Origin of the sequence: Bradyrhizobium sp. AZCC 1588, from assembly GCF_036924735.1 — a bacterium.
Taxonomy (GTDB): domain Bacteria; phylum Pseudomonadota; class Alphaproteobacteria; order Rhizobiales; family Xanthobacteraceae; genus Bradyrhizobium.
Genome location: NZ_JAZHSC010000001.1, coordinates 5740123 through 5970808, shown reverse-complemented (window position 1 = coordinate 5970808; position 230686 = coordinate 5740123). Strand labels below are relative to the sequence as shown.

At 60.9% G+C, this 230686-nt stretch carries 190 protein-coding genes and 7 pseudogenes (1 of these 197 cut by a window edge); 69 read left to right on the top strand and 128 right to left on the bottom strand.

Features of this window, described 5'->3' with window-relative positions:
• From V1277_RS27665 to V1277_RS27640, 6 genes and pseudogenes are all read right to left on the bottom strand, one after another.
• Positions 1-1117 carry the 5' portion of a DEAD/DEAH box helicase gene (locus V1277_RS27665; protein WP_334420468.1) on the bottom strand. Its footprint begins 206 nt before the window's first position, so only the first 1117 of its 1323 coding nucleotides appear in the window; it begins with the start codon at positions 1115-1117; its stop codon lies off the left edge, out of view.
• Between the two features lie 570 nt (positions 1118-1687).
• Positions 1688-2602: pseudogene (locus tag V1277_RS27660) on the bottom strand (TM0106 family RecB-like putative nuclease); the annotation flags it as partial.
• A gap of 30 nt (positions 2603-2632) precedes the next feature.
• Complete coding sequence (locus tag V1277_RS27655) at positions 2633-3178, bottom strand: hypothetical protein (RefSeq protein WP_334419035.1); 546 nt, start codon at positions 3176-3178, stop codon at positions 2633-2635.
• 43 nt (positions 3179-3221) lie between these two features.
• Positions 3222-3611 (bottom strand): hypothetical protein, encoded by a 390-nt coding sequence (locus V1277_RS27650; RefSeq protein ID WP_334419034.1) that lies wholly within the window; start codon positions 3609-3611, stop codon positions 3222-3224.
• Between the two features lie 1137 nt (positions 3612-4748).
• A complete protein-coding gene (locus tag V1277_RS27645) occupies positions 4749-10601 on the bottom strand; it encodes a hypothetical protein (RefSeq protein ID WP_334419033.1) in 5853 nt (1950 codons plus the stop codon).
• 241 nt (positions 10602-10842) lie between these two features.
• Entirely contained in the window at positions 10843-11727 is an 885-nt protein-coding gene (locus tag V1277_RS27640) for a WYL domain-containing protein (protein ID WP_334419032.1), read from the bottom strand.
• 377 nt (positions 11728-12104) lie between these two features.
• On the opposite strand from V1277_RS27640, the gene V1277_RS27635 reads away from it, so the two are divergent.
• The 3 genes from V1277_RS27635 (at position 12105) to V1277_RS27625 (ending at position 14702) form a co-directional block, all read left to right on the top strand.
• A complete protein-coding gene (locus V1277_RS27635) occupies positions 12105-13178 on the top strand; it encodes a ComEC/Rec2 family competence protein (RefSeq protein WP_334419031.1) in 1074 nt (357 codons plus the stop codon).
• Positions 13171-13935 carry a hypothetical protein gene (locus V1277_RS27630; protein WP_334419030.1) on the top strand — a complete coding sequence of 255 codons (765 nt, stop codon included), beginning with the start codon at positions 13171-13173 and terminating at the stop codon, positions 13933-13935. The genes V1277_RS27635 and V1277_RS27630 overlap by 8 nt, the downstream gene beginning before the upstream one ends.
• 287 nt (positions 13936-14222) lie before the next feature.
• Entirely contained in the window at positions 14223-14702 is a 480-nt protein-coding gene (locus V1277_RS27625) for a toll/interleukin-1 receptor domain-containing protein (RefSeq protein ID WP_334419029.1), read from the top strand.
• 245 nt (positions 14703-14947) lie between these two features.
• On the opposite strand, the gene V1277_RS27620 is transcribed toward V1277_RS27625, so the two are convergent.
• Positions 14948-15187: a helix-turn-helix domain-containing protein gene (locus tag V1277_RS27620; protein ID WP_334419028.1), complete on the bottom strand. Its 240-nt coding sequence runs from the start codon at positions 15185-15187 to the stop codon at positions 14948-14950.
• A gap of 90 nt (positions 15188-15277) precedes the next feature.
• Here V1277_RS27620 and V1277_RS27615 point away from each other — a divergent pair, with 90 nt between their 5' ends.
• Entirely contained in the window at positions 15278-15673 is a 396-nt protein-coding gene (locus V1277_RS27615; protein ID WP_334419027.1) for a hypothetical protein, read from the top strand.
• Positions 15674-15688: 15 nt separating this feature from the next.
• On the opposite strand, the gene V1277_RS27610 is transcribed toward V1277_RS27615, so the two are convergent.
• From V1277_RS27610 to V1277_RS27550, 13 genes are all read right to left on the bottom strand, one after another.
• Complete coding sequence (locus V1277_RS27610; protein ID WP_334419026.1) at positions 15689-15922, bottom strand: DUF2274 domain-containing protein; 234 nt, start codon at positions 15920-15922, stop codon at positions 15689-15691.
• Position 15923: 1 nt separating this feature from the next.
• Positions 15924-17210: a TrbI/VirB10 family protein gene (locus V1277_RS27605; RefSeq protein WP_334419025.1), complete on the bottom strand. Its 1287-nt coding sequence runs from the start codon at positions 17208-17210 to the stop codon at positions 15924-15926.
• Entirely contained in the window at positions 17207-18232 is a 1026-nt protein-coding gene (gene trbG / locus V1277_RS27600) for a P-type conjugative transfer protein TrbG (protein ID WP_334419024.1), read from the bottom strand. Before trbG ends, V1277_RS27605 begins: the two co-directional genes overlap by 4 nt.
• Entirely contained in the window at positions 18229-18933 is a 705-nt protein-coding gene (gene trbF, locus V1277_RS27595; RefSeq protein ID WP_334419023.1) for a conjugal transfer protein TrbF, read from the bottom strand. The genes trbG and trbF overlap by 4 nt, the downstream gene beginning before the upstream one ends.
• A 3-nt stretch (positions 18934-18936) precedes the next feature.
• Positions 18937-20097, bottom strand: a complete 1161-nt coding sequence (gene trbL / locus V1277_RS27590; RefSeq protein ID WP_334419022.1) for a P-type conjugative transfer protein TrbL — start codon at positions 20095-20097, stop codon at positions 18937-18939.
• Between the two features lie 11 nt (positions 20098-20108).
• Positions 20109-20864: a P-type conjugative transfer protein TrbJ gene (gene trbJ, locus V1277_RS27585; protein WP_334419021.1), complete on the bottom strand. Its 756-nt coding sequence runs from the start codon at positions 20862-20864 to the stop codon at positions 20109-20111.
• A gap of 28 nt (positions 20865-20892) precedes the next feature.
• Positions 20893-23472, bottom strand: coding sequence for a conjugal transfer protein TrbE (gene trbE, locus V1277_RS27580; protein WP_334419020.1), 2580 nt, complete (start codon positions 23470-23472; stop codon positions 20893-20895).
• Positions 23466-23723 (bottom strand): VirB3 family type IV secretion system protein, encoded by a 258-nt coding sequence (locus V1277_RS27575; RefSeq protein WP_334419019.1) that lies wholly within the window; start codon positions 23721-23723, stop codon positions 23466-23468. Before V1277_RS27575 ends, trbE begins: the two co-directional genes overlap by 7 nt.
• Positions 23723-24088: a TrbC/VirB2 family protein gene (locus V1277_RS27570; protein ID WP_442894522.1), complete on the bottom strand. Its 366-nt coding sequence runs from the start codon at positions 24086-24088 to the stop codon at positions 23723-23725. The genes V1277_RS27575 and V1277_RS27570 overlap by 1 nt, the downstream gene beginning before the upstream one ends.
• Positions 24089-24105: 17 nt before the next feature.
• Entirely contained in the window at positions 24106-25089 is a 984-nt protein-coding gene (trbB, locus tag V1277_RS27565) for a P-type conjugative transfer ATPase TrbB (RefSeq protein WP_334419018.1), read from the bottom strand.
• Positions 25082-25633, bottom strand: coding sequence for a CopG family transcriptional regulator (locus tag V1277_RS27560; RefSeq protein WP_334419017.1), 552 nt, complete (start codon positions 25631-25633; stop codon positions 25082-25084). The genes trbB and V1277_RS27560 overlap by 8 nt, the downstream gene beginning before the upstream one ends.
• Positions 25634-25645: 12 nt before the next feature.
• Positions 25646-27664: a conjugal transfer protein TraG gene (locus V1277_RS27555; RefSeq protein ID WP_334419016.1), complete on the bottom strand. Its 2019-nt coding sequence runs from the start codon at positions 27662-27664 to the stop codon at positions 25646-25648.
• 426 nt (positions 27665-28090) lie between these two features.
• Positions 28091-29239, bottom strand: a complete 1149-nt coding sequence (locus V1277_RS27550; RefSeq protein WP_334419015.1) for a nucleotidyltransferase family protein — start codon at positions 29237-29239, stop codon at positions 28091-28093.
• Between the two features lie 547 nt (positions 29240-29786).
• Between V1277_RS27550 and V1277_RS27545 the strand changes: the two genes are divergently transcribed.
• Positions 29787-30335 (top strand): hypothetical protein, encoded by a 549-nt coding sequence (locus V1277_RS27545; RefSeq protein ID WP_334419014.1) that lies wholly within the window; start codon positions 29787-29789, stop codon positions 30333-30335.
• Between the two features lie 46 nt (positions 30336-30381).
• On the top strand, positions 30382-33000 hold the full coding sequence (locus V1277_RS27540; RefSeq protein WP_334419013.1) for a DUF2235 domain-containing protein: 2619 nt from the start codon (positions 30382-30384) through the stop codon (positions 32998-33000).
• A gap of 39 nt (positions 33001-33039) precedes the next feature.
• Here V1277_RS27540 and rlxS read toward each other — a convergent pair whose 3' ends face one another.
• A complete protein-coding gene (gene rlxS / locus V1277_RS27535; RefSeq protein ID WP_334419012.1) occupies positions 33040-35007 on the bottom strand; it encodes a relaxase/mobilization nuclease RlxS in 1968 nt (655 codons plus the stop codon).
• Between the two features lie 579 nt (positions 35008-35586).
• Here rlxS and V1277_RS27530 point away from each other — a divergent pair.
• From V1277_RS27530 to V1277_RS27520, 3 genes are read left to right on the top strand one after another with little or no spacing between them, the layout of a single operon-like run.
• Positions 35587-36429 carry a hypothetical protein gene (locus V1277_RS27530; RefSeq protein WP_334419011.1) on the top strand — a complete coding sequence of 281 codons (843 nt, stop codon included), beginning with the start codon at positions 35587-35589 and terminating at the stop codon, positions 36427-36429.
• Positions 36430-36471: 42 nt separating this feature from the next.
• Positions 36472-39240: a caspase family protein gene (locus V1277_RS27525; RefSeq protein WP_334419010.1), complete on the top strand. Its 2769-nt coding sequence runs from the start codon at positions 36472-36474 to the stop codon at positions 39238-39240.
• On the top strand, positions 39179-40234 hold the full coding sequence (locus V1277_RS27520; RefSeq protein WP_334420551.1) for a hypothetical protein: 1056 nt from the start codon (positions 39179-39181) through the stop codon (positions 40232-40234). The genes V1277_RS27525 and V1277_RS27520 overlap by 62 nt, the downstream gene beginning before the upstream one ends.
• Before the next feature lie 333 nt (positions 40235-40567).
• Here the strand turns inward: V1277_RS27520 and V1277_RS27515 are convergent, their stop codons facing one another.
• Positions 40568-43621: a DNA/RNA non-specific endonuclease gene (locus V1277_RS27515; RefSeq protein ID WP_334419009.1), complete on the bottom strand. Its 3054-nt coding sequence runs from the start codon at positions 43619-43621 to the stop codon at positions 40568-40570.
• A 149-nt stretch (positions 43622-43770) separates the two neighbouring features.
• Entirely contained in the window at positions 43771-44169 is a 399-nt protein-coding gene (locus V1277_RS27510) for a hypothetical protein (RefSeq protein ID WP_334419008.1), read from the bottom strand.
• A 133-nt stretch (positions 44170-44302) separates the two neighbouring features.
• Between V1277_RS27510 and V1277_RS27505 the strand changes: the two genes are divergently transcribed.
• From V1277_RS27505 to V1277_RS27485, 5 genes are all read left to right on the top strand, one after another.
• The gene (locus V1277_RS27505) at positions 44303-45289 is read left to right on the top strand and encodes a DUF3616 domain-containing protein (RefSeq protein WP_334419007.1); all 987 of its coding nucleotides are present in this window, start codon (positions 44303-44305) and stop codon (positions 45287-45289) included.
• 22 nt (positions 45290-45311) lie between these two features.
• A complete protein-coding gene (locus tag V1277_RS27500) occupies positions 45312-46151 on the top strand; it encodes a S1/P1 nuclease (protein WP_334419006.1) in 840 nt (279 codons plus the stop codon).
• Positions 46152-46209: 58 nt separating this feature from the next.
• On the top strand, positions 46210-47004 hold the full coding sequence (locus tag V1277_RS27495) for a hypothetical protein (protein WP_334419005.1): 795 nt from the start codon (positions 46210-46212) through the stop codon (positions 47002-47004).
• 260 nt (positions 47005-47264) lie between these two features.
• Entirely contained in the window at positions 47265-47705 is a 441-nt protein-coding gene (locus tag V1277_RS27490; RefSeq protein WP_334419004.1) for a hypothetical protein, read from the top strand.
• A gap of 24 nt (positions 47706-47729) precedes the next feature.
• Complete coding sequence (locus V1277_RS27485) at positions 47730-51242, top strand: hypothetical protein (protein WP_334419003.1); 3513 nt, start codon at positions 47730-47732, stop codon at positions 51240-51242.
• Between the two features lie 871 nt (positions 51243-52113).
• Here V1277_RS27485 and V1277_RS27480 read toward each other — a convergent pair.
• The 13 genes from V1277_RS27480 to V1277_RS27420 all read right to left on the bottom strand — a co-directional run bounded on the left by V1277_RS27480 (position 52114) and on the right by V1277_RS27420 (position 62114).
• Positions 52114-52590, bottom strand: a complete 477-nt coding sequence (locus tag V1277_RS27480) for a S26 family signal peptidase (protein ID WP_334419002.1) — start codon at positions 52588-52590, stop codon at positions 52114-52116.
• Positions 52591-52642: 52 nt separating this feature from the next.
• Positions 52643-52861 (bottom strand): helix-turn-helix domain-containing protein, encoded by a 219-nt coding sequence (locus V1277_RS27475; protein WP_334419001.1) that lies wholly within the window; start codon positions 52859-52861, stop codon positions 52643-52645.
• A 182-nt stretch (positions 52862-53043) separates the two neighbouring features.
• Positions 53044-53814, bottom strand: a complete 771-nt coding sequence (locus tag V1277_RS27470) for a DUF2285 domain-containing protein (RefSeq protein ID WP_334419000.1) — start codon at positions 53812-53814, stop codon at positions 53044-53046.
• A gap of 160 nt (positions 53815-53974) precedes the next feature.
• Positions 53975-54298 (bottom strand): DUF736 domain-containing protein, encoded by a 324-nt coding sequence (locus tag V1277_RS27465; RefSeq protein WP_334418999.1) that lies wholly within the window; start codon positions 54296-54298, stop codon positions 53975-53977.
• Positions 54299-55468: 1170 nt separating this feature from the next.
• Entirely contained in the window at positions 55469-55621 is a 153-nt protein-coding gene (locus tag V1277_RS27460; RefSeq protein ID WP_334418998.1) for a hypothetical protein, read from the bottom strand.
• A 170-nt stretch (positions 55622-55791) separates the two neighbouring features.
• On the bottom strand, positions 55792-56781 hold the full coding sequence (locus tag V1277_RS27455) for a hypothetical protein (RefSeq protein WP_334418997.1): 990 nt from the start codon (positions 56779-56781) through the stop codon (positions 55792-55794).
• Entirely contained in the window at positions 56754-57527 is a 774-nt protein-coding gene (locus V1277_RS27450) for a ParB/RepB/Spo0J family partition protein (RefSeq protein ID WP_334418996.1), read from the bottom strand. The genes V1277_RS27455 and V1277_RS27450 overlap by 28 nt, the downstream gene beginning before the upstream one ends.
• Positions 57528-57743: 216 nt before the next feature.
• Entirely contained in the window at positions 57744-58919 is a 1176-nt protein-coding gene (locus V1277_RS27445) for an ArdC family protein (RefSeq protein WP_334418995.1), read from the bottom strand.
• A gap of 177 nt (positions 58920-59096) precedes the next feature.
• Positions 59097-59222 (bottom strand): hypothetical protein, encoded by a 126-nt coding sequence (locus V1277_RS27440; RefSeq protein ID WP_334418994.1) that lies wholly within the window; start codon positions 59220-59222, stop codon positions 59097-59099.
• 131 nt (positions 59223-59353) lie between these two features.
• Entirely contained in the window at positions 59354-59887 is a 534-nt protein-coding gene (locus V1277_RS27435; RefSeq protein WP_334418993.1) for an isochorismatase family protein, read from the bottom strand.
• A 28-nt stretch (positions 59888-59915) separates the two neighbouring features.
• Positions 59916-60554, bottom strand: a complete 639-nt coding sequence (locus V1277_RS27430) for an acyl-homoserine-lactone synthase (protein ID WP_334418992.1) — start codon at positions 60552-60554, stop codon at positions 59916-59918.
• Between the two features lie 178 nt (positions 60555-60732).
• Positions 60733-61422: an autoinducer binding domain-containing protein gene (locus V1277_RS27425; RefSeq protein WP_334418991.1), complete on the bottom strand. Its 690-nt coding sequence runs from the start codon at positions 61420-61422 to the stop codon at positions 60733-60735.
• A 308-nt stretch (positions 61423-61730) separates the two neighbouring features.
• Positions 61731-62114, bottom strand: a complete 384-nt coding sequence (locus tag V1277_RS27420) for a hypothetical protein (RefSeq protein WP_334418990.1) — start codon at positions 62112-62114, stop codon at positions 61731-61733.
• 536 nt (positions 62115-62650) lie between these two features.
• Between V1277_RS27420 and V1277_RS27415 the strand changes: the two genes are divergently transcribed.
• A complete protein-coding gene (locus tag V1277_RS27415; protein WP_334418989.1) occupies positions 62651-64270 on the top strand; it encodes a glycosyltransferase family 39 protein in 1620 nt (539 codons plus the stop codon).
• A 245-nt stretch (positions 64271-64515) separates the two neighbouring features.
• Here V1277_RS27415 and V1277_RS27410 read toward each other — a convergent pair whose 3' ends face one another.
• From V1277_RS27410 to V1277_RS27395, 4 genes are all read right to left on the bottom strand, one after another.
• The gene (locus tag V1277_RS27410; RefSeq protein WP_334418988.1) at positions 64516-64824 is read right to left on the bottom strand and encodes a ComEA family DNA-binding protein; all 309 of its coding nucleotides are present in this window, start codon (positions 64822-64824) and stop codon (positions 64516-64518) included.
• Between the two features lie 587 nt (positions 64825-65411).
• Positions 65412-67037: an efflux transporter outer membrane subunit gene (locus tag V1277_RS27405; RefSeq protein WP_334418987.1), complete on the bottom strand. Its 1626-nt coding sequence runs from the start codon at positions 67035-67037 to the stop codon at positions 65412-65414.
• 1 nt (position 67038) lies between these two features.
• On the bottom strand, positions 67039-70182 hold the full coding sequence (locus V1277_RS27400; RefSeq protein WP_334418986.1) for a multidrug efflux RND transporter permease subunit: 3144 nt from the start codon (positions 70180-70182) through the stop codon (positions 67039-67041).
• Between the two features lie 16 nt (positions 70183-70198).
• Complete coding sequence (locus tag V1277_RS27395) at positions 70199-71371, bottom strand: efflux RND transporter periplasmic adaptor subunit (protein WP_334418985.1); 1173 nt, start codon at positions 71369-71371, stop codon at positions 70199-70201.
• 627 nt (positions 71372-71998) lie between these two features.
• Between V1277_RS27395 and V1277_RS27390 the strand changes: the two genes are divergently transcribed.
• Together V1277_RS27390 and V1277_RS27385 are read left to right on the top strand one after the other, a co-directional pair.
• On the top strand, positions 71999-72673 hold the full coding sequence (locus tag V1277_RS27390; RefSeq protein WP_334418984.1) for a response regulator transcription factor: 675 nt from the start codon (positions 71999-72001) through the stop codon (positions 72671-72673).
• A 23-nt stretch (positions 72674-72696) separates the two neighbouring features.
• Positions 72697-74040 carry a sensor histidine kinase gene (locus V1277_RS27385; RefSeq protein ID WP_334418983.1) on the top strand — a complete coding sequence of 448 codons (1344 nt, stop codon included), beginning with the start codon at positions 72697-72699 and terminating at the stop codon, positions 74038-74040.
• Positions 74041-74044: 4 nt separating this feature from the next.
• On the opposite strand, the gene V1277_RS27380 is transcribed toward V1277_RS27385, so the two are convergent.
• Positions 74045-74608, bottom strand: coding sequence for a glyoxalase superfamily protein (locus V1277_RS27380; protein WP_334418982.1), 564 nt, complete (start codon positions 74606-74608; stop codon positions 74045-74047).
• A 263-nt stretch (positions 74609-74871) separates the two neighbouring features.
• Here V1277_RS27380 and V1277_RS27375 point away from each other — a divergent pair, with 263 nt between their 5' ends.
• Complete coding sequence (locus tag V1277_RS27375) at positions 74872-75189, top strand: hypothetical protein (RefSeq protein WP_334418981.1); 318 nt, start codon at positions 74872-74874, stop codon at positions 75187-75189.
• A 283-nt stretch (positions 75190-75472) separates the two neighbouring features.
• Here the strand turns inward: V1277_RS27375 and V1277_RS27370 are convergent, their stop codons facing one another.
• Positions 75473-75778 carry a hypothetical protein gene (locus V1277_RS27370; protein ID WP_334418980.1) on the bottom strand — a complete coding sequence of 102 codons (306 nt, stop codon included), beginning with the start codon at positions 75776-75778 and terminating at the stop codon, positions 75473-75475.
• A gap of 1423 nt (positions 75779-77201) precedes the next feature.
• On the opposite strand from V1277_RS27370, the gene V1277_RS27365 reads away from it, so the two are divergent.
• Positions 77202-77405 (top strand): hypothetical protein, encoded by a 204-nt coding sequence (locus V1277_RS27365; RefSeq protein WP_334418979.1) that lies wholly within the window; start codon positions 77202-77204, stop codon positions 77403-77405.
• 1087 nt (positions 77406-78492) lie between these two features.
• On the opposite strand, the gene V1277_RS27360 is transcribed toward V1277_RS27365, so the two are convergent.
• Positions 78493-79050, bottom strand: a complete 558-nt coding sequence (locus V1277_RS27360; RefSeq protein WP_334418978.1) for a TetR/AcrR family transcriptional regulator — start codon at positions 79048-79050, stop codon at positions 78493-78495.
• 52 nt (positions 79051-79102) lie between these two features.
• Between V1277_RS27360 and V1277_RS27355 the strand changes: the two genes are divergently transcribed.
• The 3 genes from V1277_RS27355 (at position 79103) to V1277_RS27345 (ending at position 82896) form a co-directional block, all read left to right on the top strand.
• On the top strand, positions 79103-80647 hold the full coding sequence (locus tag V1277_RS27355) for an MFS transporter (protein ID WP_334418977.1): 1545 nt from the start codon (positions 79103-79105) through the stop codon (positions 80645-80647).
• A gap of 2 nt (positions 80648-80649) precedes the next feature.
• The gene (locus tag V1277_RS27350; RefSeq protein WP_334418976.1) at positions 80650-82440 is read left to right on the top strand and encodes an ABC transporter ATP-binding protein; all 1791 of its coding nucleotides are present in this window, start codon (positions 80650-80652) and stop codon (positions 82438-82440) included.
• A gap of 78 nt (positions 82441-82518) precedes the next feature.
• Complete coding sequence (locus tag V1277_RS27345; protein WP_334420466.1) at positions 82519-82896, top strand: GrpB family protein; 378 nt, start codon at positions 82519-82521, stop codon at positions 82894-82896.
• Between the two features lie 123 nt (positions 82897-83019).
• Here V1277_RS27345 and V1277_RS27340 read toward each other — a convergent pair.
• From V1277_RS27340 to V1277_RS27255, 18 genes and pseudogenes are all read right to left on the bottom strand, one after another.
• A pseudogene (locus V1277_RS27340) lies at positions 83020-83216 on the bottom strand (LrgB family protein); the annotation flags it as partial.
• Between the two features lie 123 nt (positions 83217-83339).
• Positions 83340-83525, bottom strand: coding sequence for a hypothetical protein (locus V1277_RS27335; RefSeq protein WP_334418975.1), 186 nt, complete (start codon positions 83523-83525; stop codon positions 83340-83342).
• 10 nt (positions 83526-83535) lie between these two features.
• Positions 83536-84699, bottom strand: a complete 1164-nt coding sequence (locus V1277_RS27330; RefSeq protein WP_334418974.1) for a PepSY-associated TM helix domain-containing protein — start codon at positions 84697-84699, stop codon at positions 83536-83538.
• Positions 84700-84709: 10 nt separating this feature from the next.
• Positions 84710-87019, bottom strand: a complete 2310-nt coding sequence (locus V1277_RS27325; RefSeq protein ID WP_334418973.1) for a TonB-dependent siderophore receptor — start codon at positions 87017-87019, stop codon at positions 84710-84712.
• Positions 87020-87156: 137 nt separating this feature from the next.
• A complete protein-coding gene (locus tag V1277_RS27320; RefSeq protein WP_334418972.1) occupies positions 87157-87966 on the bottom strand; it encodes a helix-turn-helix transcriptional regulator in 810 nt (269 codons plus the stop codon).
• 1096 nt (positions 87967-89062) lie between these two features.
• Entirely contained in the window at positions 89063-90259 is a 1197-nt protein-coding gene (locus V1277_RS27315) for a CaiB/BaiF CoA transferase family protein (RefSeq protein ID WP_334418971.1), read from the bottom strand.
• Positions 90260-90295: 36 nt separating this feature from the next.
• Positions 90296-91450 (bottom strand): acyl-CoA dehydrogenase family protein, encoded by a 1155-nt coding sequence (locus V1277_RS27310; protein WP_334418970.1) that lies wholly within the window; start codon positions 91448-91450, stop codon positions 90296-90298.
• Between the two features lie 22 nt (positions 91451-91472).
• Positions 91473-92972, bottom strand: coding sequence for a tripartite tricarboxylate transporter permease (locus V1277_RS27305; RefSeq protein ID WP_334418969.1), 1500 nt, complete (start codon positions 92970-92972; stop codon positions 91473-91475).
• Positions 92973-92984: 12 nt separating this feature from the next.
• Positions 92985-93452, bottom strand: coding sequence for a tripartite tricarboxylate transporter TctB family protein (locus V1277_RS27300; protein WP_334418968.1), 468 nt, complete (start codon positions 93450-93452; stop codon positions 92985-92987).
• A complete protein-coding gene (locus V1277_RS27295; RefSeq protein ID WP_334418967.1) occupies positions 93449-94264 on the bottom strand; it encodes a carboxymuconolactone decarboxylase family protein in 816 nt (271 codons plus the stop codon). The genes V1277_RS27300 and V1277_RS27295 overlap by 4 nt, the downstream gene beginning before the upstream one ends.
• Before the next feature lie 13 nt (positions 94265-94277).
• Entirely contained in the window at positions 94278-95051 is a 774-nt protein-coding gene (locus V1277_RS27290; RefSeq protein WP_334418966.1) for an SDR family NAD(P)-dependent oxidoreductase, read from the bottom strand.
• Positions 95052-95062: 11 nt separating this feature from the next.
• A complete protein-coding gene (locus tag V1277_RS27285; RefSeq protein WP_334418965.1) occupies positions 95063-96088 on the bottom strand; it encodes an acyl-CoA dehydrogenase family protein in 1026 nt (341 codons plus the stop codon).
• A 27-nt stretch (positions 96089-96115) separates the two neighbouring features.
• Entirely contained in the window at positions 96116-96886 is a 771-nt protein-coding gene (locus V1277_RS27280; protein WP_334418964.1) for an SDR family NAD(P)-dependent oxidoreductase, read from the bottom strand.
• Positions 96886-98097, bottom strand: coding sequence for an acyl-CoA dehydrogenase (locus V1277_RS27275; protein ID WP_334418963.1), 1212 nt, complete (start codon positions 98095-98097; stop codon positions 96886-96888). The genes V1277_RS27280 and V1277_RS27275 overlap by 1 nt, the downstream gene beginning before the upstream one ends.
• 56 nt (positions 98098-98153) lie before the next feature.
• Entirely contained in the window at positions 98154-99245 is a 1092-nt protein-coding gene (locus V1277_RS27270) for an ABC transporter substrate-binding protein (protein WP_334418962.1), read from the bottom strand.
• Positions 99246-99440: 195 nt separating this feature from the next.
• Positions 99441-99686 carry an acetate--CoA ligase family protein gene (locus V1277_RS27265; RefSeq protein WP_334418961.1) on the bottom strand — a complete coding sequence of 82 codons (246 nt, stop codon included), beginning with the start codon at positions 99684-99686 and terminating at the stop codon, positions 99441-99443.
• Positions 99664-101574: an acetate--CoA ligase family protein gene (locus V1277_RS27260; RefSeq protein WP_334418960.1), complete on the bottom strand. Its 1911-nt coding sequence runs from the start codon at positions 101572-101574 to the stop codon at positions 99664-99666. The genes V1277_RS27265 and V1277_RS27260 overlap by 23 nt, the downstream gene beginning before the upstream one ends.
• 1 nt (position 101575) lies before the next feature.
• The gene (locus tag V1277_RS27255; RefSeq protein WP_334418959.1) at positions 101576-102346 is read right to left on the bottom strand and encodes an enoyl-CoA hydratase/isomerase family protein; all 771 of its coding nucleotides are present in this window, start codon (positions 102344-102346) and stop codon (positions 101576-101578) included.
• 176 nt (positions 102347-102522) lie between these two features.
• Between V1277_RS27255 and V1277_RS27250 the strand changes: the two genes are divergently transcribed.
• Positions 102523-103503: a Bug family tripartite tricarboxylate transporter substrate binding protein gene (locus tag V1277_RS27250; RefSeq protein WP_334418958.1), complete on the top strand. Its 981-nt coding sequence runs from the start codon at positions 102523-102525 to the stop codon at positions 103501-103503.
• A 20-nt stretch (positions 103504-103523) separates the two neighbouring features.
• On the opposite strand, the gene V1277_RS27245 is transcribed toward V1277_RS27250, so the two are convergent.
• Positions 103524-104198, bottom strand: coding sequence for a TetR/AcrR family transcriptional regulator (locus V1277_RS27245; RefSeq protein ID WP_334418957.1), 675 nt, complete (start codon positions 104196-104198; stop codon positions 103524-103526).
• A gap of 105 nt (positions 104199-104303) precedes the next feature.
• On the opposite strand from V1277_RS27245, the gene V1277_RS27240 reads away from it, so the two are divergent.
• On the top strand, positions 104304-105188 hold the full coding sequence (locus V1277_RS27240; protein ID WP_334418956.1) for an SMP-30/gluconolactonase/LRE family protein: 885 nt from the start codon (positions 104304-104306) through the stop codon (positions 105186-105188).
• Positions 105189-105199: 11 nt separating this feature from the next.
• Here the strand turns inward: V1277_RS27240 and V1277_RS27235 are convergent, their stop codons facing one another.
• On the bottom strand, positions 105200-106117 hold the full coding sequence (locus tag V1277_RS27235; RefSeq protein ID WP_334418955.1) for a LysR family transcriptional regulator: 918 nt from the start codon (positions 106115-106117) through the stop codon (positions 105200-105202).
• A 163-nt stretch (positions 106118-106280) separates the two neighbouring features.
• Here V1277_RS27235 and V1277_RS27230 point away from each other — a divergent pair, with 163 nt between their 5' ends.
• From V1277_RS27230 to V1277_RS27220, 3 genes are read left to right on the top strand one after another with little or no spacing between them, the layout of a single operon-like run.
• On the top strand, positions 106281-107372 hold the full coding sequence (locus V1277_RS27230) for an LLM class flavin-dependent oxidoreductase (RefSeq protein WP_334418954.1): 1092 nt from the start codon (positions 106281-106283) through the stop codon (positions 107370-107372).
• A gap of 31 nt (positions 107373-107403) precedes the next feature.
• On the top strand, positions 107404-107925 hold the full coding sequence (locus V1277_RS27225) for a flavin reductase family protein (protein ID WP_334418953.1): 522 nt from the start codon (positions 107404-107406) through the stop codon (positions 107923-107925).
• Between the two features lie 58 nt (positions 107926-107983).
• Positions 107984-108283, top strand: coding sequence for a hypothetical protein (locus V1277_RS27220; RefSeq protein ID WP_334418952.1), 300 nt, complete (start codon positions 107984-107986; stop codon positions 108281-108283).
• A 495-nt stretch (positions 108284-108778) separates the two neighbouring features.
• Here the strand turns inward: V1277_RS27220 and V1277_RS27215 are convergent, their stop codons facing one another.
• The 9 genes from V1277_RS27215 to V1277_RS27175 all read right to left on the bottom strand — a co-directional run bounded on the left by V1277_RS27215 (position 108779) and on the right by V1277_RS27175 (position 120358).
• Positions 108779-109585 carry an enoyl-CoA hydratase/isomerase family protein gene (locus tag V1277_RS27215; RefSeq protein ID WP_334418951.1) on the bottom strand — a complete coding sequence of 269 codons (807 nt, stop codon included), beginning with the start codon at positions 109583-109585 and terminating at the stop codon, positions 108779-108781.
• Positions 109586-109615: 30 nt separating this feature from the next.
• Complete coding sequence (locus tag V1277_RS27210) at positions 109616-111160, bottom strand: AMP-binding protein (RefSeq protein WP_334418950.1); 1545 nt, start codon at positions 111158-111160, stop codon at positions 109616-109618.
• Positions 111153-111671, bottom strand: coding sequence for a (2Fe-2S)-binding protein (locus tag V1277_RS27205; protein ID WP_334418949.1), 519 nt, complete (start codon positions 111669-111671; stop codon positions 111153-111155). Before V1277_RS27205 ends, V1277_RS27210 begins: the two co-directional genes overlap by 8 nt.
• The gene (locus tag V1277_RS27200; protein WP_334418948.1) at positions 111668-112483 is read right to left on the bottom strand and encodes an FAD binding domain-containing protein; all 816 of its coding nucleotides are present in this window, start codon (positions 112481-112483) and stop codon (positions 111668-111670) included. Before V1277_RS27200 ends, V1277_RS27205 begins: the two co-directional genes overlap by 4 nt.
• Positions 112480-115470 carry a xanthine dehydrogenase family protein molybdopterin-binding subunit gene (locus V1277_RS27195; protein ID WP_334418947.1) on the bottom strand — a complete coding sequence of 997 codons (2991 nt, stop codon included), beginning with the start codon at positions 115468-115470 and terminating at the stop codon, positions 112480-112482. The genes V1277_RS27200 and V1277_RS27195 overlap by 4 nt, the downstream gene beginning before the upstream one ends.
• A gap of 133 nt (positions 115471-115603) precedes the next feature.
• Complete coding sequence (locus V1277_RS27190; protein ID WP_334420465.1) at positions 115604-116446, bottom strand: AraC family transcriptional regulator; 843 nt, start codon at positions 116444-116446, stop codon at positions 115604-115606.
• A gap of 47 nt (positions 116447-116493) precedes the next feature.
• A complete protein-coding gene (locus V1277_RS27185; RefSeq protein WP_442894521.1) occupies positions 116494-118227 on the bottom strand; it encodes a thiamine pyrophosphate-binding protein in 1734 nt (577 codons plus the stop codon).
• 57 nt (positions 118228-118284) lie between these two features.
• On the bottom strand, positions 118285-119709 hold the full coding sequence (locus tag V1277_RS27180) for a UbiD family decarboxylase (RefSeq protein WP_334418946.1): 1425 nt from the start codon (positions 119707-119709) through the stop codon (positions 118285-118287).
• Between the two features lie 34 nt (positions 119710-119743).
• Positions 119744-120358, bottom strand: coding sequence for a UbiX family flavin prenyltransferase (locus V1277_RS27175; protein ID WP_334418945.1), 615 nt, complete (start codon positions 120356-120358; stop codon positions 119744-119746).
• A gap of 185 nt (positions 120359-120543) precedes the next feature.
• Between V1277_RS27175 and V1277_RS27170 the strand changes: the two genes are divergently transcribed.
• From V1277_RS27170 to V1277_RS27130, 9 genes are all read left to right on the top strand, one after another.
• Positions 120544-121515 (top strand): LysR family transcriptional regulator, encoded by a 972-nt coding sequence (locus V1277_RS27170; RefSeq protein WP_334418944.1) that lies wholly within the window; start codon positions 120544-120546, stop codon positions 121513-121515.
• A 108-nt stretch (positions 121516-121623) separates the two neighbouring features.
• Entirely contained in the window at positions 121624-122865 is a 1242-nt protein-coding gene (locus tag V1277_RS27165; protein ID WP_334418943.1) for an alpha-hydroxy acid oxidase, read from the top strand.
• Between the two features lie 260 nt (positions 122866-123125).
• Complete coding sequence (locus V1277_RS27160; RefSeq protein ID WP_334418942.1) at positions 123126-124106, top strand: Bug family tripartite tricarboxylate transporter substrate binding protein; 981 nt, start codon at positions 123126-123128, stop codon at positions 124104-124106.
• A gap of 1187 nt (positions 124107-125293) precedes the next feature.
• Positions 125294-126205 carry a LysR family transcriptional regulator gene (locus V1277_RS27155; RefSeq protein WP_334420463.1) on the top strand — a complete coding sequence of 304 codons (912 nt, stop codon included), beginning with the start codon at positions 125294-125296 and terminating at the stop codon, positions 126203-126205.
• 131 nt (positions 126206-126336) lie between these two features.
• On the top strand, positions 126337-127494 hold the full coding sequence (locus tag V1277_RS27150) for an ABC transporter substrate-binding protein (RefSeq protein WP_334418941.1): 1158 nt from the start codon (positions 126337-126339) through the stop codon (positions 127492-127494).
• A gap of 156 nt (positions 127495-127650) precedes the next feature.
• Positions 127651-128649 carry an ABC transporter ATP-binding protein gene (locus tag V1277_RS27145; RefSeq protein ID WP_334418940.1) on the top strand — a complete coding sequence of 333 codons (999 nt, stop codon included), beginning with the start codon at positions 127651-127653 and terminating at the stop codon, positions 128647-128649.
• On the top strand, positions 128646-129614 hold the full coding sequence (locus tag V1277_RS27140) for an ABC transporter permease (RefSeq protein ID WP_334418939.1): 969 nt from the start codon (positions 128646-128648) through the stop codon (positions 129612-129614). The genes V1277_RS27145 and V1277_RS27140 overlap by 4 nt, the downstream gene beginning before the upstream one ends.
• Complete coding sequence (locus V1277_RS27135; RefSeq protein WP_334418938.1) at positions 129604-130419, top strand: ABC transporter permease; 816 nt, start codon at positions 129604-129606, stop codon at positions 130417-130419. Before V1277_RS27140 ends, V1277_RS27135 begins: the two co-directional genes overlap by 11 nt.
• 24 nt (positions 130420-130443) lie before the next feature.
• Positions 130444-131871: a gamma-aminobutyraldehyde dehydrogenase gene (locus V1277_RS27130; RefSeq protein ID WP_334418937.1), complete on the top strand. Its 1428-nt coding sequence runs from the start codon at positions 130444-130446 to the stop codon at positions 131869-131871.
• On the opposite strand, the gene V1277_RS27125 is transcribed toward V1277_RS27130, so the two are convergent.
• On the bottom strand, positions 131832-132137 hold the full coding sequence (locus tag V1277_RS27125; RefSeq protein WP_334418936.1) for a fumarylacetoacetate hydrolase family protein: 306 nt from the start codon (positions 132135-132137) through the stop codon (positions 131832-131834). The genes V1277_RS27130 and V1277_RS27125 overlap by 40 nt on opposite strands.
• On the opposite strand from V1277_RS27125, the pseudogene V1277_RS27120 reads away from it, so the two are divergent.
• Positions 132132-132444 (top strand): annotated as a pseudogene (locus V1277_RS27120) (hypothetical protein); the annotation flags it as partial. The gene V1277_RS27125 and the pseudogene V1277_RS27120 overlap by 6 nt on opposite strands.
• A gap of 520 nt (positions 132445-132964) precedes the next feature.
• Here V1277_RS27120 and V1277_RS27115 read toward each other — a convergent pair.
• The 14 genes from V1277_RS27115 to V1277_RS27050 all read right to left on the bottom strand — a co-directional run bounded on the left by V1277_RS27115 (position 132965) and on the right by V1277_RS27050 (position 147706).
• A complete protein-coding gene (locus V1277_RS27115; protein ID WP_334418935.1) occupies positions 132965-133633 on the bottom strand; it encodes a DUF2270 domain-containing protein in 669 nt (222 codons plus the stop codon).
• A gap of 61 nt (positions 133634-133694) precedes the next feature.
• Entirely contained in the window at positions 133695-135248 is a 1554-nt protein-coding gene (locus V1277_RS27110) for a sulfatase-like hydrolase/transferase (protein WP_334418934.1), read from the bottom strand.
• 127 nt (positions 135249-135375) lie between these two features.
• Positions 135376-136812 carry an acetate--CoA ligase family protein gene (locus V1277_RS27105; RefSeq protein WP_334418933.1) on the bottom strand — a complete coding sequence of 479 codons (1437 nt, stop codon included), beginning with the start codon at positions 136810-136812 and terminating at the stop codon, positions 135376-135378.
• The gene (locus V1277_RS27100) at positions 136697-137506 is read right to left on the bottom strand and encodes a CoA-binding protein (RefSeq protein ID WP_334418932.1); all 810 of its coding nucleotides are present in this window, start codon (positions 137504-137506) and stop codon (positions 136697-136699) included. The genes V1277_RS27105 and V1277_RS27100 overlap by 116 nt, the downstream gene beginning before the upstream one ends.
• Positions 137503-138663, bottom strand: coding sequence for an acyl-CoA dehydrogenase family protein (locus V1277_RS27095; RefSeq protein WP_334420462.1), 1161 nt, complete (start codon positions 138661-138663; stop codon positions 137503-137505). Before V1277_RS27095 ends, V1277_RS27100 begins: the two co-directional genes overlap by 4 nt.
• Before the next feature lie 17 nt (positions 138664-138680).
• Positions 138681-139451, bottom strand: coding sequence for an ABC transporter permease (locus tag V1277_RS27090; RefSeq protein ID WP_334418931.1), 771 nt, complete (start codon positions 139449-139451; stop codon positions 138681-138683).
• On the bottom strand, positions 139448-140197 hold the full coding sequence (locus tag V1277_RS27085; RefSeq protein ID WP_334420461.1) for an ABC transporter ATP-binding protein: 750 nt from the start codon (positions 140195-140197) through the stop codon (positions 139448-139450). The genes V1277_RS27090 and V1277_RS27085 overlap by 4 nt, the downstream gene beginning before the upstream one ends.
• Positions 140198-140307: 110 nt before the next feature.
• Positions 140308-141345 carry an ABC transporter substrate-binding protein gene (locus tag V1277_RS27080; RefSeq protein WP_334418930.1) on the bottom strand — a complete coding sequence of 346 codons (1038 nt, stop codon included), beginning with the start codon at positions 141343-141345 and terminating at the stop codon, positions 140308-140310.
• Between the two features lie 56 nt (positions 141346-141401).
• Positions 141402-142244 (bottom strand): fumarylacetoacetate hydrolase family protein, encoded by an 843-nt coding sequence (locus tag V1277_RS27075; protein WP_334418929.1) that lies wholly within the window; start codon positions 142242-142244, stop codon positions 141402-141404.
• A gap of 35 nt (positions 142245-142279) precedes the next feature.
• On the bottom strand, positions 142280-143155 hold the full coding sequence (locus tag V1277_RS27070; protein ID WP_334374834.1) for a hypothetical protein: 876 nt from the start codon (positions 143153-143155) through the stop codon (positions 142280-142282).
• Positions 143156-143170: 15 nt separating this feature from the next.
• The gene (locus V1277_RS27065) at positions 143171-144127 is read right to left on the bottom strand and encodes a PDR/VanB family oxidoreductase (protein WP_334418928.1); all 957 of its coding nucleotides are present in this window, start codon (positions 144125-144127) and stop codon (positions 143171-143173) included.
• On the bottom strand, positions 144124-145389 hold the full coding sequence (locus V1277_RS27060) for a cytochrome P450 (RefSeq protein WP_334418927.1): 1266 nt from the start codon (positions 145387-145389) through the stop codon (positions 144124-144126). The genes V1277_RS27065 and V1277_RS27060 overlap by 4 nt, the downstream gene beginning before the upstream one ends.
• Before the next feature lie 43 nt (positions 145390-145432).
• The gene (locus tag V1277_RS27055) at positions 145433-146905 is read right to left on the bottom strand and encodes an aldehyde dehydrogenase (RefSeq protein WP_334418926.1); all 1473 of its coding nucleotides are present in this window, start codon (positions 146903-146905) and stop codon (positions 145433-145435) included.
• Positions 146906-146914: 9 nt separating this feature from the next.
• Entirely contained in the window at positions 146915-147706 is a 792-nt protein-coding gene (locus tag V1277_RS27050) for a fumarylacetoacetate hydrolase family protein (protein ID WP_334418925.1), read from the bottom strand.
• Between the two features lie 91 nt (positions 147707-147797).
• Between V1277_RS27050 and V1277_RS27045 the strand changes: the two genes are divergently transcribed.
• Positions 147798-148715, top strand: coding sequence for a LysR family transcriptional regulator (locus tag V1277_RS27045; protein ID WP_334418924.1), 918 nt, complete (start codon positions 147798-147800; stop codon positions 148713-148715).
• Positions 148716-149673: 958 nt separating this feature from the next.
• Here the strand turns inward: V1277_RS27045 and V1277_RS27040 are convergent.
• The 10 genes from V1277_RS27040 to V1277_RS26995 form a co-directional block, all read right to left on the bottom strand.
• Positions 149674-150882 carry a cytochrome P450 gene (locus tag V1277_RS27040; protein ID WP_334418923.1) on the bottom strand — a complete coding sequence of 403 codons (1209 nt, stop codon included), beginning with the start codon at positions 150880-150882 and terminating at the stop codon, positions 149674-149676.
• Positions 150883-151003: 121 nt separating this feature from the next.
• The gene (locus V1277_RS27035) at positions 151004-151954 is read right to left on the bottom strand and encodes a catechol 2,3-dioxygenase (RefSeq protein ID WP_334418922.1); all 951 of its coding nucleotides are present in this window, start codon (positions 151952-151954) and stop codon (positions 151004-151006) included.
• 13 nt (positions 151955-151967) lie between these two features.
• A complete protein-coding gene (locus V1277_RS27030) occupies positions 151968-152654 on the bottom strand; it encodes a hypothetical protein (RefSeq protein WP_334418921.1) in 687 nt (228 codons plus the stop codon).
• A 166-nt stretch (positions 152655-152820) separates the two neighbouring features.
• Positions 152821-153513, bottom strand: a complete 693-nt coding sequence (locus V1277_RS27025) for a 4-carboxy-4-hydroxy-2-oxoadipate aldolase/oxaloacetate decarboxylase (RefSeq protein WP_334418920.1) — start codon at positions 153511-153513, stop codon at positions 152821-152823.
• Positions 153510-154235: a PIG-L deacetylase family protein gene (locus tag V1277_RS27020; protein WP_334376039.1), complete on the bottom strand. Its 726-nt coding sequence runs from the start codon at positions 154233-154235 to the stop codon at positions 153510-153512. The genes V1277_RS27025 and V1277_RS27020 overlap by 4 nt, the downstream gene beginning before the upstream one ends.
• A 55-nt stretch (positions 154236-154290) precedes the next feature.
• Positions 154291-155295, bottom strand: coding sequence for a Bug family tripartite tricarboxylate transporter substrate binding protein (locus tag V1277_RS27015; protein ID WP_334418919.1), 1005 nt, complete (start codon positions 155293-155295; stop codon positions 154291-154293).
• A 13-nt stretch (positions 155296-155308) separates the two neighbouring features.
• Entirely contained in the window at positions 155309-156178 is an 870-nt protein-coding gene (locus V1277_RS27010) for an amidohydrolase family protein (protein WP_334418918.1), read from the bottom strand.
• 34 nt (positions 156179-156212) lie between these two features.
• Positions 156213-156938, bottom strand: coding sequence for a TetR/AcrR family transcriptional regulator (locus V1277_RS27005; protein ID WP_334418917.1), 726 nt, complete (start codon positions 156936-156938; stop codon positions 156213-156215).
• A gap of 172 nt (positions 156939-157110) precedes the next feature.
• On the bottom strand, positions 157111-158370 hold the full coding sequence (locus tag V1277_RS27000; protein ID WP_334418916.1) for an MFS transporter: 1260 nt from the start codon (positions 158368-158370) through the stop codon (positions 157111-157113).
• A gap of 85 nt (positions 158371-158455) precedes the next feature.
• Positions 158456-160357 carry a putative bifunctional diguanylate cyclase/phosphodiesterase gene (locus tag V1277_RS26995; protein ID WP_442894520.1) on the bottom strand — a complete coding sequence of 634 codons (1902 nt, stop codon included), beginning with the start codon at positions 160355-160357 and terminating at the stop codon, positions 158456-158458.
• Positions 160358-160812: 455 nt separating this feature from the next.
• On the opposite strand from V1277_RS26995, the gene V1277_RS26990 reads away from it, so the two are divergent.
• From V1277_RS26990 to V1277_RS26970, 5 genes are all read left to right on the top strand, one after another.
• Positions 160813-162576: an ATP-binding protein gene (locus tag V1277_RS26990; RefSeq protein ID WP_334376044.1), complete on the top strand. Its 1764-nt coding sequence runs from the start codon at positions 160813-160815 to the stop codon at positions 162574-162576.
• Between the two features lie 111 nt (positions 162577-162687).
• Positions 162688-163272 carry a peroxidase-related enzyme gene (locus V1277_RS26985; RefSeq protein ID WP_334418915.1) on the top strand — a complete coding sequence of 195 codons (585 nt, stop codon included), beginning with the start codon at positions 162688-162690 and terminating at the stop codon, positions 163270-163272.
• Positions 163273-163401: 129 nt separating this feature from the next.
• Positions 163402-163740, top strand: coding sequence for a hypothetical protein (locus V1277_RS26980; RefSeq protein WP_334376046.1), 339 nt, complete (start codon positions 163402-163404; stop codon positions 163738-163740).
• 888 nt (positions 163741-164628) lie between these two features.
• Positions 164629-165669, top strand: a complete 1041-nt coding sequence (locus V1277_RS26975) for an alpha/beta hydrolase (protein ID WP_334418914.1) — start codon at positions 164629-164631, stop codon at positions 165667-165669.
• Between the two features lie 183 nt (positions 165670-165852).
• Entirely contained in the window at positions 165853-166881 is a 1029-nt protein-coding gene (locus V1277_RS26970; RefSeq protein ID WP_334418049.1) for an IS110 family transposase, read from the top strand.
• Positions 166882-167702: 821 nt separating this feature from the next.
• Here V1277_RS26970 and V1277_RS26965 read toward each other — a convergent pair.
• The 3 genes and pseudogenes from V1277_RS26965 to V1277_RS26955 form a co-directional block, all read right to left on the bottom strand.
• Positions 167703-167843, bottom strand: a pseudogene (locus V1277_RS26965) (ClpX C4-type zinc finger protein); the annotation flags it as partial.
• A 54-nt stretch (positions 167844-167897) separates the two neighbouring features.
• Positions 167898-168056, bottom strand: a pseudogene (locus V1277_RS26960) (glyoxalase superfamily protein); the annotation flags it as partial.
• Between the two features lie 209 nt (positions 168057-168265).
• Positions 168266-168733: a MarR family winged helix-turn-helix transcriptional regulator gene (locus tag V1277_RS26955; RefSeq protein ID WP_334418913.1), complete on the bottom strand. Its 468-nt coding sequence runs from the start codon at positions 168731-168733 to the stop codon at positions 168266-168268.
• A 192-nt stretch (positions 168734-168925) separates the two neighbouring features.
• Here V1277_RS26955 and V1277_RS26950 point away from each other — a divergent pair.
• From V1277_RS26950 to V1277_RS26925, 6 genes and pseudogenes are all read left to right on the top strand, one after another.
• A pseudogene (locus V1277_RS26950) lies at positions 168926-170849 on the top strand (FAD-binding monooxygenase).
• A 297-nt stretch (positions 170850-171146) separates the two neighbouring features.
• Entirely contained in the window at positions 171147-171440 is a 294-nt protein-coding gene (locus V1277_RS26945) for an acyl carrier protein (RefSeq protein ID WP_028346689.1), read from the top strand.
• 9 nt (positions 171441-171449) lie between these two features.
• Positions 171450-171923: a 3-hydroxyacyl-ACP dehydratase FabZ family protein gene (locus V1277_RS26940; protein WP_334418912.1), complete on the top strand. Its 474-nt coding sequence runs from the start codon at positions 171450-171452 to the stop codon at positions 171921-171923.
• Positions 171916-173115, top strand: coding sequence for a beta-ketoacyl-ACP synthase (locus V1277_RS26935; RefSeq protein WP_334418911.1), 1200 nt, complete (start codon positions 171916-171918; stop codon positions 173113-173115). The genes V1277_RS26940 and V1277_RS26935 overlap by 8 nt, the downstream gene beginning before the upstream one ends.
• Before the next feature lie 88 nt (positions 173116-173203).
• Positions 173204-174481 carry a beta-ketoacyl-ACP synthase gene (locus V1277_RS26930; protein ID WP_334418910.1) on the top strand — a complete coding sequence of 426 codons (1278 nt, stop codon included), beginning with the start codon at positions 173204-173206 and terminating at the stop codon, positions 174479-174481.
• Positions 174482-174500: 19 nt separating this feature from the next.
• Positions 174501-175436, top strand: coding sequence for a lipid A biosynthesis lauroyl acyltransferase (locus V1277_RS26925; RefSeq protein WP_334418909.1), 936 nt, complete (start codon positions 174501-174503; stop codon positions 175434-175436).
• A gap of 423 nt (positions 175437-175859) precedes the next feature.
• Here V1277_RS26925 and V1277_RS26920 read toward each other — a convergent pair whose 3' ends face one another.
• The 8 genes from V1277_RS26920 to V1277_RS26885 form a co-directional block, all read right to left on the bottom strand.
• Positions 175860-176966, bottom strand: a complete 1107-nt coding sequence (locus V1277_RS26920; RefSeq protein WP_334418908.1) for a polyamine ABC transporter substrate-binding protein — start codon at positions 176964-176966, stop codon at positions 175860-175862.
• A gap of 3 nt (positions 176967-176969) precedes the next feature.
• On the bottom strand, positions 176970-178142 hold the full coding sequence (locus V1277_RS26915; protein ID WP_334418907.1) for an aminotransferase: 1173 nt from the start codon (positions 178140-178142) through the stop codon (positions 176970-176972).
• 7 nt (positions 178143-178149) lie between these two features.
• Positions 178150-178428 (bottom strand): rhodanese-like domain-containing protein, encoded by a 279-nt coding sequence (locus tag V1277_RS26910; RefSeq protein ID WP_334420460.1) that lies wholly within the window; start codon positions 178426-178428, stop codon positions 178150-178152.
• A 199-nt stretch (positions 178429-178627) separates the two neighbouring features.
• Positions 178628-179074: a GNAT family N-acetyltransferase gene (locus V1277_RS26905; RefSeq protein WP_334418906.1), complete on the bottom strand. Its 447-nt coding sequence runs from the start codon at positions 179072-179074 to the stop codon at positions 178628-178630.
• A gap of 232 nt (positions 179075-179306) precedes the next feature.
• Positions 179307-180359 carry a cyclase family protein gene (locus tag V1277_RS26900; protein WP_334418905.1) on the bottom strand — a complete coding sequence of 351 codons (1053 nt, stop codon included), beginning with the start codon at positions 180357-180359 and terminating at the stop codon, positions 179307-179309.
• 422 nt (positions 180360-180781) lie between these two features.
• On the bottom strand, positions 180782-181384 hold the full coding sequence (locus V1277_RS26895; RefSeq protein WP_334418904.1) for an SCO family protein: 603 nt from the start codon (positions 181382-181384) through the stop codon (positions 180782-180784).
• Between the two features lie 11 nt (positions 181385-181395).
• On the bottom strand, positions 181396-182505 hold the full coding sequence (locus V1277_RS26890; RefSeq protein ID WP_334418903.1) for an MBL fold metallo-hydrolase: 1110 nt from the start codon (positions 182503-182505) through the stop codon (positions 181396-181398).
• A 380-nt stretch (positions 182506-182885) separates the two neighbouring features.
• On the bottom strand, positions 182886-183620 hold the full coding sequence (locus V1277_RS26885; RefSeq protein ID WP_334418902.1) for an SGNH/GDSL hydrolase family protein: 735 nt from the start codon (positions 183618-183620) through the stop codon (positions 182886-182888).
• Positions 183621-183908: 288 nt separating this feature from the next.
• Here V1277_RS26885 and V1277_RS26880 point away from each other — a divergent pair, with 288 nt between their 5' ends.
• The 3 genes from V1277_RS26880 to V1277_RS26870 all read left to right on the top strand — a co-directional run bounded on the left by V1277_RS26880 (position 183909) and on the right by V1277_RS26870 (position 188026).
• The gene (locus V1277_RS26880) at positions 183909-185147 is read left to right on the top strand and encodes a vanadium-dependent haloperoxidase (protein WP_334418901.1); all 1239 of its coding nucleotides are present in this window, start codon (positions 183909-183911) and stop codon (positions 185145-185147) included.
• A gap of 739 nt (positions 185148-185886) precedes the next feature.
• Complete coding sequence (locus tag V1277_RS26875; protein ID WP_334418900.1) at positions 185887-187107, top strand: vanadium-dependent haloperoxidase; 1221 nt, start codon at positions 185887-185889, stop codon at positions 187105-187107.
• Positions 187108-187408: 301 nt separating this feature from the next.
• Positions 187409-188026 carry a L,D-transpeptidase gene (locus tag V1277_RS26870; protein ID WP_334418899.1) on the top strand — a complete coding sequence of 206 codons (618 nt, stop codon included), beginning with the start codon at positions 187409-187411 and terminating at the stop codon, positions 188024-188026.
• Positions 188027-188041: 15 nt separating this feature from the next.
• On the opposite strand, the gene V1277_RS26865 is transcribed toward V1277_RS26870, so the two are convergent.
• Together V1277_RS26865 and V1277_RS26860 are read right to left on the bottom strand one after the other, a co-directional pair.
• A complete protein-coding gene (locus V1277_RS26865) occupies positions 188042-188518 on the bottom strand; it encodes a Crp/Fnr family transcriptional regulator (RefSeq protein ID WP_334418898.1) in 477 nt (158 codons plus the stop codon).
• A 104-nt stretch (positions 188519-188622) separates the two neighbouring features.
• Positions 188623-189912, bottom strand: coding sequence for a serine hydrolase domain-containing protein (locus V1277_RS26860; RefSeq protein WP_334418897.1), 1290 nt, complete (start codon positions 189910-189912; stop codon positions 188623-188625).
• 438 nt (positions 189913-190350) lie between these two features.
• On the opposite strand from V1277_RS26860, the gene V1277_RS26855 reads away from it, so the two are divergent.
• Positions 190351-191565, top strand: a complete 1215-nt coding sequence (locus V1277_RS26855; RefSeq protein ID WP_334418896.1) for an NAD(P)/FAD-dependent oxidoreductase — start codon at positions 190351-190353, stop codon at positions 191563-191565.
• A gap of 135 nt (positions 191566-191700) precedes the next feature.
• Here the strand turns inward: V1277_RS26855 and V1277_RS26850 are convergent, their stop codons facing one another.
• Complete coding sequence (locus V1277_RS26850) at positions 191701-193893, bottom strand: ATP-binding protein (RefSeq protein WP_334418895.1); 2193 nt, start codon at positions 193891-193893, stop codon at positions 191701-191703.
• 234 nt (positions 193894-194127) lie between these two features.
• Between V1277_RS26850 and V1277_RS26845 the strand changes: the two genes are divergently transcribed.
• Complete coding sequence (locus V1277_RS26845) at positions 194128-195519, top strand: ABC transporter substrate-binding protein (protein WP_334418894.1); 1392 nt, start codon at positions 194128-194130, stop codon at positions 195517-195519.
• Between the two features lie 47 nt (positions 195520-195566).
• On the opposite strand, the gene V1277_RS26840 is transcribed toward V1277_RS26845, so the two are convergent.
• The gene (locus V1277_RS26840) at positions 195567-196166 is read right to left on the bottom strand and encodes a response regulator transcription factor (protein WP_334418893.1); all 600 of its coding nucleotides are present in this window, start codon (positions 196164-196166) and stop codon (positions 195567-195569) included.
• A complete protein-coding gene (locus tag V1277_RS26835; RefSeq protein WP_334418892.1) occupies positions 196163-197752 on the bottom strand; it encodes an ATP-binding protein in 1590 nt (529 codons plus the stop codon). The genes V1277_RS26840 and V1277_RS26835 overlap by 4 nt, the downstream gene beginning before the upstream one ends.
• A 212-nt stretch (positions 197753-197964) precedes the next feature.
• Here V1277_RS26835 and V1277_RS26830 point away from each other — a divergent pair, with 212 nt between their 5' ends.
• The 3 genes from V1277_RS26830 (at position 197965) to V1277_RS26820 (ending at position 200037) form a co-directional block, all read left to right on the top strand.
• A complete protein-coding gene (locus V1277_RS26830; RefSeq protein ID WP_334418891.1) occupies positions 197965-199227 on the top strand; it encodes a putative Na+/H+ antiporter in 1263 nt (420 codons plus the stop codon).
• A gap of 18 nt (positions 199228-199245) precedes the next feature.
• On the top strand, positions 199246-199770 hold the full coding sequence (locus tag V1277_RS26825) for a universal stress protein (RefSeq protein ID WP_334418890.1): 525 nt from the start codon (positions 199246-199248) through the stop codon (positions 199768-199770).
• 99 nt (positions 199771-199869) lie between these two features.
• Positions 199870-200037: a hypothetical protein gene (locus V1277_RS26820; protein ID WP_334376071.1), complete on the top strand. Its 168-nt coding sequence runs from the start codon at positions 199870-199872 to the stop codon at positions 200035-200037.
• Between the two features lie 107 nt (positions 200038-200144).
• On the opposite strand, the gene V1277_RS26815 is transcribed toward V1277_RS26820, so the two are convergent.
• The 3 genes from V1277_RS26815 to V1277_RS26805 all read right to left on the bottom strand — a co-directional run bounded on the left by V1277_RS26815 (position 200145) and on the right by V1277_RS26805 (position 203116).
• On the bottom strand, positions 200145-200912 hold the full coding sequence (locus V1277_RS26815) for a substrate-binding periplasmic protein (protein ID WP_334418889.1): 768 nt from the start codon (positions 200910-200912) through the stop codon (positions 200145-200147).
• Between the two features lie 37 nt (positions 200913-200949).
• On the bottom strand, positions 200950-201285 hold the full coding sequence (locus V1277_RS26810) for a c-type cytochrome (RefSeq protein ID WP_334418888.1): 336 nt from the start codon (positions 201283-201285) through the stop codon (positions 200950-200952).
• Between the two features lie 106 nt (positions 201286-201391).
• On the bottom strand, positions 201392-203116 hold the full coding sequence (locus V1277_RS26805; RefSeq protein WP_334418887.1) for a pyrroloquinoline quinone-dependent dehydrogenase: 1725 nt from the start codon (positions 203114-203116) through the stop codon (positions 201392-201394).
• Positions 203117-203575: 459 nt separating this feature from the next.
• Here V1277_RS26805 and V1277_RS26800 point away from each other — a divergent pair, with 459 nt between their 5' ends.
• Positions 203576-203905 carry a transporter substrate-binding domain-containing protein gene (locus V1277_RS26800; protein ID WP_334418886.1) on the top strand — a complete coding sequence of 110 codons (330 nt, stop codon included), beginning with the start codon at positions 203576-203578 and terminating at the stop codon, positions 203903-203905.
• Positions 203906-204040: 135 nt separating this feature from the next.
• Positions 204041-205567 (top strand): SGNH/GDSL hydrolase family protein, encoded by a 1527-nt coding sequence (locus tag V1277_RS26795; protein WP_334418885.1) that lies wholly within the window; start codon positions 204041-204043, stop codon positions 205565-205567.
• Between the two features lie 285 nt (positions 205568-205852).
• On the opposite strand, the gene V1277_RS26790 is transcribed toward V1277_RS26795, so the two are convergent.
• Positions 205853-206083: a hypothetical protein gene (locus tag V1277_RS26790; RefSeq protein ID WP_334418884.1), complete on the bottom strand. Its 231-nt coding sequence runs from the start codon at positions 206081-206083 to the stop codon at positions 205853-205855.
• 1 nt (position 206084) lies between these two features.
• On the opposite strand from V1277_RS26790, the gene V1277_RS26785 reads away from it, so the two are divergent.
• On the top strand, positions 206085-206846 hold the full coding sequence (locus tag V1277_RS26785) for an N-acetylmuramoyl-L-alanine amidase family protein (protein ID WP_334418883.1): 762 nt from the start codon (positions 206085-206087) through the stop codon (positions 206844-206846).
• 47 nt (positions 206847-206893) lie between these two features.
• Here V1277_RS26785 and V1277_RS26780 read toward each other — a convergent pair.
• The 10 genes and pseudogenes from V1277_RS26780 to V1277_RS26735 all read right to left on the bottom strand — a co-directional run bounded on the left by V1277_RS26780 (position 206894) and on the right by V1277_RS26735 (position 218985).
• Positions 206894-207923 (bottom strand): annotated as a pseudogene (locus V1277_RS26780) (hypothetical protein).
• A gap of 259 nt (positions 207924-208182) precedes the next feature.
• Positions 208183-209022, bottom strand: coding sequence for an ABC transporter ATP-binding protein (locus V1277_RS26775; RefSeq protein ID WP_334418882.1), 840 nt, complete (start codon positions 209020-209022; stop codon positions 208183-208185).
• A gap of 146 nt (positions 209023-209168) precedes the next feature.
• A complete protein-coding gene (locus V1277_RS26770) occupies positions 209169-210422 on the bottom strand; it encodes an ABC transporter substrate-binding protein (RefSeq protein WP_334418881.1) in 1254 nt (417 codons plus the stop codon).
• 125 nt (positions 210423-210547) lie between these two features.
• Positions 210548-211675, bottom strand: coding sequence for a branched-chain amino acid ABC transporter permease (locus V1277_RS26765; RefSeq protein ID WP_334418880.1), 1128 nt, complete (start codon positions 211673-211675; stop codon positions 210548-210550).
• A 15-nt stretch (positions 211676-211690) separates the two neighbouring features.
• Positions 211691-212620: a branched-chain amino acid ABC transporter permease gene (locus tag V1277_RS26760; protein WP_334418879.1), complete on the bottom strand. Its 930-nt coding sequence runs from the start codon at positions 212618-212620 to the stop codon at positions 211691-211693.
• Positions 212621-212630: 10 nt separating this feature from the next.
• Positions 212631-213416, bottom strand: coding sequence for an ABC transporter ATP-binding protein (locus V1277_RS26755; RefSeq protein ID WP_334376083.1), 786 nt, complete (start codon positions 213414-213416; stop codon positions 212631-212633).
• Positions 213413-215383, bottom strand: coding sequence for an AMP-binding protein (locus tag V1277_RS26750; RefSeq protein ID WP_334418878.1), 1971 nt, complete (start codon positions 215381-215383; stop codon positions 213413-213415). Before V1277_RS26750 ends, V1277_RS26755 begins: the two co-directional genes overlap by 4 nt.
• Before the next feature lie 372 nt (positions 215384-215755).
• Positions 215756-217264 carry an amidohydrolase family protein gene (locus V1277_RS26745; RefSeq protein ID WP_334418877.1) on the bottom strand — a complete coding sequence of 503 codons (1509 nt, stop codon included), beginning with the start codon at positions 217262-217264 and terminating at the stop codon, positions 215756-215758.
• Between the two features lie 424 nt (positions 217265-217688).
• A complete protein-coding gene (locus V1277_RS26740; protein ID WP_334418876.1) occupies positions 217689-217937 on the bottom strand; it encodes a hypothetical protein in 249 nt (82 codons plus the stop codon).
• 124 nt (positions 217938-218061) lie between these two features.
• Positions 218062-218985 (bottom strand): complex I NDUFA9 subunit family protein, encoded by a 924-nt coding sequence (locus V1277_RS26735; protein WP_334418875.1) that lies wholly within the window; start codon positions 218983-218985, stop codon positions 218062-218064.
• Between the two features lie 521 nt (positions 218986-219506).
• Between V1277_RS26735 and V1277_RS26730 the strand changes: the two genes are divergently transcribed.
• The 9 genes from V1277_RS26730 to V1277_RS26690 all read left to right on the top strand — a co-directional run bounded on the left by V1277_RS26730 (position 219507) and on the right by V1277_RS26690 (position 228566).
• Positions 219507-219773: a hypothetical protein gene (locus tag V1277_RS26730; protein WP_334418874.1), complete on the top strand. Its 267-nt coding sequence runs from the start codon at positions 219507-219509 to the stop codon at positions 219771-219773.
• A 297-nt stretch (positions 219774-220070) separates the two neighbouring features.
• Complete coding sequence (locus V1277_RS26725) at positions 220071-221024, top strand: tripartite tricarboxylate transporter substrate binding protein (RefSeq protein ID WP_334418873.1); 954 nt, start codon at positions 220071-220073, stop codon at positions 221022-221024.
• Positions 221025-221035: 11 nt separating this feature from the next.
• Positions 221036-221518: a tripartite tricarboxylate transporter TctB family protein gene (locus V1277_RS26720; RefSeq protein ID WP_334418872.1), complete on the top strand. Its 483-nt coding sequence runs from the start codon at positions 221036-221038 to the stop codon at positions 221516-221518.
• A gap of 3 nt (positions 221519-221521) precedes the next feature.
• Positions 221522-223045 carry a tripartite tricarboxylate transporter permease gene (locus V1277_RS26715; RefSeq protein ID WP_334418871.1) on the top strand — a complete coding sequence of 508 codons (1524 nt, stop codon included), beginning with the start codon at positions 221522-221524 and terminating at the stop codon, positions 223043-223045.
• Between the two features lie 201 nt (positions 223046-223246).
• Positions 223247-224542 carry a Spy/CpxP family protein refolding chaperone gene (locus V1277_RS26710; protein ID WP_334418870.1) on the top strand — a complete coding sequence of 432 codons (1296 nt, stop codon included), beginning with the start codon at positions 223247-223249 and terminating at the stop codon, positions 224540-224542.
• A gap of 136 nt (positions 224543-224678) precedes the next feature.
• Complete coding sequence (locus V1277_RS26705) at positions 224679-226166, top strand: hypothetical protein (RefSeq protein ID WP_334418869.1); 1488 nt, start codon at positions 224679-224681, stop codon at positions 226164-226166.
• A 110-nt stretch (positions 226167-226276) separates the two neighbouring features.
• Complete coding sequence (amrS, locus tag V1277_RS26700) at positions 226277-227386, top strand: AmmeMemoRadiSam system radical SAM enzyme (protein WP_334418868.1); 1110 nt, start codon at positions 226277-226279, stop codon at positions 227384-227386.
• Positions 227387-227445: 59 nt separating this feature from the next.
• Entirely contained in the window at positions 227446-227802 is a 357-nt protein-coding gene (locus tag V1277_RS26695; RefSeq protein WP_334363725.1) for an Mth938-like domain-containing protein, read from the top strand.
• A 20-nt stretch (positions 227803-227822) separates the two neighbouring features.
• Positions 227823-228566, top strand: a complete 744-nt coding sequence (locus V1277_RS26690; protein ID WP_334418867.1) for a C13 family peptidase — start codon at positions 227823-227825, stop codon at positions 228564-228566.
• An 88-nt stretch (positions 228567-228654) separates the two neighbouring features.
• Here the strand turns inward: V1277_RS26690 and V1277_RS26685 are convergent, their stop codons facing one another.
• Positions 228655-230580: a potassium transporter Kup gene (locus V1277_RS26685; RefSeq protein WP_334376095.1), complete on the bottom strand. Its 1926-nt coding sequence runs from the start codon at positions 230578-230580 to the stop codon at positions 228655-228657.
• Positions 230581-230686: the final 106 nt, after the last annotated feature.

The following is a 230686-nucleotide window of genomic DNA, read 5'->3' as shown; positions in this document are numbered from 1 at the left end:
TCGAGTATATGACGATCGGAGCTTCCTGTCCCTGAAACTTGTCGACCGTACCGGCAAAGGCGCTAGGAAGCCGCTCCTGCAGGGCGAACACCTGAGCATTGTAGGGAGCGATAATCAAAATGTGCTTGAGAGTGATTGGCGCTTCGACTCCGTTCCTGTCAACCCAGCTGGTCTCCGAGTTCAAGATTTCATCGACGAGCGCGCAGACGCGTTCGACTTCCTCAAGTGATGAACTTTGATTCCCGGCGTGCTCGACAGGCGCGTAGCGCAGGCCTGCTCCTTTGAGCCGGCCTTTTGACCGGATCTCCTGTTTCTCCAACTCGGGCAAGGAATGCAACCTCCCCTCGTAGAACAGTTCCGAATTGAACGCGCAAATCGACGGATGCAGCCGCCACGTCTCGGGCAGGAAAAGACCACGGTCCGGTGGAACTGTCGCATGGGTGCCAAGCAGGTGATCGAGCGCTGAAACGGCGACACCGTCGGGATGGCTGCCCTGGATTGGTTGCTCAAGTTGACGAGGATCGCCGAGCAAGGCCAAGCTGTTGGCAGATTGCGAGACGGCAAGCACATTGGCGAGTGACATTTGCGGAACTTCATCGATGAACAAGACGTCGACAGCACCTTTTGCGTCGGGTCGCGCCCAGAACCAAGCGGTGGCGCCGCCAAGCTGGAAATCGCCTTGCAGCGCGCTCAGGAACTCCGGATTGCTTGTGGTGATCCTCACACCCGGCCGGTCTGGTTCCTTGTCCGTGATTTTCTGCATGCATCGAACAACATGGCCATCCTTGCCAGCGGCGCCGACGGCTTCGTCGAGCAGTTTACCTATGACGGTATGGCTGTTTGCCGTTACGCCTATCGTCTGACCTTCCTTTGCTAGCGCGCAGATCATGCGCGCGCCCGTGTGAGTCTTACCGGCGCCCGGCGGGCCCTGGACAGGAAAGACGCTTTCGTCGAGATGAAGCGCGACGCGGAGCGCGGTATCCTTCGGGGACTCACCCGTTTGCTCGAACGCTTGGCCGCGAAGCCGTGGCGCGACGGCGATCAACAGATCCCGAGCCGCGCGATAATCACCTTCGCCCGCCACCCCATGATCAGCGACGTATTCGCCGATGCGCATTAGCGATTCGGCAAGCACCTTAGTTCCGACAAAGCTGTGCGCGAAGATGGCCTCCGGATGCAGGTCAACCGCGTCGCCGTGCTTCTTGATGTCGATCATGCGCTGGTCCAGCGCAATATCCTCGACGTCCCCGAATTTCTGCCCGCCCATGCTGTGAAGCGCATCGCCCGGACGAATATCAGTATCCTGCAAGGCGAACCTGTAGCGATGCACTGGCCTCTTGACGGTACCGCCAACGTGCTTGACAAATTCGAGGCCCGATAACCCGTCGCGCTCGTATAAGAGATCTTCGGCCGACAAGTCTCGCAGCCGGAAATACTCCCACCAGACCGCTTTGCCTTCCCGGCCGTGGTAATCCAGCATTGAAGCAAGTAGCCAGCGCGCCTGCTGCTCAGGGCTGCGCTCGCCAGCGTCATCAGGCACCCCGTGGGTCAGTCGTGCAGCAAGGGTAGCGACTTTCCTTTGCCACGCGTCGAGTTCCGGGCTGATTTCCGCCTCTGGGATCGCTGGCCGATCGATCGACGAGCCGCTCTGGATGAGTTCGGCGCGCAGGGTCTCCAACCAGTCGCGCAAGCCCTGCGTTGAAGCGCAATCGTCGCGGTTGTATCCGCAAATCGCGGCTTTGTCGGGCTCGGAAATGTTGCCGGCATCGGCGAGTTCAAGCCGGGCTTGCGTTCGTGCCATTACAACACGCACGTCTTCAAGGGGTACCGCGCGGTCGAACCCATACAGAGGCTCAAGCTTCTTGATCGAATAGCTCTCCACGCTCGCGCGAATCGCATGCCTCACAATCGCATAAAGATCGACGAAGCGCTCGGCACGCAGGAGATTGTCGACGTCGTTCTCGCGTGTTGCGTAACGGCCCATCAAACGCTTCATAGCGGCCGGCTCGTAGGGGGCGAAGTGATAGATATGAAGGCCAGGATGAGTTTTGAGCCGCTCAGTCACAAAGTTCATGAAGCGCTCGAATGCCGCTCTCTCCTCTTGGCGCGTGGACGCCCAATCGCCAGTGTAGCACAACGCACCATGGTCATCCGCGTAGAGGTACCCAAACAGGAATTCCAGGCCACCCTCGCCGACGAGGGGATCACCCTCGAAATCAAAGAAGATGTCGCCTGCTGAGGGCTCCCGCAGTCGCGACAATCCAAATCCGGCAATCTGCGGCAGGGCCTCGTAAATAACTGCTCCTTGTGCCCGACCATCGACCTGAATCCGTGCCTGTTCCCGTATTTCTTCGAAGCTTTGCACCGCGCCGCGATCGGGCCGCCACGGCAATGGCAGAGGAACCACGGCAAGCGCGGCCATGGTGTGAACGCCACGCCTATCGAGCTCTCCAGCCTGCGACTTGCTGATGCCGGCGACAAGCGACAAGTGATCATCGGCCCTGCGGCGCCCGTCGCAGTGGTTTCGCCATCGGCAGATGTCGCAATGCTCGATCGGCTCGGGGTAGGCGCCCTCGGTGGGTGACGCGATCGCGCGCTCGAGACTGCCCCTTACATGCCGGTAGTAGGCCGCTTAATCGGATATCCGGTATGGTTCTGGCTGATATTGCGTTCCCGGCGTCACCACAAAGGCCGATGCGGGTGCGCTGCCTTGCAGGGACGATACCAAGTCGGAGTAGAGTGAGATTTGGAGGACAGTATTGCCCTTCGTTTCCCGCGCGAGCTTGGTATCGGTGACCTCATAGGACCATGCGCCTAAACGGCTCGGAGTTTCGACGCGGCGCAGAACGTCGGCGCGCCCACTCCATTGGCCGGATTGGAGCGCGCCCTGGACGATGACCGCGTCGCCACGCTGCATGGCTTCCGTAGTTGCTGCGACAGCCGATACGTCAATGCCAACACCATCGATCACTGTTACTGCGGCTCCGGCCGCCTTCAGATGTTCGATGAAGCCTTGCTCATGCAGCGCGCCGCGTTCCGCAAGCGTTTCGAGGACAGGATCCCAGATCTTTGGCTTCGCGAGCTCTCCATAGGCGACCTTGAGATCAAGCTCGGTCAGGTAGTGGCAATTCAGATGGCCGACCAGATCGCTTGCGCTGAGTTGGAGCGTATCGCCCATTCGCTGCATGCCTTAACCTCGGTCCTCGCGCGAACCCGTTGACCTAAAGGCTGCGTGCGATTTCGTCTATTGTGTTGATTTCGGCAGTGTTCCGCCGAACCCATAAGGACCGCGCGAGCGGCCCGGGAACCTGATCCTTGAACTTGCCGGCTGCAACGTCCTTCACAAAGCCTGATAGTCGTACCTGATCGACCTCTCCTTCGGTCGCGAGAGCTTTCAATTTGGGCCGAGCCTCGGTCGCATTGGTCTGGGTAAGCGTCAGTCCTAAGTCGTGTACCTGGCCCGGAAGGCCGGCCATTGCGGCGGAGGCGCCGAACACTGCCGTCGTCTGCGAACCGCGCCAAAGAAACACGTGAAGGTCCCGCTCTTCCTGCACAAAGGTCGTGGTTTCAAGTTTCAGACCGAACGATCCCGTAGGTCTGAGCTGTCTCACACCGGAGTCGAGCGAGCAAGAGCAGCTCTCCACTCACGCTCCAGCGAATGTAGTCGCGGCGTCTCGACCGGCCGGCGATGAGCCAAATCGTTACGCGCAAATCTGCATAGCTTCACTAGATCCAATTGCTCTTCCGGAAGTTGAGCTGCGTATCGCAAATTCCAATAGAGTTGCCCGATTTCGAGAAGATTTGCATTCCGTATGACTTCGCCACTCTCGAGTTCGTGAGGCAGTCTAATGGCGCTACGAAAGCAGTCTATGAGATGCACCCGTATTTCCTCAAGCCAGGGAAACACCTCCGAGACGTGGGCACGCCAAAGACGCTTAGTAACCTCGTCATGATCGTCAGTCGCGACATGATGAAGAATGTGAGAGAGACTACGTGCCCCAAACATGTCTTGGGTACCCGCCTGCCAAGAAAGCCCTCGCATATCCCTGCTCCAGGCGAGCTCTTGCAATCCGGGGAGAGGATGCAGCAAATCGGCGGAGGGCCATTTGGATAGTTCGTCAGCTAAATTTGAATCCCAGCCAGCAAACTCGACAACAATTCGTTCGAATAGGTTAGTTGGCCCTAGGCCACTCCGCCCTTGCATTCGAGTAGAAACGTAGAGCTGCATATCAGACGGCCGCACCCGGCCGGCCCATTCGAAGAGACGGATCGTGTCAAGGTCCGATCCGATCTGGGGGTTTCGCAAGAGAGCCCGGGGCAAATCGAACAGCAACCGTGGCGTCGCACGCTTCGACCGAGATGACTTGCGAATACAACTAAGAAACTCCGCGAGGAATGCTACAAACTCCTTGAACCTTCCCCCCTGTTCAATGCCGGTCAATTGGACGACTGTAGCTTGAAGTCCGGGATCAACGACAATGTCATTGGCGAATGCCCTGGGTGGCCGTCGCGCCAACGGGATGAGTTCGTTGGCCAATATCTGCGCTACTCTACCCGCGCCAGAAAGATCTACCGTCTTCCACTCTAAGGTCCCGCGCAGATCGACATTTGCAATTAGATGCCCGTGCAAGCCCGTTGGGGCCGTAGAGGGCAACGCCAAAATGATGGATCGCCCCTCTTCAAGAGCATCCACCACGTCTGAAATGAAACTATGTGGGCCTGGAAGGGCCCACCATATTCGCCCCAGCTCAGTCTGCATGGTAGCTCAGATGGTCCCTAACGAGCGGATTGACGAAAATTTTCGACCCTACTTGGAAGAGCGATCCCATCCAAACGCCGTAACGAACTAAGCCATCGAGGGACATGGGTGCTTGTCCCGCGAAATCTTCGTCAACAATTACTTTTAGATCGCCTTCGTTGATCGGCGACCACCCCGCTATTGAAACGAAAATCGGCTCTAGATCTGGCGAGACGCCAAAGTTGCTTAGGAGTCCCGGCCGGCGACCGAGCTCCTTCTTAACATCAGCTGCCGCGATATCGACATTTTCGCCCCGCTCCTGGAGCGAGTTCACCAGGCGGTACACTCCCTCGCCGGAATAGCCGGCCGCCTCAAGCACCTGAGTGCGAAGCCCTGGAATATCGCAATCGCGCCGCTCTCGTTCCAAAAGATATGAGCGGAACGTGCTCTCGGACCAAAGCTCCACCGATTCGAGACCGACTTCGTCGCTCAGGTTGGGTTGCTCGGCCAAAATCCGCGCCTGAGACGCGGCACCGACAAAGACAATCCTCACGTTTCGTTCGCGAAGTTCGTCAGCAGAAGCGTTTGCGCGCCGAACCCACGACATGTCCCAAGCAAGTGTGTTCGGAACGAGAGCGACGCGAGTTTCGGCGAGTGAAGAACGCCCCCGGCCTGCGGCCTTCCGCAGCAACTCGTCGACGTTTCGCACACGCATGACTTCGACCGAGTTATCGGGCCGGATCGACCGGAGTGCTCGCTCCATATTGTCTAGTCCGGTTGCCGAACTCGCAAGAACAATCGAGATACGAGAAGAGTCCGCCTCCATAAGGCGGTACTCCTGGGCCGGTGTCAGAGGCGACGGCACTCCGCGGGTAGCATCGAGCATGCGCCGCTGCGTACTCCGATCGCGGCTAAGCGGCTCTCGACTCTCAAACTGCAACAATTCTTCGCTGATCGAATCCTTGGAACCAAGCATTGTGACCAGGTTGGGCGATCTCAGCACGAAACCTTCCCTACCCTGCTGTGACAGTACGCCGAGCCCGACGAGCTCTTCAAGAAGCGCGAGAAACGCTCCGGGCGTCCGATTCTCAAAAAGCTTTGGCGCCCATCCTAAACAAAGCCGTCCAACCTCATCCGGCTTCATGGGAGGAGCGACGGCACCGAATCCGGTCTGCTCTATCGCAGCATTCGTTATTACCAGCGTAATCAGCTTGTACCTGTCGTCGAGATCCAGGCTCAGCCGGAAGCGCTTGTTTATCTCTTCGCTAAGCGTCTGATTCTTATAGGCAGCTTCCAAATCCTCGCTAACGATGACGAAAGGGGGACCTCCGCGATCTTGCTTGTTGGTCTTCAACAGGTGATTCAGCAATTCGCGGCAATAGAGCTGGACCAATGCCGGATAGTAATTCGTCTGCGAAAGAATTCGAAGCGGCAGAGTAGAGGATTGAAACTCAAAACCTAATGCCGCCAACGGTTCGGTTACGAGCCTAAGACCTTCGTTTCTGTCCTTGTCCACGAACGGTCCGATACATATCGGCGTTCCCAAATGACCGAGGCTTTGATTGGGGGTGGTCGCGGTCCGTTGGACATTATGAAGACCGGCCATGACCACCTTGAAGCGACCTTCCGTCCCTTCGAGAAGCTGTCTTAGCCGCACGACATTGCGGTATTTGTTTTCTTCTTCCGCCAGAAGAAAAACATCGGTCTCATCGAGCATTAGAATGATTTGTCGCGAGCTCTTTCCCGACAAGAACTTCCGAATATCGTCGACAACGTCATCATCCGAAATACTGCCAGGCTGAACGCTGACCCCGGCCTCACGAAGCTCGGAAGCCAGCCTTTGCCAAAATCGCGAAGCATATTCATTCGTCTGCCCGATATCATTGATATCGATGCACTTCACGAAGACATCTTCGTGTGGCTTGTGCTCTTTCCGTTCGACGTCGCGCAATAGTGACGACTTGCCCAAACGCCGGCCGCCGAACACCAGACTTCCTCCTCGGCGAGCAAGTATCTCACGTCTTTGTTCCGCACGTCCGTAGAACATCTCGGGAGGCAGTGGCGTGATTTCGTTGTACGGATTGTAGCGAATGAACGCGCTGGAAATATTGAAAAATGCCGCCAACCTGTCGCCTTGAATGAAGGCGAGATAGGCAATCAATGCGTCGTCGACAGCGATGCTCTGGTAACCATGATTATGCGCACGATGCGCGAGCTCCACTCGATCGGCATAACCAAGAATGCTCGTATAAAGATGGAATGTGGCGCGCTGCTTGGCGGCGTCGCCCTGCATGTGCTGGAACAGCTCGATCGTCTTGAGCTGCCCCCTGAGCACTTCGACGAGATAATTGCCGTCAGCTTCAGATCCAAATAGGGGAGCGAGGAACCCATCTGGCACTAATAGGCGAGAGGAGGAAAGGTAGTAGCGGAATGATCTACCTGCCCCCTTCAGGTCGTCTACTTGTTTGACATCGAAGCTCAAGCCGCCCACGAACAATCGCTCGATTGCAGATGCGATATCGTTTGACGTACGAATGTCGCGCCAGGCTTCGAGCATTCGGGCCGCGTCTTCACGTTGGGCAGCCGTCATAGAGCCAAGTTCGAATAGGCCCGGAATTGGATCGGCTTCCCGCTTCAAGACCGCCAAGGCGATATCGATGATCTTCTGTCGGTTTGAGCTAAACTCGCGCTCTAGGTTTGGCAGGAAGTCATTCATGTAGTCGAATAGAGGGGCATTTGCGCGCGACTCTCTGGGAAGATCCTCCCCATCGCGCAGCAGCCGCAGATATTCGTTTGCGGTAATGATGTCCTTGGCTTCGAGAAGCTTGTTGATCCTGTCGATGGCGACCGGCTTTGCAAGCCCCTCGGACGCCAACTTCTCAACACTCTCTTTGAGTTGGGCGCGTACGGTTTCGAACTTCTCGTCTAATTGCTGCTCCACCCCCACAAGAGTGTCCCTTGCGGCGGGAAAGTCCGCCGCGATGCTGCCGCGCCCCTTTTGTTGCTCGAGAATGTCGTCGGATTTCATGTCCATAATTGGCAATCGATCCACTCGAATTCCGCGAACTCGGGTTTCGAGCGCTCTTTTTTCCACGTCATTGATGACATTGAGCGCGATGGCCATATTGATGTGATCCCGGGCCGTTGCTTGCAGCCCGCCCAACTCTCCGCGCAGATCACGCACATCCTCATCGCGTCGCGTATGCTTGAGGGTCAGTTCGGCCTTGGACATACCGAGCGTCTCGAGCTCGTTGATGATTCGTCCTGTCGGAATATGAGCCCCCGCAACCATATGTTCCTGAAAGGCTCGATCGAACTGCTCGAGCAACGGCTCCGGCTCGTGCTCCGCTAATTTGATAGCGCCCTCTATCAGCGCCTGCTTGTCATTCGGATCGGGATCCCAGCCGCCTGAGAAACGAAGGCTTGGAATCAGGAGCAGTTCCCGTCCAAGCCACCTGTCCAGCGGCACGTCCAATGCTGGCGGATTGTACTCATCGAACATCCCCACGAGTCGATCGATCGCACTCCGAGCAACGCGCAAGGCGGCTCGCTCGACGTTCGTCTCGGCGTTGTGCAGCTTCAGAAAGCTCTGAGCCTGAAGCAGGTGCTCCCGAAGCATCCCAGTGAAACCATCCACTCCGGAGCTAACACTTCCACCCGATTTGGCCGGCGCCCTTTGCAGATGTCGCAGGCACCTTTCCAGAAAAGCAGTAGACGCAGATAGATTGTGTAGAAGGTTGCTTCGGGCGCGCCCCTCTAGCCGGTGAGCAACCTTAGGCGCTCCGCTCTGTTCGATAAGATCGTCAATGTTGTTCTGGCGAAGAATTCCGATTGCGAGCCTAAGCTGTTCAGCGGCCCGCTCGCCCGTCCCCGCGAAGGCCCGCATAACCTTCCCGATGAAGCCTCGGTTCGAGTCCATGATAGCGGTCCACGCAATTTCAGCCGGCCTGAAATTGCCGAAGCCGTGATAGATCTCTTCATTATTCTTCCAGTCGGCGGCTGTTTCTTGTAGCGTCGCCAGGCGTTTTCTCCAGAACTCTTGCTGGTCAGCCTTGGATAGGCTCTCGGGGACCAACATTGCGCTAAATCGATCTGCTTCCGACAAGTGCTCTACGAGCCTGTGCAGCGGCGCGGCAGACCCAAACTTTCCTCGAATATGTCGCTTGACGGCGTTTCGTGCCGTTGACGCTGGCATAAACAACGCCGGAAAAAGCAAGCCCGACAGTAGATACAGGAGCGTAGCCCGCTCCCTTGAACCAGCGTGCCAGTGGATGTCCAGCGTGTGAGCCGCAAGGGCCATGCAGCAGCTCATTACCGGTTCTGGTGGCACGTCGACAACTTCTTGCGCCGCAGTCGTGAGCGCAAGAAGCTTGTAGACATCCAGATCGGCATCCTCGACGGAGCTCGGATACAATTCCTTTAGCGCTTCGGCTAGTTGGCTTGCCAGCGCGTGACGTCCTCGCGCACTGAGCTCATTGAGGGCGTTCCAACCTTGCAGGACTAGTTCAGGGGTCGCATCAGACGGCGGGGGCTCTGTCGGGTCCACCAGGGCTGCCATACCAGGCTGCTCTTCGACGTCTTCCATCGTAGAAGGTTCGTCTGGCTCCGATTTGAGCGGCTGAGCCTCCGACGGTTCATCTTCTGGAGCCTCGACAGGAACCGTCTCCGCTTCAGTCGAGAAAGACGAAACCGGCTCGCCTTGGGAAACCACAATCGCACCGAGCCGTTCGGTGAGCGCCGCACTGCCATTCGCAACTTGGACCAAGCGGCTTTGACCACTGCGCATCGGACCATCTAGTTCGGCACGCCGCGTTACGGCAGCAGCCAGGTACTCGCGTACAGCTGCATCATAGACCGCCCGCTGTTGCTTCCATTCGTCCGCCAGCGCGCCGAGCTTGGCCGCAATCGAGGCGATTTCAGTTGCTTGCTCGTCAGAGAACCTGCGCTCGTTCGCCAGCCCAAACCATGAGCTCAGCTGCGCCTTGTCAAAGGCGCCTTCCGCAACGTCGGCGTCCGGAACCACCGCGAGAAGGGCCTTGAACGAAAGTTCAACCTTAAGCGCCGCGCTAACGTTGAGCTCGCTGTGTTGCTTTGCGCGTGCCAGAAGCGCGTTTGCCCGCTCTACAAGGTCAGTCGCGAACACAAGATCGGGCTTCTCCGCGCCCGTTAAGCTTGCGAACCATGCTAGCTCTTGAAACCAGGAGAATTCGACGTCCTCGATGGTGCATATTTCCGCCATGTCAGCTTGCTGCGCCGCGTCGACACCGGTTTCAAGCGCGTCATCGCCTTCACCTGTCTCACAAACAGACTTTGCCGGCCACTTCCTCTGATATTCACGCGCGAACCTCATCAGATCAAGCCAGACCTCGGTATCGTCGTTCCACGTAATTGCATCAGCGCTCAATCGACCCCGCAGCACTGAGGCCAAGGTAAAATCCTTGAGCAGCTCCACTTGCTCCTTTGCGATTAGTATCTCAGCGATGAAGGCAGTAACTTCGTCGTTCTGAACGGCTGGCCGCGAAGCCCGCGCCTTGAACTCTCTGAGGCGGCCAGCCTGACGCAAGACCTCGATGGCTCTTTCAAAAATCGGCTCAAATAGTTTTCTCTTTCTCTGAGCTGTATTGAGAAGGCGAATTCCGCTCGGAATACCCAACGCGCGGTGCACCTGCTCGACGAACCCAGCGTGGTCGAGCTTCCCCTGGGGCCAATCGGCAATGAGCTTACGGCACTTTTCCGAAATGTGCCGGATGTCGGAAGGCTGGATGTTTCCGATATTAGTCGCGACCCAGGTAGGGGTTGCCAGAATCGGAACTTGAATAGTGGGTTTCAATACGTCGTCGACGCTTGTTTTGTCAAAATCCATTCCGTTGCCCCCTAGCCCATCTCGCTCTCTAGCAACTTAGGGACGTACTTCCAACTTATACCATCGGCTGGAAACGGGCCTAATCAACCCGTAGTTTTCCTGCGACATTCCATCCTAAAGCCGATGGAACGAACCGCAAATGCGGAGTCACGGAACGCCACCGGTGCTGATTTAAGCCGAGGCGGCTCAGAGTAAGAACCCAACCGCTGTCTCTGCCACTATCCTGCAGAGCTCCAGCCCATCAAAGTTGAAGTTCAGCCCGCTCTAGTGCAGCTTCCGTCGCTTCGCGGTTGAGCACAACGATATGCTGTGTCTTGGGATTTGACTTGCCTGCGTCGCCTAGCAATCCAAGTCGCTTCAAGACGTAAAATAGCATTGCGTATCGCACCTCTAATGTCGCGCGCCCATTTCTCATTCCGTAATCCTTCGCAACGACAGCTTGTTGGCTGGTCGTCAGCGCCGGATGCGGTCCAATTTCCACAGCGAAGGCATCTCGCCATAAGTGGTCGACAGTAGCGGAACCACCGGGTTCGCTAGGATCCCTCGCTTCAAGTATGCGCGGCAACAGGAAATCCTTGAACTTCTTGTCGAGGTGGCAAAATGCCCGCGCGTGCCAACGAAATCCGTCATAGCCAAATGCATGCGGCGTCATTCGGCGCCATATCGCATTAGCGCGTTCAGGGTTCATTGACTGGTAGTAAATTTCAATAGAGCGGTTCTCACGTATCGCATCGATGACTGCTCGCAGCACGATAGGATCGACCTCTCGTCGCGGAGTCAGAGCAATATCCATCTGCGGTGGATTGGCGATCCAGGATTGGCCAGGTTCTATAAGCCCCTCAGCGATTGCGCGCAGGCGCGACAGATAATTGTCTGGATCTGGCTTGAGGAAAATCGGCGCGAATTGCGGGCTCGCGATGTATCGCTTCGCGCTTTTGTCGTAGATCGCGTTTTGAGGCGCGCGCTCCTGGTACAACGTCAGATCCTTGGAGGCCTGCGGAACAGAGACGTCGAACATCTCAATGATGTCCGAGCGATTGACCCCGCCCTCCCAGAACAGCCGGAACTCTATGAATTCGAGCCGCCGTTCCACCCCCCATCTTAATTCCGCCGCGCCTTCTGCCATCAAGTTCACTCCGTCCGATACAGATCAAAACTATATGGACATTCAAACTATTCTAGTGTAGTTAGTATCCTCATCAGCAGGTTTCTCGTCAATAGAGACCGGCGCAAAACATGAGGAAACACAATGGCAAAGCGCGGGTCGAATCAGGAAGTCACCAGCAAAAAGGCGGCCAGCGCCGCTTCCCGGATCCTCCGGAGCCCCAGGAGCAGCAAAGCCGCAAAGACGGCGGCGGGCTCGACCCTGACCCAGCGTCCGAACAAAAAGTAATCACGGGGGAAGCGGTCATGGATCCCACCGGGATACTCGCCCGAGTTTTTCTCGTCTTAGGAATCGGAACAACGACCACTCCATAGGGTGGCCGAACGCAGGAGTCTGCAATGCCTTATGAGATTGATTTCCTCCGCGCTGGAGACAGCAACGGCGACGCCATCATCATCAAATACGGCGACACCAAAGACGGGAATTTCTCCCTTAACCTGATTGATGGCGGCTTCACCGACACCGGCGACGAAATCGTTGCCCATATCAAGAAGCACTACGCCGCAAAGGCGAAGATCGCCAATGTGGTGTTGTCACACGCCGACAACGACCACGCTACGGGCCTCATCAAGGTGCTCGAATGCGAAGATTTCACGTTCTTCGACCTGTGGATGAACAGACCCTGGGACTATGTTGATGACGTTATTGACAGCTTCCACGGTGCCTACACGCGCGAGGGGCTGATCAAGAAGATGCGTGAGATGCATCCGTATCTCGTCGAGATGGAAAAAATCGCGGCGAAGCGCGGCATCACTATCAGGACTCCGCTGCAGGGTGCGAAGATTGGCCCGTTCACGGTGCTCGCGCCGAGCCGCGAGCGCTACATCAAGCTCATTCCCGATCTGGACAAGACCCCGCCCTCTTACGCCAGCGCGTCCAAAGGCATCTTCGGCTCTTTGGTGAAAGTGGCATCGGACGTCGCTCAGAAGGTGTTGGAGCGCCTGGATTTCGAGACACTCGACGATAATCCGCCGGCAACGTCAGCCTCCAACGAGACTTCGGTGGTGCAGTGGGCCTCCTTTGGCAACAAGCGGGTGCTCTTGACCGCGGACGTCGGTCCCGAAGGCCTTGCCGAAGCGGCTGACTACGCCGAGCAGATCAGCCTACTGATCCAGCCGACGCTGGTGCAGATCCCGCACCACGGTAGCCGCCGCAACGTGACGCCGACAGTGCTCAACCGCTGGCTTGGCCGTTATCCCGCCGAGAATCAGGGACACGCCATCGCCTCGGTGGGAAAAAACGCCGACATTTACCCCCGGAAGCAGGTCGCTAATGCGTTCACGCGTCGCGGCTACAAGGTCTACGCCACTCATGGCGGCTGGATCAATTTCGTCCACGAGTACGATAGGCGCGCTGGCATGCAGGATGCCGACGTCATTCCGTTTAGCCCGGATGTCGAAGACAATGACTAAGGTCCTGCCCAAGTTCGACAAGTACACCCTTTACGCACGTCTCTTCCCGGCCGTCATCGCGGCGGCTCCGGCTATTGCACTCGCTTGGACCGTCATCGCCGGCAAGGAAGTCCGGTTGGTGCAGGCCATCGCCGGCACAGCCTTAGCCGTGCTGCTGATGGTATTCGCCGATATCGCCAGGCGCAGGGGCAAGGCGATCGAACCTCGCCTGATTGCGCGGATGGGCGGTCTGCCAAGCATCACCATGCTGCGGCACCGTGACCCGACGTTTGACGCGCCGACCAAAGCCCGGATGCATGCATTCCTGGCAGAAAAGCTGGCTGAGGCGGCACCAACCGCGGAACAGGAGGCGGCCGACCCTGAAGCCGCGGACGGCTTTTACACGCGCGCCGGCAATTGGCTGCGCGAGCACACGCGCAACAAGAAGAAGTTCGACATCCTGTTCAATGAAAACATCACCTATGGCTACCGGCGCAATCTGTTTGCGCTCAAGTGGCCGGCCTTGATCCTGAACATCCTGATCGTCGTCGGCAGCGCCGTTTATTTGTGGGTGCAACAAGGCCCGCTTGATCTGCTGCCCGTTTTTGTGATCGCCTTCCTGCACGCAGCCTATCTGGCGACCTTCTCAACCCGGTCGGCCCTCGAAGAGGCGTCCCGCACCTACGCGCGCCAGCTGCTGCTAAGCACGGAATCGGCAGAACTTCGGAAGCCGCCGCCTGCGGCCGCCAAACCGCGCACTCGCAAGAATGAAGGCTGAAGGGCCTGATGCTCTCGCGACCTAGGTCGTGAACCTATCAACCGAATTATGGGGAATGGTGGAAAATGGCTAGATGCACAGCGCCAGTAGAAGGCCATCGCTCAGCGAGCGCTGCAGCGAACTGCCCTGCATGCCGTGGCCGCTCTGGTCGCTTCGGCGGCTACAGCAGCTACCGGTCGTACTCGGCCCCGTCCTACTCCTCGTCGTGGACCAGCGGCAGCAGCGGGAGCAGCGGCGGCGGGTCCGGCGGCCGCGTCAGGGCGAGATGGTCGCGAGCGGGCTCGTCCGTGACGTACACGCCTGCCGAGGTGCGGGCGCTCACTCCGGTCCGCGAGAACGTCGAGAAGCAAGCGTCCCTGGACCTTTGGGACGTCTTTCTTTGCCATGCGTGGGACGACCGGCAGGGGGCCGCCAAGGAACTACACGACCTGCTCGAATCACGTGGTGTCAAAGTCTGGTTCAGCGAGAAGGACGTTGGCCTCGGCGTGCCGTTGCTCCGCGCCATCGACAAGGGCTTGGCGAACTCGCGGATTGGGATCGTGCTGGTGACCCCTGCGCTGCTGCGGCGTCTCCCAACAGAAGGCATCGCCGACAAAGAACTTTCGGCACTCCTCGCTGGTGAGCGTCTCGTTCCCGTTGTGCACCAGACGACGTATGAAGCTCTCCGCGAAGTTAGCCCTCTGCTCGCCTCGCGAAGCGGCCTGAGCACCGCAGAAGAGCCGATGGCAGACGTTGCATCCAAGCTCGCTGAGCTGGTCGCCCTCTAGCTCTATTGCCGGGCTGGCCGACCCCACCTCGCACTTATGTAATGGCAGACGTAAGCAAGAAGCCGCTGTTCGAGCCCCGTTGTGGCCCAACCCTGTCGATCACATTGTCGCGAATAGATGGCCCGCCGGCCGCCAAAAAAACCGTTTGAAAAACCGTTTTAGTCGGCGCTTCTCAAACGGTGAATGCGGCTAAGTACTTGAAAGGCTTGGTGGGCGCACCAGGGCTCGAACCTGGGACCCGCTGATTAAGAGTCAGCGGCTCCGCTAGCCCGCCGCCGTCGGCGACGAAACAGTTCCTCAGCGTCGACACTCAAAGCATTGGCTATCCGCTCAAGCACCAAAAGAGAAGGATTTCGCTTGCCGGTTTCGACGCCACTTAGATACGTCTGATGGAGCTTGCACATATCAGCCAGCTCCTCCTGGCTGAGTTTTTTTGCTCGGCGCAATTCCTGAATGTTTAGGCCGACTCGGTCCTGCAAGCGCATGCAGGGAAAGCAGAAGAAACTGCATCATCAGCCCATAGACTATGAGTCATAAAATGGATAGATTCGCGTGGCTGGAAAATAGAGAGATTTATGTCGCCAGATCCGGTAGAGCCGCGTCTTGGTCCCTTTGTCGAAAGTGGCCAAAGAATTACGAATGTGGGCTATCGAGACGTATTGACCGGGCAAGTTGTGGCCTCAGTCGAGATTCCGTCCGAGTTGGTCGAACGTGCCGTTCTCGATCGCGTTTCGGTGGAAATCGCGTTTTCAAGCGACGGACAGGTTGCATCAGCCGCAACTGGCGGCGGGTCGGCCTCTTCAAAAAAAGTGATCCATGTCGACGAGCTGGTCGAAACATTCTTGACCAGCAATAATCTTCACTTGGAGGAGGCGACGGTATTCGATTTGCGAAGACTTCTTGAGAGACTCGAAAAGTCGGTCCGAGCAGTGCAGCGATCGATCGCGCAGCTTGAGGAGGCGACGAATTGAACCGCCCGCGCGCTTTCAGGACGGGGAAGCTTTCGGCCTGCGCCCTCCTAACCTACTGTTCCTCCTGAAATCCGGATCGGCCTCGAGAAATGCCTCGAGCATGAACGGTATCAGCTCCCCGACCTCCTCCTTGCTGCCGTAAGTCTCCGCATAGAAATCAGCGTACTCGCGCAGCCGTTTTGCAAGGCTCGGAGCCAACACGACACTTATCTTAACCGGCATCCGGTCGGGCAATTTCGCAAGTTTCATGTCACCACCGGCCGTTAGCTACCGATTGAACGTCTCGGTATGGCTTCAGAACCAAATCCTTTGAAACAATCACCCGTAGCGGCCAACCCGGCCGCACTGTAATTGTCGGCTGCACGTCGAGCTGTCGCTCCACTAGGCGCTGCCCTGCCCGATTGGTCGTTTGCTGAGTGCTTTGGCGTAGCGCCTTGACGAGATCGCTCTCGTCGTTGCCGATCGACAGTTGGGTCCCCACTCCGATCAGCGTCGCCAGAGCTATGCCCTTGAGCATCTGCCAGGTGTGGAAATCCACCTCATCCTCAAGCCCGGCGTAACCGGCGACGTCCGTAGCCGGAAGGTTTTCGATCACAATCGAGTTTCCGTTCGGGAGGATGAGCCGTTTCCACACAACCAGGGCCCGCTTCTGGCCGAAGGCAACGACGCTATCGTACTTACCAACGAGCCGCGTTCCCTGCGGGATCAGGAGATGCTCGCCGGTCACTGTGTCATAGACGTTTTCGGTGACTTGGCCGATCGTGGCGCCGGGCAGATCTGAGTTCAGCCCCGTGACGAGGCTAGCTGGAATGATCGACCCGGCCATCACGGCATAGGTCGATGGTGCTGGTTTCAGCGCATGCGGGTTGGTGGTCTCCGTGTCGGTTCTTGCTCCCGCGAACGCGAGCTTTCGAGCCTGCGACGGGGGAATGATCTCGCTGGATCTGTCGATCATCGCCTGGGCGGTTCGAGCTAATTCGGCAGCAGACGGTCCTGTATCAGGGGCTTGAGGCCGAAACGCAGAAGGAGAGTTGGTCGGCACATCAATCGTGCTCGCCTGCTTACGGTTGTCGTGTTTCTCCGACAGCCGGAAGAATAAACCCGACTCCTTTGCCTGTTGGGCAATACGCGCCTGGCGGATCCGCTCGGCTCTTTCGGCATCCTCCTCTGGATTGGCGTGAAAGCCGCCTTCCGATGTCACGCCGGCCTTCTTTTCGGTTTCGGCAAAGGCCCGGCCTATGTCCCCTGGCGACGGCGGTCCAAGCCGCGGCGTCGATGGCGCAAGGTCTTCATAGGACTTCGGCAGCTTGTTCAAGCCTTCGGCCGTTTGCTTCCGATCGGTGTTGTAGAGTTCTGCCCGCTCAGCAGACTTGAACGCGCCCGGCGGACGGAGCGCCATGATCATCGCACCGGCAATGAGCAGTGCGACGACCGCGCAGCCCATCATGAGAGCGCGTCTATTGAGGCGCCGAATTGGCCGCGGCCGCGCCCGCAGTTCAAGTGGTTCTGGTGGATCCTGATCCAGCCCGTTCGTCATGAAGCGCTCCCGGTGCTGAAGGCCTGCGATACCGGACGGGCATCGATACGAATGATCCGGACGATGCGTTGTGGATTTTCTCCAAGGCGGAGCTCGGCGGCACCGAACATCCGGTCGACGATGTAGTAGGAGCCACGGACTCGATAATTGACGAGATTCGCGCGGCCATCCGCTCCTGCGACAAACAAGGGCGGCGCTTCACCCTGTGACAGACCGGATGGCATCTGGATGTAAACTTTGCGGCCGTCGTCGAAGGCCCGCAATGGCCGCCATGGCGGGTCGTCACCCTCGATGCGATAACGGAAATTCAGGCTGTCGAGCCGCACACCGCGATCTGCAATCCGCTCCTCGTTTTGCTGAGCGGCCGCGTTCTGCTTGTGAAGGGCAACCAACGTATCTGTCGGATACGTCCAAGAGATGGACGCCATATAGGTCTGTTTGGTCGAGACGAGTTCAAGGTGATAGGCCCGTCGGTCGGTCAGGACCACAAGGTTGGTCTGGATATCCGGAAGCGTCGGTTTGATCAGGATGTGAACCCGCCGGGCGCCGCCCTGCCCGCTCATGGTATCGCCCACCACCCAGCGAACGGTGTCGCCGGTTGAGACGTCGATCAGTTCCTCGCCCGGCTGAAGCGCGATAGTTGAGACCTTCTCGGGACTCGCATAGAGTCGGTACAGTGCGCCTTGCGTCCAAGGATACACCTGGATTGCATTAACGTATCCGGCGCGCGTCGGCTCCATCCGCGCAGCCTTGTTGGCCTTCGCGATCGCTTGCTCAGGCGGCAGTTTTTCCTCCTTGGCGCCCTTCCTCGGATGGGGCTTTAGCTGGCCGGGCAGCGGCAAGACCTTGGGCGTTTCAACGATGGCCACCTCCTTCGGCGGATTGGTTTCGGGAAGAGCTTGCTCAAACGTCATTTCATCGTAGGGCGCTTCAAGGTTGAGCTTGGTCGCGCACCCGCAGAGCATGAGGGACAGGGTAAGGACGCTGGCCGACGCGAGCTTGGTGGGGGCAGTTGCATTCATTTGATGTCTCCGATGAGGTCGCGCGACCAATTGAGCGAATGGACGTAGAGGCCTAGAGGATTCTTGCGCAGCGTCTCGGCATCCTTGGGCGGCTTGAGAACCGTGGTGACAAGGCCGGTGAAGCGCTCCGTCTTTGCGATCGAGCCGTTCTCGTAGGCATTCTCCTTCCAGCGGATCTCGAAGCTGTCGCCGGAAGCTCGCACCACGGAGGTGACTTCAGCAGTCACCGTCTTGGACCCTATTTTTGTGAACGGGTCCGTCTCCCGCGCATAGTCGTTCAAAGCCTGTGCACCGCGGTCGGTCGCGAAATCGTAGGCGCGAAGCCAATTCGCCCGGACAATGACCGGGTCAATCGAGAGCGAGCGGACGTTCTCGATAAATCGTGCGAGAAAATGCGCGATCTGCGCATCTGACGGCTTATAGACTTCCATCGCCGGTCCGACTGCACGGACCTCACCGAGGCGATCGACCTCGACCACGTAGGGTACGACGCCTGAGCGGGCGATCTGCGTGAAGATCGTCAATCCAAGCACGCCAGACAGGCCGATCGCCGCCAACGCCGCTAATCGCCAGTTGCTGGCCTGTACGCGCGCGGAGCCCAATCGCTCGTCCCAGACCTGGGCTGCTTTCTGATAGGGGGTCACCGGCTCAGGTGTCTCGCCGTATCGAACCGACGGACGTTGAAAGGGGTGCGTTGCCATATCTCATTCCTCCCCCAGTTTCGGACCCGAAGAGTGACCGCCCTTGTCGCCCTCCTTCAGGGTATGGACGGCAATCTGCGCCGCCTCCTTCGCGTGTCCTCGTCCTGGCGATGCGTATGCACGGAGCGTCCCTGAGGAGGTTGCGGTGCGCGTGGCGTCACTAGCGGCATTCGAAACTTGACCCGCCGCAAGGGCCTGGGATGACGTACTGCCAGTTGAGGATGCCCCCGCTAGCGATGCCGCAGAGCGGACCGCAGCCATCGAACCACCCGCTGCGGCACGCAGACCACCTACGGCCGCCGCTCCGCCTCCGATCGCGATGGCCGCAGCACCCGCCATCGTTCCCGCGGCTGCGCCGGCGCCGAGCTGGGGCGCACCCGAGACCAATCCCGCGGCAATGCTCGGACCGAAGATGCCAAGGCCAAAAAGCGAAAGAGCTGCAAGCAGCAAGCTCATGGCCGAAGCAATGTCGATAGGCTTCGTCAGGGTGCCTGCAAGTTGACCGAAAATGGTCGATCCGATGCCGATGATGATCGAAAGCACCATCACCTTCACGCCGGATGCGACCACATTGCCGAGCGTCTTTTCCGCCAGAAACGCGGTCTTTCCCCACAACGCGAACGGTATCAGAATGAAACTCGCGAGCGTCGTCAGCTTGAACTCGATCAGCGTGACGAACAGCTGCACCGAGAGTACGAAGAAGGCGAGCACAATCACAATCCAGCAGAACAGCAGGATCAGAATGGTCGGCATGTTGGTCAGGACGTCGAAGCCGGAGAACTGACTGGTCTCTTCCAGAAGCGGATGCGCAGCCGTAAATCCGGCGGATGCGACAAAACCCGGCCGCATCAGGTCAGCCGCGCTCAGCGAGCCGCCTGATGCCTTCAGTCCGATGCTTGAGAAGGATGCAAAGACAATATCGGCGAGGCTCTTGAAGTTACCGATAATGAACGCGAAGGCGCCGATATAGAGGACCTTTTTGGCAAGCGTGACCAGGATATGGTCATCGGGGCGGAAGCTCCAGGCAAGTCCGGCAAGCGTCAGGTCGATGCCGATCAACGTTGAACTCAGGAACGAAATTTCGCCGGACAGAAGACCAAATCCTGAGTCGATGTAGCGCGAGAAGGTCTCGGTGAAACGATCGATGACGGAAAGATCGGCCATGGCTCCCTCACCTATTTTCTGCCGCTGTAAGCATGGCCGTCGCCAATGAAGCGGATGAACCGCTCCTTTGCGGCGGTCGCTGACGCCTGCTGCTCGGCCGCTCGTAGCGTGTCTGCGCGCGCCTGGGTTGCCATCAGCGCCTGTGTCTGCAAGGACTGCTTGATTTGCAGGGCAAGCAGTTCGTTGCCCGACTGTTGCGCCTGAAGGGCACCGACCGCGCCGGACGAAGTCGCCATGAGCGTTCGAAGCGTCTGGCCGTCCTGGTCTTGAGTGCCGAGAATGACCGATTGAATCGTGAGCGACTGCTTCAAACCCTCGTAGCTATTGTCCCACCGCGTCGTCGCAGCCCGCACCATCTTGTCCGACGAGACGGTTGCTGCGTATTGGCGAGGATAAATCGCTTCAAAATCCTGCCGGGTTTTCTGAACGTCAGATGAGATACCCTTTGCCTGGGTAATCAGGCCGTTCATCTGATTGATTGTGGATGTGAGTTGACCGGCGACACTCGTTGGAAGACTCGTAAGGTTCTTGCCCTGATTGCGCAGCGACCGCGCCTGGTTTTCGAGGCTTCTGACCTGGTTGTTGATCTGTTCAAGCGATCGAGCAGCGGTCAGGAGGTTTTGGCTATAGTTCGATGGATCGAATACGACGGCTTGCGCTTCAAGGCGTCGGGCTCCATTGACGGCAATGACGAGCGACAGCGCTATGGCCGCGGCCGCTCTTAACGTACGGCGCCGATTTGGCGTGCTGAAGATAGCTTCGAGCATGGATAGCTCCGTAGGGTTGAGATGGGGCTCAGGCTTTGCGAGCCTGTTCAAAGGTGCTGATCAGGTTAGCTGCCCAGTGCAGGCCTCGTTCGGCGAGATAGCGCTCGGCAAAATGATGTGGGCCGGTACGGGACAAGACCGTTTCTATGGCGCGCTGATCATCAGGCGTGGATGCCGCAACAAGTGCGAGCGCCACCGGTCCAAGGCCCAGCTCAAAAAGGCGGTTACCGGCGCGGGACTGCAGATAGTAGTCGCGCTTGGGAAAGGCTTCGGCGATCAGGCGGACCTGAGTGTCGTTCAAACCGAACCGGCGATAGGTCTCGGCCTGGGTCGGCTCGAGTGCACGCGGGTTCGGCAGGAATATCCTGCTGGGGCAGGACTCGATAATTGCAGGCGCAATCTGGCTGTCGGCGACGTCGGCAAGTGACTGGGTGGCGAAAATGACGGCCACATTCTTCTTGCGCAGCGTTTTCAGCCATTCGCGGATGCGGCTCGAGAACAGCGGGTCGTCGAGAAAGACCCATGCCTCATCAAGCACCAGCAAGGTAGGCCGGCCGTCGAAGCGGTCTTCAAGCGTGTGGAACAGATAGGTGAGAACGGGCGCGACCAAGCCCGGCAACGCCATCAGTTCTTCCATCTCGAAAGTGAGAACGTCTGCACCCGAAAGCCGGTCGGCGTCCGCATCCAGGAAGCGGCCGTAAGGTCCTTCGAGCGTGTAGGGTTGGAACGCCCTGCGCAATGCGTCACGGGCGAGCAGCGCCACGAGACCGGTCATTGTCCGCTGGGACGCCGGTGCCGAGCCGAGGCTCTTGAGCGCTGACCAGAGCGTTTCCTTGACCTCTGGCGTGACGGTAACTCGCTCATGAGCGAGCACGCCGCAAAGCCAGTCGAGCGCCCAAACGCGCGCCCCTTCCTCCGCGACATCCTTTAGCGGCTGAAAGGCGATACCGCCTTTGACGCCGAGCTCGTACCAGGCCCCGGACAAGGCGAGCGTGGTGGCGCGTGCCGAACGGCCCTTGTCAAACGTAATCACTTGCGCGTTCGGATAGCGCCGGAATTGAAGGGCAAGCATCGAGAGGAGAACGGACTTGCCTGCCCCGGTCGGACCAACAATGATGGTATGCCCGACGTCCCCAGCGTGGAGAGACAGCCGAAACGGGGTCGCACCCTTGGTCTTGGCGATCAATAGCGGCGGTCCGTCGAAGTGCTCGCAACGCTCCGGCCCGGCCCATACATCCGACAGCGGACACATGTGGGCCAGGTTCAGCGTGTGAACGATGGGCTGGCGGATATTGGCATAGGCTTGCCCGGGTAGACCGCCGAGCCAGGCCTCCACCGCATTGATACTTTCGCGGATGACCGTGAAACCACGGCTATTGATCACGCGCTCCACCGCGCGGATCTTCTCATCCGCTTGCCGTGCGTCCTCGTCACTCACTGTGACGGTCGTGGTGACATAGCCGAACGCGACCAGATCATCGCCAAGCTCGGAAAGCGCGGCGTCGGCATCAAGAGCCTTGTTGCTGGCGTCGGTGTCGAGCAGCGCCGCTTGCTCGTTGAACATGACCTCCTTCAGGATCGCTGCAAGCGACTTCCGCTTGGCAAACCATTGCCGGCGGTAACGCGACAGCGTCGCGCTCGCCTGCGTGCGATCGAGCGGAATAAACCGCGTTGCCCAGCGGTAAGCAATGCCGAGCCGGTTCAACTCATCAAGCAACCCCGGAAAGGTGACCGCCGGAAAACCAAGGACAGTCAGCGCGCGAAGATGACTGCGCCCGATTGCCGGCGACAATCCCCCGGTCAGCGGCTCGTCGCTCAAGAAGCAGTCGAGATAGGCCGGAATTTCTGGAACGTTGACGGCATGCCGCTTGGTCGAGATGCAGCTATGAAGATAGGTCAGCGTCTCCGCATCGTTGAGGGGCGAGATTTCGGGCAAGACCGACGACAATAGATCGATCGCCCGGTCGGTTTCCTGGATGAACCGCTGGAGATGATCGCAATAGCCATGCTCGCCTCGAGGAGGTTCTTGGCTGGCCTCCATAGTGGCGCAATGGTCATCGTTTGGCTGCTCTTTCTGTTGATCAACATCAACGACAGGTTGGCGACAACGGCGTGTGTCTCTATCCGCCGCGCCTTCGCCCTTCGGGCGTTCCAAGAACATGCTTTCAAGCCGCGAGATCCCTTCGGCCGGCGGCAGATACATCAAAGTAAGATGCAGTACGCTCTCAAAATGCTGTCCGCGAGGACGCAAAGGATCCTCCCAGGCAACACCGGCAGCCCCCTCGAAAGCAGCGCGCCGTTCCTCATCGACCAACCAGGATACGGGGTCCGCAAACTGCGAGCGCGGATATTCGGAGGCCGGGATGCGCGTTGCGTCAAAGAACAGAGCCCATCCCGAACCGAAGCGCTTCAGTACGTTGTTGACGCGTGAAGCAACGCTCATCAGTTCGGCCTCGGTTGCACTATCGAGGTCCGGACCGCGGTAGCGGATCGTGCGCTGAAAGCTGCCATCCTTGTTCAGGATCACGCCCGGGGCGACCAGACATGCCCATGGCAGCCAATCAGCCAGACGGTAAGCGTGGCTGCGGAATTCTCTCAAGTTCAGCATGTAAGCCAGCCCTTGTGCTTGGTGTGGCGAATTGCGACTTCGACAAAGGCCGGGTCACGTTTGGCGAGCCAGACCGCTATGCTGTGGCCGATGATCCAAAGCACCGCGCCCGCCAGCCAAAGCCGCAAGCCAAGCGCCAGCACGGCCGAAATCGTACCAATCAGGATGGCAGCGGCGCGCGGCGCGCCGCCGATCAAAATGGGCTCGGTCAACGAGCGATGAAGCACGAGTTCGAATCCTTCCCCCCGCATCAGATCAGTGCCCCGCCACCGAACGAGAAGAACGAAAGAAAGAACGAACTGGCGGCGAAGGCGATTGAGAGGCCGAACACGACCTGGACCATCCGCCGAAAGCCGCCTGAAGTGTCGCCGAAGGCGAGCGATATGCCGGTCACGGTGATGATGATGACGGCAACGATCTTGGCGACGGGCCCCTGCACAGATTCGAGCACGCGCTGGAGTGGAGCTTCCCACGGCATCCCCGAACCCGCTGCATTGGCCGCTGAAGCCGTGAAGAGCATGCAAACGGCAGCCGTACCGAGTTCAGCCAGAGGAGATCCCGGTGCCGGACACCAGCGAAGGCGCGAACGCACGTATAGACGCAGTCGAATGGGCATTTTGCAGTCTCCGTTGGTCAGGGACGATGAGCGGTGTTTGGAAGTCCGGGCGGGGTTTCGAGCAGGTAGTCGCCTGACGGATCAAGGCCCTTGAGTTCGGCGACTGCCTCGATGCGGCGTGCGGGACCCCGCCCTTTGATGAAGACGATCAGGTCAATCGCCTCGGCGATGAGACGGCGAGGCACCGTGGCAACCGCTTCCTGGATCAACTGCTCGATCCGGTAGAGCGCGGCCCGAGCCGAGTTAGCGTGGACCGTAGCGATTCCGCCGGGGTGACCAGTATTCCAGGCCTTCAGCATGTCGAGGGCTTCGGCCCCTCTGACCTCGCCGACAATGATCCGGTCGGGGCGCAAGCGGAGCGTCGAGCGCACGAGGTCGGCAAGGCTCGCCACGCCCGGCTTGGTCCGCAGCGTCACTGCATCCCTGGCATCGCAACGCAGCTCGCGGGTGTCTTCAATGATGACCACCCTCTCCTCAAGGCCGGCAATTTCCGCAAGAAGCGCATTGGCCAGAGTCGTCTTGCCCGAGCCGGTTCCGCCGGCGACCAAGATGCTGCGCCCTTCTGTGACCGCGGCCGTCAGCACCTTCGCCAGCACCGGCGAGGCAATCTGCGCCCTGACGTAGTCGGCCAGGCGAAACGTCGTTGTTGCTGGCTTGCGGATGGCAAAGCATGGCGCGAGCGAAACCGGCGGCAGGACACCTTCGAAGCGCTCACCCGTCTCAGGAAGCTCTGCCGAGATGATTGGCGATGACCCGCCGGCCTCCGCCCGGACATGGCTTGCGACCAAACGAATGATCCGTTCCGCTTCCTGCGCTGTCAGAACCACACCGGTGTCCGACCGACCTGTTCCGTGCCGATCAAGCCATAGCTTGCCATCCGGATTGACCAAGACCTCGACGACATCAGCTGCTTCCAAAGCGAGTGCGATCGCCGATCCCATTGCGGTTCGCAGCATGCCGCGGCGGCGTTCGCGCGTTTCGGGCGAGAGGAGATCAGACATTGCCGAGCTCCTCCCGCCCCGCCGGAGACGGCTCCGGCTGCTGGCCCGTCGCATCCGGCGACCGGGATTTGGATGCGGCCGCCTGGGAAGCGCCCAATGGGGCGCCCTCCTCGATGTGCCGCATGAAGAGATCCGGATTTGAGGTGCTGACCCGCTCCATCACATCCGCAACGAGCCTGCCTCCAGAAGCGACACGCTTGCCAACCTGGGCGACAAACATCTCGAACCGCTCGCGTCCCAGTGCGCGCGCCGCCTCCTGATCTCCTGAAGGCAGCGGTGGCGTGATGGTCAGGTAGTAGCGGATGAAGAGCGCGATGGTCTCCGCCATGACAGAGAGATCGCGATCGGTTCGCTCGAGCTGCCGGCTCATCCGGTCCAGCCTTCTGATCAACGCTGCATCGCCGCTCGCGTCTCGCTCGGGATTGAGGAACCGATCCAGCGCGGCATCCACGATAGCTGATTTGTTCGTTCCCGGGCGGCTGGCGGCAAGCTCAAGCCGCTGCGCCACGCTATCGGAGACATAGGCTGACAGTTTTGGCTTCATGAGGAGAACTCTTCAGAATGAAGGGAGGAGATCGTCATCATCGCGGGTGACGGCGTGGGCCTGGCGGATGGTGCTGGACGCATCTGACGCTCGTTGCATCTGGCTGCGATCGGTGGCCGCATCAGCGTCATCGTCGAGCAATCGCTCCTCGATGAGACGCACTTCGCTCGCTTGGGATATGGCTTCCTCAAACAAGGACAGTTGCGGCTTGAGACCACTCTCCTCGCTGCCCGCCAGCATGAGCTCGCGGTACGGGGTTGTTGCGAGGCGAGGATCGACGGGACGGACCTGGCCGCCCCAATCATCGGGGCGTGCCACCGGGCGGTCGGCATATTGTCCGTTGCCAAGACGTGGCGGTCGATGCAAGCGGCTTACAAAGTTTGCATCCTCATAATGCCGGAGCTTGTAGGCCCGGACCGGTGCAAGGCCCGAGACGAGGACGATTGCCTGGTCCGGCGGCAATTGCATCACCTCGCCAGGAGTAAGGAGCGGCCGGGCAGTTTCCTGGCGGCTAACCATGACGTGGCCAAGCCAGGGGGCAAGCCGGTGGCCGGCGTAGTTGCGTTGCGCACGCAATTCGGTCGCGGTGCCCAGTGCATCCGAAATTCGCTTTGCCGTCCGCTCGTCATTTGCGGCAAAGGCAATGCGGACATGGCAATTGTCCAGGATCGCGTTGTTCTCGCCGTAGGCTTTTGCGATTTGATTGAGCGACTGGGCGATCAAATACGCCCGGATGCCATAACCGGCCATGAAGGCGAGCGCGCTTTCGAAGAAGTCGAGCCGGCCGAGCGCTGGAAACTCATCCAGCATCATCAGGAGCTGGCGCTGGCGGTTGCCCGTGTTCAGCGTTTCGGTCAATCGGCGGCCGATCTGGTTGAGGATCAGCCGGATCAGCGGCTTGGTCCGACTGATGTCCGACGGAGGTACGACGAGATAGAGCGTGACCGGCTTGCTGGCACTGACCAGATCAGCAATTCGCCAATCGCAGCTTTCGGTATTTCGGCTGACGATGGGATCGCGGTAAAGCCCTAGGAAGCTGACAGCCGTCGAGAGGACGCCCGAGCGCTCGTTCTCGGATTTGTTCAGCAGCTCCCGCGCCGTCGCGGCGACCACGGGATGAACTTTCGGCTCGGCCTCCGTCCCAAGATGGTTCGTGGCCAGCATGATCCGCAGCGTTTTCTCAAAGGACTGCGCGGGATCGGCCAAGATCTCGGTGACCCGGGTGAGCGTCTTTCGCTCTTCGGCATAGAGGACGTGGAGGATGACGCCGACAAGCAGCGAATGGCTGGTCTTCTCCCAATGGGTGCGGCGTTCGAGTGCTCCCTCCGGGTCGACGAGGATATCGGCAATGTTCTGGACATCGCGGACCTCGGCCGCGCCTTTGCGGACCTCGAGCAGTGGATTGTAGCGTGCGCTTCTTGGATCAGTCGGATTAAACAACAGGCAATGCGAGAAGCTGGAGCGCCAGCCTGCGGTGAGCTCCCAGTTCTCGCCCTTGATGTCATGCACGACCGCGGACGAGGTCCAGGACAACAGCGTCGGCAGCACAAGCCCCACGCCCTTGCCTGAGCGCGTTGGTGCAAAGCACATCACGTGTTCCGGCCCGTCATGGCGCAGATAGTTGTTATCGAGCCGACCAAGAAAGACGCCCTTTGCGGCGAAGAGACCAGCAGCCTTGATCTCCCTGGAGTTTGCCCAGCGCGCCGATCCGTAGGTTGTCACGAGGAGATTCTGGCGCGCCCGCCAAACCGAGTTGATGATCGCAAACAGCGCGCCTGTGACCCCGCCAGTCGCAGCTATGGCGCCGCCCTTTTCAAAAATCTCAGGCGCGTAAGCCTCGTAGGCGAACCACCATTCGAACAATCGCCAGGGCAGATAGACGGGATAACCGGCAATCAAGAACCACGGGGCACCCAGCCGCTCCTGAAATCCGAGGGCTGCGGCGGTCCATTGGGTCGCGCCCCAAATTGACACGACGACGATGCCGAACACGACGGTGATCTGACCGACATAGATTTTCGCTGGAAACATTCGGATCGCCCCATTCACCCACCAAGTGAACGGCACGATGAAAAGGGCGAACGCGCTCTTCGTTCAATCGAAATAAAAATTCGGACTTGGAAGAAAGAGCAATGCCGATCACGCGTTGTGCGGCGAGAAGGAACAGCGTCAAGCTTCAGCGCAAGTGATCCGACACCTCAATAAAAGGTGAACTGCCCGCTCAAATTTGATCAGTCTTCGGGCGAAACCTGATCGCAGCAAGACGGCAGGCCACGTTACCCAGACCGAGTCGGTAGACGCATAGAAGTTATGCGCAACATCACTGCCATAACCTGGCCAGCCAGGATGCACGCCGCGGCTGCCGATCATGATGATCTCGTAAGAATGAACTGAGGACTAACCCACAGTTTGTCGCGTTTTGATATCTACCCCAGGAAGCCGCGGCCGGAGTTCTGGCTATTTGGGACCGGGCTTGGAGGTTTGCTCTTTGGCGGGCTCCTCTGCGAGGTCGTAGTTCTTGGGATCCGAGCCGAGTTCGGTCACGCCCTTTGAGAGCTCTGCTCGCAAGGAGGCTTGGAAGTCGTCGTCATAGGTCGCGATACTCTGGCGGATCGCAGCCCTCCAATGATCGCCGCGATCCCATGCTTCCGTAAACGCGGAAGCCAGATCGGCGTGCTGCCGGTTCGCGATCATTGCCTCGATGATGGATCTGGCCTGAAGCCGGTCCTTCGAGCTTTTTGCGGCCGCGTCGCGATCCTCCTTCCGGCGCGATCCGATAATGAGCTTGTGGATGGCGTACCGTTCCGGTGATGGGATGAGGACCGGCACGCCCGGACCATGCAAGAGGACCGCGCGTATCGGCTGGTAGATCAGGAAGTCGAGGAAGCGCAGCGGGAACGCCGCTGCCCCGCCCAACGCGGGCATTGGGACTGGCTTCCCCGCTTGATCGTCAGACCACTGGTTCGGCGTGAGGAATTCCACTTTGAAGTTGTCCCTCGAGACGAACTGGGTGGAAACCCGTCCGTCGCTTTGGCTAGGAACCTCGCGAAAGGTGGGATCGACCTGTCGAAGCACCTCGAGGATGGGCGGGATGGAGTCCCCGATGGCCACCGAGATTTCGTGGAATTGCGCAAAGTCGGCGTCGCCTGTCTGCATGGCAACCGCGTCAAGGCGTGTACCGAGTACGGCGGAGTAACACTGGTAGGCAACGGTGCCGACGAGCACTCCCCGCAAGCGAAAGAACCCGGCCTTCGCCAGTTGCTCCACCACTTGGCCAGTCACCTGCAGGGGACGAGGCAGATAGGCCTCGCGCGTCAAGGTGGAGACGAGACGGCGACGTCCTTTCAGATCTGCCTTCAGATCCTTGAACGCCTCGACTCTCTTGGTGATTTCGGGATCGTCCACCGGACCGACGTAGCGGCGATCCTGGGCGCCGCCTTCTGGCTTGGGCGTGTCGAAGTACCAATACTTCTTGCCCTTGACCTCCACGGCCACGAATCTGCCGTTCGAGGAGAACTCGGAGGTGAAGCTCTCGTCGAGGCCACGCTGGACCAATTCGGAGTAGAGGGTCTGGTAGGTGATATCGAGGCGTTGGTTCGCCGCCATAGCAGGCCTCCTGCTATACTATTTTCGCGGAAATAGTATAGCTACCGGAACTTAGGGAGCAAGGAAGTTATACTAAAATCGCTAAAATAGTATAACCATTAGTATTTTCAATCTCTTATAAGAACAAAAAGAGCCTTACCGAAAAATGAATTGGCTCCAGCAAGCCCCCGCGTCTAGCGTCCGATACCGCGCTTAATACCGATCCGATCAAGATATGCCCTCCCCGCCGACGCTGCCGGTGACCAATTGCCTGCGCGCTTTTTCCCGGCCGCCAACGGACTAGGGCGAAGCCTGGACTAAAAAAGATCGCCGAGACCCTCGCGGTACAACCGATGAGTGACAGGGCAACCTTAACCCAGCGAAGAAAATGCCCACAGAAAGTTTTGGCAACGGCGAGTATTAGCATAGTCAAACAACCTGCAAGCGTGCAAACATCAGCCCTATTGGGGCCGATACGCATGTGCCAAGCGCGCCGAAGAAGCGAGGCTAGGCAGTTGCGCAACAAGCCGAAACATTTCTAATCAAGACTGTTGAGCCAGGAATTTTCATGGCGAAGATCGTCGTTCTGTTTGTACTGACGTTCATATTGACGCTCGCGCTCAAGTTTGTTGTAGCGCCGCGGTACGGCAAAGACGTCGAGGCACGCTTTCTGGAGCATTTGAAGGACATTCCCTCGCAAAGCGAGGTACTCAGCGAGGCTTCCCTTCGTCGGTGGCTCACTGACAAAACGCAGACCGAAGCTATCAGCGGATACGTCGTTCCCGTCCTGTTTCCCCTCGACATACTTTTCCTTATTTGCCTTGGGCTTTTTCTCGGATTTGCCTCGCTCGCATTGGCGGAGCGACTGGCATTGCTCTCGGGCCTCCCGATTTGGATCTGGTGGATCTTGCCAGTTTGCTACATGGCCACCGACATCTTGGAAGACTCCACTATCGCAGCCATTTTCAAGTCTTTTGTTCCCCTCACTGCGGAATCTTTCCGCCTGCTGAGTATCCTCACCGCCATCAAGATCGCATCCGTCACTGCCGCGATCGGTCAGGTCGCCCTACTAGGCGGACTGAACGCGCTGTCGTTTTTCTTAGGCAAGTCGATTTGAGCCGGCGCTTTGCGCCCGACTGAATTGTCAATTGTAGCCGTTTCGTTTGGAGGAGCCGATGGCCAAAAAGATTATTCTGCTTTCGGATGGCACTGGGAACTCCGCAGGCAAGGTATGGCGCACCAACGTATGGCGGGTGTTTCAGGCGCTGGAGCTGAAAGGTCCGAACCAAATCGCGATCTACGACGATGGCGTCGGGACATCGTCCTTCAAGCCGCTCGCCATCCTGGGCGGTGCGTTCGGCTACGGCCTGAAACGCAACGTGCTGAACCTCTATAAATTCCTCTGCCGCAACTACCGGCCTGGTGACAATATCTACGCCTTCGGATTTAGCCGCGGCGCTTTCACCATCCGCATCGTCGTGGGTCTTGTCTTGAACCAGGGGCTTGTCAAGTTCGCCAATGAAACCGAACTCGATAAGAAGGCACGCGCGGCCTATCGCGCCTACCGACACGACAAGTATCCAGTCTGGAATTTGCAATATCCGTTTCGGCTCGCGCGCTTCTGGCTCGACAAGCTGTTCTACGTGTCATGCGAGCGGCCGATCGACAGTATTGAGTTTGTGGGCGTCTGGGACACAGTTGCCGCCTACGGCTTGCCGATTGACGAGATGACGCGCGGCGTCAGTGAATGGATCTGGCCGCTCGAACTACCGAATCAGGAATTTAACAAGAAGATCGTGAAGGCGCGGCACGCACTTGCAATCGACGACGAACGCGCAACCTTTCATCCGGTTCTTTGGAATGAGAACGAGACAAACACCGAGCCGAGCGGTACGAGCCGCTCGACCAGCGACGAACAGCTGCTGCAGGTGTGGTTTGCCGGCGTGCACTCGAATGTCGGCGGTGGATACCCTGACGACTCGCTGGCCAATGTCTCGCTTGCCTGGATGATGGCGGAGGCGAAAGAAGCCGGTCTTGTCTTCAAGGATATGCCGGACGATGAACCCGACGCGTTGCTGAGCACGGATTCGGCAAAGGACAAGGATGGACGGCTCTACGATTCGAGAAGCGGCCTTGGTGGCTATTACCGATACAGCCCACGAAAGATCACCGACTTTTACGAGGCGATGCCGGTTACACTCGACAAGGATGGCAAACATCACCCGCGCCGCCTGCCCAAGATCCATGACGCGGTTTTTGGCCGAATAAGGATGGGCGCGCATTTCTATGCGCCGGTCGGATTTCCAAAGGACTATGAGGTCGTCAAGTCAACCGACGCCGCGGTGACTTACTCGGCAGCAGGGCCGGCGATCTCCAACGTCATCTCAACGATCGAGCCCAATTCCAAAACGATCGCGGAAGGCGAGCAGGCGAGCGCCCGACATGCCGCCCAGGAAGCGATCTGGGACATCGTCTGGCGAAAGCGGGCGATCTATTTCTTGACCGTTTTCGTGACGGGTTATCTTCTGCTCTATCCGCTCCTGAGAGACAGCTATGTCTTTCAGGAACTTCGGACTCCGCTTCGGATGGTTTCCGATACTATCCGCCTGGTCGGCTCGGTGCTCCCAGGACTCGCCTCCCGCTGGATTGACGCCTATGCCCGCGACCCGGCATGGTTCCTGATCTGGGCGGGTCTCGTAGCCTTCCTGATCTGGATCGGCGTCCGTCTCGGGCAGTCGATCAATGATCGGATGAGGCTGTTGTGGAGTGAGTATCTACCGGCGACGAACGCGCCGCCCGAGCCGAAGATGCCGTGGGTTGCCTCACCCTTTCAGAGCATTCTGTTTGTTGGTGCCATTGCCTATGTGCTGTTCTACCCGATGCTTGGCAGCATATCCGGCCTCGGCTGGTTGGTGCTGCCCGGGACTTGGAACGACATTCTACTCGCCTATACGGCGGAGCCGGTCCGCTTCGTTCTAAGCGCGTTTCTCATTTTCTATTTCTTGCCTGGGGCACTTGTCCGAAAACTCAGGCAATCGGCGATCTATCAATTCCTCCTGCGAGGCTTCAAATACTACATTGCGCCTGCCGCGTCCGCGCTCGGCATGCTGTACTTGGCGCTTGCGTTCGGTAGCCATTATCTGTTCTCGATACGTGACTCGTTTGGGAGCTTCTGCCCCGAAACTCGGGGGCTCAATGCCAACCATAACGGGTTCAAGAGTGTCGGCGGTAAGCGGCAGGCCGAGTTGGTCTTCGATACTTCTGACGACGCCGCCAACAAACCGAATAATCTTTGTGTGTCGACCGGCGTATTTCTGGAGACCGGTGTTCGATATCGCATCGTTTTCGCGCGCCTTCCCGAGGTTGAGACCGATCCGACTTCAGGCAAATGGACATTCTTTGGCGAGGATTCTTACATGGGAGGCCAGCCGGTATCCCATCTGTCCGGGTGGAAGTCCGCCATCATGACGTTGTTGTTCCCATTTCGCAGGAGCTTTGACCGCCCATGGGGCAACATCGTTCTGCGGATCGGCTCGAAGGGCAATGAGGAGGACTTCCTTGACCGTGCTCCGCCAAGGCAGAGCGACAGTCTACTCCCGGACGAGAAGGACTTTGCCGTCCCCGATAAGCCAGAGACCCTCGGCGAAGGGCTGACGCCCAAGCGGGATGGCGAATTGTTCGTCTACCTGAACAAACCGGTGGTCGGGCTATGGGGCTATGAGACGTGGCTGAGTGACCGGATCGGAACCACGGGGCGCGCCAAGATATTGATCGAAAGGTAGCGGAGCAAGACTGACACTGCTGCTGTGCGAGATCCGTTGTCAGCGCGCAAGGCCGCGCTTGGTTCCGATCGACCAGGAAATCCCCTCGCCGCCGACGACACCGGTGATCGCCTGCCCCTTGGCCCGCTCAAGCACTGGACGCCACGGTACAAGGCTGAAGTCGCGCGCGCGCTCGATCAGGGCGAAGCGGCCGCTGCTAAGCGTCAGCATGCGACGATAGGCGCCTGTGATCCGGTCGCCCGGTTTGATCTCGGCGTAATCAAGGCCGGTCTCGCGCGTGACGCGCGCGCCGACCTCGGCTAGTTCCCGCCGCTCCAGCGTTTGAAGAAGATTGCGCGCGTAAGCGATCCGTCCGCCCTGCTCGCGCGCAAGGCCTTGCCCCAGCAACCACTGGCGCCGCAAACGAAGGGCGCCCTCGAATTCCGATCCCAGCCCCGTCGATGCGATCATCTCCGGCGATCTGGCAACGAGTTGTTTGTCGAGCCAGGTCGCGCCGGACGCGCCGGGCAATTCGTCGAGGCTCTGCCAGGATAGCACCGTGATCCGCGCCGGATTGCGCGACCGCTGCGCGGCCTCGAACTGAGCTGCCCGTTCAAGATGATCCGCACCAACAGACCAGTCGCCGCTACTTGAGCGCTCGACTAGGTCTTGCCGTCGCATGGCTTCCAGCCGGCGGACATGCGCCTGAATGTACTCCCCGGAGGCCTTCGGATCGAACTCCCGATGCAGATCGGCGCTGTAGACGCCATGGTTGCGGCCAGCGACGTCGGCGACGGTCCGGTCGACGTCGCGCGGGCTGACGTCGCGTGCGCGAACCTCGACGATAGTATTTCGGACGAGGGGTTCGTCGGTAGCCTGCCGGACGCCGAGGTCGACGTAGTGGGTTCGCCCATCGATCCCGTCTACGATCACGTATCGGCGGTCGTGCAAGTCGTCGGAGACCCCTTCCGCGACCAGCCGCCCGATCACCCGCTCGGCGCCGGAATGGCCATCGAAGATCACATGCTCACCGGCCGCACGTTGGATTCCGGCGGCGGTCAGATCGCTATGCATCATCTTGATGATGTCGCCGCGCTCGCCCATCCGCCGCAACGCCGGCTCCATCTCCGGCACGATCCGCCACACGCCGGGCGCGGTCTCCTCAGCTAAGCCCATTTGCTCCAGCGCGCGCAGCCGTCCCATACGCATTGCGTGCCGCGCCGGATGGCGCTCAGGTTTGGCGGCAAGCCTCAAGGCACCCTCAGCCGCGTCCCGCAGGATGGCACGATCGAGCCGCGTGAACCGCTCGGCGCCGACTTCGTTTTCAAGCTTGCGTATTGCCTCCAGCTCGCTCTCAGGTCCCAACTCGCGGGTGATGAGCTCGCTGGCCCGCGCGCGGATGCCATGGGCGATGTAATCGCAAGCGATTACAAGATCCTTGCCCTGGTCGTCCTTGCCGCGCATCACAATGTGGCTGTGCGGATGACCGGTGTTGAAGTGATCCGCCGCCACCCAATCAAGCCGGGTGCCGAGGTCGGCCTCCATCTGCCGCATCAGGTCGCGCACGAACGGCTTGAGATCGGCAAGCTCATTGCTGTCTTCCGGGGCGACGATGAACCGGAACTGGTGGCGGTCTTGCTCTCCCCGCTCTGCGAATGCCTTGCCATCGGCTCGATTGCTCCGGGCGTCATACAACTCGCCAGGATCGCCTTCACGGGTGACGCCGTCTCGTTGGACGTAGCGCAGATGCGCTCTGACGGCACCATTGTCGCCCACCTTGATGCGGACAATGCGCGCCTTGATGACCACGCGGCGCGCACCGGCCGGACGTCGGCTCGCGGAGACCGTTCCCTGGGCATGACCGCGGCCAATCCGCGAACCGATGAAAGCCGCGCTACGGCGTGGCCTTCCTGCGCCAGCTTTCGCCGCGATCTTGCGCACGCGTTTGATATAGCCGACGGCCTTGCGGCCGCGGCGGTTACCGATCCGTCCGAGCCTGACCCTGAATTCATCGTCGTTGTCCGACATCGCCGCTCTCCGCCTTCGCGCCGGAGCATGTGCGTGCTCTCCCGCCTGGCCGCAAGACGCAGACGTGTTTCGTCAATCGCGCCAAGGCGCTGCTGCCTCTTTGGCGACAACGCTGTTAAGGCTGCCGACAAATCCTGGATGTTCAGACAACGACTTAGGCGCAATTAGGCGCCAGTACTTTTATCTTGCCCTCCCGATCTTCCTCGTGGGTTATTGGCCCATCTTAGGTATCGGAATGCTGATTAAGGATGGATTGAAGGTTGACCATCGTTGCCGCGGGACCAAATCCGACCGGATCGTTGCACCATCTCCTTCGCTTTTTTCCGCGCGTGCTTTCGAACAATCTGAGCATGAAGGATCTGCTCGACCCTCGAGACCGGCCATTTGGCTAGGCCTAAAGAGGGTTGCCGCAAGATAGCGGAGTTGGTTCAAGAACCCCGATATTTTCGTTTTCTCCGCTACTTTGGCGAGTAAAGATGCGCTAAGAAAGGACACGTCAGATCGTCTTGCGAAGCGCGGATCAGATGCTGTCACCTGGGCGCGTGTCAGAGACAAAGACATAGGCGCAGGAGAAACTTCGTGAGCCAAGTCGTCTGCATTCACGGCATCGCGCAGCAACTCAAGTCGCGCGAGTCCCTTCTCGCTGAATGGGCTCCTTCTCTCTGCGGAGGGGTTTCGAACGCGGGCGGAAATCTTGATCCCGCTGACGTGGATATGGCGTTCTACGGCATTCTGTTCCGGGTGCCAGGCTCCAAGGACGCCGCGCAAATACCCGCTTACAAGCCTGGCGATCTGGACGATCCTCTGGAGATCGCTCTGGCGGAAGAAATGTACGCTGTCATCCGTAGCCAATCCGAGCCAGGAAGCGATGAGCCGACAAAGGCTGGAGAGCGGACTGTTGCGCACCTCCTGCAAGCGATCGCCAAGACGCCGTTTTTTGGCAATGTGTCGCAGCGTGTCGTGATATGGTTTCTCAAGCAGGTCCGGCGCTACGTCACAGAACCGAAAATCCGCCAAGACGCGCAACAGTCGTTGATCGAACGCATCGGCGCCGATACGCGCGTCGTCGTCTCTCACTCCCTTGGAACTGTGGTGGCCTACGAAACACTTTGTGCACGGCCTGACTTGCCCGTGCGCACATTGATTACGCTCGGGTCACCATTGGGCATCCCCGCGCTCTTGCCGCGCCTTGCGCCCCCGGTTGGCCCTGGCACCGCACAATGGCCGGACGGCCTGAAGAATTGGGTGAACATTGCCGATCAGGCCGATCTCGTCGCGTTGCGCAAAGAGCTTCGGCCGGTGTATGGCGACCGGTTGCTGGACCAGATCGTTCACAACGGCGCCACGATGCATAATGTGTTGCCTTATCTCACGGCGAAGCAGACTGGACGTGCGATTCTTGAAGGCCTTGCTGGAAAGTAACACCCGTGCCAGCGAGGCGACACGGATTGATCGAGTGCCAACATGCCACTGATTACCGAGGCGCCTGAGTCTGCCCGTCGGCATGCCCTTGTGATCGGGACAGCTACCTATTTGGCTGGCTGGGATGATATCGGTCAGGGCGTGCGAACCGAAATGGCGGCCGCAAAACGCCTGTGTCTTCAGTTCCTAAGCTATCAATCGAAGACCTTTGCAGAAATCCACGATCCTGACTCTACTTTATCGAAAGAAGTTGCCGTCTGGCGCGCGAATATTAGCCCGGGTCCAGATGACTGGATCCTCGTCTATTACACCGGCCATGGGGTTGAGAGGGGTGGCGCGCTTCACCTTATAACGCGAGACGTTCCCACGAACATGGTTGAAGCCGCACCGACCGCGCAGACGCTGGTATCAGCGTTGCTTGGCGGTGATAAAATGCCGGGCCACGTGCTGCTCGTGCTCGACACTTGCTACTCCGCCACGGCGCAATTCGATGCCATGGGACAAGCCACGCGCCTGCGCGAAGCTGCTGGCGGCCGTGCCCGAGGAGCCGATTTTCATCTGATCACAACGACCCGTTCGGTTGAAACGGCCGTCGTTGGTCATTTCATGCAAGCGCTGAGCGACGTCATCACAAACGGGCGAGCTGCAGGAGCCGGCGAAGAATTCGTCCAGCTAAGCACGGCAATTGAACGGGTGAATCAGCTGCTGAGCCAAAGGGGCGGACAGCGCGCCAGTTACTCAGGCGCCGGTGAGACTGCGTTACGTTTCTTGCCCAATCCCGGTTGGGTTCCAACCCTCAGGCTCAATATGGGGCGGGAGGAAAGGCGCCGCGTGCTCTACAGCATTCAAGCCCATGCGCTCCGCGCTCATTGGGATCCCCGCGCGCGCGGTGTGTCGACCGAACGTGATCCCGGCTGGTTCTTTACGGGCCGGGGAAACGCGATGCGCCACTTGATACGGTGGACGACTGCCGGTGTCGGCGGTCTCATTGTGAAGGGCCGGCCGGGCTCTGGCAAATCCGCCGTCCTTGCCCGGCTTGCGACGCTTGCCGACCCTGATCAACGCGAAGCAGCGCTGAAGGCTGGTGCGCTGGACGACATCTCCGAAGACGAAATACCGCCTCTTAACGTCATCGACGCGGCCATTCACGCGCGGGCCAAGGATCCCGCAAGGATCGCGCTCGAGATCGGAACCGCGCTGAATCTGGAGCTCTCAGGCACCGATGCGGAAGTCGCTACCGCGAACGCCCTGGCTGCCCGCCCGGAACGCACAGTCCTCCTCATCGATGCTCTCGACGAGGCCATCAACCCGAATGACGTTGCGCTCTTTCTGCGTTCATTGCTCCAGGGGGCCATCAATCTGGTCTTGATTGTTGGACTCCGCGAGAGTGGTGAGCGATCGGGCCAGCTCACGGAACGGCTAGGCCGGCGTTTTGATCCAATCGACCTTGATGGCGCGCAATGGCGCGAACCCAACGATATGGTCCGCTATGTTGAGCGCTATCTGCGCGCGACGCCCGACTCAACTTATGCCGATATGGAACCGGATCCCCTGTCTACCCTTGCCGACGCGATTGCGTTACGCGCCGGCACGTCGTTCCTCGTCGCTAGTGCAACGGCTCATGCGCTCGCCGCTCGAGCGACGATCGTCGACCCAGCGAAGCTCAAGATGCCCGCAAGCGTTGGCGAGGCCTTCGAGCTTGATTTAACGCGCTTCACGGGCACCGCCGGTAAGCAGCTTCGGCAAATACTCACGGCGCTTGCTTGTGGTGAAGGCCGTGGCCTTCCCGCACCAGAATGGATTGCCATCGCAAGAGCGTTATCGGACGGGGATACTACCGCGGCTGATATCGATCGCTGGATTAACGATGCCGGCTTCTACATCGTGGCTGACAGTGAGTTCCAGACGCCGGTACGCCGCCTCTATCACGAAGAGTTCGCCACATACCTGCGCGGCGACACCAACCCTCAGTGCGAAGCAGACGTGGCAACTGCATTGGTGAGTTGCATGCCAGGTCCGGATTGGAACGCCGCGAGTTCCTATGTGCTAGCCTACTACCCTAAGCACCTCTGGCGCGCGGCAAGAGCCCGCGAACTATCCGAGCTTGCGTCATCAACGGCCTGGGCGAAAGCGAAGCGTGAGCGCTTTGAAGATCCCACCCTGATCCTTTCTGACCTCGATCTCGCAATAGACATTGCTCGGCGAGCCCAGCCGCCCGACCTGCAGACAATCATTCGCGCCTGCATGATACACGTCGGCTTCGTGACGACAGCGCCTCCGATTGTCATTGATGTTTTGGCCGGAGTTGGCCAACTCACCCGCGCTGAATTGATGGCAGAGGCCATCCAGTTTCCACTTGATCGTTGCCAAGCCTTCTCCTTTCTGGCGGCACGCTACGCCAAAGCCGGTCAATACGGGCGCTCGCACGCCTGCGTACGCGCCGCCGAGCAGGCCGCGCGGTGCATTCACGGCGGGTTCCAGAGCCTAGCGTTTTATTGGGTGCTGCGCGCGGCCCGTGCCATCGGCCAGGCCGAGCCGGAACGGCGCATACGTGACGCGGTGCATCTCACACTTGGTGAGTTGGCGGAGGCTTTCGTAAAGGGTGAGGCAAGCGACCAATTGCCGACCGGGATAATGACGAGAGAAGCCGCCGCAAAAGTGTGGGGACCGCAAACCGGGCGACTAGACACAAAGTTTATTCTTCCTCACTGGTTGTTTTGGGCTGCCATGTGCCTGCGCGAGCTTGCTGATGCTGACGGCCTCGTGCGCATTCGCGATAATTCTCAGGGCGTCACGGCCGTTCGGAAATAATTTGGCCCTGCAAACCGCTGCTGTTTCGGGTGACGTTGAATATCTTCGCGCCGTTGAGCTTTCTGGTTTCGTTAAGCCAGGCAATTTGGCACTCGCACTCGTCGAAGCCAATCTTGTGCCCGAGTTCGACGCGTTGCACGCTGCAGGGGCCTTTGCGCACCCCGGACCTGAGGACGCTGCTAAGCGTTTCGCTTGGGCATTAGCCCGACGGGGAGATTTCGAGAAGGCGCTCGAAATAAGCGCCACTATTAGCGACGATCCCGAAGAGGAGGCACGTGCCCTGTTCCATGTCGCCGAAACCGCCCGGGTAGCAGGGAATTCCGAAGCGCTCAAGCGCGTTGTCGATCAGGTTCATAGGCTTCGTGGCAAGCTAATTGTCGAGCACGGCGTTAACATTCATCTTCCGTCCAAAAGCACGATGATGCCGGAAGCCGCCATCTTCGCGCGCGCTCCCGCAAAGAAGGCGAAGGGTGTGCCCACGGGATTTTTCGTCGAGCAGTGGCGAATCGAGAGCTGGATCGCGGCAACATTGCTTCTGGCCGATGAAACCGAGCGCGCGACTGACATAGCTGAGACCGTCTGTAGTTTCGTCATTGTTCCGTCCGAGCAAACGAGCTTGGCCTTGGCGACCCCGCGAACAGCATATCTCAAGGGGCATGTGCAGTTGCACTCGGCGAGCGGCCCGGATGAGGGTCTTCAGGAACAAGTCCTTGAGGTCGCCGAACTGCAAGGAACAACAGTGGCGCGCGGGTTTCTCCATTCGCAGAGCGCGAGTGCAAACAGCCAGGCGCAAATCTTGGCGGCGCTCGCGCGCCGTGAGCGCGATCCAGTGCTATGGCTCGATGCGCTCATCGTCAGTCGCGCTGCCGGCCCAGTCACCCTGCGCGACATACTCGACGAAGGGGAGATCATATTGTCGCAAGCTGAAGACGACCCAACCTCGACTTACCTCCTCGCACAGCTGCGGGAGTCCATCGCGCGGTACGGTAGCTAGCGCTGGCCCGGAAATGGTGCCCAAGAAACGAGAATGAGCGACAAGCCGTAGAGTTGTCATTCATTCAGGCTCCATACGCCTTCTCGGCATGCACCTTTGACTCCGGTTCCAAAGCGGAGCGGTACATCCAGAATATCGCAATCGCAAGACCGGTCCGGAGCAACGTGAGCCTAACGAATTAAGGGTGCGGTTGCTTCGGGAAACCCTCCCCGTCCGCGAGGCTCATGCATCCCTTCCGGTTTGGTGCATCCCATCCAGAGCTACCAACTTGGCTGGTCTTGAGACATCCAAACCTCTCTAGCCACGTCTACCGTTTGCCGCTGTCACGCTAGATCAGCGCTCGTCTTCATTCGTTCTTAGCTGGCCGGACCACTCGCAGAACACCCTGCAGCCAAGGAGATAAAGGATGAGAATGAGCGCAGCTATGATGGGGGCGCCGAGCATACCCAAGGCCGGCACTAGTTGAACGAGATACGCCCCGAGTGTCAGGCCCCCGGCGCCCACGACGGTTTCCGGCGTGGGCGCTTTACCGAGCTTGCTGACTTTCTTGAAGGCGTCATCGACCATCTTGCGGATCTCGCGATCGCCGCAGATGTAGTCTCGCAAGACCTTCATCAGCAATGCGAAGAACCCGCTCTCATGCTGCGCCTCGAGCGCGAGCTGATAGGGATCCGACATGGTCATTCCACGCTCCGATAACTGATCGACCAGCCATTCGAGCCGTTTCCTCGCTTCCGGGTTCATCTCGCCAGCCGATTTGAACTCCTGCGGCGGTTTGAGCTGCCACTCACGGTATGCCGATGTGCGGCGAGACCTCGTTTTCAGTTCTGAAGATACCGCAAACGGCTCCTTGAGCAGCACACCAACGAGCCTTCCCACACGGCGAGCTGCCTTTTCCTTGTCCTTTTCCGCAATGATTTCTTCCAGGCTCTGGTGGTACTCTTCCCTGGCAAGCTCTTCCAGCTGCGCAAAGCCTGTTTTGATGATTTCCTCACTTGAAATCGAAGTAGCGCTTTGACTGGGAACGGTGAACGTCTCAGCGAGGCCCTCGCGACGGGTAGCAGGCGCGACGGCTGCTGGATGACCCGTCGAACTAGGCTCGGTCGAACGGATCACGACGTCCGACACACTTGTGATCTCAATTCCTTCGTCGTCCAGGCTCTCCCGTGCGTCGCGCTGCGGCATTTGATCCCAATCGGTGACCGGGCCGAAGCTGATGTCGAGATCGCGTTCGATCTGGCTGACGCGCTTCTGTCTTATCGAGAACCGCCCCGGATCGATGGCCTCCTCTCGCAAATTCTCGATCAGGTCACGCTGGCTGAGAACGAAGCCGATTGCGCCAGGTGGCTCGTTCCGGTCGCGCCAGATTACGATCTTGAAGAACGCCCAGGGTATGAGGGCGTCGTCCAACTTCTTGTCTCGATGGCCAAAAATCGGACCATTGAAGATGGACAGGCGCCTCTGTTGGCCGCCTTGCTCCGATATGAAATTCTCCAGGTCTCCCCACAGATCAAGGGCTGCGCCCGTGAATTCGGTCGATTGATTGAGCAGATAGTGTTGCGGAGCGGCATTGGTGTAGTGGAACGTATCCCAGTTCGCCGCCAGGGCGTCATCCTTGTTACTCCCCCATGCGGCATCGTCACGGCGGGTAAGGTGACCCTTATCGTAGTCGTTGTCGTCGTAGTATGGCGCCCCGAGCTGATGCTCGGGATCGATGCGCGGATCACGGCGCCACGACTTGTTGCCTTCGTCACGCCCAACCGTTTCCGGCGCGTTGAAATTCACGTTGCAGGCCGAGAAGTAGGCAAGCCGGCGCTCTTCGTTCATGATGATGCTGAAGCGATGATAGCGAAGCTCGAACGTATCCCGTGGGCGCGCCGGCCGTGGTATTCGCAAGGCGTGTCCGAAGCGCGGACGCGTTTTCATGACAGGAAGCGGGACAGTGGTGCCGAGAAACCGCCGGTCATAGCCATCGCGGTCGGCATATTCTTCCGGCTCAAGCCTCTCCTCGAGGATTTCGGCCCGCAGACCTGGGCTTCGGATAGGCGCCTGCGGCGCCTCCAAACGTCCAGCCGGGCGGCGCGGCTCGCCAATCGAGACTGATATTCGAAGCGGCACCTCGAGTTCAGCCATTGGTGCGATAGCCTGCTGGTCAATAATCGTGGCTCGCCCTTCTTGAAGCCGAGCCGGAAGTCGGCGGCTGGTCGGCTCGGCAACCTCGTGGGGTTCGATTACCTCTCTGCCAACGTCGGTGGCTGCCGGCGGCGGTGTCTTGGCCAGTACGGGTTCTAGTAGCGCCTTCTGCTGCGGCGGTAGCTGCAACTGGCTAAGCGCTGCCACCAGCGACGAGACGCGGATACCTTCGTTGGCGCGCCAGGCAATTTCGGAAGGAGACTGGGCACGTTCGTCCCAAACATGGCCTTCCTTATCCAGCCAGCGTCCGTCGGCGTCCTCGACCGGCACGCCCGTGTGATGAAGAGCGACGACTTCCCACTGGTCATTGAGGACTGGGGAGCCCGACGAACCCTTCTCGGTATCGGCCTCGTAATGCAGAAACGGACCAAGGGAATTGGCTTCCTGGCTGCTGGTTGCAAGATCGAGCAGCTTGTTATCCCGAACCACGACCTCTTTCTCGCGGCCGAGAGGATGCTGGACGATGTTGACGAAGTCATCCGGGTTGACGGCGATCTTTCCCTGGGCATCGTTGAGAGTAAACCAGCCATATTGCTCGATCGCCGCGCCCTGATTGCTCTTCGCGGCAGCGGCTACGATCGCGAAGTCAAGGCTGCGATCATTCAGAAACAGCCGATCCGGCTCGAACGCAAATAGCTGCGGTTGGGGATTAGGCGCATAGCGATTCTGTTCATAGTCCATCTGAATGAAGCTGGCTGCGGCCTGCTCCTGCGAACGAAGCACATGCTCATTTGTCAGAACGATGCCGCGCCCGATCAGAAAGCCCGTCCCGCGAGCTCGCAGGCCCCGACCCGTGTCGATCAGAATCCGGCCCACGCGACGGCTTGCCTGAATGCCGCGCGCCAAGAACTCGACAGATAGGAAATTACGAACGCCGAGGACGACCTCTTGCACGAGTTGTTCGCTGATGTCTTCCGCCGCTAGTGGCGTTGGCCGCTTGATTAGTTCCTGCAGAATGGGGTTATCGGGAGACCGGCCCTCGCCTGTCGTCTTGCGCACTTCTTCGATAAGCCTGTTTAGTCGGAGCGCCAGCCGTGGGGGCGTATCTGCCGCGAGTGCATACCCCTCTTCTACTGCTTTGGACTTCTGGTTTCGAATTTCCGTTCGCTCGCGCCAGCGCTTGGCCGCTTCCGATGCCCGCTCTCGCAAGGCCGCATCAAAGTCAGTATCATTGTCCATTTCTGCTGCCATCATCATCGCTCCCAAAGAGGCTTTCTACCGATCGCTTGTGAGGTGCCAAGGACTCTCGTGAGAGGCGCTGGTAGTGGCGACGGGCGCTCGGCATTCGACATCCGGATAGTTCAAGGGGCCACTGCTGCGGACCGCGATCTTTGGCGAAGAATTCAGACCGGGCTACCACCCGCGTCGCGAATTACCCGTCGAACCTCGGCCGGCGTCTCCGTGACGTATTGACGGTAACCCATGATCTTGATTGACGATTTTGCCCCACTCTGTCTTTGCCCAGGGGTTATTGGCAGCGGCCCTACCGCGTTAAGCGCATCAAACCAGATCTTTGAGCCGTCCATGGTGGTTGGGCTGGTGAACGAGGAGAGGCCCGCTTTCACGAGGGACGCCACTCGGTCAATGGGCTCCAAGACGAGTTGCATGATGTCCCAATCCACTCGTGTTTGAGGGTTGCCGCCTTCATCTCCCTTTTCGCCGGAAGTAGTCCGACGCGCACGAACAACACGGTTGGGGTCGATGCTGACAGTGGTGCCGTCAGGCGCAGTCAACGTAATCATCATCCAGATCCTAAATGCATTTAAAAACTAATGGTTGTGAAAACCAGTATTCGATGTATCCTAGAAAAATACAACCATTACATATGCTGACCTGAGGATTGCCGTGACGCGCTCTTTGATAGCTGCGCCCTTGATGGCGGCAGCCCTTTTCCTTGCCGGGTCGGTCTTCGGTACGACGTCGTGTGTGGCAAAGGAGCAGGAGAGCTGGCCGGTCAAGCGCAAGCTTCTGGGCAAGCAGGGCAAAAAGTCAAAGGACGTGAGCGGCATTGCCTGCAAGACCGACCGTGATTTTCCCCGCTCCTGCCTTGTGATCGATGACAATCTGCAAGACGCCCAGTTCGTGAGGGTAAAGGATGGCGAGCTCGTTGCTGGAAGGCCGGTGAAGCTCACCGACAACACGTTCAAGGGAGAACCGCTCGAGCTTGACGGCGAAGGCGTCGCCTTTGCCAAGGGGCGTTACTACGTGATCGGCTCACACGGCCACCCCCGCGACAAGCAGTACGAGCTCGATCCCAAAAGGGATGACGAGAAGATCAGGGCGCGCATTTTCGCAAGCAGCCAGATCGTCCGCTTTCGACCAGCCGGCGACAAGGCAATTGACATCGAGCGATCGGCGAGGCTCAAGGAGGTCTTCGCGTCGGACCGGGACCTCGCGCCCGTTGTGGACCAGCGGCTTGAAGAGAACGGCTTGACGGTCGAGGGAATTGCGATCAAGGACGATCGCCTGTTTGCGGGACTCCGTGGGCCCGTGCTGGATGGCAATCGTGCCGTTGTGGTCGCTGTCGACATCGACATGTTGTTCGGGGGTACGGGGACCGCTCACCGACTTTTCCGTCTTTCCCTTGGCGAGGGACGCGGCGTTCGTGACCTTGCAAGCTTTGGCGAATTGATCCTAATTCTTGCGGGACCGGTCGCAGATGGCCCGGGTAGCTACGCCGTCTATTCCTGGGATGGCGATAGCGAAAACGTCAAGCTACTGTCTGAACTATCCTTCAGTCGTTCTAGAAAGCCGGAAGCTCTTCTGCCTCTGGAAAAACGCGGCTCCAAGCTACGCGTCCTGATCGTGTTCGATGGCGACAAAGAAGGCGCTCCGACCCCGGTCAATGTCGCGGCGCCCTGATGCACCACTCCTGAGGATTCACATGAGACTGCTTTATTTCATTGCAGCCGCACTCCTGGTTCAGGCCGACGCCGCGCTGGCGTGGGGCCAGGAAGGCCATTCGATCGTCGCCGAAGTCGCGGCACGCCGCCTCGACCAAGCAACATCTGACAAGGTACGTGTCCTCCTGAAAACCGAGATTCCGTCCGACCTTCAAGACGGTCAGGTCTCGCTTGGATCTATTGCAAGTTGGGCGGACGATTATCGCGCCGAGCACGACGAAAGCCGTAACTGGCACTTTGTGAACATCCCCTTCGAGCGAGGCACCTACGATCCTCAAATCGATTGCAGGATGGATTCTAGGTATGGGGACTGCATCATCAACGCCATCGAGCGGCAGCGCACAATCCTGGCTGATTGCGCAAAAGCACCAGCCGAACGCGCCGCCGCACTCAAGTTCCTTGTTCATTTCGTGGGCGATATCCACCAGCCGCTGCATGCAGCCGAGCGGAACGGCGACCACGGCGGCAACGACGTTGTCGTGACTTTCTTCGGGAAGAGCGCGAAGCTGCACGCGGTCTGGGACAGTGAAATCATCTTGCGCACCGTTTATGCCTGGGGCGCCTATGTCACCCGCATTGAAACCAAATGGCTGCCCGGGCGGGACCTCTCGGGATTGGACGGCGGCACATCGGTCGATTGGGCACTTGAATCCCACAAATTTGCACGCGACGTGGCTTATGACCTCCCCGACGGCGCCATTCTTGAGATGAACTACTACAACAAGGCGCTTCCCATCGTGGACCGTCAGCTCGCCGTTGCCGGACTAAGGCTCGCACGGATGTTGAAGGACGCCTTGAAGCCTACGGCGTCCTGTCCATGATCAGCCTTCACTTTGGGGGATCGAGATGAAGCTGACACATCTTGTTCGGTTCGCTCCCTTGTTCGCGCTGCTGGCGCTCACTGGCACGGAGGCGCTGGCGGAGAGCACGGAATGTTCTCAGAACTCATTCTGTTACTGCGTGCATGATGACCTGAAAACGGTCATTTCCACACGTGTCGATGAGATTCGCGCGCGGATCGCAGCTCAGCGCGCGCAAGGTAAAGCGATCGGCTATCTCAGCATTCCGATCTCGACGGTTGCGGGCAGCTATTTCGGTGTCAATGCCAAGGTGGCCTTCCGAACCAAGGAGCGCGTCGAGGAACGTTTTGGGGTCCGCTCGTTGTGGCTGTTGAACACCGCGGCCAGCGAGTTCTCGCTGCCTCGTTCGGCCTCGGGAGCCGACTATATGTTGATGTGGACCCGCGTTCTTGAAGGCAGCGACGGTCTCGGGCGCGATTTCGATTTTGTCTACTTTGCGGGTCCGGCGGACTTTGCCGAGTTCTTCTCCTTGGACGGGCGCGGTGACCTTGAGAAGCTGGAACAGTACTACGATGGCCTACGAAAGACCGACCCTGGCCTTGCTTCCGTGAACAGGACCGATTTCCGCAACTATTACGGCCTTCGGGCGTCCGTCGCCTTCAGCTTTGGTTCTCACGACGAGTGGAACATCGTGCGCAAGATCAACGAGCGGCGGAAGGAGAAGAAGGACGGCGACGAAAGTTTTGGAATGGCCAAGCAGCTTGCTGTCATGTTCAACGGTTCGGCTGTTGCGCCGGGACTTTTCGAAGCGGCAACAGCACCTGGAAATGAAGGGCAGTGTCCGGTCCCAAAACAGGATAGCGCGCGAAAGTAGGACGGGCGGATCCTCCTCTTCCGCCCGGGTCTGACGTCATCGTTGATGCTACACAGCTCCCGCCAGGCTATGGGTCAAGGTCAATCCGGAAATCATGGTAGCTCGAATGGCACAAATCAGGACGAAGTCAGCTGAGCCACCCGAAGACCGCATTTGCACGCCTTCAGATGAAGGGCTATCCTTCATAACTATGGCCACCTTCGTGCCTAGAACTTGCTCGGAATTCCGCCTGTCATTCGAACGGGACTAGTGAGGCTTTCATGGAGCTCTTGGCATCTACAGCCATCAGTCTGATATCGCCGTACCTCGTGAAAAGCGCAGAGGAGTTTGCCAAAGCTGCGGGAAAGGACGCCTACGAGGCCGCCAAGAGGCTGTGCGACCGCCTGGCGAGTTGGTGGTCTTCCGATCCGGTAGCGTCCGCAGCCGCAGCCGCCATCAAGGAGGCGCCGGAGCGGAATGGGAAGTTGCTGGGGCAAATGCTTGCATCGGCGCTTGAGCAAGACAAGGCGTTGGCCGAAGACGTTCGGCAGCTCTTGGAAGGCTTTGGGCCCACCGTGCAAATCGTGCAAAAGATCGAGTTCGGTGAAGGAGTGACCGGTGCACGGATCGGCCAGCTCATCTCAGGCTCCTTTCGGGTGGAGCAAAACATCAAGGACGGCAAGAACATCACCGGTTTCAGCGCGGACCGCGTGGGCCGATAGCCGACCTATGTGTTGGTGCTTGTCGTGACGGCTGGGCGCGCGCAGGATCTGGCGGCTAGCGACCTGAGCCGCCCACGCGAAAGCCTTTTCTACGAGGAACTCGTCGCTAGATACGTCTCGGAAACACTGAGCGTCGCCCGACCGTGGTTGCGGCAAGCGGTCGAGGCTAACCTTACAGAGCCTGAGACGCGATATGTCCTGCTTGTCGGCGAGCCTGGGGTCGGCAAGACGGCCTTCATGGCTGCACTTGCGAACGCCAATCCTACATGGCTCCGGTACTTCATTCGGGCAGACAGTCTAACCCCGACAAGCGGAGGATCGGCGTCGGCCTGGCTCCTGCGGATTGGCCATCAACTTGTCGACCGGCGACCTGAGCTGTTTGACCAAGACCTCTTGGAGATCGTGGTGAAACAACGGATCGACGAGGCGGCCGAGGACGCGACCGTTGCCGGTGTGCGGATCAAGAACCTACGTGCATCACCTTTCCGTCGGACCGCCATACATGTTCAGCAGGATATCGGACGCCTTGGCGGAGATTCAGTAGCTCTCGATGTTTTGCATGCCACCACCGAGCCGAGGCTTCTTGAACCAGAAACTCTTGGGTATCTCGCACTATTGGATCCCGCCCTCGCTTTGGCACGCTTGAAGCCTACCGAGAGGATCGTAATTCTTGTTGATGCGCTGGACGAGTTGAGCGGATCGCGCAGCGAAGAGACAATCATCGATTGGCTTGAGGACAGTGAGGAGCTGCCCGCAAACGTCCGGATCGTGATATCGTCGCGGCCGACCGAGCGGTTGCGATCCTTCTGTGAGACGCGACGCAAGGCGGTGCGGAAGATAACTCTCGACACCAGCTCGCCAGAGGTGTTGCGCGATGCGCGGAACTTCGCAGTCCGTCTCTTCGAGACAATCGAGATTCCCAATGCATTCCTTCCCCTCGGGATCAAGGCGGCGGCAAATGCGCTCGGTCAATCCGCCAATGGAAATTTCGCATACCTGACCGCCTACGCGCGAGCGCTTCGGGCCGCGCTCTCATCTGGCGATGACGCCACACTCAGCGAACTGCTACGATTCGAGGCGCTCCCGGAGGGCCTCGGCTCGCTTTACGCCACATTCTTACGACGGATTCGGCGGCAGGTGGAAAGGATTGGCCGGCTGGAAGTTGCAGAACCAACGGGAGTAGACGATGAATTCGTTGCCCCTTGGGAAGGTGTTGGACAGCGCTTCGTTGGCGTGCTTTCGATCGCACGCGCTCCGCTCTCGCTGGAGCAGTTGAGCTTCCTTGGAGCCATACGGGTTTGGCCGAGCGCAGCTGAACGCGTGCTGAGCTACTTTGTACCCTACCTCGACGCGACCCCGACAGGCTTCGAGTTCTTCCATCCGTCGCTGCGCGAATTTCTGACCGCCCCCGCCACTGGAGGTAATTCGGACGTCGCAGTCTCGGCGCAGGAGTGGCACAGACGCGTGGTACGCGCGTATAAACGGAGGTTTTCAAGCCACTGGGCCGACTGCGACGCCTATGGGGCCGCCTTTCTGCTCCCTCACGCAGTCGAGTCCGGCCATGGGAATGAGGTTGATGCGCTGATCGGGAACTTTGAGTTTCTTATCGTTGCGGAGCCCGATTCAGTGATGACATCGCTACCCTATGCACAGAGCCAACGCGCTCGCGATTTAGTTCTTGCGTATGGTCACGTTGCTCATCTCTTGAGAGGTAGCCCAATTGGAGAGCGACGTTCGTATCTTGAGATGTCTCTAATGCAAAATGGTGTTGCTGACGTCGGGGAGGCAGCCATCATATGCCCGAGGGCGCCAACGCCGTGGCGGGCAGTTTGGGCCGATTGCGATCTCACCCTTCCGCACTATTCGATTGGGGGTCAACCCGAGGCCGTTTCCGCGCTTACGGGTGGTTACCTGGGCAATCAAACCTACGTCGCAACAGGCGACATTCGCGGTGGTGTCATTCTGTCTGATCTCCTGACAGGGGCCAAGATTGGTTCGGTGCCCGACAGAAGATTATTCCGAATTTCCGCCCTTGCCTCATATTCGCAATCGCGAGAATCTTTGATCGTAATCGGCGACATTGAAGGCATGATCGAATGCTGGGATGTCGGCACGATGCAGCGGCTCTGGGAAACAAATGGATACCATTGGAGTGTTAGAGGCGTAGCTATCACATCTCTTCAGGGCAGACCGATTGTAGTGTCATGCTCAAGAGATGCCATCTACGTAAACGATCTCCGGACCGGGGAAAAATTCACACAGTTGACCGGGCCACTAGGTATGGAATCTGTTCGTGAAACGCACTGCCTTGCGCCCTATGATGTCGCGCACCAAACCTTCGTTCTTTCTGGTCATGGTGACGGAGTAGTCCGCGTTTGGGACCTCGAGATTGGAAAATCAATCAACAAGGCGAAGATCGACGACTCAGATATTCGACAGATAGAAGTGATAGAAGTAAACGGAAGACGGTACGTAGTGTGCGCCACACTGGGTAGAACAATCACCGTTTTGGCGGGCGACACGTTTGAGCCCGTATTGCGCATTGCAGAGCACGCGAAGCCAAATCATCTGCCTTCGATAGCGACCGGCGTACTTGGAGCCGAACGGGTACTCTACTCAGCTACTGTCAGTGGTATCGCAGCTTATTCTCTGCCGGCAGGACGGAAACTCGCCGAAGTTTCCATCAATCGCGGTGCGATTTACCCCATTGCTCGAGTACAAGGTCACAATGGATCAGGGCTATTGCTCGGATGTGCAGGCCGCAATCTGCACGTGATCAATGAAAGAGAGATCACTCGTTCAGGATCTCGACCAAGCGGCCGAAAGAACCGCGTAAGCGCAATTGGCAACGTTACTTGGGGTGGCAGCTTTTTTGCGTGCGGACATGATGATGGATCAATCTACCTTCGAGATCCAGGGTCTGGACAGAAAATTTCCGGTAACGAGTGGTGTGCCCCTGGAGCCATCCGCTCCATAGACTCGATTGAGCATGAGGGCCAATTAATCCTTGCGTGTCGTTTCGACGGTGGAGTGTTCATCTCTCACAATGGAAGAACAACAATTTTGGCCGACCGTGATCGACCGGATGTTGTGATGAGCACAGCCCTGGGCGTGGTGGATGGGCGAGCTGTCCTCGCCATTGGAACGGACACGGGGAATATCGAAACATACGCCGTGGCACCCACACTGACACAGCTGGCCTCAATCGAGGCTGCCCATACCTGGCAATCCGCAAATCAAGCAGATCCGAAGATATATCGGTCAACTATTTCGGCACTAGAGATAGTCGCAGGCAAAGATGGCACTGCACTGGCATCAGCGGGGTGGCAGGACAAGACCATTAAGCTTTGGGAATGGGAGACTCTCCGTAGCCGCACGATCATGGCAACAAAAGGTTACGTCATGCGGCTAACCAGTGGGATGATCCGATCCAGGCCGGTTTTAATGTCACTAACTATGGACCTTCGATGTCAGTTTTGGGAGCCGGAAACCGGTGCACTTCTTGAGGGAGCATATCGACCAAAGGGTGCCCAATAGAAGAGAGCCGTATGAAAGTGACAGTCTCTGGTATGTCGACATGGCGTGCGGCCGAGCTGCAGCGGCCGACGTCGTCGTCATTGCGGCAAGGGATGGGACGATAAGCATTGTTGATGCAGAGAGCCTGGCGGTAACTGCTGTCATTTCAGTTGCTTACGGGGTTTGGGGGCGATCGATTGCATTGGATTCGTCAGGAGTAATAGCCCTTGCTGGGGCACGTGGGGTCACGGCCGTCAAGGTGCGAGCAGAGCGAGAGTAGTGAATGGAAATTAACGGCACATGTGGGGCCCAGCAACGCAATCAGATGTGTCCGCTTCTGCCCCATACGATGGACCGCAAACTAGCCCAGGCATTTCGGTCCAAAATCCCAACCGCACTTGCGTGTTCGCCTAATGGAGGCCGCGCCATATAATCGGGTGCGTGGACCGGGGAGCTTCTCGTTTGGGATGTTTATCGAGGTGAGATTGCCTGCAGATTAGAGCGGTGCTCTTGTGAAGTGATTGAGGTAACGTTCTCCGATAGCATGATCACAGGTAGATCGAAGAAGGAGTTCTTTGCCTGGCAATCCTCAGGAATGCTCCGTTGCTTCGCGTTGTCAGCTAAGAGAGCGAAACGCAGATTCACAGCGATATTGATGGCGCGAACTATTAGTATCCGAAATCTTTGCAGTATCCAGTTCGTGACCTTTCAGGCCGATCAGAATTGGGGGAGCGCTTGGAAGGCACGCCGCAATGATCGAGCTTGAGGGATTCTCATTTAATTAGAGGATCGATCTCTTTCTATTAATTCCGACGCCAAGATGCTTGATGCCCACGTCCTTACGCTGAGCGGCAGAGCCATTTGCCGCCGACCGCTAACATCAATCCTGCCTCTAGCCCGGTGGACTCCACGTCCAGACTGCCCGTGCGACGCCCACAATATCGCACCGCAGCACCGGCCCGAAATACCGCGAGTCGAACGAATATGGATGCGGCTGCAGCAGGAAGAATTCACCGTCGATCAGCTTCATGCAGCCTTTCCATGCCGGCAGCGGCCGCCCCTCCCTGTCCTTCTCAAACGTCTCCGCAATGACGTGCCCGTTGATGGAGATGGTCCCGTTTGGATCATCCGACCGGCAGACTTCATCGCCGCCTGTGGCCGCAATTCTCTTAACGAGCGGCACCGACGAGGGGAGAATTTCTCGGGCGGCCAGCATCAATTCGATGGGCGGCGGCGGCTTGATGACGGCCATCTCGCCGGCCTTGGGAAGGCGGTCCTCCAGGCGATAGAACCCAAAAGCGGCGCTGCCCGAGGCATTGTAGATGACGAGCGGCGCGTGGGGCGAAAGTGCTGTGATCGTCGAGACCATTGCCGCCGAGATCGTCGCAAGGATCGCGACCTTGCCGCGGATGCGGCCAAATCTAGCAAGCATCGGAGGTCGACCTCCGCTTGCTGGCTCTCGAGTATTCCAGGAGGTCTTCGATGTGGTAACGGACGTAGCGTCCGTGCTTGCGGTAGGCGGGACCCGTGCCGTGCACCCGCATCTTTTCCAGGGTGTTCTTGGTGAGGCGGAGCCAGGCGGCGGCTTCCACCGTATTGAGGAACGGATTTTCCCCTTCCCTGTCACTCTTGGTCGTCATCCGACGTTTCCTTCCCGCTACCCGCACCCTTCGAAGGTGCAAGAAGAAGCGTCGTCAGATTGGGAGCTGTTTGAGGAGTGGCGAAGATGGCAGGGGCTCGTTCGCCATCCCGCGCGAGCAAGTCTCGTCCAGCTGACGTGCCAGGATGGAGCAGCTCGGGAGCGTTTGGCGCAAAGATCTCCTCACCTTAAGAGATCGCGATAGCCGCCCTTCATGAGTTCGGTCCCCTTGGCGACCAGCCGCCGCGTACGGTCCTTCAAGAACTGGCTTGCCCCCAGCCATTCCTCAGCGACCATCTTCTCGCCGAAGATCGTGATCGCGATCTGCCGGTAGGTCTTGCCTTTGAGGCTTTCGTCGAGCGCGATCAGCGCATGGTGGAGGCGTTCGTCAGTTGCGGGTGGCTGCTTTTGAACGTCTCTAAAGCGCGGGTCGGCAAAGCGCTGCAGGCATTTCAAGAGTTCGGTCTGCGCCGAGAGATCGGAAAGATCATGCAGTTCGAACACGGGCGTAAACGGCGCGGTCAGGATCGAGAGACCGTGGATTTCCAGGGGAACGCAGACGCCCCTGCCCTTTACGAGGACCCGCTGGATGCCGTCGACATCGATCACCGCGTGGCGATTAGCGTGGAAGTCAGCAAGCCTGCAGACGACCGCATCAGGGCGTTCGCTCGGCTTTGTGGCCTTGACCCGGACCACGCGTTTGAGGGCATCTCTATGCCAGAACACGGCAGCCTTGTGGGCGCAACGCATCGGGTTGGCGAAGGCGTAGAGCCCCCATTTTTCGGCACGAGGAAACCGGCGCGGCAGGCGCAACAGCTTGGTCCCGTCGTTCAAGGCAAGGCATGGCAGCTGGCGCGGAATCGAACATCGCCAATCGGCGACATATTCGTCATTCCGGCGCAAGAACTCCCACGCCCAGTCGCCGCCATCAAAGCCTGTGCGATCGCAAGCCATGTGATCGCGAGCCGTCTGAGCGCCTATGCAGCCACACGGCGCAGTCCACAGATGATTCAAAGCTCGCCCCACCTCGATTTTTTCAGGGGCGCGGATCGTTCCGGCCAAATGGGGCAAGAGCACGGCCCCCGCGAAGTGCTCGCGGGGGCCGCTTGTCGCATCAGTCCGCCGGATTCCAGATCAGGGCGAACACGCTGTCGTCGTCCTGGCCGGCGGCGCGGCCGAGATTGGCGTAGAGCTTGCGGGGACCGAACTCGGGCGCTGCGAGCGAGAGGCTCACATACTCCTTGCCGCTGGTCTCGCCGCGGCGGATCCAGCCCGCCCCGATCTCGACGCCTTGGGTGAAGACCCGATAGTCGGGATGGGTCTCGGCGCTCTTGTCTCCGTTCGGCAGGATGTCGATGTCGGCCCGGATGGAGACCGTCTTGAGCTGGCCCTTGTAGCTGCCGTTGTCGTTCTTGGTGACGTATCCGATCGCAGTCATGGTCTTGTCCTCTTTCTGTTGCTCGCGAGGAGCCGATCCCCTCGCGATGGCGAGACCGTCATGGGAAGCGAAACGCCTTCGAACCCGCTTGCGGGGCGGAGCGCATGCGGAGCACCTGAGCCGACGGCTTTTTTGAAGCGCAGCGGCCGCGAGGAGCCGGATTCTTGATCCGGCGGGGAAAAAAGCCGGCGGCGAAGGTTTTGCCAGGCGGAGCGCTTCCCATAGGTCTCTTCGCCACGCGCAGGGAGATCGGACCCGCTGGAAGGGATAAGAGGAAAAGGCGCAAGGCGATCGGGCGGCACAAAACGAAGCGACCAGTTACGAAGGCCAGCTCAAGGTAGTCTCCATCCGCGCCGACATCGCTGTCGTGCCGAACCGGGACAATGGCGCGAGACTCACCCGACCGGCGGGTCTTCACCCAAGGCGTCGCGATCGGGCGCGGACCGTGTCCGCCGCGGCGAGAACGCTAGCCAAGGAGCCCATGAGCCTGTCACCGCTGGTCCCGAGTGCGACCTCCGCAAGTTCATCGTAAATCTCAATCGCGCGATCGGAGATCATGAAGATCGGTGCATTTGCCACCTCGACGGGCTGGCGGAATGCCAAGCGGCCCTCACGAGCAGTTCGCGGGCGCCATGCTCGTGCCCAACGCGCGGCGTTGTGGACGACGAGCGCGACGACTCGAAAGCTCGGGCGTGTTGGAATTGAGTGCGATGTCAATCTTGCAAGTTCGGTGTTACACTTCTTGCGTGCATACCGATTCCGGTCTGCATGATTGATTAGCTCTTAAAGATTGACGGAGGGCCCATGGCCAAGAAAGCGAAGAAGGCGCAGAAGACTACCGCGAAAAAAGCCAAGAAGAAAAAGAAGTAGGTCTTTCGCTCCTCATCGCTCATTCCCGTCAGGGCGCTCATCGATCGCGGCGTAAAGCTCGCGTGTAGTCGATGCTTTGGTGAGAATGGGTAGCGCCAGTGGCAAAGCCGGACCGTAAGCGCCCTCGGGCGCTTGCGCGGTCCGGCTTTCATTTGAGCGAAGACCTTTGTTTGGCGAATGGGAGGACCAACGGATGCGCGAGCCTTCGTGCGAGCCTTGGGCATGCGAGCCTTCGGGGTGCGAGTCTTGGACCTGAGAGTCTTGGGCCTGCGAGTCTTGGCGTGCGATGAGGACAGCTTCTCAGTTCAGCCCGCTGATGATGCCCGGCAGGACCCTCGACAACAGCACCGCGGTGGATGTCAGCGCCGACAGGCTGACGATGACTTGAGCGAGGCAAATGCGCCTTAAGCACACCGGGTATGGGTCGGGATATACCTTGTATGGGCTCGCCATTGTCGGCTCCATGATGCGGCGCGTGCGTCGCCTGGAACCGAGCTATAGGGTGAGTCGTTCGAATCGATCCCGGATAAATTTGCGGCTTGCCGATTGACTCCGAGAGACTCGGCCAGCGCAAAATCCGGGCGCGAAACAAGGCCTTCGCGCCCGAATCGTCACAGTTAAGTTCAGGTAAACAAAGCGTTAATAGCCTCGCTCATCCGGGCGATTTCGAGCGTCTTGGTAGGGTCGTAGTTGCCAATCGGAAACGCCATGTAGCGCGGCACGAAGGCCTCGATCCGCTCCCTTCCTTCCCCGCTCAAACAGTCCTGAATGATCTTCTTCTGCACCTTGCTGGGTTCGGACAGGTTGGCCTCTGCGACCGCCTGGCCTGCGAGCTCAGAGAGCATCGCGTTGATCGCGGCGCGGTCGCGCAGGAGATCGAGGAAGGTATCGTCCAGCTTCCACCAGCGGGTCACTTCGGGCTTGATGGCAAGGCCTGCCGCCTCCGTCAGCGCCGAGCCGGCGGCAAGGGTTTCTGCCATGGCAAGCGCAATGACCCGAAGCACCGCCTCGTCTGGCAAGGCGAGCAGCCGGGCAAACAGGCTCGCGCCTGTAAAAGCATCGCCGTTGCCGCGTGTGAGCGTGCCGTAGTGGCTCTTTTCGAGTTGCAGCAGGTCCAGCACCGCGTCCCGCTCGGCCTGAAGAGCGGCCTGCGCGGGGCTCTCGGCGACACTCTTGGCTGTCGCTTCCTTGTCGGCGCGTTGGGGATCGGGTTTGACGCTCCAGAGCGGCGAGCCTGCGATCATATGCGCCGCCGCAAGACGAAGCGCTACGACCGGATGCGCCAGCAGTTCAGCGCGGACGATGGCGTGCCGGTGCAGGGCCAGATAGTTCTCGGCGGCCTTGGTGAGTTCGGATTTTGCACGCGTCGCGCCGTCAGCGCCTGCACCGTCGTCGCCTTTGGCGGCACTATGCGCATCTTCATAGGCCCGATAGCCCTGGTGAGCTTCCACCTCGCCATTGGCGCGAACCTCAATGAAGGCTTCACCGCCCTCATCCAACGCGGCCTCGTCATACTGCCATGCCGGAAAGCGCGTTCCCTTGTCGAGCACGGTCACCGTCCAGCCGCTCGCAGCCAGTTCATCCCTCAGGCGCGCCAGGGCCGCGTTCTGCAAGGTCCAGAAGGCATCCACATCGGCAAATTACTGACGTCGCCAAAGAGATCGGTGGCAATGTCGCCCTTGTACTGATCGAGCGGAAACAGCGCAGCACTCGTTGTGATCTGCTCGGTCCCGAACAGCCACTGCTTCAGATTGCGCCCTCTTGGCGCGCCTGCCCTGTCATGTGCCGGATCGCTTTCGGCCTGACAGGCTATGACCCAATCCTTTTGCTGGCGCCGTGTGGCGCTGGCGAGCAGTTGCAGGTCCTCAGGCGCGATGTCGCCGCTACGATGGGCATCCTTTATGGCGCTCTGAAGTGACGCCAGCGCAAGGCGCTGTTTGACGTAGCGCTCGGTCAATCCAAAAGTTTTCGCGATATCAGGGACATTCCGGCCCTGCTTCAAGAGCTTTGCGAACGCCTCATATTCTTCGAGATCGTCCATCGGGGCGCGTGCGACGTTCTCGATCAGGGACGCTTCGACCGCATCAGCGTCATCATCGCCGGCTGCAATCGCGCAAGGCAGCAGCACCTCGTCAGCCGGTACTCCCTGCTCTTGGGCGATCCGGCTGGCGGCAAAATAGCGCCGCCTGCCTGCGACGATCTCGAAAGTGTTGCCATGGGGCCGGACCAAGAGAGGCTGTAGTACGCCTCGGGCGCGGATCGACGGCAGGATGTCGGAGACATCGGGGGCTTTCCGGCTGTGGCGGACGTTGACCTTTGCGATGCAGAGGTCGCTGAGGGCGATGTTGCGCAGTTCCATCTTATGCTTCCTTCGGTGTCAGAGCGGGGCTCGGTTGGCTTGCGTTCATCCTCAGCGATGAGCCGGTGTCGCGAGGCATTTGGATTGGGCGGGGGCGAAGCGGCTTCAGGTTTGGAGAAGCTCAAGCAGCATCCGAGACGAGGCCCGCCGCCATGGGTGGTACCCGCCTCGGCAATCGCTTAAGGCGAGCGCTGTCATCTGGTCGGCCGGTAGCCGTCACGGCTCTCCCCCGGCTTCCGTTGCGGCTGTGTAGTGGCTTGCGGCTTCGCCACCGAACGCAAGCAGGTAGTCGGCGGCCTTGCTGGCTTTGCTGGCGGCGTGGAAGATGGCGCGGCTATCGTCGCGAAGCACGTTCAGCCATGAGCCGAGATAGTCGGCATGGCGAACGGTGGGCTTGATCGAGAGTGCCGCGCAGACAAAGGCTGCCGTCAATTCCGCGACCAGTTCCTCATTGGCGTAGAGCTTCGAGCCGAACGCGCCGGTCAGGTCGCGGTTCAAGCGGCGGGGGTGGCCGGTCCAGTGCCCGAGCTCATGAAACAGCGTCCGGTAATAGTTGATCTGTTCGAAGAAGGCCGGTTGCGGTGGAATATGGACGGTATCGTCGGATGCTCGGTAGTAGGCTTCCGCGCCACCGATGCGGATATCGGCGAGCGTTGCGGTAGCGAGCCGCTCGGCTTCCGGCACGATCTCACGCTCGGGCAAGTCCCTTTGTGGCACGCGGCAATGGTCCGGCAGGTTGTCGCATTGATCAACGTTGAAGACGGTGTAGCGGCGCAGGAATGGGATGGACGCTTCTTCGCTTGTCGCCTTTTCTCTTGCCTGCTCATCCTGACCGATGGAGGCAGCGGCTGCCTGTTCGCGTTTGGGAATGAAGCGGTCGGCGTAACAGACGGTAACGCCATGCTCGCCCTTGCGCACCGTTCCGCCGAGGGATGCCGCTTGGCGAAAGGTGAGCCAGCGTTGGCAGGTGAAGCTGCCCTCAAACAGCCGCCCCCACAGAATCAGGATGTTGATTCCGGAATAGGCTTTCCCTGTTGCGGCATTCCTCGGCAGCACGAAGTCCTGATGGCTGCCGCCCGTCATTCCCCAGGGCCGGGCCCATGGGAAGATGCCTGCCTCAAGGTCAGCGATGATGTGGGCTGTAATCTCCTCATAGAGACTTACCTTTTTATTCGGCTTTTTATTCGGCTTCTTACTCGGCTCGTTACTTGGCTTCTTAGCCGCTTGGCTCTGCGTGAGATGTTTGGACATGACGACCCTTCGCTCCTCTTCCGCGCCCTGCCCCCGAAAGGCGGGGTGGGCGGCGAAGAGCGACCGGAAAGCCCCGAACGCAGAGGCAGGCCGCACCGGAACGGCCGGAGCGACAGCGGAGGACCGCGCCCACGGAAACAATCGTCGATCGAGAGATCTGACGAGGCGCGGTTGCGGCCTGCCGGTTCGGGGCTATGCGGGAGCGCCGCCCACCCCGCCTTCCGGGGGCTTCCAAAACGCGCCGGCCGCGCCCCGCGGCCGGCTCCGCAAAAGCAGCCGATCCGCTGCGACATTGTCGAGCTGTCGGTGTGAAGCGGCCTAGACGTCGTTGGTCAAAGTGCCCTGGAAACTGAGCGGCACCGGAAACTGGACGGCTCCAAGTTCGGAGTGCATGCGCCAGGGATCGAAGCCGAAGGCCGAGACCGGAATTCGGGCTCGGTTCACGAGAGCCCGGCCCGCAAGCGGACAGCTTGCGGGAGGCGCCCCGGCGATGAATGAAAGCCCTTGAGCCCTGGTCTAACCGTTGGGATCAATCGGACCGCAGTATTGTCCGTGTGCAGGCGGATAGTGCCGCCCTACTCCAGCAATTTACGGATTTCCTGCATCAACGACGCATCGCCAACCGAAACGGCCCACTCCAACAATGTCTGTCGAACGGTTGTAACGAGTACTCCGTGAAGCGCGAGGCGATCGAAGACGGCCTTGCGTTCTGCTTCGCGCCTGGCAACAGAGAGATCCGCCAATACCCGTACGTCATAGCCACGCCTGACGGCCTCCAGCGCTGCAAGCAGAACTTCCTCCTCAAGACAGGCGCCTGCCAGCACCAGGAAGCGAGGTTCGTTTCGTGCAAGCCGTTCCACGAAGCTCTGATCGTTCCAAAGGAGAAGCCCGTCGATCGGGATGATTTGGAAGGCATCCGGCGCTATCGCGGATAGCACCTCGGGCTCGCAATCGCCGAGGCTCAATGGGCACACGCCCAACATCCGACAGCCCAGCGCCAGAAGCCGCAAATTGATCTTGTGGTCGCTTCCCCCTGTCGTCTCGGCCAGGGCTAAGAGCCTGCTCGGGTTTAGCAGTAAGACTGCGCTCTGCCCTGGATGCGCCAGCATGTGTCACGTTCCGGCCCATGCGACGGTGTCACGCGGCAGCCCGAACGGACGTAACCGGAACGAGCACTGGTCCCACGAGCCCCGCGGCCTGATAGAGCGTCTGCAAAGCCGCCTCCGAGGCGTGCAGATAGCCGGCCAGCGCTGTTGTCTGTCCGATCCGGTGTGGCGGTCCCAGCCGCTCGAGTGGCCATCCCGCGCGGCGCAGTATCCGCTCCATTCGAACGTCTGTGACGGTTACGATGCTGGCGGCATTTTTCGCTCTCAGGCTTTCGATCATCGCGGCAAACAGCATGATGGTCGCGCGGTTGATGCCGTTCGCCGCAAGTTGCGGCGCCCGCTTCGTATCCACACAAAATCTGGAGCTTTCGAGGATTTTGTCGCTCCGTGGCATGGGGCGATCACCCAACAGAAGCGGAAACGTGTCCGCAAGCATCGTCGGGCCGGCCGTCGGCAACAGCCTGACACTGCCAACGACACCGCCGTCTTGAGATAGCACAAGAAGATACGTCGGATTGAGCGCGTCGAAGAGATCGATCTCCATATCGCCGGAAACCGCGACGGACCAATCCAGCCGATCCTTGAAGACAATCCGGCGCAGCCGGTACATGTCGGCAAGCAAACCGACATGCTTTCCGAATGAGTTCTGGTCGAGAGCTGTAGCGAGCATGTCACCTCCGGTTGAATCGGGAGGTCGTCACAACAGCAGAAACCGTGGGTCGCAGCGCCTGTGCTTTTTTACAGGGTTGCCGGCGAAAACCGAAATTTGAGGAAATTTCGGCAAATTGCTCCGCCGCCGGGTGGCATATCAAGCCGTGTTCATCAGTGCCGTCAGTCGGAACGACAGATTAGGTCAGCAAGCGACGACGAAGCGCCTCGGCAACGCATTGTGCAATCGAGGCTGCGTCCAGCTTGCGCCGGGCGTTCTCCAGATGAAACGTCACGGTGCGGGGCGAGATCCCCATCAGCACCGCGGTGTCCGAGGCGGTCTTGCCTCGCGCCGACCAAGCGATGCATTGCCGTTCTCGCGGACTCAAAACCGGTTCGGCGAGTGGCGCCTGCCGGGATTGCCGGGCGGCGAGATGCGCATGAAAGTACAATCCGACCAGGTGCAATATGTCCTTTGAGTTCGCGATCAGGCACTCGGGACGCAAGCCGCGATCATCGCTGGCCAGCGTGAAGGCCGCGATGCCGCCAAAACCGCCGCGAATCGGGATAGTCACTCCGCCTTGAATGCCGAATGACGCGGCTTCCTCGAAGAATCTGCGCTGATCCTTTGTGCCTTGTGGCACAGCCACGCCGCTCGTCCAGCCGAACGGGTCGTGATCAAGGCGCGCCCTCTGCACGATGGGGTCAAGTCGCTCGTAGTGCAGATCAAAATATCGACTTGTCCAGGACTTGGGGTATGAGGAAATCAGCTTCGGCGCGCCGTCAACGACCTTCAAATAAGCAAACCAGCGAAAGCCGAGTCGTGCCGCAGCGCGTGCGGCGACGCGCTCAAAGTCCTGATCATCGCGTGCGGTCACGATCGAATCCACAAACTCCTGAAAGATGTCGTCTGATCTTTTCACGACGCGTCACCCTGTGCGCAAACATCCTCGCTGCCAAGACAACGGGCTTGCACCCAAAGCCGTGCCGGGCAGCGCCACTGCCCTTGTCGGCTTGGCCCGGCCGTCGGAAAGCGACCTTCTGTTCGTTGACCGCAAGCCTTATCGCCGCCCGATCGGAGCGCACACCCGCGATGTCGGCAAGCGTTCGCCCGTTCGAGGGCGCAAGGCGCGTGTGACCCGGTTCGATTGCCTCCACAGCCGTGACCATCCTCGGAGCCAAACGAAGTGTTTTCCACCTACCCGCAACTCCGCCGGACTGTTTCTTCCACTGGCCAATCCAGACCTAATCTCCGAGCCTCAACGCTTGGGCGCGCAAAACGAAGAGTTTTCTCCAATTCAGCGACGGCCTCGATCGCACGCTGCCTGGCCGCCCAGATCCGACTGCTTTCGCGCAGGCCTGGCAGATCTTCTTGCCTTATCGTCTCAAACAGTTGGCAACATGCCGCAAAGGTGCGTTCGCTAGCACTTTCCAGTTCGGCGCTTGAACTGACCAGCAAGAGCAGCTCCTTGAGCTGGGTCACAATTCTGGCCTGGCCAACATTCAGTCGCATGCGACGCACGCCCGCCAATTCTTCGCGTAGCAGCTCAAGCTGTATCGCCAGTACGAGCGGAATACACATCGCTAGATTTTCCTGACGTTTTGACAGGCGGCCTGAAGAGATGATCCGGGGTTCTTGAGACGGGTAAATGGCGAAGTACCGGACTATCAACGGGCTGGATGCCCAATTCGTTTGTGATGATCGGATCGATCAGCACATCGAGCGGCGCTCTTCGGATTTTCATAGATTCGCATGAACGGGCTTCTCGACCGCAATCATTGCAATCGTATTACGGCTCTGACCGCGTCAATCATTTAAGCTACCACGACGCTTCCGCTGAGCTCGTGAGCCGCCAGGAGCGCCGCAGATAAATCCAGCACGTCAGGCTTCTGTAATGGTCCTGACGATCATGCCGGCCCCAGGGGCGCAAGATCGGCTGGCCCCCACCGCGAGGGGCGAGAACATCAGACATGACCAAAGAAACTTGCGTCGGCCAGAGACCCGGCTCGGCGGCCGCCTCCCCCGTGACGAGACGAGCACGTCTTCTCGCTCATCCGCGCACAAGCCGCGTTTCCCAACATCCGCGCTGTTAGCGGACTAACTTTCCAATAGATGGCATGTTTATAGATTTTTCATTCCGGGCGGCGGCAAAACGGTCGGATCGTTGCCCGGCGCCGTGGCGCCGCCCCTTGATCCAATGGCTGGATGGGGTCGAGGCGGGATGGTCCATTCCGCTACTGCTCGTTTGCTTTGTCGCTGTCTGGATGGCGTATCTGTCGATCTCATACCTGGGCGCTGGGCTTCACCCAGACGTGCTGGAAACCTGGACGTTCGGGAGAACCCTTGCATGGGGTAATCCCAAGCATCCACCCTTGATGGGCTGGGTCACCCGTGCCTGGACGACCGTATTCCCCTTGACCGATTGGTCGCTGCAGCTGATGGCGATGACTAACGCGGCCTTGGGGCTTTGGTTTGTCGACCGGATTTCAAAGCGCCTGGTCGTCGGACACAAACGGCTGATCGTGCTCCTCCTCTTGATGCTGACGCCCGCCTACCAGTTTCATGCTCAGCGCTTCAATGCCAATACAGTCTTGCTAGCGACCTGGCCGCTTGCGACCTACTGCTTCCTGCGGGCATTTGAAACGAAGAAGGCCTTTTGGGCTATTGCGGCGGGATTGTCGGCGGCGCTCACCATATTGGGAAAGTATTACTCCGTCTTTCTGATCGCGAGTTTTGCGTTTGCCGCGATTGCCCATCCGCATCGCCGGGCCTATCTCTTGTCCGCTTCGCCCTGGATTTCCGTCGCTGTCGGCTCGGTCGCGCTATCGCCACATCTGTACTGGCTCGCCACCACGGGCGCTGCGCCCGTCCATCATGCACTGACACACGCCGGCGTCGATGCATTGACCTCATTGCGTGATGCCGCCGCGTTCCTGCTGGGTCTTGCCGCCGCCATGGGCGTTTCCGCGGTCACCTGGATAATGATCGCTGGATATCGCCTAAAGCGCATGCCCCGTGAACTTGCCGCCATGAGTCCAAACCTTGTTCTCCTTGGGTTCATCGCCATCGGTACGATCGGGCTGCCGATCGCTGTGGCCCTGTTGATGAGAACAGACCTGCCGTCTTTGTGGGCGCTGCAAGGACTGTTCCTGTTCGCCGTCGTCATCGTGTGCAGCACGAGCTATCCAATCGAACGATTCTACACGGTGAATGCAACGGTCCTTGTTGCCGCAATTGCTGCGACCGCGGTCATCGTTGCAGCTCCTGTCCATGCGATCTATCGCAATAGATGCGGCTACAAGGAAGACCGGAATTTCTATCATCGGGCAGCAAAAGAGCTTACCCGCCAGTGGCGCGCATTGACAGGAAGCCGCCTCACCGTCATTGGAGGAAATGACAGCCTCGGACTTGCGACCGCCTTCTACAGTCCTGACCATCCGCACTATGGCCGGCCTGTTGCATATCAGTACGCGCTGGAACTGCCCCGCGGTATAGCGCTGGAGAACGGTTGGGCAGCCTTATGTTTCGAGCACCAGTCCGATTGCATAGACGAGATGCAGCGCATGACCAAAGACCACACTGTTATCACCCGTAAGCTTACGCTTCAGTCCCGGTTGTTCGGTATGCCCGGCGTTGTTCGAACCGTTGTGGCATTCATGGTGGTGCCGCGGGGCACTTTGGCACGAGATGCCGATCCAAAGCCCGTGAACGCCTCAGCTCGGCCTCAAGACGATTGATGTTTGAAGGGGCGCCTACTCTTCGTCACTCACTTGACTGCCGTATCAGCGTTGAGATCCGCTCACTCCGGCGATCACGCAATATCTTCGGGGATATGGGCTATACTTGACCGTATCCTGACGCCGGCATGATCTGGAATGCCTTGTTGAGTTCGCTGAAACATCTGGCCATCGGTGCTCAGTCTACCAGACGAACACACTTCCACCTGAACCCACACCTACGAAGTACGACGATCTCAATCTGATTAGAACGTTACACGATCCCTAATCTCTTTCAGGGAGAAGGACGGAACGAGCCTGCGAGCAACGAAGTCGTCCCAGTCTTTGAACGGATTGTTCTTTCGCTTCTCGATAATTGCCGACACGCTATCGCTTCCGAGACGAGGAAGGCGGGCCAGCTCCTCCGCTGGCGCGCTATTTAGATTGATCTTGTTGGTCTCGCCAAGGGTTTGGGGTGGCACCTGAAGCGGTGGACCCGGAACTGATACCGACAGTGCGGTGACACCGAGTGCCGCAAACGTCGCTAGTGCAAGCAAATTCAGCCTTGGCATCATGAGACCCCGTCCGTGACTACAATGCCACCAACCCCGGGGATGCAGATCTATAAGGGCCAGCTTGCAGCATGATTACGCCGTCTGCTCTTGATCTGCCCATCTAACGGGAGCCTGCACTGGCCTTCCAGCCCAAGCGAGGCAGGTTAAACGCAACCGTGAGCGTGGCTTGACCCAAGTCCGGCATCGGGCGATTTTGCAGACTTTAAAGCGGTTGCAGTTCAGCCCAGCACGCCGACAGCGGTCAGACGTGAACGCTCGAGGAGAACCAACCGCGATGCCGACATAACGCGCGGCCCCGCTCGCACCGGCTGCGCAGCGCCTCCTGTTCATGAAGACGTTCATCGCCCGCCTCGGTTGCAGCAGGCTTACAGCGATCCAGGGGGTGAGGACGACCGCCGTACTTGTGTTCGGTCAAAACCTGGTCAAGCACGCATGATGGATAGCGTTACAGCCCATCTGGTCATGTCTCCTTCGTGAAACTGCTCGGTAGGTGTCGTCTGGCAAGCCGCTTACACAGTGGTTCGGTCTCTCTAACGACCAAAACGACCCCTCCAGGGACTTAAGATCACGACGCACGACGATTAGACTCATTGTCTGTTTGGTCGCGATGATGCTGACCAAGGCGATGGCATATGCGGGCCTGTATTTGCGTCCATGATTTCTGGGCGCGAAACATCAATTCCGCCGTCCCAGCCGCCTCCGAGCGCCTTGCCTAATGCAATATAATCGGCTGCGAATGCCATCCGAGTTTGAAGTAAGGCTTCTTCCGCGCCATAGAGCGATCGTTGAGCATCGAGGACGTTCAAAAAGCTTGCGGAACCTGTCTGATAGAGCGATCGCGATAGATTTGCCGCTTCACGATATGAGGATACCGACGCCGTGAGCTTCCTGATTCTGGCTTGATCCTTGGCAAACGCGACAATTGCGTTCTCGACGTCTTCCAGCGCAGTCAGAACTGCGCTTTGATAAACTAGGAATTGTTGGTCCCGCCGCGCGCCAGCAGCGTCGACGGCAGCGACCAGCGCGCCGGCATTGAAAACCGGTACGCTCACGGTTGGACCGAACGACCAGCCGATCGACGAAGCCTTGGCGAGATCGCCGATTTCTGTTCCGGACGTGGCGATATTGCCGGCTAGTCTGACGCTCGGATAACGTGCTGCTTCCGCCCGGCCGATCCGTGCTGTCGCCTGTGCAAGTAAGCGTTCGGCAAGCCGGACATCGGGCCGCGAAAGTAAGACATTGGCCGGTATTCCCGCGGCAATGGGCAGCCGAGGCGAGGGAATCGGAGCCGCTTTCCCTAGCAAATTGACAACAGCAGCTGGTTCCCTACCGATCAATATCCCGATCCGATGCACGGCGTTTGCGCGCAGGATCTCGATCGTCGGAATGTTGGCTTCAGTGCTGCTCGCTATTCCCTCGGCGTTTGACAAATCGACCGCAGAGGCAGCGCCTGCTTCGAGCTTGGTCCGGGTCAGCGCGGCGGTTTCGCGTTGCGCCCGTGCGGTCCGCTGCGCGAGCAAAATTCGCGCTTCGTGTCCGCGGAAATTTACGTAATTGAGTGCGACATCGCCAATAAGAGTCAACAAGACGGCATCGAGCTGGTCTTCGGCGGCATCGACGCCATACCAGGCCGCCTCTGCATTTCGGCGATCTGCTCCGAAGAGGTCGAGTTCCCAACTGGCGTCGAGACCAGCCTGGAAAAGATTATTGATACCGCCGGCGCCTCCATAGCTGCCGCTTGGCAGGATGCCGGTTTCAGCGCCGATAGCGCCACCTAGAGGCACTCCACCGATTTGGGTCCGTCTAGCAAGCGACGTGGCCGTGATGGACGGCAGCAGGCCTGCGCTAACCTGGCGGTAGTTGGCTCGCGCCTCGCGCACACGTAACATTGCGGTCGCCACATTAAGATTTCCTGCAACCGCGTTCTCGATGAGCGTGTTCAACACTGGATCGCGCAGGCTTCGCCACCATCGTCCGGGCTGAGACGAAGCGACAGACCCCGGCAGCTTGCCGTTCCACCGCGCCGGAACCCCGACTTGCGAGGTCGTGTAGTCCGGACCTACGGCGCACCCTGCAAGCGACAGGACGATGAACGCAGCAAAGATAAAGGAGGAAGCCCGGCTCGCGGGGCAAGCCTTGCGAGCCGGCCCGCAGTTGGTACGGGTACCGTCTGCAGGTTCGGCATTTACCTGAAAGCGATTGTCGGAAACCAATTCATTCGCTCCTGCGCAACGGAGCCGATTGGTGGAGCGACATTCGATTGCGGAGCCGCGCCAAGCGCCGGACCATGTCCATGACGACGATAAAGAAGACCGGCACTAGGAGCAGCGCGAGGACTGTGGCCGATATCATGCCCCCGAAGACACTCGTCCCAATCGCCTGTTGCGTCTCAGAACTCGCCCCGCGCGCGAGCATCATAGGCACAACTCCCAGCGCGAAGGCGAGTGATGTCATCAGAATTGGCCGCAGGCGCAGACGAGAGGCCTGCACAACCGCCTGCCTCAGTCCGCGACCATCGTCCTTCAGCATCTTCGCGAATTCGACAATGAGGATCGCATTCTTAGCGGACAGCCCGATAATGGTGATCAATCCCACGGTAAAGAACACATCATTGGGCTGACCACGCAGCAACGCGGCGGCAACGGCGCCGACGACGCCGAGCGGAACGACCAGCATGACAGACAGTGGAATCGACCAACTCTCGTAAAGCGCCGCCAGAACCAGGAAGACAACCAATATCGAAAGCGCCAGCAAAATGGGTGCCTGTGCTCCAGCCTGCTTTTCCTGAAAAGACTGGCCAGTCCACTCTACGGCGAATCCGCCCGGCAACTGCGTCGCCAGCCGCTCCATCTCAGCCATGGCTGCGCCACTGGACACGCCAGGCGCGGCGTTTCCGGCTATCCGCGTAGCGGCATAACCATTGTACCGGATGAACTGGAGCGGCGATGTCTGCCAAACGGGCGTCACGACCTCCGACAAGGAGATCATGCCGCCGGCTGCATTGCGAAGATGAAGTTTCAGCACATCGTCGACCTGCATGCGCGCGGGCGCGTCGGCCTGGACGATCACCTGTTGAAGGCGACCGGCATTTGGAAAATCGTTGACATAGAACGATCCCATCGCGGTGGTCAGCGCCTGATTGATCGCATCGAACGTCACTCCGAATGCTTCGGCCTTCTGACGGTCGATCTTTAATGTCACGCTTGGACCAGTCGGCAGGCCTTCAGCATAGACACCAACAACCAGCTTGCTTTGCGCCGCCAGCTCGATCAGCTTGGTCTGCGCCTCCATCAATGCAGCGTGTCCGCGGTTGGCGCGATCCTCCAGTCGCAGCGAGAACCCCGAGGTATTTCCCAGCGCTTCGATTGCCGGCGGTTTCAGGCTCATCACGGTGCCCTCGGGAACCCGCGTCATGGCCGTCGTCGCACTCTCGACCTCCCGATCCACGGTATGCCCATTGCGCTTGCTCCAGTCCTTCAACGTGGTGAACGCAATCGCGACATTCGGACCAGACCCGCTGAAGCCATATCCTATGATCGAGAGACTTCTGTCGACAGCGTGGCGTTTGGTGATGTATCCGTCAAACATATCTATGGCCGCTCGTGTGCGTTCCGCGGTCGCATCGGCGGGAAGTTGAAAAGTCGTGAGAAAGCTTCCTTGGTCCTCCTCCGGGACAAAGGAGGACGGCAGTTGGACGAATGCGTAGCCGAGCACCACGACAATGGCGGCGTAACTCAGCATCGCGCGGCCAGTGCGCCGGGTGATTCTCGACACCCACCCTCCGTAGCTGGACGTCAGGTTGGCGAGTATCCGGTTGAACCAGCGGAAGAAGTACGAGGACTCGTGGCGCCCCTGCCCTGCCGGCTTGAGCAACGCCGCACAAAGCGCAGGCGTCAATGATAGCGCCAGGAATGCGGAGATCAGGATTGAGACAGCCATCGACACCGTGAATTGCCGATAGATTGCGCCAACGGAGCCCGTTGCGAGTCCCATCGGAATGAAGACGGCCGCTAGAACAAGTGTGATGCCGATAACAGCCCCGGTGATCTCGCGCATGGCCTTCTGTGTTGCCTCCTTAGGCGGAAGGCCCTCGCCAGCCATGATGCGCTCAACATTCTCGACGACCACGATAGCGTCATCGACAATGATCCCGATCGCCAGCACCATGCCAAACATCGTAAGAACGTTGATCGAAAATCCGATCGCCCACATGACCGCAAGCGTTCCGAGTATGGCGATCGGAGCGACAATGGCTGGTATCAGGGTGTATCGGACATTTTGCAGGAATAGGAACATGACCAAGAACACCAGCACCATTGCTTCGAGGAGCGTATGGAGCACTTTCTCAATCGATACTTTCACGAATGCGGAGGTGTCATATGAAACGGAATAGGTCATCCCCTGGGGCATCGCGGGGGCAAGCTCGGCCAGCCGCTTGCGCACAGCATCTGCCGTCCGAACGGCGTTGGCGCCAGGAGCCAATTGAATGCCGGCTGCCGCCGCGGGACTGCCGTTCTCGCGCGTTGCAAAGTTGAGGCTCTGCGCGCCGAGCTCCACTCGTGCAACATCACTCAGCAGGACCCTGCTTCCGTCCGGGTTTGCACGTAGGATGATCGCGGCAAATTGCTCCTGGGTCTGAAGCTGACCCTCGACGACTAAAGGGACAGCAACCTTCTGGCCCGCCACCGCCGGCTCTGCTCCGACGCGACCTGGCGCCACAGGGGCGTTCTGCGCTTGAATCGCAGCCGTCACATCTTCCAATGACAAACCGTAGGAGATGAGCTTGCCGGGCTCGATCCAAACACGCATGGCTCGTTCGGTGCCGAACGATTGCACGCGACCGACCCCTGGGAGCCGCTTCAATTCCTCGAGCAAGTTTCGGGTCATATAGTCGCCTAGCGCCAGCTCATCATGCCGCCCATCGCCAGCAGTCAGCGAAACGATCATGAGGAAGCTCGCGTCGGCAGACTCGACGCTAACACCGGTTCTGCGAACCGCTTGAGGCAGTCGCGGCTCGATCGCTTTAAGGCGATTCTGGACATCGACCTGAGCGAGATCGGGTGGCGTTCCGGGCTGAAAGGTCGCTGTGATCGTGGCTGTACCGGAGGTATCGGCAGTCGACTCGAAATAGAGCAGATGCTTGACGCTCGACAGCTCCCGCTCGATCAAGCTGATGACACTATCATTGATGGTCTGCGGTGTGGCTCCGGGATAGATCGCCGAGATGCTTACGCTTGGGGGCGCGATCACAGGAAAACGAGCGACTGGCAGTTGCGGAAACGCGACTAGCCCGGAGAGCGCGATGAAAATCGCGATGACCCATGCAAAGACGGGACGCTCAATGAAAAACTGCGGCATTGCCCGACTTTCCGCCTCAGTCTTGCATCGACGCCGCGGACCTCGAAGCGGTCCTGATTTCGAGGGTCGCGCCGCCCCTCACCCGATCCTGGCCCTCGACAACGACGATGTCTCCAGACTTAAGCCCGTCTGTCACGATATACTGACGGTCGACAATCTCGCCGACCGCTACCTTCCGAACTTCGCCCTGCCTTTCTGCGTTGACGACGACGACCTGCGGCTGGCCATCTGCATTGCGCACCACGGCCTGTTGCGGCACAAGCAGAACCCCATGACGGATCGCGCGCGGCACCCTTGCACGGACATACATGCCGGGCAGCAGTATCCGGCTCGAATTGTCGACGAGAACGCGCACAGCCACGTTGCCGGTTGTTGGATCAACGCTGATGTCGGAGAACAGCGCACGTCCCGACACTGGATATGGCTTGCCGCCTGCAGTGAGGATCGCCACCGGCAGCTTCGAAGCATCTTCCACTCCTCCAGACCGTGCGGCCGGAGCCACCCGATCAATCTGTGAAGCGGGCCGACGCACGTCGACGTAGACCTGATCAATCTGCTGTATGCTCGCCATGGTTTTCGCGTCGGATGCGGCGACCAATGCTCCCTCGCTCACAAGCGCTGGTCCAACTTTTCCGGAAATCGGGGCTCTTATCGTCGCGAAATCGAGCTCGATCCGGCGGCGCTGCAAGGTCGCCTGCGCGCCTGCGACATTTGCCTTCGCTTGTGCAAGTTGGGCGACCGTGTCGTCATACGACTCCCGGCTGACCGCCAGGCTCTCGACCAGCTTTTTCTTCCGTTCAAACTGATTTTGTTCGCGGATAAGCGCGGCCTCCGCATGTTCTAAAGCGGCAACGGCACTATCGACGTCAGCCTTGAAAGGCAACGGACTGATCTGGAAGAGCGGCTGTCCAGCTGTGACTTCCATTCCTTGTTCAAAAAGCCGCTTCTCGACGATTCCACCGACCTGCGCTCGAATCTCTGCAGTACGGAATGCCGAGACGCGGGCCGGCAGCTCATCAACAAGCGTTACCGTACTGGGCTCGACTACTGTGACTGATACAGTCGCTTTGGCACCGTCTCGCGCCGCTTCACCGTGACTATCTGCAGGCGATTGTCCGTTGCATGCGACCAAGACCAGCGCGAAACCCACGCTGATAAGACGTCCGAGACGAAGATTGCGAGTTGTCATGACTATTCTGAGCAATCAGCGCCAGATGCTGAGACAGACGGTGCGCTCTTCTCGGGGCTTACTATGGTCATTCCTTTAGCTCCGCACTATGTGACCGGGACAGCTTCAACTGCAACAACGGCCGCACTATCCGGCGAAGCATTGCCGTTAGATTACGTGTGTTGGTCTGCGCCACGTAATACGTCCGCAATCGATCAGTCGCAGTGTGAGATGAACTCGGTACTGTCTGAGGCGTGTCCGCGACACTTGGTAACGGGAAGATCGCACGAGCGAGACCTAAGCATCTGGTACGCGCATCCTGCGGACCGAACGCGCAAGTCGTGCCCGCGGGAAACGTTGGCTGCCTATGGACTAAGTCGAACAAGTGCTCGTAGCCACCGGCAAACCCTTTCGGGGTTGATCTATCGAAATTTCGGAATGCTGCCCTGGTCGATGAAGAGCCATCGAGTGCAGCACGCCATGCAATTAGCTGTAGAACCGTGGAGGGTAAGCAGTATGTATCTTCGAGACCTATTCCGTGCGGCTCAGCCAGGGCGCCAGGCAGCACACGATCCGACAGACAACCGTAATCCTGCTGTAATGTTGCCGTCATCTTTTGAGCATTCGGCGCCCCCGCTGGAGAACGATTTGAGAACGTTAGTCGTCGAAGATGACCAACAGTTAGGTCCTTGGTTGCAGAAAACCCTTGCGACCACGATGGGCGGAGCAGACCTCGTCGCAACGCTCGACGAGGCCTTGGCTGCCATTGCAGTTCGTCAGTTTGATCTGATCGTGATCGATCGCCGGTTGCCAGACGGCGATGGCGTCGAGATGCTTACACGCTTGCGGCAGTTGCAGCCTCGTCCGGGCATACTCGTTTTGACAGCTCTCGACGATCCTAACGATATTGCGCGAGCGCTCGACGCGGGCGCGGACGACTACTTGGCGAAGCCTTTTGAACCTATCGAGCTCATCGCGCGCGCCAAGGCAGTAATCCGACGACTTCAACTTGATCAACGGGGCCAAGTGACGGTAGCCAACTTGACATTCGACATGATGTCGAGGACGGCGTTTGTCGATGGCCAGAGCGTTATCGTTCCTCGGCGCGAGCTCGCTTTACTGGAAGCGCTTGCGCGCCGGGCGGGCCAAGTGGTCTTGCGCGATACGTTGGAAGCGGCGGCATATGGTTTTGACGATGAAATTCAGTCCAACGCCATCGAGGCGCATGTCTCGCGCTTGCGTCGGCGACTGCAGGAAAGTGGGTGTAAGGCCACCATCAGATCGCTCCGTGGTCTCGGGTATCTATTGAGTGCTCCGCGATGAGCCATCTCCGCTCGATTACTTTGATGACCACTACGCTGTTGAGCGTCGTCATCACAGTAATAGTATTGTGCGCCGGCATCCTGCTCTTCAGTATCATAGGCGACGATGGCGGTTGGGCACAATATGACGCTGCCAGAGCTGTCAAGGCAGCCATTTATCGCGATCCACACGGCAAGCTCGTCGTCGACGCGAATAGCCAGCGAGCTGCGAAAGTAACCCCAACGCTTTCAGAATTTAAGCGGGATTTTTCTGGATTCTGGTACATTGTCTCGGATGGTACCAGTGTGGTGCAGTATGGACCTACGCCAGAACACCTTGTGGCAGGCATAGCGGATCGGCGAGATAAAGGTCTTTCTTCTGCATACGAAGCCCGTGGCGACTCGATGCGTCTGGTTCGCTCATCGTCGACAGACCAGACTGAAGCTGGCGAGATCCTTATTGAGGTCGGGGGCGCGGCCTATAGTGGAATACAAGTCGCAGTCAGTATGGTTAGGGACCCGCCCTTTATCGCCAGTTCCGTCCTTGTTCTTTTGATCGCAACGGTTCTTGCCGCAGTCGTAATTCTGCCAATACTGATCGCGCGGCCGGTGCGTCGGGTCGCGGCGGCTGCCGAAATGATCGACGGCTCCGGCGAAGGGATACGTCTTCCCGAGCAAAGCGCTCCCCTGGAACTCATCCCAATGGTCAGCGCCTTCAATCGCGCATTGGAGCGCATTGATGCGGCAGTTGCCGAGCAGCGGCGTTTTCTTTCCAACGCTGCACACGAATTGCGGACACCGCTGGCGCGAGCTCGAACGCGCCTAGAAGATATTGGTGATGAGACATTGAAGGCAGCACTCGTTGCAGATCTTCAGTCGCTATCCTCTACGGTAACGATGCTGTTGCAGTTGGCGCGGCTCTCATCGAGCCCCGTAGAATCCAAGGAAGTAGATCTAGTCGCCGTAACGAAACGTGTCGCCGCTGACCACGGCCCAGCGGCCCTATCTTCCGGCATCGAAATTGAATTCTCTGGCCCCGAAGAACCGGTGAGAACCAAGGGCTCCGACCAGGCCATCAGCATTGCGCTCTCCAATATCATTCGAAACGCGCTTCAGTATTCTCGTCAATGCCAGCGAGTCCTGGTCGAGGTGGATCCGACTGCGACGGTGCGCGTCATCGATCACGGACAGGGTATCAAACCTGAGGACAGAACCAGGGTGCTTGAACCGTTCGTCCGTCGACGACAGGATGGTGAAGGCACCGGACTTGGGCTCGCTATCGTTGCGCAAGTCATGGCGCTTCACAACGGCGGCGTAACAATCGAGAGTACACCCGGCGGTGGAACGACGGTCGTCCTGAAATTCTCCTTGAGCATCTCTGCGAGCTAACTCGCTAAGTCGCGCAGACCCGCTCGAGGTTGGCATGCGCCAGTTCCTGCCAGAAGCGAATGCGGTTTCCGAACGGGTCGCGCACTTCCATGACATCACCCTCAGGGTCTTGCTCGATCCCAGGTCGGCCAAAGCCGTGCTGCTTGTCGATAAGTTCGCGATAGAATGCCTGAATGCCGTGCATTGGCACGAGTACAGTCGACCCAGGACAAGCATCGCCGTGATGCTCGGTCAGATGAAGCCTCACGCCGGCTCGCGAGACACCCATATAGAGCGGCAGACGAGCCTCGAATCGATGCTCGAACTCTACGGCGAAACCGAGAAAGTCACAGTAGAACGCGCGCGCCTTGGCCTCGTCGAAGATTCGCAGAATCGGGATTGCCTGCAAGAATTCGAGAAGACGAGGCGGTTCCGCGTCCATCTTGACTGATGCTGTGGTCCAGTCGTCGTAACCGAAGGCAGCAGCAATTAGTTCAAGCGCGGTTAGATGAGGCATATCAATGTTGCGAGTTGCAAGCGCAAAGCGCAGCCGCTGAGCCATCGTCTTGGCCTGATCAATTGTCGGCACGGTAACCTCCCCTACCAGCGAAGCCAATCGATGCTCGTGTTGACGGCCAGAAAGCGGCAAAAAGCAATCATTGGAGCGAACCGGAAGGGTCCGCGCCCGACTTATTCAGCAACCAGGATTACCGGTACATTACAAACTCGCAGTGGAGACCGACTCGGAGGTCGTCTCACTGCCAAGCATCTCGCCGCCTTCGACGTCACACGTAATACTCAGGCAATGCAATGAACCTAGGTTCCGACCACAACATGTGCAAGGAGCCCCCAATGAAAAGACAGATCGTGATCGCAGCCGCAGCACTCATCGCCGCTACCTCATTTTCGTCATCATCCGCACATGCTGGTGATGGCGCAATCGCAGCAGGCGTGATCGGCGGCCTCGCGGTCGGCGCCCTCACCGGGGCCGCCATCGCGAACTCCCACCGCGTCCCCACCTACGTGTACGACGAGCATACTTATGTCCCCGTCTATCGCTCACCTCGGCGGGTTCATGTGTATCGCTATTATGAAGCTCCCTACTACCCCGACTATGGCTACTCGTCTGGCTACCAGGACGGGTACCGCGACGCCGCCTGGGATTGGTAATCTCGGTGGCTGGCGCCTCCATGGCCGGCGAGATGTGCTTCCCCACTTCGGGCCGTGCACATGGAGGCGACACTTTCTTTGAGTCAGTGAGTAGGCTCGTTCACGACAGCATGATCAGTAAGATTCGCGTCCGACCGCGCATTCCATGAGTGCCTTGACTGCCTGCAGCAAGAGACGATGCCCTCCCAATTGAAGACAAGCGCGTAGGACGAATAACGCCGATCAGTTGCGGTTTTCGAACGCGAGATCAACAAATCCGACTTGCTGGCTTTCGATCTCGCCATCAGGCCGATGACGTCAGATTGTAGCGGCCCCGAAACATGCACCATGCCGGATAGTCGCCGCAAAACTCAAAAAAATCATCGAAATATACGAGCCCCAGCTTTGTCAAACGAAAGATCATCGTATCTGTGGCCTCTCGTCCAAAGTGTGGTCCAAACGACAGGAGATCGTCACTACCGTCAAGCGGCTCACCAACCTCCATCGCGGTGAACAAATCGCCCAAATCAACCTGTCTCTCAGACAACGCCTTCCGGCGTACGATCAAACCGAATTCACTGGTGACGATGATGCTTGAATCATTTGTCATATGGAAGCGTGATCCCATTCGGAACGGTAATGGCTACATTATGGATCGGAGTACTCTGGATCGGCTGCATTATCATGCGCCATTGAGCGTGCCCCGATTGAACTAGCGCAGATTGAGGAACCGCAAAGTCAATGCGAACCGGCCCCGATCCGCTAGGTTGCGGTGCGCCCGGCAAAGTGACGTATACGCGGTCACCTCCTAACCCTGACTGGATAGCAGTTCCACCATTTTTCAACCAAGTCCCGGCCTCTTCAGGAGAAGTCCATCTTGATACGATAGCATAGCCGTCAGGAGTAGGTTCTTCGGACGCTCCTCGTCCACGCGGGTACACAGTGTAGTATCCTCTGCTTCCTCCGATGATTGATCCATTTTCCGTTGTGCGGTTGTTGATGGATCGCAGCTTCATGCACTCGGGCATGGCTGCGCTAGATTCGCTCCAGAGCTGAACCGTTCTTTTCCAGTCTTGGCGTCCCCATAGAGAGGAGCCGTAGCCTGTTCCGGTGGCAACGATGGTACTGGCCTTTTCAGGATGCCGCGAACAAGGCTGAATCGCTGTGTATCCACCCATACTCGACCCAACTAGGCGTGCTCGTGGAATCGATTGGCCATGCTTGACCCCGGCAACGTCCTCGACCGAGACCTCCAAACCAGAGTAGCTCAGCCCTTCAGGAACGTCATTGAGTGAAAGTTCGCGCGCATTGTACGTTATGCATCGCCGGTTGCGGGCGAAGTATCCAACCTGCAAATCCCAGGCCCGAGAGTCGGATTCGAATGCATGAAGGAGGACGATTGGACAACCGTGACCGTTCTCTTCAAAGTGCGGCTTCACTTTGCTCGAAACTGTGTAAGGCATTCCAATTGTCCCCATTCGAGTTCGTATCCCGCAGCACATGCATTATGAAGGACAGACGTCCGTGTAGGTGGTGTCGATCGCCGCCCGAGTGAATTTCGACACCCGGAGCGACGTACCGGTTCCGAGGCGATGATCCGAGATGAACAGCAAAACAACGCCCTTTGATCAAGGGGAACGGCGCATGACCTGTACTATGCCGGTGACATGGCGAGGCACGCTGGCTAGCAAGGGAACCATTTCCTTTATGCGAAAATAGTCGAAGCCTGTTGAGAGCTGATGACCCGCAACGTAGGGAGCCCTGCACTGGAACCCGCGCGGGCTTTGGCTCGTGAGCCCTCGCTTTTGACTCGCGTTGTCGGGCAAATCGGTGGTTTGTATGCATACTCGGACAGCATGCCGCACGGCACTCACCCTTTGCGTCGGACATCAGACCCCCGATAATCTTCCATGTCAGCCGCCAGCCTTGAAATGATCGGCAGCGGGCTAATTTCGGAAAACCAGAAATTTCAATTGACTGGTTAGGCAAATCGCTGTTCTATGGGGCACCTGGGATGTTTCCAGGAGAATGTAATGTCCGACCAGTGTTCCGACCTCGTCGAGATTTCGAAGCTCAATGGCGATTTTAGGAGAAACTACGGAAAGGTTTTGGGCGCAATTCTCTATCTGCGCTCCGTCAGTGCCGCGCGCGGACGTTCTTGGTTTTGGGCCAGCTTGGTTTCCTTCGCTTGTTCTGCCGCGTTGGCTTGGCTGACGCGGCATGGCTGGTCGATGTGAACCTTGCTTTGGTCTCTGCAATCACCTCGTCCACCGTCTCGACGCGCACCGCCCTGTGACGGCCAAAGAGGCATCCGAAAGCGTCAGATATGGTTTCGCGATGCCTGACGCAGGTACCAGCACATAATCTTGAATCGCCTTATTGGTATCATCAAGCAGCAGGATGACGTTCAGGTCGGCGCGTACCTTGCCCCAGCGGGCTCTCCACTGCGAAGCATTGGTTGTGTTCCTCGTTCGCGTTTGCCGAATTACCTGAAATGCAATGATCTCGCATCTCCCGTTCAGTGTAAGCCCTCGACCATCCGGTGTGAGGCTTACCTGGACGCCAAGGTCGATGCTCAGGGGCTCCGCAACCTGCGCTGCTAGCTGTGATAATACATCGGACCCATGATTTCGCGCATCATACCAAACGCAGTCACGCGGTGCTTCATAGCCGATGAGCGCTTAGGCAGTTCGTTCTTCGTTATCGAGTTCGAGCATGACTTCAAGCGTCTCCTCGCCCTTTACGCCAGCCGCTTCTCTATTACTTTTTCGCAAGGGAATGCAGACCTCTCAGCCCATCGAAGCGATCGTACTACGGTAAGTATAGCCATTTAGGGTGATGCGGACAGGAGCGCGGACTTTGCCGAAGGTTTTTTTGGATCGAAGTTTATTGGAGTGAAGCACGCTTTGTCATCGCGATAGATTTGCGCGGTGAATTTTATGTTGCTCATCCAGTCCCTCTCGAAGCTCATAGTGGCAGGGTCCCGCAGCACGTTGGCGGCCTCGCCACGACTGAGATCTGCTGCTTCCCAACCTTCAGCACGATCTTCAGCACGGTGAGTGCAAGCTGCAAAGGGCTTTGTCGCAATTCTTTAGAGCTCAATGCGCCTTCGGCGTACGTAATGTTCGGGTAATCCACGTGAGGTCAGTTGTGCTCGCAGCGCGTGCTCGAAAGGAACAGAAATCATGCGGACGAATGACGATGGAGAAGCATATCGTATAGGTCTTCGCATCGCTGGCGCGAGCGCCGCCGTTTGCTGACGCGATCTCACCGACGGCGAAAGGACGTTCCCTTGTGGTCGAGCACTCGAATACAGACGGTAGTTCATCGGCTCGACGACGGACGGCCAGACTGAAGCGCGAGGATATCCGCGAAGGTCGACCTCCATTCGGATTCGGACACGTTCATAAGTCCGAAGCATCGCAACATGAAGATTCCTTCCGAAGCCAGGAACGCAAGGCGCGCGCGGCGCCCGCGTTTGGTCGAGATATCCAGCTTCTTCATGCGTCGCCGATACCATCGTTGCGCCCTTTCGCGATGTTCGGGTGTCTGGATGAGCGCTGCCATCAGAACGGCCGATCGGGCGTTGGAAACCTTGTCCATTTCCATGGTCGCTTCGATATAGCCGCGAACGTGAGTCATCGGATCAGGGTCTTTCCCGACCAGTTCGACGATCGCCTGGTCGAACTCAGCCTCCCACCGGTCAAACATAGCATTGATCAGTTGCTGCTTGGTTCCGAAGCAATATTGCACCCCGCCCTTGGTGATACCGGCAGCCTTGGCGACCGCATCGATGGTGAGGGCGGCAGCACCAATCTCACCCACGACAGCTTCCGCAGCGTCCAGCACCTTGTTGCGGTCAATTGTTCGAGGTCGACTCATTTCTCCTCTCCTTGAATTTCAATACGGACGTATTTATATCGGACCTCTCAGAATGGCAAGCGAGCTAGCCAAGCTGCTTCCACAGAGAACATCGGTGATTGTTATGGCTCTCGCAAATCGGTGGCTGGTCCTGGCCATCGTATCCAGTGCATTGCTCCTCATCGTCATAGACATGACGGTGCTCTATACGGCGCTGCCGCGCCTGACGCATGATCTTGGCGCGTCAGCCACTGAGAAGCTCTGGATCGTCAACGCTTACCCGCTAGTCGTTGCAGGATTGGTGCCAGGTCTCGGGACGCTGGGAGATCGGCTCGGCCACAGAAAGCTCTTCATCGGCGGTCTGGTCGTCTTTGGCCTCGCCTCGCTGGTCGCCGCCTATGCCTGGGCGCCTTCCATCCTGATTGCGGCGCGGGTTCTGTTGGCAATAGGCGCTGCGATGATGATGCCGGCGACCCTCTCCATCATCCGCCTGACCTTTATCGATGAGCGCGAGCGATCATTGGCGATCGGGATTTGGGCGGCAGTCGCGTCTGGCGGCGCTGCATTCGGTCCGATCGTGGGCGGTCTAGTGCTCGAATATTTCTGGTGGGGCTCGGTCTTCCTGATCAACGTGCCTATCGTGCTTGTCGCCTTGGTTCTTGGCGGGTTCGTTATTCCAGCGAGCGGAGGGCGGACCGATCGCCCGTGGGACCTGATTGCCTCGTTGCAGATCCTGACTGGTCTCGTTGGCGTCGTCTATGCGATCAAGGAACTCTCCAAGCCTGTATCCTCCTCTGGGAGCGTCGCAGCAGCCAGCCTCATTGGCGTGGTCGCGCTCGTTCTCTTTGTGCGGCGGCAAAACGGTTCGGCCCATCCGCTGATCGATTTCACATTATTCCGCGATCGTCGCTTCTCGGCGGGCGTGGCGACGGCATTGATCGCCTCTCTTGCTTTGGTGGGGGTCGAGCTCGTGGTGAGCCAGCGGCTCCAGCTCGTCCTCGGCTTATCGCCGTTGGAGGCGGGGCTGTTCATCCTGCCCATCCCTCTGGCCGCTTTCATCGGTGGTCCATTGACGGGCATTGCCCTGCCAAGGTGGGACGGTGAAGCAATCTTGTGGAGCGCCATCCTCGTGGCGGCCATCGGGCTCGCGGGATACCTTTTTCTGCACGACGCGGCGGAGATCTATCAGGTTGCGAGCCTGGCAGGATTAGGCATCGGCGCCGGCGCCGCGATGACAGCGGCTTCGAGCATGATCATGCTTTCAGCTCCGGCCGACCGTGCCGGTATGGCAGCCTCGGTCGAAGAGGTCTCGTACGAACTGGGCGGATCCCTCGGCATCGCCATCCTAGGCAGCCTCATGTCCGCCGTTTACTCCGCCTCTCTGATTTTGCCCGTGTCTTTGGGGGCGAGCGACATCGCCTATGACGGGCTCGACCAGGCGCTGATGGTGGCCGAACAGCTGCAAGGCCCGACTGCGGAGGACCTGCGGGCGCTCGCGCGTTCCGCCTTCGACCGGGCCTTCGTGGTCGTGATTGGCGTTGCGACGGCGATCCTTTTTGCCACGGCGCTCTTCCTCCGCCTGAGTGCCGGGCGCGCTCGCACGCTCGGCTGGAGATAGTCATGGCACGCGACAACGAGGAACCCGAGGATTTCTCATATCACGAGTTGGCGGCGAAGCACGTTGCGGCGCTCCGCATCCTCGGCCTGTTCAAGCCCTACATCGGCCGCGTTGCCGCGGTGCTACTTCTCATTCTGCTATCGACCATGGCCGGGGTCGCTGCGCCGTTTCTGCTGCGGGCGATCATCGACGACGCTCTCCCACACGGCAACCTCCGCCTGCTGACGCTTCTGGCGACCAGCCTGATCGCGGTGGCATGCTTGAGCGCCGCGATCACGGTGCTCCAGACTCTGGTCACATCCAAGGTCGGCCAGGCGATCATGCACGACCTGCGGGTGCGGGTTTACGCTTATCTGCAGTCGCTCTCGCTCGGATTCTTCACCGGGACGCGGACCGGCGAGGTGCAGTCGCGCATCGCCAGCGACATCGGCGGCCTGCAGGCGTTGGTCACCCACACCGCCAGCGACCTGACGCGCAACATCAGCACGGTGGTGATGACCACGGTCGCCATGCTGGTGCTCGAGTGGCGGCTGGCGCTGTTCTCCTTCGTCGTTCTGCCGGTCGCGATCTGGATCAGTCATCGTGTCGGACGCATCCGCGAAGCGATCACTTATGAGCAGCAGCTGCGGATTGCCGACATGTCGTCAGCTGTGCAGGAGTCGCTATCGATCTCCGGCATCATTCTCGCACGCACGATGGGCCGCACCCATCATCTGACTCGTCGCTTTATACGCACCTCGGAAGGCGTCGCGGCGCTCGAGGTGCGATCCCACACGGCCGGGCAGTGGGAATGGTCGCTGATCGATCTGGTGCTCCAGGCGCTGCCGGCGTTGACCTTGCTCATCGGGGGCTGGCTGATGAGCCAGGGCGCGGCGGTGACCATCGGCACCTTGGTCGCCATGATCGCGCTGCAGGAGCAACTCCTGTGGCCACTGGAGGAGGTGCTACAATCAGGAGTGGAGGTCCGGACGACGCGCGCCTTGTTCGCGCGCATTTTCGAGTATCTCGACCGGCCGGTCGAGATCACGGAGCGGCCCGATCCCGTTGTTTTGGAACGCGACCGCATTCGTGGGGCCGTGCGGCTCCACCATGTCACCTTTGGCTATGACAAAGCGCAGCCACCGATAATCTCCGGGCTCTCGATCGACATTCCCGCCGGATCCCATGTAGCGATCGTCGGCGCCACCGGATCAGGCAAGACGACGCTCGGCTATCTGCTGGCGCGGCTCTACGATGTCGATGCGGGCTCGATCAGCTATGACGGCGTCGATGTTCGCGACCTGAGCCTTGAGTCACTGACAGACATGCTCGGCGTCGTCACGCAGGAGGCTTATCTGCTCCATGCGAGCGTGTCGGACAATCTTCGCTTCGCCAAGCCGGAGGCTACGGATAAGGAATTGATCGCCGCCGCAAAGGTCGCGCAGATCCATGAGACGATATCGGCTCTCCCGGATGGTTACAATACTCTGGTGGGCGAACGCGGCTACCGCTTCTCCGGCGGCGAAAAACAGCGCCTTGCCCTCGCGCGCACGATCCTGCGCAATCCCCGCGTGCTCCTGATGGACGAGGCGACCAGCGCACTGGATACGGCAACCGAGTGGGCGATGTCGGCGGCGCTTGCCACGCTGGCCAAAGATCGCACGACCATCACCATCGCCCACCGGCTTTCCACTGTCCGGCACGCCGATCAGATCATCGTTCTGAATAAGGGCCGCGTTGTGGAGCGCGGCAACCATGATGAATTGCTCACCCTCAATGGCGCTTATGCGGAATTGGTACGCTCAGCGCTTTGAAGCCGCAGGCAGAGTCATGTCCCAGGAGAACAAACAAGGGAGGAGCGCTATGCCTCCCAGCGTTTTCTCGCAACCGATATCGATGCGGTTCGAACAGCGGCACATCGTCTGTTCGAGGCAACAAAACTGGAGCTCCTCCCTATTCTTCCGACCTCGGCGGAGATGCACCATGTCGGGGCAACAGCCATCCCTGGATGTCTGACCAAGGGCGATCTTGACATCGTCATTCGGGTTGACGCTGCAGACTTCTCGCAGGTTGACGCTCAGCTTGCCGAACGATTCTCGCGCAATTTAGGCCTGTGCACACCAAGGAATTTTCCGCTTTCGAAGACGAGGCATGCACGCCTCATCGCGGCCTTCAACTCACGGTCAAGGGCAGCAAGCTGGATGTCTTTCACTGCTTGCAATCGAGAGGGCGGACCTTCCAATCAGGACCGCGGTATCTGCATGAAATAGTTTCTGTTCGCCGGGGAGCCCAGGTCCCTGCATAGATCGCCATGACAAAAAGCTCTCCCCCATATGCACTTGTCGCTCAACGCTAAGCACGGCTCATTGTTGACGCGAGCCAAGACAAAGAGATCAGAGGCTCATTGCACCAGCCGGTGCCGCGAGCTGTACGAGGAACGATATGACCAGTGCACTAGGCTCATAACAAGACCTGAAAACGCGCCTGCCACCTCATCCACCTGAATGCTCGCGCGGTTCCGATACCATGCGCCGCGATACCCGCCGCAAAGCCCCCGAAAATCGACAGTGCCTGTGCGGTTCATCGCTGGTGCCGGCCCCCATCAGGTGATCGACGCGAACCGCCACCACCCCAGCGCGATGCGCGCTATCAGGCGCGATAAATAGCGGCCTTGGAAGTCAGCAAAGCGGCTCACCGGCGATACAGACAATCCTTAGGCAGACCGCGTGCGGCGCAGGACGTAGAAAGAATACAGTAGCACCGGCAGGGCAAGCGTCAGCCAGGAGACGCCGTCCCACCAGTCGTCGCCGACCAGCGCCGCGATCAGGCCGACGGTGCTGAGCACGCCGATGAAGATCGGCACGGCAAAGATCTGCCAGAGCGTTTTATGATTCCGCACGAGACGTCCGTCAAGAACTCGCCAGCGGCACTTCGACCGCCGAGGTTTGCGCGATGACGCGGACCGTACTGACGCCGGTCTTGCGCCGGCGCAGCCAGAGATAGACTCCGGTGCCCAGCACGATGATGGTCAGCACATCGAGGATCGCCCACAGGATTTTCAGCGGCATGCCGCCATAGTCGCCAAAGTGAAGCGGCTGTGAGATGAACAGCGTCGAGACGTACCAGGGCATGTCGCGCGTGTCGGTGAGCTTGCCGGTTTCCGCATCGATCAAGGCAGGCTTGAGAAGACGCGAGGTCAGTGGCGTCTCGCCGCGCAGGAACACCGCGTAGTGACTCTTGCTGGTGAAGATGGTGCCGGGGAACGCGACGAAGCTCGGCTTCATGCCGGGCACGGCGTGGGCTGCAACCTCCACCGCCGAATTGAGCGAGGTGAGCTTCGCCGGTACCTCGCGATCTTTGTATTGCGCCGTCATCTCGGCGAGCTGGCCGAACTGCCACATCTTCAAGACGAGGTCGGCCCAGGTGTTGATCACGCCCGTGAAGCCGACGACCACCGTCCACATCACGAGCAGGATGCCGGCAAGATTATGCACGTCGAGCCAGCGCACGATGCGCGGGCGATGCGCGCGATAGGCCCCGAAGTCGAGCTTCCGCATCGACGGCGCATAGACCACGATGCCGGAAATGATCGCGACACAGAACAGGATGCCCATCAGGCCGAGAAACATCTTTCCGGGAAGCCCTGCGAACATGTCGGTGTGCAGCTTCAGCATGATGTAGGTGAAGCGGCCGGTGACGTCAGGCGAATCGAGATAGTCGCCGGTATGCGCGTCCATCCGCACCAGGCGGTTGTCGACGGGGTTCGCCGTGATCGTCGGGCCGACGCTGACGAACATCGCATTGGGTTCGTCACGGTCCCAGATCAGGAAATGCGGCACCTGACCCGGCGAATTCGCGAGGGCATTCGCGAGCAGCCGGTCGAGGTTTGCCGTCGGTGTGCCGGGAGCAACTTCGGCCGGCTTCACCTCCGTGTGCAGGAGTTCGTCGATCTCATGATGGAAGATCAGCGGCAGTCCGGTGATGCACAGCATCAGCATGAACAGCGTGCAGCTCAGGCTCGTCCATTTATGGACGGTCCCCCACCGGCGAAGTGATCTCGTCGCTGCAGTCAATTTTGCCTTCCTAATTCCAGTTGTATTTCAGCGTGCCGAGCACCGTGCGCGCATTGCCGAAACCGCAATATGGCAGGCCGGTAAAGCACGAGGCCACATAGTAGTGGTCGAACAGGTTGGTGATATTGATTTGCGCCTTCAACCCGTTCAGGTCGGGACGCAGATAGGCGAAATCGTAGCTCACCGCAGCGTCCACCAGCATGTAGGACGGCACCACGAAGGTGTTGAAATTGTCGCCATAGGTATCGCCGACGTAGCGCACGCCTGCTCCGAGGCCAAGGCCGGCGAGTGGCCCGTCGTACCAGGTATATTTGCCCCACAGTGACGCCTGATCAAGCGCGGTGTTCATCATGTATTTGCCGGCATAACCGGCGAAGCTCCTCTCGACTTTGGGATCGAGATGAGCGTATCCCGCGACAATCTCGAGTTCCCGCGTCAGATTGCCTTTCAGCTCGAGTTCGACGCCGCGAACCCGCACGGCGTCAGTCTGCACGCTGAACAGCGGATTGGATGGCAGCGGAGTAAGGACGTCTATCTGCCGGATATCGAAAGCGGCCGCCGTGACCAAGAAGTTGGATCCGACCGGCTTGAACTTGACGCCGACTTCAGCCCCCTCGCCCGTGGTCGGCTTGAAGGAATTGCCGGCGACGTCGGCACCGAGATTTGGCGTGAAGGACGTCGAATAGCTCACATAGGGCGACAGGCCGATATCAAAGAGGTAGTTCAGGCCGACGCGGCCGGTGGTCGCTTTGTCGTCCCGTGCGTAGACGCCGGCCCGCGGAAAGATTGCGAAGCTGTCGAATTGCGTGCTGGCCCAGTCCTGCCGTCCGGTCAACGTCAACGTCCAGCGGTCGAGCTTGATCTGGTCCTGCAAATAAAGGCCGGCCTGGGTCTGCTTGTCGTTGCGAAGGATGAACGGAGGCAGCGAAGCGAACGGCGGAGCCACGGTATTGTAAACCGGAGCGTAGGCGTCGATCGGGGCGATGCCCGTGCTGCGGTAGTCGGTATTGGCGCGGAGATCGAAATAGTCGAAGCCGGCGAGAACCTTGTGGATCAACGGCCCGGTCGCAAAATCCGCCTGGAACTGGTTGTCGAGTGCGACGTTCTTCGAATTCGCCTTCACATAGTTATAGGTGCGCAGGACGTGACGGTCCGTCAGCATGCCCTCGGTGCGGACCGATGCCAGATCGTTGGAGACATTCGTGTAACGCAGGTTCTGGCGGAATTGCAGATTGTTGTCGAAGCGGTGCTCGAATGCATAGCCGACCGCGAACTGCTCGAGATTGTAACCGTCTGGTCCGGGCACTCCGAGATACCGGCTATACGGGATATTCCCGTTCGGGTTCGGCAGGAATGATACCTGTCCGGGGATGTATTGCTGGTAGCCCTTGTTTTCGGCCTTCTGATAGTGCGACAGGATCGTGAACGTGGTGTCCATCGTCGGGCGCCACGTGAAGCTCGGCGCGATGAACAGTTTGTTGTCCTGCACGAAGGCGGTTTGCGTATTGCTGTCGCGCGCGAGGCCGACAATGCGGTAGAGGAACTCGCCGTTCTTGTCGATTGGACCGCCGATATCAAAGGCGCCCTGGAAACGGTCGAACGACCCGAGCGATCCGACGATCTCGTATTGCGGCCTCGCGGTCGGCCGCTTGCTGACCATGTTCAGGAGACCGCCGGGATCGGATTGGCCGTACAGGCCGGCTGACGGTCCCTTCAGCACCTCGAGCCGCTCCAGCCCGTAGGTTTCGATACGCGGGATCGCAAAGGTGGTGACGTCCGCCGGCAGCCGCAGGCCATCGAGGTAGCGCGGCGCGTCAAAGCCCCTGAGCTTGAACGAATCGAAGAAGGCGTTGGCGCCAAAACTCGCGATGGTGACGCCCGGCGTGTAACGCAAGGCTTCGGTTGCATTCTGCGCGCCCTGCGCCTCGACCTGGTCCTTGGTGACGACCGAGATCGATTGCGGTGTCGTCAGAATGGGCGTGTCGGTCTTGGTCGCGGTGGCGCTCTGGTTGGCGAGATAGCCGACGACAGGACCCGTGGCGCGTTCGCCGGCGGAGCCGGCCGTGTCCGATTGTACCGTCTGCCGCTCGGCCGGAACCGCGGCCCGGCGTGTCGCTGTTGATCGTGTCGCTGCCCGACGCGCGGGCAGCGCCCGCCGCGCGGTTTGCGGCTTAGGCGCGTCGACGGTGACGGGCGGCAGCGACTGGGGCTGCGGCGAGCCCTGCGCCAGAGACGGAGTGGCCTCGATGCTTAGTCCAAATGCCGTCGCTAACAACAATGCCACATGCCTTGCAAGCGGCCCCACGCCCTTACGCGCCATCGCAAACTCACCCCTTAACCAACCATCCCGTTGCCGAGAGACCAGATTTGATTTCCGGATGCCTTTGCGTGTGCGCAAAAAATCTTTGATCGTATGTCGACGGTCTCCAGATTGCCACTTTTGAGACAATCGCCACGTCAGGCGGATTTATCGCGGTGGCAACTGCTCGGCACGTAGCCAAAGTGCCTGCGAAACGCTGTGGAGAAATTCGCCGGGTTGGTATAGCCGACGGCGTAAGCGGCCTCGGTGACGGTCAGGCCCTGATGCACCAAGGCCTCGCGCGCCGACTTCAGCCGGCTGATGCGCAGATAATCCGATGCGCTGGTGCCGAACAGGCGATAGAACTGGGCGTTGAAGGAGCGCCGGCTGAGGCCGGCGTGACGCGCAAGTTCCGCGATCGTCCAGGGATGACGAAGATCCGACGTGATCAGATCCCTCACCGCCTGCAGGCGCAGGCGTCTCGGATCGGTGACGGCAGCCATGTTGTGACCGGCGCGGAGCGCGGCCATGGTCCGCGCCAGCAGCTCGGTTGCCTGCGCTGACAGCAGGAGCTCACCCGCCCTGCCCTCGGCCGATGGCGAAATCATCTCGGCGGCGATCGCCTGAATTCGGGGCGGGGCCTTGAAGGACGCGAAAAAGAACCCACGGTCTTTGGGGAAGAGCATCAGGAATTCGTCGCGCAGTCCGATCCGCTCAAGGGAAGCGATCGGAAAGGCGACGCCCACCGCCCGCATCTGGGCACCGCGCGGCGCGTCACCTTCCCAGAGCATCTGCTCCTTCAGCCCCAGCACGGTGATGGAATTGTTACTGTAGCGAAATCGTTGGGTGCCCCGGAGCGGCCCGCCGCTGCCGACTCCCTGCAGCACGACCGAGAGGAACAGTCCCGGCTTGATCACGCCCTCGGTGCGGACCTCCGTGTGAAGCACAAAATTGTTGCGCTGGAACACACAACCCGGCCCCTCCAGCCATAGCGCGTTGCGGGCGACATCGTGCATGAGCGTGTCATCTTCGGAATCGATGATGTGAAACTGCTCAAAGATGCGATCATAAATGTGCGGAAAACCGGTTCGGGAATGCATGCAGCGACTATGCAGTTCGCAGCAAGCGGCCTCAAGGTCACCACCACCAATTCAATTTAGAACGCTTTGAAAATGAAGCACGAAGTCTCATGCAGATCTATCGGTGCGCGCGGGCGCTTACGAAGGACATGCTCTCCCTTCTTGTCGCACAGCTAGCTAGCTCCTCGCTATTGATCTTGGTTCGCACGAACTCAGCGCTTTGAGTCCGGATCGGCATCCGAACGGTGGAATCAAAATCAGCTCGATTATTCAGCAGTTTCAAGGCGCATTTGGAAAAAATGAGCGAAATACGCTCCAGTAATTTCAATAGCTTGGCTACTGTTTCCAAATGAAAACGGGACTCAGGGCTGCTTGAAGCGTGCTCTCGCGATCCAATCGGGGCAAGGCAAGCGCGATGGCTAGTAGGAAACCGGAGGTGACCGTGTGAGGCGGCTCTGGCCGTACAGTGCCGAGCAAGTATCGATGCGAGGCGAGCATCTCTTTCGGTCAGAATCTCGCACCGCGGCGCGACATACATCTTGCAGGGACCTTCACATCTTTCCTATGGCTTGGTTTGGCCAGCCATGGACTACGGATCGTGGTTCACACGGGAGAGGTCCAAGGTTCGATCCCTTGTGCGTCCACCATTAGATCTTTCTTTTCAATCGCTTGCTGGATTAGTTCCCTTACTGTGTGCCCCAAAAAACTTGGGGCACAACAGGGGCACTTCAGTTTCGGCGAGGAGCGATCAATAGGCCAGCCAATCGAAGTTTTCGGCCAAAGTCTCTACACCCGTTACTCCGTGGGTTACCGCGGGGCGTGCGATAGCATGATGGCGTCAGGTTCGGCCTCTACCGATCCATGTCCTCACGTCAGCAACAAAACATTCGCTCCGTCGATCGAGCACCTTTGCTTATCCTAGAGGACTCGTGAAGTGAGACGACGTCGCATCTGCTCGGGAGGCCGCGATAGACCTTCGCGGGCGTCAGATGACCTTCAGCTGCGCGAGGCGTTCGATCTCGTGGTCTGAAAGCCCGAGCCAGCGCTGGTAGATCTCGTGATTGTCCTCGCCTACGTCGCCGGCTGATCCGCTCAACTGCGTGCGGTCAACCGAGAAACGAGGCACGATATTAGCCATGGCGACCGAGCCGAAATCCCGATCGGGAACACGGGTAATCATCTCGCGCGCTTTGGCTTGCGGATCGGCGGCGATCTGATCGATCGCGTAGATGGGCGCCAATGTGCCCTCCTCGGCCGTAAAGGCGGCGAGCACTTCGTCGAGCGTATGGCAGGCGCACCATTGCGAGAAGATCGCGTTCAACGCTGCTGAATGGCCGACGCGCCGCGCGTTGTTGGAGAAGCGCGGGTCCTCGACCAGATCCGGCCTGCCGATCGCCCGGCAATTCGCCGCAAACAGTGCGTTGGTCGAGCCCGCCAGGGTGACCCAGCGATCATCCTTGGTTCGATACACGGCCGCCGGTGCGGAATAGGCGTTGCCGTTTCCAATGCGGCCGCGCACGTCCCCCAACTGGTCGAACTCGATGGGCAGGACGTCGAGCAGCCGGAAGACCGCCTCGGTCAGCGCCAGATCGATCTCCTCGCCGGGAGCGTTCGGATCTCTTGCCCGCTTCCACAGCGCCGTGAGCACGCCGACCGCGCCGAACAATCCACCGATCGCGTCCCCGATCGGATAGCCGGGATGCATGGGCTGACCGTCGGCTTCGCCGGTGATGTAGGTGAGCCCACCCATCGCCTCGAAGATGCGCGCGAAACCCGGCCTGTCACGATACGGTCCATCCTGGCCGAAGGCGGTCGCGCGCAGGATGACGAGGCGCGGCTGGATCTGCCACAGCACCTCCTTCGAAAGTCCCCAGCGGTCGAGCGTTCCGGGGCGGAAATTCTCGATCAGCACGTCGAAATGCGGCAGCATCCGCTTGAACAAGTCGACGCCCTCCGGCTTGCGGAGGTCGAGGGTGGCGAACTTCTTGTTACGGTTCACGCTCTTCCACCACAACGGCTTTCCGTTTTTGAATGGCGGAAAGGCTCTCACCCCATCGCCCTGCCCCGGCATCTCGATCTTGAGCACGTCTGCGCCGTAGTCCGCCAGCAGCGTTGCCGCAAAGGGCGCAGCAACGATCGTGGCGATGTCCAGGACCTTCAATCCTTCAAGCGGCCCACTCATTTCATTTCCTCGAACAGATGGAACTTTGTCGACGGCTCACGCCACGTCTCGCAGCAGCAGACGCGCGATGTTGTGCTGGTGAATCTGGCTGGTGCCCTCGTAGAGACGGAAGAGGCGGACGTCCCTGTACCAGCGCTCGATCGACGAGAGGTCGGCGATGTAGCCGGCGCCGCCGAACATCTGAACGCAGCGATCGGCCACGCGACCGCACATCTCCGTCGCGAAATACTTGCACATCGACGCTTCCAGGGCGATGTCTTCGCCGCGGTCGCGCTTGCGCGCGGTTTCAAGGATCATCGATTGCGCCGCAAAGATTTCCGTGCGGCAATCGGCGATCATCGCCTGGACGAGCTGGTAGTTCGCAACCGGCTCACCGAACTGGACGCGGCTGCTGGTGTGACGGATGGCCATGTCGAGCATCCGGATCGCCGGCCCCGTCGACAGGGCGGCCAGATGAATGCGCTGCTTGTTCAGCACCTTCATGATGGTCTTGAAGCCCGCGCCTTCCCGGCCGCCGATCAGATTGGCCGCGGGCACCCGGCACTGGTTGAACCAGACCGCGCTGACGGGCGAGCCTGCCTGCCCCATCTTGCGATAGGGCGCGCCGGTCGCAAGGCCGGCGCTGCCGCGCTCGACGATGAAGGCGGAGACGCCCGAAGCGCCCTTCGACTGCGGATCGGTGCGCGCCGTGACAGTGAAGACGTCCGCAAGCGGCGCGTTGGTGATGAAGCATTTCTCGCCATCGAGAATGTAGGCATCGGCTTCGCGACGCGCGGTGGTCCGCACGTTCGAAGCCTCGGAACCGGCGTCAGGCTCGGTCACGGCGAGGCAGCCGGTCCATTCGCCGCTGGCAAGGCGCGGCAGGTAGGTCTGCTTCTGCTGCTCGGTGCCGTCGGCGACGATGCCCTCCGAGCCGATGCCGGTATTGGTGCCGACGCGGGCGCGAAAGGCGACCGAACATTGCGACAACTCGAACGCCGCCAGAACCAGTTCCTCCGTGGTCAGCCCGGCCCCGCCATACACCTCCGGGATACTCCAGCCGAACAAGCCTTCGGCGCGCATGGCAGCGACGATGTCCGCTGGGACCTCGTCGCAGCTTTCGACGCGCGCCTCGGCGGGAATGGCGACGTTGCGGACAAACCGGCGGACACGGTCGAGCAGCGCTTCGAAGGCGGCAGGTTCACGGATCATGGCAACAGCCTTCCGATGCATCTCATTCCTGGAGCGCCTCCTCGCGCCGCGCACGGATCGTGGGCAGCATGATCAGGAAGACGGCGATGGCGGCTGCGGCGAGCAGGCTCGCCGAGAGCGGCGACGTCAGCAGCGCGGTGACGTCGCCGCGCGACAGCACCATGGCGCGGCGGAAGTTCTCCTCGATCGCAGGGCCCAGAACCAGGCCCAGTAGCAGCGGCGCCGCCGGCAGTTGCAGCTTGATCAGGACGTACCCGAACACGCAGAACACCGCGGCTTCGTAGACTTCGAAGGTTCCGCTGTTGATGGAGTAGACGCCGATCGAGCAGAACACCATGATCGCGGGGAACAGATAACGGTAGGGAATGGTGAGCAGCTTCACCCACAACCCGACCAGCGGAAGATTGAGGACCAGCAGCATCAGATTGCCGACCCACATCGAGGCGATCAGGCCCCAGAACAGGGTCGGGTTCTTGGTCATCACCTCGGGACCGGGATGGATGTTGTGGATGTTCATGGCGCCGACCATCAGGGCCATCACGACGTTGGAGGGAACCCCTAACGTCAGCAACGGAATGAACGAGGTCTGGGCGCCGGCGTTGTTCGCGGACTCCGGACCAGCGACGCCCTCAATCGCGCCCTTGCCGAACTGCTCGGGATGCCGCGACAGCTTCTTTTCGAGTGTATAGGAGGCAAAGGACGACATCACCGCGCCACCGCCCGGCAGGACTCCCAGAAGCGTGCCGAGCGTGGTGCCGCGCAACATCGCCGGCACCATCCGGCGGAAATCGTCCCGGGTCGGAAACAGATTGGTGATCTTCTGGGTGACCAGCGACAGCTTGTTGTCCTGCTCGAGATTTTTGACGATCTCAGCAAAGCCGAAGATGCCCATCGCCAGCGGCACGAAATCGAGACCGTCGAACAGCTGGGGAACGCCGAAGGCGAAGCGCTGGCTGCCGCTGTTGAGGTCAGTGCCGACGAGGCTCAGGAGCATGCCGAGCACGACCATTCCGATGCCTTCGATGAACGGACCGCTCGACAGCACCGAGGCTAGAATCAAGCCCAGGATCATCAGCGCGAAGAATTCCTTGGGGCCGAACAGCAGGGCCGTCGCCGTCAGCGGGCCCGCGAGAGCAGCCAGCGCGAGCGTCGCCACGCATCCGGCGAAGAACGAGCCGATCGCGGCGGTGGCGAGCGCCACGCCGGCGCGGCCTTGCTTGGCCATCTGATAGCCGTCGATCGTGGTCACGACGGAGGAGGACTCGCCGGGCAGATTGACGACGATAGCCGTGGTCGAGCCGCCATACTGCGCGCCGTAGTAGATTCCGGCGAGCATGATCAGCGCGGCTTCCGGCGGCAGCGCGTAGGTGATCGGCAACAGCATCGCGATGGTCGCGAGCGGGCCAAGGCCGGGAAGCACGCCGATCAGCGTGCCCAGCAGACATCCGAAGAAGGCGTAGAGCAGGTTGGCAGGTTGGGCTGCCGTCGCAAAGCCAATAGCCAGATTGTGGAAGAGATCCATCGGTCGGCCCGTTCAGTTGAAGAGAGACGGCCAGACGGGCAGTTGCAGCCCGAGGCCATAGACGAAGACGGCAAGGCACAGCGCGATGAGCACGGCCGCAGTCGTCAGGGCTCCGATCCAGGTGAACTCGTGACTGGCCCGGCTCGACACCATGATCAGAACGAGCAGTGCGCCGATGAGGCCCAGCGGAAACAGCAGGGCGCCGAACAGGACCACGGATCCGGTCACCCAGGCGAGCCCCTTGAGGTCCCACTTGCGCAGCGCCTGCGGCTCCGCGCTGGATTTCATGGCACCGAGGATCACGACGAGACCGATGGCGGCCAGCACAATTGCGAGCAGGCGCGGGAAATAGCCCGGCCCCATTCGCGCGACCGTGCCGGCGGGGTACGACAGCGCCGTCACGAAGAAGAAGATTGCAAAGGCTAGAAACAGAGCCCCGCAGGCAAAGGCCCTCTGATTGCGGATGGCCAATCCTTTCATTCCCTTGCTCCTCGTTCGTCTGGTCCTCTCCCGTCCCGGCCTGCACTGTCCTTCGCGGCCCGCTCGTCGAGGGCGTCCATCAGAACCGGCACGCCGATGGCACAGGCATGCACGCCGAGATGGGCGGTCATCTGGAGCACCTGAAGGATCTCACGTTGATCGATGCCGAGTCGCAAGGCCCGCTTGATCTGCACCCGCAGCCCCGGCGGATTGAGCGCCGTGAAACAGGCGTTCAGTGCAATCGAAATCAGGCATTGCGAGCGCTGGTCGAGACCGCCTCCTTCGTGCCGGTCCGCGAGGAGATCCAGCAGGGCGGCGAAATAGCCGGGATCGCGCCGCAGCCACTGCTCGCAGAAGTCGGGCCAATCGCCGAACTGCGCGACATAGGCATCCCGCAGCGCGCTCTGCTCTTTCGTGAATTCGGAGGGATCGACTGCGAGGCCCGCGTCTGCCAATTCCTCCGCGAGGATGCCGATGCCGATGTGGCAGCCGTCCAGCCCCTGGACCGTCGCGAGACGGAAGACGTCGACGATCTCCCGCGCCGTGGCCCCCTCTTCAAGCGCAAGGCGGAGGTGCAGCGCGAGACCGGAGCGGAACAGATGCGTCGCGGAGCCATCGAGCGCAACGTAGATCAGCTCCCGCATCTTGGCAGACAGCGGTCCCATCTCCGCGGAATAGCCCGCATATTTGCCATAGGTCTGGAGAAATGTTGGATCGAAGCGCAGCAAGCCTTCCGTCCACGGCCGCCAGTAGCCGCGGGCTTTGATATAGGCGTCCTTCAGTTCCTGCTGTTCCGGCGTCAGTTGGGCCATCGCGCTTCCACCATCAGGCAATGTTCGTCAGGGTGATCCCGCCATCGACGGTGAGCACCTGCGCCGAGATGAACCCGCTCTCGTCGCCGGCGAGGAAGCAGATCGCCTTGGCGATATCGTCGACCGTGCCGAGTCGCCCCAGCGGCGTCCGCGCGATTCGGCGCGCGTCGAGCTCGGCGTTGCGGTTGCGCATCGTGCCTTCGGTCGGAATCGCCGAGGGCGCCACCGCGTTGACGCGAATGTTGCGCGCCCCGAGCTCGGCCGCAGCGGCCCGCGTTATGCCCATGACGCCGGCCTTGATGCCGCTGTAGACGATGCTGTTCTTGGCCGAGATCAGGCCAGCCACCGAGGCGACGTTGACGATGGCGCCGCCGCGTTCCGCGTCCATGACCTCCGCGGCCGCCTGGATACCCCACATCACCGCCTTGAAGCCGATGTTTAGCATGCGCTCGACCGTCTCCGGGGCGATATCCGCGATCGACTGATAGCGGACCCAGGCCGCGTTGTTGACGAGGACATCAAAGCGCCCCTGTTGCTCGGCCAATCCAAGCACCGCCTGCCGCATGCCGTCGCGACTGGATACGTCCTGCGTGACGGCAATCGCGTTGCCGCCGGACGCCTTGATCGCGTCCACCGTGCCGCTGACGAATTCCGGCTTCAGATCATTGACGCCGACGATCGCGCCGCGCGCGGCGAGCTTGAGCGCCGTTGCGCGGCCGATGCCGTTGCCGGCCCCGGTGACGAGTGCAACGCGGCCGGCGAGCGTCTGATCCCTGGTCTCGGTCATGGCAATCTCCTTCAAGCTCCTGCCTCGGCGAATGGAGCAACTTCCGATATGTAACGGCGGCCGAACGCGCTGATCAGCCCGCTCGCATCACCCTGCGCTTGCAGCGTACGGATACGGCGCAGATGGCGATGCACGGGGACCTCCCATGTGAAACCCATGCCGCCATGGATCTGCAATGCGCCCTCGCTGATCGAGCTGCCATAGGTCGCTGCTGCCAGGAACGCCGCATCGCGCTGCACCGGACCGCCTTCGCCGGACAGGCTCCGGGTGATCGCATGGCGAATGCTCTCGAGTCCCAGTTTCTGCCGCGCCAATGCATGACGGATGGCCTGGTTGTAGGACAATGCGTGGCCGAACTGGCGCCGTGTCGAGGCGTGCTCCTGCGCGAGCGACAGGCACGCTTCGGCAGATCCCAGGATGGCGGCGGCACGGAGCACGTTGGCGTCCGAACTGAGCATGTCCCATGTGTTCGCCGGCAGTATCGAGCCCACCGGAACTTCGACCTTCAGTCGCATCACATGCTCCGGCACCGTCAGGTCGAGGCCGGCCGCATCCTCCATCACGACACCCTCGGCATCGGTCGGGATCAGTGCCGCTGCGCCCGTCTTCATCCGCACCAGGACGTAGTCGACCTTCGCGGCGCAGGGCGCGCGCGCCACGGTGCCGCTCAGCACCAGGGATCCGCTCGCCTGCTCCGCGAGGGCCTCGCCCTGCCAAGCGATCGTCACCAGTTTCTCGCCGGAGACGATCGCGGCGGCCAGACGCGTCAACGAAGACTGGAGCAGGCGGCCGACGAGAACGGTCTCCAGCAGCGGAAATCCGAGCAAGCCCGCATGAGCGGCCGCAATCACCGGCACTGCGAAGCCGAGCGGCAGGGCAAGCCCCCCAACTTCCTCATCCGCGACGACGCCGAGCAGGCCGTCGCCGGCGAGATTTTGCGCCTGTTCGCGCACGTCCAAGCCGGCACATGCCGTCACTGCGCGTGCCGCGGTTGCTGCGAACTCGTCGGGCTGAAGTCCTTCACCGGCCATGGTCATCATTGTCCTCTTCGAAACTGCTGCTCGCTAGGCGAGATATCCGCCGTCGACGGGCAGGATGACGCCATTGACATAGGACGCCATTGCGGAGGCGAGAAAGACCACCGGTCCTGCGATCTCGTCAGGTTGTCCCACACGCTTCAACGGCGTGCGCGCCATCAAACCGGACAGCCTGGCCGGATTGTCGCGCGTGCTCTCGCTCATCTCGGTCGCGATGATGCCAGGCGCGACGGCGTTGACCCTGATACCATCAGGCGCGAGATCGCGGGCAAGCGCCTGCGTGAACAGCCTCACCGCACCCTTGGACGGCGAATAGCCAAGCGCACCATTCATGCCGCCAAAGGCCGCGACGGACGCCACGTTGATGATGCAGCCCCGCGACTTTCGCAGCGCGGGAATGAAGGCGTGAACCACGTTGAAGGTGCCATTGACGTTGACGTCGAACACCTGGCGCCAGTTCTCATGCGCGCGTGGGCTGTCGATCGGCTCCCGGATGATGATCCCGGCATTGTTGACGATGACGTCGGCGGAGCCGAGCTCCTCGTCAACGCGCTGTGCTACGTCGGCACACGCCGAGGCATTGGTCACATCGAGCGAACAGGCGATTGCTTCCGTGCCGCCGTCCCGTATCTCGCGCGCAGCGGAGTCTGCCCAGTCCCGCCGCAGATCGGTCACAACCACCCTCGCCCCGGCAGCAGCCACGCCCAACGCGATGGCGCGTCCAATCCCCTGGCCCGCTCCCGTCACCACGACGAGACGATCGTGCAGCAGACCCGCGACCTCACCCCGGGCGACCATTATTTGCCCCTCGACAGCTGGAGGATACGATCGGCGATGATGCCGAGCTGGATCTCGGTCGTGCCGGCATAGATCGTCTCGGCACGGGCTTGGAGGTAGATCGCTTCAAAGCGCCGCCGCGCCACCTTGATCGCCGGGTTCTGCGGCAACGACGCCTGCGAGAGCAATTCGATCGCGAGCGCCGCAAAGCGCTGATGCGATTCGCTCCAATAGAGCTTTGCCAGACTGCCGCGCGCCCCGATCTTGTCGCCGCTCGCGAGCGCCTCGACGGCGGTCTCGACATGGGCTTTCAGCACCTCGATCTCGACCGCCACCTCGCCGAGCTTGACCGCGTAGTGCCGGTCCACGACCATCTCCGACAGCGCCGGATCGGCCTTGCAGGCCGAGATCAGATGGCGCAGCTCGTTCTCGAATCGCCAGGCACGATACATGCGGTTGGTTGCGCGCTCGATCTCCAGCACGCGGATGGCCGCGGCCCAGCCCTCGTCGGGCGCACCGATGGCATCGGCCTGTGCGACCTCGACCTCGTCGAAGAAGACTTCGCAAAAGCTCTCGCGACCGTCGATCGACTTGATGGTGCGCACGCGCACGCCCTTCGCATCGAGCGGCACGGCGAACATGGCAAGGCCCCGATGGCGATCCTCCAGCGGCCCGGTGCGGGCGAGCACGAGGCAGCGCTGCGCGCGGTATGCGCCGCTGGTCCAGATCTTCTGGCCGATGATCCGCCAATCGTCACCGCTCCGCGTGGCGCGGGTGCGAAGCCCGGCAAGATCGGAGCCCGCTTCGGGCTCGGAAAATCCCTGGCACCAGATGTTGCGCATATCGAGGATCGCGGGCAGGAAACGCCGCTTCTGTTCCTCGGTGCCGACCGCAAGGATAATGGGGCCGGCGAGCTCCTTGCCGATCGAATTGACGCTTTCCGGCATGGCCAGCGCACCGATCTCCTGATTGGCGATGAGATGTTCGCGCAAGGATCGGCCATGCCCGCCATAGGCCCGCGGCCAGGTGATCCCCGTCAGGCCGGCGCGATACATCGCCGCCTCCCAGGCGACAGATTGCTGGAGCGTGGGCGGCGCGAATGCGGCGCTGTCGCTGCGGAAGCTGGCAGCCAGATTGGCATGCAGCCAGCGATGCATCGCATCGCGATAGGCTTCACCCGTCAGGCTCTCGCCCGCGACTGCTTGCGTCGATACCGCTTCAAGTACACTCATCGCCCGATTCCCGTCTTCGCCATGCGGGCCGGCATGCCGGCCCGGCTGCCTGTTCCCTACTGCGACTTGAGAAGATCGCAGGCGCTCTCCGATGCCGGCCGCCACGCGTCCTCGGGCGCGATCGTGCCGGTGATCTCGTAGTAATCGTAGGTGTATTTGGATTCGGCCGGAGCCTTGATCCGCGCGACGTAGAGCGGACGCATCACTTGGCCATCGGCCCTGATGGCGACGTTCTTCATCTCGAAATCGTTGACCTGGGTGTTCTTCATCTGCCGCATCACGGCATCGCCATCGTCGGAGCCGGCGGCGGCAACCGCCTTCAGGTAATGCGTGGTGGCGCTGTAGGTGGCCGCCTTGCCCTCGTTGAGAAGCTGGCCGTTCGTCGCTTCGGCGTAGCGCTTGGCAAAGGCCCGGCTCTCCGGCGTCATGTCCCAGTAGAACGGCGTCGTCAGCCGCACGTTCTGCAGATCCTTGAGACCGATGCCATGCGTCTGGCTGATCATGAGGCCGAGCGGAACGAGCAGTTGCTTCCTGGTCAGCCCGAACTCCTGCGCCTGCTTGATCGCATTGGCGAAATCCGCGCCCGAATTGGCGAGAGCAATCGCCTTGGCGCCGCTGGCCTGTGCCGTCAGCAGGAACGAGGAGAGATCCGAGGAATTGAGCGGATGCAGCACGGAGCCGGCCACCTTGCCGCCGCCCGCCTCGATGAACTTCGTCGCATCTGCCTGCCAAGCCTTGCCGAAGGCGTAATCGACCGTCAGGAAGAACCAGCTGTCGATGCCCTGGGTGAGCAGAGCCTTCACCGTGGCCTTCGGCTGGGCATAGGTGTCGACCACCCATTGCGTGGTCATGGGCGAGCATTTGTCGTTGGTGAAGAACGAGCCCGCCGTGCCCGCCAGCATGTACGGCTTCTTGCGGTTCTTCATGATGTCTTGCACGGCCAGCGCGATCGACGAAGCCGAGCAGCCGACGATGGCGTCGACGCCTTCGTTGTCGACCCAGCGCAATGCGATGGCGACGCCGATATCGGGCTTGTTCTGATCATCGGCGATCACGAGCTCGATCTTCTTGCCGTTGACCGTTCCGCCGAAATCGCCGACTGCGAGCTTGCGCGGCAGCGACCGAGCCGAGGCCGCAATTGTCGGCATAAGGACCGTTCTGGTCGTTCATGATGCCGATCTTGACGACGTCGCCCGAGATGCCCTGCGCGGACAGCGGCGGATTCGTGAGCAGCAGGGCAATCATGCCGAGCGCAGTGACCGTCGATCTCTTCACCGTTTCCTCCTGCCTTTGCTTTCAGCGCTTCCTCTGGGCCCGTTTCTGCGACCTCTTGTGGTTTGCATTCAATGGTGCCCGTGGGCCGGAGCCTTGCCGTGCGGGATCAGCAGCGCATCGAGCGCCACGGCTCCTTCGCCTTCGGCGAGAAGCAGCAGCGGGTTGACGTCGATCTCCGCGACCGCGTCGGCATGTGCGGCGGCAAAGCGCGACAGCGCGGCAACGACCCGGGCCGCGGCTGCGAGATCGGCCCGCGGCCGGCCGCGCGCACCGTCCAGCACCGCGAATGCCTTAAGCGATTTCAGCATCGCCATGGCCTGTGTCTCGCTGACCGGCGGCTATCTGCACGGCGGAGTCCTGGAGGATTTCCGCGAAGATGCCGCCGAGACCGACCATCACCACCGGCCCGAACACCGGATCGATGCGGCTGCCGAGGATCAGTTCGGCGACGCCCTTGACCATCGGCGCTACGATCACGCCGTCGATTGCCGCGTGTGGCGCCCTCGTGGCGACGCGATCGAGCATCTGGGCATAGGTCCGCCGGACTTCGGCCTCCGAACCGACGCCGACGACCACGCCGCCCGCCTCGGTCTTATGCGGCAGGTCGGGCGAGGCTATCTTCAGCACCACGGGATAGCCGATCTCCGTGGCAGCGAGCGCTGCCGCATCGACGTCCTGCACGAGGTGCTCGGCCAGGACCGGGACACCGGCATCGGCAAGCGCCCGCTTGGCGCCGAGCTCATGACGGAATGCATCCGCTACAAGCGGCCGCGGCCGCTCGATTGCCGGAGGCACGTCCTGCGGACCCTTCGACACCGCCTGCAACCGCACCAATGCGGCGACGGTCGCACAACAGCCGTCAAAACTTTCCACCGTCGGAAATCCCAGCGCGTGCAGTTCGCTCAGCGCATCCTCCGGTCCGTCGACACACAGAATGATCGGACGGTGGGGGAATTGCGCACGGACGTTGCGCAGCGAGTCCATATAGATGGAGCGCAGGCGTGTTAGATGCAGCGAGAACGGCAGCGGCAGGATCACCGCATCGGCACGCTCGTCCGCCACGACGGCGGACATGATCTTCTCCAGGAGATCGGGCCGGCTCGACATCTGCGCGGTGGCATCGACCGGATTGCGGGCCGACGCGAACGGCACCAGCTCCAGAATCTTTCGTTGCGTCTCCTCGCCAAGCTCGGGCAGCGACAGTCCGACCGCCTGCGCGGCATCCGCGATCAACACGCCGAAGCCGCCCGATGCCGTGAGGATCGCGATATCAGGGCCCTTCGGCAGCCGGTCCGGCAGCAGGATCGATGCGGCGTGGCCGAGATCGATGAGCTCATCGATGCTGCGAACGCGCACCGCTCCGCACCGGGCAAACAGCGCGTCGAACACCGCGTCCGATCCCGCCATCGCGCCGGTGTGCGAGGCCGCGGCGGCCTGCCCGGCTGCCGACGTCCCGATCTTCATCGCGATGACGGGCTTGCCGGCATCGCGCGCCTCCTCAAGCGCCGAGATCAGACGGCCGGCATCGCGGCAGGCTTCGAGGCAGCACAGGATCACCTTGGTGGCGGGATCGCGTGCCAGCCAGGCGATGCCGTCGGCGATGTCGATGTCGCACTCGTTGCCCGTCGTGATGAAGCGGCTGACGCCGATGCCGCGCTCGCTGGCGAGGCGCATGGTGTAGCTGCCGAGATTGCCGCTTTGCGAGACGATGCCAAGCGAGCCCGCGGCGGGCATGCTGTGCTCAAGCACGATCGAGAACGTCGCGATGCTATTCTCGGCGACGCTGACCGCGCCGAGGCAGTTCGGGCCGAGCACGCGCATGCCGGTCCGGCGCGCGGCCAGCCGCAGCCGCTCCTGCATCGCGTGGCCCTGCTCGCCCAGCTCGGCAAAGCCGGAGGAGAACACGACGACGCTGCGGACGCCGCGAGCAGCGCACTGTTCCACCGCCTCGCTCGCGCGCTCCGCATCGACTGCGACGATCGCGAGATCCGGCGCCTCCGGCAGGTCGGCGACAGAGGCATAGGCCTGCAGTCCCTGCACCGTCGCGGCCTTGGGATTGACCGGATAGATGCGGCCGGCATAGCCGTGGCGGCGCAACAGGTCGACCGGCCGGCCGCCGATCTTGGTCGCCTCCTGCGAGGCGCCGATGATCGCGATCGACCGCGGCGACATCAGCGCGTCGAGACCTTCTCCCGGCCGCATCTCAGCGCCCCTTGAACACCGGCGTACGCTTCTCGAGGAACGCCATCCGCGCTTCCTTGGCGTCCTCGGTCTTGGACAATGCCATCGTGACGTTCTGCTCGAAACGATAGGCATCGCGCGGCGGCATCAGCTCGACCATGTTCGCCGCGTTCTTGGCGTATTCCATCGCGATCGGGCTCTTCGAGGCGATCTCTCTCGCGATCTTCATCGCTTCGGGAAGCAGGTTCTCCTTGGTCGTGCATGCTTCGATGATGCCGAGGCGATAGAGCTCGGCGGCCGGCACGCGATAGCCGGTGAAGAACATGCGGCGCATCAGGGAGCGGCCGAACAACGTGTTCAGCATGGCCGCACCACCGGCGAGCCCGACGTTAATCTCGGGCATGCCGAACACGGCCTCCTCGCAGGCGTAGAAGATATCGCAGGAGGCCATCAGGCCGACGCCTGCGCCGAGCGCAACGCCGTTGATCGCCGCGATCACCGGCTTCGAGCATTCGCGGATGCAGTTGCCGGTCTCGCGCGTGATCCGGTTGTGGCTGTGAAACGCGCCGATCTTTGCCGGGTCCGGACGATCCTTCAGATCCGCACCGCTGCAAAACACCTTTCCGGCACCGGTGAGGATCGCGACCCGGACGTCGGCGCGCTCAGAAATCTCGTCGAATACGGCAACGATGCGCTCGCGCATGGCGCGATCGAGCGCGTTCACGGGAGGACGGTTCAGCGTCACCAGCGCGATGTGATCGGACACTTCGAGGGTGACGATATCTCCTGACATGGCTTCCTCCTTGAGCTTCCATTCGTATTGCCTGCATGCCTGACCGATCGGTCAGCTTTCTGCGCTGATAACATCAACCACGGTGACTTGCAATATGCTGCCGATCTCCTATTGACCGACCGATCGGTCAGCCGATAGGTTCAAGGCAAGCAAGAATGACCCAGAGGAGGACTTCCATGCCCAGGATCAACCGCCGCCAGGCGGCAACCTTGATCGCCGGCGCCCTCGCCGCCCCGTTTGGGGCGCCTGCAATCGTCAGGGCGCGCTCGTCGCAAACGGTCTTCATCATCGTGCCCTACGCGCCGGGCGGCTCCATCGACAGCCTGATGCGCTCGATCGCGAAAGCGATGGCGGAAAACCTGGACCAGCCGGTCCTGGTCGACAACAAGCCGGGCGCCAACGGCATCGTCGGATCGCAATATGTGGCGCGCGCGCCGAAGGACGGATCGGTCCTGCTCGCCGGCGGCACCGGCCCGATCTCGCTGAACGTGCTGTTGCGCAAGGCCCTGCCCTACAAGCTCGAGAACTTCGCCTCCGTGGCCATGCTCTGCAACGGGCCGCTGTCGCTGACCGTGAATGCGAAGACACCCGCCACCGACGTGAAGAGCTTCGTCTCCTATGCCAAGGGGCGCGACAAACCGCTGTTCTACGCCACGCTCGGCCCGGGCAGCGTCACGCATCTGTTCGGTATCATGATGGGCAAGTCGATGGGATTTGCCGTCACCGAGGTCGCCTATCGCAACAATCCGGCCTCGATCATGGAGACGCTGTCGGGAGAATGCGATCTCAACTTTGCGACGCCCGCGGCCGTCATCGAGCACGCGCGCAGCGGCCAGCTTCGCATCCTTGCGGTGTCCTCGGAGAAACGTATGGCAAATCTCCCCGACATCCCGACGCTGTCCGAATCCGGCTATCCGGACCTGACGGCTTCGTTCTGGACCGCGCTGCACGCACCGGCGGGCACGCCGCGTGAAGTCATCGCCCGGTTGAATGCGGCCGCGAACGCCGCGATGCAGAAGCCCGAGATCGCAAAGCAGCTCGAGACCGATGGCCTGATGGTCGATATCGGCGGACCGGAGCGGCTCGACGCCCAATTGACCAAGGACGCCGCGCTCTGGGGACCTGTGATCAAGGCGCAGAACATCGTATTGGAATGAGACGCGGCGGCCGCCGCCGGTCAGCGCGACTTGCGCCGGCCTGCCTTGGGCGGCTCCTCTCCGGGAAGCTTGACAAGTTCGCCGCTTCGCAGGCCGTTGAAGATCATGTCGAAGAAGATCTCCGCGATCTGCTCCGGCGTTGCGGACTTGTTGGGATTGTACCAGCGATGCATCCAGTTGAGCGAAGACAGGATCAGCCGGCCGGTCATGGGAACATCGACCTTGCGGATCTCGCCGGCATCGATGGCTTCCTGGATCAAGCCGCGCAGAAAATTCTCGAAGCGGTCGCGGCGCGTCAGTCGTTCCTTGTGCCGGTGCCGGTCTGGATCGTTCCAGAAGGCGGTTGTGGAGGCAATCCAGGCCCAGCGGTAGCGGCGGAAATATTCCGCTGTCGCGACCATGAAGGCGCGGATCTTCCGCGACGGCGGCCCGTCGGGAATGCGGTCGCGCACGAACAGATAGAGCTCGAGGGTCGAGCCGACCGCAACCCGCGCGTAGATCTCGTCCTTGTTGGAGAAATGATGATAGAGCAGCGACTTGGAGATGCCGCAGGCGAGCGCGATGTCGCGCATCGAGGTCCCCTCGAATCCCTTGCTGGCGAACAGCCGTCCGGCCTCGGCGAGGATCTGAAGCACGCGGTCCGAGGCCTCGGCCTGGTTCGCAACGCCATCCTTCATCGTCGACAGTTCAGTCATGAGGTCCGCAATCCATTCGTCAGTGTGGCAATCGAGAGCCTTTAGAATGAAACTAGTTTTTCACCGACCGATCGGTCAAGCCCGGCGATTCCATTGCGAGCAGCCATGAGCGCGGTCCGGATCACGCGCATCGGCGCGACAAAGGACCAGCTCGGCGAGAGCCCGGTGTGGGACGAACGCCGGCAGCGCCTCTATTGGATCGACGCGCTGGCCGGATTGATCCGCACGCTCGATCCCGTCACCCGCGCGGCCGAGCAGTTCAGCTTGCCCGCGCCGATCGGTTCGATCGCCCTGCGAAGCGACGGCGGCGCGGTCGTCGCCCTGCGGAACCGATTTGCGCACTACGATTTGGATAGGCGCGCACTGACCGATGGTCCGTCGATTGGGCTCGACCATCCGAAGGTGCGGCTGAACGACGGCAAGGTCGATCCCTACGGACGCTTCCTGGCAGGCACGATGCACGGCGACCGCGCTCAGGACGAGATGCCGCTCGGCGGTCTCTATCGCCTGGACGCATCAGGCGGGCTGGATCTGCTCGAGACGGACCTTGCCGCGAGCAACGGACCGTGCTTCAGCCCGGACGGAGAGACGTTCTATCTCGCGGACAGCGCCAGGCGGATCATCTGGGCTTACGAGTACAGCCAGGATGGTCCGCTTCTGAACAAGCGCGTCTTCGTCGACACGGAGGCGCAGCAGTCCGGCTGCGACGGGGCAACGATCGATGCGGAGGGATACCTCTGGTCGGTCCTCGTGCGCATCGGCAAGATCGCGCGGTTTGCGCCAGACGGGACCATCGCGCGAACGATCGACATGCCGATCCGTCATCCGACCAGCGTGACTTTCGGCGGGCTCGATCTTGATCGTCTCTACGTGACGTCAATCTCGCGCAGCCACGCCCTCGCCGACGACCACCCCGATGCGGGAGGCTTGTTCGCCGTCGAAGGCCTCGGCGTACGCGGGCTGCCGGCGCACAGGTTTGCATTGGACTAGAGACCCCTCGGCTACTGCGCCGATCTCTTGATCTGCTTCGGCACGTTCTCCGCCATGTAGTCGATGAAGACCCTGATCTTTTCCGGCAGGTAGCTGCTCTGGAGAAACGCCGCATAGATCCCTTCGTCGAAGCTGGAGTTCGTCACCCGGAAATCCGGCAGCAGACGGACCAGGCGTCCGCTCGTGAGCTCCTCCGTGACGGTGTAGTCGTCCAGCAGGGCGATGCCGTGCCCGGTGACGGCGAGATCGCACAGGACCACGCCGTTGTTGCTACTGAGGGACGACGGCACGACGATCTCGCGCAGCCTGTTCCTGCGCATGAACTTCCAGACCACGTCGTCGGGGCCCATCCAATAGGTCAGGCAGTTGTGGCGCGTGATGTCCTCCGGCTCGCGCAATTTCGGCATCCGGCCGACATAGTCCGGCGAGGCCACGAGAATCCGTTCGCTCCGCAGCAGCCTCCGCTGCATCAGACCGGGATCCTTCGGCGCCGCGATCTGGAAATCGACGTCGAACTCGTCCTCGCGAAGCTGGGCGCGCCGCTCGGACAGGCGCAGCTCCACCTTCAGCTCCGGATAGAGCTTCTGAAAGCCCGGGATCAGCGGCGAGAGCACCTTGATGCCGAACAGCGTCCGCGAGTGCACCCGCAGTGTTCCGCGCGGCGCGGTCTGGAGCGAAAGCGCGGCGGCTTTGGCATCCTCGATACCGTGCAGCACCTGCTCGGTCCGCTGGAAGAAGATCTTGCCGGCATCGGTCAATCCGAGATGGCGCGTGCTCCGGTTGAGGAGTTGCACGCCGAGCTGCGCCTCGAGCTCGCCGATATAACGCGACACCGATGCCGGCGAGAGCCCGACGCGGCGCCCGGCCGCCGAGAAGCTGCCCTCGCGGACGGCGTTGACGAACAATTCCATGGCCTGGAGGCGGTTCATGATCTTTTCAAATTCTGCAAAGGACATGCTCAGATTACGTCAATTGTTCGAAAAACCTCAAGTCCCTAACCTGATGAGAACGCGTCGCAAGAGCGACCGAGAAGCGCATCCCAGGTGCGACCGTGGGATCGCAAGAGCGACCGAGAGGTGGAGGAAGCAATCGATGGAATTCGGCGTATTCATTCTGGCGCAGCAGCGCGGCTATCATCAGAGCTCGCAGCAGGTCATCAACAACGCCGTCGAGCAGACGGTCGCGGCCGAGCAAGCCGGCTTCGATACGGCGTGGTATGCCGAGCACCATTTCAACAATTACAGCCTGTGTCCTTCGCCACTGATGATGGTCGCGCATTGCGCCGGCCTGACCAAGCGCATCCGCCTCGGCTCGGCCGTCTGCGTGCTGCCGCTGTACAATCCGGCGCGGCTGCTCGGCGAGATCGGTTTTGCCGACACGGTCTCGAACGGCCGCCTCGATCTCGGCATCGGCTCGGGTTACCAGAAGTTCGAGTTCGACCGCTTCGGCGTCGACCTCGACCATTCGCATGCGCTGTTCGCCGAGTTCTACGACGTGCTCCAGGCCGGCATGCGCGAGCGCATCTTCTCCTATTCGGGCGAGCACCTGAAGATGCCGCCGACCGCGATCGCCGTGCGCACGGTGCAGACGCCGATGCCGCCGATCTGGGTCACCTCCGGCCATGGCGAAACGCTCGGCCGTGCCATTCGCGACAACCATAATCTGTTCGTCACCGCGCTGCTGAATGGCCTCGATGCCATCAAGGCGCTGCGCGAACGTCTCGAGGGAATCGCAGCCAAGGAAGGCCGGTCCATCGACGACACGCGCTTCGGCTTCCTGCGCTGCGCCTATGCCAGCGACAACGACAGCGAGATCACCTCCTACCTCGACAATGCGCGCTTCCAGCGCCGCCTCTCGGAAAGCCTGAAGTTCCGGCGCGCCCAGAGCGATGACGGCTATCTGATCAAGGAAGAAGCCGGACCGAACGACATGAGCCTGGAGACGATGCTGAGCAACCTGCCCGTCGGCAGTGTCAATCAGGTGATCGACCGCATGCTGGAAGAGATCAGCATTCTCAAGCCGTCGCACATCGCGCTTCAAACCCAGCTCGGCGATTTCGATCAGCGCACGATGCTGCGCCAGATCGAGCTGTGGGGCAGCAAGATCATCCCGGCGATCCGGAAGGAGCTGAGATCCGGCCGCGCCGGACGCGGCAAGACCGCGAGCGAGGCGGTCTCGGCATAGTCCAGCACCAGCGCAAGCCCGGAGGGACGTCATGGGATGTCAGATCGCTCAAATGCGCGATTTCCGCTCTGTCGAAGCTGCCGAATTCCGGCTCGCCATGCGCAATCTGGCGAGCGGCGTGGCGATCGTGGCAACGGGAACAGAAGCGACGCGGCGCGGACTGACCGTCAGCTCGGTCACGTCGCTTTGCATGGATCCACCCTGCCTGCTCGTTGGCGTCAATTCGAGCTCGGAAACGCACGCCGCGATTCTCGCCAATGGGCGCTTCGGTGTCAGCCTCCTCGGCCGGGGGCAGGAAGATCTGGCGCTGCGTTTCGCCGGCGGCGCCAAGGGCGTCGAGCGCTTCGCAACGGCGCGCTGGCAGCAAGGCGTTCTCGACGTGCCGCTGCTCGAACCGGCGATCGGCATGCTGGAATGCGTGCTGCACCATCACCAATTGGTCGGCACGCACGGTCTCTTCATCGGCAGGATCGTGGCCACACGCGGCGGCAACGGCGATCCTCTGGTCAATTTTCAGGGTGCGCTGCGAGCATTGCCCCAAGCGAGCCTTTGACGGTGTCGAGCCCTGCATTGTCGCCAGACTTACCGGGAACTCGCGGAGGAGTAGCGTCGTGATCATCGAATGCTTGGACGGCGGCGTTGTCCGGCTGGCTGAACCGCTCGACTTTGGCAGGTTCAAGCTGATGCTGCATGCCGATGCCCGGCCTGAAACGCAGAGCTGGAACGGAATCACACCTCTGAACGATCGCGATGCGCTTGTTTCGATCGGTTTGGTCCCCGCCTTGGCAGGCCGCCCTGATGATGCAGACTGGAAGCAGCGCTACGCAGAGATGGTGGCCAAAGCCCGCGAGCATGGCTGGATCGATGCCGAGCGGCACGCGATCCGGGCTCATATTGAACGAATGCCGTAGGGCCGCCATCCTGAAACCAGCAAGCACCATCCCGGCTTTGCGCCAAGGCCTGCCGCCGCGCTAAGCCGACGAGGTTCAGGCCAAGTCTTAGGATAGCTGTTCGGAGAGCACGGATTTGTCGTAACAGCCGCTGACTCAGGTTGTCGGAACACGACTCTCGCAACCTTCGACAAGTGCTTGATCTGGCTATGGTGGGCGCACCAGGGCTCGAACCTGGAACCCGAGAGGCGTATGATTTCGCAGGAAATCAAGGGCCATTCCGATAGACGTGTCGTTAGTCCTACATTGAACCAGCAATTTGATGGAATGCCGCGACAGCGAGTTCGGCGCAGTCCAGACAAGTCGAAGGGATCGGGGGTTCGAGTCGGGGGAGCGCTACCGCCTTCACACCACCAGCCAAACCTGCGATAACTCATCCAATCCCACAAGTCGGTTCATAAGTCCGACAGCCAATTCTGCTTTTGCGCTCTTACCCGAGCGCTACGTTTCCCGCCATCAGCGCCCGGCGAATTTTGGCGGGCGCTTGGCGTTGAAGGCTTCGACGCCTTCCTTGAAGTCCTCCGACTGCCGTAGTCGGCTGTAGCAATGGCCCTCGAGCTCGATGGCGATCGCGAGCGTGGAATCTTCCGTATCGTTCAGGAGCTTCTTCGCCGTGCGCTGCGCCAGCGGCGAGAAGGTGCGGAGCTCGTCAACCAGCTTGTCCGTCGCCTTTTCCAGCTCGCCGTCCGGCACGCACTCGGTCGCAATCCCCCATTCCAGCGCCTGCTTCGCCGAAATGCGCTTTGAGCGCATCACGATGTCCTTGGTGCGGGTGATGCCGACCATCTTCTGCAGGCGAGCCGAGCCGCCAGAACCCGGGATCTGTCCGAGCTTCTGTTCCGGCAAGGCATACTGCGTGGTCTCCGAGGCGATGCGGAAGTCGCAGGCGAGCGACAGCTCGAAGCCGACGCCGAAGCAATAGCCGCGATTGGCCACGATCACCGGCTTGGCGCAACGCGCGGGCGCTGCGATGTTCCAGGCCAGTTTTGACACATGCTCGGGGCTCGCTTCCATGAAGCCGCCAATATTGCCGCCACTGGAGAAATGCTCGCCCTCGGCCCGCAGCACAATGATACGCACACGCTGATCCTCATCGAGGGTCTCGAACGTCAGCCGGAGCTGGTCGCGTTGCGGCATCGCGACGACGTTATAGGGCGGCCGGCCGAGGATAATGTCGGCGCGTTCGCGCGCCTCATCGATCTCGACCTTGAATCCATCGAGCTTGGCCAGACGAGGATCGGCAAAGGTGTAGGGTGACGACATATCTTGCTTCCTTCTGTTTACGTCGTGTGATCAGGCCGCGTCCGACGGCGGCCGGCGTTCGGTTTGGTATTCTCCGGCAACGAGCAGACGCCGCAGCAGCTTGCCGACCGGCGATTTGGGAATGGCGTCTACGAACACGTAGCGGCGCGGGCGCTTGAAGTTGGCAAGGCCGGAGGCGCGGCAGAATTGCTCGAGCTCCGCCTCCGATACCGTCCGGTTGCGCTTGACAAACGCAGCGACGATCTTGCCCCACTTCTCGTCGGCGAGACCGACCACTGCCACTTCCGAAACCGCGGGATGCAGCGACAGGCAGCTCTCGATTTCCACCGGCGAAACGTTTTCACCGCCGGTGATGATCATGTCATCGACGCGGCCGGTGACGAAGAGATCGCCCTCGGCATCGATGAAGCCGGTATCGCCGGTGAAGTACCAGCCCTCGCGCAACGCCTTTGCGTTCGCTTCGGGCCGTCGCCAATAACCTTCGAACGCCTCGTCGCCTGCGAGCGAGGCGATGATCTCGCCCTCCTCTCCCGGCGCAGCAAGTTCGTCCGCGGAGCGGGCGTTGATACGGACCACCTTGATGTGTTGGTTGATGCCGGCCTTGCCGGCCGAGCCGGGCTTGGCCGGCGCATTCTGGTCGATCGTGAAGGTGTAGATCTCGGAGCTGCCGTAGTGATTGACGAATAGCTCCGGCTTGAAGACATCGGCCAGCTTCTTGAGCAATCCATCCGTCATCGAGGCGCCGGCAAAGCCCAGCTTTCGGACACTCGATATGTCGGTAGCAGCAAACGCCTCGTGATGAACGAGATCGTGGTAGAGCGTCGGCACCAGATACAGATTGCTGATCTTCTCACGCTCGATCAGGGCCAGCGCTTCGCGGGTGTCGTAGCGCGGCAGGCAGACGAAGGTCCCGCCGATCAGGGACATGGCGAGCAGAGAGCGGACTCCCATGGTGTGATAGAGCGGCATCACGCCGAGCGTGCGCTCGCCCCGGCCGTACAGATTCTGCGCGACATGCGCGACGGACGCCGCCCGCTCGGCCCGGTGACGGCGCGGCACGCCCTTTGGCCTGGATGTCGTGCCCGAGGTGTAGAGCATGATCGACCACGCATCGGCGCCGGCCTGGGGCAAGGCGTCGGACGTGCTGCCTTCCACCATCTCCGCGAAGGCCAGATCGCCGTCGACGTTTATGCCGACCGCAATGCGCAGCAAGCTGGCGGCGCGCGCGGAATTTCTGACGGCCTCGGCGGAGACGTCCTGATAGAACACGGCGCGCGCCTCGGCATTTTCGATGCAGAAATCGAGCTCGCCGGCCTTGGCGCGCCAGTTGATGGGAGTGAGGATGAGGCCTGCCAATTGGCAGGCCCAATGCAGCGTCGCCGCCTCCCAGCGGTTCTGCAGCACAGTGACGACATGATCGCCGGGTCTTAGGCCGAGATGATCGAACGATGCCACGAGCGACGAAATCTTGCGGTACCACTGGCGATAAGTGAGACGGACATCGCCATCGACCAGCGCAAGCGCATCCGGATCGCGCGCAACGCTTGCGACAAAACTGCTGCCAAGGTCAAGCATCGGACTTCTCTTCGGTAGTAGCGGCAAGCTCGGCGGCCGCTTCCAGCGCAGCCTTGATGATGGGGGTGTATCCTGTGCAGCGGCAAAGATGGCCACTGAGGAGATCGCGGATATCGGCTTCGCGTGGCGAGGGATTCCTGCGCAGATAGTGATCGAGCGACATCAGGATGCCGGCAGTGCAGAAACCGCATTGCAGGGCGTGGTTGCGGCGGAATGCCTGCTGCAGGATGCCAAGCCGGTCGGGTGACGGAGCGAGACCCTCGACGGTTTGCACTTCGCAGCCATCGACCTGCGCCGCCAATGTCAGGCAGGAGCGCGTGAGCATGCCGTCGACAACGACCGTGCAGGCGCCGCAAACGCCGTGCTCGCAGCCGACATGGGTTCCGGTCGCGCCAATCCGGTGGCGCAGGAAATCGGACAGCAGCATGCGCGGCTCGGTTTCAGCTTCGACTTGCGTTCCGTTCAGGCTGAGGCGAACCGGATAGCGACCGTGGGCGGCAAGACGCGTCATTGCAGCACCTCGCATATCAGATCGCGCCCGATGGCCCGCACGAGATCGCGCCGATAGCGCGCGGTCGCGTGCACGTCGTCGCGTGCGTCAAGCTCGTAGGCAAGACCGTTCAGCGCATCGTCAAGTGCACTGCCCTCCAGGCGTGGCCAGTCCCGCGCCACCGGCACGTCGGCGACGCCGCCAACGGCAAAGCGGACGCCCTTGGGCGTTGCCAATGCCGCACATGCCGCGATAGCGAAATCGCCATGACGGCGGGCGACCTCGCGGAACGCGCATCGGCCGCCGGCGTGACCGGGGAACGACACGGCTTCGATCAACTCGTCTTCGGCGCGCGCGGTGGCCATCATGCCGACAAAGAACTCCTCGGCCGGGACGCGGCGACGCCGCCTTTTGCTACGCAGACACACTTCGCCGCCGAGCGCGATCAGCATGAGCGGCAGCTCGGCGCTGGGATCAGCGTGCGCCAGCGAGCCGCAGATGGTGCCGCGGCTTCGCGTCTGGACGTGGCCGACCCAGGGTAGCGCCAGCGCAAGGAGCGGCAGCGTTCGTGTCAGTTGGGGCCAGGCGAGCAACGTGGCCTGCCGTACGCCGGCGCCGATCGTCACAGCGCCCGCCCGTTCCTCGATACGGCTGAGCTCCGTCAGCCGCATGATGTCGATCAGGACCTTTGGCCGGGCAAGGCGCATGTTGAGCATCGCCATCAGCGACTGGCCGCCGGCCAGCACACGGGCGTTGCCGCCCTCTTTCGAAAGTCCTTCGAGAACTTCGTCGACGGATTCGGCCCTGACATAGTCGAAGGCGGCAGGCTTCATCGTCGCCCTCCGAACAGGCTCGCGAGCTTGCCGAGCAAGCCGCCTGCAGGCGCGCCACCGCCGGCCTGGCGCGCCAGTGCCGCAAAGAACTGTCCGATGATCACACGCGTGGCGCCGTTGAGCAGACGGCCGCCGATGCTGGCAACCTTGCCTCCGATCGCCGCGTCATAGCTGTAGTGCAGCTTTGTGCCGCCTTTGCCATCGGGCGCGAGCGTGATCCGTCCCTCGGCGCCACCGAAACCGAGGGCACCCTCTGCCTGCCCGCGCAGCGTGACCGCATGCGGCGGATCGAGATCGAACAATTGGACGTCAGCGCGATAGCGTCCGGTCACGGGACCGATGCCGAGCGTCACGTCGGCGCGGAAATGCGTGTCGGAGACTCTGTCGACGCGCTGGCATCCGGGGATCACCGCCTGCAATGTCCTGACGTCGAGGAGCATCGCCCATACCTGCTCCGGCGCAGCATTGACCGATGCGCTGCCCTCGCCGTGCAGGCGGCGGTCTCCTTCGCGCGCGAGCTTGGCGCTCGATCGGCCCGCGGGCGGCTCTGGCTCCGGCCCGCGCGCCAGACCGGCGAGCTTGGCCGGCACCAGCGGCAGCGTGACATCCTCAAGGCCCAGCGCATCGGCCACGGCATTGGCAATGCACACCGGCGTCGACATACAATTGCCTTCGCCGACGCCTTTTGCTCCCAGCGGGGTGAAAGGCGACGGCGTCTCCATGTGAATGATCTGCGGCTCGGGGACTTCGGTCGTCGTCGGCAACAGGTAGTCGGCAAATGTGCCGGCCAGAAAGCTGCCGTCGACGCCATAGGCATACTCTTCATAGAGCGCCGCCCCGAGCGCCTGGGCGAAGCCGCCGCGGATTTGCCCGTTCACCATGGCCGGATGCAGGATGGTGCCGCAATCATGCATCGTGACGTAGCGATCGATGCGGGTTTCGAACGTGGTTCGGTCGACCTCGACGCCGCAAAAATCGAAGATGAAGCCGTGACAAAGCGATGAGTTGATGCGGTCTTCATCGTCGGGGGCGGTCAGCTCCGGCGGCGTCCAGAACACGGTCTCGCGGATCATCTGGCCGGCATCGTCCGGCAAGGAGCCCGGCGACCAGTGGCTCAGGGCCGCAACACGCGAGAATGCGACACGGTTCTCCGGATTGTGCTTCGAGGCGACGAAGCCGCCGGCGAACACGATATCCGTCGGCTCGGCATTGAGCTGGCTCGCGGCGACGCGCGCAAGGCGAGCCGCGATGCGTTCTGCCGCCAGCTTGGCGGTGCCAGCCACGGCCGCCGCAAACCGGCTCGCGTAATTTCCGGAAGCGATCGACCAGGCATCCTTGGCGGTATCGATCTCGGTGTTAACGCGCACATCCTGCGGCTTGAGGCCGAACACGTCGGCGACCACCTGCGACAGGATGGTGCGATGGCCCTGCCCTTGCGGCACCGATGCAACATGAACGGTGACGCCGCCGACCGGATCGAGCGCAACGGTCGCGGTCGCCTGCGCGCCGTTCTTCGGCCCCGCGTTGCGGCGCTCCGCTGCGGTAAGCACCGTCGTGATGTAGCCCATGTTGGAGACGCTGGGCTCGACCACCGCGGTGAAGCCGATGCCGTAGAGACGGCCTTGCGCGCGCACCTCCTCGCGCCGCGCCATGAGCTCCGCGAGCTTCCCCTGCTCGATGGCCCTGGCAACCGCTTCCTGGTAGTTGCCGGAATCCAGCAGGGCACCGGTGGCCGTGCGATAGGGAAAGGCCTTGGCCGGAACCAGATTGCGCCTGATGATTTCGAGCGGATCAAGGCGCAGGCCGATTGCGATGCGCTGCACCAGGCGCTCAAGCGCGAAATAGACTTGCGGCCCGCCAAAACCGCGGTTGAGGCCGGTCGGCGTCTTGTTGGTGACGACGACACGGTTGCGCACCTTGACGTGGCGGATATCGTAGGCACCAGTCAGATTGCCGTGCATGCGATAGAGCGTGGCCGGTTCAGGCGCACGCAGATGAGCGCCGCAATCCTCGACCTGGTCCCAATCGAGCGCGAGGATCCTGCCGTCGGCAGCGACGGCGGCCGACAATTTCGTGGCGCGGTTGGTGGCCGAGACCGAAGCCGTGAGGTGCTCGAGCCGGTCCTCGATCCACTTCACGGGACGACCGACAGCCCGCGAAGCCGCACCGATCAACACGATGTAGGGAAATACGCCCTGCTTCACGCCGAAACTGCCGCCGGAATCCGGCGGCGTGCGCAGCCGCAACCGGTTGCCCGGCACTTTCAGCGCGCGCGAGATGACGGTGTGGATGCTGAACGGACCCTGAAAATTGGCGAGAACGTCGAAGGCATCCTCCGCGGCCTCGTAGGAGGCGATCACGCCGTAGGTTTCGATCGGCGTGCAGGAATTTCGCGGATAATGGATATCGATCGAGAACCGATGCGCGGCTTCCGCAAACGCCTGGCCCGGATTGCCGTAGGAGAAGCTGCGATCGCTCGCGAGATTGCCGGGAAAACCGTCATGCAGAATCGGTGCATCGGCCGCCAGCGCGGCAAGCGGATCGATCACGGCGGCGCGCGGCTGATAATTGACGTCGATCAGGTCGGCGGCATCTTCCGCCCGCGCGCGATCAGTCGCGACGACGATGGCGACGGGCTCGCCGACATAGCGCACGCGATCGATCGCGATCGGCCAGCATTCGACCGGCGCCTTCACGCCGACGACGAGACTTGAAGTCAGCTCCTTGACCTGCTTGCCGGTGAGAACGGCCGCGACGCCCGGCGCCCGCCGAGCCGCCTCCGCATCGATCGAGACGATGTCGGCGTGGGCATGGGGCGATCGGAGAATCGCCGCATGCAGCGTGCCCGGCGGTATGCCGATATCGTCGATGAAACGCCCGCGGCCGGTCAGTAACGCAGCATCCTCGACGCGCTCGATCGACCGGCCGATCCAGGGCCGCCCTTCCATGTCGACAGATGATGCGGATCGAGCCGCAGCCTGCGCCATTTCCGACATTCCTCTCGATCGATCGCGCTCTGCGACGCCACGTGGAGCAGATGTAAGAATGCCGGCAAGGTCGGCCATACCGTCTGCTCTCACCACTTACCAAATCGTCTCATTTGGAAGCGCGCGCGGTAAATCAGTTGGCCAGCCGCGAGACGTTGCGGAACTCGCGCGGGCTCACGCCGGCGTGATCGCGAAAGAAGCGTGTGAAGTGCGCCGGCTCCGGAAAGCCAAAGCGTTCACTGAGCTCGCCAAAGGGCACATCCTGGTGCATCACCGCATCCAGCGCCCGCTCCATGCGTATCACGTTCAGGTAGATCTTGGGCGACACACCGAGCGACGACTCGAACAGACGGAAGAACTGTGCTCGTGATAGACCAGCGTCCTTTGCGAACTGGTCGACAGTAGCGCATGATCCCTCCCGGGTTCGCATCGCTTCGGTAATGCGCCTGATCCGCCAGTCGCAGCTCTTCGCGTTCATGCCGCGGATCGAATTCGGAAAACCGCGCCAGGAGGTGAAGCGCTCGATCACCGCGATCATCAGCTCCGAGAGCGCCTGCTCATGGTCACGGATGCACTCCGGATACTCCACCAGCTCAGCGGCCAGGCGGAGGGTAAGCTGACGAATCCGCGGCGAGATTTCGCCCGAAGGCTGCTCGAAAAAGCCAGGCGCACCGCTGGCCGCCCAGCCGGGACGAAACTCCTTCAGCCAATGCGGCTCGATGTAAAGCGCGAGAATAAGAGTCCGCGGCCGTGCCGGATCGTGAACATAGGCGTGCGGCGTCCAGGCATCGACCAGCACAGCGTTGGTATCCGTGAGCGGATATGTTCTGTCCCCGACCATGAATTGCGTGTCGGCGCCTTCGACCTTCAAGAGGACGTGGCACTGCGGGTGGGCATGCCGCACCAGGGAGCGATCCATGTCCAGGAGCGCAACCCTGCCGAAGGCGCCGTGGGCGATGCGCAGAGCTGTCGACATATTGGTCCTCCCTTCACTAGTTGCTTCGTTCAGCGCAAGACGGCGCCTCACTGCGAGGATCGTATCGTATGCCCCGATGCCCACGCACGCTGACGCAATTGCGTGAGCGTGGCGGAAGGTGTGATGGCTTCCGCATCGATCTTCAGTTCTAGGAGAGCCGGCTTGCGTCGCTCGTCTGCAAATGCCCTTGCCCTGGCAAAAGCCGCAGCAAAGCATTCGGTTTCCAGGACCTGCTCGCCATAGCCGCCGAAGGAACGGGCCAACGCGACAAAATCCGGATTCTCGAGCGCCGTCGCATGAACGCGCCCCGGATATTCCTTCTCCTGGTGCATGCGGATCGACCCGTACATGCCGTTGTTGACGACAATCACGATCACGCCGAGTCCATATTGCGATGCGGTCGCAAGCTCGTTGCAGCTCATCAGGAAACAGCCATCGCCGGCAAAGCAGACCGCGAGGCGCTCAGGGTGAACCAGTTTGGCCGCGATCGCCGCGGGCAGGCCATAGCCCATTGCTCCTGACGTAGGCGCAAGCTGCGTTCGGAAACCGCCATAGCGGTGGAACTTGTGGACCCAGATAGCGTAATTGCCTGCCCCGTTCGAGATGATGGCATCTTCCTGAAGGGCTTCGCGCAAGTGAAGCATCACCGCGCCGAGATCGACCGGGCCCGGCATGGACCCTGGAATCTGGTCGGCGACGAATTCGTCGCGCCCGGCCGCGAGCCACGCTCTGCGCCGTGCTTCCGTCTTAGGTTTGTATCGTTCCGACGGCCGCAATCCGGCCAGCGCCGCAGCCATCTCGGGCATGCCGGCGTTGATCGAAAGATCGGCCTGATAGATGCGTCCGAGCTCGTTCGGATCGGTATGCACATGCACAAAGCGCTGGGCCGGTCGAGGAATTTCAAACAAGGTGTAGCCCGACGTCGTGGTCTCACCGAGGCGTCCGCCCAGGGCGATGATCAGGTCCGCACCGCGAATGCGTTCGATCAGCTTTGGGCTTGGGCCAAGGCCGGCGTGGCCGACATAATGCGAATGCCGGTTGTCGAGAATGTCCTGCCGTCGGAAGCCGGCGGCGACCGGCAGGCTGAAGGTTTCCACGAAGCGCTTGAGGTCCGCGGAGGCACGGGCGTTCCAGCCGCCGCCACCGACGATCACCATCGGCCGCTCGGCGGCGTCGATCACCTCGACCAAACGTGACAGTTGAGCGGGCCCGGGATGGGCTGCAGCCCGCACATAACGGGCGGCATTCGCGGCCATGGCTCGCTCGCTCAGCATGTCCTCTGGCAGCGAGACCACCACCGGCCCCGGCCGCCCGGACACCGCAACATGGAAGGCGCGGCTGACCAATTCGGGGATGCGCTCGGCACGATCGATCTCGACGACCCATTTGGCCATGCCGCCGAACATCCGGCGGAAGTCGACCTCCTGCCATGCTTCACGCCCCAGCATGCAGCGGGCGACCTGGCCGATGAACAGGATCATCGGCGTCGAATCCTGCGAGGCGGTGTGAACGCCGATTGCGGCATGGCTTGCGCCCGGCCCCCGCGTGACAAAGCAGATTCCGGGATGCCCGGTCAGCTTTCCATACGCCTCGGCCATGTGCGCCGCGCCCGCCTCATGCCGGGTCACGATGGTCCGGATCATCTCGCCCGCGCCGGCGAGCGCATCGATCACGGCCAGGAAGCTTTCACCCGGCAGGCAGAATACCGTATCCACGCCGTTGATCTTCAGCGTATCGACGAGAATCTCTCCGCCGCTGCGCTGGCTCGAAGTCATCAACATCAACAGCCCTCTTCGCCTCTGGATGCATGGTTGGTCGAACAGGCCCGCCTAAATTCCCTAAGGGCCATCTCGGACAAGAACACGCGAAAGCGCTGAATCCGGATTCTTCTGCAGGGCGCGAGCCAGATCGACCTGCTCCTCACCCTTGACATGGATGCGCTTGAAATCGAGCTCCGGCGCGTCGACCGGCACGGTCGCATCGAGCCCCATCTTGGCGCTGATGCCGTCCCTGGTGGTCGGATCAAGCTTGGAGCCGAGCGCGCCGGAAACGACCAATAGATCGCGATCGGCCTGGAAACGCGTCGCTATTGCCCATTCGATTTCCTCGGAATTGCCGATGTCGACGTCCTTGTCGACGACGACAACCTGCTTGATGTCATAGTGGGCCCCGAAGGCGCTCATGATGATGTTCTTCGGCTCGCCATCAGACGTCTTGTCGATCTTGACGGCAAGATGGTAGCGGCAGGTGCCGCCGCGCGGCAGACGCACATCGAGCACATTCGGAAAGCTGCGCCGCAAATGCTGCAGCAGCGTCGCCTCGCGCGGCACGGCGCCGAGGATGAGGTGCTCATAGCCGCCGCCGACAATGGTGTGGTAGATCGGCCGCGCGCGGTGGGTGACCGCGTCGACCTCGATCACCTCGCGGTTTGCCCGCGGCCCGTAGTACTGCGGAAATTCACCGAACGGCCCTTCCGGCTCACGAACGCGGGGCAGAATTCGCCCTTCGATCACGATCTCCGCCTGGGCAGGGACACGGACGGAATTGGTCTTGCACTTGACCACATCGACGGGCTGACCGAGCAGCGCGCCGGCAATTCCCATCTCGTCCTCATCAAGCGCGGCAATCGCCTGCGACGCCAGCAGCAGGGCCGGATGAACCCCAATGACGATTGCGATCTCAAGCGCCTCGCCTGCCTCCTCGGCCATGCGGAAATAGGAGAGCGTGTGCCTGGGCAAGAGCAGAACGCCGATCCGGTTCGGACCGCTGATCTGGCAGCGATGGATCGATACGTTCTGAATGCCGTTGCGCGGATTGCGGGCGATCAGCAGCCCTGCCGTGATATAGGGCCCGCTGTCGCGCTCGTTGTGCTTCGGGATTGGTAGCTGCCTGAGAAGGTCCACCTGGTTGTGCACGATTTCCTGGACCGGCCCGCTGCTCACTTCGCGGGTTGGCAGCGGCTCGCGCGCCGCAGCGAGGAAGCGCGCCAGCAACTGTTCTACGCCGACCCCGATGGATTCGGCGACCCAGTCGCGCGCCGCGAAGAGATTCGCGACCACCGGGATGTCGTGTCCACCGGGCCTTGGAAACAGCACTGCGCGGTCGCGCTCCAGCCGCTTTGAGATGGCAGCAAGCTCGTCGGCGAGTTCCACGCCCTCGCGGGCGACAGCGAGCCTGCCCCGTTCGGCAAGATGGGCGAGCCAGGAGCGCAAATCCTTCGACGCATCCGCAGCAGCGGGTCTGGCCAAGTTTTCGGTCCTCATGATGCGCTCCTTTTCCGGGATCTTCTGCAGGCGTTCAGGGAGCATTTTTTCGCAGTGATCGACGTTTCAGCGCCTCGTCCTCGCCCCAGCGGCGCACCACGCCGATGTCAACATCGAACAGGTCGAGCACCCGCCCGACCGTGTGCTCGACCATGTCGTCAAGACTGTCGGGCTTGGCGTAAAACGCCGGCACTGGAGGCGCGATGACCGCTCCCATCTCTGACAGCGCAGTCATGTTGCGCAGGTGGCCGGTATGCAGCGGTGTCTCGCGCACCATGAGCACCAGCCGACGCCTCTCCTTGAGGACGACGTCGGCGGCCCGAGTCAGGAGCGTCGTGGTCACGCCTGACGCAATCTCCGACATTGACCGCATCGAACAGGGAGCGACGATCATGCCCGCCGTGCGAAAGGAACCACTGGAGATCGAGGCGGCCATGTCGTCGATCGCATGGTTGAAATTGGCGAGCGCCCTCACCTCCGAGATCTTCAGGTCGGTCTCGTAGGCAAAGGTCTGCTCGGCCGTCTTCGACATCACAAGGTGCGTCTCAATGCCGGCGTTGCGAAGCAACTGCAGCAAGCGAATCCCGTAGACGACGCCCGAGGCTCCGGAGATGCCGATGATCAGCCGTGAGGACGTCCGGTCCTGCATAACGGTTCGCGCTGCGCTCCCTGTGCCACGACGCAACAGACGCTTGAGCGCGTGTGAGCGCCTGGCGCCGTATGAAGGGACATTAGAGGGAATCTATGATCAGAACAAATAATGATTGATGATAAACTCGATCATCGGAAATGATAGCAGCCCACAGGCTCGTCGGGATAGGAAGGAAAACGGCGATGGAATTCAGGCAGATGCAGTACTTCCTATGCCTCGCGGAAGAGAGGAACGTGACCCGCGCAGCCCGCCAGCTCAACATCGTACAGCCGGCACTCAGCATGCAGATCGCCAAGCTCGAGGCCGAGCTTGGCCAAAAGCTGTTCGAACGAAGCAACAACGGCATGACGCTGACGACCGCCGGCGAAGCGTTCTGCCGACTCGTCTCTCCGATCATGCGCGACGTCGAATATGCCAAGCAGGAAATGGCGCGGCTCAACGGCCGGATCTCCGGGCGGGTTTCAGTCGGGCTGATCACGTCGGTGGCGCAAAGCACGATGGCGACTTCGTCGGCAACAGTCGCGCGTCTCTATCCGGAGATCACGCTCTCGGCCTGCGAGGGGTACACGGAAACGCTGACGGACTGGGTCAATTCCGGGCAACTCGACTTCGCGCTGATCAACGTGCCGCGCCGGCGCGTTTCGCTCGCCGCGCACCATGTGATGGACGAAGAGATGGTATTCGCGTGTCGAAAGGATGCGCCGATCAAGCCGCCGACAAACCTGCGCTTCGAGCATGTCGCCGAGTTCGACCTGGTCATGCCATCGAAACGGCACGGCCTGCGCATGATCCTGGAGGAGCACGCGGCCGCTGCCTGCATTGAATTGAAGCCCAGACTGGAGCTCGACACGCTACCTGCGGTTTGCGATGTGATCGCCACCACCAATCTCGTGACCGTGCTGCCCACGATTGCGCTTCAACAGTCGCTGGCCGACGGCAGGGTAAGAGCGCAGCGGTTTGCCGAACCGCGTATCACCCGATCGATCGCCTGGGTCCACCATCCGCGGCGCATGGTGTCCGCCGCGGCCAGAGCCGTGCTCGATATCATTCGGCGCGACCTGATCGAGGCAGCGACATCTGCAAGCAGTCACGTGCAGCCGCCTTCCAGCGGCGCCACGAGGCGCGGTGCTGCGCGGCGTTCAAGGTCGCGATAGCAGTGTCGCGCCGGCAATCATCCGAAATTATCGCGGGTATCATCGCTAATTATTTGCGGTGATGACCGGATGCATCCTATGAGGGCTACGCAATAAGGACGCTTTCTCATGACGGGCGATCTTCGCCGCTCTTCACCACGCGCGCATGCCTGGGGTGCAGGCAGCGGAACGACTCCCGAGGCCCGCCTGCGGCAGCGCTTGCCCACGTTGGACGACGTCGAGCGCCGCGCGCGCCGCCGCATCCCGCGCTTTGCCTTCGACTTTCTCGAGGGCGGGACCGGAAGCGATCTGAACACGAGGCGCAATCGACTGGCGCTGGACGCGGTGGAATTGGTCCCCCGCTACGGCAATCCCGGTCCCATACACACGGACGTCGATTTGTTCGGCGTACATTGCGCCGCGCCGATCGGCATCGCTCCCGTCGGGGTCGACGGCATCGTCTGGCCTGGCGCCACGCGGATTCTCGCACGCGCTGCCGGCAAGGCGCGCATTCCCTATATTGCCGGCACGCTCGCCACCGCTGCGATCGAAGAAGTCGCCGAGCTTGCAGGTCCCTATGCCTGGTTTCAACTCTACGGATTGCCCGCCAACGACCATGCCGTCACCCTCGATCTGATCAAGCGGGCCAGTGCGGCTGGCGTGCGGGTGCTGGCCGCCACACTGGATGCGCCGGTCCGCTCCAAGCGGCCACGCGATCTGCGCAATGGTCTGGTGGTGCCATTTCGTCCTACGCCCAAAACCATCCTGGACGTAGCTCTATCGCCGCAGTGGCTGCTTGCGCTCGCCACAGCAGGCATGCCGGCCTTTTCCAACATGGAGCGCTACGTCGAAAAGCCGGCGACGCTGGCGAATACGGCCGGCTTTGTGCAGGGCCAGATCAAGGGCACGTTTTCATGGGATGTGCTGAAACGGATGCGGGATGCCTGGCCGGGGGCGCTGGTCGTGAAAGGTGTCATGCATCCCGACGACGGCGAGATGGCCGTTGCAGCGGGAGTGGACGGTATCCTGGTTTCTAACCATGGAGGCCGGCAGCTTGATGCTGCGCCTGCTGCGATCGATGTCCTGCCTGCCATCGTTGCCAAAGTGGGAGCCAGGGCCACCGTCCTGTTCGATAGCGGCATCCGCTCGGGCCTCGACGTCGCCCGCGCCCTCGCGCTTGGCGCCCGCGGGACATTTGCAGGCCGCGCTTTTCTTCTCGGTCTCGGTGCGCTCGGCGAGCACGGCGCAGACTATGTAGCCGGGCTGCTAAAGGAAGAACTGGAAACCGCAATGGGGCAACTGGGCGCGCATTCTCCCGACGCGCTGCCTCAGCTCACATCTCGCCACAAGCATGCTTTCGATTTTGCCTGAGCCTGCGAGGCGCACCGGCGGCAGTAGCGGGTGTCTTCGTTCGAGCCCCATCCGCCATCGCATTCGCCCTTTTTTGAGACGCTTTGGTAAGTCGCGAGACTCGACGGAATCGAGGTGCGTCGATTGCTTGTCCAGAATTGGACCTCAAGGGCGCCCAAGTGCGCCACGAGGAAACGTTCGGGTACAGGTCGCACGAGCCCCATGGACAGGATTGTCCGGGTAGCCACGGTCCGCCGGCCCCCACCCCTTTGAGGACACCAATGCTATTCCGCTCCACCGCCATTGCACTCTGCACATTGTCCGCTCTCGTCATGCATGGCGCGTCGGCAACCGCAGACAACTACCCTTCCCGTCCGATAACATTGGTGGTGCCTTTTCCGGCCGGAGGCGCAAGTGACGCCATCACCCGTATCCTCGCCGACAAACTGGGAGAGGCTCTTCGCGGCACGATTGTAGTCGAAAACAGGGGTGGCGCCGGCGGCAGTATCGGCACGAACAACGTGGCGCGGGCCGCTCCGGACGGTTACACCCTGCTGCTGAGCTCTTCAGGCCCGCTCGCCGTCAACAAGACGCTGACAACGGATCTGCCCTACGATCCAGAGACCGCTTTTGAGCCGATCTCGCTGATCTCGACCATGCCTAATGTTCTCGTCGTCAATCCGACCAAGATTCCGGCATCGAATGTGCAGGAGTTTATCGATTTTGCGAAAGTAAGCCGAGAGCAGATCTCATATTCGTCGATCGGCAATGGAAGCTCGCAACATCTTGCCGGCGTGCTGTTCGAGCGCCGGACAGGAACGCGTTTGCTTCATGTCCCTTACCGTGGGGCCGGCCAACTAACCGTCGATCTTGTGTCGGGCGACGTGCCGGCCAGCTTTCAGCTCATACCAAACATTGCGAGTCAATTGCAGGCGGGTCAGATAAAGCCGCTGGCAGTCACCAGCAAGCAACGCAGCAAGGCACTTCCGAACGTTCCCACCATGGCGGAGGCAGGAATTTCGGATCTAGAATCCTTTGCGTGGTTCGGCCTGCTCGTTCCGAAAGGAACGCCAAAGCCGATCGTTGATCGGCTTCACAGTGAAGTTGTCAAGATCATGTCGGACCCGGCGGTGCAGAAACGGATGATCGATATCGGAGCAGATCCGATCTACACAAGCCAGGCTGAGTTCAAGGCTCTGATTTCGTCAGAGGTGATCAAATGGCGAAGCGTCATCAAGGAGGCTGGCATCTCCGGCAACTGACGACAATTCGGCAATGATGGGCGCAATTTTGCGGTTCGTCGGTGCCTGCTCCAACTTGGACAATGCATGTGATCATGTTGCAGGTTCGGCTCGGTGATCACCACCACCATCACCGATCGTATCATCGCGATCTGGGATGCATGAAGCGCAGCCGGAGATTGTAATCTTACACCTATTCGATCATCGTTCATTCGGGAATGCCATTGATAACACGGTCTGCAACGGTAGCGAGCGCTCTGGGGTGCTACCGTCCCGCGTAAGAAATCGCAGAAAATCGCAGTTCGGGCGTGCAAAATCGTACGCATGGTAGTGGGGGGAGCGCTACCGCCTTTCCCCACACCAACCAAACCTACGATATCTCGTCCGATCCTTCGCATAAGGCACTTCTTGAGCCTCGCAGCGGCTCAGCTCTTACATTTCGTGGAGACGTACGTTGAAAGGTCACGTACCTTAGTCTCGGGCGAAAGCGACCGAATTCGTGGAAACTCGAAAGTGGCGCATGTTCGGCGCCACCATCGTACAGCCGGCCGCAATCGACGGAAGCAGAGAGCCTCCACTGCCTGTGCAGTTTCGATCGGGAAGCGCCAAGTTTTCCAGTCCGTTCTCAAACTCGCGGGTTCAAATGTGGACTCGCAAGGACCGATACCGACATTCGCTCGTGGTGGCTATCTGAAGAGGATACCACCTGCGTCCCGAACGCAGTGAGTATCTTCTAAGTTGTTGATCTTTCTTGATGTGGCAGCTGTTTCCGTCCCGTTTTGTTCACGGTCGTTTCAGCCAATTCGATGCGATTTCGTTGCGGCCTTCCTGAACGAGAACGAAACGCTGAGGGATTGGAATCTTCAGATGCGCGCGGCCGAGACCGGGATCTGGGGTCGCCGACCAAGCGACGTTTCATCCAATGGCCTGCTTTCCGAATGACCGACCGGAGCGCACCGCAAGATCTTGGTTTTCGCGATCAATGTCTTTCTTGAGCGAACCTCAGAATGGCGGAATCAAAATCCGCTGCCTTACCGCTTGGCGACGCCCCAACTGGCGCCGGAGACCGCGGGAGCAAGGTGGGCTCCGAACTCCGTTCCGGCACTGCCGGTCTATCGAGAGCGGTGCGGCATTTCATCAGCCTGGGTAGCGGATTTAGCTCGCGGCTGGAGCTTTCATCCGCGGCGAAATTGGTGCTTAGTCCTGTCATGGCCTTTACGATCAGACAGCTCCAGTTCTTTGTCGCGGTGGCCGAGGCCGGCACGGTTTCCCGTGCCGCGCAAGCGCTGTCGATCTCGCAATCGTCCGTCACCGAGGCGATCAAGGAGCTGGAGGCCGATCTGAACGTCGAGCTGTTTGAGCGTCATCCGCGCGGCCTGTCTATTACCCACAAGGGCCATCAGTTCCTGCGTCACGCGACGCGCATCCTGACGGATATCTCCGATGCACGCAGGAGCTTCTCCGAGCAAGCTTCGAACCGTGGTGGCCGCCTGCAACTCGGCGTTACCTCGCTCGTCGCCGGCTACGTGCTCTCGGATCTTCTGGCGCGCTATCGCCGTGCGTTTCCATCGGTTGAGGTCCACGCCATCGAAGACAACGGCGACTACCTCGAGCACCTCTTGATCGGCGGCGAGCTGGATGTTGCCGTCATGGTGGTGTCCAACCTGCGCGACCGCCTCGCAATCGACGCCGAGATCGTCGAAGTCTCGCCCTATCGTTTGTGGCTGCCGCTCGGACATTCACTTGCAAGCGCCGACAGCATCGCGCTTGCAGACATTCTCTCCGAACCCCTTATCATGCTGACAATCGATGAGGTGGAGGAGAATACGGGCAAGCTGCTCGCCGCATTCGGAACCCGCCCCAAGGTTGCTTTCCGCACGCGATCCGTCGAGGCCGTGCGCAGCTTGGTCGCCACGGGCGCCGGACTCGCCCTGCTGCCCGATCTTGTCTATCGGCCCTGGTCTCTGGAAGGCGATCGCATCGAGTCGCGCGACGTCTCCGGCTCGCTGCCGGTCGTTCAAATCGGCATGACGTGGCGGCGCGGGTCAGGTCTCACGCAAAACGCTCGCGACTTCATAGGCATAGCGCAGGGCCAGCGCGGCGCACGGCAGCGCCCCTGACGGCGCGCTATCGGAAAAAGCGAAACCCGCCCTCTGATAAATGGATTTGCGAAAGGTAGCATTTGCCGACACGCTCTGTGCGAGGACCGTGCTGCCTCGAAAATGCAGCCGCCTGTACTTGGGAGGTGTTGATGAAGCCGATACTCGCATTGCTGAGTGGGATTACGTTGGCGCTGGCGTTTGCGAATCCATCCGCGGCGCAAATCAAGGAAATCGGGAAGGCCGAAGGGCAACTCACCATCGTCGCCTGGCCAGGCTATATCGAGCGCGGCGAGACCGACAAGAAGTTCGATTGGGTCACAAAGTTCGAACAGGCTTCCGGTTGCAAGGTCAATGTAAAGACCGCCAACACCTCCGACGAGATGGTGGCGTTGATGAATGAAGGCGGCTTCGACCTCGTGACCGCATCCGGCGACGCCTCATTGCGGCTGGTTGCCGGCAAGCGGGTGCAGCCGGTCAATATCAGCCTGATCAAGAGCTGGGGAACGATCGACGATCGCCTCAAGAATGCACCCTGGCATACGGTCGACGGCGTGCACTACGGCGTCCCCTACATGTGGGGGCCGAACGTTCTGATGTACAACACCAAGGTCTTCAAGGATCCGCCGAAGAGCTGGAAGGTGGTGTTCGAGGAGATGTCGCTGCCGGATGGCAAGCCGAACAAGGGGCGCGTACAGGCCTATGACGGCCCCATCCACATTGCAGACGCGGCGCTCTATCTCATGACGCACAAGCCCGATCTTGGCATCAAGAGCCCTTATGAGTTGACCGAAGCGCAGTACAAGGCGTCGCTCGAGCTCCTGCGCGCACAGCGCAAGCTGGTCGGCCGTTACTGGCACGATGCCTTTATCCAGATCGACGACTTCAAGAACGAAGGCGTTGTCGCATCGGGTTCGTGGCCCTTCCAGGTCAACCTGCTCAAGAGCCAGAATCAACCGATCGCATCGGTGGTCCCGGACGAGGGTGTCACCGGGTGGGCCGATACGACCATGATGCACGTCGACTCAAAGAATCCGAACTGCTCATATATGTGGATGGAGCATTCGCTTGCATCCAATCTGCAGAGCGACCTCTCGGCCTGGTTCGGAGCCAATCCGGCGGTCCCGGCGGCGTGCACGGACGGACGCGGAATGCAGACCAAGGAGGGTTGCTCGACAAATGGCTTCGACAACTTCTCGAAGGTTCGCTTCTGGACGACGCCGACAACGAAATGCGCGACGCAGGGCGACAAGTGCGTCCCCTACTACCGCTGGGTCTCTGACTATATCGGCGTCATCGGAGGGCGTTGAAGCCCGACGCCGCGGGGCTATTCCGCGGCTAAGGTGGCCAGGCGCGACGAACCTTTAACGGTCGCCGCGGCTGGCCACGAGATCTGAAGCGCGTGCTGGCCAACGACGGGCGCCGGACGCCGAGCGCCGGATTAATACAAGCAACGCGGGCAAAGCATGATCGCCGCCGTTTCATTCGAGAACATATCGCGCCATTTCGGCAGCGTTAAAGCGGTCGACCGGGTCGACCTGGCGGTGCAGCCCGGCGAGTTCTTCGCCATGCTCGGACCATCCGGATCGGGCAAGACCACCTGCCTTCGCCTTATCGCCGGTTTCGAACAGCCAACCGCGGGCGCCATTTCGATCTTCGGCGAACGCGCCGAGGGCGTTCCGCCTTATCGGCGCAACGTCAACACCGTGTTCCAGGACTACGCACTGTTCCCGCATATGAATGTACTGGACAATGTGGCCTACGGACTGAAGGTGAAAGGTGTCTCCAGGACAGAGCGGATACGGACTGCGGAGGACGCGCTGGCGCTCGTCCGCCTGCCGGGATACGGCACGCGCAAGCCCAGGCAGCTTTCCGGAGGGCAACGCCAGCGTGTTGCGCTCGCGCGTGCGCTCGTCAACCGGCCCAAGGTTCTGCTGCTGGACGAACCGCTTGGCGCGCTCGACCTGAAACTGCGCGAGAACATGCAGGAAGAGCTGAAGGCGCTGCAGAAAACGCTCGGGATCACTTTCATCTTCGTGACGCATGACCAGGGCGAAGCGCTGTCGATGGCGGATCGCGTCGCCGTCTTCAACGATGGCCGCATCATGCAGGTGGGCACGCCGCAGGACATCTACGCTCGCCCGGCTTCCCGGTTCGTGGCCGATTTCGTCGGCTCCTCCAATGTTGTGCCGCCCGATTTCGTCAAACGCCATTGTCAGCGTGACGGCTGGGGAAGCCTGCGGCCGGAGGCGATCCGCGTGAGCACCGAGACCGGCAGCACGGGCATCCCGGCGCGCGTGGTGTCGGTCAGCTATATCGGCGCGGCGACGCGCCTCGGACTGGACGCCGAAGGATTGCGGCTGCATGCGACGGTACCGGTCGGCGCGACCGTGCCGGAGCAGGGAGCGGACGTTGTCCTTTCGTTTGGCGCCAACGCGCTGCATGTGATGGAGGCCGACGCATGAGCGATACGGTTGCGCTGACCGATCGGAGCGCGCCGGCGGTCCTCACCGCACGCAACGGCGTATTGGGCGTCCTCTCCGATCTGTTCTGGCGCAAGCCGAAGCTCTTGCTGTTCCTCATGCTGCTGCCACCGGTTCTGTGGCTCGGCATCGTCTACCTCGGTTCGCTGTTTGCGCTGCTGCTGCAGAGCTTCTTCTCGATCGATGAATATTCGGGGATGATCAAGCGTGAGTTCACGCTGAAAACCTACGGCGAACTGCTGCAGCCCACCAACCTGGACATCATGGTTCGTACCGTCGTGATGGCCACGGTGGTGACGATCGCATCCGCCGTCGTCGCGTTTCCAATCGCCTACTATGCGGCCCGGTATGCCCGCGGCAAGTGGAAGGCATTGTTCTATCTCGGAATCATGTTGCCGCTATGGTCGAGCTATCTGGTCAAGGTCTATGCCTGGAAGCTCATCCTATCAAAAGAGGGCATTCTCAACTGGGCTCTTGCAAAGCTGCACCTGACGGGCCTGCTCGAGGCCTGGCTGGCGCTGCCGATCGTCGGCGGTAACTCGTTATCGGTATCGTCCACGGGTACATTCATCGTTTTCGTCTATGTCTGGCTGCCGTTCATGATCCTTCCGATCCAGGCGTCACTCGAGCGCATTCCCGTGAGCCTGATCGAGGCGTCGGCCGATCTGGGAGCCTCGCCAGCGCGGAGTTTCTGGAACGTGATCTTCCCGCTGGCGTTGCCGGGCGTCGCCGCAGGATCGATCTTCACGTTCTCGCTGACGCTTGGCGACTACATCATTCCGAAAATCATCGGCACCTCGCACCTGTTCATCGGGCAGGCCGTCTACGCCCATCAGGGAACAGCCGGAAACATACCGCTCGCTGCCGCATTCACCGTCGTGCCGATCGTGGTCATGGGCCTCTATCTGTGGATGGCCAAGCGCATGGGGGCGTTCGATGCGATCTGATCGCGAAGCACCCGCGCCGTTCGGGCTGAAGGTGGCGGCCGCCTGTGGCCTGCTGTTCCTGCACGTGCCGATTCTCCTGATCTTTGTGTACGCGTTCACCACCGAAGACAAAACCTACCAATGGCCGCCGCCCAGCTTTACGACGCAGTGGCTCGCGGTAACCTGGCATCGGCCCGACGTCTGGGAGGCGCTGACGGTGTCCGTGAAAGTCGCGGCGATCGCAACCCTGATCGCGCTCGTGCTCGGAACATTGTGCGCCGCCGCGGTGAGCGGTTCGCGCTTCTTCGGCCGCGAGGTCATATCGCTCCTCATCATCCTGCCCATCGCGTTGCCCGGCATCATCACCGGCATCTCGTTGCGGTCGGCCTTCTCGCTGATGGATATTCCGTTCTCGACGTGGACCATCGTGCTCGGCCACGCCACGTTCTGCGTGGTCGTCGTCTACAACAACGCGGTCGCGCGCTTCCGCCGCATCTCCGGCTCGCTGATCGAGGCATCGTACGATCTCGGCGCCGACGGCTTTCAGACTTTTCGCCATGTCGTTCTGCCGAATATCGGCACCGCGCTGCTCGCGGGCGGGATGCTGGCCTTTGCACTGTCGTTTGACGAGGTGATCGTCACCACCTTCACGGCCGGGCAGCAACAGACCCTGCCGATCTGGATGCTGGAAGAACTGGTGCGGCCGCGTCAGCGGCCGGTCACGAACGTGGTGGCGATGGTTGTGGTGCTCGTGACGCTATTCCCAATTATCGCCGCCTACTACCTGACGCGCGAGGGCGATCAAGTCTCGGGCGCGGGCAAATAGAAAATGCAGGAAGGAGACTGGGCCATGGATATGTCGATGCTGATCGGCTCGAAGCTCGAAAAGGGAACCGAAGCCGAAGAGCCGATCTTCAATCCGCGCACTGGAGAGACGGTGCTGCAGATGCCAGAGGCCTCGCTGCAGCAGATCGAGGCCGCAGTCGATTCCGCCGAGAAAGCGTTTGCGACCTGGTCGCGCACGACACCTGCACAGCGCTCGGCCTATCTCTTGCGCATCGCCGACCGTATCGAGGCGGAGGCCAGCGAGTTTGCCAGGCTCGAGGCGCTCAACTGCGGCAAGCCGATCAACGCCGTGCTCAACGACGAACTGCCCGCGATCGTCGACTGCTACCGGTTCTTCGCCGGCGCGGTCCGTGCCATCCCCGGGGCAATCGCCGGGGAATATCTCGCCGGCTTCACCTCGATGATCCGCCGCGACCCGATCGGCATCGTCGCATCGATCGCGCCGTGGAACTATCCGCTGATGATGATGGCCTGGAAGCTCGCGCCAGCCATCGCCGGAGGCAACACGGTGGTGTTCAAACCATCCGAGCAGACGCCGCTGACAGCGCTCAAACTGGCCAAGGTGCTGGCAGACATCCTGCCCGAAGGAGTGGTCAACGTCGTGCTCGGGCGCGGCGAGACGGTCGGCAACGCGCTGATCAACCACCCCAAGGTCAACATGATCTCGATCACGGGCGACGTCGCAACCGGCAAGAAGGTGTTGCAGGCGGCGGCAAAGTCGGTGAAGCGCACCCATCTGGAGCTTGGCGGCAAAGCGCCCGTCATCGTTTTCGACGATGCCGATCTCGCGGCGGTGGTGAGCGGATTGCGCGCCTTCGGTTACTACAATGCCGGCCAGGACTGCACGGCAGCATGCCGCATCTATGCCGGCAAGGGGATTTACGACAGACTGGTTGCGGATCTCTCGTCGGCCGTTTCGACGATCAAGTACGATCGCCCGGACGACACTGAGAACGAGATTGGCCCCTTGATCTCGCAGCGTCAGCTCTATCGTGTCGCAAGCTTTGTCGAGCGTGCGTCGGAACTCAAACATATCGACATCACGACCGGCGGCAAGGTCGGCGGGGACCGCGGCTTTTACTACCAGCCGACCGTCGTCGCCGGCGCGCTGCAAAACGACGAGATCGTGCGGCGTGAAGTTTTCGGACCGGTGGTGTCGGTCACCCGGTTCACGGATGTCGATGAGGCGGTCGCCTGGGCCAATGACAGCGACTATGGGCTCGCCTCGTCGGTATGGACGAAGGACGTGGGACGCGCGATGGCGACGGCGGCCCGGCTGCAATACGGCTGCACCTGGATCAACACACATTTCATGCTGACCAACGAGATGCCGCATGGCGGGGTGAAGCAGTCGGGTTATGGCAAGGACATGTCGCTCTACGCACTGGAAGACTACACGGCCGTGCGCCATGTGATGGTCGCGCACGGGTAGTGGCACGGCTTGAAGGCCTCGATCTCCACCTCGACCACGTCGTCTGGCTTGAGGAAGACCGGCGGCTTGCGCGTGAAGCCGACGCCCGCGGGCATTCCGGTCGCGATAACGTCGCCCGGCACGAGGTCGAAGATCGTCGAGCAGTATTCGATCAGCCCCGGGATCGGAAAGATCAGCATCGACATATCGGACGACTGCATCACCGTTCCGTTGACCCTCGTCTCGATCTTGAGCTTCGCGGGATCGCCGATTTCATCCGGCGTCACCCCTGCTACTTCGCCATGGACGCTACGCGGCCCAATTATGCAAGTGAAGGCAACTTGGGGCGCCGGTTCTGCATTATCTGCGAGGCCGACCGGTCGTTTCGCGCAGTTTCAGCGGGTCATGGCAGCGGTCGCCATCTGAAAGGTATCATGGATATTGCAAATGGGAGGCGGTGCGCGAAGAACTTCGGCAATGCGTTCCAACCTGACAGCTGGTGGCGCCTATGTGACGGCCGAGACGAAGACTTCCGTCAAAGGCTACTACCGCGTTTCAGCAAAGCAAGATACGATCCTCATACGCTCATTTTTGGCGTAGAAGATCAAGGCCCGTAGTAGCGGGGGCGACTCGAACCTCCGTTCCTATTGTTCTCGTGCCTTCGATTAGCAACCAGCCGCCGCCGCACGATCCCGCGAACATTGCCTTCCGGTCGCATGCATCGAATCCGCTGACTCAGGTTGTCGGAATGAGACTTCAACTGTCGTCTGTAAGTGCCTGATATTGCAATGGTGGGCGCACCAGGGCTCGAACCTGGGACCCGCTATCAAGAGGCGTATGATTTGCTAGGAAAATCAATGGTCGTTCCGACAAAAGGGGCAACAAACCTGCATTGAAGCCACACGAGCTTTTACCTTTGTCGGAATGACGGGTTCGATAAGCGAGGTTGGTCTTAGGGCAGGCAAGGCGACTGCGAGTTGTCGGGGGTTCGAGTCACTGGAGCGCTACATCGCGAAACCCACTATTTCGGAAGCTCTGTTTTCTTACCGGCGGGCAGCCTAGCTCGCGAGGCGGCGCATCGATAGTCCGCCAAACGCCGACTTTTTCGCGCGATTCAACCCCCCTTATCTTGGCTTCGTTTCCTCCAGTCGCGTTCGTCGCGTTGGAGCGTGAGGAAGGCGAACAGAATCCAGGCAACGTGAAAGATGGCGCCGGCTAAGATCGTTATCGCTCCTGGAATTGGTCCGATCGCGGCACGGTCCCAAAGCTGGTCGAGCGACGCGATCGGCACCGGATGGATGATAAGCTTGGCGTAGTAGGCTACCGCCTGGATGACGAGGATCCAACCGTAGTTGTGCCGCAAACGTCTCCCTATCGCGCGCGGGACGCTGATCTGGAACGTCACATGGCGATAGTTGCGGCCGAGGACGTCACTCCAGGTATCACGGCGTGCTCCACGGCCTTCGAGAATTTGTCCATAAAGGCCCGTTTCCATGAGGCGCGCCCTTGCACGATACATATGGAAATATCGGTACCGACGGCCTTCCAACATAAGAAAAACGATAACCAGCAATCCAACGATCACCAAAGGCAACGGAGATGCGTCGGAATTGCTGAAGCTTGCGGAGAGAGCAATTCCGGTCGTCACGACTGCCCAATTGGTCGTATTGTCCAATCGGGTTCGCCAGACGGTGCTGCGGTAAATCTCGGCGCGATAAAGATGAGCGAGAGCGCCCATTTCCGCCGAATCAAGTCCCGGTGTCTTTACTGCGTTATCAACCATTGCCGCACCGCCACCTCGCCACTGTGGCGGCTCAGACGCACACTGTGGACTTCCGTTTGCATCACCACACTCCGAAAAACACGCCGGCTTCCTTGTGGCGATTGGCCCTGCTGTCGACGAATTCATCAGTAAGCGTCGTGCGCCGCTTTCGGCGCCCCAGCCAATCCAAAAGCTCGGCCCGCAGTTGCTCGCGAACGGCTTGATGGGTCGCTTCGCGACCCAGGTCGGCGAACTCATTGGGGTCGGACTGCAGATCGAAGAGTTGCTCCGGCTCGTCCAGCCAATAGACGTAACGCCAGCGGTCGGTTCGCACGCTGTAGGCGCGTGCATTCTGCGCCGACTTCCCGCGAAGCGCACGGGCCAGCCGAAAGCTGTAGTCGAGCTCCGAATAGACGGCCGTCTTTTCCTTGATCGCCTCGTTCCGGATCTGAGGAAGAAGGCTGACGCCTTCGATTCGATGCCGTGGAACTGGCGAGCCAAGAAAGTCCAGGATGGTGGGAGCGATATCGACGCTTTCCACGAACCGTTTATCGACCGTGTTCCGCGTCGCAATGGCCTGTTCGCCGGGATCGACCACGATCAACGGCACACGCTGCACGGTATCGTAGAACAGCTCCTTTTCTCCGAGCCAATGGTCGCCCAGGAAGTCGCCATGGTCCGACGTGAATATGATCAGGGTGTTGGCCATGAGGTCTTTCGATTCCATGAACTCGAACAGCCGTCCAAGATGATCGTCGACCTGCTTGATCAGTCCCTGGTACGCGGGCCTAACGGTGCGAATGCACTCGTCGGAGGAAAAGCTGACACTCTCCTCGTGCTGGCGGTAGGCAGCAACCACGGGGTGGGCGTTTCGTCGCTCGCTCTCGTTGCGCACAACAGGCAAACACTGGTCCGGCTTATACATCGCGTGGTACGGAGAAGGCGCCACATACGGCCAGTGCGGCTTGACATAACTGAGGTGGAGAACCCACGGGGCGTTGCCCATGCGCTCCATGAAATTCATTGCCACCGTCGTCATGTAAGCGGTTTCGGAGTGGGCTTCGCTAATGCGTGCAGGCAGGTGAACGTTGCGCATGCTCCACCCGCTGACGACCCCGCCGTCGGCATCGAGGGCCGAGATGACGTAATCATGCCAGGGCCGGTCTCCGGCATACCCGTGAGCCTTGAGAAACGCGGGGTAGCCGCTTTCGCCGTGAGGTTCATGATGGCCGTCGTAACGGTCAGCCTCCACGAATCCACCTCTTGACAGCAGGACGCCGAGCTCGCTTTCGCCATCGATGTGCAGTCGATCAAGGCCGGCGGCGTCGGGCCAAACGTGCGTCTTGCCGGCAAGTGCGAGCGTACGTCCCCCATCGCGCAGGTATTCACCCAGCGTGACTTCATCGACGGGCAATGGCATGCGGTTCCAGGTCGCGCGATGACTGCAGGGGTAGCGCCCGGTGTAATAGCTCATCCGACTCGGCCCACAGACGCCGCTATTGACGAAGGCTCTTTCGAACCGCACGCCCCGTTCGGCCAGAGCATCGATATTGGGCGTTTGCAAATATGGATGTCCGTAGCAACTGAGGTGGTCCCACCTCAGCTGATCGCACATGATGAAGAGTACGTTGCTCATCCTGGTTTCCCGCCTGAACGACCCGAGCCGGCACGGCCTTTGTGGTCGGCGCAAGAGCCGCCACGCGGTGCACCACGACTCCTCAATTTCGACCAGCGAATACCTTTCACCGAGACGGAGCCAAGTTTCATACCGAGCTCACCGCGCGAGGCTTGACGAGAGCATCAAGAGCGCGGACGCCTCGTCCAGCCGGCAGCACCGCCAGCGGGTTGATATCCAATTCCGCCAGGTCATCGACGCGACTAACGGCCAGCGCCGACAACCGCATAAGTGTATCGACCACGGCCACGACGTCGGCTTTCGGGCGATTGCGCGCCCCGTCCAGCAGCGCGAACCCCCGCAATTCGCGCAACATATCCTCCGCGTCAGAGCGCGTGATCGGCGCCAGTCGGAAGCTGACGTCTTTCATCACCTCGGCAAAGATGCCCCCGAGCCCGACCATGATTGCGGGACCGAAAAGCGGATCGTTGTTGATGCCGAGGATCAGCTCGACGCCGTCCGTGACCATCTCCTGAACGACTACCCCCTGGATCGCGGCGTTTGGCGCGTAAGCGCGCGCGTTGGCTATGATCGCCTCAAATGCATCGTGGACCGCTCTGTCGTCACGAAGACCGATCCGAACACCGCCGGCTTCGGTCTTGTGCGGGATGTCGCTGGACTGAATCTTGAGCACCACCGGAAAGCCGATTGACTGGGCCCCTCGAACGGCCTCGTCAACGTTCTGACTCAATATTTCGCGTGTCGACGGGATGCCGTATTGAGTGAGGAATTGCTTGCTTTCGAATTCGCTCAGGTCCGTCTCTCGCCCGGCGAGGATCAGCATCTGGCTCGTGGATGGTATCTGTTCGGATTGCTCGCCCTTGGTCCGGGCCAGTCGTTGGCGCGCGCAAGTGAACGCCCACAGGGCGCCAATGCCGCGCGCACAGCGCACAGGTGATGCGTAACGAGGAATGCCGGCGTCATCAAGAATCGCGTATGCGTCTCGGTTAGAGGTCGCGTCGGCGTTCCAGGCCACGAAGATCGGAATATCGAATTCGGCGGAGATGCGCACAATTTCCCGGGCCAGGGTGACTGCCATCTTGCCGCTTGCCGCGGCGAGCGCGAGCGCAATCATGTCGACGCTTGGATCGCGTGCAATCGTTTCGAGGGCAACGCGCAGCAGATCGGCGTCACTGAACAGGCTTGCCGTCACGTCCAGCGGATTGGCAACCGAGGCGAACGATGGCAGCACCTCGCGCAGCGCCGCCACGCTTTGCTCGGCAAGAGCCGGCAGCGCCAACCCATCGGCGGCTGCGCGATCCGCCATCGCAATGCCGGCGCCTCCCGAAATGGTGATGATCGCCAGGCGGTTGCCCCGAGGCCGACGCTGCAGCAGCAGCGCCTTGGCGCAATCAGCGAGATCGCCGATGTCGTTGACCTCGACGATGCCGGCCTGGCGGAATGCGGCTCTATACAGCGCCCATCGCGCCCCCGAGATTGGCGGTATGCGAGGCGGCCGCTCTGGCTCCCGCGTCGGAGGTACCGACCTTCCACACCAGTATCGGCTTGTTGGCCTCGAGCGCACGCCGACCGATCTGCATCAGACGGCGAGCATCCTGAAAGCCTTCGACATAGGCGGCGATGACATGCGTTCCGGTGTCATCGATCATCGCGTCGATGAAGTCGAGCGACGTGGTGACCGACTCGTTGCCGGTGGACACGTAGTGGCGAAAGCCCAAACCCTCATCATTTGCAATCATCACAATCGAATTGCCGAACGCACCGCTCTGCGAAGTCACACTCACGGCTCCACGCGAATAAGTCATGCCGTAGGGAGCGCCGAAGCCCACGTGGATGTTGTCGCTGATGTTCATGTAGCCCTGGCAATTTGGGCCAATGACGTCCATGTCATATCGTCGGGCAATCTTCGTCAGCTCCCGCTGGGCTCGAGCGCCCTCCTCGCCGGTTTCTGCAAAGCCCGAGGACAAGATGACGGCAAATCGGCAACCCTTTCTCCCCAACTCATTGAGCGCGTCCGGCACGCGCTTTGCACCCACGGCGATGACCGCCACGTCGGGTACTTCAGGTAACGAGGCAACGTCGGGATAGCAACGATAGCCCGCCACTTCTTCATAGCGCGGGTTGATCGGCAGCACCGCTCCGGCATAGCCCTTGGACTTCAGGTGGGCGATGGGCTGTCCGCTGATGGAGGCGAGATCCTGCGACGCACCGACGATGGCGATCGAGCGCGGTTGGAAGAAGCGTTCGAAACTGCTCATGATCTTGCTGCCTGCGAAAGTGTCTGTTTGGCGATGTTGAGCTGATGGATCTGGCTCGTGCCCTCGTAGAGCCGGAAGAGCCGCACGTCGCGGTACCAGCGCTCGATCTCGGCGTGATCGGCGATGTAGCCCGCGCCGCCGAACATCTGCACGCATCGGTCGGCGACCCGTCCGCACATCTCTGTTGCAAAGTACTTGCACATCGAGGCCTCAACGACCACGTCTTCACCACGGTCGCGCTTGCGCGCGGTTTCAAGGATCATCGACTGCGCGGCGTAGATTTCCGTACGGCAGTCCGCAATCATGGCCTGCACCAGTTGGAAGTTCGCCACCAGTTGCCCGAACTGGCTCCTCCTGGTCGTGTGATCGATCGCCATCTCCAGCATGCGAATGGCCGGCCCGGTGGAAAGAGCCGCAAGGTGGATTCGCTGCTTGTTCAGCGTCTTCATCACGGTCTTGAAGCCACGGCCTTCGGCGCCGCCGATCAGGTTCTCGGCGGGCACGCGGCATCGGTCGAATCTGACCTCACCCACCGGCGAGCCAGCCTGGCCCATTTTGCGATAGGGAGCACCGGTCGTAAGTCCGGGCGTGCCGCGCTCGACGATAAAGGCCGAAACGCCCTTCGCGCCCTTGGTGCCCAATTCGGTGCGGGCCGTCACCGTGAACACATCCGCAATCGGCGCGTTGGTGATGTAGCACTTCAGGCCATCCAGCACGTAGCAGTCACCGTCGCGGCGGGCGGTCGTTTGCACATTGGTCGCTTCGGAGCCGGCATCGGGCTCGGTCACCGCAAGGCAACCGGTCTTCTCGCCCCTGGCCATCGTCGGCAGGTAGCGCGCCTTTTGCTGATCCGTGCCATCAACCACGATGCCTTCCGAACCAATCCCTGTGTTGGTACCTACCCGAGCCCGGAAGGCTACCGAGCACTGCGATATCTCAAAGGCGCCGAGCACGAGTTCCTCGGTGGTTAACCCGGCTCCGCCGTAAGCTTCAGGGATGCTCCAACCGAAAAAGCCGTTATCGCGCATCTCCTGAACCAGTTCGGCCGGCACCTCATTGAGCTCTTCGACGCGATTTTCGTTCGGAATGGCGCGCTGACGAACCCATGCGCGGGTCCGTTCGAGAAGTGCTTCGAGACAGGCAGCGTTTCTGATCATCCGGGCACCCGTTACGCTCAGCGCCACCGAAGCAATGTGCGCTCGAGCGTCAGCAGGGTCCACGACAGGGTGACACCAACGAGGGCAAGTATGAAGACGACCGCCCAGACGCCATTGATGTCAAAGCTCGAGGTCAAATAAGCGGTCAGTTGACCGAGCCCGTGTTCGGACGCGATAATTTCGCCGGCCACTACACCCAGGAGCGAATACATGAAGCCCAGCCGCAGGCCGCCGAACACGACCGGCACCGCGCTAGGCATTGTGATCTTCCAGAACAACTGCGTTGGCTTCAAACCGACCGTCGCAGCAAGTGTGAGATGATCTCGATCGACGCTTCTTCCACCTGCCACCACGGTCTGCAGCACGATGAAGAAGCACAGGCTCGCGCCGATCGCGACCTTCGATCCGATACCCAAACCGAACCAAAGGATCAACAACGGTGCAAGCGCGATGCGCGGCATGGCGTTCAGCGCCGAAAACAGGGGATCCAGCACCCGTTCGGCCAGCGGATAGACGACAAAAACCATTCCCAGCACCAACGCCGCGCACGCTCCAATGGCAAAAGCGAGCATCGTGCTCGAGATCGTCCACCAGAGTTCGAACCAAATTCTTCCAGTTTGAAAACATTCAACCCAAAGCGAGTGCGCGATCTGGGTGGGCTGGCCGTACAGTGAGGCTGAGGCCACGCCGCTTCTGACCGCCCCCTCCCAGAGCCCGAGCAGCGACGCAAACACAAGAATCTGTGCGAGCACAATGAATTGTGTCGAGTAACTCTTCTCCGGATTCATCTAATGAACCCCTCTTCCATGGTGGTCCAGACGTGCTTGTAGAGCTCGTGGAAGCGATCGGTGCGTTGCAGTGCCCGAAGGTTCCTTGGCCGGGGAAGGTCGATCGGAATGTCGGCAAGGACCCGGCCCGGCCGTGGAGCCATTACGACAACGCGATCACCTAGCGCTATCGCTTCGGCGAGGTCATGCGTAACGAATAGCACGGTTCGCTGCGATTCCTGCCACAACGCAAGCAGCAGTTCTTCCAGTTGGAACTTCGTCTGCGCGTCGAGGGCGCCGAAGGGCTCGTCCATCAGCAGCATCTCGGCGTCCATGCAGAACGTTCGCGCCAGCGCGACGCGCTGGCGCATGCCGTGAGACAGCGCCTTCGGGTACGAATTCTCGAATCCCTTCAGGCCCACCCGCTCCAGCAGCCTCATGGCGCGTTCGCGGCGATTCTGTTCGGGCATGCCCCGCGCTTCTGCGCCGAACTCGGCGTTCCTTAGCGCGGTGCGCCACGGCAGGAGGCTGTCTCGTGCCAGCATGTATCCGAGCTTGATATTCCCAACCAGTGGCTTCTGCGAGAACACCGTAATCGACCCGGCCTTCAAGGTGTCTGCGGGAAGCAACCCGGCGGCGTAGTTGAGAATCGTCGTCTTGCCGCAACCGCTTGGTCCTACGACCGAGACGAACTCGCCGGGTCTAACCCTTAACGTGACATTCTCAAAGGCGGTGACTTGGCCGAAGCGGAGCGTTCCGTCGATCACGTCCAACGCACCTCCCTGAATGGTCGGCGGCGCTTCGGTCTGCGCGGGTTTCGCGGCAACTGCCCGATGGTCACCCATCTATGGTTTCCCTTTGTTGGGTCGATGAGACGTCAGCTTGCTGGAGCGAATTTGGAGATCACGTCGTCGGGGCCAAGCTTCCGCGGCGTGAGCTTGGCGTCATAGAGCACGTCGATGAAGACCTGGATCGCTTTGCGGTTGACCCGAGGGTCGGAGATCTGCAGTTGGCGCTGCAGCGTTTCTCGAATGACAACATCGGCATCGGGAACGTTTACCTTCAGGTACTTTTTTCCAATGGCGATGTATTCCTCCAGGTTCACAGGGTCCTTCATCCACTTGTTGGCTTCCTGGGCGGCTGCAACGAACGCCTCCACCACCTTCGGGTTCTTCTCGACAAATTCGTCGGACATCATTGCGGTCACGCCCGCGCCCTCCAGCCGGCTGACAGCCGGGATTGTCTTTTCGGTCGGCAGGTTGAAAATGGTCTCGCAGACCGAAGAGTGGTCACAAATTTCGGCGGTGGGCGGCACCTGGATGGCTGCGTCGATCTGCTTCGACGACAGGGATCCGAATGCCGTGGGCGGGCCGCCTACCGCGACATATGTCACGCTGTCGTGCGAAAGGCCGGCATCTTGCAGCAGCAGGTTAAAGATCAATTCGGTGCTGGCGCCGCGTGCCGTCACGCCGATGCGTTTCCCCTTGAACTCCTGCATAGCGGCCGGATAGGTGCGTTCCTTACCGGTCCAGGGAAAGTCCTTTCGGGCCACGACGTAGTATGGCACGCGGTTACCCACGCCAAGTACGAACTTGACCCGAGCGCCGCCTGTGATCGCGCGGATGCCGGCGTCGGTACCGATAAAGCCCAATTCGAGGCTGTTACCGAGCAATGCCTGGATGCCCAGAGGCCCATTCGTGATGCGGATTCCTTCGCACTTCAGGCCGTACTTCTCGCAAAAGCCCTTGTCCTCCATGACGCGAAACATCATCTCGCCTGGCGACTCGTAGATCTGATAGCGGAATTTTGCGCCACCGCCGTTTGGCGTTTGCGCTGCCGCTCCACCCGAAGCAAATGGCGCCATCGCCGACAGCAGGACGACGAGGCAAAGCAACTTTTTCGCATTCAATTTCATGTTCCCTCCCCTTGGTGTTAGTCTTTCATTGTCCAGGCGCTGCGTGGTCAGACCGCCTATTTCGGCAACAAATGTGCCGGCAGCCGGCTATCGTCGCCCAGCGCGACCCTCATGACCTCAGAGCTGCCGTTGGGTTGATGACCAACCGTTGCCCGGGGTGCGGGCGAGGCGACCACGCGATTGGATAGTCGCCCGATACCTGCCACTTCGACTTCGATCACGTCACCCACATCAAGTGGACGGGAGTTCGCCGGCGTCGCCGTCAGGATAAGATCGCCGGGCATCAATGTGATGTGCCGGGCAACGTCGGCGACGAGGTAGTCGAAACCGAAAATCATGTCATCGGCGATTGCCGCCTCCTGCACGAGACGGCCGTTACGCCAAGTGCGCAGTGTCTGTTGTCGGATATCCATGCCGGATACGATGCCGGGACCGATGGGACAGAACCCGTCCGCGCCCTTCACCCGCATCATCGAACCTGCATCGGTATCACGCATGTCCTGAAGCCCCATATCGAGCGCACAGGTGAAGCCGGCGATATGGTCCCAGGCTTCGTCAGGCGTGACGTTGCGGGTAGGCTTGCCGATAACGATGGCGACTTCGCCCTCGTAGTTGAGGTATTGATAACCGTCCGGGCGCACGATCTCGCCGCCGTGCGCGTTGATCGAGGTGACCGGTTTCATGAAGTAGGTTGGCGTACCGTACAACGACTTGTCGTCATGCCGTTTGCCGCGCAATTCGAAATAGCGCGACATGTAATTCAGATGAAGGCAGATGATCTTGCTCGGCGTGCATGGGGCGAGATGAATGGCCTCACCCATGGCAACCAGGCGCCCGTCGTCGAGCCGCAATCGGTCATCCTCCGGGACAGCAAAATGCAGCGAACCGTTGAAGATCACCCGGCGCAGTTCGCGCCTGGGCCCTTGAAGGACGTTCATGCTGCTGTTCCCATTTGAGCGGTTTCAAACCAGATGTGGACGTTGCCGGTCCCCATCGCGTTCTCATACTCCGACACTCGTTCGCCGCGCGCCCGGCAATCGCGTCCGCCAAGTGCACCGACCATCTGCAGGTAGTGCCCGCCAAGGCCCTCGTACGCCGCCGCGCGCAGTTCGGGATACCGGTCAATGACGGCAGCGTGGTCCCCGCTCGCCCATGAAGCCATGACCTCATGATCGAGCACGACGTGCTTGGGATCGCTGATGTTGTCCGGATGCCACCAGCGCGGATTTCTCGGCTTGAAATCCAGATCGACCATGCGATGGCTCAGGGCACCCGAGGCCAGCAGCACCGCGCGGGTGTCCACATTGGCTATCGCCTTGCCGATGACCTCACCCATGGCCAGGAAATGATGCGCCCGGGCGTTCTGGCAGATGCCGACACATAGTATTCGCTCGCCACGCCAAAGCGGTCCCAGCAGGTTGAAGGTCGGATATTCCGGCTCGATGTGCGTATTCCGGGTGTTTTCCACCGGCACCGCAGCTTCTGCACCGACGCGGGCAATCTCGGCCGCGAGTTCTGGCGCCCCGCGATAGTCGAACGGAATGTCGTGCAGGATCCACGGCATCTCGTTCGACGTGTACGTCCCCTGGTAACGATCCGCGCCGGCCACGACATGCCGGCCGCTCGTGAACCAGTGCGTATCGAAAATGATCAGCGTGTCGGGTTTCGCCACGTCGATCTTCTTGCGCAGTCTCTCGAACCCTTCGATCAGGTCGGAATCCCGGCCATTGCCCATCGCAATGCGATCGGCCTGCGGTCGGAATAATCCAGGATGATGCGAAACAATGGCGGCACCAACGATCTGTCCCATTCGGTTTCCCTTCGGTTATATGTCTAGAATGAGCATGTCGCTCCTTGCGCGAGAGACGCAGGGCAGCATTCGGTCGCACTTGCGTTCCTTCTCGCTAAGAAACGAGTCTCTGTGATCCGGCTGGCCTTCGATTACTCCGGTCAGGCAAGTGCCGCACACGCCTTGTTCGCACGACACGTCGATATAGACGCCATACTGCGCGAGCGCCGCGACGATGGTCATGTCCTCGGGAATGACGTAGTCGCCGCCGGTTCGTGCCAGGCGCACCACAAAGCTCGATTTTGGCGCCGACAGCGCATTCACGTCTGCCGAGAAGTACTCGAGGTGAACGGCGTCGTTCGGCCATGTTGCGGCCGCGACATCCTCAACCGCGTCCATAAATGGCCGCGGGCCGCACAGATAGAGATGAGCATGCGGCTTGCGCTCCTGCAGGATCTTGCGCAGCTTGGAACGCACAGCGGCAGGTTCCAGCGCGTAGTGGAAGTCAACGAGGCCCGCGAACTGTGATTCCGACAGCTCCTTGTGAAAGGCCGTGGTCGCTATCGATCGCGCAAAGTAGTGCAATTCAAACGACCGCTTGCACGCCAACAGATGCCGCGCCATCGACAACAAGGGGGTGATACCGATGCCGCCTGCGACCAGCACGTGGTGCGCCGCCGAGTCCCGCAGCGGAAAGTTGTTCCGCGGCAGGCCAATTTGCAGCAGATGGCCTTCGCGAATGCTCTCGTGCAAGGCGGCTGAACCACCCCGCGATGCGGGCTCCCGCTTCACGCCAATAACGTAACAGCCGGTGTCATCAGGCCCGTTGCAAAGCGAATACTGGCGCACCAGGTTGTTTCCCAGGTGGATATCAATGTGGGCGCCGGGGCCGAACGGAGCGAGCGGTGCCGAGTCGACGGGAACGAGTTCAAACACCCGGACGTCGTCGGTCTCCACCCGGATGCGGTCGACCCGCATCGATCGAGTGCTCATGCCGACCTCCCGTGCTTGTGACGCTTACCGAGGCGAGACGGCAGGGAAAACGGCCCGTTGATGAAGTTGCTGCGCAGACGGTCTACCGGACCGGTGGCCTCGATCTCCGGATACTGCTTGAGCAGCTCGGAATAGGCGATGCGGATCTCCAGCTTCGCCAGATGTGCGCCAAGACAGAAATGCGGTCCGCCCATCCCGAACGCCAGGTGAGGATTGGGAGAGCGCGAAATGTCGAACTCGCGTGGTGCCACAAATTTGGTCTCGTCGAAGTTTCCCGACGCGTACCAGACAGCAACCTTGTCGCCGGCGGCTATTTTTTGGCCGCGCAATTCCACGTCACGGGTAGCGGTGCGACGCATGTGCATCGTCGGCGTTGCCCAGCGCACGATCTCGTCGGTAGCAGCGGCCGCTTTTCCTTCGATGTCCTGCAACCACAACTGTTTCTGCTGCGGATAGTCCGTCAGGCCCTTCAGCCCGTAGGAGATCGAGGAACGGGTGGTATCGGCGCCCGCGGCGCCCAGAAGACCGAAGAAGGCACCCAAGTCGGATGGCGTCAATTGCTCACCATCGATCGAGGCCGCCACGAGGGCGCTCATCAAATCATTCTTCGGCTCCTTCCGCCGCTGTTCGGCGAGCCAGCGTCCATAGGCCTGGATTTCGCGCCCCGCCTCCCCTATGCCCTGCTGGTCCGCTCCGAATCGCGGATCACCCGAGAAGAAGGTACGATCGGCCAATTCAAGCATGCGACGCTGGTCGGCTGCGGGCACGCCCATCAGATCGTAGAAGACACCGAGCGGTAGTGGCGTCGCGAAATCGCGGACAAAGTCGATATCGTCTTTGCCGTCGAGGCCATCCAGCATCGTCAGCACGCGCGCGCGGATCTGCTCCTGCATCCTGGCGACGGCCATCGAGCCGAATGTCGGTCCCACAAGTCTGCGCAATCGCGTGTGCGCGGGCGGGTCCATTTCGATCATCGACCCTTCGCCGGCGTGAGGAAGATCGCCTTCGAAAATGACCTGGATGCCCTCACGATTGCTGAAGGTGGCGGTGTCCTTGCTTACGGAAACGATGTCGTCGTAGCGAACGACGGCCCAGAAGCCCTTTTTTCCGGAGTCCGGATGCTGGTGCCAACTCACGGGCGCGTCGTTACGCAGCCTGGCAAACAAGTCGGGCAAATCCGGTCGCAGGAACGTATCCAGTGACGCCAGATTGATCCCCGGGACGGTACTCGTCTCTCTCACTATGGCGCCTTGCTCGTCCATCGTCTGTCTCTTGGAATGAGGCCGTCTGTCTCTCTGTCTTGTCTCAGCTGCCGGCGAACACCGGTACGTAGGGTCTCTGCGGAACCATGACGTCCTTGATGTCGCAGAAGAATTCGAAGCTCCACTGCCCGCCTTCGCGGCCGATACCGGAATCCCCGATCCCGCCGAATGGAGCCTCCAGGTCACGCAGGAAGAAGGAGTTCACCCAAACCATTCCCGTGCGCAGTTGCTCAGCCACTGCTACCGCCCGTTCCTGTTTTCCGAATACGACGCCGGCCAGTCCGTAGCGGGTGCTGTTGGCCAGGCGCACAGCGTCCGCATCCGTCGAGAAGCGCTGAATGACCAGCACCGGCCCGAAAATTTCATTCTGCACGACTTCATCATCGTTGCTCACGCCGCCAATAAGCGTGGGCTGATAGAAGAGACTGCCAGCAGCGTGCTCTTCGCCACCCCAGTGGATCGTCGCGCCTCGCTGCCGCGCGCGATCAACCATGCCCGCGATCTTGTCGAACTGGCGCTGGTGAATTATCGGGCCGATCTCCGTCTTTGGATCTCGCGGATCACCCACACGAAGCCGCGCGACGACCTTCTGCATTCGCTCAAGGAAATCGTCGGCTATACTGTCCTGCACGAGCAGACGGGTACCCGCCAGGCAAACTTGACCGGCATTGCGGTACTGCAGCGCTGCCGTTGCAGCCGCGAGGTTCAGATCGGCGTCGTCAAGAACGATGAAGGCCGACTTGCCACCCAACTCGAAGCTCGCCGGCACCAGGTTGTTGCCCGTGGATTGCGCGATGGACTTCGCCGTTGGCACCGAGCCGGTAAACGATACACGGGCAACGCGCGGATCACGTACGAGCGCGGCGCCGGTGACTGCTCCGATTCCCTGGACCACGTTAATAACACCCGGGGGAATGCCGGCCGCGGCTGCGATGTCGGCCAGCATCGAGCAGGTCAGCGGTGCCCATTCGGGCGGTTTGATCACTACCGTGTTGCCCGCAGCCAACGCCGGACCGAGTTTCCAGGTCGTCAACATCATCGGCGAGTTCCACGGCGTGATGAGCACACACACTCCGGCGGGCGCGTAGTGCACATGATGGCGGGCGTTGCGCGCTTCGATGCGATGATCAACCAGCTTGAGTGCCTCGTCCGCGAAGAATGTGAGGTTCAAGGCGCAGCGCTCGATCTGGTGCCCCTTGAGACGGCCGAGCAGCATTCCGTTGTCCTCACACTCGACCCGGGCGAGCTTGTCGCCCCAGTTCTTCAGCTCGGCTGCAAAGCGCTGCAGATGCTCGCGCCTCTTGACCGGACCCAGTCCAGCCCATCCGGGAAATGCGGACCTCGCGGCCTCGATTGCCGCGCTGCAGTGCTCGGGCAATCCAGCGGCCACACGACCAATCAGACGTCCATCGATGGGGCAATAGTCATCGAAGTGTTCGGTTGATGCGACGCGCTCACCATGGATGAAGTGGTCGGTCGAAACCTTAATGCCGTCGATGTTGATGTGTCCGTTCACAACCGCGCCTCAATTGATGAATGGTATGGCGATCGAACCCAGAGGGCCGTAGTCGATATGAAAGACATCGCCTGTGTTCGCCGCTATCGGTCGCGTGAACGAGCCTCCCAGCAGTAGTTCGCCCGGCCTCAGCGACACCTCACGCAAGCCCAATCGATTGGCCAACCAGGCGACGCCCGCGGCTGGATGCCCCAACACGGCCGCGGACATGCCGCTGTCCTCAATGACGCCGTTCTTGTAGACGACCGCTCCGAGCCATCTCAGATCGACGTCCATTGGGCGTACGGGGCGGCCACCTATGATGACGGCCGCACTGGCGGCGTTGTCTGCCAGCGTGTCGACCAGCTTGCGCGGAAGAACTGTCCTGGAGTCGATCAGTTCGATCGCCGGAATCACGTGCCTAGTGGCGCTCAGCACGTCGGACACGTTGACCCCGGGTCCTCGCAAGGGTTGTTCGAGCACGAAGGCCAGTTCGACCTCGATGCGCGGTGAGTGATAGCCAGTCAGTGAGATCGGCTGGCCGCTCTCAAAGATCATGCCGTCGAGCAGATGACCGAAATCCGGCTCCGCGATGCCGACTGCGTCCTGCATCGCCTTGGACGTCAAACCGATCTTGTAGCCTCGTACTTTCGCCCCTGCCTCAACCTTCAGGGCTACCACCCTGGCCTGCACGTCGTATGCATCGTCGATATCGATGCCCGGGTAGGTGTCGGAGAGCCGCGGCAACAGGGTACGATCGCGCTCCGCGATAAAGAGCTTTTCGGCCGCCTCTTTCCGTTGAGATTCTGTAAGAGCGATCATGACGATTGCTGCGGATTGGCTTGTGACAGGGCCAACCATCGACTATCGTCACTTTTTAGACAAACAACATTTTCTGACAGAGTTTTAAGAAATGCTGAGCAATCTTTCCCTCCGCCAGCTGCGGGCTTTCAGGGCCGTCGGCACGTCGTGCAGTTTCACGACAGCCGCCGAAATTCTGCATTTAACGCCCGCTGCCGTCAGCGGCCTCATCAAGGAGCTGGAGAGCCAGCTGGGCGTACGTCTATTTGACCGCAACACGAGGGCTGTAAACCTGTCGTCGGTGGGCAGCGAGTTCTTCCCGCTGGTAGAACGCGCCTTACAAGACCTCGACGGCGCCGTCGCAAGCCTTAACACCCTAAAAGAACTCCGCCGCGGTATCGTTCGGATCGCTGCACCCGAGGTGTTGTCCTGCACCCTTTTACCCAGGGCGATGGCAGCATTTCGCAAGCAGTTTCCGCATATCGAGCTGCAGTTTCTCGACGTGCAGCTCGAAGACGTCATTGCACGGACGCGGTTGGGAGAGGTCGACCTCGGGATTGCCCCTACGCCCATCAGTGATCAAGAACTCGAGCAGGCACCGATCATGCGGGCGCCATTGATGCTGGCGATCCGCAAGGACGACCAACTCGCGAACCGTTCAAGGGTGACTTGGAAAAACATTGAGGATCGAACCTTCATTAGCTTCTTTCGACAGTTTAGAGAGTGGGGCCCGTTCGATGGCAGAGCGGTCGGTCCTCAATTCTTGCCCAAAGAATTGAAAGTGGTGCGGCGGATCAACACTGCGTTCGCAATGGTTCAGGCCGGCTTCGGCGTCTCGGCCTGCCCTATCATTGCCAAGGATCTAGCAACCGGCTTCGGACTCAAACTGATACGCGTGGATGGACCTGAGTTGATTCGCGATTATTCTGTCTTCACCCTAAAAGGGCGCTCGCTCCCACCGCCAGCGGAGGCATTTCGAGGCTTCCTCATCAAGTTTGCGCCGGTATGGGTTCGCAATCCTGATACCTAAGCGATTCCATGGGGCTCTATTCGAGTGCTCGCATCATCCACCTCGCGCTGATGTTGCTGACACGACTCTGCGGTAACGAAGACTATCGCGCTGAATGAGCTCGGATTCACCACGCTTTTCGTAAGTACATTGACCGCTCGAAGCGCTACCGTCGGGAGCATAGAATCGCAGAAAATCGTAGTCCGGCGTACAAAATCGCAGCCCGTAGTAGCGGGGGAGCGCGTCGAACCCCCGACATTTGTTTTTATCCTCACCGCAGTTCTTCGCGATCGACCGGAGACTGAACTCTGCTCAAGAGACGCTGTCGGCTCCATAGTCGGGCGTGATTTCCCTGCCCTCGCAACGTGGCTCTCCTGGCTTGCCATGTTTCCGCGGCGTCGCACCAATCCAAAGAACAACCGTTACGCTTGCCCTCGGTAGATTTTTCTAGATTTCCCGGTGCACATGTCGCGCACACGAGGCCTTCTAACCGATTGAAATTCCTAAACTCTCGCTCCAATTCATCATGGGAAAGTTTGAGCTAACTTTAGGAAGTGTGATCGAATATTGTACAAACAATTGTGCAGTTCTCAGCCGTGAGGCCGCGATTGGCTCAATCAGGGAAATGCACCATCTCAAATTGGTATTTCAGTCAGTCGCCTAGCATTGCCCTCCGAAGGCAAAGGTCACACGCTTGAATCGCGTCCGACGCGCCAGAAAATTCAATAGCTTGCGCAGCACCTCGAAAGCGCCCGCGGTCTCATTCATCGATGGCGTCGTCCTTGATCCCCAATAGCGTAAAAGTTGATCGCATCCGCGATAGAGACCGACTACGTCGCGAGCACGATTATAATGCGATAGCGGCGGTGACGAAGCATCAAGAATTAAGTCTAAGCTCCTCGAATAATGCAACAATTTCGGCCCCGGGTGCTATGCACAGAGTTCTATAAGTATCCAAGAACCCCAGCCAACCGCGCTCTCACCCGGCAGCCACCACCGGCAACTCCGCGATCATGCGAATGCCCGGCCGTTTCCGCCAATGAATCTGCGCCGGCTCAACCGCCAGCTTCAGCCTCGGCCAGCGCGTGAACAGCGCCTGCAGCGCGCAGATTCCTTCGATCCGCGCAAGCTGGTGGCCGAGGCAGAAATGTATTCCCGTCCCGAACGCGAGATGCCGGTTCGGCCGCCGCTCGAGATCGAGGCGTTCGGGACCATCGTTCGCCTGCGGGTCGAGATTGGCCGCGACGACCATCGCCATCACCCGATCACCCTTCTTCAATTTCACGCCGTCCACATCGACGTCATGGCGCACATAGCGCGGCTTTGAAAATTGCACCGGCGAGACGAAGCGCAAAAATTCTTCCACCGCAAGGCCAGCGCGGCTCCAATCCGCCGCCAGCCAATCGCGCCGCGCAGGATCTTTCAGCAATTCGAACACCGATCCGCTGATCAGATGGGTGGTAGTCTCGGAGCCCGCCCCCAGCAAGAGAAACACCATCGAGACCATTTCGTCCGGCGTGATGCGCCCGCCTTCCTTCTCGACCCGCACAAGCTCGGCAATCAATCCTTCGCCGCCCTGTTCCCGGGCGACCTGCAGACGCACTTTCAGATAGCGCCGCATCTTCATCATTCCGCCGATCAACCGCAGAAGGCCGAACGCGTTGGTGAGATTCGCGATTGAATTGGCCCAGGCGATGAATTTCGGCCGGTCGGCCGACGGCAGGCCGAGTAGTTCGCAGATCACGGCAAGCGGCAACATCCGCGCATAACGCTGCACCAGATCGGCGGGACTTCCCGCCGCAAACAATTCATCGGCGAGGCGATCGGCGATGGCGCGGATGTGTGGTTCCATGTCCATCACGGCTCGGCGACGGAACGCTTCGTCGACAATGTCGCGCAGCCGCGTGTGATCCGGCTCGTCCATTGTGAGCATGTTGTTGGCGAGTGCCCCGATTAACTTCGGCATCCACCAGGGCAAGCCGACGAGGGAGCCACCCTCCTTGCGCAGCGTGAAGGTCGTGCTGTCCTTCAGCACGCGCGCCGCCGCCTCATAGGTCGTGGTGACCCAGAGCCGGCCTAGAATGGGAAACTTTGTTGCTACCACAGGGCCGACGGCGCGCAGTTGCGCGACGCCCGCCTGCGGGTCACGCAAAAAAGCCTCGCTGGTGAAATCCACAAGCTCTGCCATCGGCCACCCACGACGTCATTCGCACGTTCGCATCAAGATGGTGCGCAGCATCGCGGGCGCAAGGCCGGTCATCTTCCCCATTCTTTAGACGTCCGCTGACCGAGGGCGGGCAAACGTCGCCTCACACCGGCGGCGTGCCGTGGGTGTGAAACGACTCGATCGTCTTCAGCCCCCAGGCCTGCCCCTTCTTGCGCTCCTCCTCGGTCCAGACGATCGGCTTCCAGTCGGGCGCGAGAATGAGCCGGGCCCCAGCATTGGCGACTTCGACGCGGTTGCCGCCGGGCTCGTAGACGTAGAGAAAGAAGGTCTGCTGGATCGCGTGCTTGTGCGGACCGGTCTCGATGTGCACGCCGTTCTCCAAAAATATATCGGCAGCGCGAAGAATCTCCTCGCGGCTGTCGAGCGCGTAAGTGACGTGGTGAAAGCGGCCGGCCTTGCCGTAGTGGTCGCGGGTATAGGCGAAGTCGTAACTCTTGTTCGACATCGTCATCCACATCGCGGCTTCCGTGCCGTCGTTCAGCACGATCTGTTCGGTGGTGCGCAAGCCTAGATAGTTTTCGAAGAAGAGCCGGTTCGCCTTGATGTCGACGGCGAGGCAATTGAGGTGATCGAGCCGGCGAACATTGACGCCGCGCGCCGGAAAGCGTTGCGCCTGGTTCTTCAACGCCGGCTTGAGTTCGGGCGGCGCCTGATACCATTCGGTTTCGTAGTAGAGCTCGACGATATGGCCGTCGGGATCGCGACAGCGGAATGTCGGTCCCTGTCCCATATCGCCATCGATCCAGCCAATGTCGAAGCCCGAGCCCTTCAGCGCGGCGACGCGACGCTCCAGCGCCTGCGGGCTGCGCGCGCGCAACGCCATGTGCTCCATTCCGGCAGTTTTCGAGGCCGTCAGCTTCAGCGAATAGCGCTCGTAATCGTCCCAGCCACGCAGGTAGACCGAATCGCCCTTCTGGCCGCTGACGGTCATGCCCATGACGTCGACGAAGAATTTAAGGCTCTCGTCCGGCTTCGGCGTCAGCAATTCCATATGGCCGAGATGGGCGAGATCGAAGATCGGCTCGGGGGTCATTGTCGTCTCCATCCTAGCGCAGCGCCCGCGTCACGTCGTCGAACAGTTCGTCCACGCTGAACGCATGTGGAATGAGCTTCTGCTGGGTTGAATAACCGATAATCAGCTCTAGTGAGCGCCGAATCTCATCCGCGGTGAAGCGCGGCGCTGCCGGCGAGACCGCGGCGGAGTCGGCAAGCAGCCGATGCACCTCCCGCACAGCATCCGGATGTTCCTCCGACAATCTCCGGCTCACCACCACCATATGGTTGATCGGCACCACCCTGTGCTTCCCAAACCAAGCCTTCTCTTCAGCAGCGGCATCGGCAAACAGCGGCTTCAAATCCGGATGATCCGATTTTTCGCCGAGCACCGCATCGAGTTCGCCGTCGATCAGCATCTGGACAATCTGCTTGCCCGCAGGCGCTCGTCTGGTCGTATCCACGAATTCGGCGACATGGGCCTCCTCGAACGTCACCCACTCGATCGAATCGAGATCGACGCCATAGTCATTGGCAAGGATGCCGCGTAGCCATGCGCCGGTCGTCGTGGTGAAGGAACGAATACCAACGCGCTTGCCCTTGAGGTCGCGTGGCGTAATCTTGCCCGCCTTTGCATTGTAAAGCGCGTGCCCATGCTGAAAGCGGGCCAATACGACATCGGGCAGCAGCACCATCGGCTTGCCGAAAGATTTTGCCATTAGATAAGTGACGATCGCCATCTCCGAGACGTCGAACGCTGCTTCGCGGACCATCGGCTTGAAACCCTTGTTGGTCGGCGAATACGGCGCGAAATCGAACGCGACCAGATCCGATCTGATAGATCCATTCTTGAGCGCGGTCGTGCCGGGATGGTCGCCAAGCAAGGTGCGCAGGTGCATCGACACCTCAGTCCTCCTCCAGCTCGTCGACATAGATGAGCCCCGCCTTCGCCAGCGGCTCGCGCATCTTGTACATATCAAGCCCGAGTACGCCCGCGGCGAGTTGCTTGCGCTTACCGTCTTCGTCGGCGACGCGCTTCTCGCCCTTGGCAACGACATCGGCGGCGTCCTTGCGTCCGATCACCACGACGCCATCGTCATCGGCAACAACCACATCGCCTGGCACCACATTGATCCCGGCACAAACTACGGGAATATTGACGGCGCCAAGCGTCGCCTTCACCGTCCCCTTGGCCGAGATCGCCTTCGACCACACCGGAAAACCCATTTCGCGAAGCGATTTGGCGTCGCGAACACCGGCATCGATGACAAGGCCTCTTACGCCGCGCGCCATCAATGAGGTCGCCAGCAGATCGCCGAACATGCCGTCGGTATTATCCGTCGTGCAGCCGACCACCAGAACGTCGCCGGGCCGGCACTGCTCCACCGCAACATGGATCATCCAGTTGTCGCCGGGCTGCGCCAAAACGGTCACGGCGGTGCCTGATGTCTCGGCCCCGCTCCAGACCGGGCGCAGATAGGGCTTCATCAGGCCGAAACGGCCATAGGCCTCATGCGCGGTGGCAACGCCGAGCGCGCCGAGCCGTTTCACGAGCTCGGGCTCGGTACGCTTGATATTGCGGACGACGACCGTCTTCATGCCAGTTCCTCCATCGCCATCGGGAACAACCGCTGATAGGCCTCGCCATACGTCATTGGCTTGCCGGTGTTGCGGCCACCCTGCACGCCTCGCTGCAGCGCGACCCGCTCGTAATAGGCCCACAGGTGCTTCTGGGCGGCGAGAATTTCGAACGTCTTGCGCTTGATATCCCAGACCTCGTCGATGTTGAGGATCACCTGCGGCTTGAAGTTGCACATCTCCGGCTGATGCGGCTCGAACAGGAACACCGGCGGTGCCGCATAGGTGTATTTCGCGCCGGGTTTGTGGCCCATCGCCTGCGCGACCACGCGGGTTTCCTGCGCGAAGTGCGCCGCGTTCGGATGATCGAAATTATAGGGATCCTCCAGCGCATGGGTCAGCACGAAGGACGGATTGAGCTCGCGGTAGATATCGACCATGCGGTCGAAATGCGCCTCCGTCAGCCGCAGCGGATAATCTCCTGCGTCGAAGAACTCGATTTCCGCGCCCAGCATCTCCGCTGCGCGCTGCGCCTCGTCGCGCCTTCCGGCCTTCACCTTCTCCATCGTCGCGCCGGATTCTTTCCAGGCGAACTGGCTTTCGCCGCGCTCGCCGAACGAGAGGCATGCGATCTTGATGCGATAGCCCTTCTTGGCGTGCAGCGCGATCGCGCCGCCCGCGCGCCAGACGAAATCGCCGGGGTGCGCCGTAACCACAAGGCCCGTTTTTCCAGCATTGCTCATGATCGGGATTTCCTCCTTCGATTGTTGCACGTTGCCGGCCGCACCGGCAGCATGACTACTGTTTGGCAATTCCTGCCCGCTCGATCACATCAGCCCACTTGTCGATATCGGCCTTCAGCCGTTCCTGGATTTCTTCCGGCGAGCTGGCCTTGGCATCGATGCCGAGATCGAGCGCGCGCTTCTTCAAGTCGGGCATCTCGAGCACTTCGCGCAGCGCGGCGTTGAGCGTCCTGATCACCTCCGGCGGCGTGCCCTTCGGCGCAAAGATCGCGTTCCAGGACCGCGCCTCGAAATCCCCGCCGCCGGCTTCCTTCACCGTCGGCACCTCTGGCAGGAACGTCGTGCGCACGGGCCCCGAAGACGACACGGCAATCGCCGCCTTGTCGGCAATATGCGATCGCACCGCGCTGTAATTTTCGATCGCCATCTGGATATCGCCACGCAACAGCGCGATCAGCACCTCGGGCGAACTGCGGAACGGCACGATCGTAACATCGACGCCGGCGGTCGATTTGAACAATTGCGCGGCGAGGTTCTGGGTCGATCCGACATTGATGGTGCCGACATTGAGCGCGCCGGGCTTTTGCTTCACTGCCTTGATGAAGTCAGCCAGCGTCGGATACGGCGAGCCAGCCTGGGTGACGAAGATGAAGTCGAAATAGCCCATGCTCGAAACCGGCACGAAATCGGTCACCGGGTTGAACGTCAGGTTCTTGAACAGCGATACGGAAATCGCGGTGCCGTTGCTGAACAGCGCCAGCGTATAGCCGTCCGCGGGCGCGGACAGCACAGCGCGTGCCGCATTGATGCCTCCGGCGCCCGGCATGTTCTCGATGACGAAGCGCTGGCCGAGCTTCTCGCCGAGTTTTTCGGTAACGAGCCGCGCCGTGACGTCGGCGACGCCGCCCGCGCCGAACGGCAGGATCAGCCGGACCGGTCGGTTCGGATAGCTTTGCGCGTGGGCCATTTGCGGCAGCAACAGCGCTGCCGCCAGCGCGGCCATGCCGGCGATCAACGCGCGGCGTCGACTCAGGCTATGCTGCTTTCGTTTGTTCGCCATCGCACGGGCTCCTTCAAAACTCGAACAGCCGCGCCGGATTATCGACCAGAATCTTCTGCTGCAGTTCCGGTTCCGGTGCAAACAGCGGAATGAGATCGACCAGATCGCCATCGTTGGGCATCACCTTCACATTGGGATGCGGCCAGTCGGTCCCCCAGATCACGCGGTCCGGCGCCGTCTCGACGATGCGGCGCGCGAACAGCACCGCGTCGTGAAATGGCGGCCCGCCGGAGGACACCCGCTCGCAACCGCACACCTTCACCCAGCATTTCTCGTCACGCTTCATCAGGTCGATTAGCGTCCGGAACGGAAGCTGGTCGAGACCGTCGGATGCCTTGACGCGCCCCATGTGATCGATGGTGTAACGCACCGGCAATTTTGCCAGCATCTCGGCATATTCGGGCAAGTCGATCGCGTCGAAATGCAGGTCGATGTGCCAGCCGAGCGGCGCGACCATCGCGACGATACGATGGAACGCCGCCATGTCGGGCACCCCGCCGAGATGGCGCACGAAGTTGAAGCGGCAGCCGCGGAAACCTCCCTCGTGCAGCTCGCGAAGGCCGCGCTCGGTGATGCTATCGTCGATATTGGCGACAGCGCGAAAGGTCCCGTTGCTGACGGCAATGGCGTCGAGCGCCACGCGATTGTCTGTGCCGTGCACGCTGGCATTGACGATGACAGCGCGGCCGATCCCGAGCTTCCTGTGCAGCGCCCGGAAATCCTCGAGCGGCGCGTCCGGCGGCGTATAGGGCCGTCCGGGCGCGTAAGGGTATTTGTCGCCGGGGCCGAAGATATGGGTGTGCGCGTCACACGCCAGCGCCGGAAGCTTGAATTTTGGCGTTCGCGTGTTGGGATCGGGTCCGGGAATTGTGGGCTTGTTCATGATGCCTTCTGCAGTGCTCGGTTCGGGCGGGTACTTAGTCGGGTGAATTTTCCTTCCGCTTTCGAGCGGTACCCACCGCGTGCGGTTGCATTGACTTGGTCCGGCGTGACGCGCCGTCGATGTGATTGATGTCGGATGCCTGCAGTGAGGCGACCGTCGCCGAGACGATTTGCTCGATCGCTTCCGCCATGTCGGTGCCGTCGGCTTCGCCGCGGGACAGCCGCGTCACGCGCTCCGGATTGACGAGGGTGTAATAGAGCGCGCCGAGCAGGAACTGCGACCGCCAGACGATCGTCGTGCGCGGCAGATGCGGCAGGCTTTCCGCGATGGCATCGATGAATGCGTTGGTGGTGTCGTCGAAGATTTCCGCGATGATGCGCCCTACCACCGCGTTGCCTTCGGCCGACATCACCGCACGCAGCCGCGTGAATCTCGCCCCGCCGCCGGCAAGATCGCTGCTCGACGAAAACGCCGGCTGCACATAGGCGCGCACGATCGCTTCCAGCCGGTCCTGAATGTCGCGCACGCGCCTTGCCGCCACCAGCATTTCGATGCGGCGCTTGTTCATGGGGCCGCAATGGCGCTTGTAGATTTCGAGCAGCAGCCCGTCCTTGCTCTTGAAGTGATAGGTGATGCTGCCGGGATTGGCGCCCGCCTCCAGCGCAATGTCGCGGATCGACACGGCATTGAAACCGCGCGTCGAGAACAACAGCTCGGCCGCGCTCAGGATGGCTTCCCGCATGTTGGGGTTTCGCGTCATGGCATTTGCTTTCCGCTCTCGAGCTTTGTACAGTTGTACAAAATATCAGGTCTAGTCAACAAACATCTAGGTGGACGAGCCAACCACCGCGACAGACCGAAACGACAAGGGTGCTGAAGGAGGCGAATATCAAGGTGCAGTGAGATCGGCGTGCCGGCGTTGCGCGGTCAGATCACCGCGCATTCGCCGGTGCATGCACGTGCCAGAGATCGGCGCGCCAGTGCAGCACGATCGCCAGCATCAGCGCGAGACCGGCCGCCGCGTAGACTGTGCCGGTCGCGGCAAATCCGATCTCGTCGATCAGGCTGCCGGCGGCCAACAGGCCGATCGGCAGGCCGTAGATCACCATCATGCGTACACCCATCACCCGGCCGCGGAAATTCTCGCTCGCGGTCCGCATCAGGATGACGGCGATCGAGATCATGGCGAGGCTTTGCGAAAAGCCCGCCACCACCAGGCACACGATCGCGGTCGGCACCGTCTGCATCTGCACAAACACCAGCAGGGTCGCGTACCAGACGACGGTCGCGCCGATCATCAGCCGCGCCACCCGGATATCGTGGATCAGGCTCAACACGATCGAACCGGCCAGCGAGCCGATCGCAAAACTCGCCGACAGATAGCCAAGCCCGGTCTGGTTGGTGCCGTAAATCGCCTTGGCGATATAGGGCAGCAGGCCGTTGGAGAGCGGATACGCCGTCAGGTTGGCCAGAAATGCCACCCAGAGCGCGGCCTGCATCCGCGGCGTGGTCCAGACATAGGCGACCCCCTCCTTGAGGTCGCGCAGCGGCGAGCGCTGCAACGCCTCGCTGGCAGCCTCGCCCGCGAGTTGCGGCTTTGCCGGCGCCACGATGCACAGCGTCAGCGCGGTTGCGGTGAGATAGAGACAAACGATCGCCACATAGGCCGGGCCCATGCCGAGCGAGGCAAACAGGCCGGCACCGCTCAGCGCGCCGGCGATCCGCGCGGTATCCATCGTGGTGCGCGAGATGCTGATCGCCCCAATCAATTGGCCATGCGGCATGATGGTCGCAACCAACGCGCCGCGCACGCCGAGATCCGACGGACGGACGATGCCCATCACGGCCGCGATGACAAAAACAAATATCGGCGCGAGGTGGCCGGACAGCGCCAGCGCCATCAGCACCGCGGCCAGCACCGCGTAGGTCGCGCGCATCATGCCTAAGAGATCGCGGTGACCGATCCGGTCGCCGACGACGCCGAATATCGGCGCAACCAGCGTACCGACATAGCCGAGCGAGGCGAACACGGTGAGCAGCAGGACCGAGCCGGTCTCGACCAGCACATACCAGCCGAGAATAATCAGCTCCATCTCGAACGCCCAGGAGGTGAGCAGATCGGCCGGCCACTGAAAACGGTAGTTCCTGACGCGGAATGGTGCGAGCGCGGAAGATCGCGCGGGCTCGCTCAAGATTTGTTGTCGCGATTCATCGCGGTCCACCCTGCCCTGCTTCTTGTTTTTCGTTCTCCGTCGATAGCAAGCTGTGCCCAGCGTTTCAAGCAGCAGACATCGCTCTGCCGGTATGCGTTAGCAACAGCCGTCTCACCTCCGCGGCCGGTATCGCAGGGCTGAACAAATAGCCCTGCATCTCGGTGCAGCCGAGGATGTATAGCAAGTTCCTCTGCTGTTCGGTTTCGACACCCTCCGCCGTCGTCATCATGTCGCTGGCGGCTGCGATATTCACCACGGCCTGGACGATCGACGAGGACGCGCCGGGGCCTGCGATATCCCTGATAAACGAGCGATCGATCTTGATCTTGTCGAACGGGAAACGCTGGAGGTAGCTGAGCGAGGAGTAGCCGGTGCCGAAATCGTCCAGCGCGATCCGGACACCCAGCTTGCGCAACTGATGCAGCATGTCGAGCGCCGCCTCGTCGTCGCGAATGAGGACGGCCTCGGTGATTTCGAGCTCCAGCCTGCTCGCGGGAAGGCCGCAGGCGGCCAGCGCCGCGGCCACGTTCAGCGCCAGCGATTGGCTCCTGAACTGCACCGGCGAGACGTTGACCGCGACGCGGACATGGTCCGGCCAGGTAACGGCCTCGGCGCAGGCAGCATTGAGCACCCACAGGCCGAGCTGATTGATCAGGCCGCTATCCTCCGCGATCGGGATGAATTCCGCCGGCGAGATCATGCCGCGTTCGGGGTGCCGCCACCGCAACAGCGCCTCGCAGGATGAGATCTTGCCGTCCTCGATATTGACCACCGGTTGGTAATAGGTCTCAAGGCTGCCGTCGCTGATCGCCTGGCGCAGCTCGAACTCCAGACTTCGCCGCGTTTTGGCGCGCTGATCCATGCCGGCCTCGAAGAAGCGGTAGGTTCGCCGTCCATCGCCCTTGGCGCCGTAGAGCGCAAGGTCCGCGTTCCTCAACAACTGGTCGAGGTCCACCCCGTCGCTGGGAGTAAGCGCTATTCCGATGCTGGCATCGGTGGTGATCAGGTGCCCCATGCATTCAAAGGGCTGCCTGATCGCCGAATGGATTTCATCAACGAGCCGAGTGGTTTCCGAGCGATCCTTGATGGGCATTTGAATGACGGCAAACTCATCGCCGCCAAGCCGGGCCGCCACGTCGGTTTCCCTCAAGCAACCGCGCAGGCGATCGGCGACGCCTTTGAGCAATTCATCGCCGATCGGATGGCCGAGCGCGTCGTTGACGCTCTTGAACTCGTCGATGTCGATATAGAGCACCGCCAATTGCTCGCCCGGCCGGATCGCTGCAAGCGAATGTTCCAGCCGCTCGCGGAGCAGGATCCGGTTCGGCAGGTCTGTCAGACCGTCGTAGTGCGCCAGATGTGCGATCTTCTCTTCCGCGCGCTTGCGCTCGGTGATGTCTTCGATCGTAGCCACCCACCCCCCACCTTTCAGCGGCCGGTTGATGATCTCGATCGCCCGGCCGCCCGGCGCTTCCGTGAGTTGGCGTGTGGCCTTGCCGAGCGACACTTTCTGAATGATCGCGTTGCAGAATGCATCGATGTCGCCATCGAAGGATCCGGTTTCCTTCCGGTGGGCGATCAGCCGCTGCATGGTGCAGCCGGGCTTCGCCACGTCGGGCGACAATCCGAACATGTCGAGATAGGGCTGGTTGCAAATGATGATCCGCGCGGATGCATCATACAGAACAAGACCTTGCGGGATGTTGTTCACGGCGATCGAGAGCTGGCGCCGCTCGGCCAGCAGCCTCTGATCAGTCAATCGGTCGCGCCGCAGCAAGTATCCAGCGACTGCGGCTAGAGCAGCGACGAGCGCCAGCAGGACGCGTTCGCGCAGGCTCCATGTCGAGATAGCAAATTGCGCGAGTACGGCCGCCGCGAGCAGGACGGCGCAGACAGCAAGCAGCGTAAATAGTCCGGCCTTATCGGCGGGACCGCCAGGCAATTTCTGGTCGCTTTCGATGCTCACCCGAGATGCTTCTCCGCGCGAAATCGCCAATCCGCGGGCGGTTGGCGATCGGTCATGCAGACGCAAGCCGGAATCCCGTTTTTCCCGCCCAGCGATATTGGTACGAAGGACAATGGAAGGCGCGTTACAACTTGCGGTTAGCAATCGGTTACGTCGATACACGGGCTGGCTCCAATCACCATCGCCACTAACAGGTTATCGAGAGGTGACCCTTGGCTGGTCCTCTCCTTCGAAATGGTAAACGAAAGATTAATTCGCAGCAGAGCTCGCGCGACCCAACAAATGCGAGAAAACCCTGATTTTCCAAGCCTAACTCGCAATCGGAGCGTGAGATCGGACTCCGCTGCAAATACGGATCCTGACCGGGATGCCGCTGATTTAGCTGATACGGAACCACGCCGGTTTAACCGTTTCGCTAGTCGGGGCCGCCCATAATGCAGGCCAGACCCCAATTCATGAGATCCAGGTTCAACACCGTGACATCCTTCGGACGTGTGATTTCCGTGCGCGGCTCCCTCGCCCGGGTCGGACTTCTGGCGACAGGCCAGATGCCCCTTTCCGAAGTGCGCGCCACCGTCGGCCGCTTCATCAGTATTCGCTGTGCGACATCCACCACCATCATCGCCATGCTTACCGAGGTGTCGTGCGAGAATCAGCCAAGTTCTGATGAATACATCGCGACCGCATCGGTCGACCTGCTCGGCGAAATTTTCGGCGGCGACCGCCCGAAATTCCAACGCGGCGTCACCAATTATCCGACGATCGGCGACGCCGTCGACATCGTCACCGCCCAGGACCTTCGCACCGTCTATGCACCGAGCGGGTCGGACCAGATCAATGTCGGCACCCTGCAGCAGGACCGCTCGGTGATCGCCTATGTCGACGTCGAGGAAATGCTCTCCAAGCACTTCGCGGTCCTCGGCTCCACCGGCGTCGGCAAATCGACCAGCGTGTCGCTGCTGCTCAACGAGATTCTGAAGGCGCGGCCGAACCTGCGGGTTTTCCTGCTCGACGTGCACAACGAATATGGTCGCTGCTTCGGCGATCGCGCGGTCGTAATGAACCCGCGCAATTTGAAACTGCCGTTCTGGCTGTTCAATTTCGAAGAGATCGTCGACGTGCTGTTCGGCGGCCGCCCGGGCGTGCCGGAAGAGCTCGACGTCCTCGCCGAAGTCATTCCGATGGCGAAGGGCATCTATACCCAGTATCAGAACTCCGACCGGCTCGGGCTCAAGCGCATGGATCCCAAGTCGGGCGTCTACACCGTCGATACGCCGGTGCCGTATCGCCTTGTCGACCTGATCTCGCTGATCGACGAGCGGATGGGCAAGCTGGAGAACCGCTCCTCGCGCATCATCTATCACAAGCTGATTTCGCGCATCGAGACCGTGCGCAACGATCCGCGCTACGCCTTCATGTTCGACAACGCCAATGTCGGCGGCGACACCATGGCGGAAGTCATCAGCCATCTGTTCCGGCTGCCTGCCAACGGCCGGCCGATGACCATCATGCAGCTCGCCGGCTTCCCCGCCGAAGTTGTCGATTCCGTGGTGTCGGTGCTGTGCCGCATGGCGTTCGATTTCGGCCTGTGGAGCGACGGCGTGTCGCCGCTGCTGTTCGTCTGCGAAGAGGCGCACCGTTACGCCTCGGCCGACCGCAACATCGGCTTCGGGCCGACGCGCAAGGCGGTGTCGCGCATCGCCAAGGAGGGGCGCAAATACGGCGTCTATCTCGGCCTCGTCACCCAGCGCCCGGCCGAACTCGACGCCACCATCATTTCCCAGTGCAACACGCTGTTTGCGATGCGCCTTGCCAACGACCGCGACCAGGCGCTCCTGCGCTCGGCGGTCTCGGACGCCGCAGCCAACTTGCTGTCGTTCGTGCCCTCGCTCGGCACCCGCGAGGTGCTGGCCTTCGGCGAAGGCGTGGCGCTGCCGACGCGGCTGCGCTTCAAGGAGGTTCCGGTGCATCAATTGCCGCGCAGCGAAGCCACGATCGCCACCGTGCCGTCGGTTTCCGCCGGCCATGACATGCATTTCGTCTCGGCCGTGCTGGATCGCTGGCGCGGCGCCACCTCGCACCGGGACGTTCCGAACGATCCCTCGATCAACGATCGCCCCGCTGCCCGCGTCATGACGCCGGTCGAAGCGCCGATGCTGCAGCCCTCGATGGGGCTCGATCCCGACCGGTTCTCGCTGCTGAAAAAGCCGCTGCGCTGAGGCATAACAGTTTCGCGCGATTGCTCCGCGCGGGGCGGTGTCCACTTCCCCCGAAAACGCGATATGGTTCCGGCAACGCCGCATCCCGCGGCCATCAGCCGGAACCCTTTCATGTCCAAGCCTGCCGCCACACGATTTCAGCCGCCCGCCATCGACAAGCTGCCGGAGGATATCCGCACGCGAATTCTCGCGGTGCAGGAGAAGTCCGGCTTCGTGCCGAATGTGTTCCTGACGCTGGCCTACCGGCCCGACGAATTTCGCGCCTTCTTTGCCTATCACGACGCGTTGATGGAGAAGGACAGCGGGCTGACCAAGGCCGAGCGCGAGATGATCGTGGTGGCGACGTCGGCCGCCAACCAGTGCCATTACTGCGTGATTGCCCACGGCGCGATCCTGCGCGTCCGGGCGAAAAACCCCGTGATCGCTGACCAGATCGCGGTCAATTACCGCAAGGCCGACATCACGCTGCGGCAACGCGCCATGCTCGACTTCGCCATGAAGGTGAGCCGGGCGGCGAACGAGGTCTCCGAGGCCGATTTTGCCGAGGTCACCAGCCACGGCTTTTCCGAGGACGACATCTGGGACATCGCGGCCATTTCGGCCTTCTTCGCGCTGTCGAACCGGCTGGCCAACGTCACCGCGATGCGCCCGAACGACGAGTTCTATATGATAGGGCGGCTGCCGAAGCAGGGCTGAGCCCGGCGTCGTTACGGTTCCATCAGACGTTGCGGAGATGGATGGCTGTCCTGCGGTTTGCAAGATTTCATGTTGGAAGCGCTGCCGCCGTGCTAAAAAGACCGCAGGATTTTTCGTCGGACGAGCGCAGTGAAAACCCAGCGGCCCATTACCACGGACGATGAGCACGTGGTGCTCAAGTTCCGGCCGCGTACCTCGGCCCACCCACCGGGCGGGCGGGAAGAACCTAGCCAGGTCAAGGGGCCGCAAACCGCGAACGATCTGTCCCGCTACGAACGGTCGCGCGACGAGGGCGACGACTTCCGTCACCGCATGCTCGCCAACATCGCAGCGCTCGCCTTCACCGTGGCCCTGACCGCGATCGGCATCTGGCTTGCGGTAAGCATCGCCGATCTCCGCAAGACCCAGGATTGCGTCCTGATGGGCCGCCGCGACTGCGCAAGGATTTCGGTGGCGCCGCAGGGGTAATGAGAGGTCTTTCCAATCGGCCGTGCATGCGCTGTATGGAGCGCCGCGGCCTCTCCGCGTCATTGCGAGCAGAGCGAAGCAATCCATCTTTCCGCGCATGAGGTGACAATGGATTGCTTCGCTACGCTCGCAATGACGTGGATGCGATTTCGCGTTCTCGCGACGCATTGCGCCCGAGGCTTGCACGACTCTTCTCCCAACGAGAGGGAGCAGGGAATGCCGGGTGCTTGCTGCACCCGCGGTCTCGTGTGCAGTATGCGCAAAGCAAAGCGCACACGAGCATACAGGTACAGCCGGGGCACGCCGGCATTCCCTGCGCAATGGGTTGACGGCTTATGCCGTGCTCTCCCTGGAGACGAATTCCTTCTTGCCTCCATCGCTGCCGGCTTGATGGCTCATTCGATCCGGTCGGTTCGAATGCGCCACCGGCAGCTTGGCACCAGCCACGGGTGTCAGGACCACACGGTTTTGCCGTACGCTTCAGCGCCGTACGTCTTGCGCGCCGTGTTCGCTCACGGATCGATGCCGCCCTGCGAACAACCTCTCGCGCCTGACGCTGCTGCGTCCACCGCATCCCGCCCCACGTTCGTGACGATGGCCAACGCCCCTCTTGTCGGGACGGGACGGCGAAACTTACGGCTGATTTGGGCCTGCGGAGAAGCGAAATATTTTTGATTCCCGACCTTGACATGATTTCTGAAAATCAGAAGTTATTTGCCACGGGTTGATATGTCACAGGGCACTTCCCAAGATTGCGCCTGCGCAAGGAGCAAATCAGTTCGCGGCGCACCCGTTCGCCGTCGCACCGAACGGGAATAAAGTGTAGGGTGCACAACGTCCTGCTACGTCAAAATCACAAACAAGACGAAGAATACGAGGGAGGCACCATTGAGACTTTCAATCGCTGTCACAAGCTTTCTTCTCGCAACGCTCCTTTCGATTCCGGCGCTGGCGCAGACGAGGGCTCTGGTGACCGAAGAGATGATGGTCAAGACTTCAGATCCCGGCATCGAGATCTACGTCCGCAACAAGCGACCGGCGGATATGACTACCTTCCACCCGGAGCAGACCGTGCTTTACGTTCACGGCGCGACCTATCCTTCGGAGACGGCGTTCGACCTCAAACTGGATGGCCTGTCCTGGATGGAATACATCGCCGCGCGCGGTTACGACGTGTGGCTTCTGGATCTGCGAGGCTACGGCAAGTCGACACGTCCTCCCGAGATGGCCGACAAGCCCGAAGCCAATCCGCCAATCGTGACCGGCCAGACCGCGGTCAGGGATATCGGCACCGCCGTCGACTTCATCCTGCAGCGCCGCAACATTCCGCGCCTCAACCTGCTCGGCTGGTCGTGGGGAACTACGCTGATGGCGACCTACACCACGCAGAACGCTTCGAAGGTCGAACGTCTCGTGCTCTACGCGCCGTCCTGGATCCGGCAAACGCCCTCGCTCGTTCAGGCCGGCTCCGGCAAGCTCGGCGCGTACCGAATGGTCAACCGCGATCAGGCGAAGGAGCGCTGGTACACCGGCGTGCCCGAGGACAAGAAGGCCAGCCTCATTCCCGCCGGCTGGTTCGATGCCTGGGCCGACGCGACCTTCGCCACCGATCCGGTCGGCGCGGCGATGAATCCGCCGGTCGTTCGCGCCCCCAACGGCGTCGTGCAGGACGGCGCCGAATTCTTCGGCGCCGGCAAACCGTACTACGATCCCGCCAAGATAACGGTGCCAACGCTATTGGTCGGCGCCGAATGGGACCGCGACACGCCGCCTTACATGGCGCAGACGCTGTTTCCGCTGCTGGTGAACTCCCCGGGCAAACGCTACGTGGCGCTGGCGGAGGGCACGCACACCATCATCATGGAGCGCAATCGGCTGAAGCTGTTCGAGGCGGTGCAGGCGTTTCTCGATGAGGCGAAGCGGTCGTGAGGAGTGAGGTAGATGGGGTAACGGGCCCCTGGTCCCACCTTCCAAGCGAGCCGCGCTTGCTACGGCGCTTTTGGTAGGCGCGCTTCGCGCGGCTCGCTTGGAAGGTGGGCGGTCGTCCCTCACATGGATGGTGTGACGGAGTCGAAGGATGAGCCTCGCTCCAAACATCGAGGAGAGACGACCATGGACCATTATGCCGGAATCGACGTTTCATTGGAATGCTCGAGCGTGTGCGTGGTTGAGGCAACCGGCAAAATTTTGCGCGAGGCCAAGGTGGCCAGCGAGCCGGAGGCGTTAATCGCCTGGTTCCGTTCGCTCGGCTTCGGCCTTGAGCGGATCGGGCTGGAGGCCGGACCGCTGTCGCAATGGCTGTTTGCGAGGATGAAGGCGGCCGGACTTGCCGTGGAGCTGCTGGAGACACGGCACGTACGCAAGGCGTTCGAGGCCATGCCGGTGAAGTCCGATCGCAACGATGCGCGCGGGATTGCGCAGTTGATGCGGCTGGGCTGGTTCCGGCCGGTGCATTGCAAATCGATGAGCGCGCAAGAGACGCGGGCAATATTGACGGCCCGCAAGCTGGTGCAATCGAAGCTTCGCGATGTCGAGAACAGCCTGCGCGGGATCCTGCGCGGTTTTGGCCTTAAGGTTGGCAATACGACGGAGCGGGAGTTTGCAGGACGGATCAATAAACTCGTTACAGCCCACCCGCATCTTCAAAAAATCGCCGATGCACTGTTGTCGGTGCGCGAGGCACTGCGGAAGGAGTTCACGGCTTTCGAGAAGCAGACCCGCAAGATGGTACGATCCGACATGCAGGCACGGCTGCTGACGTCGGTCCCGGCGGTTGGCCCGATCATCGCACTCACCTATGCCAGCGCCATCGACGATCCGGGACGGTTCACGTCGTCGAAGCGGGTGGGAGCGCACTTCGGGCTGACCCCGAAGAGGCATCAATCCGGCGAGACCGACTACACCGGCCGGATCAGCAAGATCGGCGACGGCTCGGTGCGCACGGCGCTCTATGAGGCCGCCCACCTCATGTTGACCAAGCCGATCAAAGGCTGTTCGCTCTTGAAGAGCTGGGCGATGCGGATCGCCAGGCGCGCCGGCATGAGCAAGGCCAAGGTGGCACTGGCGCGCAGGCTCGCGGTGATCATGCATCGCATGCTCGCCGACGGAACCCCCTTCAACGCCGCCGCTGCGGCAATCTGACAGGAGAACGCAAAACAGTTTTCGGGCAGGTCACGACACCAGGCCTTCTCGAAGCGAAGTCCCATCGCCGGGACGATGGATCAGGTCAGACCGCTAATCCGCCAGTGGCATCACGACCACGCGTCCGTAGATTGGTCGGCCTATCCTCTTCCAACCCCATCAGGTGGCGGCCTTGCGCCGACCCCGTACAGAAGCGAGACCCCGGCGAACGGACAACGCAAAAAGGGATTGACTGATCGAGGCCCGTTACAGAAGGGCGGATTAGCGACAGCGTAATCCGCCGTTCGACGGCGACGCGTATTGGTGCAGTCGCGTAGGATGGGTGGAGCGAAGCGATACCCATCAATTGCGGCCCGAGACGCGATGGGTTTCGCTTTCGCTCTACCCATCCTACGGGCTCAGTCTGCTGCAGCAAGTAGCCCGCATGAGCGCATGCGATATGCGGGGCCACGGGCCGCGGATTTTGCTTTGCTCCATCCGGGCTACGCTCGCTACGAGGGCGTTTGCCGGGTCCGTTCGTTCACGATGAGCGTCGCCGTTCGTAGCGCCTGTTCATAGCTCTTCAACTGGGTCTGCGAATATGCCTGCATGGTTCGCAGTCCGTCCGGCGTCGTGTTCTTCAACTGGGCGAAGCTGGGCGATAGCGACATTTCGCTGTCCGCTGCCGACCCCTTTTCGCGAAGCGCTAGCACGCTCGCGATACGTTGCAATGCGAGCCGGTTGCGCTGCGCTCCCTTCTCTGCGTGTGCGACGTAGTGCTGCAGCCTGTCGGTCGACATGTCGCGAGCGCCCTCCTCGTCGCCTTCGATCAGGCGAAGCAGTTGCTCGTCGACGATGTCGGTGCAGAGCTCGATACATTCGTCGCAGATGAACACGGCAGGTCCCGCGACCAGCTTGTTCACCTCGTGCTGGTTCTTGCCGCAGAACGAGCAATATAGGAGTTGTGCTGCCGGATTCTGCAGCCTACCCGGCCAGTTGGACGGTGGCCGGGCCGCCTCGATCTTCGCGGGTGGCTGGGCTGCATCGATCTTGGCGGAAAGGATATTCCAGTTGTCGTAGCCGAACGCTTTCGCGATCAGCTCCAAAGACTCGCTGTGCGTGGTTTGCACAGCTTTGGCAGTCAAGGCATCGCGCAGGGAACGCGCCATGGCTTTCGCGTCGCGGAAATCGCGCATGAGAGCACCCGTATCGACGAACGGAGGAGATCGGTGCCTGCCTTGCCGACCCGTTCGCCAATAGCGAGGGCCGAGATATCAGATACGTTCACCATCCCAGAGGGCGCAGGCGGCCGGTGTATCAACCGATCATTATTGTTGGCTCGGCCGCGGTCATTGTCAACCCGACGATGAACGCGCCTCATCGTCTTTCATCGGCCCGCGCTTCCTCACCGCAGCTCCGCCTCCCGCAGCGGCGCGCGGCTCAGTTCGTTGCCGGCGGTGATCGCCTTGCGCAACAGCCGCATCAACTCGGCGCCCTCCTTCTCCGTGAGGCCGCGCAGCATGAGGCGCTGGGCGGCCTCGACGGCCGGCGTAATTCCGCGCAGCGTTCGCTTTCCGGCTTCCGTAATCTTTAGCTCGCGGGCGCGGCGGTCGCGAGTACTGGGGTGACGCACCAGCAAGCCCTTCTGCACCAGGCGGTCGACCACGCCGGTGATGGTGGTTCGGTCATAGGCGATCAGGCCGGCGAGCGTCACCTGATCGATCCCTGGATTCATCTTGATGGCCGCGAGCGCTGCGTATTGAACGGGCGTGAGGTCGAAGCCCGCCTCCTCGACCTCGGCAAGGAACACGGCCACCGCGATCTGCTGGAAGCGGCGTGCCAGATGGCCGGGCATCTCACTGTTATCTCTCACCGATCGCTCCAGGGTCGTTTTGCAATCAGATTTGGAATTGACAAGTATACTGATAATCAGCATGCTGATCAATATCGTCGATGCGCTTTAGTCGAGCATCTGGCGGGGTCAAGTGAGCGACGCCATAGATGAAGGGCAATTCGATCGGTCAAAATCAACTCCGGCCGGCCAGGAACGGGAGGAGCAGGTCTCATGCAGTTTCACTTGAACGGCTTCGAGCCGGGCGACCCGGAAATCGCCGATCCCGTCGAGCGGGTTTTACCGTCCGGCATGTCTGGATCGGTTCCGGCGGAAGTCGACGTCCTGATCGTCGGCTGCGGACCGGCGGGCTTGACGCTGGCGGCGCAGCTTGCGGCGTTTGCCGACATCAAGACCTGCATCGTCGAGCAGAAGCCGAGCCGGCTGCTGCGAGGCCAGGCCGACGGCGTCGCCTGCCGCACCATGGAGATGTTCCACGCCTTTGGTTTCAGCGAGCGCGTGCTGAAAGAAGCCTGCTGGATCACCGAAACGACGTTCTGGAAGCCGGACGATCGCAAGCCCGAAAATATCGTCCGCAGCGGCCGGGTTCAGGACGTCGAGGACGGGCTGTCGGAAATGCCGCATGTCATTCTCAACCAGGCGCGCGTGCATGATTGCTATCTCGATGTCATGCGCAAATCGCCGGCAAAACTCGAGCCATATTATGCGCGGCGCCTGCGCGACCTTCAGATCGCTCCTTCAGCGCGCTTCGAAGACCACGCGGTGACCGTGATCCTGGAGCGGCTCGATGCCGGGCACGCGGGCGAGATCGAGACCGTCAAGGCGCGCTACGTCGTGGGCTGTGACGGCGCGCGCAGCACGGTGCGCCAGTCGATCGGGCGCGAGCTGCGCGGCGATTCCGCCAACCATGCCTGGGGCGTGATGGACGTCCTTGCCGTCACCGACTTCCCCGACATCCGCTTCAAGGTGCTGATCCAGTCGGCTCGCGACGGCAGCATCATCGTCATCCCGCGCGAAGGCGGTTATCTCGTCCGGCTCTATGTCGAACTCGCCAATCTCGGCGCCGGCGAGCGGGTCGCCAGCCGCAACATCACGTCAGACGACCTGATCGCGAAGGCGCGACGAATTCTCAATCCGCATCCGCTCGATGTGAAGGAAATCGCCTGGTGGTCGGTCTACGAGATCGGTCAGCGGCTATGCGACAAATTCGATGACGTGCCGGCGGAAAAAGTCGAAGCACGCCTGCCCCGCGTGTTCATTGCGGGCGATGCCTGCCATACCCACAGCCCCAAGGCCGGCCAGGGCATGAACGTCTCGATGCAGGACGCCTTCAATCTCGGATGGAAACTCGCCTCCGTCCTGCGCCAGCGCAGCGCGCCGCATCTCTTGCACAGCTATTCGGCAGAGCGGCAGGCGGTCGCGAAGGAATTGATCGACTTCGACCGCGAATGGGCCACGATCCTCGCTTCCGCCAAGGGCGACAACAAGGGCGCGGATGCTGCGAAAACCCAGGACTATTTCGTCCGGCACGGCCGCTATACCGCGGGAACGGCGACCCACTACCGCCCGTCCATCACCACCGCCGAACCAAGCCACCAGCATCTCGCCAAGGGTTTTGTGATCGGCACCCGCTTTCACTCCGCGCCGGTCGTTCGCCTCTCGGACGCCAAGCCGGTTCATCTCGGCCACGTCGCCAAGGCAGACGGCCGCTTCCGGCTTTTCGTCTTCGCCGGCGCGGGCGATCCCGCCGCCAATTCCCCTCTCCGCTCGCTGTGCGATTTCCTGAGCGAGAGCCCCATATCTCCCGTCAGACGGCACACGCCTGCGGGCGCAGATATCGATTCCGTAATCGATGTCCGCGCCATATTCCAGCAGGCCCACACCGAGCTCGCCATCGATGCGATGCCCCCGCTCCTTCTCCCGCGCAAAGGACGCTACGGGCTGATCGACTACGAAAAAATGTTCTGCCCCGATCTGAAGGCCGGCCACGACATCTTGTTCGATGCGCGGCATCGACCGGAACGCAGGCTGCATGGTCGTGGTGCGCCCGGACCAGTATGTCGCGCATGTGCTTCCGCTCGATGGCCATGCTGAGCTTGCGGCATATTTCGACGGATTCATGCTGCGGGCGGAGTAAACGTAGCCCGCATGAGCGGCGGCGATATGCGGGGACACTCTCCCGGGGTCGCTTCGCTCGCCCGGGCTACGCTTGCTGAGTGAGAGACGGTGATTTCTTAGGCGACTCCCCGGAACCAAAACCGCCATCTTTGCCCCCAAATCCCTCTCTGCCCGGACCGCCTCCCTCCATTGAACTCAGCGCCCCGCTCCGATATACGGGCACTCGACTCCGGCCGAGGGAATGGGCCTTCCGGGGCCGTGCACCCGCCTCCTCCAAGCCGTTCCGGATTTTCTCCAGTATATCAAAGGCTTAATGATGTCTTCCACATTCGATCAGATCGCCAACATTATCGCGGAGACCTGCGACATCCCGCGCGACACGATCAAGCCGGAGAGCCACGCCATCGACGATCTGGGCATCGACAGCCTGGACTTCCTCGACATCGCCTTTGCCATCGACAAGGCGTTCGGGATCAAGATGCCGCTCGAAAAATGGACCCAGGAGGTCAACGACGGCAAGGCCACGACCGAGCAGTATTTCGTGCTGCAAAATCTCGCCGATCGCATCGACGAACTGGTCGCCGCCAAGAATGCAGCGCCGGGCGCCTAATCGCCCGCCATGGATCTTGATTACTTTAAGCTAATCGACCGCGTCGTCGACCTGAACCTCGACGAGAAGAGGATCACGGTCGAGGCGCAGGTGCCGGCCGCGCACACCATCTTCGAAGGGCATTTCCCCGGTTTCCCGATCATGCCCGGAGTTTTGCTGACCGAAGCGATGGCGCAGAGCTCCGGCTGGCTGATACTCGGCGTCCTGAAGTTCCAGCGCATGCCGTTCCTGGCCATCGTGAAGGAAGCCAAGATGCGGGGTTACGTCAGTCCCGGTCAGTTGCTGACGATCGATGCGAAGCTCGAGCACGAAGGCTCCGGCTTTGCCGTCACGAAGGCAAAAATACGCATCGGCAAGGAGTTGAAGTGCAGCGCCGAACTAACCTTCGGCCTTGCCCCCTTCCCCGACCCGGCCTTACGCGTGCATATGGACGCGATGGCCAACAAGATCGGCTTCCCACTGCAGGCAATCACGAATGACTGAGCCAAAATCCGCGGGCGCGAAGGAAGTCTGGATCACCGGCATCGGCATCGTCTCCTCGCTCGGCGAGGGGCTCGACGCGCACTGGGATGCGCTCAACGCCGGCAAGATCAACGTCGACGACAAGCGGTTCGCGCCCTACATCGTGCATCCGCTGGCGCCTGTTAGCTTCGACGCACAGATCCCGAAAAAGGGCGACCAACGCCAGATGGAAGCCTGGCAGCGCATCGGCACCTATGCCGCCGGGCTGGCGCTGGATTCGGCCGGCGTCAAAGGCAACAAGGAAATCCTCGGCCGCATGGACATGATCGTCGCCGCCGGCGGCGGCGAGCGCGACATCGCAGTCGATGCGGCAATCCTGTGCGCCGACGCCAAGGGCAATTCCAGCCCCGGCTTTCTCAACGAACGGCTGATGAACGATTTGCGGCCGACGCTGTTTCTGGCCCAGCTCTCCAACCTGCTTGCCGGCAACATCGCCATTGTCCATGGCGTCTGCGGCACGTCGCGCACCTTCATGGGCGAGGAAGCCGCCGGCATAGACGCGGCGCGGATTGCGCTGGCGCGGATCGAAGCCGGCCAAAGCGACATCGCGCTGGTCGGCGCGGCCCATAATGGCGAACGGTCCGATCTTTTGGTCCTCTATGAATTCGGCGATTTCAACCTGACCGAAAAGTTTGCTCCGGTGTGGCAACGCGAGGAGAGAGGCGGGTTCGCGCTCGGCTCCGCCGGCTGTTTCCTGGTGCTGGAAGCCCGCGAGCACGCCGAAGCCCGCGGCGCCAAGCCTTACGCCAAACTGACCAAGGTCGTTGCCGACCTTGCGCAGCGCAAGCAGCCGGGCACGGTGACCAAATCGCTGGAGGCGCTGTGGCCGAAGCTCGGCGTCGGCGACAGCGGCACCCTGATCACGGGCGCAACCGGCGTCGAGCCGGTGACGTCGGACGAGAAGGCCTTTTTGCGCCAGCATCCCGGCTTTGCGGTGCGCGCCACCGGCACGATCTTCGGTCACACGCTGGAGACGCAGTTTCCGCTGGGGCTGGCGCTTGCCGCACTCTCGATCTCCCGTGGCGCGCTGTTCCCGCCCAACGACCCGACCGGCCTCGAGGTTGAAAAGCCAGGCAGCCCGGACCAGATTGTCGTGGTGGGGGCCGGTCACTGGCAGGGCGAAGGCATGGCCCTGGTCGAGGCCATCAAGTAGAGCGTGGCCGAAAGACCGCTTTCGGCACCGCCAGAGCAAGCAATGAGCGCGAGCGCACTTTCAGTTACGGCGCAACATCGGGGGAACCATGTCAGCACCACGCGATAAACTCGGCAGGCCGATCGTCGTCGTCACCGGCATGGGCGTGGTGACGTCGCTCGGCGCCGGCAAGCAGGACAATTGGGCAAAGCTGACCGCGGGTGAATCCGGCATCCGGACCGTGACGCGCTTTCCGATCGACGGCCTGAAAACGACCATGGCCGGCACCGTCGATTTCGTCACCGTCGATCCGTTCTCGTCGACCGGCCTCAGCGAACGTCTCGCCGAGATGGCGACCGGGGAAGCGCTCGAACAGGCGGCGATCGGCGCCAAGGCCGACTTTCCCGGACCGCTGTTTCTGGCAGTTGCGCCGGTCGAGGTCGAATGGCCGCAGCGGCTCGAGCTCGGACGCGCCGTCGGCAGGACCGAATTCGGCTACGAGGATATGCTGCGCGTCAGCGGCGGCGGCCGGTTCACAGCCTACCATCGCCGCTTCATGTTCGGTTCGATAGCGAGCCACCTGGCCGAAACGTTCGGCACCAAGGGATCGCCGATCTCGCTCTCCACCGCCTGCGCCTCCGGTGCCACCGCGATCCAGCTCGGCGTCGAGGCGATCCGCCGCGGCGAGGCCGATGCCGCGCTGTGCGTCGGCACCGACGGCTCGGTGAACCCGGAAGCGATGGTGCGATTCTCGCTGTTGTCGGCGCTATCGACGCAGAACGATCCGCCGCAGAGCGCCTCAAAGCCGTTCTCCAAGAACCGCGACGGTTTTGTCATGGCGGAAGGCGCCGGCGCGATGGTGCTGGAGAGCTACGAGTCCGCAATCGCGCGCGGCGCGAAAATTCTCGGCGTGGTGGCCGGCTGCGGCGAGCTGACCGACTCGTTCCACCGCACCCGCTCCAGCCCGGACGGCAAGCCGATCATCGGCTGCATGCGCAAGACACTGGCCGATGCCGGCCTCGAGCCGGAGCAGATCGATCACATCAACGCGCACGGCACCGCGACGCCGGAAAACGACAAGATGGAGTACAACACGACCGCGGTCGTGTTCGGCGAGCATTTGCCGAAGATTCCGGTGTCCTCGAACAAGTCGATGGTCGGGCATACGATTTCCGCGGCCGGCGCGGTGGAAGCCGTGTTCTCGCTGCTGACGCTGGAGCATCAGCGAATTCCGCCGACCATCAATTACGAGATTCCGGATCCGGCCATCCTGTTCGACGTGGTTGGCAACAAGGCGCGCGACGCCAAGGTCACCGCCGTGATGTCGAACTCGTTCGGTTTCGGCGGGCAAAACGCCTCGCTGATCCTGACGCGCGAACCGGTGTAGCGAGCTGGCTATTTCTTAAATGAACCGCCTGCTCCTACGCACCAAGGCGCGCCTGCGCGACGCCGCCAAGCCGGTGGCTGAAGCCGCTGTCGGCGCGCTGACGATCGCGCTGTTGCGCACCACGCGCTATTTCGATCCGGACAAGACCGCCGATTTCTTCGGCCGCGTCACCCGCTTCATCGGGCGCAGGCTGCGCGAGGACCGCATCGGCCGCGAAAATCTCAAGGCCGCCTTCCCCGAGAAATCGGCCGAAGAGATCGAAACCATTCTGGCCGGCGTGTGGGACAATCTCGGCCGCATCGGCGCCGAGTTCGCCCATCTCGATCACATCTGGGATTACGACCTCGATCATCCGGAGAAGCCGAGCCGCATCGAGTTCCCGCCGCGGACCAAGGAAATCTTCGATTCGTTGCGTGACGACGGGAGGCCTGCGATCATCTTCGCGAGCCATCTCGGCAATTGGGAAATCCCCGCGCTCGGCGCCGTCGCGCACGGGCTCGATTGCGCCATCCTGTTCCGCCGGCCGAACATCGAGGCCGCCGACCGCGCCATCGAAAAAATCCGCGCCGTCAAGATGGGCACGCTGGTGCCGGCCGGCCGCGAGGCGCCGCTCAAGCTGGCGGAGGCCCTGCAGCGGGGCCAGCACGTCGCGATGCTGGTCGATCAGTACCTGGGCAACGGCGTCGAGGTGACGTTCTTCGGCCGCAAGACCAAGGCCAACCCGACGCTGGCGCGGCTGTTGCGGCAGGTCGAATGCCCCGTGCACGGCGTGCGCATCATCCGCCTGCCCAACCACCGCTTCCGCGCCGAACTATCCGAAGAGGTCAAGCCGGTGCGCGACGCCTCCGGCCAAATCGACATCCAGGGCACGATGCAGGCGGTGACATCCGTGGTCGAAGGCTGGGTGCGGGAATATCCGGACCAGTGGCTGTGGCTGCACAGGCGGTGGCGGTAGCGGCGCTTTCGTAGCCCGGACGGAGCGCCAGCATAATCCGGGGGCGGTCGCTCCGTATCGCGAGCAGCCCCGCTACGGGGCCTATCCGCCGAACAGGCCGAGGCTCCAGGCCTTCATCGCGACCGTCGATGCCAGTACGACGATAATCTGCAGCAGCGTGCGCGTTGAGAAGAAGGTGAGGATGTTGGTCATGTGATGCTCCCGGAGCGAGCTATAGATTCTGCCTCGGGTTTCGGCAATAGGAGTTTGTTGGCGACGGAGTGCGGACAAGGCCATAACATCCGGAATATTACGACACCTGCATACTGGTTCGTCATTGCGAGAAGCGAAGCGACGAAGCAATCCATCTCTGCGCTTGCGGCGCTATGGATTGCTTCGCTTCGCTCGCAATGACGGGTGCGGCCACGTCCGCGCCCCCACCCATCACCTCCCCGTCTTCACCCGTGTCCACAGCCGGTTGATCACGCGTTGCGTCGCGGGATCGCGGGCCTTGATGACGAACAGCTTCTTCTGCGTCGCTTCGTCCGGATAGATGTTGCGGTCGTTCAAAATCTTCGGATCGATCAGCTTCTGGCTCGCGAGATTGCCGGTGGCGTAGGACAGGAAATCGGAATTCTTCGCCGCGACCTCGGGGCGGTAGAGATAGTTGATCAGCTCGTAGGCTTCCGCGACGTTCTTCGCGTCCGCAGGAATCGCGAGATTGTCGAAGAACATCTGCGCGCCCTCTTTCGGGATGGTGTAGCCGATCTCGACGCCGTTCTTCGCTTCCGCCGCGCGGCTGCGCGCCTGCATGATGTCGCCCGACCAGCCCACCACGAAGCAGATCTCGCCCGACGCCAGTGCGCCCAGATATTCGGAAGAGTGAAACTTGCGGACGTTGGGCCTGATCTTGCTGACGAGATCGGCGGCCTTTTCCAGATCGGCCTGCTTGGTGGAGTTCGGATCGATGCCGAGATAACTCAGCGCCGCCGGCAGAATGTCGTCGGCTGAATCAAGCATATGGATGCCGCAGTCTTTGAATTTTGCGAGGTTCTCCGGCTTGAAGACGATATCCCAACTGTCGATCTTGGCGTCGGGTCCGAGAATCCTCGCGGCCGTCTTGACGTTGTAGCCGATCCCCGTGGTGCCCCACATGTAATTGGCGGCGTAGTTGTTGCCGGGATCGTAGGTCGCAAGCTGGCTGGTCACCACCGGCCAGGCATTGGCGAGGTTGGGCAGCTTCGACTTGTCGAGCTTGAGGAAGACTTTTGCGGTGATCTGGCGCTGCAGGAAATAGCCGGTCGGCACCACGACGTCGTAGCCCGACTTTCCGGCCAGGAGGCGCGTCTCCAGCGTCTCGTTGGCATCGAACGTGTCGTAGACCACCTTGATGCCGGTTTCCTTGGTGAAATCCTCCAGCACCCCCGGCGCCATGTAGTTCGACCAGTTGTAGAAGTTCACCGTGCGCTCCTGCGCCCAGGCGGGCGAGAGCGACAGCGCCACAGCCATCGCGCCGATCAGGCGCAGCGAACTTCTAATTTGATCGCGCATGCTCTACCTCCTGCGGCGGCCGTGAACTGCGTCCGACAGGCGTTCCAGCGCGGTATCCAGTGTTTCGTCCTTCTTGGAAAAACAGAACCGCACCACCGACGTCACCGCATCCTGTTCATAGAAAGCCGACACCGGGATCGCGGCGACCTTGTAGTCGCTCACAATGCGCTTGCAGAACTCGACGTCGGTCTCATTCAGGCCCAACGGCGACAGGTCGACGGTGAGAAAATACGTGCCCTGCGACTTCAGCACGGGAAAGCCGATGCTCTCCAGTCCCTTCGTCAACCGATCCCTGCTCCGCGCCAACTCCTTGCGCATGTCGTAAAAATATTCGTCTGATTTGCCGAGGCCATAGGCCACCGCCGCCTGCAGGTTCGGCGCGGTGGTGAAGGTCAGGAACTGGTGCACTTTGGCCGCCACCCGCAACAGCGGCGGCGCGGCGCAGACGAAGCCGACCTTCCATCCCGTCAGCGAAAAAATCTTGCCGGCGCTGCCGACCTTGATCGTGCGGTCGCGCATGCCCGGGATCGTGATCAGCGGGATATGCTCGCGGCCGTCGAAGATGACGTGCTCCCAGACCTCGTCGCAAATCGCAATGGTGTCGAACTTCTGGCAGAAGCGCGCCAGCAGTTCGAGGTCTTCGCGGGGATAGACGACGGCTGCCGGATTGAGCGGGTTGTTGAACAGCACCGCCTTGGTCTTGGGATTGAAGACGCTGGCCAGCATCTCTTCCGTCAGCCGCCAGCCCGGCGGCTGGAGCCGCAGCAGGCGCGGAATGCCGCCGGCCTGGCGGATGATCGGCAGATAGCTGTCATAGACCGGCTGGAACACGACGACCTCATCGCCGGGTTCGACCACGGCAAGAATGGACGCGGTCAGCGCCTCGGTGCCGCCCGAGGTCACCATCACTTCCGTCATCGGATCAAGCGAGAGCTTGTGCCAGCGGCCGTAATGAGCGGCGATCGCCTGCCGGAGTTCCGGAATGCCCATCATCGACGGATACTGGTTGTAGCCGTTCAAGGTCGCGTCGGCCGCCGCGCGACGGATGTCTTCCGGCCCGGGATCGTCGGGAAAGCCCTGGCCGAGATTGATGGCGTTGTTGTCGCGCGCCGCCTGCGACATCGCCTCGAACACGGTGACGGGAAGGTCGGCAAAGACCTTGTTCATGGAGGTCATTGGCAGATCAGCCGCCGGTTTTGGTCGGCAATCCCGCGGCCTTCCAGCCGATGATGCCCCCTGCCAGATGCTTGTCGTAAGGCAGCCCCGCCGCCTGCGCCGCAAGCGAAGCCGTCACCGAGCGCTTGCCCGAGCGGCAGGCGAAAACCACCTGCTTTCCCTGCGGTTCCGGAATGGCCGCCGGATCGAAGCTCTGGAGCGGAATGACCACCCCATCCGGATAGGCCTCCACCGCCACCTCATTGGGCTCGCGGACATCGACCAGAAGATAGCGTCCCTCCGCCATCCCCTTGGAAACGTCTTCCGGCGTCAAATCGTGCACCTGATGGTCCGCCACGCAATATCCTCCTGACAACCCGCCGCGCGGGCTCCGACAGGCCCGGCCAAGCGGGCGCCAAAGTCGCCCCTCGCGCGGTGAAAATCAAGCGCCGCGAACGGTTTAAAGCGCCGTTCGAACCTCCGGCCTCAGCTTCGCCGAAAGGCGGCTATAGAAGCTCCTTCGCGATGGGCCAAGCCCCATTTGGCGATCGAGGATCATTCGCCCGGTAACCTCGACGAAGGTAGAATGCCATCGCGTTCGAACTGGCTTCGGCCCGCACCGCCCGAATGCCTCGCTCACGCATCAGACGCTCGAACATCTCCAGCAACCCCGCGCCAACACCCCGGCCGGCAAATTCCGGGTCGGTATAGAGTCCCTCCAGCCAGTCGCCGCGAATGGCCCCCCACCCGGCTACGATGCCGTCCAGCTCGGCCACCCAGACTTCCAGCTCACGCAGCTTTTGCTCCATTCCGGCGCGCGTGAGCTGCACAGCCCACGCCTGCGCTTCGGCGACGGGCATTTTTGGCGGCGCGAGTCCAAGGATCGATCGTCGTCGAATATCGTGGAGACCGCTTGCGTCATTGAACATCGCCCGACGGTAAACGGCACTCATGTCATCTGCCTCGAGTCAAACCGACCTGCCGAACCAACAGGGCAACGGCCGCTATTGAGAGAGTTCAAAATCTGACAGATCGCCGGTTTTCTTTTGTCGGATCGTTGCGCGATCCGTCGTGTACCCGCCGGCAGCGACATCCTCGACCCGGAGGGCGACGATATCGCAGCCGCGAAGTTTTGCAGAGTGGGTACCGTAACCGTTCTCGGTCGCCAATCAGCGCTACGTTCGATTACCGGAGGGCCAGCGGCCGCAGCGTCGTGCCGGCCACGGTACCGCGGATGGCGTTTGTGGTCAGGATATAGGCGAACTCGTAGACACGATCGGCGGCGAGCCGCTCGAGGTTATTGAACTCCAGGATGTGGACGCCCTGCTGGACGAGCAGGTAGACATGGACCGGGATGAAGCTGCCGCCAACGGCCTGAGAGTCGGCTGGCTTCGGCGGCCCATATTCGAGCCCGGACGTATCGGAACCGAGCATAAGCGCGCCCTTCTCCTCGACGAGCCACTTCGCGGCTGTCAGGCCGATGCCTGCCGAGTCGTGCTGGCCGATCTTGGCGTGGTCGCGACCGTTCTCGCCCCAGTAGCGGGCGGTTCCCGTGCGTAGCAGAACGACCGTGCCCGGGGTGACGTCGACGTTCTGCGCCCTCAACGCGCCCTCGATATCAGCGACAGTGATTTCATAGGAAGACGGAAGGGCTTCCACGTTCTTGAAGCCCGCAACGTCGACCAAGACACCCCGCGCGACGATCGGCGGGATCGTCGTCACGTCGGCCTTGCGAACGCCGAAGTCGCCGCCCCACTCGTCGGACGTGAAACCGTTGTAAAACTCGTTCTTCGGTCCATGCGTGACGTGACCGAGTCCATCAATCTGGGTCGCCACGTTGTCGTTCATGAAGATCGCGTTGCTATGCCAGGCGGTGATCCCCGTATTGCCGCCCTCCGGCGTGGTGAACGACAGATCCTTCTGGCTCCTCACGCCCGCGGGCGAGCGGAAGCTCATGATTTCCCCCGGGCTGTGGCCAGGCCATTTGTACGAATAGCGGTCGTACGGAAGGCCGAGATCGTAGACACTACCTTGTGTCACAAGCTTCAAGGCGGCCAAACGTGATGCATCGGTCATCTCGTTGAGATTTCCGACCTCGTCCTGAGGCCCCCAAACCCAGCCCCACCCTTTTCCTTTTGTCCACTTCTTCATGCCACCGTCCTGCGCATAGCCGTCGCCGGCTGCGAGTGCGAGTGCGAGAACGGTCACGGCGAGCAGGAATCGCGAAACTACCTTCATGGAATCCTCCTGGAACGACATGGATAGCTCAGCTTGGACAGTCTAGGCCTGAGCTGACCGTGGGATCAACGTGATTGTCGGCCGGCGCCGCCCCGCTCGGCCACCCACACTTCCAGCTCCCGCAGCTTTTGCTCCATTCCGGCGCGCGTAAGCTTCGCAGCCCCGCCTGCGCCTCGGCGGCCGTCATCGTTGGATGCACGAGCTCAAGGATCGATCGTCGTCGAATATCGTCGAGATCGCTTGCGTCCGTGCGCGTCGCCCGACGGTAAACGGTCTCCATCGTAACCTGCCTCGAGTTAAACGAACTGCCGAACCAGCGCGACAATATCAGCTATCGAGAGATGAGCGGACTTGATCGCCGCGTACGCCGACGTCTGAGGACCCTGAGCGGACTTCAGGGTCGAGACAACGGCAGGTAACCTTCAGCGTTTGGCTGAGAGATGAGCCTTGATGACCGCGACCATCCGATCCGAGGGGGTGCCCGGCGGGAAGAACCCGAGATACTTGCCGTCGCGATCCATCAGATAGATGAAACCTGAATGATCGATGGTGTATTCTGCGGCGCCTTCGATCGCGACCTTCGCGTAATAGACCCGATACAAGCGCGCGGCGTCGCGAATCTGCGCAGCATCGCCTGTTAGGCCGAGCAGGCGCGAGTGAAAGAACGGCACGTAGTCGGCGAGATGCGCAGGCGTGTCGCGGTCGGGGTCGACTGTGACGAACAACGGCTGTACCGCGTCGCCGCCAGGGCCAAGCTTATCGACGGCCTGCCCGATCGCCATCAGATCGGTTGGGCAGATGTCCGGACAGAAGCTGAATCCGAAATAGACGAGCATCAGCTTGCCACGGAAATCGGCGTCCGTACGAGGCTTCCCGGTGTGATCGACGAGAGCAAATGGGCCGCCGATCGGCTCCTTGCCCCACATCACCGCGTCCATCAGTTCGCCGGCGCTGCGTTCGCTCTGCGCATGCGCCACGGGCACTGCACCGAGCAGCCCCGCGGCCACCACCGAGCTGACAAGCATCCGACGATTCCTCATGCGCCCATAGTCATACGGACGCCGGTGGTCGAAACCAGAAGCTTGTCCGGCATCTGCGCGCGCACGGCGCGAGCGAAGTTGTCGCCGCTACAATGCATCGGGATAATCACGTCCGGTTCGAGCTTCTTGATCTCGCCGACGACTTGATTGAGATAGTCCTCGGGTGCCGGCCCGAGATGGAAGCCACCGACGATAGCATGAATCTTCTGCACGCCGGAGACTTCCTGTGCCTGCCGGACCGAATTGACGATGCCGACGTGACCGCAGGAGCTGATCACCACGAGCCCGCGATCTTTTACATTGAAACAGGTCGCGTGCTCGTGGATGTGCTCGTCCGGAACGATCTTGCCCAGCATCTCCTCCGGCAGGTAGTGGCTCGCGTTACAGCCGAGACCGTCCTTCACAGCGAAGCCGACGTGCGTGTTCGGCAACACTCTTTCGATGCCCGACCTCTTGATCCTACCCGTCGTGAAAGCGTGGTCGGCGATAACCGTCGGATTTTCCGCCAGAACGACTGAGACCTTGTTCGCAACCAGCTCGCGGCGATCGAGCGCGCCAAATTCGGCAAGTGTGCCGGGCGCGCCGCTATAGCGCTGACAGAAGTTGTCCTCCCCGCCAGCATAGAGTTTCACATCGGCGGGCAACGCACTGCGGTATTTCTGCAGGAAGCCGATGAGGCCGCCGTAGTGATCGAAGTGGCCATGGCTCACGACCATTGCATTGATCTTACTGGGATCAGCGCCGGTCAGTTCGATATTGTTGAGCAGCGCTTCCGGCGTATAGCCGAAGTCGAGCATGATAGTGCGCTGCTCATTGCCGCGCTGTGACTGCAGGTACAGAGACAAACCCCATTGATTGTGTAGTGCGCGACGATAGTCCTGCTGCCGTGGTGCCGGCTCGATCGAGACGTTCCCCACCCTGCCCGGGCGCTCGAAAATATTCTGGCTTCCATCGACCAGCACCCGGATCGAGAGTTTGTCCACCACGGGAATGTCGATCACGGCTGCTTTGGCGATTTCGATGCAGGTGAAGCTGCCGGCGGCGAAGGCTCCTCCAATAGCCACACAGCCCCTCAGAAAATCGCGGCGTTTGAATTGCTCGATCATCGATCCCTCCTACAATGGAGCCAGCGTTATCAGAGCCAAGCGTTATCCTTGGCTGGATGACTCCAAAATGGCGAAGTATAGAGGGCGCGAAATCGCGCCCCCCAAATTCAATATCAATGAATGAGTAATGCTTGCCGGCCGAAGGCTGGTGCTACGCTTAACTACAGAACTCCGGCACGGCCCATTGGCAACCCCTTGAAGGATACACCACTTTCGGTGCAGCCAAAAGAGCAGGTTCACTTCCGTTTTTGTGAAGGGTTTCGGATGCCGGCCCCATGACGGTAGGGCCGCGCGCACGGGGCCGGCGTCCGAAACCCTTCACACAAGCAGACATGCGGCGAACAGGACCAAAATAGGCGGCGTAAATGACCCAACACGCTCTAAGTGGTGCTCGCGGCTGCCGATGACCATGCCTCGTCAACGCCTCTGACGATCGCGAGCTTCACCGCCCACGCCACGCGCTCCGTCGCCCAGTCGCTGTCGTGCAGCCTGTGTTCATCGTTCGGGTCTACCATCCGGTCGAACGAGACCTGCTCGACCTGATGCAAGCCCTTCATGAATGCGAAGCGGCGAAACACATTGACGCCGGCCTCCCGCGCCAGTTCGCTGATCGCCCCGACCATCGCCATCGCCTTGTCCTTCTTGGCCGGCGTGAGCACGGCCGGCACATATTGGAGGTCCATCAGGATGACGTCGGCCTGCGTTTCGTCACGCAGCTTGACGAGTCCATCGCGGATAGCCCGGCATGTTTCGTCGAAAGAGGGAGGCGGAGGATTGTGGTCCAGCCTTTGCCAGACTGCATTCGTCCCGACCTGCCAGATCACCAGATCGGGCTTTTCGGCGATGACGTCAGTATCGAACCGCTCGAGCTCGATCGGCGCTTCCTGGCCGCCGACTCCCTGGTTGACCATGGTGATCCTGCCTTTCGGATATTGGACCTGAAGAAGCGACAGCAGCCTTTCCGGATAGGGTTTGATCTTGCCGTCGCCGGCCGTCGTCGACGAGCCGATCGCGACGATCTTGGCCCGTCCTCTGGCGAGACTCTGCGCAAAGTGGGTCAGGCCGTGCATGAAGGGGTTTGGCTCAACGGGGATCTGTGAGGGATCGCTGTCCATGGGTCACCAGTGTGTTGCAGCCGAGACAACGTGAGGTGGAAGAAGAATAGCGCGCCTCTGCGCGATCGCCTAGCTTTGCGCGCGTGGATCAGCCGCGCCGCTGCGATGAGACGCCGCGCTGGACCTTGATGGTACATCGGGCTGCTGACGTGCCGAGGCCCGCTCGGATATCTCGCACCACAGGTGAGCCAGTTCACATCAGGGCAAAATAACGAGGAATAAAGTGCCCGACGCCCACCTGGCGTGAAACAACACCCCATCGCGTGGGCGGCAAAAAGGAGTCTTCCGATGAAATCCGATTTAGGAATGTCGGCAGCTACTCTGCTGCCGGGCATCATCGCTGCCGCGCTATTGGGCGCGCCAGCGCGCGCCGATGTCGTCACTGACTGGAACGTGACCACCGGTACCCTGGTGGCCAATGACCTCGGCAACAATCCCAAACTGCGCACCTTGGCCATGGTGCATGTTGCGATGTCGGATGCGATCAATACCGTGCATAACCGCTACACCCGCGTGATCGCGACGGTTCCGGCTGCACCTGGCGCATCGGCAGAAGCCGCGGCCGCGACGGCCGCGCGGCAGATCCTTGTTCAGATCTACCCCGCAAAGAAAGACAAGATCGAAGAGACCTACGCGGCATCGCTCCAGGCGATCCCGGACGGGTCGGCCAAGACCGAAGGCATCGAGCTGGGTATGGCGGTCGCCGACGCAGTACAGGCCGACCGCGCAAACGACGGCACCAACGCTCCGGACACTTACCGGCCGCACACTGCCCCAGGGGTATGGGTGCCGACCACGCCGCCGATGCGGGAGCAATACGCGCGCGCGAAGCCATGGGTGTTCAAGAATGCCGACCAGTTCCGGCCCGGCCCGCCGCCGGCACTGTCGAGCGCCGAGTGGGCGCGAGACTACGACGAGGTCAAGGGCCTCGGCGGTACCAAAAGCACGGCGCGTACCGCTGAGCAGACCGAGGCGGTTAAGTTCTGGGAAAACATTAATTTCGGCCCGGCATGGCAGGCGGCGGCGCGCGAGCTCGCCATGAAGCAGGAGATGCCGCTTGCCGAATGTGCCCGCCTGTTCGCGCTGCTCAACATGAGTCTGGCGAACGCCTACATCGTCAATTGGGACGCGAAATACACCTACAATGTCTGGCGCCCGGTCACCGCGATCCGCAATGGCGACCAGGACGGCAATGATGCCACTGAGCGCGATGCCGGCTGGACCTCATTCAATCCGACCCCGATGCATCCGGAATACCCCTCGCAGGCGACGATCAACGCGACGATCGCGTCGGCAATTCTGGAATCGGTGTTCGGTCCCGTGAAGGCCATTCCTTTCACGGCAACCGATGTGCGGGATGCGAAGCGAACGCGGCCGTTCGCCAGCCTGGCCGATATGGCCGAGGAGCAGAAGAATGTCCGCGTCTGGGGCGGCGTGCACTATAGATTCGCGATCCGCGTGAGCGAGGACGTGGGCCGAAAGGTCGCGGCCTACATGATCGAGAACACGCTCAAGCGGGCGCGTTGAGCTCTTGTGCCGACCGCGCGAAGCCCCGGATGCGAATCCGGGGCTTGGTCGCGAGCATCGAGGTCCGCAAATCACCGTAGCCGACATTGTCGAAAGAAACTGTGCTCACATTCGGGAAACGGAATCGTCGCAGCCAAGCAGCGCGGCAAGAACGTCGCTATTCCAAAGAAAGGAGGTGAACATTTGAATCTGCGACAGCTTCATTGTCCGACTATGGCTTCGCGCACTTCACACATGTCGCATTGCTGTTGAACCTTCGCGAGGTTCCCGTGACCCACGTCAAGGGCTTCCAAGAACCGCAGGAGGTTCTGATGACAAGGCACCGAACGATTACCGGGTTCGTGGCTGTCGCTCTGCTCGCTGTTGCTGCAACTGCCGCCACCATGAGGTCGCATTCGCCTTTGACCGAGGGCACTGTCGTCTCCGCCGGCCCGACGATGTCGAAAGACCTCGCAGTTGACGCGAACGAGCTCCCGACTGCCAGTTTCGACGAGCGCTGGTCCGCGATATCTGCTTCGAAAACGGACACGCCTGAGCGGTAGGCGCGACGTTCGCCAAGCGCCGCTGCAATCGGCCTACTTGGCGAAAAGCATAATAGACCCTTGATAATAGACCCTTGGCAGTTGGGCGACGCTTTCGCGTGACGGGCGCGGATGCGGCTGCGCGCATGAGATCATCTCGGAGGTACATTCACACCACATTGGCATTTCGAAAACCTAACTTTTCGAAGGAGGCAACGATGAACGTGCTGAAATCTGTAATCGTCGGCCTGGTCCTAATCTCAGCCGATACACCGGTCCGCGCGGACGTCATCAGCGACTGGAACAACACCGCAATGGGCGTGATGAAGTCGGCCAGCGTGGGCGGTAATCCGTGGACGCGCAGCATGGCCCTGGTGAACGTGTCCATGTCTGACGCGGTCAACTCGGTGCAGAACCGATATTCGCGTTACATACCAGAGCTTCCGATTGACCCGAACGCCTCGGCCGAGGCCGCGGCAGCGGCGGCTGCCCGCGAAATTCTGATGCGCCAGTATCCCGGCCAGAAGGAGCGGATCGACGCGGCCTTCGCAGAGACGATGAAAACCATTCCGGACAACTCCGCACGGGTTGCGGGCATTGATTTAGGTGAAAAAGTTGCGGGCGCCATCTTCGCGGAACGTCAGAGCGACGAGACAAACACGCCCGACACATATCGCCCGCTCACTACGGCCGGCGTCTGGGTGCCGACCACCCTGCCGCTGTTTCCTCAATATGCGACGGCCAAGCCGTGGGGCTTAGCAAGTGCGAGTCAGTTTCGCCCGGCTCCGCCCCCGCTCCTCGACAGTGCTCTTTACACGCGCGATTACAACGAAACCAAGGAAATGGGCGGCGTGAAAAGCACCAAGCGGACCGACGCGCAGTCCGACGCTGTTCGCTTCTGGACACAGGCCAACCTTGGGTCCGCATGGTTCCAAGCCACCAGGCAGGCTTCCGCCCATCACGATCTCCCTGTGGCAGAAAGCGCGCGAGTGTTTGCACTGATGTCCATGGCTTTCGCCAATTGCTTCATCGTCGATTGGGACGCCAAATTCCAATACAATTTTTGGCGGCCGATCACTGCGATCCGTAACGGCGACCAGGACGGCAACGATGCCACTGAACGCGACGCAGGCTGGCAGCCTCTGAACACCACGCCGATGCATCCGGAGTATCCATCGCAGGCGGGGATCAATGCGGGTGCGGTGCGAGGCGTTCTTGAAGCTGTTTTTGGCAACGGGCCGGAGAACTTCACCGTGACCGATACTTCCGACCCCCGCCTTTCGCGCCAATTTGCCAGCTTTGCGCAGATGGCCCAGGAGCACAAAGAGGTGCGCATCTGGGGCGGCATTCATTTTCGCAATTCGCTGGAAGTCGGAGAAGCGATGGGTCGCAAGATCGCCGACCATCTCGTGGCAAATTACATGAAGCCGGCGCGGTAGTCGCGCATACGCGAGGTCGGCGCGAAGCGCCGGGTGGGACTCTCTCCGGGCAGTGTCGCCCGCGGAGACACCCCCACCCATAGCCGATGCTGCGCATCGGCGTTCTTAAACCAAGAACGGCGGCCGTAGGCCGCCTGCGCCTCCCCCGCAAGCGGGAGAGGGAGCGCACCTTCTTCGTGGTCGCAATCAAATCTAATTTCATGTTTTAGGCCGCGATGCCCCAGCTTCCGGCACCTTCGCCTTGATTTCTGCACTTTTTGAGCAAACAAATTGCGTCCATGCGACTTTTGGAGGACACGCGATGATGGGGCGTGGGCTCGCGTTGTTACTGGTGGGGTTACTCGGCGGCTGCATGCAAGCGACGCTTGCGCCGTCATCAAATGCCAGTTTGACCCCGAGGGACCGGCAGTTACTTGGCCACGCGCGTTATGCGCAGGCGAGCATTCCGGAAACTTATCGCCGACATATCGTCGACTATACGCGCAAAGAACAGCCGGGCACGATCTTGGTCGATAGCAACGCGCGTTATCTCTATTACGTGCTGCCGGGAGGCAAGGCGATCCGTTACGGCGTGACGGTGGGAGAGGAAGCGCTGGCCTGGGCCGGCGTTGCAACCGTTGGCCGCATGGCTGAATGGCCGGATTGGATCCCGACGGCAGAGATCCAGGCTCGATTGGGCCCCTACCCGAAGCGCGTTGCCGGAGGTCCGGACAATCCGCTAGGCGCGCGGGCGATCTATCTTTACGAGGGCAACAAGGACACGCTGTACCGCATCCACGGCACCAACCAGCCGGAATATATCGGTCAGGCCATATCGTCCGGCTGCATCCGCATGACCAACGAAGACATCATCGATCTCGTCAATCGGGTGAAACTCGGCGCGATCGTCGTCGTCCTCCCGCCGGGCCGGAGTGCGTAGCGAGCTGCGCAAACGTCATTGCGCGTGAAGCATCTGCAGCTTGGCAATGCGATCGTCGGCGCGGCGGAGCCGCCGACAAAGCTCGCGGTTGATGTTCTGCATTACCATCACATACGCATGGATGTCGGTTTTGTAGCACGTGTAGAGTTTTTGGGCTGTGAGCTCGTACAGCACCGTTGAGCTCTCCGCGACGACGGTAGCTGATCGGTTCTGCATTTCGATCAGCGTCATTTCGCCGAAGAAATCACCGGGCTCGAGACAAGCTATGCGAATGACGCGTCCGGCATCCGCCAGCTTGCTCACCACGAGCTGGCCGGAGTGAACAATGAACATGGAGCGCCCCGGTTCTCCTTCCGCTACGACAGTGGCACCGGCGTTGAACCGGCGCTCGACCAGCATAGAGATCAGGAGATCGAGGCCTGCATCTGAAAGGCCACCGAAGAAAGGCGTGGCGAGCAAGAACGCTTTCAGATCGGGGGAGCTGACAGCCATCGATAAATATACTCCCGCTCATAGAGGCAGACCGAGAGCACCGTTTGAACGGGACGTCCCAAGCCTTGCGGGTGCCGACCGATTCCTAACTTGGTATCGAATCTTCAATCGGCCGCATAGAACGCCTCCCGGACGGCATTCGAAATTGGACCGGAGCCGATAATCGCGGTCTGGGTCATGACTACGCCGATGACGCGGTTTGTCGGATCGATCCAGAACTGCGTGCCATAGATGCCGCCCCATCCATAGCTACCGGCCGGAAGACGGCTCTTGGCTGCGGCGGGATCAGTCAGGATCCCAAAGCCCAGCGTGAAGCCCCAACCGGGCCCGCGAATCGTCGGCATGTTGCCGGTCGCATTCTGCGTCATCTGCCGGACCGTCTCAGCGCGGAGCACCCGCACGCCGTCAAGCTCGCCCTCGTTCAGCAGCATCTGCAAGAACCGCACGTAGTCACCGATAGTGGCACTCATGCCGGCGCCGCCGGAATTGTAGGCAGTCGGAGAGAAGGCGCGGTTCGGGTCGAGGCTGGCAGTGCCCTTGGTGGGTGGGAACGGCACTGCCTCAGGTCCCATCACGGGAACGTAGCCTGTGCCGAGTGCGCCCGTGACCTGTGCGGGTCGCGTCACCTGCACGAAGCGTGAGCGAAGAGCCTCAAGTGGGTTGAACACAAAACTCTCGATGCGCAAGGGCTTTGCAATGCGCTCGGTGACAAAGGATTCCAGGCTGTTTCCCGTCACCTTCTCGATGACGGCGCCGAGCACGTCCGTCGCAAGCGAGTATTCCCAGCCCGTACCAGGCTGATAGCCAAGCGGAACGGAGGCGAGACGCTGCATTGCTTCAGCGGTGGTTACTTCGGGCTGATCCAGCCCGTCGGTCACGCGTGCGTCGCGATATGCATCCACAAGCCGAGCATTATTGATGAAGTTATAGGAGAGCCCGGCGGTATGGGTGAGCAGTTCGCGGATTGTCGGGGGCCTGTTGGCCGGCCCCTCGGCGCCGTCGGGCGCTCGCACCCGCAGCTTGGTGAACTCGGGGAGGAAGCGGCTGACCGGATCATCCAGACCAATCTTGCCCTGCTCGACAAGGATCATCGCCGCCACCGAGGTGACAGCCTTCGTCATTGAGGCAACTCGGAACATGTCGTTTGCGCCGATCGGCGCGGTACTCCCAACCTCGCGAACGCCGACGCTGCGGCTGTAGACCGGGCGGCCGTCTTGGAGGATCAGCACCACGATACCCGGAGTGCTGCGGCCTTCCACCAATCCCCGAAGGGCTTCATCGAGTTTGGCGTGGCGCGCCTCGGGCGAAAAAGCCAGGGCCACCGGGATGGGGCTGAGCGCGAAAGCTATTACTGCGGCCCCAAGCAGTCGGATGACAAGACGACGTGAGATCATGGTATCCCTCCCGTAGACCTGTTCTGACGCGCCATTCTGCAGCTACTTGAGATCGAGAGCAATGTCTCGGACGTCGCCTATTTGCCCTTTGGCCGAGCCGCTGCAATCAATGTCCGCTTTCAGGCGCAACGCCCGCGCCGCCACGCTCCACCAACCCTGAAAAGACTGACCTCAGTCCGCTGGGTTCAAGCCGCCACGCCTGCTTTGCTCGGCCGCTCCGCCGGCGTAGGCCGCGCCGAACACCGGGCCAGCAAAGAAACACGAATTTGCGGCAAAGGTTCGGACCGGGACCGAAATGAGGCTGTTCCCGTCGTGCGCCCAGGAGGAACCCAACACGATGAGCGCATGAGTCGCGGCTGCCATTTGAGAGAAGGCACCATATGTCCCGGATGACGCTTGGGCGACGCTCGCGCCATGCATCGGATCAAGGAGGACGGTATGAATGCGGACTACGACGTAATTGTAGTGGGAGCACGCTGTGCCGGATCGCCAACCGCCATGCTCCTCGCTCGCAAGGGATACCGTGTGCTCCTCGTCGACAAAGCGACATTTCCGAGCGACACGATGTCGACGCACATTATCCACCCTCCCGGCGTCGCCGCACTTAAGCGGTGGCATTTGTTGCAACGGCTTCAAGACACCGGCTGCCCCGCAATCACAAAGTACTCGTACGATTTCGGGCCAATCACCATCTCCGGACCTCTCCGCCCGACGCAGGGCGTGTCGCAGGCCTACTGTCCGCGGCGCATCGTCCTCGACAAGTTGCTCGTCGACGCCGCCATCGAGGCAGGTGCCGAGCTGCAAGAGGGCTTTACTGTCGATGAGATCCTCATCGAGGAAGGCCGGGTCATGGGGATACGCGGCCGTTCCAACGGCGGCGCGCCCGTCACACGGAGGGCTCGGGTAGTCGTTGGAGCGGACGGACTGCACTCGGTCGTAGCGAAAGCTGTCCGGCCGCAGCAATACAACGAGCGACCGACCATTTCCGCGCAGTACTACGCGTACTGGAGTGGACTGCCGACTGACGGCCTCGAAGTCTACATCCGTCCGGATCGGGCCTTCGGGCTGGCCCCTACCAACAACGGCCTGACGATGGGGGTCATTGCTTGGCCGCGCGCCGAGTTCGAGACAAACCGCAGGGATGTGGAGGGCAATTGCCTGAGGGCATTCGAGCTCGCGCCGAACGTCCACGAGCGCGTGCGCAGCGCTAGGCTCGAGACGCGATTCGTGGGCACGGGAGTTTTGCCGAACTTCTTTCGCAAGCCCTACGGCGCGGGCTGGGTGCTGGTCGGGGATGCCGGCTACCACAAGGATCCTGTGACGGCTCAGGGAATCAGCGACGCCTTCCGCTCCGCCGAGGCCGTAGCCGACGCTCTCGACGATTCGTTCGCTGGAAGAATCTCGCTGGACGATGCGATGGCCTGCTATCAGCGCGTTCGGGACGACTCAGCGATGCCGATATTCCAGCTCACCTGCGAGTTCGCGAGAATCGAGCCGCCCCCGCCGGAGATGCAGCAGCTCCTCGGGGCGGTGTGCGGCAATGAGGAGACGATGAGCGACTTCGTCAGCGTCCTCGCCGGCACGGTCCCACCACCGGAGTTCTTCGGACCGGAGAACGTCGGGCGCATCATGGCTCAGACCGCGCACAGTTGAGCGGCAGCAAGCTCCATGGACAAGATAGGAGAAGCTCAACGGAAAGTCGCTCGTCGGCGCTGCGGCAGCCACGCAACAGGCGTCGCTGTGTGAGCGTTAGCCAAGCGGCCGCGAAGGCTCCGGTCGACCCATCGCTCACGCGGCCGGGTTGGACCGGATCTGCCGGGCTTGAACGCTCTCGTCTTGTTCCAGCGGCAGAGAAAATTGAAACACGGCGCCCCGCGGTTCGTTCGCGCTCGCCCACATCCGTCCCCCGTGAGCCTCGACCATCGACCGGCAGATTGCGAGGCCCATGCCCATGCCCTTGGCCTTCGTCGTATAGAAGGCCTCGAACACGCGCTCGACATCCGCCGGGTCCAGGCCCGGGCCGGAATCGCGAACCGTGACGAGCACGCCGCCCGCGGCCTCCCTCTCGCTGTTGATCCGCAGTGCGCCTGCCCGCTCGCCGACGCCCTCCATGGCTTCAATGGCATTGAGGATCAGGTTCAGAATCACCTGCTGCAGTTGGGTGCGATCGCCTTTCACCATAGGCAAGCCCGGCGCGAGGTCGGTCTGCAGCAAGATGCCGTGTTTGAGCATTTCGCTCCGGGTCAGCACGACCATTTCGAGGATGGCTTCATTGAGGTCGAACCGATCGTTCCGCGGCGGCACCTTGTTGATGAGGGCCCGGATCCCGTTGATGACGTTGCCGGCGCGCTTGCCGTCCTCGACGATACGGCGAAGCGAATCCCGAACCTCACCGAGATTGGGCGGTTGAGCGCTGAGCCAGCGCAGGGCAGCCCCGGCATTGGTAACCGTTGCCGCGATCGGCTGGTTGACCTCATGGGCGATCGAGGCCGTCAATTGACCCATCGTGGTGACGCGATTGGCGTGCGCGAGCTCCGCCTGCATGGCGCGCAAGGATTCTTCGGCCCGCCTGCGTTCGGTGATGTGCCGCCCGACGCCGCGGTAGCCGACGAAGCGCTCCGTCTTGTCAAACACCGGCAGCCCGGAGACGGACACGTAACGCTTGCTGCCGTCGGGGCCAGCTCGCGCAAGCTCAAAATCGCGAAACGGCAGGTGGGCATCGAGCGTTTCCCGGTGCTTGCGCCAGGCCTCTTCATCCGGCTCCAGGTAAGGCACCTCCCAACGGGTCTTGCCGATCTCGGCGCCCGGCGCCGGCGCGTCGGCAAGGGTCTCTGCGAACTCCTGGTGCGTGAAGCGATGTTGCGCATCAGTCTCCCAGTACACGTCGAAGGAGAACTGCACGAGGGTGCGAAAGCGTTCCTCGCTCTGCCGCAGCGCCTCTTCCGCCCGCTTGCGCTCGGTCAAATCGAGGACGAAACTAACACCTTGATCTGAGCTTTGTTCGAACATCACCCCGCCGAGCAGCACGGGCACACGACTGCCGTCCTTCCGAAAATACTCCTTCTCGAACGGCTGGACGGTCCTCATCCGCTTCAGGTCCGCCACCGTGCGTGCGTCGCGGTCGTGCCATTCCGCCGGCGTCAGGTCGGTCCGGCTCAGGCGACCGGAGACAAGATCCTCCCGGTTGTAACCCAACATACGGAGAAACGCGTCGTTGGCCTCGAGAATGCGACCTTCGAGATCCCAAATGATGATGCCAACGATGTTGGCGTCGACCAGGCGCCGGATCATCTTGTCGCGCGCCAGGAGATCGCCGTGGAGCGCGATGTTCTCCGCGATCGCCTTACGCCGCCTTATCGCTTCGAGCCGTGCAAGCGCCAATGCCACCACCGCCAGGACTGCGACAACGACGATGGCGGTCGCGATCAGCCTGGCTTTGCGTTGTTCGAGTGCCTCGGCGCGCTTCTCCTGATCCACGAGCAGCAAACGCTCGTGGTCCACCATCTGGTCGATTTGCGACCTTATCTCGTCCAGGCTGCGGATCATGGTCAGCGCCGCCAGCCCGGAGGTGCTGGCCGTCTTGACGATGTCATCGATCTCACGCAGCTTTGCTGCAACTGTCAGCGCCAGATGTCCGGCACGATGGTTCTGCAACGGATCGTTCGCGACCAGAGCCTGGAGCGCCTGCGCCTCTCGCCGTACGCTTTCGTCGGAGACGCCGTAAGCCTTGAGATATGAGGGGTCGAGAGTCAGCAGATACTCGCGTCTTTGGGCCTCGACGTCGGCGATGACCGCCCGCAGCCGATCCAGCGTGTCGAGTACCTGACGGCTGCGCTCGTGTGCAAGACTCGCCGCTTGTCGCTCCTGCCAATATCGAAGGCCGAGAAACCCGGTCGAGACCACGACAGCCAGAACCACCGCGACGACTAGCGTCAGCGGACGAGCAAACCACCGAAAGGACCGGGTCAGAGGGACTGACATTAGCCTTAAGTCTTCGATGCTCGCGTGAGCAGCTCTTTTCTGATGCCGACGAAGAGTATTGCCAGTATAGTAAAAATACAGCCGCGGTCTGCGTAGTTTAGATAGGAACCGGCACGCTCCAACCCTGCAGATTGCACCGGCTTAGAAGCCCGTCAGTCCCCTCGCAAGGGGCCAGAACGTCACGGGTGGGGTCGCTCGCCTGTTGTGAAGGCCACCCCCGCCAGGAGCAACCACATGGCTCCAAATGAAATGGTGCAGGGTGAAAGGCTTCCGAGCCGTCCGGGGTCGGCCAGCCGGCGCGGCTTCGTCAAGGGATTGGGCGCAGCGGGCGTCGCCCTGCCGGCCCTCGCCATCCTGCCGCGGTGGGGTTTCGCAGAGGATGTCGCCGGTGTCTATGCGCACGCTGCGATAGATTGGAAACAATTTGCCGGGCAGACGATCACGCTCGCAGGCGCGATCCATCCCTGGTCGAACGCGATCACTCCGCTTTTGTGGGATTTCACCAAGCTCACCGGTATCAGCGTCGTTACCGACTTCCGATTGGAGACCGCGTACATGGGCGCGCTGCCGATCCAGCTCGCCCGCGGCAGCAGCACACCCGACGTCTTCATGTTTACGGCCTATGGCCAGGGCATCTCAAAAGGATGGCTCGAGCCGCTGAACGCCTATTACTCCGACAGGTCGCTGACCGATCTCGGCTGGTATGACGAGAACGATCTTCTCAAAACAGCTCGAACCTTTCCGTTGTGGCGGGACGGCGAACGCTACGCCTGCCCAATCACTTCCGAGGCCGTGACCTTGTTCATCAACCGCGACGCGCTGGCAGCCAGGGATCTGCGCGTCCCCCAGACTTTCGACGAGCTGCTCGCCACCGCCAACGCGGCCAAGACCAATGAGATGTCCGGGATCGCCATGCGAGCGCAGGCCGGCGGCAATTCGTCCGTGCCGGCCATGAGCTTCGTGTTCTCCTACGGCGGGGACATGGTCAAGGACAACAAGGCCGCTTTCGCGAGCCCGGAGGCCATCGCGGCCGTCGAGATGTACGGTCGATTGCTCAGTCAAGCCGGACCTAGCGGTGTGAGCGGCTATGAATGGTACCACGTGCTGGACGATTTCCTGCAGCGCAAGACGGCGATCGCGATCGACAGCAGCAACTTCGCCACCGACATCTCCAATCCAGCCAAAAGCCAAGTTGCCGGGCGGACTGTGTTCGCCGCCTTTCCACATGTCGCCGGTCGCACGTCCGTGCCCTTCATGTCGCACTGGCAGGCCTGCATCAATTCCCATTCCCGAAACAAGCGGGCGGCGTTCTTGTTTCTGATGTGGGCGACAAGCAAGCCCACCTCGCTGCGGACTGCCGCAGCCGGGCTGGCGACGACACGCGTGTCGGCTTGGTCGGGCGAGGACTTCAAGAAGGCGTTCGGCGCACAAGCAGCGGAGGCGGCGCTGACCAACTTGCAGAATGCCGATGTTGACCGCGCAAAGGCGATTCTTTTCCATCCGCTCTCGAGACCCATCCTGGACGCATTCATGATCGGCGTGAATGAAGTGGTCACCGGAGCGAGACCGGCAAAGATCGCGATGACTAACGCCGCCGAGAAGGCCAATGCAGCGATCCGCGGATAGCGGAGCTATTGGCGCCTATGTTCCCCCTCCATACGTGTAATCAGCATTCAGGCGCGGGATTTCAGGGTAATTACCTTTCGAACAAGATCGGCGAGGCTGTTGGCGCCCATCTTTTCCATTACCCAGGCACGATAATTCTCGACAGTCCGAGTGCTGATCCCCAGCTTGTGCGCGATCTCCTTATTTGACAAACCCTCCGCCACAAGTTGCATGACTTCAACCTGGCGCGGCGAAAGCTCGGCCACACGCGCTTGAAGGGCCGCACGTTCTTTGTGCTCGCTTCTAAGGCGGTTTCCGCTTTCGATCGCCTGCGAGATGCTGGCAATCAGCCGCTCGTCGTCCAACGGCTTCTCGATGAAATCGAAAGCGCCTTGCTTGATCGCCTGCACAGCCATCGTGACATCGCCGTGCCCTGTAATGAAAATGACCGGTATCGCTCCTTCATCCTTCAGCTTCTGTTGCAGCTCGATACCTGACATCCCCGGCATGCGAATGTCCGAAACGACGCATTGGGGCACTTCAGCGGCCAGGGCATTCAGAAAGCTCTCTGCTGACGAATACGCTCGCACCGGTATCCCCCGCCCCTCAAGGAGCATGCTCAAAGAGCGCAAAATTGCGTCGTCGTCGTCGATCAGAGCTATTGTCATGCACCCGAGTCCGAACTGTGCACGGCTGGCAGCGTAAACGATGCTGTAGTGCCGTGCTTTGTGCTTTCAATTCGAAGCTCCCCGCCATGAGCTTCGACGACCGATCGTGAAAGCGAGAGACCTAGTCCCAGCCCATCTGGCTTCGTCGTGGCAAATGCAGCGATTGCGTCGTCCCCGAGATCGGGATCAATCCCTGGACCATTGTCACTCACGCGGATCGTGACCTTTCCATTCGGTCCTGTCAGACCCTCGATAACGATCTTGCCATCATACCGGCCCGCGCCGGCCAACGCTTCGGCGGCATTGCGGACAAGGTTTAGAATGACCTGCTCAATCTGCAAGCCATCCGCGAGCACCGGCGGAACATCCCGTCCAACGGACGTTTGACACCCGATGCCCCGCCGCTCCAGCTCGGGCCCGAACACCGCGACTGCCTCCGCTACGAGCGTTGTGACACTAACGGGGCTCGTCTCGATCCTTCCAAGCCGGATGAAATCGCGCAAGCGATTCACTACGGCTCCCGCTCGATCGACTTGCACGATCGCCTCCGCTGATGCTGTTGCGGCGGCTGCAGTATCAGGAGGCGTTTTCTCGACGGCCCGCTTGGCAAGCCGGGCATAGTTGCCGATCGCGGTGAGCGGCTGGTTGATCTCGTGCGCGACCGCGGCAGCAAACTCTCCCATGGTTGCGAGCCGCCATGCTCGATGAAGGGCGTCCTGGTGTATTCGGAGCTGATGTTGTGTGCGCCGCTGCTCCGAAACCAGTACTCCAATGGCAAGGCCGGTCGCCGATAGAACAGTCATCAGCGCCTGATAGGCAACGACATCAGTCGCACTTTCATGTGACAGCTCGATCGCAGCGATCAATCCAATCTGAATGACGGCGAGGCCAAGCGTCACGCCTTCCAGACCGAACCGCACTGCGATCCAGACGACCGGAACGAAAAACACATAGAATAGCTGGAAGCGGAGCGCCTCGGTGACGCCGAATACGCCCCAGAGTCCGACAAGAACCAGGATAAGAATGGCCGCGGCTTCCCACGAGACCACCGGAAAGCTCCGCCGCGTGAACACGATAAGAGCAAACGGCGTGAAGACGATCACGCCGATCAAGTCGCCGATGAAACCTCGCAGCGATACCTGTGCGAAATCATGTGATGCAATGATCCCATGCAGCACAAGAACAAGCGCGTGTCCAATCGACACGAGCGCAATGCTGGCGACAGCTATCGTTACGAGCCACAGCAGGGAGCTGCGGGACGACAATGAACGATCGAAGCCGAAGCGACGGTGCAGCAGCAGAAGCGCAGCCGAACCATATCCGAGGCCGGTAATCGCCACGACAAGCAACTCGACGCCGGGCGGAAGAGGCAGGTCGCGAACAATCAGATCGGCGATCAGCGGCGCCGCAAACAGCCAAGGCATGTACGCGCCGCCGAACAGCAGGATCAATGCGAAGCTGAGGCCGGTTTGCGGATTCCAGGGTGTGATGCCGAACGTGGCGAACGGATGGACGTAGCTGATCCAGTCGAGCAGCACGTAACTGACAAGATAGCCCAAGCCGATCGCAAGATACCAGCGCGACATCCGAAGCACCAGCGGCCTGCCCGAGCTCATGTTTTCGAAACTCGGTTGCCGCATGATCACAATACTCCGGGACGCACGACGTCCGCGATTAGGTAGTTTTACTCTGGGAACGACCACACCGCAAAAGCCCCGACGGTTTCGCACCGAATTGTTCGGAGGCAGCGTCGTCGTCAGTCTAGCCCGAGCGTAATGCGCACAAAAGGCGAGATTCGGTGCCGAACGAAACGCCCTTCGAAGTCGCGGCGGCGGCCGCGGCAATCTTTGCGATAGCTGTGCTGCATACATTCTCGACGCGGTCGTTCGAACGCATGGCGCATATTCAACCGCGCCATGCCGGGCTTTGGCATCTGCTCGCAGAAGTCGAGGTGGTGTTCGGGTTCTGGGCGGCGGTTCTGATTGCCTTCATGGTCGTGAAGATAGGCAGCACCGGCGCGCTCGCCTATCTTGAAAGCCGCAATTTTACAGAGCCGGCGTTTGTCTTCGTGGTTATGGTCATTGCCGCGAGCCGACCGGTCATCCAGATGGCGGCGGCGCTGCTTCGCCTCGTCTCGCACCTGATCCCCCTGTCGCAACCCACCGCCTACTACCTCTCGCTGCTCTCGGTAGGTCCATTGCTCGGCTCCTTCATCACGGAACCCGCTGCAATGACGCTGACGGCGCTGCTGCTCCGCGACCAGTATTTTGCTGGCGGAGCACCGAGAAGGTTCATGTACGCCACGATCGGTGTCTTGTTTGTCAATGTGTCCATCGGCGGTACGCTGACGCCCTACGCCGCTCCTCCCGTGCTCATGGTTGCAGAGCAGTGGGGCTTTGACCTTCCGTTCATGTTGCGAACATTCGGATGGAAGGCGGCACTCGCCGTGGCAGTCAATGCTGCAGGAGTCACATTTCTGTTCCGAGACTATCTGCGGAAGCTCGCAGTGTCGCCGGCAAAGCTGGATGTCCCAGCCTGGAGTTCCGGAGTTCATCTCGGCTTTCTCGGCGCGGTGGTCGCCTTCAATCATCATCCGATCGTTTTTCTCGCGCTCTTCATGTTCTTTCTCGGCTTTGCCGAGGCGTACAAGCGCTATCAGTCGCCGCTCATCCTGCGGGAAGGTCTGCTAGTTGCGTTTTTCCTGGCCGGCTTGGTGGTGATCGGCGGCCAGCAGAAATGGTGGCTGCAACCGCTTCTCAGTGGCATGGGGCCCACCATGCTGTTCACCGGCGCCACCCTGTTGACTGCAGTAACTGACAACGCAGCCCTGACATATCTTGGTTCGCTCGTCGACGGCGTTTCCGACGAATTCAAATACTCCCTGGTCGCGGGAGCGGTGACGGGCGGTGGGCTCACCGTAATTGCAAACGCACCGAATCCGGCGGGATTCGCAATCCTGAAGAACAGCTTCGAAGACGGAACGATCAGCGCAGGCGGCCTTGTCTTGGCTGCACTCGCTCCAACCCTCGTCGCCGCTGCGGCGTTTCAGTTGCTCCCGTGAATCCAGACGGAGATGTGCATGACAAACCAGGCTACGACAACTGCACCCGGCGGCATCGGGCATGAGGTCGCCAGTTCGGCAACAAGAGGCATGCGCTTTCTCGCCGTCGTGGATGGCAGCGAACGCACCAATCGCATTGTCGATTTCGTGGCCGCCATAGCCGAAGGCAAGGACAATGTGGAGGCCATCATTCTGAACGTGCAGGATCGACACTATGAGGGGCGCCTGCGCGGCTATCAGAGTTTCAAGAAGGAAGAAATCGAGGACCGTCTGATCAACGATGTCGGGCTGCCCATCGTCAATGCTGTGAGCAAACGGTTGGGCAAGGTGGGCGTGGTTTGCCTGTCGAAGGTCAAAATTGGCGATCCGCTGCCGATAATTCTCCGTTGCGCGGCCGAAGACAAATGCGACGTTATCGTCCTGGCGGATCCGCAACCGCAATACGTGCGGCGTTGGTTACGCGCCATAGGCTTGCCGCTTGTATCTTCCCTGATATCCCGCGTCATCACGGCCGCCTTGGTTCCGGTCGTGATTGTGAAATAGGAGTGCACGTCACCTAGCGGAACTCGATCTGCCCGACGCCCTCCTCCGCGTCTCAAGGATTGTGGTAGTGTCCCAGCACGAAATCGCGGAGGAGTTGCCATGAAAGCCTTTGAGATATTCGCGATCTACGTAACGCCTTTCGTCATCATTGCGGTGGCAATCAAGCTTTTGATGAAGCGCTATGCCGTCGATCTGACCGACGCCCGAAATCAGGGCTCCAAGCCGAGGCGCAGATTTCTGCTCGGAGCTTGGTATTCAGACGAATAAGTACCCCCTTAGCCGCACGTGACCACGTGAACTCCTGACCCTATGAGGCTCTGACACCAGAATATCCCCTTGCAAGGGGCGCGACGACAACGCGGCACGACGCGCAATTACTTCGGTGTTTGCAGCACAACCCCGTAGCGCTTGTAGATTCGATCGATTGTGCCGTCGGCCCGCAACCGCTCGACCGCCGCGTCGATGGCTTCGCGCAGATTGTCATCGGGGCGGACCATGCCAACTGCGACATCCCAGTTCAGGTTCGCCTCGCTCTCGTCGCGATCCAAGATACGGAGCGCCTTGTCCGGATGCGTCAGATTGAAATAGCTCGCCGCCGTCGGCGTGACCGCCGCCGCGTCGATCTCATGGTTGGCCACGGCCTCAAGGCTGTCGACCTCAAACCCGAAGGTCGATGTCGGTACGCGCCGCTGACTGATGATCATTGCTGCGAAGGATCCGACCAGGACTCCGACCTTCGTCTGCCCGTCGAGACTCTTGAACGACGTGAGCTTGCTGGCCTGCGGCACGGCCAGGACAACGCCAGTGCGATAATAGGGTTTTGAAACCCTCAAGTTGGTCTCGCCTTGCGCCTCGCGATCGGCAATCACATCCAGAAGGATGTCGCAACCGGCGCTGCGCATCTGGTACCGGGTGATAATCCAGTCGAGCTCCAGCGAGACGCCGAGCTCACGTGCCAGAGCCTGTCCCAATTCGACCTGAAATCCTGGCGGATCGCCGGCCTTGTTCGCGAATGGAAGCGAGTTGGGATGAGCACATAATCCGAGCACGCCGGTCGAGCGGATGGCGTCGAGGGGTCGCGCCTGAGCCGAGCCGATCAGCCCGATGACGGCGCCGACCATGAACGGGAGAATTGTCTTCATTCCGTGTCCCCGTGTGGATGGAGCGGGTCTCGGCAGCTCAGCCCTCGCGCGGCTTCAAGGCCCGGATGTACTTGACCATCTGGTCAATCTGTTCGTCGGTGAAGGCCCCAGCGAATCCAGGCATCGCGCCTTCCTTGCCGTTCTTTATGCGGTCACGCAAAAAATCGTCGTCTCGTGGTGAATTCATCAGTTGTGGCCCCTTGCCGGCAGCTCGGCCGCCACTGGAGTGACAAAAGCCGCAGGTCCCTGCGAACAACTGCTCGACGTCGAACGTCCCGTTGTCGGGCGCAGGGCTCGCAGGCTGCGTCCGGACCGACCCGGCACACGCCAATGACGCGCCCAGCACCGCCGATAGCAGTGCGATGTTCTTCAAGTGCAATTTCAAAACGTCCGGCTCCATTTCCCTGAAAGCCACCCAGCCGCTTCAACGCACGGGGAGCAGGCTTGCGCCCGCCCCCCGGCAGATCGTTTGCGATCGCCTATTTGAGGCTGAAGACGACGAGCATGCCGTCGTCGCGCGGCATGCTCTTGTAGATGCCGCCGAAGTTTGGCCCATACTCGTCTGCCAACATGCCGCCGAAGCCCGCTGTCACGGCAATGTATTGCTTGCCGCCGACAGAGTAGCTGACGATGCCACCCTGATGGCCGGTGCCGTTGTTGTGATTCCACAGCTCGGTCCCTGTTTCGGCATCGTAGGCGTGAATGGTGCCGCGCGAATCAGGCACGAACACGAGATTGCCTGCGGTCGATAGCACACTGCCAAGCGGCGGCTCGGGGTAGCGAACCTCCCATTTCTTCACGCCGGTCACGGGGTCGCGCGCGTCGAGATGACCATAGATCTCGCCGCCCGGAGGAGGCGCCATCTTGAAATCGGCGCCGATGTTAAGCTGTGCCTGTGGAGTCGTCACCGGCGTCGTCTTTTGGACGTCGAGCGTCATGCACCATTCCTGGCCGATCTTGTAGTAGAGGCCCGTTTTCGGACTGTACGACCCGGCATTCCAGCTAATGCCGCCACCAATGAATGGGCAGAGCGGCGGGTCCGTGACCTTCCCCGCAGTGAAGTCGCGACGTCCGATCAGCGCGCCCGTCTTGGGATCGATGTCCTTGACAAAATTGATGTTCTGAACGAGCCGCCAGACGTTCTTCACGGCAAGATTGCGGTCGTAAACAAAGATGAAGCCGCCCTTGTTCGGATGGACGATGAGCTTCTGGCCGTCGCGCTCCAGCATCACGAACTCGCCGACGGAGCTGTCAAAGTCCCAGGCGTCGTGCGGCAGCTCCTGATGGTAGAATTTCAATTTGCCGGTATCGATGTCGAGACCGATCACTGAGCTCGTGTAGAGATTGTCGCCGGGACGCGCGCCTTGCGTCTTATAGTCCGCTCCCGACCAATCGTAGAGCGGCGCCGGGTTGGCAGTGCCCCATAGAATCGTGTTGGTCTCGGAATCGTAGGTGCCGGGCATCCAGCCGCCGCCTCCGCCGGTGCGCCAGGAGTCACCGCCCCAGGTCTTCATGGCTTCCTCGGTGCCAGCAACCGTCAGGAACTCCCATTTCTTTTTCCCCGTGGCGGCATCGATGGCGAAGATCGGGCCGCGGCCGGGCCACTCACCGCCCTGCGCGCCGATGATCACCAAGCCCTTGGCATAGAGGGGCGCACCAGTGAAGCCGACCGTCAGCTTCTGGGAATCGATCAGCTTAGTGTCCCACGCCACCCTGCCGGTCTTCGCGTCCAGCGCGATGAGCCGACCGTCCACTGTGCCGACGTAGACTTTGCCCTCTCCGAGGGCGACACCGCGATTGTAAGGCGAGTGCGTCTGCCGCTTGACCAACGCCTCGTCCAGTTCCGGGAAATAGTGCCAGATCAGCTCGCCGGTGGCGCCGTTCAGCGCGAAGGTTCGACTGTAGGAGCCGGTGTAGTAAAGCACGCCATCAGCCACGAGCGGCATCGACTGCACGCCGCGGGTGGATCTTCCCGGAATATGCATCCAGGCGACACCCAAGTTTCCGACGTTGCTGGTGTTGATCTGAGCGAGCGGGCTGTAGTGATGCGACTTGTACGACCCGTGATAGGTCAGCCAGTCATTCTGGCCGGCGGCCTCGATCCGCGCGGTATCAACCGTTTGTGCAAAGGCTGACGATGCGGCAAGCGTCGCACCGATCGCAACTGCAACGGGTAGAGAAAAATAACCTAAATGCTTCTTCATCCGCACTTCCTCCCCTTTGTCTTGTTGTTGCGCTGGTCACTGCACCGCCCGGCCCGCGTACCTGATCGTCTCCCGAGGCGATCATTTTGTGCCACGCGCCGGACAATTCCGATTTCCGTTTTCATGAGACGCCCCATCCCGCTCAGGCTCCATCCGGAGCGCAAGCCAACGGCTTCCAGGCCGCGGTCGGCTCGCATCTCAGCAGCCGCTTCCTGAACAACTGTCCGACACGATCGTGTTCCCTTTGTGGGCGACATCGATGCTGACAGCGACATAACCGATACCACGATTGATGCATCGCACCATCGGCTGTCGGCCTACCCTCCGCGCGCGTGGAGCATTCGCAGCACCACGTCCAATTCCTTCCCGGCCTACACGGGCTTTGCTGCAGTTTAGCGTAGTTTCACGGGATCCGCACCCGTTTCGGTCTTGTAAACCCTGACCGAACGCCAGGTCTCCATGACGCTCGCCAAGGGCGGCATCGCCACCTCTCCGTTCGTATACGAGGACGATATTGTCGCAGCATTGGCCAATCACGAGATCGAGGCGGCCGCCGTCACGCCGATGACGGTCGGCTGGTTCAACCTGCAGCATGCCGACAAACCGTTGCGCCTGATTCCAGCGTTCGACAACGATTCTGATTTGAACTGGAATATTGCGGCGGGGCTGCTCCACCCCGACGACAAGCTGCAACAGCGTGTCGATGCGGCGATCGAGGCGCTGCTGGCCGACGGCACCATCGCGCGGATCTATGCGCGTTACGGCATCGAGCTGCGGCCTCCGCAGTGAGGCTACGTGCGCCCCACGCACATGGGCCGCGTGTTCCGCACCGTGATGACGCGCTTCACGGTAAACTGAGACCTGCCACAGGGCCTTTGTGCTAGTCTGGCGAATGCAGGTTCTGCGTGTGTGCGGTCCAGAAGCATGCCAAGGGAACCAAAAAGGCAATGCATCTTTACCGAGCGTGGTTGGCTGATTGCGCTGGCCATCGCGGTGGGAATGTTGCTCGGCTTGGCCGGCCCCACCTCTGCACAGTTCTTTAATTTCGGCGGATATCAGCAGGGGCCACAACAGCAACGCGGCGGCGGCTGGTTTGGTAACGAACGCGGTGGCGGCTGGTATGGTAACGACACGTTTGCGCCGTACCAGGAGCACGCGCCGCAGCCTCGTTGGAATGGGCGGCAAGCGCCTCCGGCGCCGCGCGAGGATTTTTCAAAGGCGCCACCGCCCGAGAAACGCAACACTGTATCGGAGCGCCACATACTTGTGCTCGGTGACGCCATGGCAGACTGGCTCGCCTATGGACTCGAGAACGTCTATGACGACCAGCCTGAGGTGGGTGTGATCCGCAAACACAAGACAGTTTCCGGCCTGATCAAATATCAGCCGAAGGGCGATCCAGCCGATTGGGCCGCCGCCGCCAAAGGTATTCTTGCCGCCGAAAAAGCGGATGCCATTGTCGTCTTGCTCGGGCTTCATGACCGCGCTGCAATCCGCGAGCCGGCAGCCGAAAAATCCGACAATAAATCGGGCGACAAGAAGGACGCCAAGGCCAAACCTGAGGGCAAGCCCACGAGCGCAAAACCCGCGGCGAAATCAGATGACGCAGCCAAGGTGCCGGATCCCGAATTGTCGCCAGACGATGCCGCCGAAAAAAGTGAGAAGAGCACGCGTTCGCCGGACGGCATCTACGAGTTTCGCGAGAAGCGCTGGGTCGAACTCTACATGCAAAAGATCGAGGAGATGATCGGCGTACTCAAGTCCAAGGGTGTGCCTGTGCTTTGGGTGGGTCTGCCAGTGGTACGTGGCGCCAAGTCGACCGCCGACACCGCGTTTCTGAATACGCTCTATCGCGATGCGGCCGGCAAGGCCGGCGTCACCTATGTCGATGTCTGGGACGGATTTGTCGATGAAACCGGCCGCTTCTTGCAGCACGGCCCCGATTTCGAGGGGCAGACCCGCCGGCTGCGCTCTTCCGATGGTGTGTACTTCACCAAGGCCGGCGCGCTGAAGCTCGCGCATTATGCCGAGCGCGAAATCAACCGCCTGTTGGCTGCGCGTTCCGCGCCGATTGTGCTGCCCACCGAGCCGGCTACGCCCGACGCCAGTGCGCGGCCGGATCAGCCGGCGCCGCGTCCGCTGGCCGGGCCGATCGTTCCCTTGACGCCCTCCTCTGTCGGCACGAATCAATTGCTCGGCGATCCGGGGGCACGGCCTGTGACGATGGATGCGCAAGCGGCGCGGGTTCTGATCACAGGGGAGCCCTTGTCGGCGCCAGCCGGTCGAGCCGACGATTTTGCCTGGCCCCGACGCGAAATCGGACGCGAAGGGGCCAAGGGCGAGACGCCAGTGGCATCATCAACATCGCTCGATGCCAACGCACGGGCGCCGGCGGCATCGCTAAAGCCGAAAAAGCAACGCCCCCGAAGTGGGACCAACAATCGCTTTTGACGGTTTCCAAGAAATGGCCGAAAGCCTGTTTCAGTGCATAGCCATGTGGCTCAATGACAACACTGACATGAAATCCAGCGATTGGATGCCGTAATCGCTCTCATCCGACTTGTATCCGCCTTCATTGGATTGCGACCCTTGCGTGTCGAATTCGGTAGGTGGGGTACGATATGTTTTCCATCGGCTGTGCCAGGACTTCGTTCGTCGAAATCAACGCAAGCCACATTCGCACTAGCGCGCTTTCGGGTTCGGTCGCTGGGCGAGCATGAAGCGCCGCGCGTTCATTTATGTTCCCGGCGCTTCGCGATTTTGGCGCCGCGGCCGCATCATCATTGCCGCAATGGCCGCAATGATGCTTCTGCCGATCGAGGTCAGCGACGCGGGCTGGCTGTCGGACGTCTTCAAAGGCTCGTCAAAACAGGCCAAATCGCCAAAACAAGGCAAGCCGTCAAAGCACGTCACTTCGCGCAAGCCAGCCGCTTTGGCGAAGCGAGCCACCTCGTCAAAGCGCCGCACCGTGAAGCTTGCCGCCCTGGGGCCGGTCGCCTTGCCCTCTGCAGCTTTCAAACCGGCCACACCCCTGTGCGATCCCTCCAAGTTTCGGATCGTTCTGGATGTGGGACATACCGCCGAATCAGAAGGCGCGATCAGCGCCCGCAACGTCTCCGAGTTTGTCTTCAATCTGCGCCTTGCGAAGCGGATCGAGGAGAAGTTGAAGGCCGAGGGCTTTACTGAAACCAAGTTGCTCCTGACCGAGGGCAAGGCGAGGCACAGCCTCTTCAAACGCGTGGCCGCCGCCAACAATCTGCGCGCGGATCTCTTTCTGTCGATCCACCATGATTCCGTGCCCAACAAATTCCTCGAGGACTGGGAGTTCGAGGGAAAGAAAAGCCATTTCAGCGACCGCTTCAGCGGATATTCCGTCTTCGTCTCCCGCAACAATCCGGACTTCAAGACGAGCCTTTCGTTCGCCGAACTGATCGGCAAGGAGATGAAGGCCCAGGGCCTTGATTATGCCAGGCAATATTCCCAGGCGATCATGGGGCGGCATCAGCGTCCGTTACTGAACAAGGAAACCGGCGTCTATCGCTACGATGAGCTCATCGTGCTGAGAAAGACCCGGATGGCTGCCGTCCTGCTGGAAGCGGGCTCGATCATCAACCGGGACGAAGAACTCAAGATGAGTTCGCCTGAGCGCCGGGATATCATCAGCAGCGGTGTTACGGCGGCCGTGAAGGAATTTTGCGAACCCCGATGGGCCATGCTCGGTCCGCTCTGATGGCGGGATGGTGGCCCCTCCTCGCATCCGATTCCGACCTGCCGACTTCAACCTTTTGACCGCGCCTTGATCTCGTCGAACTTGGAAAGCGCTCGTTCAAACTTGTCGTTGAAGAGCCACATCGCATCAAGAATTTCGCGGAAGGTTGCAGATGTTTTGGCTCTGTCGGCTCGTCCAAACGTGAAAATGCTGTTGTTTCGCAGGTATGCCATGATCTTCGGGTCGGAAATTCTATAGTCGACCAGGTTGCGTGACCCGAGCGCGGACCTGGTCGGGCTGGGAATAATCTGGATGAGTTCAAAGAGCTTCATTTGATCGATCGGATTCGGCAGTGTTTTCACGATCGCCGGGACTTGCGGGAAAAATATCCGCGTGTGCGTTCATCAGAGCATCCCGCACGGCGGTCCAGTGGTTGAACCGATGATCCAGATTGCCAACCCGGGCCTCTTCCTTGTCGTCGCGAAGGCTCATTGCAGGATCAAAGGCTGCTATCGATTTTTTTATCGCCGCCCATTTCTTCCGTCCATTTTGATCTTCGGGTACGCCTGTTTGCAAGCTGCCCTTATATTTGTTCGAGCGCGCATTCCCGATGTTCTGATTGCCATTTGTCTCGGCAAAGAACAGGCCCAGGCTGATACGGCCTGCTGCTTCGGCATTGGCCGCATCAAGGCCCTTGGCTCGCGCAATGGCCGTGCCCAGATCGACAACGTCCTTGAAGGGAGTCTCTGAGTTTTGCGCGTTGGCGGGCGGCGCTTGCATCAGGTCGAAAAGTCTCCTGTACTCGTCGAGCAGCGGCTCATTGTCGGCACTAAAATACGCCGGTGGGATTCCGTATTTGTTGGGCCCGCCTATCTTGGACGGAAGAGCGTCGGTGAGATCCTTGTACGCGCTGATCATGTTGTTGCGTGCAAGGTAGAGTGCTTGTCCTGGCAAGTTCGGTAGTCGCTGGTTCGAATTGATCTGCGCGCGCCGCTGGCCCAGGATCGACTCGAAGTTGCTCCGGGCATTATTGTATGTATTGAGCGCATCCGATTGGTTTTTCGTTAGTGTGGCCGGCTCACCCATTGCAGGCGACATGAAGCTGAGATTGCCGATGGCGGCAGCCACGAGCGACGCGACCGTGGCGACGGTCGCATTGATGGCAACGGAACCCGGCGCAGTGAAGAAGATTCCGAGAGCAAGGGCTGCCGTGGGCGCAGCAGTATGGCTTTTTATCCCCATGGCGATTTTCCCATGCCCAAGTTCATCGGATCGCGACCGACGCGATCGTAAACAATGAATGTGCAGCTTGGCGAGGCGAAAGCTCCAAATCCGATGCAATGTCGACAGGGATCACCTAAGCGAGCCAGCGCTTGCGTCGCTTGTAGTGCTTCACATCGCGGAATGATTTGCGCTTGTCCCCGGCGATGCCAAGATAGAATTCCTTGACATCCTCATTTGCGGCGAGCGCCCGCGCCTCGCCGTCCATCACTACGCGCCCATTTTCGAGGATGTATCCGTGTCTGGCGTATTTGAGCGCCATATTGGTGTTCTGCTCGGCGAGCAGGAACGTAACATTTTCCCGGACATTGAGATCCTTGACGATCTCGAAGATCTCTTCGACGATCTGCGGAGCGAGGCCCATCGATGGCTCGTCGAGCAGGATCATCTTCGGGCGCGACATCAGCGCACGGCCGATTGCGCACATCTGCTGTTCGCCACCCGACGTATAGCCCGCGGTGGAACCGCGTCGCTCCCTGAGACGGGGAAAAAAGGCATAGACCCGCTCGAGATCCTCTGCGATCGCGGACTTACCGTCCACGCGCGTGAATGCGCCGGTCAGGAGATTTTCTTCGACGGTGAGGTGGGCGAAGCAGCGCCGCCCCTCCATCACCTGAATACAGCCTCGCCGCACTAGATCGTTTGGCGACAGCGACTGCACTTCGACACCGTCAAACAGGATTGAGCCCTTGGTGACCTCGCCGCGCTCTGAATGTAGCAGATTGGAAATCGCCTTCAGAGTCGTTGTCTTGCCCGCACCATTGGCGCCGAGAAGTGCGACGATTCCGCCCCGCGGCACATCCAGCGATACGCCCTTCAATACCAGGATGACGTGATCGTACACGACCTCGATATTGTTGACCGACAGGAACGGCGCCGCCGCTTCTGTCGTCGTGGCGGCCTTGGGGGTTGACACGCTGCTCCCTCCGAACTGTTGCGGGCTTCCGGAATATCCGGGAGGAAGCGAACGCTCCTCCCGGATCTCGGAGATGTTTTCAGCTCTCTTTCGAGCAGTCGCGAGGCTGAATCTTCTTGTCCGCGGCATACTTTGCGGAAATTTCGTCAACGAGCGGTTCGGTCTCGGATTGGTTGGCCGTGTACCAGATCGGAGATGATCTTCCAACCCTTGCCGTCCCACTGCTGTACGCGCCCGTCCCGCGCGCCCTCGTGATCAGAGCAGGAAATCTTGATCGGCTTCAACATGCCCTCGAAGCCGAGTTCCTTGAGACGAGCTTCAGAGAGATTGAGGTTCTCAAGACCCCAACGGACCTGCTCGCCCGTCAGCGGCTTCTTGCCGAACTTTTCCTGCGCCTTGCGGATCCCCTCCACCCCGAGCATGGCGTTCACCATGCCGCGGTTGTAGAGAACCTCGCCGACCTTGCCGGGCTCCGACGCGCCCTTGCCCTTTGCATAGACGTGCTTCTCGATCTCGGCATGCACAGGGAATTTGCCCGCACCATGCTGAAGCATCAGCGCCTTGTAGCCGACGGCTTGATCGCCTGCCGGCTGCACATCCGGCTCTGCGCCCGACCACCAAACACCGATCATCTTGTCGCGCGGATAGGCAACGGCCGCCGCTTCCTTGACTGCCGTCCCATTCATGACGCCCCAGCCCCAGACCAAGACATAGTCCGGCCGGTTCTGGCGAATCCCCAGCCATTGCGACTTCTGTTCGACACCGGGATGCGTAACCGGGATCGGCGTGAACTCAAAGCCGTGCTTCTTGGCCAGCACCTGCAGCATCGGGATCGGCTCCTTGCCGTATGGGCTGTCGTGATAGAGCAGCGAGATCTTCTTGCCCTTCAGCTTGTCGACGCCGCCCACCTCCTTGGCAACGTGCTGGATCGCGATATCGGCCGCGGACCAGTACGTGCCGAGCAGCGGGAAATTGTAGGCGAACACGGCGCCGTTCTTGGAATCGGCGCGGCCATAGCCCATGGTGATAATCGGGATCTTGTCAGTCGTGGTTTTCTCGGTCAGGGCGAACGTGATGCCAGTCGACAGCGGATTGACGAAGGCCGCGCCGGTTGGACCCTTCCCTTTGAGACGCTCGTAACATTCAACGCCCTTGTCGGTGGCGTAGCCGGTTTCGCATTCCTCGACCAAGAGCTTGACGCCATTGATGCCGCCGTCGCGCTCGTTGACAAGGTTGTAATAGTCGGCCACGCCATTTGCGTACGGCACGCCATTCACGGCGTACGCGCCCGTTCGGTAGGATAGTATCGGGATGAATTGCTCGCTCTGCGCTGCAGCAGGAGAGGCAAACGCCCCGCCTGAAAGTATGGCTGCAGCAAGTAATAGTTTGTTGCGTACCATATAACTCTCCTCCTCGTTCAGCCCGTTTTTTCTGTACCGGGTCTTGTTTTCGCGGGCTTCCTCCTATTGCCAACGACCGCCGCTCCGCATTGCGATCTTCGGCTTGCTTCGCACTGCCTGCCCCTTCAGTAGGGAAACGGCCACAGTCTGAGCTTCTCCTTGCCAATCGATATGAGCCGGGCAAACCCATGTGGCTCCTTGATGAGAAGATAGCAGATCAACGATCCAAAGATGATGAATTCCAGATGAGTAATCGTCTCTGTCGACAGCGGCACACCGAGCTGGGTTGGAAGCAGGTTCAGCATGATTGGCAGGATCAGGATAAAGGCCGCACCGATGAATGACCCCATGATCGAACCCAACCCGCCGATGATCACCATGAACAGAAGCTGCAGCGAACGCTCGATCGAGAAGGCGAGCGGCTCCCACGAGCCCAGATAGACGAACGCCCAAAGTGCGCCCGCCACGCCGATGACAAATGAAGAGACCGCGAAAGCTGTAAGCTTCGCGTAGAGTGGCCGGATACCGATGAGCTCCGCGGCTATGTCCATGTCGCGGATTGCCATCCATTGTCTGCCGAGATTGCCGCGAACGAGATTCTTCGCCAGAAACGCGAACACCGTTACGAAGATCAGGCACAGCATATAGCGCTCGATCGGCGTGCCTACGTTCAGACCGAAGAAATCCAGCGTCGGTGCACTGACCGACCCCGACGGCGCATAATTGGTGAACCACGGCACCCGCAGGAACACCCAGTCAAAGAAGAACTGCGCCGCGAGTGTTGCGACCGCCAGATAGAGGCCCTTGATCCGCAGACTGGGAATACCGAAGAGGATGCCGACAACCGCCGCCGCCAGCCCGCCGAGCAAAATAGATAGCAGTACGGGCAACGGCGGGATCGAAATCGCAAAGCCAAGCCAGGCGAGCGGAATATGAACGCCGGTCCCCAACTTGTAGGCCGAGTAAGCGCCGATGGCCATGAACGCGCCGCTGCCGAGCGAGATCTGGCCGCAATAGCCGACAAGGATGTTTACGCCGATAGCGGCAAGCGCGAGGATCAGGAAGGGCAGCAGAATGGCGCGAAGCAGATAGTCACTGCCGAACGGCCAAATGTCGAAGTCAGCCAGCAGTGGCACGCCAATGAAGGCGATACCAAGCAAGATCGCGAGCGCCATACGGTCCTGGCGGATCGGAAAGATCGCCATATCCTCCGCGTAGGTCGTCTTGAATTGGCCTGCCTCGCGATAAAGCACAACTAACTCCTCATCTCAGATGCGCTCGATGATGCGCTCGCCGAACAGCCCCTGCGGCCGCACGAGCAGCACCGCCAGCGCCAGCACATAGGCGAACCAATATTCGATACCGCCGCCAATATGCGACCCCAGGAACACCTCGGCGAGCTTCTCGCCTGCACCTACAATAAGCCCGCCGACGATCGCTCCTGGGACCGAGGTAAGGCCCCCAATGATCAGAACCGGCAGGGCCTTCAGCGCGAGAAACGTGATCGAGAACTGCACACCCAGCTTGGTACCCCACACGGTCGCCGCAACGAGCGCAACGAGACCGGCAACAAGCCAGACCACAAACCAGATCCAGCCGATTGGAATCCCGACCGACTGCGCTGCCATGTGATCGTCGGCAACCGCCCTGAGTGCGCGACCAGTCTTGGTTTGCTGGAAGAAGATCGCGAGACCCGCGACCAGAATGCCGGCGATAAAGCCGCCCCAGACATCAAGCTGGTTGACCAGAATCCCACCCGGAAAGTGACTTTCGAACAGGAGCCAGATGTCGGTCGGGAACAGCCGCAACGGGTAAACATCGGAACCGAAGATCATCTGCGCCGCACCCTCGAGGACGAATGTCACGCCAATGGTGGACATGAACAGGGTGAGAGCATTCTGATTGACAAGAGGTCCAATCACGAACCGCTCGATCAGCCAGGCCGTTATCGCCATGATCACGGCGGCAAAGCCGATGCCGAGGACGATCGCAATCCAAAGCGGGAAGCCGTTGGCCACGAGGAGATCGAGCGAACGAACCAGCGCCAGCCCGGCGAGCAACACCATTGCGCCTTGGGCAAAATTAAACACGCCGGATGCCTTGAAGATCAACACGAAGCCGAGCGCGACCAGCGAATACAAGAAGCCAGACATCAATCCGCCGATCAGCACCTCCAGAAATTGACCCAATGCGATCACACCATGCTCCCTAGTGCGCGATGCCGAGATAGGCGTCGATGACGCCCTGATCCTTCTTGACCTCATCCGGCGTTCCGTCGGCGATCTTCACGCCATGATCGAGCACCACCACGCGATGGGAGAGATCCATCACCACAGCCATGTCATGCTCGATCAGCGCGATCGTCGTGCCGTAATAATCGTTCACGTCGAGGATGAACCGCGACATGTCCTTCTTCTCTTCGAGGTTCATGCCTGCCATCGGTTCGTCAAGCAGAAGGAGATCGGGCTCCATCGCAAGGGCACGGCCGAGTTCGACGCGTTTCTGTAGGCCGTATGGCAAGCGCGCGACCGGCACCTTGCGGATCGGTTCGATCTCCAGAAAGTCGATGATCTCTTCGACCCGGTGCCGATGCTCGATCTCCTCCGCCAGCGCAGGGCCGTAGCGCAGCATCTGCCACAGAAGGCCCCGCCGCATCTTCAATGTGCGCCCAGCCATGATATTGTCGAGCGCGCTCATTCCCTTGAACAGCGCGACGTTTTGAAAGGTGCGCGCAATGCCGCCACGGGACGCCTCGAACGGCTGCATCTGGGCGCGGGTTCGTCCCTTGAAGGTGATGGCACCACGATTGGGATGATAGAAGCCGTTGATGACGTTGAGCATCGAAGTCTTTCCGGCGCCGTTCGGTCCGATGATGGCGCGAATTTCACCTTTCCTGATGTCAAGCGAAACATCCCTCAGCGCTTTCACGCCGCCAAACGCCAGCGATACCCCCTCGACCTGAAGCAGGATTTCGCTCGTGTCCGGCATCCTCATGCGGCCCTCCCCAAGGGCTCCGTCGCACCAATTGCCGGCACGTCGCGGATCTTTACCCGCGCCGCGATCACGCCTTTGCGGCCATCCTCAAAAGTGACTTCGGTGGAAATGTCGGCTTCATGCGAACCGTCGTAGAGCGCTGTGACCAATGGCGCATAGCGCTCGGCGATGAATCCGCGGCGAACTTTCTGCGTGCGTGTCAATTCGCCATCGTCGGCGTCGAGCTCCTTATGCAGAATCAGAAAGCGCCGAATCTGCGCGCCGGCCATCACCTTTTCCTCCGCGAGGGAGCGGTTCGCTTCGGCAACGCTTTTCGTCACCAGGTCGTAGACCAGTGGATGTCCCGCCAGTTCCTGATAGGAGCCGTAGGCGATGTTGTTGCGTTCGGCCCAGCTCCCCACCGCAGTCAAGTCGATATTGAGAATGGCGCAAACGAACTCCCTGGAATCGCCGAAGGCGACCGCTTCCTTGATGCTTGGAAAGAACTTCAACTTGTTCTCAAGATACTTCGGCGCAAATATCGTTCCGTCGGCCAGCCGGCCCACATCCTTTGCGCGATCGATGATCTTCAGATGTCCCGTCTTCTCGTCGAAGAAGCCGGCATCACCGGTCCTGACGTAACCGTCAGGCGTCAAAGCCTCCGCGGTTTTCGCCTGATCCTTGAAATATCGGACAAACATGCCGGGTGAGCGGAATTGCACTTCGCCCGATTCCGCAATGCGAATGTCGACGTTCGGCGCCGCCGGCCCCACAGTATCGGAGTAGATCTCCCCGTCAGGCTGACACGTAACGTAGAGGAACGCTTCAGTCTGCCCGTAGAGCTGCTTCAGGTTCAATCCGATCGAGCGGTAAAACGCGAAAAGATCCGGACCAATGGCTTCACCTGCAGTATAGGCAACGCGCACGCGAGACAGGCCGAGAACGTTTTTAAGGGGCTCGTACAGTATCAAGCGTCCGAGCGCATAGAGTAGCCGGCCTGACACCGGCACCGGCTTTCCGGTCAAAATCGATTCGCCATGCCGTCGCGCAATGCGGAGGAAGTAGTCGAACATGCGCCGCTTGATTGGCGCAGCATCCTCCATGCGGATCGTCACCCGCGTCAGCATGTTCTCGAAAACGCGCGGCGGAGCGAAATAGAAGGTTGGTCCGATCTCGCGCAAATCCTGCTCGACCGTCTCACCGCTCTCGGGACACGCCATGCAGAAACCGGCGGCAAGGCCCTGCGCATAGTTGAGGTAATGATCTCCCACCCAGGCGAGCGGCAGATAGGCAAGCGCCACGTCGTTCTCGGTCAACCTGTCGAACCTGACAGTATCCGTTACAGCGTCGATGCATCCTCGCGCCGACAGCATGACGCCCTTCGACGCGCCGGTCGTTCCCGAGGTGTAGAGGATGATCGAGACGTCAGAACCTTCACCCTGACGGATGATTCCATCGATCTGCTCGCCAAGCGCAGCATTAGCCGCAAGCGCGGCCCGGCCGTCTTCGATGACATCGTGGATTGCGACCAACTGGCTGTGATCGTAGTCGCGGAGTCCACGCGGTTCATCGTAGACAATCTTCCGGAGATGCGGCACCCGGTCGGATACGGACAAAATCTTGTCGACCTGCTCCTGATCTTGCGCTGCAACAAACTTCACGTCGGCGTGGGCAAGGACGTAGGCAAGCTCGTCAGCCACCGCATCCGAATAGACCGGGACCGGAATCGCACGCAGCGCCTGCGCTGCCATCACGGACCAATAGAGCTTCGGCCGGTTTGAACCGACGATGGCAATCGTGTCGCCTGGCTGTAATCCAATCCGCTGCAAACCCGCAGCATAAGCACGTACGATCCCGGCGACTTCGGTCCAGGTCCACGTCTGCCAGATACCAAGATCCTTGTGCCGAAACGCCGGACGGTTGCCAAACTGCGCCGCGTTTCGCAGAAGCAACTTGGGGAACGTATCAAACGATCCGCCATCGGCCACGTCGGTCTCCACCCAAAAACCGGCACGTTGGTTCGCGCCTGCTTATGGTGACCTGCGCCCTTCAGGGAGCAGCCATGCGAGTTCCGCATGCTTCTCTCCACAATACAATTGATCGAAAGTCCTACAAGCCCAGTTTGGCAGCCGGAATGCGGCTAATTGTGTTGCCGCATGTCGCGACCCAATCACCTTATGATTGTGGGCTCGAAGACGGACCTCCCGAGAATGTGGGCTATTGGGGCCACAAGCAGATATCGCACGAAGTGTTTGTTTTTATCCGAAGCCGAAATTGAATTTGTCGATATAGATCCTGGTCAACACAGTCGCGCATCGACCGCGCCCGCGAAGCTGCTCCGCCGGCGCGGCCGCTCGACACTACGCAGCGCGAACGTAGCCGTAGCGCAGGTTCGAGGGCGCCTTGGCCGCCTGCGTATACTCGTTCTTGAGCGAAGCGAGGCGGTCGTCGGAATAGGCCGGCATCCTGGAGTTGTCGGCCGCTCTCAGCTTGATCTTGTAGAACCTGGTGGCGTTGCCTGCGAAGATCAGTTGCTTGGTGGCGCTATTGGCATCGCCGAGCGGCGCAAAGCCGTACTTCTTCTGCATGTCCTCCGGGATTTCGAGCCGGCGCATCGCCTCGATCTGCCACTGCGGTGAGCCATACCAGACCGAGTCGGTGCCCCACATCACGTGGTCGACCCCCATGCCCTTGATCAACGTGCCGACCAGCGCGGCGCAGAACTTGGGATGCGCCACCGCCGAGTTGGCAAAGGACGTGCCGAGCTCGGCATAGACATTGGTGACGCCGAACTTCTGCGGGATTTCCGCGAGATCCGTGGCCCACTGGATGCGGCCAGTCTGCTCGAACTCCGCCCATGCCTTGTCCGGCAGTTCGAGGAACGCCCGTAACGCCGAGTGATAGATCACGAAGTTCATCTGCGGCCAATCCTTGGCAGCTTTTCCGATATCCCATGCGGTGGCGTATTCCCACACGCCGGCGAACGACTTCTCGTAATCCGGCGGCAGCAGCCCCTTGTGGATACACAGCGTGTTGATGCCGGCCTTCACGGCTTTTTCGTAGAACGGATACATCACCTGCTCGTCGTCGAGCCGCCACGGGAACTTGGAGGGCGCCAGCGGATCGCCGATCGTATAGGACTTCCAGGAATCAGGCTTGTAGACCTCGATCGCCTTGTCGACCTCCTCCATCCAGCCGGGCTGCTTTGGGGTGATGACGCTGTGCGCCAAGAGGCGGCGCGAGCCGGCGAAGTCGTTGATGAGTTCGCGCGCCTTGACGATCTGCTCATTGGAAAGAAGCCACCAACTCGGATCGTCGAACGGCGCGCCGCTCAACAGCGCCATATTGGTGTCGCTGTCGTAGTAGATCTCTTTCACATAATTCTGGAACTTGTAGCGGCCGAGCGAGGAGACGCCCTCCTCCTTCATCTTCGGATTCCAGTGCTGGCTGGCAAAGTCCGCCAACCCCAACAGCTCCTTGTGATCGAAGTCGTCGCGCACGAAGTGGGTCTGAACGTCGAAAATGAACTGGTCGGCGAGGCCTTGCGCGCGCGCCCGCATCAATTCGGGCTCTCGCGCCTCCGCGGGCGCAACCTGGAAAACATTGCCGTAGACGTCGTTCATGGCGAGGAATGCCGCCGCCATGCCGCAGCTCGTGTGCAGGAACTGCCGGCGGCTCAAGCCGAGGTGCTTGCCGTTCGCGTCGGCGAGCTCGTTGATCCGCGCCTCGACTTTCTTTTGCACGGCGCTCTGCGGGGGCGGCAGATACTCGCCGTTGGAAACAATCTGCGTGGGAATCGGCGTTGCCGCCGATGCCGCCTCCGCGCCTGCGACAAGACGCTGCTCTCGCTCGCTAAGCCAGGTGCTCATTGTTCTCCTCCCTGTTTGTTGGGCCACGACGGCGCTGGTCGGTGCGCGCCTCAGCTTCCCGCGTTTGGCCACTCGCGATCAGTCAGGTCGACGAAGGATACCTCCATTCAGCCACGCATGAGGTCATCGCACTCGCCTCATGCCGAAGCCGAGTCCCTTCATCACTTCATTCTGTGAGGGTACAGACACACTTGAGAACTACTTACGGTAGTGGCGCATCTTCGCCGAATTCAATGCTCAAATTTCCAATGGCGCAAGCAAAGTTATCGGGCAGTCATGCTGTCCCAAAACGCCCATTGCGAGCGGATGGTTTGCCCGAGGATGCGCAAAGCGCCTGTCGACCCCACGAGGCGCTCGTTGCAAATGTGAAGCATCGTCCTTCGCGGGCGGATGGGGGGACCCAGATCGCGCCAACTGCCCGGGCCTAGATTCGATCGCGTAGCCCTTTGACGCCTTCACCTTCGGCGCAATGCTCGCAACAGAAGAACGTGCCGGACTTCTCCAATCCGTGCCCGACGATGCGGATGCCGCAATGATCGCAGGTCGGCGCGAGCGCATGAATGGCGCACTCGAAACTATCGAAGGTGTGCGCCTTGCCGTTCATTGTGACCTGAAAGGCCTTGTCATAGTCATTGCCGCAGGTTTCACATGTAGCCATGATATCCGCCTTCACTTATGACGCGGTCGCCCTTCGCATTGATTGAAATTCAATAACCGTGTTTCCAAAGGTTGGTTCCTCATCCTGAGCGCAACATCGACAATCCCGGTGTCCGTTGACGCGGATTAGTCGAGACGTCTCATGCTCCGGAATCAGACAGCATCTTCTGGAGTATTGCCTCGACCGAGTGTGGCGATATCCCAAGCTCGGCAAATCCGGGCATATCCGGTGATGACACGGTGTCGATTTGCATAAGCTCCACTTGATTGCGCGTCAGGAATGGAATCCGGAGCGTTTCGGAGGCCCATGCGAGTGCATGCCAGGCGGCAAACGGGACTGGAAGCAGTCGAGGCGCAAGTCCGGCTTGATGCGCCACGGCTCTAAGCAACTCCTCGTAAGAGTAGACGCGAGGGCCGCCGAACTCGAAGATATCAGGCGCCTCGGCGCGCTGCATGATCCGGCCAATCGCGTCCGCAACATCATCCACATAGGCCGGCTGCAATCTGGTCACGCCGCGGCCGAACATCGGATAGACGGGAAGCTGGCGGAGCAGCTTGAGGATGACGACGAGAAACGCGTCGTCCGGTCCGAACATCACCGCCGGACGGATCAAAGTTGCCTCGGCGAAAGCGGCCCGGACCACCTGCTCGCCCTCGCCCCGCTTTCGGATGTAGTGTGATGGCGAGGTGGCATTGGAGCCGATTCCTGAAAGGTGGACGAGTCTTTTGACTCCGGCCCCGTGCGCTTGAAATGCTACCCGCCGGGCGGCCTCGACATGAACGGAATGAAAAGTCTCCGATCCGCGCTCGACGTAGAGACTGACCGCATTCACGACGCCGTAAGCGCCGGCAAGCGCATCCGCCACCGACCGCTCGTCGTGAATGTTGGCCTCTACGGATTGAAGTTTCGGATCGTCAGCACCAGGCAAGGTGTAGCCGTGATCCGGATGCCTTGACGCGATCCGAACCGGAAATCCGCGTGAGCGCAGACGTTGAACGATGCGGCGGCCCAGAAAGCCGGTTCCGCCGAACACAGTGACGATCTGATCGTTCGTTGCCACCATGGCCCATTCGCCAATTCATGTCGCAACCGCGCCATTATAGCGGCTTCGAACCCAGCTGCGAGGAATAACTGCAAGTCTATGAATGACGGAATCTCCCAGCGGTCCTGCAGTACGGACGCACAAAGGGGCGCGCGGGGGCGCCGACGTTAGCAGCAATCGCTCTACAGGCAGGGCAATCGCTCTGGCGCAGCCACAGCTCCGATCCGCTAGATCATCACGGTGCCCACATCGAACCGGACGGAGAAAAAAGATGATCTGGAAAAGCATCGTCGGCCCCCGTGCGATTGCACCCGCTTCTGCGCGCTGGTCCGCAATATCTGATTTTGCTCGCAAGACGGCTGAGACAGCCTCTGACTTCGCCAGCATCGTTCACAACCTGGCTATGGACGTACGCGATAGCTACCGGCCCGAGCTGCACTACATGCGTGGCCCCGGCCCGAAATGGCGCGCCAAGCATCAGCCGTGGCTAAGATTCCATTCTGACCGCCCACGTTCCCCTGTATGCTAGAAAGGGTCCCCTCATGCGCAACCTGAGCTTCGGCCAAGTCGGCCTTCTCGTGACCTTGCTAGCCCTGCTTGGCCTCACTGGCGTATGGGCTGTATCGGTGTGGAATGCCACGAGCGACGCCGTGATGGATAAGCACGGCTGGATCGCCCTTGGACTCGGAACGTTCTTTTCACTCCTGATCGGCTGCGGGCTGATGGCCTTGATGTTCTTCAGCAGCCGTAGTGGTCACGATGACGCCGCCGACCCGTTCAGGGAAAGGCGTGAGCCACCCGCTGAATGAGTTGTAACGGGGGCCAAAACAAAAAGCGGTCCCGGATCTGCCGGGACCGCTAAAGTTTGTGAGTGTTGTCCCTGCGGGGCGACATTCCCAAAATCCGCACGCGGCGTGACGCACAAGCGGCCGCTTAGGATACTCCGCGAAGCGCCTCAAAGGGCACCGGTGGACTCAGCCCAAATTTGGATTTGGCGGTGCGCCGCACACGCCGCCGGACCATCCTTGTCGCATCATTGTTTGCGAAGTGCCGGCGTCTTGCTATGATCGAAAAAAAATCAATCAACAGCGATAGGGAGAAGCGTCATGAGGACCGTGCTCCGCAGTTTGGCGGCGACAGCAGCATTGGCCGCGATGGCCATGCCGGCCGCAGCTCAGAACTATCCTGAGCGCCCGATCAAGATGATCGTGCCGTGGGCGGCAGGCGGCGATACGGACAACATCTTCCGTCCTTTTGCGCCGCTTCTACAGAAGCACATCGGTCAGCCGATCGTGATCGCCAACGTCACGGGCGCCTCCGGCACCGTCGGGGCGCGCGAAGCCAAAGGCTCACCGCCGGACGGCTATACGCTTTATGCGGTGCACGACTACATCCACCTTGTGCACTATGCCGGCGTCACAGACGTCAAATACAGCGACTTTGAGCCGATCTGCCTGCTCTCTGCGACGCCATCGGTCCTGACAGCGAGCCCCAAGACGCCCTGGAAGACCTGGGCCGAGCTTGCCGAAGACGCCAAGAAGCGTCCGGGCCAGATCACCGTGGGGGCTACCCTTGGATCGACCAGCCACATCTTCCCGGCGCTCATCGAAAAGGCAGCCGGCGTCAAGTTCAAGTACGTATCGTACGAAGGCCTTGCGCCGCGCATGAATGCCATTCTCGGCGGCCATGTCGATTTGACGGATTCCAACCTGACGCAGAAGGGCAAGGTCGATGCCGGGCAGCTCAAGTTTCTTGCCATTGCTGCCGAGAAGCGCGATCCCGAAGCCCCTGACGTGCCGACGCTGAAGGAGCTCGGCATGGACATCGTCTACGCGGTTTTGCGCGGCCTGATAGTACCGAAGGGCACGCCGGCCGCGGTGCGCGCCAAGCTGGACGAGGCCTGCGGAAAAGCCGCCAAGGAGCCGGAATTCGCGGACGCGATGAAGAAGCAGGGCACGCGCGTCTCCTATCTCAACGCCGCCGAATACGGCCCATTCCTCGACAAGCTCGACCGGGAGAGCAAGGTGATCATGACCGACCTCGGTCTCGCCAAGCAATGAGACTTTAAGCAATGAGACTTGGCCGCGATAGCTTTGCCGGGCTGATTTTCCTCGCGGTCAGTCTGATCCTGCTTGTGCAATCGTTTGGACTGCCGCAGCTACCGCTGGTGCCGGTCGGTCCCGGCTTCTATCCGCGCATCGTCCTGATCTTCATGGCCGTGACCAGCGCGGCGCTGATTATGCAGGACCTGCTCGCGCGGCGCGCTGAGCCGGCCGACGTCCCTGCTCCGGCGCAGCCGCGACGGGCCTATGGCCTTGTCGCGCTCGCCTTCGTCATTGTCGCGCTCTATTTGGTACTTCTGCCTCTGCTCGGCTATCGCATCGCCACCGTCCTGTTCGTCGCCGCGCTGCAAGCGACGCTCGAAAGGCCGAGGACCTGGCGCCAATGGGTGGTCCTCGCGGCAATAGCGGTCGGCACATCGGCGGTGACGTACCTGGTCTTCGAGCGGTATCTCACCGTGCTGCTTCCTCGCGGTAGCTGGACAGACTGGTAGGCCATGTTCGAGCTTTTGGGACATGGGCTGCTGACGGTGCTGCAGTGGAATTATCTCGTTCCGCTGTTCGCCGGCACGCTCATTGGCGTGATTGGCGGCGCGCTGCCGGGCGTCACCATCACGATGACGATCATCGTCATCCTGCCGTTCACCTATGGTCTCGATCCGTTGCAGGGGCTGGCCGCGATGACCGGCGTCTATGTCGGCGGCTCCGCCGGCGGCCTGGTCACCGCCTGTCTGCTCGGAATTCCGGGCACGCCTTCGGCTATCGCCACGACCTTCGACGGCTTTCCGATGGCGCGGGGTGGCGCGCCGGGCCGGGCGATCTGGCTCGGCGTGTGGTCATCGTTCTTCGGCGGCCTGCTCGGCGGGCTGTTCCTGATCCTGGTGACCGGGCCGCTCGCGGCCATCGCACTTCAGTTCGGACCGTGGGAGTATTTCTCGCTGTTCGTGCTGGCCATGGCGATGGTGGCGGGCCTGGCCGAGTCCTCGTTCATCAAGGGCCTGCTGTCGACCGCCATCGGCCTCCTGATCACCGTCATCGGCACGGACCCGATCGGCAGCGTGCCGCGCTTCACCTTCGGGTCCGAGTTCGTCAGCGGCGGCTTCCCGTTCCTGCCGGTGCTGATCGGGATTTTTGCGTTCGCGCAGATCATGTCCGACATCGAGAAGGCCCGAGCGCCAAAGACGCCCGAGGCCGTTCTGGCCGCGCAGCCGAGTCTGCGGGTTTCCCACCTCAAGGTGATCGGCGAAATCCTCGGCCGTCCGTTCCTGCTCTTGTGGTCGACGATCGTCGGCATCCTGATCGGCGTGCTGCCGGCGATCGGCGGCAGCGCCGCCAATATGTTGGCCTACGACCAGGCGAAGAAGTTGTCGCGCCACCCCGAGCGTTTCGGCACAGGCATCCCCGAGGGCATCATCGCTTCTGAGTCATCCAACAATGCCAATGTCGGCGGCTCGCTGGTGACCATCATGGCGTTCGGCATCCCGGGCGACGCCGTGACCGCCGTCATGCTTGGCGCCATGACGATCCATGGCATTCAGTCGGGGCCGCTGTTCGTCTCCCAGCAACCCACCCTCGCCTACGGTATCTACGCCGCATACATTTTGGCACACCTGCTGATGGTGCTGATCCTGGCCGCTGGTGCGCTATTCATGCTTCAGATCACCCGTGTGAGGCTCGCGGTGCTTGCGCCCGTCGTGCTGGTGCTTTGCGTAATCGGTGCTTACGCGCTCAACAACACGATGCAGAGCGTGTATGTCCTGCTCATCTTTGGTGTGTTCGGCTATGCGCTGGTGAGGTGCGGATTTCCGCTGGCTCCGCTGATCCTCGGCCTCATCCTCGGCGATCAGATCGAGATCAACCTTATTCGGGCGATCATGACGGACGACAACCCGCTGCTGTTCTTCACGCGGCCGATTTCCGGCGCGTTACTGCTCTGCGCGGCGCTCTCGGTCGCCTTGGCCGTCTGGCAGCACATGCGTCATCAGGCGCGAACCGCGCATGAGGAAGCGCCCGAGTTCTGACGCCGAGTTCGACTTTGCGATATCAGCTTCCGACCCTAGGCCGACTTCTGCAGACTGTATGCGCCACTCGGGCCTTCTGAAACGACGTGATTGCTGCCGTCTTTGCGCGCGATGCCTTGGTCTGCATGATTGCTTACAAGGAACTTTCAGTCCTGTGCGGCGTCATAAGTAACGCGGCGAAGGCTTGGCACGGGAGGTGCCATGTCGAAGTTCAGCGTTACAGTAATCGCTGTCGTACTGGTGACCGCGCTGTCGAGTGCCGCCACTGCGAAAAGTCGCGGAAATTTTGGTCTCGGCCCACTTGGCAGCGTGAAATCCGCGTTCGCCCGCGTGCTTGCGCCAGGGCTGTTTCATAGCCGCCTCAGGCATCACCGCCGGGTGCACGTCCGTCGGATCAAAAGCGCTCCCGTCGCTTTAAAAAACGCACCCGTCGCTTTACAAAACATCCCGTCCGCGGCGAACCGGCCCTCCGGCGAGGAGGAGCTGGTTGTTGGCAGGCTTTTCACTGACCCTGCGGCACGCAAACAGATCGCCGCGACTGCCGCACTTGCTCACTGGCATGGTGACCGTAACACTACAGACGGGTGGTGGTTGCATGGCCATGGCGGATATGGCTGGGTTGGGCCGCTGTTCTGGCCGTTCGCCTACAATGATATTTATGGTTATGCCATCTTCGGCGATGCCATGGGCTTCTGGGACTACGGGTACCCCGACATCTATGCCGGAATTTTTGGGCCTTACGGCAGTGACGAACTGGCGGCTTATATGGCACCGGGCTCTTCCGGCCGAAGCGAACGAAGGATCCCGCCGCTGCAGCAGCTCTGCGGTGATGCCGGCCGCGAGATTACCAGTCTTGCCATTGATCAGATTCAGCGGGCGATTCAGCCGACCGAGGCGCAACGGGCCGCGCTGGACCGTCTTGCCGACGCGTCGAACTCGGCCGCTCAGATCATTCAGGCATCTTGTCCGATGCAGCCCGCATCAACGGCGCCGGCCCGATTGGCCCTGATGCAGCAGCGCACTGCGGCTATTCTCACTGCAGTAATATCCCTGCAGCCGCGGCTGGGGGAACTTTATGATCTGCTGGATGACGAGCAGAAAACACGGCTCAACGCACTCGCTGATGATCAGCTCAAGACGGCGTCCGCAAACGGGACCATGAAGGCGCTGGCCCAGGGCTGCGAAGCGTCCCTGCCGGCCGCGTTGCAATGGCCGGCTGGCGAGATCGAGGCCAGGCTACACCCGACCGATGCCCAACGCGACGCGCTTGAACGGATGCAGCGTGCCAGCGCCAGAGCTGTCGAGATGCTGAGTTATGAATGCCAGCCGAAAGACGCGATCACGCCGCCCGCTCGCCTCGCCGAAGTGGATGGTCGGCTCGATACCATGCAACAAGCCATCAATCTGGTGAGCGACGCGCTGGAAGACTTCTATACTGCACTGAGTGATGAGCAGAAGTTTCAATTCGAGCTGATCGGACCAAAACGAGCGCCGTGATTGCCCTCCGATGGTCTTGAAGCGCGTCTTGGTCTATCATGAAGCTTGGGCGGCATTCGAACTTTATCCCGTGTGGACGGCGATCGTGCGGTCCGACCGCGAAGCTCCAGCGCATACAACGGGCGGAGCCGCCTCCTTGCGCGGCGTCGCGTCCCCGTGGGCCGTGCTGGCGTGGGCCTCGCTGCTGGTGGCGATCGCCGTGTCGTTCAGGCCGGCGGTCCCGATCATCTGGGGCGACACGCCGTCCTTTGTGGAATCTGCGTTTCGCACGCTCGAGGCAGGACGGCCGACCGTGGCAGGTGGGCGCGATCCGGGCTACCCGGCGTTTCTGGCCGTGACGTTCGCGTTTGGAGGCGACCTCGGGACGGTGGTGCGCCTGCAGCAGGCGGCGTGGGTCGTCCTGATGCTGGCGCTTGCAGCAACTGCCCAGGCGGCGACGCGCAACGCCGGTGGGCTCGTGCCGATCATCCTCGTGGCGACGTATCCGGGCCTGCTGCTGTTCAGGAACGTCCTCACCGCAGACCTTCTCTTTGCGGTCTTCCTCAATCTGGCAGTGGCTGGATTGCTCGTTGCCACCTTCGTCGGCAAAGCGGCACGGTGCTGGGCGGTCGCGGCCGCTATCCTGTGCGCGGCGCTCGCGGCGTGCTTCAGATCGCAGGGAGTCCTGGTCCCAATCGCCGTCGTCGTGGTCGGCACCTGCCTCGCCCGGCCAGATACATCCGGGCGCCTCGCCGTAATTGCCGTGTCCGTCGCGGCGGCGCTGGCGCTCCTCGCCGCCGGTTCCCGGTTCGGGGCTTCCAATTCCGACCAAGCCTCGGCCGTGTTCGTCCCCAAGACACTGTTCTGCAATCACCTGAATATCGTGCTTGCAAGCGATGCAGCGCGACACGAGATCGTATCGGCGGCCGGCGACCGCGCCGACGCCACGATGGCGCGGCTTGCCGCCGACTTCGCCGCGGAGCCAGGTCGCTGGCCCGTCCTCGGGTTCTTCGGCGACGCGTGCCTCTTCGACACCGCACTGGATCGAGACCTCGCCGACGATACCGGGAATGCCGTCGGCGCGGCCGCAGCCTATCGGCGCATCTTCCTGGCCGCCGTGCGCGACCGGCCGCTGGCCTACGCGGGCAAGTTCGTCCGTCAGATGGCCTATGGGGCCTCGATCGCATGGCCGCCCTACGGACTCGATCCTGCCATACCGGTGTCGACCGACGACGTGCCGCACGTGTCCGACATCATGACGCGGCACGGCCGCTCGGTTCAGCCGATCGATCTGCAGGGCGGACCAGTTCGGATCGGCCTACTGTCCGATTTCCCAGGCATCTCCGCCTATCTGCACAGGGCATTGTCCACCGCCTTCGTTATTGCCGTCATATTTTGGACAGTGATCGCTGTGCGGCACCGGCGCTCCAGATTCTTGACACGCGCAGGTATCGTGATCGTGATGTGGGCTGCTTCGATCGCGACCGCCGCCGGCGCCCACACCCTCGACGTCTGGCGTTACCTGATTCCCGCAGTGCCGATGGTGGGCCTCATGCTGTCGCTTTTCGCCGTCGAACTGGCCGAAACGGTCGCATGCCGAGATTGTCGACGGACTTACGGTCTCCGCCGATCAGGAATAGAATGAGCCGACGTGCGAGGGCGCTCGTGCCCGTAGACGGGCCGGCTAGACATCGTGGCAACTCTCCGTCACGCCCGTTGGCAAAAAGCTGAGGTCTGCCACACACGACGAATTCCATGACCGATCTCGAGCGTTTGGAAGGTGTTCCTGGCCGCTACTGGCACCGGCTCGAAGACGGGCGCATCCAATGTGATGTCTGCCCGCGCTACTGCAGGCTTAACGAAGGCCAGCGCGGCCTGTGCTTCGTGCGTGGCCGGCAGGACGACCGGATCGTGCTCACGACCTACGGCCGCTCCTCGGGATTCTGTGTCGATCCAATCGAGAAGAAGCCACTGAACCACTATCTGCCCGGAACTCCCGTGTTGTCGTTCGGTACCGCCGGGTGCAACCTGACTTGCAAGTTCTGCCAGAACTGGGACATTTCCAAAGCGCGCGAGTTCGACCGGCTCCAGGACGCAGCCTCGCCGGAAGATATTGTCGAGGCCGCGATTGCCACAGGCTCGCGCTCCATCGCCTACACCTATAATGACCCCGTCATCTTCCTTGAATATGCCGTCGACGTCGCAAGGGTGGCGCGCCGGCGCGGGATCAAGAACGTGGCGGTCACGGCCGGCTACATTGATCCGGCGGCACGGGAGGAGCTTTACACCTTCATGGACGCCGCCAATGTCGATCTCAAGGCGTTCACCGAGGCGTTCTACAATCGGCTGTGCACCGGGCGTCTCGGTGCCGTCCTCGAGACGCTCGAGTATCTGAGGCACAGGACGAAGGTCTGGTTCGAAATCACAACGCTACTGATCCCGGGTCACAATGACAGCCCGGAGGAGCTGAAAAAGCTGAGCGAATGGGTGATGACAAGGCTAGGACCCGACGTGCCCTTGCATTTCACCGCCTTCCACCCTGACTACAAGATGCTGGATCTGCCCCGGACGCCGGCCCTCACCCTGACGATGGCCCGCGACATCGCGCGCAAGGTCGGGCTGCAGTTCGTCTACACCGGGAATGTCCATGACGAGAGTGGCCAAAGCACGTACTGTCCGGGCTGTGGCGAGCGGATCATCGGCCGAGATTGGTATGACATCACCACGTGGCGGCTCACCAGCGACGGCCGTTGCGGCATTTGCTCCACCGCAATCCCCGGCTTGTTCGAGGCACGCCCGGGCAGCTGGGGACAGCGGCGCGTCCCGATCCGGATCGGCAGACTGGAACGCTCTGGAGTGAGATGATGCCGGCGTCGGGGCGCCGCACCGCTGCGCGTTAGCGGGAGCCTGATTAGGAGGTCGCGATGAAGATTGACAGCACCATATTCGGCGCGATTACGATTGACGGAAGGACGTATGAGCACGACGTGGTCGTTCGCCTTTCCGGCGAAGTTGTGAAGCGGAAAAAGAAGCTGTCAAAGAAGCTGTATGGTACCTCGCACGTACTTTCAAAAGACGAGGCAAAGTTTCTCTTCGAGAAGGGGTGCGACCAGGTCGTCATTGGCTCGGGTCAGATGGGTAACGTGCACCTATCGCCGGAAGCTGAAGCCTATTTCGAAAGAAAGGGCTGCGAGGTCGTGTTGAAGCCGACACCCGAGGCAATACGGATGTTCAACCGGTCGCGCGCAAAGAGAATCGGCCTCTTTCACGTGACCTGTTGAAGAAATGCCCTGGTGAAGCCATGAACTCACGTTGGATCAGCCGGATCGCCGCGCCACTCATCGCTTTTGTTTTGACCGTTGCGCCATCGGTTTCGACGGTGCACGCCGTTGAGGATGCTCGCAAGGTGAGCGTGGTATCCTTCGGCCTTTTCGGCGATCAAGGCGTGTTTAGAAGCGAGGCGACCGGCGCAGCACGGGTCGTAGCAGGCCGTTTCGAGAACACCTCGATCAACGTGCAATACAATTCGAAGAAAGGCGGAGGTGCCACGATTGAAGGCCTGGCCATGTCCTTGCAAGCGGCAGCCAACGGGATCGACGCCGACAACGACATTCTGTTTTTGATTCTCACCTCGCACGGCTCCCGCGCCGGCCTCGCAGTCAAAGCGGGGCGGCTTACGCAAATGCTCACTCCGTCTAATCTCGCCTACATGCTGGCGCGGACCGGTATGCGATACAAGGTGGTGGTCATCTCGGCCTGCTATTCCGGGGTCTTTATCCCTCGTCTCGCGAACCCCGATACGCTGGTAATCACCGCGGCCGATGCCGACCATCCATCGTTCGGCTGCCGGGACAAAGCCAAGTGGACCTATTTCGGCAACGCCTTTTTCAACATAGCACTCCGGCAAGCCAGGAGCCTGAAGGACGCCTTTGTTGTTGCGCGCTCGCTCGTCAAAAAGCGAGAAGTGCGCGAGCGCTTCGAGCCGTCGAATCCCCTAATGGCAGGCGGCGAAAACGTACACCCGTTGCTCATTGCGCGTCCTTGAGCGACCGGCCGCCTTCGCGGCCGATGCCTGTCTGCCGAAAATTTCGTCGAGCGCGAGCTTTGGCGATCGCAACTTATCGATTCTCGCCCTAGATCGTGACCTGCGTTCCGACTTCCACCACGCGGCCTGTGGGGATCTGGAAATAGTCCGTGGCGTCGTTGGCGGCGCGGCTGAGGCGGATGAACAGCAAATCCTGCCAGCGCGGCATGCCGGAATGCGCGGCGGGTTTCAGCGCGCGGCGGGACAGGAAGAACGACGTCGACATGATGTCGAACTGCCAGCCGAGCTTGCGGGCGATCGCCAGCGTCTTCGGCACGTTAGGCGATTCCATGAAGCCGAACCGCAGCGTCACCCGGGAGAAGGTCTCGCTGAGCTGCTCCATCCGCACCCGCTCGGCATCGTCGATCCGCGGCGTCGGCGCGGTCTCGATGGTGAGGATGACGTTCTTCTCATGCAGCACTTTGTAGTGCTTCAGGCTGTGCATCAGCGCCGTCGGCGCGCATTCGGGATCGGAGGTCAGGAACACGGCCGTGCCGGGGACCCGCTGCGGCGGACGCTTCTCCAGCATCGCGACCAGTTCGGCCAGCGGGAATTCCAGCTTGCGCGATTTCTCGAACAACAGCCGGCTGCCACGGCGCCACGTGTACATCAGGAGCATCACGATGCCGCCGAGCGCGAGCGGCACCCAGCCGCCCTCGAACACCTTCAACAGATTGGCGGCGAGGAAGGTGATGTCGAGGAACAGGAACGGGGCGATCAGGGCTGCGGCCGCGATCGGCGACCATTTCCAGACCCGCCAGATCACGACAAAACCCATCAGAGCCGTAACCACCATGGTCCCGGTCACGGAGATTCCGTAAGCCGAGGCCAACCCGCTCGACGAGCGGAACAGGACCACCAGCAAAATCACCGCGAGCAACAGCAGCAGGTTGATGCGCGGGATGTAGATCTGGCCGGAATGCGCTTCCGAGGTGTGGCGGATTTCGAACCGCGGCAGCAGCCCTAGCTGGATCGCCTGGCGCGTCAGCGAGTAGGCGCCGGTGATGACGGCCTGGCTCGCGATCACCGTTGCCGCTGTCGCCAGCGCCACCATCGGGATCAGCGCCCAGTCCGGGAACATGAGGAAGAACGGGTTTTCGATCGCCTTGGGGTCGGCGATCAACAGCGCGCCCTGCCCCAGATAATTGATCGCCAGCGACGGCAGCACGATGAAGAGCCAGGCGGTCTGGATCGGCCGCTTGCCGAAATGGCCGAGATCGGCATAGAGCGCTTCCGCGCCGGTGACGGCAAGAAACACCGCACCGAGCGTGATGAAACCTATCATGCCGTGATGGAGCATGAAGGAAACGGCGTAGAGCGGATTGAGTGCCTGCAGCACTTCGGGATGCCGCATGATCTGCGGAACGGCTGCGACCGCAATGACGGCGAACCAGACGCACATCACCGGTCCGAAGAACGCGGCGACGCGCGCGGTGCCGCGGGATTGCACGGCAAACAGCGCCACCAGAATGATGACCGTCAGCGGCACCACATAGTGCTCGAAGGTGACGGTGACGAGCTTGATGCCTTCGATGGCCGACAACACCGACAGCGCCGGCGTAAGAACCGCGTCGCCGTAAAACAGCGCGCCGGAGATGATGCCGAGCAGCACGATCGCCGCCCCGCCCTTGCCGACCGCGCGCTGCGCCAGCGCCATCAGTGCCAGCGTTCCGCCCTCGCCATTGTTGTCGGCACGCAAGAGGATGACGACATATTTCAGCGTCACCACCACGATCAGCGCCCACAGGATCAGCGAGAGTACGCCGAGCACGGCCTGTGGCGTGGCACCGGCCGCAGTCTCGCTGGCGGCGACCACCGCTTCACGCAGCGCGTACAAGGGGCTGGTGCCGATGTCGCCATAGACGACGCCGATGCTGCCGAGCATCAGCGCCTTGAAGGTGGCGGTGGAATGCGCTTCGCCATGACCATTGGCCGCGGGCGTTTCCGCCGCGGGGATCGCAAACTGGACTGACATGAGATGGGGGCCTCGGTTCCTTACCGCACTGCACAAGTGCAGAAGCGCAGCCCTATACTCCCGGGACGAATGCACAGGTTAGCCGGAATCCAGGCCTCCGGTATGC

What these genes read in the sequence shown, in the direction of transcription:
- V1277_RS27655 (WP_334419035.1), bottom strand. Translation starts at nt 3,178, where the DNA reads ATGGGCGATACGCTCCAACTCAGCGCAAGCGATCTGGTCGGCCATCTG.
- V1277_RS27645 (WP_334419033.1), bottom strand. Translation starts at nt 10,601, where the DNA reads ATGGATTTTGACAAAACAAGCGTCGACGACGTATTGAAACCCACTATT.
- V1277_RS27640 (WP_334419032.1), bottom strand. Translation starts at nt 11,727, where the DNA reads ATGGCAGAAGGCGCGGCGGAATTAAGATGGGGGGTGGAACGGCGGCTC.
- V1277_RS27635 (WP_334419031.1), top strand. Translation starts at nt 12,105, where the DNA reads ATGCCTTATGAGATTGATTTCCTCCGCGCTGGAGACAGCAACGGCGAC.
- V1277_RS27630 (WP_334419030.1), top strand. Translation starts at nt 13,171, where the DNA reads ATGACTAAGGTCCTGCCCAAGTTCGACAAGTACACCCTTTACGCACGT.
- V1277_RS27620 (WP_334419028.1), bottom strand. Translation starts at nt 15,187, where the DNA reads ATGCGCTTGCAGGACCGAGTCGGCCTAAACATTCAGGAATTGCGCCGA.
- V1277_RS27615 (WP_334419027.1), top strand. Translation starts at nt 15,278, where the DNA reads ATGTCGCCAGATCCGGTAGAGCCGCGTCTTGGTCCCTTTGTCGAAAGT.
- V1277_RS27610 (WP_334419026.1), bottom strand. Translation starts at nt 15,922, where the DNA reads ATGAAACTTGCGAAATTGCCCGACCGGATGCCGGTTAAGATAAGTGTC.
- V1277_RS27605 (WP_334419025.1), bottom strand. Translation starts at nt 17,210, where the DNA reads ATGACGAACGGGCTGGATCAGGATCCACCAGAACCACTTGAACTGCGG.
- trbG (WP_334419024.1), bottom strand. Translation starts at nt 18,232, where the DNA reads ATGAATGCAACTGCCCCCACCAAGCTCGCGTCGGCCAGCGTCCTTACC.
- trbF (WP_334419023.1), bottom strand. Translation starts at nt 18,933, where the DNA reads ATGGCAACGCACCCCTTTCAACGTCCGTCGGTTCGATACGGCGAGACA.
- trbL (WP_334419022.1), bottom strand. Translation starts at nt 20,097, where the DNA reads ATGGCCGATCTTTCCGTCATCGATCGTTTCACCGAGACCTTCTCGCGC.
- trbJ (WP_334419021.1), bottom strand. Translation starts at nt 20,864, where the DNA reads ATGCTCGAAGCTATCTTCAGCACGCCAAATCGGCGCCGTACGTTAAGA.
- trbE (WP_334419020.1), bottom strand. Translation starts at nt 23,472, where the DNA reads ATGCTGAACTTGAGAGAATTCCGCAGCCACGCTTACCGTCTGGCTGAT.
- V1277_RS27575 (WP_334419019.1), bottom strand. Translation starts at nt 23,723, where the DNA reads ATGCGGGGGGAAGGATTCGAACTCGTGCTTCATCGCTCGTTGACCGAG.
- V1277_RS27570 (WP_442894522.1), bottom strand. Translation starts at nt 24,088, where the DNA reads ATGCCCATTCGACTGCGTCTATACGTGCGTTCGCGCCTTCGCTGGTGT.
- trbB (WP_334419018.1), bottom strand. Translation starts at nt 25,089, where the DNA reads ATGTCTGATCTCCTCTCGCCCGAAACGCGCGAACGCCGCCGCGGCATG.
- V1277_RS27560 (WP_334419017.1), bottom strand. Translation starts at nt 25,633, where the DNA reads ATGAAGCCAAAACTGTCAGCCTATGTCTCCGATAGCGTGGCGCAGCGG.
- V1277_RS27555 (WP_334419016.1), bottom strand. Translation starts at nt 27,664, where the DNA reads ATGTTTCCAGCGAAAATCTATGTCGGTCAGATCACCGTCGTGTTCGGC.
- V1277_RS27550 (WP_334419015.1), bottom strand. Translation starts at nt 29,239, where the DNA reads ATGGCGGCGAACCAACGCCTCGATATCACCTACCAGACCCTCTACTCC.
- V1277_RS27545 (WP_334419014.1), top strand. Translation starts at nt 29,787, where the DNA reads ATGGCGAAGATCGTCGTTCTGTTTGTACTGACGTTCATATTGACGCTC.
- rlxS (WP_334419012.1), bottom strand. Translation starts at nt 35,007, where the DNA reads ATGTCGGACAACGACGATGAATTCAGGGTCAGGCTCGGACGGATCGGT.
- V1277_RS27525 (WP_334419010.1), top strand. Translation starts at nt 36,472, where the DNA reads ATGCCACTGATTACCGAGGCGCCTGAGTCTGCCCGTCGGCATGCCCTT.
- V1277_RS27520 (WP_334420551.1), top strand. Translation starts at nt 39,179, where the DNA reads ATGCTGACGGCCTCGTGCGCATTCGCGATAATTCTCAGGGCGTCACGG.
- V1277_RS27515 (WP_334419009.1), bottom strand. Translation starts at nt 43,621, where the DNA reads ATGATGGCAGCAGAAATGGACAATGATACTGACTTTGATGCGGCCTTG.
- V1277_RS27510 (WP_334419008.1), bottom strand. Translation starts at nt 44,169, where the DNA reads ATGATTACGTTGACTGCGCCTGACGGCACCACTGTCAGCATCGACCCC.
- V1277_RS27505 (WP_334419007.1), top strand. Translation starts at nt 44,303, where the DNA reads ATGGCGGCAGCCCTTTTCCTTGCCGGGTCGGTCTTCGGTACGACGTCG.
- V1277_RS27500 (WP_334419006.1), top strand. Translation starts at nt 45,312, where the DNA reads ATGAGACTGCTTTATTTCATTGCAGCCGCACTCCTGGTTCAGGCCGAC.
- V1277_RS27490 (WP_334419004.1), top strand. Translation starts at nt 47,265, where the DNA reads ATGGAGCTCTTGGCATCTACAGCCATCAGTCTGATATCGCCGTACCTC.
- V1277_RS27480 (WP_334419002.1), bottom strand. Translation starts at nt 52,590, where the DNA reads ATGGTCTCGACGATCACAGCACTTTCGCCCCACGCGCCGCTCGTCATC.
- V1277_RS27475 (WP_334419001.1), bottom strand. Translation starts at nt 52,861, where the DNA reads ATGACGACCAAGAGTGACAGGGAAGGGGAAAATCCGTTCCTCAATACG.
- V1277_RS27470 (WP_334419000.1), bottom strand. Translation starts at nt 53,814, where the DNA reads ATGGCTTGCGATCGCACAGGCTTTGATGGCGGCGACTGGGCGTGGGAG.
- V1277_RS27465 (WP_334418999.1), bottom strand. Translation starts at nt 54,298, where the DNA reads ATGACTGCGATCGGATACGTCACCAAGAACGACAACGGCAGCTACAAG.
- V1277_RS27460 (WP_334418998.1), bottom strand. Translation starts at nt 55,621, where the DNA reads ATGGCGAGCCCATACAAGGTATATCCCGACCCATACCCGGTGTGCTTA.
- V1277_RS27450 (WP_334418996.1), bottom strand. Translation starts at nt 57,527, where the DNA reads ATGGAACTGCGCAACATCGCCCTCAGCGACCTCTGCATCGCAAAGGTC.
- V1277_RS27435 (WP_334418993.1), bottom strand. Translation starts at nt 59,887, where the DNA reads ATGCTGGCGCATCCAGGGCAGAGCGCAGTCTTACTGCTAAACCCGAGC.
- V1277_RS27430 (WP_334418992.1), bottom strand. Translation starts at nt 60,554, where the DNA reads ATGCTCGCTACAGCTCTCGACCAGAACTCATTCGGAAAGCATGTCGGT.
- V1277_RS27420 (WP_334418990.1), bottom strand. Translation starts at nt 62,114, where the DNA reads ATGTGTATTCCGCTCGTACTGGCGATACAGCTTGAGCTGCTACGCGAA.
- V1277_RS27415 (WP_334418989.1), top strand. Translation starts at nt 62,651, where the DNA reads ATGTTTATAGATTTTTCATTCCGGGCGGCGGCAAAACGGTCGGATCGT.
- V1277_RS27410 (WP_334418988.1), bottom strand. Translation starts at nt 64,824, where the DNA reads ATGATGCCAAGGCTGAATTTGCTTGCACTAGCGACGTTTGCGGCACTC.
- V1277_RS27400 (WP_334418986.1), bottom strand. Translation starts at nt 70,182, where the DNA reads ATGCCGCAGTTTTTCATTGAGCGTCCCGTCTTTGCATGGGTCATCGCG.
- V1277_RS27395 (WP_334418985.1), bottom strand. Translation starts at nt 71,371, where the DNA reads ATGACAACTCGCAATCTTCGTCTCGGACGTCTTATCAGCGTGGGTTTC.
- V1277_RS27385 (WP_334418983.1), top strand. Translation starts at nt 72,697, where the DNA reads ATGACCACTACGCTGTTGAGCGTCGTCATCACAGTAATAGTATTGTGC.
- V1277_RS27375 (WP_334418981.1), top strand. Translation starts at nt 74,872, where the DNA reads ATGAAAAGACAGATCGTGATCGCAGCCGCAGCACTCATCGCCGCTACC.
- V1277_RS27370 (WP_334418980.1), bottom strand. Translation starts at nt 75,778, where the DNA reads ATGACAAATGATTCAAGCATCATCGTCACCAGTGAATTCGGTTTGATC.
- V1277_RS27365 (WP_334418979.1), top strand. Translation starts at nt 77,202, where the DNA reads ATGTCCGACCAGTGTTCCGACCTCGTCGAGATTTCGAAGCTCAATGGC.
- V1277_RS27360 (WP_334418978.1), bottom strand. Translation starts at nt 79,050, where the DNA reads ATGAGTCGACCTCGAACAATTGACCGCAACAAGGTGCTGGACGCTGCG.
- V1277_RS27355 (WP_334418977.1), top strand. Translation starts at nt 79,103, where the DNA reads ATGGCAAGCGAGCTAGCCAAGCTGCTTCCACAGAGAACATCGGTGATT.
- V1277_RS27350 (WP_334418976.1), top strand. Translation starts at nt 80,650, where the DNA reads ATGGCACGCGACAACGAGGAACCCGAGGATTTCTCATATCACGAGTTG.
- V1277_RS27325 (WP_334418973.1), bottom strand. Translation starts at nt 87,019, where the DNA reads ATGGCGCGTAAGGGCGTGGGGCCGCTTGCAAGGCATGTGGCATTGTTG.
- V1277_RS27315 (WP_334418971.1), bottom strand. Translation starts at nt 90,259, where the DNA reads ATGAGTGGGCCGCTTGAAGGATTGAAGGTCCTGGACATCGCCACGATC.
- V1277_RS27310 (WP_334418970.1), bottom strand. Translation starts at nt 91,450, where the DNA reads ATGATCCGTGAACCTGCCGCCTTCGAAGCGCTGCTCGACCGTGTCCGC.
- V1277_RS27305 (WP_334418969.1), bottom strand. Translation starts at nt 92,972, where the DNA reads ATGGATCTCTTCCACAATCTGGCTATTGGCTTTGCGACGGCAGCCCAA.
- V1277_RS27300 (WP_334418968.1), bottom strand. Translation starts at nt 93,452, where the DNA reads ATGAAAGGATTGGCCATCCGCAATCAGAGGGCCTTTGCCTGCGGGGCT.
- V1277_RS27295 (WP_334418967.1), bottom strand. Translation starts at nt 94,264, where the DNA reads ATGGCCCAACTGACGCCGGAACAGCAGGAACTGAAGGACGCCTATATC.
- V1277_RS27290 (WP_334418966.1), bottom strand. Translation starts at nt 95,051, where the DNA reads ATGACCGAGACCAGGGATCAGACGCTCGCCGGCCGCGTTGCACTCGTC.
- V1277_RS27285 (WP_334418965.1), bottom strand. Translation starts at nt 96,088, where the DNA reads ATGACCATGGCCGGTGAAGGACTTCAGCCCGACGAGTTCGCAGCAACC.
- V1277_RS27280 (WP_334418964.1), bottom strand. Translation starts at nt 96,886, where the DNA reads ATGGTCGCCCGGGGTGAGGTCGCGGGTCTGCTGCACGATCGTCTCGTC.
- V1277_RS27275 (WP_334418963.1), bottom strand. Translation starts at nt 98,097, where the DNA reads ATGAGTGTACTTGAAGCGGTATCGACGCAAGCAGTCGCGGGCGAGAGC.
- V1277_RS27270 (WP_334418962.1), bottom strand. Translation starts at nt 99,245, where the DNA reads ATGCCGACAATTGCGGCCTCGGCTCGGTCGCTGCCGCGCAAGCTCGCA.
- V1277_RS27265 (WP_334418961.1), bottom strand. Translation starts at nt 99,686, where the DNA reads ATGGCGATGCTGAAATCGCTTAAGGCATTCGCGGTGCTGGACGGTGCG.
- V1277_RS27260 (WP_334418960.1), bottom strand. Translation starts at nt 101,574, where the DNA reads ATGCGGCCGGGAGAAGGTCTCGACGCGCTGATGTCGCCGCGGTCGATC.
- V1277_RS27255 (WP_334418959.1), bottom strand. Translation starts at nt 102,346, where the DNA reads ATGTCAGGAGATATCGTCACCCTCGAAGTGTCCGATCACATCGCGCTG.
- V1277_RS27250 (WP_334418958.1), top strand. Translation starts at nt 102,523, where the DNA reads ATGCCCAGGATCAACCGCCGCCAGGCGGCAACCTTGATCGCCGGCGCC.
- V1277_RS27245 (WP_334418957.1), bottom strand. Translation starts at nt 104,198, where the DNA reads ATGACTGAACTGTCGACGATGAAGGATGGCGTTGCGAACCAGGCCGAG.
- V1277_RS27240 (WP_334418956.1), top strand. Translation starts at nt 104,304, where the DNA reads ATGAGCGCGGTCCGGATCACGCGCATCGGCGCGACAAAGGACCAGCTC.
- V1277_RS27235 (WP_334418955.1), bottom strand. Translation starts at nt 106,117, where the DNA reads ATGAACCGCCTCCAGGCCATGGAATTGTTCGTCAACGCCGTCCGCGAG.
- V1277_RS27230 (WP_334418954.1), top strand. Translation starts at nt 106,281, where the DNA reads ATGGAATTCGGCGTATTCATTCTGGCGCAGCAGCGCGGCTATCATCAG.
- V1277_RS27225 (WP_334418953.1), top strand. Translation starts at nt 107,404, where the DNA reads ATGGGATGTCAGATCGCTCAAATGCGCGATTTCCGCTCTGTCGAAGCT.
- V1277_RS27215 (WP_334418951.1), bottom strand. Translation starts at nt 109,585, where the DNA reads ATGTCGTCACCCTACACCTTTGCCGATCCTCGTCTGGCCAAGCTCGAT.
- V1277_RS27210 (WP_334418950.1), bottom strand. Translation starts at nt 111,160, where the DNA reads ATGCTTGACCTTGGCAGCAGTTTTGTCGCAAGCGTTGCGCGCGATCCG.
- V1277_RS27205 (WP_334418949.1), bottom strand. Translation starts at nt 111,671, where the DNA reads ATGACGCGTCTTGCCGCCCACGGTCGCTATCCGGTTCGCCTCAGCCTG.
- V1277_RS27200 (WP_334418948.1), bottom strand. Translation starts at nt 112,483, where the DNA reads ATGAAGCCTGCCGCCTTCGACTATGTCAGGGCCGAATCCGTCGACGAA.
- V1277_RS27195 (WP_334418947.1), bottom strand. Translation starts at nt 115,470, where the DNA reads ATGGCGCAGGCTGCGGCTCGATCCGCATCATCTGTCGACATGGAAGGG.
- V1277_RS27190 (WP_334420465.1), bottom strand. Translation starts at nt 116,446, where the DNA reads ATGTCGACAGCTCTGCGCATCGCCCACGGCGCCTTCGGCAGGGTTGCG.
- V1277_RS27185 (WP_442894521.1), bottom strand. Translation starts at nt 118,227, where the DNA reads ATGTTGATGACTTCGAGCCAGCGCAGCGGCGGAGAGATTCTCGTCGAT.
- V1277_RS27180 (WP_334418946.1), bottom strand. Translation starts at nt 119,709, where the DNA reads ATGAGGACCGAAAACTTGGCCAGACCCGCTGCTGCGGATGCGTCGAAG.
- V1277_RS27175 (WP_334418945.1), bottom strand. Translation starts at nt 120,358, where the DNA reads ATGCAGGACCGGACGTCCTCACGGCTGATCATCGGCATCTCCGGAGCC.
- V1277_RS27170 (WP_334418944.1), top strand. Translation starts at nt 120,544, where the DNA reads ATGGAATTCAGGCAGATGCAGTACTTCCTATGCCTCGCGGAAGAGAGG.
- V1277_RS27165 (WP_334418943.1), top strand. Translation starts at nt 121,624, where the DNA reads ATGACGGGCGATCTTCGCCGCTCTTCACCACGCGCGCATGCCTGGGGT.
- V1277_RS27160 (WP_334418942.1), top strand. Translation starts at nt 123,126, where the DNA reads ATGCTATTCCGCTCCACCGCCATTGCACTCTGCACATTGTCCGCTCTC.
- V1277_RS27155 (WP_334420463.1), top strand. Translation starts at nt 125,294, where the DNA reads ATGGCCTTTACGATCAGACAGCTCCAGTTCTTTGTCGCGGTGGCCGAG.
- V1277_RS27150 (WP_334418941.1), top strand. Translation starts at nt 126,337, where the DNA reads ATGAAGCCGATACTCGCATTGCTGAGTGGGATTACGTTGGCGCTGGCG.
- V1277_RS27145 (WP_334418940.1), top strand. Translation starts at nt 127,651, where the DNA reads ATGATCGCCGCCGTTTCATTCGAGAACATATCGCGCCATTTCGGCAGC.
- V1277_RS27140 (WP_334418939.1), top strand. Translation starts at nt 128,646, where the DNA reads ATGAGCGATACGGTTGCGCTGACCGATCGGAGCGCGCCGGCGGTCCTC.
- V1277_RS27135 (WP_334418938.1), top strand. Translation starts at nt 129,604, where the DNA reads ATGCGATCTGATCGCGAAGCACCCGCGCCGTTCGGGCTGAAGGTGGCG.
- V1277_RS27130 (WP_334418937.1), top strand. Translation starts at nt 130,444, where the DNA reads ATGGATATGTCGATGCTGATCGGCTCGAAGCTCGAAAAGGGAACCGAA.
- V1277_RS27115 (WP_334418935.1), bottom strand. Translation starts at nt 133,633, where the DNA reads ATGGTTGATAACGCAGTAAAGACACCGGGACTTGATTCGGCGGAAATG.
- V1277_RS27110 (WP_334418934.1), bottom strand. Translation starts at nt 135,248, where the DNA reads ATGAGCAACGTACTCTTCATCATGTGCGATCAGCTGAGGTGGGACCAC.
- V1277_RS27100 (WP_334418932.1), bottom strand. Translation starts at nt 137,506, where the DNA reads ATGAGCAGTTTCGAACGCTTCTTCCAACCGCGCTCGATCGCCATCGTC.
- V1277_RS27095 (WP_334420462.1), bottom strand. Translation starts at nt 138,663, where the DNA reads ATGATCAGAAACGCTGCCTGTCTCGAAGCACTTCTCGAACGGACCCGC.
- V1277_RS27090 (WP_334418931.1), bottom strand. Translation starts at nt 139,451, where the DNA reads ATGAATCCGGAGAAGAGTTACTCGACACAATTCATTGTGCTCGCACAG.
- V1277_RS27080 (WP_334418930.1), bottom strand. Translation starts at nt 141,345, where the DNA reads ATGAAATTGAATGCGAAAAAGTTGCTTTGCCTCGTCGTCCTGCTGTCG.
- V1277_RS27070 (WP_334374834.1), bottom strand. Translation starts at nt 143,155, where the DNA reads ATGGGACAGATCGTTGGTGCCGCCATTGTTTCGCATCATCCTGGATTA.
- V1277_RS27065 (WP_334418928.1), bottom strand. Translation starts at nt 144,127, where the DNA reads ATGAGCACTCGATCGATGCGGGTCGACCGCATCCGGGTGGAGACCGAC.
- V1277_RS27060 (WP_334418927.1), bottom strand. Translation starts at nt 145,389, where the DNA reads ATGGACGAGCAAGGCGCCATAGTGAGAGAGACGAGTACCGTCCCGGGG.
- V1277_RS27050 (WP_334418925.1), bottom strand. Translation starts at nt 147,706, where the DNA reads ATGATCGCTCTTACAGAATCTCAACGGAAAGAGGCGGCCGAAAAGCTC.
- V1277_RS27045 (WP_334418924.1), top strand. Translation starts at nt 147,798, where the DNA reads ATGCTGAGCAATCTTTCCCTCCGCCAGCTGCGGGCTTTCAGGGCCGTC.
- V1277_RS27040 (WP_334418923.1), bottom strand. Translation starts at nt 150,882, where the DNA reads ATGGCAGAGCTTGTGGATTTCACCAGCGAGGCTTTTTTGCGTGACCCG.
- V1277_RS27035 (WP_334418922.1), bottom strand. Translation starts at nt 151,954, where the DNA reads ATGACCCCCGAGCCGATCTTCGATCTCGCCCATCTCGGCCATATGGAA.
- V1277_RS27030 (WP_334418921.1), bottom strand. Translation starts at nt 152,654, where the DNA reads ATGGCGATCGTCACTTATCTAATGGCAAAATCTTTCGGCAAGCCGATG.
- V1277_RS27025 (WP_334418920.1), bottom strand. Translation starts at nt 153,513, where the DNA reads ATGAAGACGGTCGTCGTCCGCAATATCAAGCGTACCGAGCCCGAGCTC.
- V1277_RS27020 (WP_334376039.1), bottom strand. Translation starts at nt 154,235, where the DNA reads ATGAGCAATGCTGGAAAAACGGGCCTTGTGGTTACGGCGCACCCCGGC.
- V1277_RS27015 (WP_334418919.1), bottom strand. Translation starts at nt 155,295, where the DNA reads ATGGCGAACAAACGAAAGCAGCATAGCCTGAGTCGACGCCGCGCGTTG.
- V1277_RS27010 (WP_334418918.1), bottom strand. Translation starts at nt 156,178, where the DNA reads ATGAACAAGCCCACAATTCCCGGACCCGATCCCAACACGCGAACGCCA.
- V1277_RS27005 (WP_334418917.1), bottom strand. Translation starts at nt 156,938, where the DNA reads ATGACGCGAAACCCCAACATGCGGGAAGCCATCCTGAGCGCGGCCGAG.
- V1277_RS26990 (WP_334376044.1), top strand. Translation starts at nt 160,813, where the DNA reads ATGAGATCCAGGTTCAACACCGTGACATCCTTCGGACGTGTGATTTCC.
- V1277_RS26985 (WP_334418915.1), top strand. Translation starts at nt 162,688, where the DNA reads ATGTCCAAGCCTGCCGCCACACGATTTCAGCCGCCCGCCATCGACAAG.
- V1277_RS26970 (WP_334418049.1), top strand. Translation starts at nt 165,853, where the DNA reads ATGGACCATTATGCCGGAATCGACGTTTCATTGGAATGCTCGAGCGTG.
- V1277_RS26945 (WP_028346689.1), top strand. Translation starts at nt 171,147, where the DNA reads ATGTCTTCCACATTCGATCAGATCGCCAACATTATCGCGGAGACCTGC.
- V1277_RS26940 (WP_334418912.1), top strand. Translation starts at nt 171,450, where the DNA reads ATGGATCTTGATTACTTTAAGCTAATCGACCGCGTCGTCGACCTGAAC.
- V1277_RS26935 (WP_334418911.1), top strand. Translation starts at nt 171,916, where the DNA reads ATGACTGAGCCAAAATCCGCGGGCGCGAAGGAAGTCTGGATCACCGGC.
- V1277_RS26930 (WP_334418910.1), top strand. Translation starts at nt 173,204, where the DNA reads ATGTCAGCACCACGCGATAAACTCGGCAGGCCGATCGTCGTCGTCACC.
- V1277_RS26925 (WP_334418909.1), top strand. Translation starts at nt 174,501, where the DNA reads ATGAACCGCCTGCTCCTACGCACCAAGGCGCGCCTGCGCGACGCCGCC.
- V1277_RS26920 (WP_334418908.1), bottom strand. Translation starts at nt 176,966, where the DNA reads ATGCGCGATCAAATTAGAAGTTCGCTGCGCCTGATCGGCGCGATGGCT.
- V1277_RS26915 (WP_334418907.1), bottom strand. Translation starts at nt 178,142, where the DNA reads ATGACCTCCATGAACAAGGTCTTTGCCGACCTTCCCGTCACCGTGTTC.
- V1277_RS26910 (WP_334420460.1), bottom strand. Translation starts at nt 178,428, where the DNA reads ATGGCGGAGGGACGCTATCTTCTGGTCGATGTCCGCGAGCCCAATGAG.
- V1277_RS26905 (WP_334418906.1), bottom strand. Translation starts at nt 179,074, where the DNA reads ATGAGTGCCGTTTACCGTCGGGCGATGTTCAATGACGCAAGCGGTCTC.
- V1277_RS26900 (WP_334418905.1), bottom strand. Translation starts at nt 180,359, where the DNA reads ATGAAGGTAGTTTCGCGATTCCTGCTCGCCGTGACCGTTCTCGCACTC.
- V1277_RS26895 (WP_334418904.1), bottom strand. Translation starts at nt 181,384, where the DNA reads ATGCTTGTCAGCTCGGTGGTGGCCGCGGGGCTGCTCGGTGCAGTGCCC.
- V1277_RS26890 (WP_334418903.1), bottom strand. Translation starts at nt 182,505, where the DNA reads ATGATCGAGCAATTCAAACGCCGCGATTTTCTGAGGGGCTGTGTGGCT.
- V1277_RS26885 (WP_334418902.1), bottom strand. Translation starts at nt 183,620, where the DNA reads ATGGACAGCGATCCCTCACAGATCCCCGTTGAGCCAAACCCCTTCATG.
- V1277_RS26880 (WP_334418901.1), top strand. Translation starts at nt 183,909, where the DNA reads ATGAAATCCGATTTAGGAATGTCGGCAGCTACTCTGCTGCCGGGCATC.
- V1277_RS26875 (WP_334418900.1), top strand. Translation starts at nt 185,887, where the DNA reads ATGAACGTGCTGAAATCTGTAATCGTCGGCCTGGTCCTAATCTCAGCC.
- V1277_RS26870 (WP_334418899.1), top strand. Translation starts at nt 187,409, where the DNA reads ATGATGGGGCGTGGGCTCGCGTTGTTACTGGTGGGGTTACTCGGCGGC.
- V1277_RS26865 (WP_334418898.1), bottom strand. Translation starts at nt 188,518, where the DNA reads ATGGCTGTCAGCTCCCCCGATCTGAAAGCGTTCTTGCTCGCCACGCCT.
- V1277_RS26860 (WP_334418897.1), bottom strand. Translation starts at nt 189,912, where the DNA reads ATGATCTCACGTCGTCTTGTCATCCGACTGCTTGGGGCCGCAGTAATA.
- V1277_RS26855 (WP_334418896.1), top strand. Translation starts at nt 190,351, where the DNA reads ATGAATGCGGACTACGACGTAATTGTAGTGGGAGCACGCTGTGCCGGA.
- V1277_RS26850 (WP_334418895.1), bottom strand. Translation starts at nt 193,893, where the DNA reads ATGTCAGTCCCTCTGACCCGGTCCTTTCGGTGGTTTGCTCGTCCGCTG.
- V1277_RS26845 (WP_334418894.1), top strand. Translation starts at nt 194,128, where the DNA reads ATGGCTCCAAATGAAATGGTGCAGGGTGAAAGGCTTCCGAGCCGTCCG.
- V1277_RS26840 (WP_334418893.1), bottom strand. Translation starts at nt 196,166, where the DNA reads ATGACAATAGCTCTGATCGACGACGACGACGCAATTTTGCGCTCTTTG.
- V1277_RS26835 (WP_334418892.1), bottom strand. Translation starts at nt 197,752, where the DNA reads ATGTCGCGCTGGTATCTTGCGATCGGCTTGGGCTATCTTGTCAGTTAC.
- V1277_RS26825 (WP_334418890.1), top strand. Translation starts at nt 199,246, where the DNA reads ATGACAAACCAGGCTACGACAACTGCACCCGGCGGCATCGGGCATGAG.
- V1277_RS26820 (WP_334376071.1), top strand. Translation starts at nt 199,870, where the DNA reads ATGAAAGCCTTTGAGATATTCGCGATCTACGTAACGCCTTTCGTCATC.
- V1277_RS26815 (WP_334418889.1), bottom strand. Translation starts at nt 200,912, where the DNA reads ATGAAGACAATTCTCCCGTTCATGGTCGGCGCCGTCATCGGGCTGATC.
- V1277_RS26805 (WP_334418887.1), bottom strand. Translation starts at nt 203,116, where the DNA reads ATGAAGAAGCATTTAGGTTATTTTTCTCTACCCGTTGCAGTTGCGATC.
- V1277_RS26800 (WP_334418886.1), top strand. Translation starts at nt 203,576, where the DNA reads ATGACGCTCGCCAAGGGCGGCATCGCCACCTCTCCGTTCGTATACGAG.
- V1277_RS26795 (WP_334418885.1), top strand. Translation starts at nt 204,041, where the DNA reads ATGCCAAGGGAACCAAAAAGGCAATGCATCTTTACCGAGCGTGGTTGG.
- V1277_RS26770 (WP_334418881.1), bottom strand. Translation starts at nt 210,422, where the DNA reads ATGGTACGCAACAAACTATTACTTGCTGCAGCCATACTTTCAGGCGGG.
- V1277_RS26755 (WP_334376083.1), bottom strand. Translation starts at nt 213,416, where the DNA reads ATGAGGATGCCGGACACGAGCGAAATCCTGCTTCAGGTCGAGGGGGTA.
- V1277_RS26745 (WP_334418877.1), bottom strand. Translation starts at nt 217,264, where the DNA reads ATGAGCACCTGGCTTAGCGAGCGAGAGCAGCGTCTTGTCGCAGGCGCG.
- V1277_RS26735 (WP_334418875.1), bottom strand. Translation starts at nt 218,985, where the DNA reads ATGGTGGCAACGAACGATCAGATCGTCACTGTGTTCGGCGGAACCGGC.
- V1277_RS26730 (WP_334418874.1), top strand. Translation starts at nt 219,507, where the DNA reads ATGCGCAACCTGAGCTTCGGCCAAGTCGGCCTTCTCGTGACCTTGCTA.
- V1277_RS26725 (WP_334418873.1), top strand. Translation starts at nt 220,071, where the DNA reads ATGAGGACCGTGCTCCGCAGTTTGGCGGCGACAGCAGCATTGGCCGCG.
- V1277_RS26720 (WP_334418872.1), top strand. Translation starts at nt 221,036, where the DNA reads ATGAGACTTGGCCGCGATAGCTTTGCCGGGCTGATTTTCCTCGCGGTC.
- V1277_RS26715 (WP_334418871.1), top strand. Translation starts at nt 221,522, where the DNA reads ATGTTCGAGCTTTTGGGACATGGGCTGCTGACGGTGCTGCAGTGGAAT.
- V1277_RS26710 (WP_334418870.1), top strand. Translation starts at nt 223,247, where the DNA reads ATGTCGAAGTTCAGCGTTACAGTAATCGCTGTCGTACTGGTGACCGCG.
- amrS (WP_334418868.1), top strand. Translation starts at nt 226,277, where the DNA reads ATGACCGATCTCGAGCGTTTGGAAGGTGTTCCTGGCCGCTACTGGCAC.
- V1277_RS26695 (WP_334363725.1), top strand. Translation starts at nt 227,446, where the DNA reads ATGAAGATTGACAGCACCATATTCGGCGCGATTACGATTGACGGAAGG.
- V1277_RS26690 (WP_334418867.1), top strand. Translation starts at nt 227,823, where the DNA reads ATGAACTCACGTTGGATCAGCCGGATCGCCGCGCCACTCATCGCTTTT.
- V1277_RS26685 (WP_334376095.1), bottom strand. Translation starts at nt 230,580, where the DNA reads ATGTCAGTCCAGTTTGCGATCCCCGCGGCGGAAACGCCCGCGGCCAAT.